At 64.7% G+C, this 225,302-nt stretch carries 214 protein-coding genes (2 of these 214 cut by a window edge); 75 read left to right on the top strand and 139 right to left on the bottom strand.

The genetic code is table 11. From position 1 onward, the window contains the following. The 9 genes from pqqB to BRAGE_RS0101615 all read left to right on the top strand — a co-directional run. On the top strand, window positions 1–889 hold the 3' portion of the coding sequence (gene pqqB, locus BRAGE_RS0101655) for a pyrroloquinoline quinone biosynthesis protein PqqB (RefSeq protein WP_027560771.1). The gene continues 41 nt to the left of window position 1, outside the view; 889 of the gene's 930 nt are visible here — the last part of the coding sequence; its start codon lies beyond the left edge, outside the window; it ends in the stop codon at window positions 887–889. Beyond that, on the top strand, window positions 886–1,665 hold the full coding sequence (pqqC, locus tag BRAGE_RS0101650; protein ID WP_027560772.1) for a pyrroloquinoline-quinone synthase PqqC: 780 nt from the start codon (window positions 886–888) through the stop codon (window positions 1,663–1,665). Before pqqB ends, pqqC begins: the two co-directional genes overlap by 4 nt. Window positions 1,666–1,677: 12 nt before the next feature. Further along, window positions 1,678–1,989 carry a pyrroloquinoline quinone biosynthesis peptide chaperone PqqD gene (gene pqqD, locus BRAGE_RS0101645; RefSeq protein ID WP_027560773.1) on the top strand — a complete coding sequence of 104 codons (312 nt, stop codon included), beginning with the start codon at window positions 1,678–1,680 and terminating at the stop codon, window positions 1,987–1,989. After that, the gene (pqqE, locus tag BRAGE_RS0101640; RefSeq protein WP_027560774.1) at window positions 1,986–3,179 is read left to right on the top strand and encodes a pyrroloquinoline quinone biosynthesis protein PqqE; all 1,194 of its coding nucleotides are present in this window, start codon (window positions 1,986–1,988) and stop codon (window positions 3,177–3,179) included. The genes pqqD and pqqE overlap by 4 nt, the downstream gene beginning before the upstream one ends. Beyond that, entirely contained in the window at window positions 3,169–4,155 is a 987-nt protein-coding gene (gene pip, locus BRAGE_RS0101635; protein ID WP_027560775.1) for a prolyl aminopeptidase, read from the top strand. The genes pqqE and pip overlap by 11 nt, the downstream gene beginning before the upstream one ends. A 156-nt stretch (window positions 4,156–4,311) precedes the next feature. Continuing rightward, on the top strand, window positions 4,312–4,989 hold the full coding sequence (locus tag BRAGE_RS0101630; RefSeq protein ID WP_027560776.1) for a DUF4286 family protein: 678 nt from the start codon (window positions 4,312–4,314) through the stop codon (window positions 4,987–4,989). Between the two features lie 239 nt (window positions 4,990–5,228). Beyond that, window positions 5,229–7,028 (top strand): FAD-dependent oxidoreductase, encoded by a 1,800-nt coding sequence (locus BRAGE_RS0101625; RefSeq protein WP_027560777.1) that lies wholly within the window; start codon window positions 5,229–5,231, stop codon window positions 7,026–7,028. Then, window positions 6,998–8,845, top strand: coding sequence for a 2-oxoacid:acceptor oxidoreductase subunit alpha (locus BRAGE_RS0101620; protein WP_027560778.1), 1,848 nt, complete (start codon window positions 6,998–7,000; stop codon window positions 8,843–8,845). The genes BRAGE_RS0101625 and BRAGE_RS0101620 overlap by 31 nt, the downstream gene beginning before the upstream one ends. A gap of 130 nt (window positions 8,846–8,975) precedes the next feature. Then, a complete protein-coding gene (locus tag BRAGE_RS0101615; RefSeq protein WP_027560779.1) occupies window positions 8,976–10,031 on the top strand; it encodes a 2-oxoacid:ferredoxin oxidoreductase subunit beta in 1,056 nt (351 codons plus the stop codon). On the opposite strand, the gene BRAGE_RS0101610 is transcribed toward BRAGE_RS0101615, so the two are convergent. The 3 genes from BRAGE_RS0101610 to BRAGE_RS0101600 form a co-directional block, all read right to left on the bottom strand. Next, entirely contained in the window at window positions 10,032–10,475 is a 444-nt protein-coding gene (locus BRAGE_RS0101610; RefSeq protein ID WP_027560780.1) for a DUF4399 domain-containing protein, read from the bottom strand. A gap of 17 nt (window positions 10,476–10,492) precedes the next feature. Next, window positions 10,493–12,034, bottom strand: coding sequence for an SUMF1/EgtB/PvdO family nonheme iron enzyme (locus tag BRAGE_RS0101605; RefSeq protein ID WP_027560781.1), 1,542 nt, complete (start codon window positions 12,032–12,034; stop codon window positions 10,493–10,495). Between the two features lie 308 nt (window positions 12,035–12,342). Further along, the gene (locus BRAGE_RS0101600; protein WP_027560782.1) at window positions 12,343–12,915 is read right to left on the bottom strand and encodes an STM3941 family protein; all 573 of its coding nucleotides are present in this window, start codon (window positions 12,913–12,915) and stop codon (window positions 12,343–12,345) included. Between the two features lie 200 nt (window positions 12,916–13,115). On the opposite strand from BRAGE_RS0101600, the gene BRAGE_RS0101595 reads away from it, so the two are divergent. The 6 genes from BRAGE_RS0101595 to BRAGE_RS0101570 all read left to right on the top strand — a co-directional run bounded on the left by BRAGE_RS0101595 (window position 13,116) and on the right by BRAGE_RS0101570 (window position 15,954). Then, window positions 13,116–13,736 (top strand): hypothetical protein, encoded by a 621-nt coding sequence (locus BRAGE_RS0101595; RefSeq protein ID WP_027560783.1) that lies wholly within the window; start codon window positions 13,116–13,118, stop codon window positions 13,734–13,736. Between the two features lie 41 nt (window positions 13,737–13,777). Beyond that, complete coding sequence (locus tag BRAGE_RS0101590) at window positions 13,778–14,227, top strand: DsrE family protein (protein ID WP_027560784.1); 450 nt, start codon at window positions 13,778–13,780, stop codon at window positions 14,225–14,227. 282 nt (window positions 14,228–14,509) lie between these two features. Next, the gene (locus BRAGE_RS0101585; RefSeq protein ID WP_027560785.1) at window positions 14,510–14,833 is read left to right on the top strand and encodes an ArsR/SmtB family transcription factor; all 324 of its coding nucleotides are present in this window, start codon (window positions 14,510–14,512) and stop codon (window positions 14,831–14,833) included. Then, window positions 14,830–15,261, top strand: coding sequence for an SRPBCC family protein (locus BRAGE_RS0101580; RefSeq protein ID WP_027560786.1), 432 nt, complete (start codon window positions 14,830–14,832; stop codon window positions 15,259–15,261). Before BRAGE_RS0101585 ends, BRAGE_RS0101580 begins: the two co-directional genes overlap by 4 nt. 43 nt (window positions 15,262–15,304) lie before the next feature. Then, complete coding sequence (locus BRAGE_RS55655) at window positions 15,305–15,520, top strand: hypothetical protein (protein WP_027560787.1); 216 nt, start codon at window positions 15,305–15,307, stop codon at window positions 15,518–15,520. Next, the gene (locus tag BRAGE_RS0101570) at window positions 15,520–15,954 is read left to right on the top strand and encodes a DUF1801 domain-containing protein (protein WP_027560788.1); all 435 of its coding nucleotides are present in this window, start codon (window positions 15,520–15,522) and stop codon (window positions 15,952–15,954) included. Before BRAGE_RS55655 ends, BRAGE_RS0101570 begins: the two co-directional genes overlap by 1 nt. Window positions 15,955–16,089: 135 nt before the next feature. On the opposite strand, the gene BRAGE_RS0101565 is transcribed toward BRAGE_RS0101570, so the two are convergent. The 4 genes from BRAGE_RS0101565 to BRAGE_RS47595 form a co-directional block, all read right to left on the bottom strand. After that, entirely contained in the window at window positions 16,090–17,628 is a 1,539-nt protein-coding gene (locus tag BRAGE_RS0101565) for a SpoVR family protein (protein WP_027560789.1), read from the bottom strand. Then, window positions 17,625–18,902, bottom strand: coding sequence for a YeaH/YhbH family protein (locus BRAGE_RS0101560; protein WP_027560790.1), 1,278 nt, complete (start codon window positions 18,900–18,902; stop codon window positions 17,625–17,627). The genes BRAGE_RS0101565 and BRAGE_RS0101560 overlap by 4 nt, the downstream gene beginning before the upstream one ends. Before the next feature lie 19 nt (window positions 18,903–18,921). Beyond that, complete coding sequence (locus BRAGE_RS0101555) at window positions 18,922–20,865, bottom strand: PrkA family serine protein kinase (RefSeq protein ID WP_027560791.1); 1,944 nt, start codon at window positions 20,863–20,865, stop codon at window positions 18,922–18,924. Window positions 20,866–21,173: 308 nt separating this feature from the next. Next, window positions 21,174–21,860 carry an STM3941 family protein gene (locus tag BRAGE_RS47595; protein WP_231164106.1) on the bottom strand — a complete coding sequence of 229 codons (687 nt, stop codon included), beginning with the start codon at window positions 21,858–21,860 and terminating at the stop codon, window positions 21,174–21,176. Window positions 21,861–22,070: 210 nt separating this feature from the next. On the opposite strand from BRAGE_RS47595, the gene BRAGE_RS0101545 reads away from it, so the two are divergent. From BRAGE_RS0101545 to BRAGE_RS0101520, 6 genes are read left to right on the top strand one after another with little or no spacing between them, the layout of a single operon-like run. Beyond that, a complete protein-coding gene (locus BRAGE_RS0101545; RefSeq protein ID WP_027560792.1) occupies window positions 22,071–24,920 on the top strand; it encodes a bifunctional transaldolase/phosoglucose isomerase in 2,850 nt (949 codons plus the stop codon). A 13-nt stretch (window positions 24,921–24,933) separates the two neighbouring features. Beyond that, window positions 24,934–25,932, top strand: a complete 999-nt coding sequence (gene gnd, locus BRAGE_RS0101540) for a phosphogluconate dehydrogenase (NAD(+)-dependent, decarboxylating) (RefSeq protein ID WP_027560793.1) — start codon at window positions 24,934–24,936, stop codon at window positions 25,930–25,932. A gap of 40 nt (window positions 25,933–25,972) precedes the next feature. Then, the gene (gene zwf / locus BRAGE_RS0101535) at window positions 25,973–27,484 is read left to right on the top strand and encodes a glucose-6-phosphate dehydrogenase (protein ID WP_027560794.1); all 1,512 of its coding nucleotides are present in this window, start codon (window positions 25,973–25,975) and stop codon (window positions 27,482–27,484) included. Then, entirely contained in the window at window positions 27,481–28,230 is a 750-nt protein-coding gene (gene pgl, locus BRAGE_RS0101530) for a 6-phosphogluconolactonase (protein WP_027560795.1), read from the top strand. The genes zwf and pgl overlap by 4 nt, the downstream gene beginning before the upstream one ends. A 22-nt stretch (window positions 28,231–28,252) precedes the next feature. Next, window positions 28,253–28,753, top strand: a complete 501-nt coding sequence (locus BRAGE_RS0101525; RefSeq protein WP_028146176.1) for a gluconokinase — start codon at window positions 28,253–28,255, stop codon at window positions 28,751–28,753. Window positions 28,754–28,767: 14 nt separating this feature from the next. Next, on the top strand, window positions 28,768–29,580 hold the full coding sequence (locus BRAGE_RS0101520; RefSeq protein WP_027560797.1) for a Cof-type HAD-IIB family hydrolase: 813 nt from the start codon (window positions 28,768–28,770) through the stop codon (window positions 29,578–29,580). A 233-nt stretch (window positions 29,581–29,813) separates the two neighbouring features. Here the strand turns inward: BRAGE_RS0101520 and BRAGE_RS0101515 are convergent, their stop codons facing one another. Together BRAGE_RS0101515 and malQ are read right to left on the bottom strand one after the other, a co-directional pair. Continuing rightward, window positions 29,814–31,613 (bottom strand): glycoside hydrolase family 15 protein, encoded by a 1,800-nt coding sequence (locus BRAGE_RS0101515; RefSeq protein WP_027560798.1) that lies wholly within the window; start codon window positions 31,611–31,613, stop codon window positions 29,814–29,816. Between the two features lie 29 nt (window positions 31,614–31,642). After that, a complete protein-coding gene (gene malQ / locus BRAGE_RS0101510; RefSeq protein WP_027560799.1) occupies window positions 31,643–33,604 on the bottom strand; it encodes a 4-alpha-glucanotransferase in 1,962 nt (653 codons plus the stop codon). A 204-nt stretch (window positions 33,605–33,808) separates the two neighbouring features. Here malQ and BRAGE_RS0101505 point away from each other — a divergent pair, with 204 nt between their 5' ends. The 6 genes from BRAGE_RS0101505 to treY are packed head-to-tail and all read left to right on the top strand — an operon-like array spanning window position 33,809 to window position 47,812. Beyond that, on the top strand, window positions 33,809–35,755 hold the full coding sequence (locus BRAGE_RS0101505; RefSeq protein WP_027560800.1) for a maltotransferase domain-containing protein: 1,947 nt from the start codon (window positions 33,809–33,811) through the stop codon (window positions 35,753–35,755). 11 nt (window positions 35,756–35,766) lie between these two features. Next, a complete protein-coding gene (gene treS / locus BRAGE_RS0101500; RefSeq protein ID WP_027560801.1) occupies window positions 35,767–39,060 on the top strand; it encodes a maltose alpha-D-glucosyltransferase in 3,294 nt (1,097 codons plus the stop codon). Further along, window positions 39,053–41,191 (top strand): 1,4-alpha-glucan branching protein GlgB, encoded by a 2,139-nt coding sequence (gene glgB, locus BRAGE_RS0101495; protein ID WP_027560802.1) that lies wholly within the window; start codon window positions 39,053–39,055, stop codon window positions 41,189–41,191. Before treS ends, glgB begins: the two co-directional genes overlap by 8 nt. A gap of 3 nt (window positions 41,192–41,194) precedes the next feature. Continuing rightward, entirely contained in the window at window positions 41,195–43,273 is a 2,079-nt protein-coding gene (glgX, locus tag BRAGE_RS0101490; protein ID WP_027560803.1) for a glycogen debranching protein GlgX, read from the top strand. Next, window positions 43,270–45,024 carry a malto-oligosyltrehalose trehalohydrolase gene (treZ, locus tag BRAGE_RS0101485; protein WP_027560804.1) on the top strand — a complete coding sequence of 585 codons (1,755 nt, stop codon included), beginning with the start codon at window positions 43,270–43,272 and terminating at the stop codon, window positions 45,022–45,024. The genes glgX and treZ overlap by 4 nt, the downstream gene beginning before the upstream one ends. A 1-nt stretch (window position 45,025) precedes the next feature. After that, window positions 45,026–47,812, top strand: a complete 2,787-nt coding sequence (gene treY, locus BRAGE_RS0101480; RefSeq protein WP_027560805.1) for a malto-oligosyltrehalose synthase — start codon at window positions 45,026–45,028, stop codon at window positions 47,810–47,812. 3 nt (window positions 47,813–47,815) lie between these two features. Here the strand turns inward: treY and BRAGE_RS0101475 are convergent, their stop codons facing one another. After that, window positions 47,816–48,133, bottom strand: a complete 318-nt coding sequence (locus tag BRAGE_RS0101475) for a polyhydroxyalkanoic acid system family protein (RefSeq protein WP_027560806.1) — start codon at window positions 48,131–48,133, stop codon at window positions 47,816–47,818. A 182-nt stretch (window positions 48,134–48,315) separates the two neighbouring features. Here BRAGE_RS0101475 and BRAGE_RS52345 point away from each other — a divergent pair, with 182 nt between their 5' ends. Then, window positions 48,316–48,480 carry a DUF3309 family protein gene (locus BRAGE_RS52345; protein ID WP_018318514.1) on the top strand — a complete coding sequence of 55 codons (165 nt, stop codon included), beginning with the start codon at window positions 48,316–48,318 and terminating at the stop codon, window positions 48,478–48,480. A 131-nt stretch (window positions 48,481–48,611) separates the two neighbouring features. Here BRAGE_RS52345 and ligD read toward each other — a convergent pair whose 3' ends face one another. Continuing rightward, window positions 48,612–51,281: a DNA ligase D gene (gene ligD / locus BRAGE_RS0101465; RefSeq protein WP_027560807.1), complete on the bottom strand. Its 2,670-nt coding sequence runs from the start codon at window positions 51,279–51,281 to the stop codon at window positions 48,612–48,614. Window positions 51,282–51,399: 118 nt separating this feature from the next. Here ligD and BRAGE_RS0101460 point away from each other — a divergent pair, with 118 nt between their 5' ends. Further along, window positions 51,400–52,284 (top strand): Ku protein, encoded by an 885-nt coding sequence (locus BRAGE_RS0101460; RefSeq protein ID WP_027560808.1) that lies wholly within the window; start codon window positions 51,400–51,402, stop codon window positions 52,282–52,284. A 117-nt stretch (window positions 52,285–52,401) separates the two neighbouring features. Here the strand turns inward: BRAGE_RS0101460 and BRAGE_RS0101455 are convergent, their stop codons facing one another. The 7 genes from BRAGE_RS0101455 to BRAGE_RS55650 form a co-directional block, all read right to left on the bottom strand. Beyond that, entirely contained in the window at window positions 52,402–53,091 is a 690-nt protein-coding gene (locus BRAGE_RS0101455) for a response regulator (protein WP_027560809.1), read from the bottom strand. Then, window positions 53,088–55,811 carry a sensor histidine kinase gene (locus tag BRAGE_RS0101450; RefSeq protein WP_027560810.1) on the bottom strand — a complete coding sequence of 908 codons (2,724 nt, stop codon included), beginning with the start codon at window positions 55,809–55,811 and terminating at the stop codon, window positions 53,088–53,090. The genes BRAGE_RS0101455 and BRAGE_RS0101450 overlap by 4 nt, the downstream gene beginning before the upstream one ends. Before the next feature lie 40 nt (window positions 55,812–55,851). Beyond that, the gene (locus tag BRAGE_RS0101445) at window positions 55,852–56,457 is read right to left on the bottom strand and encodes a K(+)-transporting ATPase subunit C (RefSeq protein ID WP_027560811.1); all 606 of its coding nucleotides are present in this window, start codon (window positions 56,455–56,457) and stop codon (window positions 55,852–55,854) included. A 154-nt stretch (window positions 56,458–56,611) separates the two neighbouring features. Then, a complete protein-coding gene (kdpB, locus tag BRAGE_RS0101440) occupies window positions 56,612–58,726 on the bottom strand; it encodes a potassium-transporting ATPase subunit KdpB (protein ID WP_027560812.1) in 2,115 nt (704 codons plus the stop codon). Window positions 58,727–58,782: 56 nt separating this feature from the next. After that, window positions 58,783–60,486 carry a potassium-transporting ATPase subunit KdpA gene (gene kdpA, locus BRAGE_RS0101435; RefSeq protein ID WP_027560813.1) on the bottom strand — a complete coding sequence of 568 codons (1,704 nt, stop codon included), beginning with the start codon at window positions 60,484–60,486 and terminating at the stop codon, window positions 58,783–58,785. A 112-nt stretch (window positions 60,487–60,598) separates the two neighbouring features. Continuing rightward, on the bottom strand, window positions 60,599–60,688 hold the full coding sequence (locus BRAGE_RS47590) for a K(+)-transporting ATPase subunit F (RefSeq protein ID WP_018641117.1): 90 nt from the start codon (window positions 60,686–60,688) through the stop codon (window positions 60,599–60,601). 11 nt (window positions 60,689–60,699) lie between these two features. Continuing rightward, window positions 60,700–60,855: a hypothetical protein gene (locus BRAGE_RS55650; RefSeq protein WP_167336462.1), complete on the bottom strand. Its 156-nt coding sequence runs from the start codon at window positions 60,853–60,855 to the stop codon at window positions 60,700–60,702. Window positions 60,856–61,293: 438 nt separating this feature from the next. On the opposite strand from BRAGE_RS55650, the gene BRAGE_RS0101415 reads away from it, so the two are divergent. From BRAGE_RS0101415 to BRAGE_RS57535, 8 genes are all read left to right on the top strand, one after another. Then, window positions 61,294–61,761 carry a hypothetical protein gene (locus BRAGE_RS0101415; RefSeq protein WP_027560814.1) on the top strand — a complete coding sequence of 156 codons (468 nt, stop codon included), beginning with the start codon at window positions 61,294–61,296 and terminating at the stop codon, window positions 61,759–61,761. A gap of 15 nt (window positions 61,762–61,776) precedes the next feature. After that, complete coding sequence (locus tag BRAGE_RS0101410) at window positions 61,777–62,055, top strand: hypothetical protein (protein WP_027560815.1); 279 nt, start codon at window positions 61,777–61,779, stop codon at window positions 62,053–62,055. A gap of 133 nt (window positions 62,056–62,188) precedes the next feature. Next, window positions 62,189–62,443, top strand: coding sequence for a hypothetical protein (locus BRAGE_RS0101405; RefSeq protein WP_027560816.1), 255 nt, complete (start codon window positions 62,189–62,191; stop codon window positions 62,441–62,443). Window positions 62,444–62,464: 21 nt separating this feature from the next. After that, on the top strand, window positions 62,465–63,382 hold the full coding sequence (gene dapA, locus BRAGE_RS0101400) for a 4-hydroxy-tetrahydrodipicolinate synthase (RefSeq protein WP_027560817.1): 918 nt from the start codon (window positions 62,465–62,467) through the stop codon (window positions 63,380–63,382). 69 nt (window positions 63,383–63,451) lie between these two features. Further along, on the top strand, window positions 63,452–63,799 hold the full coding sequence (locus tag BRAGE_RS0101395; protein ID WP_231164107.1) for a hypothetical protein: 348 nt from the start codon (window positions 63,452–63,454) through the stop codon (window positions 63,797–63,799). A gap of 113 nt (window positions 63,800–63,912) precedes the next feature. Next, window positions 63,913–64,101 carry a hypothetical protein gene (locus BRAGE_RS0101390; RefSeq protein WP_027560819.1) on the top strand — a complete coding sequence of 63 codons (189 nt, stop codon included), beginning with the start codon at window positions 63,913–63,915 and terminating at the stop codon, window positions 64,099–64,101. Between the two features lie 17 nt (window positions 64,102–64,118). Beyond that, on the top strand, window positions 64,119–64,508 hold the full coding sequence (locus BRAGE_RS0101385) for a hypothetical protein (protein WP_027560820.1): 390 nt from the start codon (window positions 64,119–64,121) through the stop codon (window positions 64,506–64,508). Window positions 64,509–64,592: 84 nt separating this feature from the next. After that, window positions 64,593–64,721 carry a hypothetical protein gene (locus tag BRAGE_RS57535; RefSeq protein ID WP_265441509.1) on the top strand — a complete coding sequence of 43 codons (129 nt, stop codon included), beginning with the start codon at window positions 64,593–64,595 and terminating at the stop codon, window positions 64,719–64,721. Here the strand turns inward: BRAGE_RS57535 and BRAGE_RS0101370 are convergent. Continuing rightward, a complete protein-coding gene (locus BRAGE_RS0101370; protein WP_027560821.1) occupies window positions 64,718–65,302 on the bottom strand; it encodes a TetR/AcrR family transcriptional regulator in 585 nt (194 codons plus the stop codon). The two genes, BRAGE_RS57535 and BRAGE_RS0101370, sit on opposite strands and share 4 nt — an antisense overlap. 86 nt (window positions 65,303–65,388) lie before the next feature. On the opposite strand from BRAGE_RS0101370, the gene BRAGE_RS0101365 reads away from it, so the two are divergent. The 3 genes from BRAGE_RS0101365 (at window position 65,389) to BRAGE_RS0101355 (ending at window position 68,439) form a co-directional block, all read left to right on the top strand. After that, window positions 65,389–66,129 (top strand): crotonase/enoyl-CoA hydratase family protein, encoded by a 741-nt coding sequence (locus BRAGE_RS0101365; RefSeq protein ID WP_027560822.1) that lies wholly within the window; start codon window positions 65,389–65,391, stop codon window positions 66,127–66,129. 69 nt (window positions 66,130–66,198) lie between these two features. Then, complete coding sequence (gene upp, locus BRAGE_RS0101360) at window positions 66,199–66,834, top strand: uracil phosphoribosyltransferase (RefSeq protein ID WP_027560823.1); 636 nt, start codon at window positions 66,199–66,201, stop codon at window positions 66,832–66,834. 33 nt (window positions 66,835–66,867) lie between these two features. After that, window positions 66,868–68,439, top strand: a complete 1,572-nt coding sequence (locus BRAGE_RS0101355) for an AMP-binding protein (protein WP_027560824.1) — start codon at window positions 66,868–66,870, stop codon at window positions 68,437–68,439. Window positions 68,440–68,584: 145 nt separating this feature from the next. Here the strand turns inward: BRAGE_RS0101355 and BRAGE_RS0101350 are convergent, their stop codons facing one another. From BRAGE_RS0101350 to fliD, 9 genes are all read right to left on the bottom strand, one after another. Then, complete coding sequence (locus BRAGE_RS0101350) at window positions 68,585–69,496, bottom strand: flagellin (protein WP_027560825.1); 912 nt, start codon at window positions 69,494–69,496, stop codon at window positions 68,585–68,587. Between the two features lie 12 nt (window positions 69,497–69,508). After that, window positions 69,509–71,284, bottom strand: a complete 1,776-nt coding sequence (gene flgK / locus BRAGE_RS0101345) for a flagellar hook-associated protein FlgK (RefSeq protein ID WP_027560826.1) — start codon at window positions 71,282–71,284, stop codon at window positions 69,509–69,511. Between the two features lie 18 nt (window positions 71,285–71,302). Beyond that, window positions 71,303–71,761 (bottom strand): hypothetical protein, encoded by a 459-nt coding sequence (locus tag BRAGE_RS0101340; RefSeq protein ID WP_035729275.1) that lies wholly within the window; start codon window positions 71,759–71,761, stop codon window positions 71,303–71,305. A gap of 15 nt (window positions 71,762–71,776) precedes the next feature. Continuing rightward, on the bottom strand, window positions 71,777–72,037 hold the full coding sequence (locus BRAGE_RS0101335) for a hypothetical protein (protein WP_027560828.1): 261 nt from the start codon (window positions 72,035–72,037) through the stop codon (window positions 71,777–71,779). A gap of 3 nt (window positions 72,038–72,040) precedes the next feature. Next, the gene (gene flgE / locus BRAGE_RS0101330) at window positions 72,041–73,306 is read right to left on the bottom strand and encodes a flagellar hook protein FlgE (protein ID WP_027560829.1); all 1,266 of its coding nucleotides are present in this window, start codon (window positions 73,304–73,306) and stop codon (window positions 72,041–72,043) included. 31 nt (window positions 73,307–73,337) lie between these two features. Next, window positions 73,338–74,003: a flagellar hook assembly protein FlgD gene (locus BRAGE_RS0101325; RefSeq protein WP_027560830.1), complete on the bottom strand. Its 666-nt coding sequence runs from the start codon at window positions 74,001–74,003 to the stop codon at window positions 73,338–73,340. A gap of 421 nt (window positions 74,004–74,424) precedes the next feature. After that, complete coding sequence (locus BRAGE_RS0101315; RefSeq protein WP_027560831.1) at window positions 74,425–74,697, bottom strand: hypothetical protein; 273 nt, start codon at window positions 74,695–74,697, stop codon at window positions 74,425–74,427. A gap of 170 nt (window positions 74,698–74,867) precedes the next feature. After that, the gene (fliS, locus tag BRAGE_RS0101310) at window positions 74,868–75,296 is read right to left on the bottom strand and encodes a flagellar export chaperone FliS (protein ID WP_027560832.1); all 429 of its coding nucleotides are present in this window, start codon (window positions 75,294–75,296) and stop codon (window positions 74,868–74,870) included. Next, the gene (fliD, locus tag BRAGE_RS0101305) at window positions 75,296–76,930 is read right to left on the bottom strand and encodes a flagellar filament capping protein FliD (protein ID WP_231164108.1); all 1,635 of its coding nucleotides are present in this window, start codon (window positions 76,928–76,930) and stop codon (window positions 75,296–75,298) included. The genes fliS and fliD overlap by 1 nt, the downstream gene beginning before the upstream one ends. Here fliD and BRAGE_RS56595 point away from each other — a divergent pair. Next, window positions 76,851–77,057, top strand: coding sequence for a hypothetical protein (locus BRAGE_RS56595; protein WP_231164439.1), 207 nt, complete (start codon window positions 76,851–76,853; stop codon window positions 77,055–77,057). The two genes, fliD and BRAGE_RS56595, sit on opposite strands and share 80 nt — an antisense overlap. Window positions 77,058–77,078: 21 nt before the next feature. On the opposite strand, the gene BRAGE_RS0101300 is transcribed toward BRAGE_RS56595, so the two are convergent. The 3 genes from BRAGE_RS0101300 to BRAGE_RS54165 form a co-directional block, all read right to left on the bottom strand. After that, on the bottom strand, window positions 77,079–77,903 hold the full coding sequence (locus BRAGE_RS0101300; RefSeq protein WP_027560834.1) for a flagellin: 825 nt from the start codon (window positions 77,901–77,903) through the stop codon (window positions 77,079–77,081). Window positions 77,904–78,044: 141 nt separating this feature from the next. Continuing rightward, window positions 78,045–78,743 carry an RNA polymerase sigma factor gene (locus BRAGE_RS0101295; RefSeq protein WP_027560835.1) on the bottom strand — a complete coding sequence of 233 codons (699 nt, stop codon included), beginning with the start codon at window positions 78,741–78,743 and terminating at the stop codon, window positions 78,045–78,047. Between the two features lie 188 nt (window positions 78,744–78,931). Beyond that, window positions 78,932–79,195, bottom strand: a complete 264-nt coding sequence (locus BRAGE_RS54165; protein ID WP_156950829.1) for a hypothetical protein — start codon at window positions 79,193–79,195, stop codon at window positions 78,932–78,934. Window positions 79,196–79,256: 61 nt separating this feature from the next. Here BRAGE_RS54165 and BRAGE_RS0101285 point away from each other — a divergent pair, with 61 nt between their 5' ends. The 3 genes from BRAGE_RS0101285 to BRAGE_RS0101275 are packed head-to-tail and all read left to right on the top strand — an operon-like array spanning window position 79,257 to window position 83,602. Beyond that, a complete protein-coding gene (locus BRAGE_RS0101285) occupies window positions 79,257–81,680 on the top strand; it encodes a hypothetical protein (RefSeq protein WP_027560836.1) in 2,424 nt (807 codons plus the stop codon). A gap of 52 nt (window positions 81,681–81,732) precedes the next feature. Beyond that, window positions 81,733–83,052, top strand: coding sequence for a hypothetical protein (locus tag BRAGE_RS0101280; protein WP_027560837.1), 1,320 nt, complete (start codon window positions 81,733–81,735; stop codon window positions 83,050–83,052). Between the two features lie 13 nt (window positions 83,053–83,065). Then, window positions 83,066–83,602: a hypothetical protein gene (locus tag BRAGE_RS0101275; RefSeq protein WP_027560838.1), complete on the top strand. Its 537-nt coding sequence runs from the start codon at window positions 83,066–83,068 to the stop codon at window positions 83,600–83,602. Between the two features lies 1 nt (window position 83,603). On the opposite strand, the gene BRAGE_RS0101270 is transcribed toward BRAGE_RS0101275, so the two are convergent. From BRAGE_RS0101270 to dctP, 6 genes are read right to left on the bottom strand one after another with little or no spacing between them, the layout of a single operon-like run. Then, window positions 83,604–84,848, bottom strand: coding sequence for an acetyl-CoA hydrolase/transferase family protein (locus BRAGE_RS0101270; protein ID WP_027560839.1), 1,245 nt, complete (start codon window positions 84,846–84,848; stop codon window positions 83,604–83,606). A gap of 7 nt (window positions 84,849–84,855) precedes the next feature. Beyond that, the gene (locus BRAGE_RS0101265; protein WP_027560840.1) at window positions 84,856–86,409 is read right to left on the bottom strand and encodes an AMP-binding protein; all 1,554 of its coding nucleotides are present in this window, start codon (window positions 86,407–86,409) and stop codon (window positions 84,856–84,858) included. 22 nt (window positions 86,410–86,431) lie between these two features. Continuing rightward, window positions 86,432–87,598: an acyl-CoA dehydrogenase family protein gene (locus tag BRAGE_RS0101260; protein WP_027560841.1), complete on the bottom strand. Its 1,167-nt coding sequence runs from the start codon at window positions 87,596–87,598 to the stop codon at window positions 86,432–86,434. A gap of 38 nt (window positions 87,599–87,636) precedes the next feature. Then, on the bottom strand, window positions 87,637–88,926 hold the full coding sequence (locus BRAGE_RS0101255) for a TRAP transporter large permease (protein WP_027560842.1): 1,290 nt from the start codon (window positions 88,924–88,926) through the stop codon (window positions 87,637–87,639). A gap of 12 nt (window positions 88,927–88,938) precedes the next feature. Then, entirely contained in the window at window positions 88,939–89,493 is a 555-nt protein-coding gene (locus BRAGE_RS0101250) for a TRAP transporter small permease (protein ID WP_027560843.1), read from the bottom strand. Window positions 89,494–89,519: 26 nt separating this feature from the next. Continuing rightward, window positions 89,520–90,545, bottom strand: coding sequence for a TRAP transporter substrate-binding protein DctP (gene dctP / locus BRAGE_RS0101245; RefSeq protein WP_027560844.1), 1,026 nt, complete (start codon window positions 90,543–90,545; stop codon window positions 89,520–89,522). A gap of 228 nt (window positions 90,546–90,773) precedes the next feature. On the opposite strand from dctP, the gene BRAGE_RS0101240 reads away from it, so the two are divergent. Genes BRAGE_RS0101240 through BRAGE_RS0101225 form a run of 4 tightly spaced genes read left to right on the top strand, consistent with a single transcriptional unit; the run spans window position 90,774 to window position 94,084 of the window. Beyond that, window positions 90,774–91,976 carry a CaiB/BaiF CoA transferase family protein gene (locus BRAGE_RS0101240; RefSeq protein WP_027560845.1) on the top strand — a complete coding sequence of 401 codons (1,203 nt, stop codon included), beginning with the start codon at window positions 90,774–90,776 and terminating at the stop codon, window positions 91,974–91,976. A 16-nt stretch (window positions 91,977–91,992) separates the two neighbouring features. Beyond that, the gene (locus BRAGE_RS0101235; protein WP_347336527.1) at window positions 91,993–92,472 is read left to right on the top strand and encodes a MaoC family dehydratase; all 480 of its coding nucleotides are present in this window, start codon (window positions 91,993–91,995) and stop codon (window positions 92,470–92,472) included. Beyond that, window positions 92,472–93,323, top strand: coding sequence for an HpcH/HpaI aldolase/citrate lyase family protein (locus tag BRAGE_RS0101230; protein WP_027560847.1), 852 nt, complete (start codon window positions 92,472–92,474; stop codon window positions 93,321–93,323). The genes BRAGE_RS0101235 and BRAGE_RS0101230 overlap by 1 nt, the downstream gene beginning before the upstream one ends. A 17-nt stretch (window positions 93,324–93,340) precedes the next feature. Then, the gene (locus tag BRAGE_RS0101225) at window positions 93,341–94,084 is read left to right on the top strand and encodes an IclR family transcriptional regulator (protein ID WP_027560848.1); all 744 of its coding nucleotides are present in this window, start codon (window positions 93,341–93,343) and stop codon (window positions 94,082–94,084) included. A 223-nt stretch (window positions 94,085–94,307) separates the two neighbouring features. Here the strand turns inward: BRAGE_RS0101225 and BRAGE_RS0101220 are convergent, their stop codons facing one another. From BRAGE_RS0101220 to BRAGE_RS0101170, 11 genes are all read right to left on the bottom strand, one after another. Further along, window positions 94,308–94,724 (bottom strand): hypothetical protein, encoded by a 417-nt coding sequence (locus tag BRAGE_RS0101220; RefSeq protein WP_035729270.1) that lies wholly within the window; start codon window positions 94,722–94,724, stop codon window positions 94,308–94,310. A gap of 117 nt (window positions 94,725–94,841) precedes the next feature. Beyond that, entirely contained in the window at window positions 94,842–95,624 is a 783-nt protein-coding gene (locus BRAGE_RS0101215) for a transporter substrate-binding domain-containing protein (protein WP_027560850.1), read from the bottom strand. Window positions 95,625–95,659: 35 nt separating this feature from the next. Further along, window positions 95,660–96,451 carry a fumarylacetoacetate hydrolase family protein gene (locus tag BRAGE_RS0101210; protein WP_027560851.1) on the bottom strand — a complete coding sequence of 264 codons (792 nt, stop codon included), beginning with the start codon at window positions 96,449–96,451 and terminating at the stop codon, window positions 95,660–95,662. A 59-nt stretch (window positions 96,452–96,510) separates the two neighbouring features. Further along, complete coding sequence (locus BRAGE_RS0101205; RefSeq protein ID WP_027560852.1) at window positions 96,511–98,670, bottom strand: carboxypeptidase-like regulatory domain-containing protein; 2,160 nt, start codon at window positions 98,668–98,670, stop codon at window positions 96,511–96,513. Window positions 98,671–98,733: 63 nt separating this feature from the next. Further along, entirely contained in the window at window positions 98,734–99,552 is an 819-nt protein-coding gene (locus tag BRAGE_RS0101200; RefSeq protein ID WP_027560853.1) for an alpha/beta fold hydrolase, read from the bottom strand. Continuing rightward, window positions 99,552–100,340 (bottom strand): SDR family NAD(P)-dependent oxidoreductase, encoded by a 789-nt coding sequence (locus BRAGE_RS0101195; RefSeq protein WP_027560854.1) that lies wholly within the window; start codon window positions 100,338–100,340, stop codon window positions 99,552–99,554. Before BRAGE_RS0101195 ends, BRAGE_RS0101200 begins: the two co-directional genes overlap by 1 nt. Window positions 100,341–100,349: 9 nt before the next feature. Then, window positions 100,350–101,321 carry a Bug family tripartite tricarboxylate transporter substrate binding protein gene (locus BRAGE_RS0101190; protein ID WP_027560855.1) on the bottom strand — a complete coding sequence of 324 codons (972 nt, stop codon included), beginning with the start codon at window positions 101,319–101,321 and terminating at the stop codon, window positions 100,350–100,352. A gap of 40 nt (window positions 101,322–101,361) precedes the next feature. After that, the gene (locus BRAGE_RS0101185) at window positions 101,362–102,798 is read right to left on the bottom strand and encodes an MmgE/PrpD family protein (protein ID WP_027560856.1); all 1,437 of its coding nucleotides are present in this window, start codon (window positions 102,796–102,798) and stop codon (window positions 101,362–101,364) included. Between the two features lie 14 nt (window positions 102,799–102,812). Then, window positions 102,813–104,267, bottom strand: coding sequence for an MmgE/PrpD family protein (locus BRAGE_RS0101180; protein ID WP_027560857.1), 1,455 nt, complete (start codon window positions 104,265–104,267; stop codon window positions 102,813–102,815). Then, window positions 104,257–105,291 (bottom strand): PdxA family dehydrogenase, encoded by a 1,035-nt coding sequence (locus BRAGE_RS0101175; RefSeq protein ID WP_027560858.1) that lies wholly within the window; start codon window positions 105,289–105,291, stop codon window positions 104,257–104,259. The genes BRAGE_RS0101180 and BRAGE_RS0101175 overlap by 11 nt, the downstream gene beginning before the upstream one ends. An 18-nt stretch (window positions 105,292–105,309) precedes the next feature. Then, window positions 105,310–106,623, bottom strand: a complete 1,314-nt coding sequence (locus BRAGE_RS0101170) for a cation:dicarboxylate symporter family transporter (RefSeq protein WP_027560859.1) — start codon at window positions 106,621–106,623, stop codon at window positions 105,310–105,312. Between the two features lie 137 nt (window positions 106,624–106,760). Here BRAGE_RS0101170 and BRAGE_RS0101165 point away from each other — a divergent pair, with 137 nt between their 5' ends. Continuing rightward, window positions 106,761–107,744 carry a LysR family transcriptional regulator gene (locus tag BRAGE_RS0101165; protein WP_027560860.1) on the top strand — a complete coding sequence of 328 codons (984 nt, stop codon included), beginning with the start codon at window positions 106,761–106,763 and terminating at the stop codon, window positions 107,742–107,744. Window positions 107,745–107,788: 44 nt separating this feature from the next. Then, window positions 107,789–109,258 (top strand): hypothetical protein, encoded by a 1,470-nt coding sequence (locus BRAGE_RS0101160; protein WP_035729267.1) that lies wholly within the window; start codon window positions 107,789–107,791, stop codon window positions 109,256–109,258. Between the two features lie 6 nt (window positions 109,259–109,264). Here BRAGE_RS0101160 and BRAGE_RS0101155 read toward each other — a convergent pair whose 3' ends face one another. Beyond that, window positions 109,265–110,566, bottom strand: a complete 1,302-nt coding sequence (locus BRAGE_RS0101155; protein WP_027560862.1) for an MFS transporter — start codon at window positions 110,564–110,566, stop codon at window positions 109,265–109,267. Between the two features lie 373 nt (window positions 110,567–110,939). On the opposite strand from BRAGE_RS0101155, the gene BRAGE_RS0101150 reads away from it, so the two are divergent. The 3 genes from BRAGE_RS0101150 to BRAGE_RS0101140 all read left to right on the top strand — a co-directional run bounded on the left by BRAGE_RS0101150 (window position 110,940) and on the right by BRAGE_RS0101140 (window position 114,768). Next, window positions 110,940–112,154 carry an ABC transporter substrate-binding protein gene (locus BRAGE_RS0101150; protein WP_027560863.1) on the top strand — a complete coding sequence of 405 codons (1,215 nt, stop codon included), beginning with the start codon at window positions 110,940–110,942 and terminating at the stop codon, window positions 112,152–112,154. An 8-nt stretch (window positions 112,155–112,162) separates the two neighbouring features. Further along, the gene (locus BRAGE_RS0101145; protein WP_027560864.1) at window positions 112,163–113,896 is read left to right on the top strand and encodes an FAD-dependent oxidoreductase; all 1,734 of its coding nucleotides are present in this window, start codon (window positions 112,163–112,165) and stop codon (window positions 113,894–113,896) included. A 77-nt stretch (window positions 113,897–113,973) separates the two neighbouring features. Next, window positions 113,974–114,768 carry an IclR family transcriptional regulator gene (locus BRAGE_RS0101140; protein ID WP_027560865.1) on the top strand — a complete coding sequence of 265 codons (795 nt, stop codon included), beginning with the start codon at window positions 113,974–113,976 and terminating at the stop codon, window positions 114,766–114,768. A gap of 157 nt (window positions 114,769–114,925) precedes the next feature. Here the strand turns inward: BRAGE_RS0101140 and BRAGE_RS0101135 are convergent, their stop codons facing one another. The 8 genes from BRAGE_RS0101135 to BRAGE_RS0101100 all read right to left on the bottom strand — a co-directional run bounded on the left by BRAGE_RS0101135 (window position 114,926) and on the right by BRAGE_RS0101100 (window position 122,727). After that, complete coding sequence (locus BRAGE_RS0101135) at window positions 114,926–115,705, bottom strand: SDR family NAD(P)-dependent oxidoreductase (RefSeq protein WP_027560866.1); 780 nt, start codon at window positions 115,703–115,705, stop codon at window positions 114,926–114,928. A 56-nt stretch (window positions 115,706–115,761) separates the two neighbouring features. Beyond that, window positions 115,762–116,352 (bottom strand): thiamine pyrophosphate-dependent enzyme, encoded by a 591-nt coding sequence (locus BRAGE_RS0101130; RefSeq protein ID WP_027560867.1) that lies wholly within the window; start codon window positions 116,350–116,352, stop codon window positions 115,762–115,764. 5 nt (window positions 116,353–116,357) lie between these two features. Next, complete coding sequence (locus tag BRAGE_RS0101125) at window positions 116,358–116,888, bottom strand: thiamine pyrophosphate-binding protein (RefSeq protein WP_027560868.1); 531 nt, start codon at window positions 116,886–116,888, stop codon at window positions 116,358–116,360. A gap of 278 nt (window positions 116,889–117,166) precedes the next feature. Beyond that, entirely contained in the window at window positions 117,167–117,868 is a 702-nt protein-coding gene (locus BRAGE_RS0101120) for a GntR family transcriptional regulator (protein ID WP_231164109.1), read from the bottom strand. Between the two features lie 112 nt (window positions 117,869–117,980). Beyond that, entirely contained in the window at window positions 117,981–118,724 is a 744-nt protein-coding gene (locus BRAGE_RS0101115) for an aspartate/glutamate racemase family protein (protein ID WP_027560870.1), read from the bottom strand. A gap of 9 nt (window positions 118,725–118,733) precedes the next feature. Continuing rightward, window positions 118,734–119,999, bottom strand: a complete 1,266-nt coding sequence (locus BRAGE_RS0101110; protein WP_027560871.1) for an NAD(P)/FAD-dependent oxidoreductase — start codon at window positions 119,997–119,999, stop codon at window positions 118,734–118,736. 3 nt (window positions 120,000–120,002) lie between these two features. After that, complete coding sequence (locus tag BRAGE_RS0101105) at window positions 120,003–121,664, bottom strand: thiamine pyrophosphate-binding protein (RefSeq protein ID WP_027560872.1); 1,662 nt, start codon at window positions 121,662–121,664, stop codon at window positions 120,003–120,005. 145 nt (window positions 121,665–121,809) lie between these two features. Continuing rightward, the gene (locus BRAGE_RS0101100) at window positions 121,810–122,727 is read right to left on the bottom strand and encodes an NAD(P)-dependent oxidoreductase (RefSeq protein ID WP_027560873.1); all 918 of its coding nucleotides are present in this window, start codon (window positions 122,725–122,727) and stop codon (window positions 121,810–121,812) included. A gap of 115 nt (window positions 122,728–122,842) precedes the next feature. On the opposite strand from BRAGE_RS0101100, the gene BRAGE_RS0101095 reads away from it, so the two are divergent. The 3 genes from BRAGE_RS0101095 (at window position 122,843) to BRAGE_RS0101085 (ending at window position 124,957) form a co-directional block, all read left to right on the top strand. Then, entirely contained in the window at window positions 122,843–123,679 is an 837-nt protein-coding gene (locus tag BRAGE_RS0101095; RefSeq protein WP_027560874.1) for a transporter substrate-binding domain-containing protein, read from the top strand. A 321-nt stretch (window positions 123,680–124,000) separates the two neighbouring features. Then, a complete protein-coding gene (locus BRAGE_RS0101090) occupies window positions 124,001–124,429 on the top strand; it encodes a universal stress protein (protein WP_027560875.1) in 429 nt (142 codons plus the stop codon). 75 nt (window positions 124,430–124,504) lie between these two features. After that, complete coding sequence (locus BRAGE_RS0101085; RefSeq protein ID WP_027560876.1) at window positions 124,505–124,957, top strand: universal stress protein; 453 nt, start codon at window positions 124,505–124,507, stop codon at window positions 124,955–124,957. 89 nt (window positions 124,958–125,046) lie between these two features. Here the strand turns inward: BRAGE_RS0101085 and BRAGE_RS0101080 are convergent, their stop codons facing one another. Both BRAGE_RS0101080 and BRAGE_RS0101075 read right to left on the bottom strand, forming a co-directional pair. Next, a complete protein-coding gene (locus BRAGE_RS0101080) occupies window positions 125,047–126,546 on the bottom strand; it encodes a carboxylesterase/lipase family protein (protein ID WP_027560877.1) in 1,500 nt (499 codons plus the stop codon). 21 nt (window positions 126,547–126,567) lie between these two features. Continuing rightward, window positions 126,568–127,908: an MFS transporter gene (locus BRAGE_RS0101075; RefSeq protein WP_027560878.1), complete on the bottom strand. Its 1,341-nt coding sequence runs from the start codon at window positions 127,906–127,908 to the stop codon at window positions 126,568–126,570. A 205-nt stretch (window positions 127,909–128,113) separates the two neighbouring features. On the opposite strand from BRAGE_RS0101075, the gene BRAGE_RS0101070 reads away from it, so the two are divergent. Further along, a complete protein-coding gene (locus BRAGE_RS0101070) occupies window positions 128,114–128,770 on the top strand; it encodes a TetR/AcrR family transcriptional regulator (protein ID WP_027560879.1) in 657 nt (218 codons plus the stop codon). A 221-nt stretch (window positions 128,771–128,991) separates the two neighbouring features. Here BRAGE_RS0101070 and BRAGE_RS0101065 read toward each other — a convergent pair whose 3' ends face one another. The 6 genes from BRAGE_RS0101065 to BRAGE_RS0101040 form a co-directional block, all read right to left on the bottom strand. Then, window positions 128,992–129,777, bottom strand: a complete 786-nt coding sequence (locus tag BRAGE_RS0101065) for an ABC transporter permease (protein WP_027560880.1) — start codon at window positions 129,775–129,777, stop codon at window positions 128,992–128,994. Next, window positions 129,774–130,586 (bottom strand): ABC transporter permease, encoded by an 813-nt coding sequence (locus BRAGE_RS0101060; RefSeq protein ID WP_035729261.1) that lies wholly within the window; start codon window positions 130,584–130,586, stop codon window positions 129,774–129,776. Before BRAGE_RS0101060 ends, BRAGE_RS0101065 begins: the two co-directional genes overlap by 4 nt. A 110-nt stretch (window positions 130,587–130,696) precedes the next feature. After that, on the bottom strand, window positions 130,697–131,743 hold the full coding sequence (locus tag BRAGE_RS0101055) for an ABC transporter substrate-binding protein (RefSeq protein ID WP_027560882.1): 1,047 nt from the start codon (window positions 131,741–131,743) through the stop codon (window positions 130,697–130,699). 27 nt (window positions 131,744–131,770) lie between these two features. Then, window positions 131,771–133,078, bottom strand: coding sequence for an NAD(P)/FAD-dependent oxidoreductase (locus tag BRAGE_RS0101050; protein ID WP_027560883.1), 1,308 nt, complete (start codon window positions 133,076–133,078; stop codon window positions 131,771–131,773). Between the two features lie 16 nt (window positions 133,079–133,094). Further along, window positions 133,095–133,811: an HAD family hydrolase gene (locus BRAGE_RS0101045; RefSeq protein ID WP_027560884.1), complete on the bottom strand. Its 717-nt coding sequence runs from the start codon at window positions 133,809–133,811 to the stop codon at window positions 133,095–133,097. A gap of 36 nt (window positions 133,812–133,847) precedes the next feature. Continuing rightward, window positions 133,848–134,930 (bottom strand): ABC transporter ATP-binding protein, encoded by a 1,083-nt coding sequence (locus tag BRAGE_RS0101040; protein WP_027560885.1) that lies wholly within the window; start codon window positions 134,928–134,930, stop codon window positions 133,848–133,850. A 209-nt stretch (window positions 134,931–135,139) separates the two neighbouring features. Here BRAGE_RS0101040 and BRAGE_RS0101035 point away from each other — a divergent pair, with 209 nt between their 5' ends. Continuing rightward, window positions 135,140–136,078: a LysR family transcriptional regulator gene (locus BRAGE_RS0101035; RefSeq protein WP_027560886.1), complete on the top strand. Its 939-nt coding sequence runs from the start codon at window positions 135,140–135,142 to the stop codon at window positions 136,076–136,078. Window positions 136,079–136,098: 20 nt separating this feature from the next. On the opposite strand, the gene BRAGE_RS0101030 is transcribed toward BRAGE_RS0101035, so the two are convergent. The 7 genes from BRAGE_RS0101030 to BRAGE_RS0101000 all read right to left on the bottom strand — a co-directional run bounded on the left by BRAGE_RS0101030 (window position 136,099) and on the right by BRAGE_RS0101000 (window position 143,482). Next, window positions 136,099–137,016: a lipase family protein gene (locus BRAGE_RS0101030; protein ID WP_027560887.1), complete on the bottom strand. Its 918-nt coding sequence runs from the start codon at window positions 137,014–137,016 to the stop codon at window positions 136,099–136,101. Between the two features lie 140 nt (window positions 137,017–137,156). Continuing rightward, window positions 137,157–138,344 carry a mannonate dehydratase gene (gene uxuA, locus BRAGE_RS0101025; protein ID WP_027560888.1) on the bottom strand — a complete coding sequence of 396 codons (1,188 nt, stop codon included), beginning with the start codon at window positions 138,342–138,344 and terminating at the stop codon, window positions 137,157–137,159. 116 nt (window positions 138,345–138,460) lie between these two features. After that, entirely contained in the window at window positions 138,461–139,510 is a 1,050-nt protein-coding gene (locus tag BRAGE_RS0101020; RefSeq protein WP_027560889.1) for an L-idonate 5-dehydrogenase, read from the bottom strand. Beyond that, on the bottom strand, window positions 139,507–140,913 hold the full coding sequence (locus tag BRAGE_RS0101015) for a TRAP transporter large permease (protein WP_027560890.1): 1,407 nt from the start codon (window positions 140,911–140,913) through the stop codon (window positions 139,507–139,509). The genes BRAGE_RS0101020 and BRAGE_RS0101015 overlap by 4 nt, the downstream gene beginning before the upstream one ends. 4 nt (window positions 140,914–140,917) lie before the next feature. Next, window positions 140,918–141,496, bottom strand: a complete 579-nt coding sequence (locus tag BRAGE_RS0101010) for a TRAP transporter small permease (RefSeq protein WP_027560891.1) — start codon at window positions 141,494–141,496, stop codon at window positions 140,918–140,920. Window positions 141,497–141,604: 108 nt separating this feature from the next. Next, window positions 141,605–142,564 (bottom strand): sialic acid TRAP transporter substrate-binding protein SiaP, encoded by a 960-nt coding sequence (locus BRAGE_RS0101005; protein WP_027560892.1) that lies wholly within the window; start codon window positions 142,562–142,564, stop codon window positions 141,605–141,607. 90 nt (window positions 142,565–142,654) lie between these two features. After that, the gene (locus BRAGE_RS0101000; RefSeq protein ID WP_027560893.1) at window positions 142,655–143,482 is read right to left on the bottom strand and encodes a FadR/GntR family transcriptional regulator; all 828 of its coding nucleotides are present in this window, start codon (window positions 143,480–143,482) and stop codon (window positions 142,655–142,657) included. A gap of 142 nt (window positions 143,483–143,624) precedes the next feature. Between BRAGE_RS0101000 and BRAGE_RS0100995 the strand changes: the two genes are divergently transcribed. Next, window positions 143,625–145,109 carry a mannitol dehydrogenase family protein gene (locus BRAGE_RS0100995; protein WP_027560894.1) on the top strand — a complete coding sequence of 495 codons (1,485 nt, stop codon included), beginning with the start codon at window positions 143,625–143,627 and terminating at the stop codon, window positions 145,107–145,109. A gap of 98 nt (window positions 145,110–145,207) precedes the next feature. Beyond that, on the top strand, window positions 145,208–145,615 hold the full coding sequence (locus BRAGE_RS0100990) for a nuclear transport factor 2 family protein (protein WP_027560895.1): 408 nt from the start codon (window positions 145,208–145,210) through the stop codon (window positions 145,613–145,615). A 52-nt stretch (window positions 145,616–145,667) separates the two neighbouring features. Here the strand turns inward: BRAGE_RS0100990 and BRAGE_RS0100985 are convergent, their stop codons facing one another. Then, a complete protein-coding gene (locus tag BRAGE_RS0100985; RefSeq protein ID WP_027560896.1) occupies window positions 145,668–146,393 on the bottom strand; it encodes an HAD family hydrolase in 726 nt (241 codons plus the stop codon). A 144-nt stretch (window positions 146,394–146,537) separates the two neighbouring features. Here BRAGE_RS0100985 and BRAGE_RS0100980 point away from each other — a divergent pair, with 144 nt between their 5' ends. Further along, entirely contained in the window at window positions 146,538–147,386 is an 849-nt protein-coding gene (locus tag BRAGE_RS0100980) for an SDR family oxidoreductase (RefSeq protein WP_027560897.1), read from the top strand. A 121-nt stretch (window positions 147,387–147,507) separates the two neighbouring features. After that, a complete protein-coding gene (locus tag BRAGE_RS0100975; protein WP_027560898.1) occupies window positions 147,508–148,776 on the top strand; it encodes a serine hydrolase domain-containing protein in 1,269 nt (422 codons plus the stop codon). Between the two features lie 54 nt (window positions 148,777–148,830). Here BRAGE_RS0100975 and BRAGE_RS0100970 read toward each other — a convergent pair whose 3' ends face one another. Beyond that, entirely contained in the window at window positions 148,831–149,718 is an 888-nt protein-coding gene (locus tag BRAGE_RS0100970) for a dienelactone hydrolase family protein (protein WP_027560899.1), read from the bottom strand. 655 nt (window positions 149,719–150,373) lie between these two features. On the opposite strand from BRAGE_RS0100970, the gene BRAGE_RS0100965 reads away from it, so the two are divergent. Then, window positions 150,374–150,949 carry a MarR family winged helix-turn-helix transcriptional regulator gene (locus BRAGE_RS0100965; RefSeq protein ID WP_027560900.1) on the top strand — a complete coding sequence of 192 codons (576 nt, stop codon included), beginning with the start codon at window positions 150,374–150,376 and terminating at the stop codon, window positions 150,947–150,949. A 14-nt stretch (window positions 150,950–150,963) separates the two neighbouring features. Here BRAGE_RS0100965 and BRAGE_RS0100960 read toward each other — a convergent pair whose 3' ends face one another. Beyond that, window positions 150,964–151,920, bottom strand: coding sequence for a hypothetical protein (locus tag BRAGE_RS0100960; RefSeq protein ID WP_027560901.1), 957 nt, complete (start codon window positions 151,918–151,920; stop codon window positions 150,964–150,966). An 823-nt stretch (window positions 151,921–152,743) separates the two neighbouring features. On the opposite strand from BRAGE_RS0100960, the gene BRAGE_RS0100955 reads away from it, so the two are divergent. After that, window positions 152,744–153,520, top strand: a complete 777-nt coding sequence (locus tag BRAGE_RS0100955) for a response regulator transcription factor (protein WP_027560902.1) — start codon at window positions 152,744–152,746, stop codon at window positions 153,518–153,520. A 148-nt stretch (window positions 153,521–153,668) separates the two neighbouring features. Here the strand turns inward: BRAGE_RS0100955 and BRAGE_RS0100950 are convergent, their stop codons facing one another. The 38 genes from BRAGE_RS0100950 to motA form a co-directional block, all read right to left on the bottom strand. Then, entirely contained in the window at window positions 153,669–154,124 is a 456-nt protein-coding gene (locus tag BRAGE_RS0100950) for a hypothetical protein (RefSeq protein WP_027560903.1), read from the bottom strand. Further along, complete coding sequence (locus tag BRAGE_RS0100945; protein WP_027560904.1) at window positions 154,121–154,633, bottom strand: hypothetical protein; 513 nt, start codon at window positions 154,631–154,633, stop codon at window positions 154,121–154,123. The genes BRAGE_RS0100950 and BRAGE_RS0100945 overlap by 4 nt, the downstream gene beginning before the upstream one ends. 39 nt (window positions 154,634–154,672) lie before the next feature. Further along, window positions 154,673–155,155: a rod-binding protein gene (locus BRAGE_RS0100940; RefSeq protein ID WP_027560905.1), complete on the bottom strand. Its 483-nt coding sequence runs from the start codon at window positions 155,153–155,155 to the stop codon at window positions 154,673–154,675. Then, window positions 155,152–155,571 carry a hypothetical protein gene (locus BRAGE_RS0100935; protein WP_027560906.1) on the bottom strand — a complete coding sequence of 140 codons (420 nt, stop codon included), beginning with the start codon at window positions 155,569–155,571 and terminating at the stop codon, window positions 155,152–155,154. The genes BRAGE_RS0100940 and BRAGE_RS0100935 overlap by 4 nt, the downstream gene beginning before the upstream one ends. Window positions 155,572–155,577: 6 nt before the next feature. Continuing rightward, complete coding sequence (fliR, locus tag BRAGE_RS0100930) at window positions 155,578–156,330, bottom strand: flagellar biosynthesis protein FliR (protein WP_027560907.1); 753 nt, start codon at window positions 156,328–156,330, stop codon at window positions 155,578–155,580. Further along, window positions 156,327–158,408: a flagellar biosynthesis protein FlhA gene (flhA, locus tag BRAGE_RS0100925; protein ID WP_027560908.1), complete on the bottom strand. Its 2,082-nt coding sequence runs from the start codon at window positions 158,406–158,408 to the stop codon at window positions 156,327–156,329. Before flhA ends, fliR begins: the two co-directional genes overlap by 4 nt. A 77-nt stretch (window positions 158,409–158,485) precedes the next feature. After that, window positions 158,486–158,752, bottom strand: a complete 267-nt coding sequence (gene fliQ, locus BRAGE_RS0100920; protein WP_027560909.1) for a flagellar biosynthesis protein FliQ — start codon at window positions 158,750–158,752, stop codon at window positions 158,486–158,488. Further along, window positions 158,749–159,168: a flagellar hook assembly protein FlgD gene (flgD, locus tag BRAGE_RS0100915; RefSeq protein ID WP_027560910.1), complete on the bottom strand. Its 420-nt coding sequence runs from the start codon at window positions 159,166–159,168 to the stop codon at window positions 158,749–158,751. The genes fliQ and flgD overlap by 4 nt, the downstream gene beginning before the upstream one ends. A 14-nt stretch (window positions 159,169–159,182) precedes the next feature. Continuing rightward, window positions 159,183–159,587, bottom strand: a complete 405-nt coding sequence (gene flbT, locus BRAGE_RS0100910) for a flagellar biosynthesis repressor FlbT (protein WP_027560911.1) — start codon at window positions 159,585–159,587, stop codon at window positions 159,183–159,185. Then, window positions 159,587–159,931 (bottom strand): flagellar biosynthesis regulator FlaF, encoded by a 345-nt coding sequence (flaF, locus tag BRAGE_RS0100905; protein WP_027560912.1) that lies wholly within the window; start codon window positions 159,929–159,931, stop codon window positions 159,587–159,589. The genes flbT and flaF overlap by 1 nt, the downstream gene beginning before the upstream one ends. A gap of 54 nt (window positions 159,932–159,985) precedes the next feature. Continuing rightward, window positions 159,986–161,032, bottom strand: coding sequence for a flagellar hook-associated family protein (locus BRAGE_RS0100900; protein WP_027560913.1), 1,047 nt, complete (start codon window positions 161,030–161,032; stop codon window positions 159,986–159,988). A 3-nt stretch (window positions 161,033–161,035) separates the two neighbouring features. After that, the gene (gene flgK, locus BRAGE_RS0100895) at window positions 161,036–162,511 is read right to left on the bottom strand and encodes a flagellar hook-associated protein FlgK (RefSeq protein WP_027560914.1); all 1,476 of its coding nucleotides are present in this window, start codon (window positions 162,509–162,511) and stop codon (window positions 161,036–161,038) included. A gap of 34 nt (window positions 162,512–162,545) precedes the next feature. Beyond that, window positions 162,546–163,778 (bottom strand): flagellar hook protein FlgE, encoded by a 1,233-nt coding sequence (locus tag BRAGE_RS0100890; protein WP_027560915.1) that lies wholly within the window; start codon window positions 163,776–163,778, stop codon window positions 162,546–162,548. Between the two features lie 97 nt (window positions 163,779–163,875). Continuing rightward, window positions 163,876–164,457, bottom strand: coding sequence for a transglycosylase SLT domain-containing protein (locus BRAGE_RS0100885; RefSeq protein WP_027560916.1), 582 nt, complete (start codon window positions 164,455–164,457; stop codon window positions 163,876–163,878). After that, window positions 164,408–165,739, bottom strand: a complete 1,332-nt coding sequence (locus tag BRAGE_RS0100880) for a flagellar hook-length control protein FliK (protein ID WP_027560917.1) — start codon at window positions 165,737–165,739, stop codon at window positions 164,408–164,410. Before BRAGE_RS0100880 ends, BRAGE_RS0100885 begins: the two co-directional genes overlap by 50 nt. After that, a complete protein-coding gene (locus BRAGE_RS0100875; RefSeq protein ID WP_027560918.1) occupies window positions 165,736–166,959 on the bottom strand; it encodes a chemotaxis protein in 1,224 nt (407 codons plus the stop codon). The genes BRAGE_RS0100880 and BRAGE_RS0100875 overlap by 4 nt, the downstream gene beginning before the upstream one ends. After that, window positions 166,956–168,293, bottom strand: coding sequence for a MotB family protein (locus BRAGE_RS0100870; RefSeq protein WP_027560919.1), 1,338 nt, complete (start codon window positions 168,291–168,293; stop codon window positions 166,956–166,958). The genes BRAGE_RS0100875 and BRAGE_RS0100870 overlap by 4 nt, the downstream gene beginning before the upstream one ends. Window positions 168,294–168,298: 5 nt before the next feature. After that, window positions 168,299–169,003: a hypothetical protein gene (locus tag BRAGE_RS0100865; protein WP_027560920.1), complete on the bottom strand. Its 705-nt coding sequence runs from the start codon at window positions 169,001–169,003 to the stop codon at window positions 168,299–168,301. Then, window positions 169,000–170,628 carry a flagellar basal-body MS-ring/collar protein FliF gene (gene fliF, locus BRAGE_RS0100860; RefSeq protein ID WP_027560921.1) on the bottom strand — a complete coding sequence of 543 codons (1,629 nt, stop codon included), beginning with the start codon at window positions 170,626–170,628 and terminating at the stop codon, window positions 169,000–169,002. The genes BRAGE_RS0100865 and fliF overlap by 4 nt, the downstream gene beginning before the upstream one ends. A 304-nt stretch (window positions 170,629–170,932) precedes the next feature. Continuing rightward, window positions 170,933–171,844 (bottom strand): flagellin, encoded by a 912-nt coding sequence (locus tag BRAGE_RS0100855; protein WP_028146174.1) that lies wholly within the window; start codon window positions 171,842–171,844, stop codon window positions 170,933–170,935. Window positions 171,845–172,113: 269 nt separating this feature from the next. Next, window positions 172,114–173,025 carry a flagellin gene (locus BRAGE_RS0100850; protein ID WP_028146173.1) on the bottom strand — a complete coding sequence of 304 codons (912 nt, stop codon included), beginning with the start codon at window positions 173,023–173,025 and terminating at the stop codon, window positions 172,114–172,116. A gap of 267 nt (window positions 173,026–173,292) precedes the next feature. Continuing rightward, entirely contained in the window at window positions 173,293–174,201 is a 909-nt protein-coding gene (locus BRAGE_RS0100845; protein ID WP_027565119.1) for a flagellin, read from the bottom strand. A gap of 264 nt (window positions 174,202–174,465) precedes the next feature. After that, window positions 174,466–175,206 (bottom strand): flagellar type III secretion system pore protein FliP, encoded by a 741-nt coding sequence (fliP, locus tag BRAGE_RS0100840; RefSeq protein ID WP_027565120.1) that lies wholly within the window; start codon window positions 175,204–175,206, stop codon window positions 174,466–174,468. Further along, window positions 175,203–175,646: a flagellar basal body-associated FliL family protein gene (locus tag BRAGE_RS0100835; protein ID WP_027565121.1), complete on the bottom strand. Its 444-nt coding sequence runs from the start codon at window positions 175,644–175,646 to the stop codon at window positions 175,203–175,205. The genes fliP and BRAGE_RS0100835 overlap by 4 nt, the downstream gene beginning before the upstream one ends. A gap of 42 nt (window positions 175,647–175,688) precedes the next feature. Continuing rightward, a complete protein-coding gene (gene flgH / locus BRAGE_RS0100830) occupies window positions 175,689–176,396 on the bottom strand; it encodes a flagellar basal body L-ring protein FlgH (RefSeq protein ID WP_027565122.1) in 708 nt (235 codons plus the stop codon). Then, window positions 176,397–177,182 (bottom strand): MotE family protein, encoded by a 786-nt coding sequence (locus BRAGE_RS0100825; RefSeq protein ID WP_027565123.1) that lies wholly within the window; start codon window positions 177,180–177,182, stop codon window positions 176,397–176,399. It abuts the gene before it with no gap. 67 nt (window positions 177,183–177,249) lie between these two features. Beyond that, window positions 177,250–178,380, bottom strand: coding sequence for a flagellar basal body P-ring protein FlgI (gene flgI / locus BRAGE_RS0100820; RefSeq protein ID WP_027565124.1), 1,131 nt, complete (start codon window positions 178,378–178,380; stop codon window positions 177,250–177,252). Continuing rightward, window positions 178,377–178,853 carry a flagellar basal body P-ring formation chaperone FlgA gene (gene flgA, locus BRAGE_RS0100815; protein WP_084335157.1) on the bottom strand — a complete coding sequence of 159 codons (477 nt, stop codon included), beginning with the start codon at window positions 178,851–178,853 and terminating at the stop codon, window positions 178,377–178,379. The genes flgI and flgA overlap by 4 nt, the downstream gene beginning before the upstream one ends. Before the next feature lie 13 nt (window positions 178,854–178,866). Then, entirely contained in the window at window positions 178,867–179,655 is a 789-nt protein-coding gene (gene flgG, locus BRAGE_RS0100810) for a flagellar basal-body rod protein FlgG (RefSeq protein WP_027565126.1), read from the bottom strand. 18 nt (window positions 179,656–179,673) lie between these two features. Continuing rightward, complete coding sequence (locus BRAGE_RS0100805; protein WP_027565127.1) at window positions 179,674–180,003, bottom strand: flagellar hook-basal body complex protein FliE; 330 nt, start codon at window positions 180,001–180,003, stop codon at window positions 179,674–179,676. A gap of 2 nt (window positions 180,004–180,005) precedes the next feature. After that, window positions 180,006–180,422: a flagellar basal body rod protein FlgC gene (flgC, locus tag BRAGE_RS0100800; protein WP_027565128.1), complete on the bottom strand. Its 417-nt coding sequence runs from the start codon at window positions 180,420–180,422 to the stop codon at window positions 180,006–180,008. 11 nt (window positions 180,423–180,433) lie between these two features. Continuing rightward, window positions 180,434–180,835: a flagellar basal body rod protein FlgB gene (gene flgB / locus BRAGE_RS0100795; RefSeq protein ID WP_035729250.1), complete on the bottom strand. Its 402-nt coding sequence runs from the start codon at window positions 180,833–180,835 to the stop codon at window positions 180,434–180,436. Between the two features lie 64 nt (window positions 180,836–180,899). Continuing rightward, entirely contained in the window at window positions 180,900–181,985 is a 1,086-nt protein-coding gene (gene flhB / locus BRAGE_RS0100790) for a flagellar biosynthesis protein FlhB (RefSeq protein ID WP_027565130.1), read from the bottom strand. A gap of 13 nt (window positions 181,986–181,998) precedes the next feature. Further along, window positions 181,999–183,033, bottom strand: a complete 1,035-nt coding sequence (locus BRAGE_RS0100785; protein ID WP_027565131.1) for a flagellar motor switch protein FliG — start codon at window positions 183,031–183,033, stop codon at window positions 181,999–182,001. A 2-nt stretch (window positions 183,034–183,035) separates the two neighbouring features. After that, a complete protein-coding gene (gene fliN, locus BRAGE_RS0100780; protein WP_027565132.1) occupies window positions 183,036–183,410 on the bottom strand; it encodes a flagellar motor switch protein FliN in 375 nt (124 codons plus the stop codon). 76 nt (window positions 183,411–183,486) lie between these two features. Next, entirely contained in the window at window positions 183,487–183,795 is a 309-nt protein-coding gene (locus tag BRAGE_RS0100775) for a hypothetical protein (RefSeq protein WP_027565133.1), read from the bottom strand. Next, on the bottom strand, window positions 183,776–184,717 hold the full coding sequence (locus BRAGE_RS0100770) for a flagellar motor switch protein FliM (protein WP_027565134.1): 942 nt from the start codon (window positions 184,715–184,717) through the stop codon (window positions 183,776–183,778). Before BRAGE_RS0100770 ends, BRAGE_RS0100775 begins: the two co-directional genes overlap by 20 nt. Then, window positions 184,714–185,610 carry a flagellar motor stator protein MotA gene (gene motA, locus BRAGE_RS0100765; RefSeq protein ID WP_027565135.1) on the bottom strand — a complete coding sequence of 299 codons (897 nt, stop codon included), beginning with the start codon at window positions 185,608–185,610 and terminating at the stop codon, window positions 184,714–184,716. The genes BRAGE_RS0100770 and motA overlap by 4 nt, the downstream gene beginning before the upstream one ends. Before the next feature lie 142 nt (window positions 185,611–185,752). Between motA and BRAGE_RS0100760 the strand changes: the two genes are divergently transcribed. The 4 genes from BRAGE_RS0100760 to BRAGE_RS0100745 all read left to right on the top strand — a co-directional run bounded on the left by BRAGE_RS0100760 (window position 185,753) and on the right by BRAGE_RS0100745 (window position 190,183). Continuing rightward, the gene (locus BRAGE_RS0100760) at window positions 185,753–186,541 is read left to right on the top strand and encodes a DUF1217 domain-containing protein (protein ID WP_027565136.1); all 789 of its coding nucleotides are present in this window, start codon (window positions 185,753–185,755) and stop codon (window positions 186,539–186,541) included. A gap of 3 nt (window positions 186,542–186,544) precedes the next feature. Beyond that, window positions 186,545–187,273 (top strand): flagellar basal-body rod protein FlgF, encoded by a 729-nt coding sequence (flgF, locus tag BRAGE_RS0100755; protein ID WP_027565137.1) that lies wholly within the window; start codon window positions 186,545–186,547, stop codon window positions 187,271–187,273. Window positions 187,274–187,321: 48 nt separating this feature from the next. Then, window positions 187,322–188,647, top strand: a complete 1,326-nt coding sequence (fliI, locus tag BRAGE_RS0100750; RefSeq protein ID WP_027565138.1) for a flagellar protein export ATPase FliI — start codon at window positions 187,322–187,324, stop codon at window positions 188,645–188,647. Window positions 188,648–189,538: 891 nt separating this feature from the next. Continuing rightward, complete coding sequence (locus BRAGE_RS0100745) at window positions 189,539–190,183, top strand: MarR family winged helix-turn-helix transcriptional regulator (RefSeq protein WP_027565139.1); 645 nt, start codon at window positions 189,539–189,541, stop codon at window positions 190,181–190,183. A gap of 1,271 nt (window positions 190,184–191,454) precedes the next feature. Here BRAGE_RS0100745 and BRAGE_RS0100740 read toward each other — a convergent pair. Then, window positions 191,455–193,029 (bottom strand): porin, encoded by a 1,575-nt coding sequence (locus BRAGE_RS0100740; protein WP_027564121.1) that lies wholly within the window; start codon window positions 193,027–193,029, stop codon window positions 191,455–191,457. Window positions 193,030–193,563: 534 nt separating this feature from the next. Here BRAGE_RS0100740 and BRAGE_RS0100735 point away from each other — a divergent pair. Beyond that, a complete protein-coding gene (locus BRAGE_RS0100735; protein ID WP_027564120.1) occupies window positions 193,564–194,043 on the top strand; it encodes a MarR family winged helix-turn-helix transcriptional regulator in 480 nt (159 codons plus the stop codon). Between the two features lie 91 nt (window positions 194,044–194,134). Here BRAGE_RS0100735 and BRAGE_RS0100730 read toward each other — a convergent pair whose 3' ends face one another. Further along, complete coding sequence (locus BRAGE_RS0100730) at window positions 194,135–195,220, bottom strand: alpha/beta hydrolase family protein (protein ID WP_322596929.1); 1,086 nt, start codon at window positions 195,218–195,220, stop codon at window positions 194,135–194,137. On the opposite strand from BRAGE_RS0100730, the gene BRAGE_RS0100725 reads away from it, so the two are divergent. The 4 genes from BRAGE_RS0100725 (at window position 195,219) to BRAGE_RS0100710 (ending at window position 199,994) form a co-directional block, all read left to right on the top strand. Further along, window positions 195,219–195,458, top strand: coding sequence for a hypothetical protein (locus tag BRAGE_RS0100725; RefSeq protein ID WP_027564118.1), 240 nt, complete (start codon window positions 195,219–195,221; stop codon window positions 195,456–195,458). The two genes, BRAGE_RS0100730 and BRAGE_RS0100725, sit on opposite strands and share 2 nt — an antisense overlap. 526 nt (window positions 195,459–195,984) lie before the next feature. Further along, window positions 195,985–197,049, top strand: coding sequence for a ketopantoate reductase family protein (locus BRAGE_RS0100720; protein WP_027564117.1), 1,065 nt, complete (start codon window positions 195,985–195,987; stop codon window positions 197,047–197,049). 508 nt (window positions 197,050–197,557) lie between these two features. After that, window positions 197,558–198,376: a YkgJ family cysteine cluster protein gene (locus BRAGE_RS0100715; protein ID WP_027564116.1), complete on the top strand. Its 819-nt coding sequence runs from the start codon at window positions 197,558–197,560 to the stop codon at window positions 198,374–198,376. A 103-nt stretch (window positions 198,377–198,479) separates the two neighbouring features. After that, window positions 198,480–199,994, top strand: a complete 1,515-nt coding sequence (locus BRAGE_RS0100710) for an ATP-binding protein (protein WP_027564115.1) — start codon at window positions 198,480–198,482, stop codon at window positions 199,992–199,994. Window positions 199,995–200,004: 10 nt separating this feature from the next. Here the strand turns inward: BRAGE_RS0100710 and BRAGE_RS0100705 are convergent, their stop codons facing one another. From BRAGE_RS0100705 to BRAGE_RS0100655, 11 genes are all read right to left on the bottom strand, one after another. Next, window positions 200,005–201,075 (bottom strand): HoxN/HupN/NixA family nickel/cobalt transporter, encoded by a 1,071-nt coding sequence (locus BRAGE_RS0100705; protein WP_084334947.1) that lies wholly within the window; start codon window positions 201,073–201,075, stop codon window positions 200,005–200,007. 214 nt (window positions 201,076–201,289) lie between these two features. Beyond that, window positions 201,290–202,030 carry an ABC transporter ATP-binding protein gene (locus BRAGE_RS0100700; protein WP_027564113.1) on the bottom strand — a complete coding sequence of 247 codons (741 nt, stop codon included), beginning with the start codon at window positions 202,028–202,030 and terminating at the stop codon, window positions 201,290–201,292. Then, window positions 202,027–202,860, bottom strand: a complete 834-nt coding sequence (locus BRAGE_RS0100695; RefSeq protein WP_027564112.1) for an ABC transporter ATP-binding protein — start codon at window positions 202,858–202,860, stop codon at window positions 202,027–202,029. Before BRAGE_RS0100695 ends, BRAGE_RS0100700 begins: the two co-directional genes overlap by 4 nt. Further along, entirely contained in the window at window positions 202,860–204,683 is a 1,824-nt protein-coding gene (locus BRAGE_RS0100690; RefSeq protein WP_027564111.1) for an ABC transporter permease, read from the bottom strand. The genes BRAGE_RS0100695 and BRAGE_RS0100690 overlap by 1 nt, the downstream gene beginning before the upstream one ends. Before the next feature lie 25 nt (window positions 204,684–204,708). Continuing rightward, window positions 204,709–205,866, bottom strand: coding sequence for an ABC transporter substrate-binding protein (locus BRAGE_RS0100685; RefSeq protein WP_027564110.1), 1,158 nt, complete (start codon window positions 205,864–205,866; stop codon window positions 204,709–204,711). A 59-nt stretch (window positions 205,867–205,925) separates the two neighbouring features. Then, window positions 205,926–206,504, bottom strand: a complete 579-nt coding sequence (locus BRAGE_RS0100680) for an alkylhydroperoxidase domain protein (protein ID WP_027564109.1) — start codon at window positions 206,502–206,504, stop codon at window positions 205,926–205,928. A gap of 15 nt (window positions 206,505–206,519) precedes the next feature. After that, complete coding sequence (locus tag BRAGE_RS0100675; RefSeq protein ID WP_027564108.1) at window positions 206,520–207,119, bottom strand: CMD domain protein; 600 nt, start codon at window positions 207,117–207,119, stop codon at window positions 206,520–206,522. Window positions 207,120–207,122: 3 nt separating this feature from the next. Further along, the gene (locus BRAGE_RS0100670; protein WP_027564107.1) at window positions 207,123–208,169 is read right to left on the bottom strand and encodes a putative FMN-dependent luciferase-like monooxygenase; all 1,047 of its coding nucleotides are present in this window, start codon (window positions 208,167–208,169) and stop codon (window positions 207,123–207,125) included. A gap of 119 nt (window positions 208,170–208,288) precedes the next feature. Beyond that, window positions 208,289–209,071 carry a MetQ/NlpA family ABC transporter substrate-binding protein gene (locus BRAGE_RS0100665; protein ID WP_027564106.1) on the bottom strand — a complete coding sequence of 261 codons (783 nt, stop codon included), beginning with the start codon at window positions 209,069–209,071 and terminating at the stop codon, window positions 208,289–208,291. Between the two features lie 203 nt (window positions 209,072–209,274). Further along, window positions 209,275–209,466, bottom strand: a complete 192-nt coding sequence (locus BRAGE_RS47585; RefSeq protein ID WP_141263153.1) for a hypothetical protein — start codon at window positions 209,464–209,466, stop codon at window positions 209,275–209,277. Between the two features lie 121 nt (window positions 209,467–209,587). Further along, window positions 209,588–209,782, bottom strand: coding sequence for a hypothetical protein (locus tag BRAGE_RS0100655; protein ID WP_027564105.1), 195 nt, complete (start codon window positions 209,780–209,782; stop codon window positions 209,588–209,590). 234 nt (window positions 209,783–210,016) lie between these two features. Here BRAGE_RS0100655 and BRAGE_RS0100650 point away from each other — a divergent pair, with 234 nt between their 5' ends. Further along, window positions 210,017–211,804, top strand: a complete 1,788-nt coding sequence (locus BRAGE_RS0100650) for a peptide ABC transporter substrate-binding protein (protein WP_027564104.1) — start codon at window positions 210,017–210,019, stop codon at window positions 211,802–211,804. A gap of 448 nt (window positions 211,805–212,252) precedes the next feature. Here BRAGE_RS0100650 and BRAGE_RS0100640 read toward each other — a convergent pair whose 3' ends face one another. The 8 genes from BRAGE_RS0100640 to BRAGE_RS0100605 are packed head-to-tail and all read right to left on the bottom strand — an operon-like array spanning window position 212,253 to window position 220,616. Beyond that, complete coding sequence (locus BRAGE_RS0100640; protein ID WP_035729239.1) at window positions 212,253–212,972, bottom strand: ABC transporter ATP-binding protein; 720 nt, start codon at window positions 212,970–212,972, stop codon at window positions 212,253–212,255. Then, window positions 212,965–213,720, bottom strand: a complete 756-nt coding sequence (locus tag BRAGE_RS0100635) for an ABC transporter ATP-binding protein (RefSeq protein WP_027564101.1) — start codon at window positions 213,718–213,720, stop codon at window positions 212,965–212,967. The genes BRAGE_RS0100640 and BRAGE_RS0100635 overlap by 8 nt, the downstream gene beginning before the upstream one ends. Then, complete coding sequence (locus BRAGE_RS0100630) at window positions 213,717–214,715, bottom strand: branched-chain amino acid ABC transporter permease (protein WP_027564100.1); 999 nt, start codon at window positions 214,713–214,715, stop codon at window positions 213,717–213,719. The genes BRAGE_RS0100635 and BRAGE_RS0100630 overlap by 4 nt, the downstream gene beginning before the upstream one ends. Further along, a complete protein-coding gene (locus BRAGE_RS0100625; RefSeq protein WP_027564099.1) occupies window positions 214,712–215,587 on the bottom strand; it encodes a branched-chain amino acid ABC transporter permease in 876 nt (291 codons plus the stop codon). The genes BRAGE_RS0100630 and BRAGE_RS0100625 overlap by 4 nt, the downstream gene beginning before the upstream one ends. A 10-nt stretch (window positions 215,588–215,597) precedes the next feature. Further along, window positions 215,598–216,839, bottom strand: coding sequence for an ABC transporter substrate-binding protein (locus BRAGE_RS0100620; protein ID WP_027564098.1), 1,242 nt, complete (start codon window positions 216,837–216,839; stop codon window positions 215,598–215,600). 23 nt (window positions 216,840–216,862) lie between these two features. Beyond that, the gene (locus BRAGE_RS0100615; protein WP_027564097.1) at window positions 216,863–219,238 is read right to left on the bottom strand and encodes a xanthine dehydrogenase family protein molybdopterin-binding subunit; all 2,376 of its coding nucleotides are present in this window, start codon (window positions 219,236–219,238) and stop codon (window positions 216,863–216,865) included. Then, window positions 219,235–219,759, bottom strand: a complete 525-nt coding sequence (locus tag BRAGE_RS0100610; RefSeq protein ID WP_027564096.1) for a (2Fe-2S)-binding protein — start codon at window positions 219,757–219,759, stop codon at window positions 219,235–219,237. Before BRAGE_RS0100610 ends, BRAGE_RS0100615 begins: the two co-directional genes overlap by 4 nt. Beyond that, on the bottom strand, window positions 219,756–220,616 hold the full coding sequence (locus BRAGE_RS0100605) for an FAD binding domain-containing protein (RefSeq protein WP_027564095.1): 861 nt from the start codon (window positions 220,614–220,616) through the stop codon (window positions 219,756–219,758). The genes BRAGE_RS0100610 and BRAGE_RS0100605 overlap by 4 nt, the downstream gene beginning before the upstream one ends. Before the next feature lie 255 nt (window positions 220,617–220,871). On the opposite strand from BRAGE_RS0100605, the gene BRAGE_RS0100600 reads away from it, so the two are divergent. Next, window positions 220,872–221,489, top strand: a complete 618-nt coding sequence (locus tag BRAGE_RS0100600; RefSeq protein WP_027564094.1) for a TetR/AcrR family transcriptional regulator — start codon at window positions 220,872–220,874, stop codon at window positions 221,487–221,489. A 125-nt stretch (window positions 221,490–221,614) separates the two neighbouring features. On the opposite strand, the gene BRAGE_RS0100595 is transcribed toward BRAGE_RS0100600, so the two are convergent. The 5 genes in view from BRAGE_RS0100595 to BRAGE_RS0100575 are tightly spaced (at most 35 nt apart) and all read right to left on the bottom strand, a layout consistent with a single transcriptional unit that may run on beyond the window. Continuing rightward, window positions 221,615–222,658, bottom strand: coding sequence for a cobalamin-independent methionine synthase II family protein (locus BRAGE_RS0100595; protein ID WP_199820262.1), 1,044 nt, complete (start codon window positions 222,656–222,658; stop codon window positions 221,615–221,617). A 35-nt stretch (window positions 222,659–222,693) separates the two neighbouring features. Then, window positions 222,694–223,548 (bottom strand): fumarylacetoacetate hydrolase family protein, encoded by an 855-nt coding sequence (locus BRAGE_RS0100590; protein WP_027564092.1) that lies wholly within the window; start codon window positions 223,546–223,548, stop codon window positions 222,694–222,696. A 3-nt stretch (window positions 223,549–223,551) separates the two neighbouring features. Next, entirely contained in the window at window positions 223,552–224,211 is a 660-nt protein-coding gene (locus BRAGE_RS0100585; RefSeq protein ID WP_027564091.1) for a polysaccharide deacetylase family protein, read from the bottom strand. A 9-nt stretch (window positions 224,212–224,220) separates the two neighbouring features. Then, window positions 224,221–225,018 (bottom strand): ABC transporter permease, encoded by a 798-nt coding sequence (locus BRAGE_RS0100580; protein WP_027564090.1) that lies wholly within the window; start codon window positions 225,016–225,018, stop codon window positions 224,221–224,223. 7 nt (window positions 225,019–225,025) lie between these two features. After that, window positions 225,026–225,302, bottom strand: partial view of an ABC transporter ATP-binding protein gene (locus BRAGE_RS0100575; protein ID WP_051378397.1) — the 3' end only. Its footprint extends 530 nt past the window's final position; only the last 277 of its 807 coding nucleotides appear in the window; its start codon lies off the right edge, out of view — the gene reads right to left on this strand; the stop codon is at window positions 225,026–225,028.

Below are 225,302 nucleotides of genomic sequence, written 5' to 3'. Positions count from 1 at the left end.
AGTCCCGCAATGGAATTGCGGCTGCGAGGGCTGCCGGGCCGCCCGCGCGCACGGGCATGACCTCCAGAGAACCCAAGCCTCGGTCGCCTTCAGCGGCGATGGCGAGCACTGGTTCCTGATCAACGCCTCGCCCGACCTTCGCCAGCAATTGAATGCCACGCCGCAGCTGCATCCCAAACCAGGCGCGCTGCGCCATACGCCTGTGGCAGGCGTGATCCTGACCAACGGCGAAGTAGACGCGGTGGCCGGCCTGCTGTCGATGCGCGAGGGCTCGCCCTTTACGATCTATGCGCACGAGAAGGTGCTGGCGATCCTTGCGAGCAACAGCATCTTCAACGTGCTGAACGAGAAGAACGTGAAGCGCCAGCCGATCGGAATCGGCGAGCCGTTCGAGCCGCGACTGACCGACGCCGCCCGCTCGGGCCTCGAGGTGCTGCCGTTCGCCGTGCCGGGCAAGTCGGCCTGGTATCTTGAAGGCAAGGCGCATCCCGGCGGCGAGACCGGCGACGGCGATACGCTCGGCCTGAAGATCACCGACAAGTCGACCGGCAAATGTTTCTACTTCATCGCCGCCTGCGCCGAGGTGACCGACGCGCTCAAGGCCGAGATCGACGGCGCTGCGCTGGTGTTCTTCGACGGAACGGTCTGGCAGGACGACGAGATGATCAGGGCCGGGCTCGGCCACAAGACCGGCAAGAGCATGGGCCATGTCGCGATGTCCGGTCACGATGGCGCGATCGCGCGGCTGGCCGATCTCACTATCGACAGGAAGATGTTTCTGCATATCAACAACTCGAATCCGGCGTTGCTGCCCGGCTCAAGCGAGCGCAAGACTGTCGAAGAGGCGGGCTGGCAGATACCCGCCGACGGAACGGAGATCGTGCTGTGAATGCCGTGTCCATGACTGGAATGACCGCGCTCTCGATCGGCAAGGACATCCGCCTCAACTCGGCCGAGGAACTGGAGGCGACGCTGCGCCACATCGGCGCGACGCGCTATCACAGCCTGCATCCGTTCCATAGGCTGCTGCACGGCGGCAAGCTGAACAAGGGCCAGGTGCAGGCCTGGGCGCTGAACCGCTACTATTACCAGAGCACGATCCCGATCAAGGACGCGGTGGTGATCTCGCGCTTCCGCGACCGCGCCACGCGGCTCGAATGGCGTCACCGCATCGAGGACCATGACGGCGATGTCGGCAGCGAGGGCGGCATCGAGCGCTGGCTGAAGCTGACCGAAGGCCTCGGCCTCGATACGGCCTATGTGGAATCCACCGAAGGCATCTTGCCGGCGACGCGCTTTGCGGTGGAGGCTTATGTCCACTACTGCCGCGAGAAGAGCCCGCTGGAGGCGATCGCCTCCTCCCTGACCGAGCTGTTCGCGCCGAACCTGCACGAGGAACGCATCTCCGGCATGCTGGAGCATTACGACTTCGTCAATCCAGATATCATGAGCTACTTCAAGCGCCGCCTGGCGCAGGCGCCGCGCGATGCCGGCTTTGCGCTCGACTATGTCAAGGCGCATGCCACGACGCCGGAGCAGCGCGCTCAGGTCTGCAATGCGCTAATCTTCAAGACCAACGTGCTGTGGGTGCAGCTCGATGCGCTCCAGCATGCCTATGTCGAGGGCCACATACCGCCGGGCGCGTTCGTGCCCAAGGCGAGCTGAGGGACTAGAGTTATGGCCGGGCCGCGAAACATCAGCGTCAGCGAGGCAAGCCGCCCCGTGCTGCCGCGGCATGCCAAGCTGAAATATGACGAGACGCGCAAGGTCTGGGTGATCCTGGCGCCGGAGCGCGTGCTGGCGCCTGACGAGATCGCGGTCGAGGTGCTGCAGCTCTGCAACGGCGAGCGCAATGTCGGCGACGTCGCCGATCAGTTAGCTGAGAAATACGCCGCGCCGCGCGAGGCGATCCTCACCGACGTCATCGCCATGCTCCAGGATCTCGCCGACAAGGGCTTTCTCACCGAAGCCCGGGAGAAGACGTCATGAGCGACGTGCTCGGCAACATCCCGCCCGAGACCAGCGACAGCCTCGCGGTGCTGGAGAAGCAGCGCTCGACGGCTGAGACCTTTGGCATCCCGCTCGCGGTGCTGCTCGAGATCACCCATCGCTGCCCGCTGCAATGCCCCTATTGCTCCAACCCGGTCGAGCTCGATCGCTCCGGCAAGGAGCTGACCACGGACGAGTGGAAGAAGGTGTTGACCGAGCTCGCCGAGATCGGCGTGCTGCAGGTGCATTTCTCCGGCGGAGAGCCGACGGCGCGAAAAGACCTCGTCGAGCTGGTCAAGCACGCCAGCGATGCCGGCCTCTACACCAATCTCATCACCTCGGCCGTGCTGCTGACGCGCGAGAAGCTGGGCGACCTCGCAGATGCCGGGCTCTGCCATGTGCAGATCTCTTTCCAGGGCATCGAGGAAGGCCTCGCCGATCGCGTCGCCGGCTACAAGGGTGGCCACCGCAAGAAGCTCGAGGTCGCGAAGTGGACGCGCGAGCTCGATCTGCCGCTCACCGTCAATGCGGTGATGCATCGCCAGAACCTGCACCAGCTCCCCAACATCATCCAGATGTCGCTCGATCTCGACGCCGACCGGCTCGAGGTCGCCAATGTGCAGTATTACGGCTGGGCGCTGAAGAACCGCGCCGCCTTGATGCCGACCGTCGCGCAGCTCGAGGAGTGCACCCGCCTCGTCGAGGAGGCGCGCGAGCAACACAAAGGCCGGCTGACCATCGACTACGTCGTGCCTGACTATTATGCGTTGCGACCGAAGAAGTGCATGGGCGGCTGGGGCCGGCAGTTCTTCAACATCTCGCCCGCCGGCAAGGTGCTGCCCTGCCATGCTGCCGAGAGCATCACCGGGCTCGACTTCGAATCCGTCCGCTCCAACCATTCGATCGCCTGGATCTGGCAGAACTCCGATGCCTTCAACCGCTATCGCGGCACCGGCTGGATGAAGGAGCCGTGCAAGTCTTGCGAATTCCGCGAGATCGATTTCGGCGGCTGCCGCTGCCAAGCCTTTGCGCTGACCGGCGATGCCGCCAACACCGATCCGGCCTGTGCGCTGTCGCCGCTGCACGAGACCATCTTCAAGCAGGCCGAGCGCGAGGCCGAGGGCGAGACCAACCGCTTCCTCTATCGCAATTTCGCCGGGGGCACTCTGGAATCCGAGAATGGTGCCTGACGCCGACGCGGCCGTATCCGCCAAACGCGCCGATCCCTTTGCCCCGCTGACCTCCGACATGCTCGACGTCGGCGACGGCCACGAGCTCTATGTCGAGAGCGTCGGCCGCCCCGACGGCATCCCCGCGATCTATCTGCATGGCGGCCCCGGCAGCGGCTGCCAGCCCGATCATCGCAAGCTGTTCGATCCCGAACGCTTCTGCGCCGTGCTGTTCGACCAGCGCGGCTGCGGCCGCAGCCGTCCCAAGGGATCGCGCGAGCACAACACCACGGCGCATCTCGTCGCGGATATGGAGAAGATCCGCGAGAAGTTCGGCTTCGAACGCTGGATGCTGGTCGGCGGCTCCTGGGGGGCGACGCTGGCGCTGGCCTATGCAGAGGCGCATCCCGAGCGCGTCTCTGGCATCGCGCTGCGCGCGACGTTCCTCGGCACGCGGGCCGAGGTCGAGACGGCCTTCACCTCGCGCCTGTCGCAATTCTATCCCGCGCTCTCCGAGGATTTTCTGAGCGTGCTGCCGCCCGAGGAGCGCAGCCGTCCGGTAGACGCCTATTGGCGCCGCATCCTCGATGCCGATCCGGCGGTGCATGGGCCGGCGGCGCGGGCCTGGCACGACGCCGAGCGCACACTATCCGAGCACAAGCCGGCCAAGACGCGGCTGGACCTCGCCTCGCTCAACGTCTGGCGCACGCTGCCGGCGACGCCGTTCATGGAAGCGCATTATTTCGTCAACAATTCCTTCATGAGCGAAGACCAGCTGTTGCGCAGCGCCGGAAAGCTCGAAGGCATTCCCGGCATCATCGTCCAGGGACGCTACGACCTGTTGTGCCCGCCCGAGACCTCTCATGCGCTCGCGAAAGTCTGGCCCGGTTCCGAGATTCGGATCGTGGAAGAAGCCGGCCATTCGCTCTATGATGCCGGCGTGAGGGACGCGGTCATGAGGGCGATCGCAGACGTCGCGTCCAAAATCTCGCGCTAGAGATCTAGACCCTCATCCTGAGGAGCGCTCGAAGAGCGCGTCTCGAAGGATGAAGGCCGAGATTAACAGCGGGGGGCCTTTCATGGTTCACCTGGCGATGCGCAGCATCGTCCGGACGCTCACCATGAGGGTCTGCATGGGAAGGACAACAAGAAAATGCCACTCGCCGGGACAGGGATGCTGCTGACGTCGATGAACATCGACGCCGCCGATGAGGCCGACTTCAACCGCTGGTACGATCGCGAGCATCTGGAAGAGCGCGTCGCGATCGAGGGTTTCCTGGAGGCGCGGCGCTATGTCGCGCATGCCGCCAATCCCAAATATCTCTGCCTGTACTCGACCGCGACGCTCGAAGTGCTCGACAGCCCCGCCTACAAGGCGCGGCTCGCAAGCCCGACCGACTGGTCGCGGCAGACCATGGCACGCTTCAAGGACATGCTGCGCGTGGTTGCGCGCATCACCATCAGCAACGGCACCGGACGCGGGGCTGCGCTCGGCGTGGTGCGGCTGCGGCCGAACACCGACAAAGCCGGTGCATGGCGTGATGCACTGCAAGAAAGGCTGGCGCCGGAAACGCGCGAGGGCATCATCTCGATGCATCTGCTCGAAAGCGAGCCGGAATTGTCGGGCGCGACGGCGGGAATTCCGGCGGCGCGCAACGACGGCGCGCGCGACTGGTTTGTGCTGATCGACGGCACGCATGTCGGCGCGGTCTCGGCCGTGATTGCCGAGCGCTTCACCGGTCCCGCCGCTTCGCCCTTCCCGCTTCCGGTCTCCGTCGGCACCTACTGCCTGATGTGGGACCTCGCGAACAGCGACATCGCGCGCGGCTGACGCGGCTTACATGCACCGCAACATATTGCACCGCCGCATGCCGGCGCGCGGCGTCAATGCTGTGCGCGCGCAGCTCCCATGAAAGCGGGGAAGCGCGGAAATTTGCCGTTGTACTTCGGAGTGGTTCTAATAAGCTAACCTAATGACGTCATTCAGAAACCAGATCGACGCCTGTTAAGCGTTCGCCAAGCTCAAGAAGAGGCCGCCGGGTCCTTTGAGCCTGCGCGGACAGGGTAGGAATGAAACCGACCGATATCGCGGCCCCCGACTACTTTCACAAAGTGGTCGATTGCCAGTGGGCCTGTCCTGCGCACACCCCGGTTCCCGAATACATCCGACTGATCGCGCAAGGCCGCTACAGCGACGCCTATATGATCAATTGGCAATCGAACGTGTTTCCCGGCATCCTGGGACGCACCTGCGATCGACCATGCGAGCCGGCGTGCCGGCGTGGACGCGTCGAGGAAAATCCCGTCGCGATCTGCCGCCTCAAGCGCGTTGCCGCCGACTTCAAGGACGACATCAGGCAGCGCCTGCCGAAACCCACGCCGAAGAACGGCAAGCGTGTTGCGCTGGTCGGCGGCGGCCCAGCTTCGCTGACCGTCGCGCGCGATCTCACGCCGCTCGGCTATCACTGCACGGTGTTCGATGCCGATCCGGAAGCCGGCGGCATGATGCGCACGCAGATCCCGAAATTCCGCCTGCCCAATTCCGTCATCGACGAGGAAACCGGCTACATCCTGGGTCTCGGCGTCGAGTTCAAGGGCGGTCACCGGATCGAGAGCATGAAGTCGCTGCTCGCCGAGAAGTACGACGCGATCTTCGTCGGCTCCGGCGCTCCGCGCGGCCGCGAGCTCGACATTCCCGGCCGGAAAGAGGCCGCCGCCAATATCCATATCGGCATCGAGTGGCTGGCCAATGTGTCGTTCGGCCATACCGACAAGATCGGCAAGCGCGTCATCGTGCTCGGCGGCGGCAACACCGCGATGGATTGCTGCCGCACCGCGCGCCGGCTCGGCGGCGAGAAAGTCACGGTGGTCGTGCGTTCCGGCTTCGAGGAGATGAAGGCCTCGCCCTGGGAGAAGGAAGACGCGATCCACGAGGATATCCCGATCCTCAACTACATGGTGCCGGTGGCATTCAAGCATGTCGCGGGCAAGCTCATCGGCGTCACCTTCCAGCACGTCAAAGCCGAATACGACGCAAAAGGCCGCCGCAATCTGGTGCCTTCGGGCGATCCCGATCAGACCATTCCCTGCGACGACGTGCTGGTCGCGGTCGGCCAGGAGAACGCCTTCCCCTGGATCGAGCAGGATTGCGGCATCGAGTTCGACAAATGGCACATGCCCAAGGTCGATCCGAACACCTTCGCCTCGACCAATCCGAAGGTCTTCTTCGGCGGCGACGCCGCGTTCGGGCCGAAGAACATCATCTGGGCAGTCGCGCACGGCCATGACGCCGCTTTGTCGATCCACAAGATGCTGTCGGGCGAGGATATCACCGAGCGGCCGCTGCCGGAGGTGCATGTCTCCTCGCAGAAGATGGGCATCCACGAATGGAGCTATGACAACGACATCTCCAACGACAAGCGCTTCAAGGTGCCGCATCGCGACAAGGTGATCGCGCTGAAGGACATCCGCGCCGAGGTCGAGCTTGGTTACGACGTCAAGCTGGCGCTGGGCGAAGCCGAGCGTTGCCTGAACTGCGACGTGCAGACCGTGTTCTCGACCTCGCTCTGCATCGAATGCGATGCCTGCGCTGATATCTGCCCGATGGATTGCATCACTTTCACCAACAACGGTGAGGAAGATGATTTGCGCCAGCGGCTGAAGGCGCCCTCGCCGCACCCGGACCAGGACCTCTACGTCTCCTCCGATCTCAAGACCGGGCGCGTGATGGTGAAGGACGAGGACGTCTGCCTGCATTGCGGGCTGTGCGCCGAGCGTTGCCCCACCGGCGCCTGGGACATGCAGAAATATTTCATCGAGATGACGCACGCAGGATCATCATGCCCGACAAAAAGCCGATCAGCAGCGTAAACGACTTCGTCGTCCGCTTCGCCAACGTCAACGGCTCGGGCTCGGCCAGCGCCAACGAGATGTTCGCCCGCGCGATCCTGCGCCATGGCGTGCCGGTGTCCCCGCGTAACATCTTCCCCTCCAACATCCAGGGCCTGCCGACCTGGTACGAGGTGCGGGTCACGGAAGACGGCCATCTCGGCGCCCGCGGCGGCGTCGACATGATGGTGGCGATGAACCCGCAGACCTGGGACAAGGACGTCGCCGGCATCGAGCCTGGCGGCTACCTGTTCTACGATTCCACCAAGCCGATGCCGTCGACCAAATTCCGCGACGACATCACCGTGATCGGCGTGCCGCTCACCGCCATCACCAACTCGACCTACACCGATCCGCGCCAGCGCCAGCTGTTCAAGAACATCATCTATCTCGGCAGCCTCTCGGCGCTGCTCGACATGGACCCGAAGCTGATCGAACAGCTGATCGGCGAGCAGTACAAGGGCAAGGAGAAGCTCTTGTCCTCCAACGTCCACGCGCTGCATCTCGGCCGCGACTGGGCGCTGCAGAATTTGAAATGCCCGATCGGGCTGCGCGTGAAGAAGTCCGACAAGGTCGGCGACCGCATCTTCATCGAGGGCAACAGCGCCGCCGCGCTCGGCGCCGTCTATGGCGGCGCCACGGTATGCGCCTGGTATCCGATCACGCCGTCCTCGTCGGTGGCGGAAGCCTTCACCGCCCACTGCAAGAAGTACCGGCACGATCCGGAAACCGGTAAGGCGAAATATGCCATCGTGCAGGGCGAGGACGAGCTGGCCTCGATCGGCATCGTGATCGGTGCGTCCTGGAACGGCGCCCGCGCCTTCACCGCGACCTCGGGCCCCGGCATCTCGCTGATGACCGAGTTCATCGGCCTCTCCTACTTCGCCGAGATCCCGGCCGTGATCATGAACATTCAGCGCGCCGGCCCCTCGACGGGCATGCCGACCCGCACCCAGCAATGCGACATCATCGCTTGCGCCTATGCCTCGCACGGCGACACCAAGCATGTGCTGCTGTTCCCTGAAGATCCCGCCGAGGCCTTCGAGTTCGCGGCGGCTGCCTTCGATCTCGCCGAGCGGCTTCAGACCACGATCTTCCTGATGCTCGACCTCGACATCGGCATGAACCACCGGCTCTGCCGTCCGCTGAAGTGGGACGACGCAAGGCAATACGACCGCGGCAAGGTGATGACCGAGGAGATGCTGGAAGAGGGGCGCGACTTCGGCCGCTATCTCGACGTCGACGGCGACGGCATTCCCTACCGCACCTATCCCGGCACGCATCCGACCAAGGGCTCCTATTTCACCCGCGGCACCTCGCGCGACCGCTATGCACGCTATTCCGAGGAAGGCCCTGTCTATGCCGACAACATGCAGCGTCTGGTGCGCAAGTTCGAGACCGCACAGGACCTCGTTCCGCGCCCGCTGCAGGCCAACGCGGAACGGCCGACCAAATATGGCGTGATCTATTTCGGCTCGACCTCGCCGGCGATGGACGAGGCGATCGGCCTCCTGGAGGCGCGCGGGCATCAGCTCGACCGCCTCCGCATCCGCGCCTTCCCGTTCCACTCGAGCGTGGCGAGCTTCCTCGCCGAGCACGATTTCGTCTATGTGGTCGAGCAGAACCGCGACAGCCAGCTGCGCCAGCTCATCGTCAACGAGAACGGCATCGATCCGGTGCGGCTCGTGCCGATCGTGCATTATGACGGCTCGCCGATCACCGCCCGTTTCATCGCAAAAGCCATTGGCGACCACCAGGATCACCTCAAGGTGACCCCGCTCCGCAAGGCCGTGTCATGATTTTCCCCTTGTTCTCTCCATCGTCATGCCCGGGCTTGACCCGGGCATCCACGCTTTCCTTTTCTCCGGCCAAGACGTGGATGGCCGGGTCAAGCCCGGCCATGACGAGGCTGGAATTGCAGAGGCTCGCATGACCTATATTGCCAAGCCAAAGTTTCATCATCCCGGGCTGAAGAAGAACGAGCTCGGCTACACGCATCGCGATTACGAAGGCAAGATCTCGACGCTGTGCGCCGGCTGCGGCCACGACTCGATCACGGCCTCGATCATCGAGGCCTGCTACGAGCTCTCGATCGAGCCGCACCGGGTGGCGAAGATTTCCGGCATCGGCTGCTCGTCGAAGACGCCGGACTATTTCCTCGGCAATTCGCACGGCTTCAACTCCGTGCACGGCCGCATGCCCAGCGTGCTGACAGGCGCCAACCTCGCCAACCGCGACCTGATCTATCTCGGCGTCTCCGGCGACGGCGATTCCGCTTCCATCGGCTTCGGCCAGTTCGCGCATTCGATCCGGCGCGGCGTCAACATGACCTATATCGTCGAGAACAACGGCGTCTACGGCCTGACCAAGGGCCAGTTCTCGGCCACGGCTGATCGCGGCTCGAAGAGCAAGAAGGGCGTCACCAACACCGACAACGCCATCGACCTCGTCGCGATCGCGCTGCAACTTGGCGCCACCTTCGTCGCGCGCTCGTTCTCCGGCGACAAGACCCAGCTGGTGCCGCTGATCGCGGCTGCGATCCGCCACAAGGGCGCGTCCTTCATCGACGTCATCAGCCCCTGCATCGCCTTCAACAACCATGCCGGCTCGACCAAGAGCTTCGACTATGTCCGCGAGCACAATGACGCGGTGAACCGGCTCGACGTGCTGGTCGGCCGCGATCCCATCGCGGTCGACTACGCGCCGGGCACGGTGCAGATGGTCGAGCAGCACGACGGCAGCAAGATCGCGCTGCGCAAGATCGATGCCGATTACGATCCGCACGACAGGCTCGGCGCGCAGACCTTCCTCGCGAAGCACGCCGCCAAGGGCCAGATCGTCACCGGCCTGCTCTATGTCGATCCCGACGCGGAAGATCTGCACGAGCATCTCAACACGGTCGAGACGCCGCTCAACACGCTGGAAGCGGACGCGCTGTGCCCGGGCTCGGCGGTGCTGGACAAGATCAACGCCAGCCTGCGGTGACTACTTGCCGGAAACGGGCTGCCGGACACGTATCGTGATCTTGTCGGATACGACCGGCGGCTCGAACGGATAGTGCTTCGCATCGCCCAGCACCAATTGCAGCGTGTGCGTGCCGGGCGGGAGTTCGAGCATGGTTTCGGTCTGCCCCGCGCCGAAATGCAGATGCGACTTGTCCTGCGGGATCGGCTCCTTGGGATCGATGGGGTCGTTGACATCGACCAGCAGATGGTGATGACCCGCGTTCTGGTAGTCGTCGCCGGCATGCGTCACGCCCATGTTGCGCAAGCCGAACCGGACCCAAAATGCACCGCGAACCTTCTGCCCGTCGCGCGGCGTGATGAAGTAGAGCTTGGCATCCTTAGGCGCGGTCTTGCCCTGCGCGTACGCCGCACCCGGGAGCAATGCGATCGCAGCCGCAAGTGCGACACAGGACATGATCTTCATCAAATCTACTCCGGAAATCACGGACTGAGCGCGACGCGGAATCCGTGCGTGGGGTAACGGACATTGGTGTCGTAACCATCGCGGTTTGACGGCCGCACATATCTTGAATCGTTCTTCCACGAGCCCGAGCGCAGGACATGCGAGGAGCAGTCGCCGCCGGTCCATGCTGAGCCGTCGGCCGGCGCGCCCTGATAGCTTCTGTGCCAGCAATCCTCGACCCACTGGTCGATGCCGCCGCCCATGTCGTACAGCCCGAACGGATTGGGCTTGAAGCCGCCGACCTTCGCCGGCTGCTCGGCTGCGAGATCACCGCAATCCTTGCACCCGGCCATGCCGGGCTGGAGCTTGTCGCCCCACCAATACTTGCTCGTTGTTCCGCCGCGCGCCGCATATTCCCATTCGGCTTCGCTCGGAAGCCGGTACGGCTTCTTCGCCGCCTGGGAGAGATAGGCTACATATTGCTGCGCATCGGTCCAGCTCACATTGCTCACCGGCGCATCGTCCTTGCCCACGGCCGTGAAGGCGCACCCCTTCGCAGCGGCGCATTCGTTCCATTGCTGCACGGTCACCGGATATTTGCCGATCGAGAACGGCTTGATCGTGACCTGATGAACCGGACGTTCGGTCGGATCATCATTGCTCCCCATGGCGAAGCTGCCGCCGCGAATGGCGATCATGTCGGGTTCGCGGACGGGTATCGGCGATGGGCTGGGTACCGGCGAGGGCGGCGGAGGTGCCGAAGCCACTGAGGGAGACGGCTCCGGCGTTTGCGTCGCCGCTTCGCGTGGAGCGGGCTGCGGGCTTGGAGATGCGGCCGGCGCGACGGTCGGCGCGGCGGTCGGTGCGGCGGCCTGCTCGTTCCGCCTGCCAGCCGGCTGTGCCAGCAGATACCAAAGTACGCCGGTGGCGATGATCAGCACGCTGATCCCGAGGAAAAAGATCAAGGCATTCTCGCGCCGGCTTCGCGTTCTGCCGAGCGCGTCTGCGTCCGGCAGCACGCGGTAGACTCGCACCGGATCGGTGATGTTCTTGACCTTGCGATCGCCGAGCGATTCATAGCCGCACACCACCTTGTGCTTGATCTGCTCGTAGATCGCGCCGGAGATGTAGACCTGGCCCGGCTCGGCAATGCCTTCGATGCGCGTGGCGATGTTGACGCCGTCGCCATAGATGTCGTCCGGCTCGACGATGACATCACCGAGATTGACGCCGATCCGGTATTCGATCCGCGAATGTTTCGGCTGCGAAGTGTTGCGGCCGACGAGATTTTGCTGGATGACGATGCTGCATCGAACAGCCTCGACGGGACTATCGAAAATCGCAATGAAGCCATCGCCGGTCGTCTTCACCAGGCTTCCATGGTGCTCGACGATGCTGGGCATGATGAGATCCCGCTCGATCCGCTTGACGCGGGCGTGCGTGCCCTCCTCGTCAGCCTGCATCAAGCGACTGTAGGACGCGATATCGCCGACAATGATCGCAGCGAGTCGCCGAGGCAGCGCCCCGCTCGGAGGCGGCTCCCCCCGATTGCCGGATCTGAAGTCGCGAATTTCTCCCATTGCGGGGACTCCACACACTACAAGAGGCGGCCCCACCTTAAGACTGCCGAAAGCAATCGTCTGTGAACGCTATCACATTGACGAATTTGGACAATATCGAAGGCCGCGCGGCATCGAGTTCCCCTCGGAGCGAAGGCCCGAGCTTGATTGAACCTTCCCGGTCTCAGGTTCGACTAAGGCCGTGCATGGAACCACGCGGCTTCGCTCCGCCCTGCGCGCGTATGCGCGTCGAACGCGTCACGCATGCCGCGACTGCCATCACGCCGTGTTCGTGAAAGAAGCGCGGTCCGCTTCGGCCGCGGTCCGGACTAGCTGACCGGCTCGGGCACGACAGCGGCGCGGCCCGAATAGGCCAGGCGGCCGGCCTTCCAGTATTGCTTGCAGGTCTCGAGCAGTGTTTCGCCGTCGATAGTCAGGCCGCTCGGATTGATCAGCACGCCCTCGGCGCCGACCGCCTTGTTCATCATCGAGACGATGCGCTTGAGAAAGCCGCCGTCGAAGCGGTCGGCGATGAGAGGATCAAGCTTGAGCACCACGATCTTCTGATTGCGAAATTGCCAGACCGATATCTCCCGCACCGATCTCCAGGCGATGGTGTCGTCGGCGATCCTGGTGTCGCGAATGCCGACACGGGTGATGAAGACGACCGGCGTCCTGGCGAAGAGCAGCGTCCAGAGCGTCCGCAGGGTGACAAGGCCGAACAACGCGAGACCGACATAGCAGACCGTGATCTGGAACGGCGTGAGGGTCTTGATCTGAAACCAGTTGAGAGCGATCGCGGCAGACACGAGCGTCATCAGCGCGCCGGCGGCCAATATCTTCAGCAGCCGCGCCAGGGAATAGCCGATCGCAAGATTGGGCAAGTTCTGACTTACGGACATTTTTGACCGCCACCAGCATTTGCTACAATCTGGGGTTTATCAGTTCCCCTCCTTCCAGATCGTTAAACCTGGAACCTTGCGCGAGGCTGCCCGCGGGAAAGGGGGCCGGTCGCCGCTTGAACGCGCTCCGCGCCGCCCGCGACTAACCGCCGATCGGCCCCCTCTCCAGGCGGGCCACGGCCCACGCGTCTGGTGCGATCATGAAGCTTGCCCTCGTCCTTCCGCTTGTCCTTGCCGCCTTGGTCGGCGCCGCCCGGGCCGAGGAGACCGACGACATCCGCGCGGCGAGCAAGGCCGAGGCCGAGAGCTTCAACGCGCGCATGTATGCGGGTAAACCTGGCAACAAGGCCTATGCCTGCTTCGTCCGCCGCTACGATGCCGAACATCTGGCGCAGCATCCGAAGCAGAAGGTCGCCGCGATGAAGCTGTTGGTTTCGGCCGAGTTGGACAAGGAGGACAAGGAGCTGCACAACTCCTTCCGCCTCGGCTTCCGATACCGCCATCGCAGCGGCGACTTCGACTCCCAGGGCGACTGCCACCATGTCGTGTTCGTGAAAGACGGCAACGAGATCCGCCTCGGCTGCGGCGTCGACTGCGAGGGCGGCAGCATCGGGGTCGCACTGTCGAAGGACGACAAATCGGCCATCGTACGGCTCGCGCGGGTCAGGATCTGGAAGCACAACAATCCGGATCCAGATGACGATCGATCGCTGGTCGCCGGCGCCGACGACGGAATGTTCCGCCTTGAGCGCACCGACACCAGCGAATGCGCCTCGCTGGTGACCGACCGCAAGGAACTCGCCGCGCTGCGCCACAAGTGACATTTGTCCGGCGAAATCAGGCCTAGTCGAAAGAAATCGTCATGAACCGCCGGAACATGTTGTGGAGCGCAGCCTCGGCTTTGGGCGCAGTGCTCGGCGTCTCGCGAGCACAGGCTGCGACCGCGGCTCCGTCGTCGAACAAGCTCAAGGTCGTCTATCACCTCAGCGATGCCGAGAAGGTCAATTTCGTGCTCGGCAACATCCAGAACCATATCGACGGCGTCGGCGGCCCCGCGCACGTCACGATCGCGCTGGTGATCCACGGTCCCGCGCTGAAACCGTTTCACGCCGCGCAGGCAAATCCCGACGTCCGCAGGCGCGTTGGTGAATTCTCCAAGGACGGCGTCGAGCTCGCCGCCTGCCCCAACACCATGAAAGCGCAGAACGTCACGCTGACGGACTTGCTGCCCGGCTTCGTCAGCGCGGAGAGGGGTGGCGTGGTTCGTTTGGCCGAGTTGCAATCGCAGGGGTATCTTTACTTGCGGCCTTGAGCACTTCGGCCGCCGCGAAATCGGTGCGCCCCCTCCCCCGCCTGCGGGGAAGGGTTGGGGAGAGGGTGTCTCCTCAGTCAAGAACCCCCAAGAGGAGAGAGCCCTCACCCCGGCGCGCGGGACGATGCTTCGCATCGCCCGGGACGCGCCGACCTTTCCCGCAAGCGGGAGAGGTAAGAGGGGCCTGCGGCGCCCTCTCCCAACTCATCCCTCAACGCGCTTGACTTACCCATAACCCTACGGTTATGAGTTAATCCATAACTTCCTGGTTATGGATTCCGCATGTCCGCCGCCCACGACCTTCTGTTCAGGACGCTCGCCGATCCGACCCGGCGGGCGATCTTCGAGCGGCTGTGCCGCGAGGGCGAGCAGACGGTCGGGGCACTCACGGCCCGATCCGGCGTTTCCCAGCCGGCGGTCTCGAAACATCTGGGCGCGCTGAAGCAGGCCGGCCTCGTGCGCGACCGTCATGAAGGACGCCAGACCCATTACAGCGCGCAGCCCGGCGCGCTCAATCCGCTGATCGACTGGACCAGCCAGATGGCTTCCTTCTGGCAGAACCGGCTCGATGCGCTGGATGATTTGCTGAAGAGGATGGACCAATGACCGAACAATTGACCGAGAAACGCTCAGTCGTCGTCGAACGCGAATTTGCCTTTCCGGCCGAGCGGCTCTGGCGCGCGCTGACGCAGCCGCATCTGATCGAGGAATGGCTGATGAAGAACGACTTCAAGCCGACGGTCGGTCACAGATTCAATCTGCGCGGCGAATGGGGCGGCGTGCTGGATTGCGAGGTGCTCACCATCGAGCCGGAGAAGACGCTCGCCTACACCTGGAATTTTTCGCACGAGGACGCGGCGTTCGATCTGAAGAGCATCGTCACCTTCACGCTGACACCGACAGGCGCCGGCACGCACTTACGCGTCGAGCAGGCGGGCTTCAGCCCGACGCAGAAGCAGGCGTTTGGCGGCGCGCATGCCGGCTGGAAGCAGTTTTTCGCCAAGCTCGACGAGGTGCTGGCGCGCGCTGGCTAGCTCCGTCGCAGGTCTTCATCCAATCAACTCAAGGGAGGTTTCATTGAACGGGAATAAGTGGATTCGGCAGATCCATCGGTGGCTATCGATGGCGTTCACGGTTGCGGTGATCGCGAACATTGTTGCGCTGACCATGCAGATTCAGGCGACGTGGATCGGGCTGGTGGCATTCGTCCCACTGATCCCCCTGCTCGCGACCGGGCTGTATCTGTTCGCGCTGCCCTATGTCAGCCGGCAACGCGTGAACGAGGCGAGATGATGAAGAAAGCCGTACCCGCAAAGAAGAGCAGCACAAAGGACGTGGAGGGAGCTTCGCCCTCCAAGCTGATCGACGGCAGGATCAAGGAGCTCGGCGACTGGCGCGGCGAGATGCTGGGGCGCATCCGCGGCCTGATCAAGGAGGCCGATCCTGAGGTCGTCGAGGAATGGAAATGGCGCGGCGTGCCGGTGTGGGAGCATGACGGCATCATCTGCACCGGCGAGACCTACAAGGAAGTGGTGAAGCTGACCTTTGCCAAGGGCGCGGCGCTGGATGACCCCGCCGGCCTGTTCAACTCCAGCCTCGATGGCAACGTGCGGCGCGCGATCGATATTCGCGAGGGTGAGAAGATCAACGAGAAAGCGCTCAAGGCGCTGATCCGCGAGGCGGTGGAGCTGAATGCGGTGAAGAAGGTGGCGAAGAAGAAAGCGTGATCAGCTGAAGATCGTGCTCGGCCAACGACGGCAGAACTTTCTCCGTTCCCTTCCCCACAAGGGGGGAGGGAACGCATCTCCGTCGGAGCGCCAGTTGAGGCTCACAACATCAGGCGCTCGGCCTAACTACCGGCCTCAAGCCACCGCTGCCGGAATCGGGCGTGGGCTGACGACGTATTCGCGCAAAACCTTGTCGTTGGCATCGACCTCGATCAGCGAGACGTCGTAGGTCCAGAGATCGGCGAGGTGCTGGAGCACGCGCTTGGCGTCGGTCTCGTTGAGCTGCGAGCCCTTGATGACGTGGTGATGCAGGATCAGCCGGCGGTCGCCGGAGAGATCGACGTCGACCACCTCGATATTGGCGTCGATGAAGCCGACGTCGTGCTGGCGCGCCAGCTCGCGGCGGACGCGGCGGAAGCCGCGCTCGTCGTGGATGGCGTCGACCCGGATGCCGGCGCGCTCCTCGGGATCGTCGTGCAGGTGGAACATGCGGAATTGCCGCATCAATTTGGGGCTTAAGAACTGGCCGATGAAGCTCTCGTCGCGGTAATTGGCCCAGACGTCGCGCAGCACGCCCATGACGTCGTTCTTGCCGGCGATGTCGGGGAACCATTCGCGGTCCTCGTCCTCGGGCCTGGTGACGATGCGCTCGATGTCCTGCATCACGGCAAAGCCGAGCGCGTAAGGGTTGAAGCCGGAGAAGCGCGGGTCGTCGAATTCGGGCTGGAACACCACGTTGGTGTGCGATCCCAGGAATTCGAGGAAGTTGCCGTCGGTGATGCGGCCCTGCTCGTGCAGCTTGGTCATGATGCGATAGTGGACGTAGGTCGCCGTCCCCTCGTTCATCACCTTGGTCTGGCTCTGCGGATAGAAATATTGCGCGATGTGGCGGACGATGCGCAGCAGCTCGCGCTGCCAGGGGGCGAGCCGCGGCGCGCTCTTCTCCAGGAAATAGAGCAGGTTCTCCTGCGGCAGGCCGAGCAGCTTGCGGCGGCGCTCGATGCTGAGCGCCGAGCGGCTCTTGGCGGCGCCCTTGGGCACGGTGCGCCAGAGATCGTTGAAGACCTCTTCCTCGTGCTGGCGGCGGCGCCCTGCCCGCTTCTCCTCGGCGCGCAGATCCAGCTTCTTCTTGCCGGGATAGCGGTCGATGCCGTGCGACATCAGCGCATGCGCTGCGTCCAGCGTGCGCTCGACCTCGATGCGGCCGTAGCGCTCCTCGCAGGTCGCGACATAGTTCTTGGCGAAGTCGAGATAGTCGAGGATGCCTTCCGCATCAGTCCACTGCTTGAACAGATAATTGTTCTTGAAGAAGTGGTTGTGGCCGAAGGCGGCGTGCGCGATCACCAGCGTCTGCATCGTCGCCGTGTTCTCCTCCATGAGGTAGGAGATGCAGGGCGAGGAGTTGATCACGATCTCATAGGCGAGCCCCATCAGGCCCTTGCGGTAGGACGCCTCGTGAAACGCGAAATGCTTGCCGAACGACCAGTGCTTGTAGAACAGCGGCATGCCGACCGACGAATAGGCATCCAGCATCTGCTCGGCGGTGATGACCTCGATCTGGTTCGGATAGACGTCGAGACCGAGATCCTTCAACGCCACCTCCTCACAAGCATCGGTGATGCGCTGCAAGGTGCGGAAGTCCCAATCCGCGCCTTCGAACAAGCGTTCCGTCATGGAGCGGCTTTCTCCTGTGCAGTATCGCGGCGCTGGAACAGATCGTGGAACACCGGGAAGATCTCGCTGCGCTCCGAGACCTTGCGCATCGAGAGCGGTGCACCGCTGTTGCGCAGGCGGTCATAGAGGGTCCAGAGCGAGGAGTCGGAGAGATCGAAGGCGCTGCCGCCGGATTCCCCGACCTCGAGATAGGCGAAGAACTGGCAGACCGGCAGAATCTTGTCGGTCAGCAGCATGCCGGTGAGCTCGCCGTCGGAATAGGAATTGTCGCCGTCGGAGGCCTGGGCTGCGTAGATGTTCCAGTCCGCCGGATTGAAACGCTCGCGCACGATCTCGTGCATCGCCTGCAGCGCGCTGGAGACCAGCGTGCCGCCGGAGGCCGGGCCGTAGAAGAAGGTCTGCTCGTCGACCTCCTCGGCGCGATCGGTGTGGCGGATGAAGACGATCTCGACATGCTTGTAGCGCCGCTTCAGGAACACGTAGAGCAGCATGTAGAAGCGCTTGGCCAGATCCTTCATGTGCTCGGACATCGAGCCCGACACGTCCATCAGGCAGAACATCACCGCCTGCGCGACCGGGCGCGGCACCTTCTCGTAGCGGCGGTAGCGGATGTCGAGCGGATCGATGAAGGGAATGCGCTTGGATTTCGCCTTCAGCTTTTCGAGCTTCTCGATCAGCTCGGCGCGCAGATCCTCGTCGGTGCAGGCGGCGATCTCGGCCTCCAGCTCCTCGATCTCGCCCTTGCGCGGACGGCGGAGCGCGATGCGGCGGGCGAGCGCGAGCTGCACGGTGCGGCTCACCGAGATGTTGGCGGGCGAGCCCGACGTGGTGTAGCCGGCGCGCTGGATGCCCTCGCTCTCGGTCTGCGCGATCTTGCGCTTGGCCAGATCCGGCAGCTCGAGATCGTCGAGGAAGAGATCGACGAACTCGTCGCGGGAGAGCACGAAGCGGAAAGCGTCCTCGCTGTCGCCCTCACCCGGACCCGAATCCTTGGCGCTGCCCTGGCCGGAGCGCTGGAGGTAGTCGCCCTCGATGAACTTCTTGTTGCCGGGCAGCACCATGTCGCGCGTTCCGCCTTCGCGGCGGAAACGCGGCTCGTGCATGCCGTCGAGCGGGATCGTGACCTCGCCACCCTCCAGGACGTCCTTGATGTCGCGTTCCTGCGAGGTCTTCTTGACGGCGCCCTGCACCAGGGATTTTGCCCGACGCAAGAACCGCTGCCGGTTCTCAAGGCTCTTGCCGCCTGGATTCAGGCGCCTGTCAATAATATGAATGGCCACTTTCCCATCCGCCTCAACCGGCCTGCTTCACGCGCATGTACCATTCGACGAGCCGGCGAACCTGACGCTCGGTGTAGCCGCGCTCCACCATGCGTGCGACGAACTCGCCGTGCTTCTTCTCCGTCTCGCCGTCCTTCTTCGACCCGAAGGAGATGACTGGAAGCAGATCCTCGACCTGGGAGAATATCCGCTTTTCGATCACGTCGCGAATCTTCTCGTAGGAGGTCCAGGTTGGATTCTTGCCGGCATTCTGTGCTCTGGCCCGTAACGAGAACTTGACCACCTCGTTGCGGAAATCCTTCGGATTGGCAATGCCGGCCGGCTTTTCGATCTTGGTCAACTCCTGGTTCAACAGTTCGCGATCGAGCAACTGGCCGGTGTCCGGATCCTTGAAATCCTGGTCCTCGATCCAGGCATCGGCGTAATCCACGTAGCGGTCGAACAGATTCTGGCCGTAATCCGAATAGGATTCGAGGTAAGCCTTCTGGATCTCGTTGCCGATGAACTCAGCATAGCGCGGTGCCAGCTCCGCCTTGATGAACTCCAAGTAACGTTTCTCGGTTTCCTCGGGCAGCTGCTCCCGGCGGATCGACTGCTCCAGCGCATACATCAAGTGCACGGCATCGGCGGCGACCTCCTGCGGGTCATGGTTGAAGGTCGCCGCCAGGATCTTGAAGGCAAAGCGCGTGGACACGCCGTCCATGCCTTCGTCGACACCGGCGGCATCCCGGTATTCCTGGACGCTTCGTGCCTTGGGATCGGATTCCTTCAGGCTTTCGCCATCATAGACCCGCATCTTGCCGAACAGCGTCGAATTCTCGTGCTTGCGCAGGCGCGACATGACCGAGAACCGAGCCATCGTTTCCAGTGTCGACGGCGCGCACGGCGCAGACGCCAGCTCCGAACCCTGGATCAGCTTCTCGTAGATCTTCTGCTCTTCGGTGACCCGCAGCACGTACGGCACCTTGATCACGCAGATGCGGTCGATGAAGGCCTCGTTGTTCTTGTTGGCCTTGAAGCTCGCCCACTCCGCTTCGTTCGAGTGCGCGAGAATGACGCCGGTGAACGGGATCGCGCCGATGTTCTCGGTGCCGATGTAGTTGCCCTCCTGCGTCGCGGTCAGCAGCGGGTGCAGCATCTTGATCGGCGCCTTGAACATCTCGACGAATTCAAGGATGCCCTGGTTGGCGCGGTTGAGGCCGCCGGAATAGCTGTACGCATCAGGATCGTTCTGCGCGAAGGTCTCGAGCTTGCGGATATCGACCTTGCCGACCAGCGAGGAGATGTCCTGGTTGTTCTCGTCACCAGGCTCGGTCTTGGAGACCGCGATCTGGCGCAGCCGCGACGGCTGGATTTTTGCGACTCTGAACTGAGAAATGTCGCCGCCGAAGGCTTCCAGCCGCTTGTAGCACCACGGGCTCATCAGACCGGTGAGACGCCGGCGCGGAATGCCGTATTTCTCCTCCAGCATCGGCCCGAGATGATCGGGATCGAAGAGGCTGAGCGGGCTTTCGAACACCGGCGAGAGCTCATCGCCGGCCTTGAGCACGTAGATCGGCTGCACTTCCATCAGCGACTTGAGCCGCTCGGCGAGCGAGGACTTGCCGCCACCGACCGGACCGAGCAGATAGAGGATCTGCTTGCGCTCTTCGAGGCCCTGCGCCGCGTGACGGAAGAAACCGACGATGCGCTCGATGGTTTCTTCCATACCGTAGAAGCCGGCGAAGGCCGGATAGGTGCGGATCGTGCGGTTCAAAAAAATACGGCCAAGGCGTGGGTCCTTGGCCGTGTCAATCGTCTGCGGATCGCCGATCGCTGCTAGCAGTCGCTCGGCCGCATTTGCGTATTTCATGGGATCGCTTCGACACGATTCCAGATATTCCGCCATCGACATGTCGTGCTGGCTTCTCGCCTCGAACGACCGAGCGAAAGCGTTGAATAGAGAATCGTTGTACATGATCCCTCTCCGCGTGAGTTCCGCTACAAGCTGAAACGAAAGCAGTTACCGGACCGTTCCTCAGGCCATTTCGAATCAGCGTGAGCACATGACGATCATTGGACACCCTGGGGCCAACTCGACGCAACGCACAACGTAGGCACTCCGTGAGTTACGAACAGGCACATGCCTGTAATTTGTGCGAATCTATGTCTATATTGGCTCATTTCCAGAAAATGTCACTTGGTCGCAACATCCGGGCATTACCGGGGATGAGTCCATCCGGCGCCGCAGCATAGCGAGCTGCGGGCGGCGATCTTATGACGCTTCTACGGCGAAGCCTTGAGCACCGCTTGCGTCGCTCGTTCATCTTCCTGCTGCAATGCAGTGCGCGGACCGGCGGCAGCATGATAGTCGCGACAAGCACGCAGCAGTGTATCAAAATCGGTCGCCAAACCGTCCGAATGGATGACAATCCGATCGCTCTGCGCCCGGCGGCCCGAGCCGCGGATGGTGCTGAGCTGCCGCCGCAAGGCCGGCGTCGGCGTCAGCACGATCATCTTGTGCCCGCGGCTTTCCTCAGCCGAAATCTCCGCAATGGAGTCCCAAAGCAGGAATTCACTACCGATGCGCAGATCGCGAATGCCGAAAGGAGTGGCGATCACCACCGGTCCACGCTCGGCGGGGAGCAGCCAGATCAGCCAGCTGGTCACCAGGCCAAACAAGGCGACGCCGGCATAGCCGACCGTCGTATCGTAGTCGCCGAGCCCGTCCCACATGTCGAAGGCGAGGCTTGCACTGAGCAGGGTCAGCGCAAAGCCCGCCGCGACCAGCAGTCGCAGGCGTGTCGCGCATTGACCGATTTCGAGATCGCACGCCTCGGCGCTTGCGGCCGGCGCGATCGATTGCGGGCTATTGGCAACGGCGAACGTAACACCGTCAGTATGTGCGTGCATGCAGTCCCCCAGCATGACCATTCGCGACGGGCCTACGGCGACGTGGCCGGCGTTACGCAACGAGATCTCGGCCGAACCTTTCGGCCAACGATTTTTTACGCAACACAGCCACTGCCGCCTGGATCGCCATGATCGCGACGGAGTTACACTGAGAGTATGACGCAAATACCCTTGATTGGTTCCCTCCCGGGAGCATGTAAGCTAGAGGATAGCGCGTCAGGATCGGCGCGGAAACCCCTCGCCCCCCAGGCTTGGAGATAAATAAGCACCATGAATCCCGTCAAAGAACTGGAAAAGCACGGACAAGCCGTCTGGCTGGACTTCCTCGCCCGTGGCTTCATCGCCAACGGCGACCTGAAGCGGCTGATCGACACCGACGGCGTCAAGGGCGTCACCTCCAATCCCTCCATCTTCGAGAAGGCGATCGGCAGCTCGGACGAGTATGACGCCCCGATCGGCAAGGCGCTGAAGCGCGGCGACCGCACCGTGGCCGACCTGTTCGAGGCAGTCGCCGTCGAGGACATCCAGAACGCCGCCGACGTGCTGCGCCCGGTCTATGACCGCCTCAAGGGCGGCGACGGCTATGTCAGCCTGGAGGTCTCGCCCTATCTGGCGATGGACACCGCCGGCACGGTCACTGAGGCGCGGCGGCTGTGGAAGGACGTCAGCCGCAAGAACCTGATGGTGAAGGTGCCGGCGACGCCGGAGGGCCTGCCGGCGATCGAGACGCTGATCGGCGAAGGCATCAGCATCAACATCACGCTGCTGTTCTCCAAGGCGGTCTATCTCGAGGTGGCCGAGGCCTATCTCGCGGGCCTGGAGAAATACGTCGCCGGCGGCGGCGACCCCTCGCATGTAGCGAGCGTTGCAAGCTTCTTCGTCAGCCGCATCGACACCATGGTCGACAAGCAGCTCGACGAGAAGATCGCCCGCGCCAACGACCCATCCGAGAAGGAGCGGCTCGCCGCGCTCAAGGGCAAGGTCGCGATCGCCAACGCCAAGATCGCCTATCAGGATTACAAGCGCCTGTTCTCCGGTCCGCGCTGGGAGAAGCTCGCGGCCAAGGGCGCCAAGCCGCAGCGCATGCTGTGGGCCTCCACCGGCACCAAGAACAAGGACTACAGCGACGTCCTCTACGTCGAGGAGCTGATCGGCCCCGACACCATCAACACCGTGCCGCCGGCGACGCTGGATGCGTTCCGCGATCACGGCAAGCCGCGCGACAGCCTGGAAGAAAACATCGACGACGCTAGGCGCGTGCTGGAGGAGCTGGAGCGCTCCGGCGTGTCGCTCGACGCCATCACCGAGGAGCTGGTCAAGGACGGCGTCAAGCAGTTTGCGGACGCCGCCGACAAGCTCTACGGCGCGGTCGCCCACAAGCGCGCCACCGTGCTCGGACCCGCGATCGACCGTCAGCAGCTTTCGCTCGGCGACGGGCTCGGCAAGGCAGTGGCCAAGAGCACCGAGGAATGGCGCGCAGCCGCCAAAATCCGCAGGCTGTGGCAGCGCGACAAGTCGGTCTGGACCGGCACGGACGAGAACAAATGGCTCGGCTGGCTCGACAGCGCGGCCAAGGCCAACGTCGCCGATTACGAGGATTACGCGGGCCGCGTGAAGGGCCAGAACTTCTCCGATGCCGTCGTCCTTGGCATGGGCGGATCGAGCCTCGGCCCCGAGGTGCTCGCCGAGACCTTTGGCAAGAAGCCCGGCTTCCCGAAGCTGCACGTGTTGGACTCCACCGATCCGGCGCAGGTGCGGGCGATGGAAGACAAGATCGACATCGCCAACACCGTGTTCATCGTGTCGAGCAAGTCCGGCGGCACCACCGAGCCGAACGCGATGAAGGATTACTTCCATGAGCGCGTCGCGCAAGCGGTCGGGCCGAAGGTGAAGACCGGCCACCGCTTCATCGCGGTGACCGATCCCGGCTCCTCGCTGGAGAAGGCGGCGAAGAAGCTGAACTACGCCCGCATCTTCCATGGCGAACCGTCGATCGGCGGACGCTATTCGGTGCTCTCGCCGTTCGGCCTGGTGCCGGCGGCGACCGCCGGCATCGACGTCAAGACCTTCATCAAGCATGCGCAGGCGATGGCCCGCTCCTGCGGGCCGGACGTGCCGCCGAGCGAGAATCCGGGCGTGCAGCTCGGCCTTGCCATGGGCCTCGCCGGCCTCGAGGGCCGCGACAAGGTGACGATCCTGGCGTCGAAGAAGATCGCCGATTTCGGCGCCTGGGCCGAGCAGCTGATCGCGGAATCGACCGGCAAGGAAGGCAAGGGCCTGATCCCGATCGAGGGCGAGCCGCTGGGCGAGTCCGCTTCTTACGGCAACGACCGCTTCTTCATCGACATCCGCACCGAGGGCGAGGCGGATGCCGCCCATGACTCCAAGCTTGCCGCGATCGAGGCGGCCGGCCATCCCGTGGTGCGCATCGTCATGAAGTCGATCGACCATCTCGGCCAGGAATTCTTCCGCTTCGAGATGGCGACCGCGGTCGCGGGCTCGATCCTCGGCATCAACCCGTTCGACCAGCCGGACGTGGAAGCGGCCAAGATCAAGACCCGCGAGCTCACCGCGTCGTTCGAGAAGACCGGGTCGCTGCCGGCCGAGGAGCCGGTGGTCAGCACGGATGAGGCCGATCTCTACACCGACGAGGCCAACGCCACGGCGCTGCGCGCAGCCGGTGCCAATGGCGACCTCACCTCATGGCTGAAGGCGCATCTGTCGCGCTCGGGCGACGGCGATTATGTCGCCCTGCTCGGCTACATCGCGCGCGACAAGGCGACGATCGACGCGCTCCAGGCCATGCGGCTCGAGGTGCGCGACAAGCGGCATGTCGCAACCTGCGCCGAATTCGGCCCGCGCTTCCTGCACTCGACCGGGCAGGCCTACAAGGGCGGCCCCGACAGCGGCGTGTTCCTCCAGATCACCGCCGACGACGCCAAGGACCTGGCGGTGCCAGGCCAGAAGGCGAGCTTCGGCGTGATCAAGGCGGCGCAGGCGCGCGGCGACTTCGACGTGCTCACCGAGCGCGGCCGGCGCGCGCTTCGGGTGCACCTGAAGGGCCCGCTCAAGAAAGGTCTCGCGACGCTCAATGCGGCGCTCAATGATGCGCTGAATTAAGGAGATCTCTCACATGCAACTCGGCATGATCGGCCTCGGCCGGATGGGCGGCAACATCGTTCGCCGCCTGATGCGCCACGGCCATACGACCGTGGTCTATGACAAGGACGCCAAGGCCGTCGCCGGCCTTGCCGCAGACGGCGCGGTCGGCTCGGCCACGCTCGAAGAGTTCATCTCGAAACTCGAGCGGCCGCGCACGGCCTGGGTGATGCTGCCGGCCGGCCACATCACCGAGACGACGATCGAGACGATCGCCGGCGTGATGCAGGACGGCGACGTCATCATCGACGGTGGCAACACCTTCTGGCAGGACGACGTCCGCCGCGGCAAGGCGCTGAAGGCGCGCGGCATCCATTATGTCGACGTCGGGACCTCCGGCGGAGTCTGGGGCCTCGACCGTGGCTATTGCATGATGATCGGCGGCGAGAAGGCCGTGGTGGACCGGCTCGATCCGATCTTCGCCGCGCTCGCGCCCGGCGCCGGCGACATTCCGCGCACCGAAGGACGCGAGGGTCGCGATCCCCGCATCGAGCAGGGCTACATCCATGCGGGTCCCGTCGGCGCGGGCCATTTCGTCAAGATGATCCACAACGGCATCGAATACGGCCTGATGCAGGCCTATGCCGAAGGGTTCGACATCCTCAAGAACGCCAACATCGACGCGCTGCCGGCGGATCATCGCTACGATTTCGATCTCGCCGACATCGCCGAGGTGTGGCGGCGCGGCAGCGTCATCCCGTCCTGGCTGCTCGACCTCACCTCCACCGCGCTCGCCGACAGCCCGCAGCTCTCGGAATATTCCGGCTTCGTGGAAGATTCCGGCGAAGGCCGCTGGACCGTGAATGCGGCGATCGACGAGGCCGTGCCGGCAGAGGTACTGACTGCGGCGCTCTACACACGTTTCCGTTCCCGCAAGGAACACACCTTCGCGGAGAAAATTCTCTCCGCGATGCGTGCCGGTTTCGGCGGCCACAAGGAGCCGAAGCCGCCGGGCGCCGTGAAGCCCAAATAAGAGCTCAGGTCAGAAGCAACAAAGCGAAGGCCAACAATTCGTGACAAAAGACCCGAAAGCCAAGCGCAAGCCGGAAAATTGCGCCTTCGTCATCTTCGGCGTCACCGGAGACCTCACCCATCGCCTGGTGATGCCGTCGCTCTACAATCTCGCCGCCGAGCACCTGCTGCCGGAAAAGTTCTGTGTCGTCGGCGTCGCCCGCAAGGGTCAGTCCGATGACGAGCTGCGCGACAGCCTGATGCAGGGCCTGCACAAGTTCGCGACGCGGCCCGTGGACGACGACATCGCCCGGAAGCTGCTGGAATGCGTGACCTTCGTCGAGGCCGACCCGAAGGACCCGCCCTCGTTCGACCGTTTGCGCGAGCATCTGGATTCGCTGGAATGCGCGCAGGACACCGGCGGCAACCGGCTGTTCTACCTCGCGACCCCGCCGGCCGCGTTCGCGCCGACCGCGCGCGAGCTTGGCCGCACCGGCATGATGAAAGAGAACGGCGCCTGGCGGCGGCTCGTCATCGAAAAGCCGTTCGGCACCGACCTCGCCTCGGCACGCGCGCTGAACGGCGAGCTGCTGAAGATCATGGACGAACACCAGATCTACCGGATCGATCATTATCTCGGCAAGGAGACGGTGCAGAACATCCTGGTGCTGCGCTTCGCCAACGGCATGTTCGAGCCGATCTGGAATCGCAATCATATCGACCACGTCCAGATCACGGTGGAGGAGAAGCTCGGCGTCGGCCATCGCGGCGGCTTCTACGACGCCACCGGCGCGCTGCGCGACATGGTGCCGAACCATCTGTTCCAGCTGATGTCGCTGGTCGCGATGGAGCCGCCGGCACGTTTCGACGCGCATTCCGTGCGCTCGGAGAAGGCCGATGTGCTCACCGCGATCCAACAGCCGGACGAGGAAGAGGCCCTGAGAAGCTCGGTGCGCGCGCAATATCTCGCGGGACGCATCGGCGAGGACGAGATTCCGGACTATCGCAAGACCGAGGACGTCAAGCCTGGCAGCACCACCGAGACCTTTGTCGCGCTGAAACTGATGATCGACAATTGGCGCTGGGCCGGCGTGCCGTTCTACTTACGCACCGGCAAGGCGCTGGGCCACAAGCGCACGGAAGTCGCGATCAAGTTCAAGCAGGCGCCGCTGTCGATGTTCTCAGGCACGGACGTCGACCGCCTGTCGCAGAACTTCCTCACCATCGGCATCGCGCCGACCGAAACCATCGAACTTCAGTTCAACGCCAAGATTCCGGGACCGAGCATCACCATCGACGGCGTCGAGATGAAGTTCAAGTACGGCGACTATTTCCGCGCCGATCCCTCGACCGGCTACGAGACGCTGATCTACGACTGCATGATCGGCGACAACATCCTGTTCCAGCGCGCCGACGGCGTCGAGGCCGGATGGCAGGCGGTGCAGCCGTTCCTGGATGCCTGGAAAAATGCCGGCACCAACGGCATCGAGACCTATCAGGCTGGCAGCGACGGCCCGAAATGCGCCGACGAGCTGCTTCGCCGCGACGGGCGCAGCTGGCGGAAATATTCGTGATGGCGGCCGGCCAGCCGGAGCTGATCGTCGCGCTAGACGCCGAGGCGCTGGCGCAAGCCGCAGCCGAGCGGGTGATGGCGCGGATATCAGCCAATCCCTCGCGCATCGCGATCTGCCTCACCGGCGGCTCCAGCCCGAAGAAGCTCTATCAACTGCTCGGCAGCGACGAATGGCGCGGCAGGATTCCGTGGGATCGCGTGCACTGGTTCATCGGCGACGAGCGTTTTGTCCCCGAGAGCGATCCGCTCAACAACATGGCGGTCGCGCGCGCCACCTTTCTCGATCGCAACGCGCCCGCTGGCCATGTTCATCCGATCCCGACCACCGCGGAAAATCCCGATGCGAGCGCCGCGGCCTATGCGCGCGAGCTGCAGGCCTTCTACGGCTCGGACCAGCTCGATCCGGCGCGGCCGCTGTTTGACATGGTCCTGATGGGCGCAGGGCCGGACGGCCACACCGCCTCGCTGTTTCCCGGTTATCCCGAGATCGAGGAGACCGCACGCTGGGTCGTCGGCGTGCCCAAGGCCAATGTCGCGCCGTTCGTGCCGCGGGTCTCGCTCACTCTCCCCGTGCTGGCATCCTGCCGCGAGATGCTGTTCGAGATTGCCGGGCACGACAAGCAGCCGATCTTGACGCGCCTCCTCAATGGCGAGAATTTGCCGGCTGTACGCGCGTGCTCGAATCGTGAGACCGTCTGGCTGGTCGACAGGGCCGCGCTTCCGGAGGGAATTCGTGGGCCGCGTTGAAGCACCTTGTGCGTTGATCGTGATGGGCGTGTCTGGTTCGGGCAAGAGCACGGTGGCGGAGGCGCTCGGCGAGCGGCTCGGCTGGCGCTTCGAGGACGGCGACAGCTTTCACCCCGCCCGCAATGTCGAGAAGATGCGGGCCGGCCATCCCCTCACCGACGAGGACCGCTGGCCCTGGCTCAACGCCATCGCCGACGAGATCGCGCGGGTGTGCGGCAAGGGCGGGCACGTCATCATCGCCTGCTCGGCGCTGAAGCACACTTACCGCGACGTGCTGCTGCGCGGTCGCGATGACGTCCGCTTCGTGTTCCTGAGGGGCACGAAAGAGCTGATCGCTGAGCGGCTCGCGCAGCGCAAGGGCCATTTCATGCCGCCTGGATTGCTGACCAGCCAGTTCGATACGCTGGAGCCTCCGGAGGCTGGCGAGCACGTCGTCACTGTCTCGATCGACGAGACCGTCGAGGCGATCGTGGACGGCATCGTGCGACAATTGAAACTGGGCGGCGCGACGCTGCGGCCATAACCCAAGGTCATGCCATGACGAAAATCTCACTCGTGGTCTCCGACGTCGACGGCACGCTGCTGACCAAGGACAAGACGCTGACCGAGCGCGCAAAGAGCGCGGTGCAGCGGCTGCACCGGGCCGGCATCGGCTTCACCATCACCTCCAGCCGTCCCGCGATCGGCATGCGCTTCCTGATCGAGCCGCTGGCGCTGTGGCTGCCGGTCGGCCCGTTCAACGGCTCCTCGATCATCGATCCCGAGATGAGGCCGGTCGAGCAGCACCTGATTCCCGCAAGCGCGGCCGAGCGGGCCTTGCAGATTCTCCGGGAGTTCGGCGCCGACATCTGGCTGTTCACCTACGACAAATGGCTGATCGACAACCCCGGCGGCAAATACGTCGCGCATGAGCAGCACACGATCCGCTCCGATCCCACTATTGTGACGGAATTCTCGCCGTACCTCGCCAGCGCCTGCAAGATCGTCGGCGCCAGCACCGATGCCGCCGGCCTCGAGCGGTGCGAGAAGGCGATGCAGGAGGCGCTCGGAGCCGAGGCGACCGCGGTGCGCTCGCAGACCTACTATCTCGACATCACCCCGCCCGGCTTCAACAAGGGCACGTTCGTGCAGGCCATGGCCAAGCGCCTCGGCATCTCGACCGAAGCGGTCGCCACAATCGGCGACATGCAGAACGACCTCGCGATGTTCCGCGTCAGCGGCACCTCGATCGCCATGGGCAACGCCACCGACAACGTCAAGGACCAGGCTACCCACGTCACAGCGACCAATGAGCAGGATGGTTTTGCCGAGGCGATGGAGATGGTCTTGAAGTGGAACGGGGTGGGGTGAGGCGGGCTGCCGGCTTGTTCACCTCTCCCGCTTGCGGGAGAGGCATAGGCCGCCTTCGGCGGCCGTCCACTTAACGCCGAGGCGCAGCCTCGGCTATGGCGTAGCGGCGGGTGAGGGTTCTCTCCTCTTGGGGGTTCTCGCCCAGCGGAAACCCCCTCTCCCCAACCCTCCCCCGCGAGCGGGGGAGGGAGCGCACCTCCGCTCTGGTACCAATCAAGACTAAAGCACGGTCACTACTTCGACCGCTGCATCGCCGGCTTCTCGCTCTTTTGCCTTGCCGCCGACAGATTGTGCGCGGTGTTGATCAGCGCGATGTGGGTCAGGGCCTGCGGGAAATTTCCGGTCTGGCGGCGCGCGACGGAATCGTATTCCTCGGCCAATAGCCCGACGTCGTTCGCGAGCCCGGCGACGCGATCGAACAAGACCTGCGCCTTGTCGAGATCGCCCGACAGCACATAGGCGTCGGCGAGCCACAGGCTGCAGGCCAGGAACGCGCCCTCGATCGGCTGATGCTCGTCGGAGACTTCGCGCGGATCGTGGCGCAGCACGAAGCCGTCGTGCATCAGGTGCTGTTCGACCGCGGCGATGGTGCCGCGGATGCGCGGGTCGTCGGCCGGCAGGAAGCCGACGCCGGGCAGCAGCAGCACGCTGGCATCGAGCAGCTTCGAGCCATAGGACTCGACAAAGGCATTCTCCCCCGCGTCGAAACCCCTGTTGCAGACGTCGCGATGAATGGCCTCGCGCAAGGCGCGCCAATGCAGCAGCGGCGCCTTGAAGCCAAAAGTCTCGGCGCTCTTAATGCCGCGGTCGAACGCGACCCAGGTCATCACCTTGGAGAAGACGTAATGCCTCGGCTGGCCGCGCCGCTCCCAGATGCCGTGATCGGGCTTGTCCCAGACCTCGGCGAGGTGATTGAGCACGTTGCATTCCAATGCCCAGCTCTCGTCGTCGAGCTTCAGCTTGGCCATGCGCGACTGGTGGAAGGCGTCGATCAGCTCGCCATAGACGTCGAGCTGCAGCTGTGCATGCGCGGCATTGCCGACGCGCACCGGCTGCGCGCCCTCGTAGCCGGCGAGCCAGCCCGCCTCCCATTCCAAGAGGCGCCGCTGACCCCAGATGCCGTACATGATCTGCATGTTCGCCGGCGCGCCGGCGGCGGCGCGCAGCAGCCAGTTGTGCCAGGCCGAGGCTTCCTCGGTGTAGCCCGAGTTCATCAACGCCAGCAGCGTGAAGGTGGCATCGCGCAGCCAGCAGAAGCGGTAATCCCAGTTCCTACTGCCGCCGAGCTTCTCTGGCAGCGACGTCGTCGGCGCGGCGACGATGCCTCCGGTGGGAGCGAAGGTCAGCGCCTTCAGCGTGATCAGCGAGCGCAAGATGAGGTCGTGATAGGGCCCGTCGCGGGTGCAATGGCTGCACCAGTCCTTCCAGAACGCTTCGGTCTCTTCGAGCGCTTGCTCAGGGTCGATCGGCCCGGGCGGCTCGAGATGCGAGGGACCGTAGGTCAGCACAAAAGGTACGGTCTCGCCTTCCCTCACCTCGAAATCGGAGACCGTGGTGAGATCCTCGCCGCGGGTCTCGACTGGGGTGCGCAGCACCGTCATGTCCTGGCCGCAGATCGCGAGCAGCGAGTGGTCGATCCGCCGCACCCAGGGAATGTCGACACCGAAGCCGAAGCGGATCACGAGCTCCATCCGCATCTTCACCGTGCCGCTGATGCCACGCACCAGCCGGACGATGTCGGAGGCCTTGCCGCGCGGCGGCATGAAGTCGACCAGCGCGACGGTGCCAGACTTGGTCTCAAAGCGCGTCTCGAGGATGAGGGTGTCGCCGAGATAGCGGCGCGAGGTCTTGACGACGTCATCGGCTGGCGTGATCAGCCAGCGGCCGTTCTTGTTTGTCCCGAGGATCGCGGCGAAGCAGGCGTCGGAATCGAAGGCCGGCCAGCACAGCCAGTCGATCGAGCCGTTGCGCCCAACCAGCGCAGCGGTCTCGCAATCGCCGATCAGCGCATAGTCCTCGATCCTCTGAGACAATGTCGTTCGAGCCTGGAAATCCCGGCGGGTTAACGCCCGCCGGCCAATGAACGTTCCCGCGTTGCGGCCTTCAAAGCCGCGAGATCAACCTTAGCGGCGATCTCGTCGAGCGCAACGGGTAAGCGCTGGCGCCAGTTCGGATGCTCGTCGATCGTGCCCGGAATGTTGGGCTGGTCGATCACGCCGAGCAGATCCTCCATGGACACCGCGAGCAGCCGCGACGGCGTGCGCGACAGGAAGGCGAGCACCGAATAGAGGTCGTTGGCGTTGATGCCGTTCTGCCGCAAGATCTCGTCGAGCGCGCCGAGCGCGTCCCAGCGCGCCTGGTCGTCCTCGCCGGGATCGAGCCCGAGCGAGCGCTTCATCTTGAGGTCGCTGAACGAGCGCCAGCCCGCATAGGTGCAGAGGTCATGCGTGTTCAGCGTCACCAGGGCGTTCGGCCGGTAGTGGTCGATGTTGCGGAAATGGCCCGAATCGTCGCGCTCGAACATCATGACGAGGTAGGACCAGATGCCGAAATCCTGCATGGTCTCGCGGAAACCTTCCGGCACCGTGCCGAGATCCTCGCCGATCACGATGCATTTGTGGGCTGCGCTCTCGCGCACCACCGCGCCGAGCAGCGCCTCGAACGGCATCTGCACATAGGCGCCGTTGTCGGGCTTGAAGCCGCGCGGCACGAGATACAGCCGCTTCAAACCGAGCACGTGATCGAGCCTGATAGCACCGGCATGGCGCATCGACGCCGCCAGCATGTCGGCAAACGGCACAAAGGATTGGGCCTCCAGGCCGCCGGCGTTGAAGCCGGCAAGGCCCCAGTCCTGGCCGACGGTGTTGAGCACGTCGGGCGGCGCGCCGACGGCCAGATGGCGCGAGATCGCCATCTGCTCGTTCCAGGCATCGAAGCCGTTGGACTGCACGCCGACGGCGACGTCGAGATAGAGCCCGACGCGCATGCCAAGCTGGTTCGCCAGCTCCCTTGCGGCACGCAATTGGCTATCGGCGGTCCATTGCACGAATTCGACGAACTCGACCTCGCGTTTGTCGGGTCCTGTGCGCAAGCCCGCGCACTTCGTCTCATCCGGCTGCTGCCATTCCACCGGCCATTCCCACCACGGCCCCGTGAAGCGATGGCGCAGCACCTCGAAACAGGCAAAGCGCGACAATAGCGGCGCGCGTTCGGCGCGGAAGGTGTCGAACGCCTTCCGGCGCGGCTCGCTCGCGCTGGTCACGAAGCTGTTGAACGCGGCGCGCAAGGCCAGCCATTTCAATGCCGCCATATCGGCGTAGGGCACGCGATCGCCCTGGCGGAGCCGCGCAGCGGTCGCAGCCGCATCTGGCACGAGATCGGCGGAAAATTCCGGGATCGCCTCGACGTCGATATAGAGCGGATTGAGGAACAGCCGGCTGTTCGGCGAATAGGGGCTGCAATCTGAGGGATGATCGTCAAACAGCACGTGCAGCGGATTGAGCCCGACGCCGTCGGCTCCGAGCTGCTTTGCCAGCCGGAGGAGCCCGGCCAGATCGGTGAAGTCGCCGATGCCCCAATTGCGGTCCGAGCGGACACTGTAGAGCTGCACGGCCAGCAGCCAGCCGCGGTCGAAATCGCCGCCGAAGGCGCGCTCGGGCGCCACGATCATCGGCACGTCTTCGCTCACGCCTTCGGCATCGGTGAGCGTCAGCCGGTGATAGCCGAGCGGCAGGCCCGCGGGCCAGGCGATCACGGGCTCGCGCGTCTCGCCTTGCGCGATGATTTTGTCCTTGCCGGTGATTTTCCATCTGAGCGGCGCCGCGCCTGATGTCGCCAATTCGGTGCGGGGATTGCCCAGGGCACGGACCACGACCGGCCCGGCGACGAAGCGGTAGACCCGCTTCTCCGGCAAGGCGTCGAGGATGGATTTGAGGGCCACGGGATCTGTGACCCGCAGCTTGCCGAGGGCATCGATAAATTCAGATTGAACGCCCTTGATCCGGGCTTGAGCTAAAAGATCCATTCGGCACGCAGCTTGCAGGCCATCGTCTGGCCGGTGGCATCGATTTTAACGAGGTCGCGGAAGAGGTTAGTCACGGGTAACTCGCAAACTGCGCTTGCCGTTCCCGAGGGAACCAATGACACACAAGCGGCTTTCTATAGTGGTACCAAGCGTAGGTTCCCGACAAGGGAAACGGGCTCCTGCTTTCTTGTCAATGGCATCACCGTGAACAAGACAATTCAAACTGTCGAGAGTGCCGCTGCCGGCAGCGCTTTCCTCATCGAAAACGTCTACCCCTTGATCGACGGCGGCCGCTCCGCCGTGAAGCGGATTGCGCGCGAGCGCGTCGAGGTCTGGGCCGACATCTATCGCGGTGGCGATGCCGTGATATCAGCCGCGCTGATCTGGCGAGGAGAGCAGGACCGCGAATGGCGGAGCGAGCCGATGATCCATCACGGCAATGACCGCTGGTCCGGCGCGTTCACGCCCCTGGAGCCCGGTCAATATGCCTATGCGATCGAAACCTGGACCGACGAGTTCGCGACCTGGTCAAACGGTGTCACACGAAAACAGCGCACCGGCGCCGATGTCAGCCTCGATGCGGTCGAGGGCGCTGGCCTGCTGACCAAGGCGCATGGCGCAGGGCAGGACGCCGCAGCGGTCATCATCAGGCAGTGCGAGGACTATCTTGAGACCGGCAACGTCGCCCCGCTGCTTGCGGCCGAGCTCGGCAAGGCCATGGCCGAAAGCCAGTCGCGACCCGACCTGACCCGCTCGCCGCCCTTCCCGCTTGTCATCGACCGCGACAGAGCGCGCTTTGGCGCCTGGTACCAGATGATGCCGCGCAGCCAGAGCCAGATCCCCGGCCGGCACGGCACGCTGCGCGACTGCATCTCGCGCGTACCCGATATCGCCGCGATGGGCTTCGACGTGCTCTATCTCACGCCGATCCACCCGATCGGGCGCACAAGCCGCAAGGGCCGCAACAATTCGCCGGTGGCGACCGAAGGCGAGCCGGGCTCGCCCTATGCGATCGGCTCAGCCGAAGGCGGGCACGATGCGCTGCATCCCGAGCTCGGCACCATCGAGGATTTCCGCGCGCTGGTCGCCACTTGCCTCGAATACGGCCTCGAGCTCGCGCTCGACTTCGCCGTGCAATGCTCGCCGGACCATCCCTGGCTGACGCGGCATCCGGAATGGTTCAAATGGCGGCCGGACCGCTCGGTGCGGACGGCCGATGGTCCCTATTCGGACATCGTCATCCCCGATTTCGCCTCGGTCGATCGGGTCGGGCTGTGGAACGCGTTCCGCGACGCCATGCTGTTCTGGATCGACCATGGCGTCACCATCTTCGCCATCGACAACCACGACACCGCGCCGCTGCCATTCTGGGACTGGCTGATCGGCGACATCCGCCGCCGGCACCCCGAGGTGATCCTGTTCTCCAAGACGTATACGAAGCCGAAGCTGATGAAGGGCCTTGCCAAGCTCGGCTTCGCGCAGTCCTTCACCTATTTCCCGTGGCGCACTTTGAGGTGGGAGCTGGAGCAATATCTTGGCGAGCTGACGCGCTATCCCGAGCGAGACTTCTATCGCCCGAACCTGTTCGTGAACACGCCTGACCTCTTGCCCTATCATCTGCAGAGCGGCGAGACCTGGGCCTTCAAATCGCGCGTCGCGCTGGCAGCGACGCTGTCGGGCAGCTTCGGCATCTACAGCGGTTTCGAGCTGCTCGAGCACGAGGCCGTGCCCGGCCGCGAAGAGTATCAGGATTCCGAGAAATACCAGATCAGGCAGCGCGACTGGGACAAGCCGGGCAACATCAAGCCGTACATCACCGCGCTCAACCGCATCCGCAACGAGAACGCGGCGCTTCAGCAGACAGCAAGCCTGCGCTTCCTCGGCGCCGAGGACGGCGAGACCATCGCCTTCGCCAAGGAGGCGACTAACCCGGCCAACACGGTGATCGCGGTCATCGCTCTCTCGCGCCATGCGCGCGAATTCTGGTTGCCGCTCGGCGACCTCACCATCGATGTCGGCGGCGAACGCCGCCACGTCACCGCACTCGAAAATCTCCTCACCGGCGAACAATGCCGCATCGAATGGGGTGGGCTCAAATTGCGTATCGATCCCGACCGCGATCCGGCACTCTTGTTCCGCTGCCTGGCGTAAGGGGTCACGCCATGAACGTATTGTCTTCCGTCGACACCAAGAAGGCCGAGTCTGCCGAGATCGTGGACGAGCTCTGGTACAAGGACGCCATCATCTACCAGCTCCACGTCAAGGCCTTTGCCGACAGCAACAATGACGGCATCGGCGACTTCGCCGGGCTGACCGAGAAGCTGCCTTATCTGCAGGACCTCGGCGTCACCGCGCTGTGGCTGCTGCCGTTCTACCCCTCGCCCGGCCGCGACGACGGCTACGACATCGGCGACTACGGCTCGGTCAATCCCGATTTCGGGACGATGAAGGATTTCAAGCGCTTCATCCAGGAGGCGCAGAAGCGCGGCCTACGCGTCATCACCGAGCTCGTCGTCAACCACACCTCCGACCAGCACAAATGGTTCAAGCGCGCGCGCCGCAGCCATCCGGGCTCCAGCGCCCGCAACTGGTATGTCTGGAGCGATACCGACCAGAAATACCAGGGCACGCGCATCATCTTCACCGACACCGAGAAGTCGAACTGGACCTGGGATCCGGAGGCCGGCGCGTTCTATTGGCACCGCTTCTTCTCGCACCAGCCCGACCTCAATTTCGACAATCCGCGCGTCGTCAGCGCCATCATCCAGGTGATGAAGCGCTGGCTGGACGCCGGTGTCGACGGCTTCCGGCTCGACGCCATTCCCTATCTCTGCGAGCGCGAGGGCACCTCGAACGAGAACCTCCCGGAGACGCATGAGATCATCAAGCGCCTGCGCCAGGAGCTCGACGCGTACTCCAAGGGCAAGCTGCTGCTGGCCGAGGCCAATCAATGGCCGGAGGACGTGCAGGAATATTTCGGCCGTGGCGACGAGTGCCACATGGCCTATCACTTCCCGCTGATGCCGCGCATCTACATGGCCATCGCGCAGGAGGACCGCTTCCCGATCACCGACATCCTGCGCCAGACGCCTGATATCCCGGCGAGCTGCCAATGGGCGCTGTTCCTGCGCAATCATGACGAGCTGACGCTGGAGATGGTCACCGACGTCGAGCGCGACTATCTCTGGACCACCTATGCCAACGATCCCCGCGCGCGCATCAATGTCGGCATCCGCCGCCGCCTTGCGCCGCTGATGGACAACGACCGCCGCAAGATCGAGCTGATGAACTCACTGCTGCTGTCCTTCCCGGGCACGCCGATCATCTATTACGGCGACGAGATCGGGATGGGCGACAACATCTATCTCGGCGACCGCAACGGCGTGCGTACGCCGATGCAATGGAGCCCGGATCGAAATGGCGGCTTCTCGCGCTGCGATCCCGCCCGGCTCTACGCCCCGCTGATCATGGACCCCGTATACGGCTATGAATCGGTGAACGTGGAGGCGCAGTCGCGCAGCCTGTCCTCGCTGCTCAGCGCCACCAAGCGCCTGATCTCCGTGCGCAAGTCGACGCTTGCCTTCGGCCGCGGCACCATGACCTTCATCCGCCCGGCCAACCGCGCGGTGCTGGCCTATGTCCGGCAATATCGCGACGAGGTGATCCTCTGCGTCGCCAATCTGTCGCGCGCAGCGCAGGCGACCGAGCTCGACCTGTCGCCGTGGAAGGACCGCATCCCGCAGGAGATGCTGGGACGCACGCGCTTCCCCCCGATCGGCGAATTACCCTACATGATCACGCTGGGGCCGTACGGCTTCTACTGGTTCCAGCTTCAGGAGCGTGACAAGTCCGAGCCGGTGACGCCGCGCGCGGTGCCGGAGTTCGAGACGCTGGTGGTGCCGGTCAATTCGAACTGGGTGTCGCTGGCGCGCGAGCGCGGCGTGTTCGAGCGCGACGTGCTGCCGGGCTTCCTGTCGCGGACACGCTGGTATCCCGATCACAATCCCAAGCAGATCAAGGCCACGCTCACCTCGGCGGTGCCGTTCAGCGACATCGGCGACAACAGACCCTGGATCGCGTTCTTCGAGACGACGCGGGACGACGTCACCACGCGCTACGTGATGCCGATGCAGATCGAGTGGGTGCGCTTCGACCGCGAACGCTTCAACCCGAAGGCGCTCGCCGCCGTGCGCCAGGGCGCGCGCGAAGGCACGCTGCTTGACGTTGCGACTGAGCAGATCTTCATCGGGCTTTTCCTGCGCGGTCTGTCGCAAAACCTGGTGGTGGATGAGAACAATCTGCGGCTGGAGTTCAAGGCCACCAGCCGGTTCGCCGATTACACCATCAAGGAACCCCAGCGCATCCGCACGATCGAGCAGTCGAACAGCACTGCGCTGGTCGACAACCAATATGTCGCCAAGATCTACCGCCGGCTCCAAAGCGGGACCAGTCCCGAGATCGAGATCGGCCACTACCTCACGGAAGTGGCTCGCTTCGCCAATGCGCCGGCACTGCTCGGCAGCGTCGAGCTGATCGAGGGCGATCACCGCAGCGCGCTCGGGGTGCTGCATGCTTATGTCGAGAACCAGGGCGACGGCTGGACGGTGACCACGGGCTATCTCGACCGCTATATCGACGAGCAGCGCGTGCTGCCGCCAGGGGAAACGCAGCGTGAGACCCAGGAGCAGGCGCCCTATCTGCACTTCATGGCCCAGATCGGCCGGCGGCTCGGCGAGCTGCATGTCGCGCTGGCCGCGGCTACCCCGCCCGATCTCGCCCCGGAGCCGATCGGCTCCGCACAGATCAAGCGCTGGGTCTCCGATCTCAAGGCGCGTGCCGAGCAGGTGTTCGAGCGCCTCACTGAGAGCCGTGACGGCCTGCGGGAGGCGGACCGGCCGCTGATCGACCGGATCATCGCGGCACGCAACACCCTGCCCGACCGGCTCAATGCGCTATTGCGTTCCGGGATCGGCGGGTTGAACATCCGTCATCATGGCGACTTCCGCCTCGGGCAAATTCTGATCGTGAAGGATGACATCTTCATCATCGATTTCGACGGCGATCCGCGTCTGCCGCTGGCCGACAAGTGGCGCAAGCTGCCTGCCGCGCGCGACGTCGCCGGCCTGATCCGCTCGATCGATCTTTCGGTTAACGCAGCCCTTGGCCGCGCGCGCACGGGCCCGTCCGACGAGCAGGACCGGCTCGCCGCTGCGCTCGACGAATGGCGCGAGCGTGCGACCGCGACGTTCCTCACTGCCTATGACGAAGCCATGACGGATCGCCGGCTCTGGCCAGACGATGCGCAAGCCTCGGAAGGCCTGTTAAGGTTTTTCCTGCTTGATGAAGCGTTCGACGAAGTAGAGTACGAGCTGTCCCACCGGCCCGAGGGGCTCCATGCGCCGCTGACCGGACTGCTTCGCATTCTGTCCAGTACCGAGAGCGAAGCCCATGCCTAAGCTGCCTGCCGAAGCCTACGCCATCATCGAGGGCCGTCACTCCGATCCCTTCCACTATCTCGGGCTGCATCCCGAGGGTGGCAAAAGCGTGGTGCGCGCGTTCCTGCCCGAAGCCTCCAATGTCGAGGCGGTCGGCGAGCATGGCGAGATCGCAGCCCTCGATCGTGTCCACGATGCCGGCCTGTTCATCGGCGCGCTGCCCAATGGCTCGAAGCGCTATCAGCTGCGCGCAAAATTCGGCGACAGCGTCGTCGAGTTCGAGGACGCTTACCGCTTTCCGCCGATCCTGACCGACTTCGATCTCTATTTGCTCGGCGAAGGCACCCATCAGCGCCTCTACGACAAGCTCGGCGCACATCCGATGCGGCTCGAAGGCATCGACGGCATCGGCTTCGTCGTGCTGGCGCCGAATGCGCGGCGCGTGTCCGTGGTCGGCGATTTCAATTTCTGGGACGGGCGTCGCCATCCGATGCGGGTGCGCGGCGCCGGCTATTGGGAATTGTTCATTCCGCACGCCAAGAGTGGCGATCACTACAAGTTCGAGATCATCGGCCCCCACGGCCATCTGCTGCCGCTGAAATCCGATCCGATGGCGTTTGCGAGCGAGGTGCGGCCAAAGACGGCCTCGATCGTGTTCGACGAGGCGCATCTGCCTCGGCCGCGCCCGGCACCCGACGGCATCAACGCGCTGTCGGCGCCGATGTCGATCTACGAGGTCCATCTCGGCTCGTGGCGGCGCAAGAACGGCAATGAATGGCTGACCTATCGCGAGCTCGCCGAGCAGCTGCCGGCCTATGCCCGCGACATGGGCTTCACCCATCTCGAATTCCTTCCCGTGAGCGAGCACCCGTTCGACGGCTCGTGGGGCTATCAGCCGACCGGACTTTATGCGCCGACCAGCCGCTTCGGCTCGCCGGACGATTTCGCCGCTCTCGTCGATGCCTGCCACCGTGAAGGCATCGGCGTGCTGCTCGACTGGGTGCCCGGGCATTTCCCCGATGATCCTCACGGTCTCGGCAGCTTCGACGGCACCGCACTCTACGAGCACGCCAATCCGCTCCAGGGCCGCCATTTGGACTGGGGCACGCTGATCTACAATTACGGCCGCACCGAAGTGACGAACTTCCTGGTGTCGAACGCGCTGTTCTGGCTGGAACGCTACGCGATCGACGGCCTGCGCGTCGACGCCGTCGCCTCCATGCTCTATCTCGACTATAGCCGCCCGCCCGGCGCCTGGATTCCCAACCAGTATGGCGGCCGGGAGAACATCGAGGCGATCAACTTCCTGCGCCGCTTCAACACCGAGCTGTTCGCACGCTTCCCGCAGGCCACCACCGCGGCCGAAGAGTCGACCGCATGGCCGCAGGTCTCGCGCCCGGTCGAATTCGGCGGGCTCGGCTTCGGCTACAAGTGGAACATGGGCTGGATGCACGACACGCTGAACTACATCAGCAAGGATCCGATCCATCGCAAGCATCATCACGGCGAGATCCTGTTCGGCCTGCACTACGCCTTCTCGGAGAACTTCATCCTGCCGCTGTCGCATGACGAGGTCGTGCACGGCAAGCGCTCGATCCTCGGCCGCATGCCCGGCGACGAATGGCAGCGCTTTGCAAATTTGCGCGCCTATTACAGCTTCATGTTCGGCCATCCCGGCAAGAAGCTGCTGTTCATGGGCGCCGAGATCGCGCAGAGCCGCGAATGGAATCACGACCAGTCGCTCGACTGGCACCTGCTCGAATACAAATACCATTCCGGCATCCAGGCCCTGATCCGCGACCTCAACCGGCTCTATCGCGCCGTGCCGGCGCTGCACCAGATGGATTGCGACCAGGCCGGCTTCGAATGGCTGATCACCGACGACGCCAACCGCAACGTGTTCGCCTGGCTGCGCAAGGGCTTTGACGAGCAGGCGCGCTGTCTCGTCATCGTCAACTTCTCCCCCAACGTCTATCGCAACTATCGCGTGCGCGTGCCCTTTGCCGGCAGGTGGAAGGAAGTGTTCAATTCGGACTCCGCCCATTATGGCGGCGGCGACGTTGGGAACATCGGCGAGGTCCAGGCCGTTGACGGCGAGCTTCGCCTCACCGTTCCGCCATTGGGCGCGATCTTCCTCGTTCCGGAAAGCTGACCCATGCGCCTCACCGCCGGATCGCCCGCACGCCTCGGCGCAAGCTGGGACGGGCGTGGCACCAATTTCGCGCTGTTCTCCGCCAACGCACAGAAGGTCGAGCTCTGCCTGTTCGACACGCAAGGACGGCGTGAGCTCGAGCGCATCGAATTGCCTGAACGCACCGAGGACGTCTGGCACGCCTATCTCAACGACGTCTCGCCGGGGCAGCTCTACGGCTACCGCGTGCACGGACCCTATGAGCCCGAGCACGGCCACAGATTCAACGCCAACAAGCTGCTGCTCGATCCCTATGCCAAGCGGCTCTCGGGGCGGCTGGTCTGGAGCGATGCGCATTTCGCCTATCGCACCGGCTCGCCGCGCGAGGACCTTTCGTTCGACCGGCGCGACAATGCGCGCGGCATGCCCAAGGCGGTCGTGGTCGACGAGACCTTCAACTGGGGCCGCCGCGAGATCCGGCCCCACATCCCCTGGGAAGACACCATCATCTACGAGGCCCACGTCAAGGGCCTGACGCAGAAGCGCGACGACGTCCCGCCAAATCTGCGCGGCACCTATGGCGGGCTGTCGTCGCCCGCCATGATCGAGCATCTGAAGAAGCTCGGCGTCACCACGATCGAGCTTTTGCCGATCCACAGCTTCGTCGACGACCGCATTTTGGTGGAGAAGAAGCTCGCCAATTACTGGGGTTACAACACGCTGTCGTTCTTCGCGCCGGAACCGCGCTACGCTCAGGACAACGCGCTCGATTCCTTCCGCACCACGGTGGCGCGGCTGCACGATGCCGGCATCGAGGTGATGCTCGACGTCGTCTACAACCACACCGCCGAAGGCAATCATCTCGGCCCGACGCTGTGCTATCGCGGCATCGACAACGCCTCCTATTACTGGCTGAACCGCGAGAACCCGCGCTATTACGACGACTTCACCGGCTGCGGCTCGTCGGTGAACCTCACCCATCCGCGCGTGCTGCAGATGGTGATGGATTCGCTGCGCTACTGGGTCGAGGTCTGCCATGTCGACGGCTTCCGCTTCGACCTCGCCACCACGCTCGCGCGCGGGCCGAACGGTTATGACCGCGGCAGCTCGTTCCTGACCGCGATCCGGCAGGATCCGGTGCTGGCGAACGTGAAGCTGGTCGCCGAGCCCTGGGACCTCGGCCTCGGCGGCTATCAGGTCGGCGCGTTCCCGTCGCAATGGTCGGAGTGGAATGATCGCTACCGCAGCGCCATGCGCCGCTACTGGAGCGGCGAAGGCAGCCTGATCGGCGATATCTCCAGCCGCATGACAGCATCATCCGACCTGTTCAACCATGACGGACGGCGGCCGCGCGCCAGCATCAATCACATCACCGTGCATGACGGTTTCACGCTCGCCGACCTCTTCAGCTACAACGAGAAGCACAACGAGGCCAATGGCGAGGACAATCGCGACGGCTCCAACGACAACCACAGCAACAATTGCGGTGTCGAGGGCCCGACCGACGATCCGCAAATCCTCGGCCTGCGGCGGCAGCTGCGCAAGAACGTGCTGGCCTGCCTGATGCTGGCGCAGGGCATTCCGCTGCTGCTGGCCGGCGACGAGGTCGGTAATTCGCAATCTGGCAACAACAACGCCTATTGCCAGGACAATGAGGTCGGCTGGGTCGGCTGGGACAATCTCGGCAAGGACGGCGAGGACATGGTCGATTTCGTCGGCCACCTCGCCGGCATTCGCCAGAGGTTCTCGCAGCTTCGCAGCCATCGCTGGCTCGACGGCCGCCTCGCCGACGGCGCCTCCTATGGCGCGCTGTGGCTGACGCCCGCCGGCGACGAGATGACGGAAAGCGACTGGAAATTCCCGGAAGGGCGGTTCCTCTCTTATGTGATGGGCCCCGTGGAACCGGGCGCGGCCGCGATCTTTATCGTTCTGAACGCCGCCCCCGAAGAGATCGTATTCAAATTGCCCGAGATCGACGAATACAAGAGCTGGCAGCAGATCCTGAACACGACGGATGCCAAGCTGAACAGCATTGATTTCCTACCCGGTAGCGACAGCAAGGCGCCGCCGCGCTCCGTGCTCGCCTTCGCGGGGGCGCCATGAGGCCATCTTTCGGGGCGAGGCCGACGAAAGACGGCGTGTCGTTCCGCCTGTGGGCGCCCGGTGCGCGCCGGGTCGATCTGCTGCTCGAGCGACGGCACGCGATGCAGCGACGGCAGGACGGCTGGTATGTCGCGGACATTGACGGTCTTGCCGTCGGCACTCCCTACAAGTTCAGGATCGACGACGAGATCGACGTGCCCGATCCGGCCTCGGCCTTCCAGCCCGAGGATGTGTTCGGCCCGAGCGAGGTGATCGACCACGACGCCTTCACATGGCGCGCGCGCGACTGGCGCGGCCGTCCCTGGGAAGAGACGGTGCTGATCGAGACCCATGTCGGCACCTTCACCGCGGAAGGCACCTACCGCGCCATGATCGACAAGCTCGATCATCTCGTCGCCACCGGCATCACCGCGCTGGAGCTGATGCCGCTCGCCGATTTCGCCGGCCGCCGCGGCTGGGGCTATGACGGCGTGCTCTGGTATGCGCCCGACAGCGCCTATGGCCGGCCCGAGGATCTGAAGGCGCTGATCGACGAGGCGCATCTGCGCGGGCTGATGGTGTTCCTCGACGTCGTCTACAATCATTTCGGTCCCGAGGGGAATTACCTCGGCCGCTATGCACCTAGCTTCTTCACCGACGCGCATACGCCCTGGGGCAGCGCGATCGACTATCGCGTGCCGCAGGTGCGCGCATTCGCGGTCGAGAACGCGCTGTCCTGGCTCAGCGACTACCGTTTTGACGGCTTGCGGCTGGATGCCGCCAATCACATCATGGCGGTGCCCGGCGAACAGTCGATGCTGCAAGACCTCAGCGCCGCCGCCGGCGAGCTCGCCAAGGCGACGGGGCGGCACATCCACCTCGTGCTGGAGAACGGCGACAATCGCGCCAGCCTGCTCGACGCCGCGCAGGAGCCGCCGAACGGCAAATATCGCGGGCAGTGGAACGACGATTATCACCACGTCTGGCACGTGATGCTGACCGGTGAGCTCAACGGCTATTATGGCGACTACCAGACCCCGCGCATGGACCTTGCGCGCGCGCTGGCGTCGGGCTTCGTCTATCAGGGCGAGATCTCGGAATTCTGGGGCAAGAAGCCGCGCGGCGAGCCGAGCGGCGAACTGCCGCCCGCAACCTTCGTCAACTTCCTTCAAAACCACGACCAGATTGGCAACCGTCCGTTCGGCGACCGGCTTGAGAGTCTGGCCTCGCCGCAGCAGATCGAAGCCGCGCTCGCGGTGACCTTGCTGGCGCCGATGGTGCCGATGCTGTTTCAGGGCGAGGAATGGGGCTCGACCGTGCCGTTCCCATTCTTCTGCGAATTCAAGGGCGGCCTTGCCGACGCCGTGCGCAAGGGGCGCAGGCAGGAATATGCCTGGGCCTACGAGAAATACGGCGACGAGGTGCCGGACCCGCTCGATCCGGCCACGCTGCAATCGGCGGTGCTTGACTGGACCGGCCGCACCCCGGAGCAGGACAAGCGGCTCGTGCTGGTCAGGGAGCTGCTCATCCTACGCCGCAAGGAGATCGCGCCGCGGCTGAAGGGTGCCGCGTTTGGCGACGCCGAAGCGACCGACAACGGCCTGCTCACCGCGCATTGGCGCATGGGCGACGGCACCACGTTGCGTCTCGTCGCCAATCTGTCGGACCGGGACATCACGCACTCGGATAGCAATGCTGGCACGCCGATCTGGGGCAATGCTGCCGGCGACCGGCTCCCGCCCTGGTCGGTGGTCTGGCGCCTCGGAGGTTGACATGCCTCCCGCCATTCCGCTTGCGACCTACCGGCTTCAGCTCACCGCGGATTTCGACTTCGACAAGGCCGCCGCTGTCGTGCCTTACCTGAAAGCGCTGGGGATCACGCATCTCTACGCTTCGCCGGTGATGAAGGCACGCAAGGGCTCCACCCATGGCTACGACACCGTCGACCACAGCCAGTTCAATCCCGAGCTTGGCGGCGAAGCCGGTTTTGCGCGGCTGAGCGAGGCGCTGAAGCAGCACGACCTCGGCCTCATCATCGATTTCGTGCCCAACCATGTCGGCGTGCATTTTGCCGACAATCCCTGGTGGCTGGACGTGCTGGAATGGGGCCAGGCCTCGCCGCACGCGGTGTCCTTCGACATCGACTGGGATCAATTGGCCTACCGCGCCCGCGGCGGCGTGCTGCTGCCAATCCTCGGCGCGTCCTATGGCGAGGCGCTGGAGCGCGGCGAGATCGAGCTGCGCTACGATCCCGACGAGGGCAGCTTTTCCGCCTGGTATTTCGAGCATCGTCTGCCGATCGCGCCGGAGCGCTATGGCGAGATGCTGCGCGTCATCGTGAAGGAGGCGGACGCCGCCGAGACGGAGGCCGGCACGCGCCTGCTGTCGCTCGCCGCGCGCTACACCGGGCTGCGCCGGCCGAGCCGCAAGGAAGCGCCGGCCTTCAAGGCGGAGCTGAAGGAGATCGATGGCGCGGGCGACATCATCCATCGCGGGCTTGCCGCCTATCGTGCCGCCAAGGATCGTCCTGCGCAGACGCTGGCGCTGCACCACCTTTTGGAGCGCCAGCATTACAAGCTCGGGCACTGGCGGCTCGCCTCCAGCGACATCAACTATCGCCGCTTCTTCGACGTCAACGGGCTCGCGGGCCTGCGCGTCGAGGATCCCGGCACCTTCGCCGCCACGCACCGGCTGGTGAAGCAGCTCGTTGCCGAGGGCAAGCTGCAAGGCATCCGCCTCGATCACATCGACGGCCTGCGCGATCCCGCGCAATATTGCCAGCGGCTGCGCCGGCTGGTGCGCGATGCGCAAGGCAACACCAAGCCGTTCTACACCGTGATCGAGAAGATCCTGTGCGAGCACGAGAAGCTGCCGCACTTCGCCGGCGTGCAGGGCACGACCGGCTATGAGTGGATGAACGCGATCACTCATGTCCTGGTCGATGCCAAGGGGCTGGAGGCGCTGGACGAGACCTGGCGGCAGATCAGCAACCGGCCGCCGCGGCTTGCACCTTACGTCAAGGACGCCAAGCGGCGCGTGCTGGAGACGTTGCTCACCTCCGAATTCACGGTGCTGACGCGCCTGCTCGCGCGCATCGCCAACGGCCACTACTCGACTCGCGATTTCTCCGCCGACAGCCTGCGGCAGGCGCTCGAGCTCTATGTGCTGCACTTCCCGGTGTACCGCACCTATCTCACCCATAGCGGCCCGACCGCGCTCGACCGCAAACTGATCGACGACACCATCGAGCGCGCGCGCGCCGAATGGTTCGCCGCCGACGAGGGCATCTTCGACTTCCTGCGCGACGCGCTGACCATGGACCTGCTCAAGCCCGGCCGGCCGCCGCACAGCGCCCCGCGCGTGCGCCGCTTCGCGCTGAAGGTGCAGCAGTTCACCGGGCCGATGATGGCAAAATCCCTGGAGGACACCGCGTTCTACCAGTTCCACCGTCTGCTCGCGCTGAACGAGGTTGGCGGCGATCCCGCCAGCCACGGCCTTACCATTGCCACCTTCCACGAGGCCATGCGGGCCCGAGCCAAGGAGTGGCCGCAGGGGATGACGGCGACGGCGACCCACGATACCAAGCGCGGCGAGGATGCCCGCGCGCGAATCGCGGCGCTCAGCGAGATCCCGGGCGAATGGACCAGCGCGGTGTCGCGCTGGAAGGTGCTCAACGCGGCGCACCTTGCACTCCACGGCAATCTGCGCGCGCCGTCGGCGACGTTCGAATACATGCTCTACCAGACCCTGCTCGGCGCCTGGCCGCTCGAAGGACCGGCCGATGCCGGCTTGATCGAGCGCATCCAGGCCTACGCGCTGAAGGCCGCGCGCGAGGGCAAGGAGGAGACCAGCTGGCTCAATCCGCATGAGGCCTATGAGAACGGCATTCAAAGCTTCATCGCAAAAATCCTCGATCCCGAGCTGTCAGGCGAATTTTTGGAGGCGCTGCAAACCCTCGCCCGCCGCGTCGCGCTGCTTGGCGCGCTCAACGGGCTGAGCCAGCTCACGCTCAAGGCGACGTTGCCGGGCGTGCCCGACTTCTATCAGGGCACCGAATTCTGGGACCTCTCGCTGGTCGATCCCGACAACCGCCGTCCCGTGGATTTTTCCGCGCGGCACGCCGCGCTGGGCGGGCTCGACACTCCGGACTGGCGCGGCCTGATCAAGAGCTGGCCGGACGGTCGGCTCAAGCTGGCCTGGACGCGGCACCTGCTCAAGCTGCGCAGCGAGTTCGGCGAGGTCTTCGCGCAGGGCGACTATCAGCCGCTGGAGGTGCGCGGTACGCACGCAGATCATGTCATCGCGTTTGCCCGGCGATACGGCCGCGCCGCGGTGATCGTCGTGGTCGGCCGTCAGTTCGCTGCCTTCACGCGGGTCGGCCGGGAGTGGCCCGCATTCGAAACGCTTGACGCAATCGTGGACATTGACAGCTACACAGTGCCCGGCCTTGCCGGCAATGAATTGCCACTCGCGCAGGCTTTCCGCGATTTTCCCGCATCTGTCATCGTGGCCAGCGCAGCGAGCGCCATCAGGCCGGCGCGGCAGCGCATGCGCGCCTGAAGCTCAGTTCCCGCCGTCCTTGGTCAGCAGCAGCTGCCCGCGCTTCTTGATCGCCGTCTGCGCCATCTCGGCGAAGCGCTGCAGCAGCCACGGCAACACCACCTCGACCTTCACATGATCGTCGGCGACGTCGACCTGCCCGCTCGCGATCTGCCCGAGCGCGCGGATGCGGAAATTCATAGTGTCGCCGCTCCAGCGCTCCTCCTCGACCTGCATCACGGGAATGCTCGCGGCCGCACGTCCAAGGCCGCTCTTGAGCCGGCGCACCGCCTCCTCGCGGCCGAGACGATGCGGAATGGAAACGACAAGCGGTGCTGACATGGCCCTGCCCTGTGCTGACTGATCTCACTTAGTCATGCCGGCCGAACCACCAAAGGTTCCATGCAAGATGATGGTCCGGCCGTGTTTCAATGTGGGAACTATAAAACCTGCGGCAAGTTGCCATTCGCACAACGGGACAGGTTGCAAACGACCCTTTCAATAAAGGGCTGGAGGAGACTCGCATGTCTATCGGTACGATCATTCTGATCATTCTTGTCATCGCCCTGCTCGGCGGCTTCAGCGGCATCGGCGGCGGGCCGTTCTACGGCACCGGCTATTACGGCGGCGGCGGCCTCGGGCTCGTCATCGTCATCCTGCTGATCCTGCTCCTGATGGGGCGGATCTAGCCGCACGTACGATCTCGTAGGGTGGGCAGAGGCGCTCTTGCGCCGTGCCCACCTTCTTTATCTTAACGAGAGAAATCGTGGGCACGCTTACGCTTTGCCCACCCTACGGGAATTGCGCCCCTAGCGCCGACTTACTTCACCTTCCCCGCGAGCTTCTTCATCGCCGCCTTGATCGAGGCGGCCGCATCATCATAGCCATCCCAGGCCTTCGAGCGTGCCAGCAGGCCCGGCACGGTCCGCACCGTATACCGCTTCGGATCGAGATCACCCTTCACCTGCGCCCAGGTCACCGGCATCGACACCGTCGCCCCATCTCGCGCGCGCGGCGACAGCGGCGCCACCGCCGTGGACAGCCGATCGTTGCGCAGATAATCGAGGAAGATCTTTCCATTGCGCAGCTTCTTGGACATGTTGAGCAGATAGCGCTCGGGATCATCATCGGCCATCCATTGGCAAACGCCTTGCGCGAACGCCTTGGCTTCTTTCCAGCTCACCTTGTCGCGCGCACCGTGGAGCAGCGGCACCACGACATGCAGGCCCTTGCCACCGGTGGTCTTGCAGAAGCTTTCCATGCCGACGTCAGTGAGGCGCTGCCGCATCTCCTTCGCGGCGTCCACGACATCGGCGAACTCGACGTCCGGCGCGGGATCGAGATCGAACACCAGCCGGCCGGGCGTATCATAGGCATCCGGCGCGCAATTCCAGGGATGCAGCTCGACGCCGCCGATCTGCGCGACGGCGGCAAGCCCTTCGACGCGGTCGATCTGCAAATACGGCTTGCGATCACCGGAGACCTTTGCGAGCTCGAGCAGGTTCGACGTCCCCTGCATGGCATGACGCTGGAAGAATTTTTCGCCGCCGATGCCGTCAGGCGCACGCAGGATCGAGCAGGGGCGGCCCTTGATATGCTCGATCATCCAGCTGCCGACCGCCTCGAAATAGCGCGCGAGATCGAGCTTTGTGACACCCTCGCCGTCGCCGACATCCGGCCACAGCTCCTTGTCCGGCTTTGAGATGACGACGCCCATCACCTCGGCCGCGCTGGCGTCCTTCTTGCCTGTCTTCGGCACGGCGCGCTTTCTCGTCGAAGGCTTTGCGAGCTCGGTATCGACGGGCGTTTCCGCCTCGACCTCCTCGGCCGGTTTGTCCTGGCGCAGGCCCTTGAACGCAGCCTGACGGATGTTGCCGTCGGCGGTGAAGCCGGCGAACTCGATCTCGGCGACGAGCTCGGGTTTCAGCCAGTGCACATCCCGCGTCTTCTTCGGCGCGTTCTTGCCGCCGAACGGACTCTCCTTGGCCTCCATCGCCTTCAGCGATGGCATGATGCGCTTGACCTTGTCGGCACCGAACCCGGTGCCGACCATGCCGACGAAGACGAGATGATCGCCACGATGCACGCCCGCCATCAGCGAGCGGAATTTGCCATTAGTTGTCTTGTAGCCGCCGATCACGACCTCATGGCCGGCGCGGCATTTGGCCTTGGTCCAGCTCTCGGTGCGGCCGGAGCGATAGGGCGCGTCAAGCTTCTTCGACACCACCCCCTCCAGCTCAAGCTTGCAGGCCGATTGCAGCACGGCGTCGCCGCCGCTCTCGAAATGCTCGACATAGCGGATCTGCGTCGACTTTCGCTCGCGCGCTTCCAGCAGCTCCTTCAGCCGCGCCTTGCGCTCGCCGAGCGGCAGGCGGCGATAGTCGAGGCCTTCGGCGAACAAGAGGTCGAAGGCAAAGAAGATCAGGTCTTCGGTCTTGCCGTCCGACAACGCGGCCTGGAGCGACGAGAAATTCGGTGCGCCGTTGTGATCGAGGGCGACGATTTCGCCGTCGATCATCACGTCCGGCAGCGCGCCTGCCTCCTTCGCGATCGAAGCGAACTTGTCGGTCCAGTCGAGGCCCTTGCGCGTCTTCAGCGTCGCCGTGCCGTCCTCGACCCGGAGCTGGACGCGATAGCCGTCGAACTTGATCTCATGGCACCAGCCATCGCCGGCCGGCGGACGCTCGACCGAGGTGCAGAGCTGCGGCGCCACGAAATCCGGCATCTCCGCGACCTCCTTGGCGTTCGTCGCGGTCGTGGCTTTTTTTTTCGCGGTCTTTGCAGTCTTGCCCGCCTTCAACGCGGTGCGCGGCGCCGGCTTGACCGTCTTCCCCTTCGCCTCCTCGGCACGGTTGGATTGCCAGACCGCATCCGCTTTGGCCTTGGCGCCCTTCGCCAGCATGAACGGTTTTGGCGCGCGGCCCTTGCCCTCGGCAATCTGGTCCATCGCACGACCAGAGGCGACCGACTTGTCCTCGCTGAGGATATCCTCGCTCTCGCTGGCGTAGTCGTCGCGGTGTTTGATCAGGAGCCAGTTGGTGCGCTTTTCGCCGCCGCGGTTACGCATGCGCACCAGCACCCAGCTGCCGTGCAGCTTGTCGCCATGCAGGGTGAACTTGAGGTCGCCCTTTTTGAAGCCGGCGTCCGGATCGTCCGATTCCCAGGTGCCGCGGTCCCATAGCATCACCGTGCCGCCGCCATACTGGCCTTCCGGAATCGTGCCTTCGAAATCGCCATAGTCGAGCGGATGGTCCTCGACCTCGACCGCCAGCCGCTTGTCGTGGGGATCGAGCGAGGGTCCCTTGGTCACCGCCCAAGACTTGAAGATGCCGTCGAATTCGAGCCTGAGGTCGTAGTGCAGCCGCGTCGCGTCATGTTTCTGGATCACGAAACGTCGCTGTTCCGACGGCGTCACCGCCGTCTTGCCCGACGGCTCCGGCGTCTTTCCGAAATCACGCTTTTTTCGGTAAGTGGAGAGTTTTTGCAGCACGACCGGTCCCGCTTATCTTGTCAGAGTCAAAGCCTATCACGGCAAAAGTCCCGCCCGGAACCAAAACCCGATGGCGTGGTTGGGGTTCCAAAACGCCTTGAAATCACTGGAGAATGGAATGGCTCCGCGCGCCTATTGGAAGGGAACGTTGAAGCTGTCGCTGGTCAGTTGCCCGGTCGTGCTCTACCCGGCGACGACGGCAGCCGAGAAGACGCGGTTTCACCTGATCAACCGCGAGACCGGGAACCGGCTCAAGCAGCAGATGATCGACGCCGAGACCGGCGACGTCGTCGAGAGCGACCAGAAGGGCCGCGGCTACGAGCTGCGCAAGGGCAAATATGTCGAGATCGAACCGGAGGAGCTCGAAGCCGTCCAGATCGAGAGCAACCACACCATCGATATCGAGAGTTTCGTGCCGAGCGAGGAAATCGACCAGCGATATCTCAACCACCCCTATTACATCGCGCCCGACGGCAAGGCGGCGGTCGACGCCTTTGCCGTGATCCGCGACGCCATGAAGGACCAGGATCGCGTCGCGCTCGCCAAGATCGTGCTGACGAACCGCGAGCACATCATCGCCATCGAGCCGCTCGGCAAGGGCCTGCTCGGCACCACGCTGCGCTTTCCCTACGAGCTGCGCGACGAGGGCGAGTATTTCGCTGACATCAAGAGCCCGAAGATCACCAAGGACATGGTCGAGCTCGCAGGTCACATCCTCCACACCAAGGCAGCGCATTTCGATCCCAGCAAGTTCAAGGACGAGTACGAGAACGCGCTCAAGGCGCTGGTGAAGCGCAAGGCCAGCGGCAAGAAGATCGAGCTGCCGGAGCCCGAAGAGCGCCCGAGCAACGTCGTCAGCCTGATGGATGCGCTGAAGCAGAGCCTGAAAGGACGCGGCGGCAAGAAGACGGCGGCGAAGTCGCACGCCCGGCGGGCGACGGGGCGGCAGCGCAGCGCGCGGAAGACGCATCGGACGACCGCACGGCATCGGAAGGCTGGGTAGCAACCCCACCGTCATTCCGGGGCGCCTCGAAGAGGCGAACCCGGAATCTCGAGGTTCTCAGGTGCGCAAGTGCGCACCATAGTTCGATGCTTCGCATCGCCCCGGAACGACCGCCAATCAATCCCCCGCCTTCAGCCGGTACCCGATCCCGGTCTCGGTCAGCACATATTGCGGGCGCTCCGGATCGGCTTCGATCTTCTGGCGGAGCTGGCGGACATAGACGCGTAAGTATTGCGCATCGGTGAGCTCGTCCCAGAGCTCCTTGAGCAGGAAACGATGGGTCAGCACCTTGCCGGCGTGCTGCACCAGCACGCGCAGGAGATCATATTCCTTCGGCGACAGCTTCACGTCGCGCTCGCCGACCTTGACGATGCGGCGGACGAGATCGACCGAGAGATCGCCGGTGCGGAAGATCGGGCGCTCGCCCTGCACCTGAAGCTGGTGCCGCAGCGCGGCGCGCAGGCGCGCCAGCAGCTCGTCCATGCCAAAGGGTTTTGTCAGATAGTCGTCGGCACCGAGATCGAGCGCCTGCACCTTGCCGGCCTCGTCGCCGCGGCTCGACAGCACCACGATCGGCACGGCCTCGTTGCGGGCGCGGATGGTGCGCAAGAGCTCATGGCCCTGGATGTCGGGCAGGCCGAGATCGAGAATGATCAGCGCAGGCTCCTCAGTGAGCTTCTCCAGCGCGATCTTGCCGTTCGACGCCTCCAGGATCTCGTAGCCCTGCGTCGAGAGCCCCATCCGCAGCAATTTGCGGATCGGCGGCTCGTCGTCGATGACAAGGACCTTGATCGGGGCGGCACTCATGCGGCGGTATCCAATGCTGGGGTCTGTGCCGGGACGGGCAGACGGATGGTGAGCACAGCGCCGCTGCGATCGCTGCGATTGGCGGCCGAGATCGTGCCGCGCATCGCCTCGACGAAGCCGCGCGAGATGGCGAGACCGAGCCCGGTGCCGGGCCGGACATGGTCGCCCTTCTGCACGCGATAGAACTTGTCGAACACGCTCTCGAGCTCGCCGGGCGGAATGCCGCCGCCCTCGTCGGCGATAGCAAGCACCACTTGATCACGCTCGCGGCGGCTCTTGATCGAGATTGTGGTCTCCGGCGGGGAATATTTGGCGGCATTGTCGAGCAAATTGAACAGCACCTGCTCGAACAGCACGGCATCGAGCTGGAGCATCGGGAGATCGGCGGCCAGCACCAGCTCCACCTTGTGCGCCGTGAGGATCTTGCTCGCGCGCCTGAGCGCGCTGCCGACGATCTCGCCGAGATCGTGCAGCGCCGTGTTCGGCACGATGGCGCCGGACTCCAATTTGGTCATGTCGAGCAGGTTGGCGATGAAGCGGTTGAGCCGCTCGGATTCGTCGATCACGGTGGCGAGCAGGTCGCGCTTCTCGGTGTCCGACAGCGCGCCGGCGAGATCGCGCATGGTCGAGGCCGCGCCCAGCACGGAGGCGAGCGGCGTCTTGAGGTCGTGCGAGATCGAGGTCAGCAGCGCGGAGCGTAAGCGCTCGGATTCCACGGTGCGCCGGACGCGGTCCATGTCCTCGACCAGCAGCACGCGCTCGATCGCGAGCGCGCCCTGGTCGACCAGCGCATCGAGCAGCCGGCGCTGGTCCGGCGTCAACAGCGGCCCGGTGCGGTCGTTGTCGATGCCGATGACGCCGATCGGCCCGCGTCCGGTGCGCATCGGCAGGAACAGCCGCTTGGCGCCCGGCAGCGTATCCGAACCGCGGCCTGCGGGACGGTCATTGCTCCAGGCCCAGTTGGCGGCGGCGAGATCGGCCTGGTCGAGCTGGTCCTCGGGCGGATAGCCTGATTTCACCGTGAGCAGGCCGTCCTCCGGCAGCAACAGCACGACGCGCACCTTCAGCATCAGCGCGATCTGGTAGGCCGTCGCCCACAGCACGTCGTCGAGCGTGCCTGTGCCGGCGAGCTTGCGGCTGAACGCATAGAGCTGCTCGGTGGTCCTGATGCGGCCGATCGCGGTGTCGGCCTGCGTACGCACGCGTCCCGCGACGTTCGAGACCACGAACGCAATCAGCATGAAGAAGAAGAACGCCGCGACATTGGTCGGATCGGTGATAGTGAACGTGTAGACCGGCGGCAGGAAAAAGAAATTGTAGGCCAGCGACGCCGCGATGCTCGCAAGCAGCGACGGCCACAGCCCGTAGCGCACGGCAACAGCCACCACCGCGGTGAGGAACATCAGGTCGACGTTCTCGACACCGAAATACGGCTTGATGAGCACCGCTGCCGCAAGGCCAAGCGCGGTAATCCCGAGCGCCTTCAGATAGGGACGTGCGTCGAACGGCTCCGACCGCGCAGCGGTCTGCACCGCGGTCTTCGGCGGCGGCTCGCTCGCGAGCTCATCGCCGGGAATGACGTGAACGCTGATGTTGCCGGCCCGGCGCACCAGGTCATGCACGACGGAGCCGCGCGTGATCTCGAACCAGCGCGAGCGCGTGGATTTGCCGATCACAATCTGGGTGACGTTGTTGGCTTGCGCGAAATTGACGACGTCGTCGGCGATGCGGCGGCCGACGGCGGGAATGGTCAGCGCCTCGCCGCCGAGCGATTCCGCCAGCCTCAGCGTATCGGCGAGCCGATCGCGCTCCTCGTCGGACAATTGCAGGGATCGCCGCGTCTCGATGGAGACCGCGGTGAACGGCGCGTGCAGCCGGTCGGCCAGCCGCTTGGTGTAGCGGACGAGGCCGGCCGCGCGCGGATCCTCGCTGACGCAGACGAGGATGCGCTCGCCCGCGGCCCAGGGGCCGGCGATGGCATTGGCCTGCATGTGGGTGAGCAGCTGCTCGTCGACCCGCTCGGCCGTGCGCCGCAACGCGAGCTCGCGGAGCGCGGTCAGGTTGCCCGGCGAGAAATAATGCTCCAGCGCCCGCTCGGCCTGCTTGGGGACGTAGACCTTGCCCTCCTTCAGCCGCTGGATCAGGTCGTCCGGCGTGAGGTCGATCAGCTCGATCGCATCGGCGCGGTCGAAGATCGAATCCGGCACGGTCTCGCGCACCCGCACATGGGTGATCTGGGCGACGACGTCGTTCAGGCTCTCGATGTGCTGGATGTTGACGGCGGTGTAGACGTCGATGCCGCGGGAGAGCAGCTCCTCGACGTCGAGATAGCGCTTGGGATGGCGGCTGCCTGCAGCGTTGGTGTGGGCGAGCTCGTCGACCAGCGCGATTTGCGGCCGGCGCGCGATCACGGCGTCGAGGTCCATCTCCTCGACCATCTGGCCGCGATAGTCGAGCCGCTTGCGCGGGACCACTTCGAGCCCGCGGACCAGCGCCTCGGTCTCGGCGCGGCCATGGGTCTCGACGAAGCCGACCACGACGTCGATGCCGGCCTTGCGCCGGGCATGGGCGCTTTGCAGCATCTCATAGGTCTTGCCAACGCCGGGAGCGGCGCCGACGAAGATCTTCAGCTTGCCGCTCGCGCTCTCCTCCCGCCGCGCTGCTTCCAGCAGCGCCTCGGGCGACGGACGTTGTTCGGGATCGCGGCGCTCTCGGACCATCAGGGCAATATAATCATCCTGATGCCACGGGCATAGACTGCTACTTTGCCGACGCGCGATCGAGCGCAAGGTTCAGCGCGAGAACGTTAACCCGGGGTTCGCCGAGCAGGCCGAGCAGACGGCCCTGGGTGTTGGCGACCACGAGCTGCTTGAGCTGGTCTTCCGCCATATTCCGCGCCTTGGCCACGCGCGGCACCTGGAATTGCGCGGCTTCCGGCGAGATGTCGGGATCGAGGCCGCTGGCCGAGGCGGTGACCAGATCGACCGGCACGGCGGCGTTCGGATTCTCAGCCTTGAGCTTGTCGACATCCTCCTTCATCCGGTCGGCCAGCGCCTTGCTGGTCGGGCCGAGATTGGAGCCGCCGGAGTTGGCGGCGTTGTAGGGCGCCGAAACCGTCTTGGTCGAATCATTGGGGTCCGGCGCCAGCGTCGCCGAGGGGCGGCCGTGGAAATATTTGTCGTCCTTGAACTCCTGCCCGATCAGGGCGGAGCCGATCACCTTGCCGTCCTTCTCGATCAGGCTGCCCTGCGCCTGCGTCGGGAAAAGCGTGCCGGCGATGGCCGTCATCGCTAGCGGATAGGCGAGGCCGGTGATGGCGGTGAGCACCAGCAACAGGACGATGGCGGGGCGTATTTCTCTGAGCATGTGGTTTCTCCAGTTCTCCCGTCATTGCGAGCGAAGCATCCCTGCCGTCGTTCCGGGGCGATGCGAAGCATCGAACCCGGAACCTCGAGATTCCGGGTTCGCCTCTTCGAGGCGCCCCGGAATGACGGGGAGATTTGCTGTTCGCATGACGGCGTTATGCCAGGTGCAAGGCGACCACGACGAGATCGATCGCCTTGATGCCGATGAAGGGAATGACGATGCCGCCGAGGCCGTAGATCAGGAGATTGCGGCGGAGCAGCGCGCCGGCACCGACGGCGCGATAGGCGACGCCCTTCAGCGCCAGCGGGATCAGCGCGATGATGATCAGCGCGTTGAAGATGATCGCCGACAGGATGGCGCTCTGCGGGCTCGACAGGTTCATGATGTTGAGCACGTTGAGCTGCGGGTAGAACGCCAGGAACATCGCCGGGATGATCGCAAAGTATTTTGCGACGTCGTTGGCGATCGAGAAGGTCGTCAGCGCACCGCGCGTCATCAAGAGCTGCTTGCCGATCTCGACCACCTCGATCAGCTTGGTCGGGTTGGAGTCGAGGTCGACCATGTTGCCGGCCTCGCGGGCCGCTTGCGTGCCGGTGTTCATGGCGACCCCGACGTCGGCCTGCGCCAGCGCCGGTGCGTCGTTGGTGCCGTCGCCGCACATGGCGACCAGCTTGCCCTTGGCCTGCTCGTCGCGGATCAGCTTGAGCTTGTCCTCGGGCGTTGCCTGCGCGAGGAAATCGTCGACACCCGCCTCCGCCGCGATCGCAGCCGCCGTCATCGGGTTGTCGCCGGTGATCATGATGGTGCGGATGCCCATGCGGCGCAGCTCGGCAAAGCGTTCGCGGATGCCGCCCTTGACGATGTCCTTGAGCTGGATGACGCCGAGCAGCTTGCCGTCCTTGGCGACCGCCAGCGGCGTGCCGCCGGCTTTCGATATCTCGTCGGCAATGGCCTGGATCTCGCGGCCGACGTCCGACAGCGGCGCGGGCTGAATGACCCGCGCGGCATTGCCCGACGCGACGGCCAGCGGCGTGCCGCCACCGACATAATTCAGCATGGCCTCGACCGCGCCCTTGCGCACCGACGAGCCGCCGGCATCGACGCCGCTCATGCGGGTCTGTGCCGTGAACGGGATGAAGGTGGCCCCTAACTCGGCCATGTCGCGGCCGCGGATGCCGTATTTCTCCTTGGCGAGCACGACGATTGAACGGCCTTCCGGCGTCTCGTCGGCAAGCGAGGCGAGCTGGGCTGCGTCGGCGAGTTCCTGCTCGGTGACGCCGCGCACGGGACGGAACGCAGTGGCCTGGCGGTTGCCGAGGGTGATGGTGCCGGTCTTGTCGAGCAGCAGCGTGTCGACGTCACCGGCGGCCTCGACCGCACGGCCCGACATCGCCAGCACATTGAAGCGCACCAGACGATCCATGCCGGCGATGCCGATCGCCGAGAGCAGCGCGCCGATCGTGGTCGGGATCAGCGTCACGAACAATGCGACCAGCACGATCACCGAGATCGAGCCGCCGGCATAGGCGGCATAGCTCGGAATGGTGACGGTGGCGAACACGAAGATGATGGTGAGGCCCGCGAGCAAGATATTGAGCGCGATCTCGTTCGGCGTCTTCGCCCTCTCGGCGCCTTCGACCAGCTTGATCATGCGATCGATGAAGGTCGAGCCTTGCGCCGCGGTGATGCGCACGCGGATCCAGTCGGACAGCACCTGAGTGCCGCCGGTGACCGCCGAGCGGTCGCCACCGGATTCGCGGATGACGGGTGCGGATTCGCCGGTGATGGCGGCCTCGTTGACGGAGGCGACGCCCTCGATCACCTCGCCGTCCGAGGGGATGGTATCGCCGGCTTCGACCAGCACGATGTCGCCGACCTTCAGGCTGGTGCCCGGCACCAGCTTGAAGGCCTGGCCTGCACCGGTCAGCAGCTTGGCCTGGCTCTCGGTGCGGGTCTTGCGCAAGGAGTCGGCCTGCGCCTTGCCGCGGCCTTCGGCGACCGCTTCGGCGAAGTTGGCGAACAGCACCGTGAACCAGAGCCAGAGGATGATCTGGAAGGTGAAGCCGAGGCCGGCGCCGCCCGTGACGAGGTCGCGCAGGAAGATCACGGTGGTGAGCGCGGCGACGATCTCGACCACGAACATCACGGGGTTCTTCACCATCAGCCGCGGGTTCAGCTTGGTGAAGGACGCGCTGATCGCGGGCAGCACGATCTTGGGATCGAGCATGGCCGACATCGGAGCGCGCTTTTGCAGTTTCATCGTTTCCATGGAGGTCACTCCAACAATCAGAAGTCTGTCAGAACACTTGGTTCAGAACATTTGGCTCAGAACACTTGGCCGGCGTTCATCGCGAGATGCTCGACGATCGGACCGAGCGCGAGCGCCGGGAAGAAGGTCAGGCCGCCGATGATCAGGATCACGCCGACGACGAGGCCGACGAACAGTCCGCCGGTGGTCGGGAACGTGCCTGCCGAGGGCGGGATCGATTTCTTGGCCGCGAGCGAACCTGCGATCGCCATCGCCGGCACGATCATGAAGAAGCGGCCGACGAACATCGCGGATGCGAGCGTGAGGTTGTAGAAGAGGGTGTTGCCGGTGAGGCCCGCGAAGGCCGAGCCGTTGTTGCCGGTCGCCGAGGTGAAGGCGTAGAGCACCTCGGTGAAGCCGTGCGGGCCGGCATTGGCCATCGAGGCCACCGCCGCCGGATAGACCACGCCGACCGCGGTCCAGCCGAGATACATCAGCGGCAGCACCAGGATCGCGAGCATCGCCATCTTGACCTCGCGCGCCTCGATCTTCTTGCCGACATATTCCGGCGTGCGGCCGACCATCAGGCCGGCGACGAAGATTGCGAGCACGACGAACAGCAGCATGCCGTAGAGGCCGGCGCCGACGCCGCCGATGATGATCTCACCGAGCTGCATGTTGATCAGCGGGATCATGCCGCCGAGCGCGGTGAAGCTGTCATGCATGGCGTTGACTGCGCCACAGGAGGCGGCTGTGGTGACCACGGCAAACAGCGAGGACGCGACGATGCCGAAGCGGACCTCCTTGCCCTCCATGTTGCCGCCGGTCAGACCCAGCGCCTGCATGGTCTCGGTGCCGTGCGCTTCCGCCCAATAGGTGACGGTGACGCCGGCGATGAACAGCACGCCCATCACGGCCAAAATCGCCCAGCCCTGGCGCTGGTTGCCGACCATGCGGCCGAACACGTTGGTCATGGCGGCGCCGATCAGGAAGATCGACAGCATCTGCACCAAGTTCGACAGCGCGGTCGGGTTCTCGAAAGGATGCGCCGCGTTGGCGTTGAAGAAGCCGCCGCCATTGGTGCCGAGCATCTTGATCGCGACCTGCGAGGCGACCGGGCCGACCGCGATGGTCTGCTTGGCGCCTTCGAGCGTCGTCGCCTCGACATACGGTCCGAGCGTCTGCGGCATGCCCTGCCAGACCAGGAACAGGCAGTAAACCACGCAGATCGGCAGCAGCACGTAGAGCGTGGTGCGGGTGACGTCGACCCAGAAATTGCCGACCGTGCGCATCGAGGCGCGCGAGAAGCCGCGGATCAGGGCGACAGCGAGCGCGATGCCGGTTGCGGCGGACAGGAAGTTCTGGTGCGTCAGGCCGAGCATCTGCACGAGATAGGACACCGTGCTCTCGCCGCCGTAGTTCTGCCAGTTGGTGTTGGTGATGAAGGAGATCGCGGTGTTGAAGGAGAGATCCTCCGCGACCGCGCCCTGCCCTGCCGGATTGAACGGGAGCATGGCCTGAAGCCGCATCACGCCGTAGATGATGAGGAAGCCGCCGACATGGAACAGCAGCATGGCGACCGTGTAGGTCAGCCAATGCTGCTCGCGCCTCTCGTCGACGCCGGAGATCCAGTAGATGCCGGCCTCGATCGGGCGCAGCACCGGCGACAGGAAGGTCCGCTCGCCGTTGAAAACGCGCGTCATGTACCCGCCCAGCGGTTTCGTAAGCGCGACGATGATAAGGCAGAAGAGTATGATCTGGAGCCAACCGATCATGGTCATGGAATCAACCTTTCAGGCTTTCCGTCCTGCGCAGCAGCGGCAGGAGCAGCACAAGCAGGCCGGCGACGAGCAGGACGTCCGCCAGCAGCAATTCGACAAGCAGCAACACGGCTCAGAACCGTTCCGGCCGCAGCAGCGCATAGGTGAGATAGACCAGGAGGCCGAACGAGACGGCGCCGGCGAGGGCATAGTCGAAGATCATGGCCCGCTCCCTCACAGCCGTTCGCAGGCATAGGTGTAGCCGATCGCAAGGGCGAAGAAGACGAAGCCCAGCGCCAGCATCAGAATGTCCATCATCGGATTGCTCCTCGTTGCGCGACGAATATCCGGCCTGTCTCCGGATCCCGGCTCCGCGCCAATGCAATGCATGTCTCCGGCGAACGGCCGGAGCTTTCACCGCACCGAGATGCCATCACGCGCATAGGTTTTCGAGATGAGCCCTATGGCGACCTTATAGGAATCCCATAAAGACCGACCGTCGTTGAGGGCGGCCGAAATGACACCGGCAAGGCACTCCCGATATTGGCCCGAGACGGCAGGGATGCCGATCAGGCATCACCTTCACTGCCGATAATTATAGCGGACCCTCGCCCTGGTCTTCCATAAACGCCTGCCACAAATTGCTGCGGGCGTTTCGCAAAAACGACGGTCGGACATGGGCGCTAGCCGCGCGCCCTGCCCGGCGGCGCCCGTGCCTTTATGAAATCCCTATTTCTCTCGCCTCCTCCTCATCTCGTTTTCAAATGCCGTTCCCGCCATCTTGGAGAGGCCGGCCGACTGACCGACGCCCATTCCAGGAGGCCTGATATGACCGCCGCTCTCCGCCACTACGACCCGCCGTCGCTCGGCAAGCGTTTGGCCAATGCGCATGCACTGACGCAACCGTTGATGCTCGACATCATCGATCACGCCTGCCGGCGATTTCCCTCGCTCGGCCAGAGCGCGCGCACGGCCCGCCTCATGCGCCTGATCGACGCGGAGGCCTGGACCGATGCCGCGCTGGCGCTGATAGAGATCGAGCTGCCGCTTTGGCAGGTCCGCCGCATCGCCTATGACGAAGGCGAATGGCATTGCGCTCTCTCCCGCGAACGTGAATTGCCTGACTGGCTGGACGCGGCAGTCGAGGCACATCACGCCGATCTTGCGATCGCACTCTTGTCTGCGTTCATCGAGGTGCAGGCGCTCGCCGTGGAGGCGTCGCGGCCAAGCGTTCCCACGGTGAGGCTCGCCATGGATTCGCTCTACGAGCCGGTTGCCTGCGAGAACTTCAGCTAAGCCAGCGTTCGTGCCTTGCCGCAATCCTCAGACATATCGCGGGCCCTGAGCCCGGCGCGGGTGACCGCGCGCTTTGCCGTGCGCGTCGTTCTCCTCGCCGGCGTTGCCGCATTCGGCAGCATCGGCTTCGGACGCAGCCTGGCCGCCCTGCTCTGGATGTCGATCATCCTGTGTGCGGCCGTCGGCCTTCTCAGGCGTGAGCCGCTGTTCGGTGCCGTCCTCAATCACTGGGACGAATGCGCCGCGTTCGGCGCGCTGTTCGCGCTGGTTCATCTCGCCAGCGAGCTGGGCTGATCACGCGGCTTTATGCGCTTCCTATGAGATCGCCGCACCGCCTCACTCGAAATCATATTCGCTTGAAAAGATATTGATCGGACGGTTGCGGGCTTGCGTCCGCCGCCTCTGTCAATCGGAAAGGACTACGTCCATGAAGCTCGTCGAACCGCCCTCGTGCAGCTCCCCCTCGACTATCGTCTTCGTCGGCCGCAACCACAGGGGACAATGGGTCGCGCAGGAGCAGAGCGGCCTCTATGGCGGCCTGTTCGTCAGCCGCGCCCAGGCCATCAAATATGCGCTGTTCGAGAACGGGCAGCACCCTGAAACCATCGTCGAGCTGCCACGCGAGCTCGAGCTCGACATGGGCAAGAATCCCAACAGCATCCTCTCACAGCGCGCCGCCTGAGCGCGTTTGCCGCGAGGCACCATGTTCATCCCTCCCTCAGCCTGGTTCACCGGCTTCATTCCGGACCTGCCGACACCGTTCGACACGGCGGACGCGGTTGACATCAACGCGTTCGCCGCGCTCTGCGAGCGCCAGATCGCCGCGAGTGCTCCCGCGATCGTGGTCTGCGAGACGGCCGGCGAGGCATCGACACTCTCGCCGGCCGAGCAGGAGCTGGTCATCCGCACTGCGGTCGATGTCGCCCGCGGCCGCGTCCGGGTCATTGCCGGCGCCGTCTCGAATTCAACGAGCCATGCCATCGAGCTCGCGCGGCGCGCGGAGGCGGCCGGCGCCGACGCCATCATGTCGGTCGTTCCGGCCTACAACAAACCGATGCAGGAGGGCATGCTCGCGCACTTCCGCAGCCTTGCAGGTTCGATCGGCCTGCCGGTGATCCTGCACGACATTCCCTCCCGCACGCTGCGCCCACTGGCCGACGAGACGCTGCTGCGTCTCGTCGAATCCCGGCGATTTGTGGGCCTGCGCGATGGAAGCGGTGACATCACCCGCCCCATGCGCCTGTCGCGGCATCTGCCGGCGGGGTTTCGCTTCCTGTCCGGCGACGACGCCACCGCGTTCGGCTTCATCACGGACGGCGGCGATGGCGCGATCTCGGAGGTCGCCAATATCGCGCCGGATCTCTGCCGCACGATCTTCTCGCATGTCAGGCAGGGGCGCCTGCAATCGGCGCGCTACCTGCACAAGCGCCTCATTCCCCTGATCGCCTGCCTGTCGAAGGAGAGCCCGGCGGCACTCAAATATGCGCTCAGCGTGCTCGGCCTGATGTCGGAAGCCACACGGCTGCCGATCGTGCCGCTGGAGGCGACCAGGCAGCGGGAGGTGATCCGCGCCTTCGCCGCGATCGCCGACGAGGAACTGATCGACGGCGTCGGGGCCTGAGGCGTCGCGGGCGGGCATCGCATGCCGACATTGGTCGAAGGAACTCAGAGGCTGCTCCACGCCTGGCAATTGGCGCTGCTGCGCTTTGCCGTGACACGTGATGAGCCCGACAGGCTCAACGTCGCGGCGCTCGCGGCCGAGCTCGATCACCTCGGCGGGCGGCGTCACGCCGACGACTCGCTACACTTCTTCCGGCGCACCAGCTCGCAGCTCTGCGCGGCCATCGGCGGGCAGCACCAGAATGCCGATGCGATCCTGGACGGCTTCTGCAAGCAGATCGAGGAGCCGCGGCTGCGGCTTGCCTTTGCGGCGGCGATCGGGATGACGCATTCGGATCCTGCGCCGTCGCAGCTGCGGCCGAAGCGGAACCCCGATCTCTTCAGAGGGCTGCCGGCGCGACGGTCGGCGTCTTTATGAGATTCCTATGCCGGCAGCCCGGCGGTCATCTCGCAATCCTACGCAGCGATGGACATCATTACCAAGCAGATTGGAGCGGCCGTCTCGCCGCACCAAGGACAAGGACTTCCAACATGTCGATCCTGACGCATGGCCTTGACCGGCCCTTCCCCGTCGAACGCCCGGTGCGGCTGTCAACGGCACGCAAGGCCCGGCTCAAGCGCCTCGCACTCGGCGCGCTGACCCTGCTCTCGATGGGCAGCGTGCTCACCGCGCTGATCGCGCTAAAGACCGCAATCTATGTCTGGCACCTGCACGCCTGAGCCGCAAGGAGGTCCCCATGACCTTGCAAATGTGTGAAGAGGCCGCGATGGCCGCAATCGCTCTTCAAACCGCCCATCACCGGCCGGAGCCCCGGCAGGTGCAGGCGATGCTTGGACCGATCGACCCGGATGTCGTCAGCGCCGCCATTCCGGCCTTCTTCATCGGGCGCAACAGCGCCGGCCTCTGGGTCGCGCGCGAGGCGAACGGCCGCATCGGCGGTCTGTTCCTGTTCAAGAGCTCGGCGATGGACTTCGCCAACCGTCAGAGCGCGCCGGCGCGCTGCGCGCTGGTGTTTCCCACCGAGACGATCGAGCTCGACGTCGAGAACCGCGGCAATCCGCTGATCGTGCTGGCGCAGGGCGCCATGCGGCTCCTGGCGCGCATGACCACGAGGCGGCCGACATGATCGAGCTCAAGATCGCCATCCTGGTTGCGCTGATGGGTGCGTTGCTGCTCGGCCTGCGCCTCACCGCGGCGCCGGACCGCTAGCATGCAGCTCCTCAAGGGAAATCTCGAGCACGCGGTCACGACGACGATCCTGACCATGACGCTGAGCCTGATCTGGGGCGCGGTCCTGACGCTCGTGATCACGCTTCTGGCCCGCGGGCTCGGGGTCTAGCCCCTCTCCGCCTCCGCCTCGATCAGCCGCGCCAGCTCTGCCGCCGTGGTCTCGATCGGCCGGCCGCTGCGCTCGACGCGTGCCTGGATCAGTGCGCCCTGGAGCGCCGAGGTGCAGAGCACGGCGAGCGCCTCCGCGCGCGGCCGGGCAAATCCATCGGCGCTCAGCTTCTCGCGCAGGATCGATAGCCGCGCTGCATAGGCCTTGCGGCCGGCCTCCGATACAGCACGCTCGCGCGGCGCCAGCTCCAGCAGCACGGTCGTGATCGGGCAGCCGTTACGAAAGCCAGAGCTTTGCATCCAGCCCGCCAGCAATCTCGCATGCGCCCGCAAGAGTTCGCCGGTCGAGCCACACTCGGCCGCGAGCTTGGCCACGGTGTCCGCGACCCGGCGGCCCGCCTCCTCGACTGCGGCCACCGCGATCGAGGATTTTCCGTCCGGAAAGTAATGATAGAGCGAGCCCTTCGGCGCGCCGCTGACATCGACGATGTCGTTAAGGCCGGTGCGGGCAAATCCCTGGCGACGGAATAACGTCACGGCGGCATTGATGATGGGCTGGCGGTGTTTCGGCACGGCCGGCATGGCGCGCTCCTCCGGTCGGAAATTATATTGATTGGTCTACATCAGCTTCCGACAGTCAAGGCACGACCAACGACAAGGAGAGGCAGATGCCCAAGGCAGTGAGCTACGAGCTGAACGACGGCGTGGCCCGGATCGGGCTCGACGACGGCAAGGTCAACGTGATGTCGACTGCGATGCTGGCGGAGATCGGCGCCGCCTTCGACCGGGCCGAGACAGAGGCGGAGATGGTGGTGTTGCGCTCGGCGCGGCCCGGCATCTTCTCCGCCGGCTTCGATCTGAAGGTGTTCGCCTCGGGCGATGCCGCCAAAAGCCTCGAGATGGTCCGGGCCGGCGCGGAGCTTGCGCTGCGGCTGATGTCGTTTCCGCATCCGATCATCGGCTTGATGGAGGGCCATGCCTATCCAATGGGAACGTTCCTGCTGCTCGCCTGCGACGTCAGGCTCGGCGCGCACGGGCCGCACCGCATGGGGCTCAACGAGGTCGCGATCGGCATTGCGCCGCCCAGCTTTGCGATCGAGCTGGCGCGCAGCCGCGTGCACCCGGCCTGGCTCAGCCGCACGGCGACGCTGGGCGAAATGTACGAGCCCGAGGACGCGCTCGCGGCAGGTTTCCTCGACCGCGTGGTTGCGCCCGAGGCCATCGAGGGCACCCTCGAGCAGATCATCGCGGCCCTGCGCGCGATCCACAAGCCGTCGCATGCGATCGCGAAGAAGCGGCTGCGCCAGGCCGCCATGGACGCCATGCGCGCGGCGATCGACCGTGAATTGACCATGGCTGCCTACGAGGCAAGCAGCCGGGCCCGCACGGCGGTTGCGATGCCCGCCTGAGGCCGCGTATCCCGCGGAAAAAACCCGGCCGATCTGGCGCAATTTCACGGAACCGTGTAGAGCGGTTTCATGAGCAGCACCAACGTCCACGTCGTCGCCCACCCCCTGGTCCAGCACAAGCTCTCCCTGATGCGGGAGAAGGACCGCTCGACCAAGAGCTTTCGCGAGATCCTGAACGAGATCGGGATGCTGCTCTGCTACGAGGTGACGCGGGATCTGCCGCTGGAGCTGGTCGAGATCGAGACGCCGATCGCGCCGATGCAGGCGCCGAAGATCGCCGGCAAGAAGCTCACGCTGGCGCCGATCCTGCGCGCCGGCGTCGGCTTCCTCGACGGCATGCTGGCGCTGATGCCCTCGGCGCGCATCGCCCATATCGGACTCTATCGCGACCCCGAGACATTGCAGGCCGTGGAATATTACTTCAAGGCGCCGCAGGACCTGTCCGACCGTACCGTGATCCTGATGGACCCGATGCTGGCGACAGGCAACTCGGCCTGCGCCGGCGCCTCCCTGCTCAAGGCGCGCGGCGCCCGCGACATCCGCTTCGTCTGCCTTCTGGCCGCGCCCGAGGGCGTCGCGCAATTCCAGAGCGAGCATCCCGACGTGCCGGTCTGGACCGCCGCGATCGACGAGCGGCTCAACGACCACGGCTACATCGTGCCGGGCCTGGGCGACGCCGGCGACCGGATGTTCGGCACCAAGTAGACAGCCGCGCGCTGCCGGGTTACTCCGGTTGCCATGAGCGCCAACGATTTTTCGCTGCGATCGCTGATCCGCCCTGAGGCTGCCGAGCCCGCCTTCGTGTTCGACGGCACACCGGTCTCGCACGCGGAATTCTCTGCGAGGGTGGAGCAGGCCGCCGCCTGGCTTGCCGCGCAAGGCATCGGCAAAGGCGATGTCGTTGCGGTCTGGCTGGTCAACCGGGTCGAATGGATCGCGCTGCTGTTCGCGGCCGCCCGCCTCGGCGCAATCGTCGCCGCCGTCAATACGCGCTACCGCAGCGCGGAGGTCGCGCATCTGCTCAAGGTCTCCGGCGCGAAGCTGATGGTGGTCGAGGCCGCGTTCCGCTCGATCGATTTCGCCGCCATCCTTGCCGACATTGCCAAGGACGATGTCCCCGCGCTGCAACAGCTTGCCGTGGTCGGCGCAGACAGGATTCCCGCGCAGTGGCCGTGCGTGCCCTTCGATGCCTTCGACACCGTCCATCCGCCCACCCCGCCGGCTCAAGACGACGTCGATCTGCCGGTCCTGCTCTACACCACATCGGGCACGACCAAGGGACCAAAGCTCGTTGCGCATTCGCAGCGGACACTAACGAGCCACGCCGTCTCCGTTGCCAATGCGCTCCAGCTTTCGCCGCAGCGTCATTCGCTGCTGGCCATGCTGCCGTTCTGCGGCACGTTTGGCATGACGAGCCTGCTCGGCTTCATCGCCGCGGGCGCGACCATCCATGTGCTCGATGCCTTCGAAGCGGCACCGGCGCTGAAGATTCTCAGCGAGCACCGGATCACGCACTCGTTCGGGTCCGACGAAATGTTCCGCCGCATCCTCGCGCTGACCGATGCGCCGCAGCCGTTCCCGCATCTCGAAATCTGCGGCTTCGCCGCGTTCCAGCCCGGCTGGCGCGAGCTGGCCGCGGAGGCCGAGGCGCGCGGCATGAAGCTGTTCGGCCTCTACGGCTCGAGCGAGGTGCAGGCGCTGTTCTCGATCGCCCGCGTCAGCGACGCCTTCGCCGACCGCATCGAAGGCGGCGGCTGGCCGATGTCGCCTGCCGCAAAAGTGCGCGTCCGCGACACCGAGACCGGCGAGCTTGCCGCCCACGGCGTCTCCGGCGAGATCGAGATCAGCGCGCCCTCGCGCTTCCTCGGCTATTTCAACAATCCCGAGGCTACGGGCGATGCGATCACCACCGACGGCTTCTTCCGCACCGGCGATATCGGCCGGCTGCGCGGCGATGGCGCCTTCGTCTACGAGACCCGCGCGGGCGACGCGATGCGGCTCGGCGGCTTTCTCGTTGCCCCCGGCGAGATCGAGGACGAGCTCAAATCCTGTCCAGGCGTGGCGGATGCCCAGGTGGTCGCGGTCGACCTGAAGGGCCAGGCGCGCTGCGTCGCCTTCGTGATTGCGGCTGCGGAGCCGCCGCAGCAGGAGGCGTTGACGGCGCGCCTGCGCGAGCGGCTCGCCGGCTACAAGGTGCCGGCGCGGATCTATCTTGTCGACGCCTTCCCGGTCACCGACAGCGCCAATGGCGTGAAGATCCAGCGTGCGCGGCTTCGTGCCATGGCGATGGAGCGGATCGCGGCCGAATAGGCCGGCGAGAAGCCTCCACACAACGCGCTGTCATGCCCCGCGTAAGCGGGGCATCCAGTATTCCAGAGACAGTGTTGATAGGACCAGGAGGCCGCGGCGTACTGGATTCCCCGCCTTCGCGGGGAATGACACTGAGTGTATTGGCCTACTTCAGATAGTTCGCAAGATTGATGCTCAGGATCTTGCCGAGTGCGGAATAGGAAGCCGTGAGCTGGGTCTGGTAAGTCGACAGTTGCGCCGTGAGTGCGGCGACGTCGACGCCGGTGAGGTCGTTCGACAGCGTCTCGGCATAGCTCTTGTAGTCGGCCTGGCGCGAGCTCGCGGTCTCGATCGAGGACGCCGAGCTCGACAGCTTGGCCTGCACAGCAGCGGTGTCGTCGAGCGCCGTGCTGGCGAGATCCAGCGCGCTGGTGATATCCGAGGACGACAGCGTGGTGCTGTTCGCCACGAATTTCAGCACGCGCATCACCTCCTCGAACGCCGAATTATCGGCCGTGACGCCGTATGACACGGTTTCGTCGGAGCCGACCCGCACCGAGGCGATCTCGTCGTCGCCATCGTAGTAGCTGGTATCGGTCGTGGTTAGCGAGCCGCTGCCGGACGAAAAGCTTGTGAGATCGACCGGCGCCGTCTCCGTCTTGCCGCCGGCAAAGACGTACTGGCCGTCATATTGCGTGTTCATCAGCGAGCCCATCTGCTCCAGCATCTGCTGGGCCGAGCTAATCACCGAATTCACCTCGGTCGAGCTTCCCGTCGATGCGGCGCTGAGCTGAGAACGCAGCTGGGTGAGGATGTCGGTCACCGAGCCGACGGCCGAATACATCACCTGCACCTTGCTGTCGGCGAGCGTCGCGGCATCGATATAGGACTGCGCGCGCGTCACCGAGACCTGGAGGTTGACGACATGCTGCGAATCCGAGCCATAGCCGCCGAAATCGGTCGAGACGACGCCCGAGGATTCCTGTATCTGCTTGCTCGCCATGACCGACTCGACGCGCATCGCGTCGGCGATCATCCTGTTCGACTGCGCGAAGGTAGCCACCCGCATCGCGACCATAGGCGTGCCCTCTTAGGTCGATTGCACGGCGGTGAGCAGCGCCGAGTACATGGAGTTGATGGCCTGGATCAGCGCCGAGGCCGCCGAATATTTGTTCTGAAGCGTGCTCAGATTGGCCGATTCCTCGTCGAGGTTGACGCCGGACTGCGACGACAGCGAGTTCGCATAGGTCGACTGCGCGGTCTCCTTGGCGGTGTAGTCGGTGGATGCCTGCGAGGCCTTGCTCGAGACGTCGGCGACGACTGCCGAGGCGTAATCGGCAAGAGAGCCAGTGCTGGCAGCAAGACCGCCGGTGGCGGAAAACGTCCGGGACGCCGTCAACGCGTCATAGAAAGCGTTGACCACCGTCGCCGAGCCCGACGACAGCACCGAGCTGCCGACCGTGAGGCTCGACGAGGAGTCCAGCGTCGCAAGCTGGAGCTCGTTGATGCCGGACAGGATCTTGCTGTTGACCGCGATATCGGACGCGCTGGTTCCGGTGACGAGGTCGTTGAGGCCGAAATACTCGGAAAATCCTTCGCTCGCACTTCCCACCGAGCTCGTCATCTCGTTGATGGCGACGCCATTGCCCGAGCCGGTTGCCGTGATCGCGAGATGGCCGTCGGCGTCGACCGATGCGGATAGGCCGGAGATGCCGTTGATGGCGCTGACGAGATCGCCGACCGTGGAATAGGACGACAGGTCGAGATCACCATAGGAGACCAGATTGCCGCTCTGGTCGGTGACGGCGATGCGTACCGTTCCGGTGGCGGAGAGCGCGGTGCTGCTGGTGACGCTGGTGGTTCCGGTCAGGCTGGTCGGCGCCGGCACGGAGGACGCGCCGTTCGAGACGCTATTCACCGCGGAGGACAGTTGCTGCGCGAGCTGATCCAGCTGCGACTGCGCGTCCGGCAGCGTGTCGTCGCGGAGCGTGATGAGCGCGCCGATGTCGCCGCCTGATATCTGCGACGTGATATCGACCCCGTTCACCGTGATCGCGCTGAAACCGCTCGATGACGAACCGGCGGTGTAGGTCGTCGACGCGGTCACGTTCGACGCCGCAGTATAGCTGATGGTGTGCGCGGACGAGTCGACCAGGGCTTGGCCGGACGTGGTGTAGATCTGGAGATCGCCGTTGGACGCCGTGAAATAGTTGATGTTCATCTTGGAGGCGAGGTCCTGCAGCGCCGTGTTGCGCTGGTCCTCCAGGTCCGCGGTCGACTGGCCGGTCGCCGCGGTCTGCTTGATCTGGGCGTTGAGGTCCGCGATCTGCTGCAGATCCGTGTTGACGTCGTCGATCGAGGAAGCGATGTCCTGGTCGGCGTCGGAACGGAGCTTCTGGATCCCGCTCGAGGTCTCCCGCAGCTGGCTTGCGACGTCGTCGAGCGCGCTGATGACGTTGGATTGCAGCGAGGCACTGCTCGGCGTGCTCGCCAGCGAGGACAGCGCCGATTCCAGCGAGGCGATGCTGTTGGCCAGCGACGTTCCGGACGACGAATCGTCGCTGCTGCTGACCGAGCCATAGAGCTTCTCGAGCGAGGTCAGATAGGTGTTGGTGGTGTCAGCCGAGCCGAGAGCGGAATCGGCGGAGACCAGCGACTTGAGCAGCAGCTTGTCGACCGTCGAGGTGATGCCCGTCACCGTGACGCCGGTGCCGACACCGTTGGTGACGCTGCTCGACTGGCTCGCGGTCTTCTTGGTGTAACCCGTCGTGTCGGCGTTCGAGATGTTCGACGACGTCACGCTGATCTGCACGGACGCTGCCGACAGCCCGCTGAAGGCGATCGATCGTGCGATATCGAGCGACATGGCGGGCCCCTCGAACCGTCAGGCGCTGCGGCTGGTGCCGCTGGAGACGGCGCGGGCGGCGGCAACGCGACCGGACGCACCATAGGGCGACACCGCCGCGATCTGCTCGCGGATCGCCTGCATGACGGCCTCGATCCGGCGGTTGCTGGCCTCGATCGCCGCGCGCAGCCGCACCAGATTCTCGTCCATTGCCATGCGCAGCTTCAGGATCCGCTCCATCAGTTGCTCGCGCAAGACACGATCCCTGACGGTCAGGCTGGTCGTCCCCGCCGCACACTCGGCAACGGTCCGCTCAAAGATCTCCGCCAGCCGGTTCTTCTCGTCGACCTGTTTCAGGCGCGAGGCCGGCAGGCCCTTGGCGAGCTCGGCGTTCTCCTCCGCGACCAGCGCGGTGAGCGTCTCGATCAGCGTGATCAGCGACTTGATCCTGATATCGCCATTCGCGGCGTTCGTCATCTTGGCTTGAGCTGCACTCATGGTCGTCGCCTTCTTCTAGTTGTGCCGTTTGCCGCGCTGGACTTGCGAGTTGCGCAGATAAGCGCCGATCGCGGTGGTCCTGACGGTCGCCTGCCGCATCTCGCCTTCGACTTCGGCGCGCCTTTCCAACAGGCCGCGACGGGTCGTCTCGATGTCGTCGATCAGCGCGAGCAATTGCTTGCGGTCGCTGCCCTTGGCGCTGGCTGCTCGAACCAACAGCCGCCGCAGTCGGCGCAACAGCGCCTCTCCCGCAGCCTTGGCTTCTTCGCCGCGCATCGCTCACCTCATCGCCGAGATCAGGGTGTCGTACATCTTGTTGACGGTGGAGATGACCTGGGACGCGGCGGAATAGGCCTGCTGCGCCGAGATCATGCTCGAGAACTGGCTCGAGGTGTCGGTGGTCGAGGATTCCAGCTCGCTGCCGTAGATGGTGCCCGCACCGTTCTCGCCGGAGGCCTGCAATGCGGCGTTGCCCGATGCCACGGTCGCCGAGTAAAGACCGTCGCTCGCGGCCGCAAGTCCGTTGGGATCGGCAAATGTCGCTACGGCGATCTTGTAGATCGCGATCGTTTCGCCGTTGGAATAGGTGGCGTCGACCACGCCGTTCTTGCCGATCGAGATACTGGACAACTTGCCGTAGGACAGGCCGTCGGAGTCGATGCTGGTGACGTTGACGGAGGGCGTGGTCTCGCCCGAGGCATATTGCGTCAGGCCGTCGGTGCCTCCGGCGGTGCCGAGGTCCATGGTGACGGTGCTGTCGGCAGCACCATCGGTCCAGCCCGTGATCGAGACCGTCGCCGGATCGGGACTGGTGCTCGCAAGCGAGCCGTCGCTGTTGAAGGTGATGTCGATCGTGCCCGAGGCCGTGCCGGTCGCGGTCGTGGTGTCCGAGGTCGAGGTCGGATTGGCGAAGCTCGCGCTCCAGGCGTTGGTGCCGGTCTTGGTCCAGGTGATCTGCATCGTATTCGCGGCGCCCAGCGAATCGTAGACCGTCATCGAGCTGGTATAGGTGTCGCCGGTGGCGGCATCGGACGGCAGATTGGCCGCGATCGTGGTCTTGGTCGTGGCGCTGCCGCTGGTCGAGGCGACCTGGGTGTTGATGGCCTCCAGGTTGCTGGCGGACTCGCTGCCGACGACATTGCCGTCCGCATCGGTGCGCCAACCCTCGAGGTAACTGCCGTTGTTCTCGAGATAACCGGCATTGTTGATCGTGAAGGCGCCGTTGCGGGTGTAGGACGTGATGCCGCCGGTCGTGGCGCTGGTCACCACGAAGAAGCCCGAGCCCTGGATCGCGACGTCGGTGGCATTGGAGGTCGCGGCGAGCAGGCCCTGCTGGGTGATGTTGGAGCGGCCCGAGACGGTGACGCCGCCCGATGCGTAGGAGGTGGTGTTGCTCGAAGCCGTCACGAGTGCGTCGAACATCGCCGACGTCGTCTTGTAGCCGGTCGTATCGGAGTTGGCGATGTTGTCGCTGATCATCGACAGGGACTGGCTCTGGGCGCTGAGCGCCGAGATCGCCGAGGACAATGCACCGGTGAGACTCATGGTGAAACTCCGAGAAAATCAGAACGTGAGATCAGGACGTGACGCCGAGGATGTTGGCGGCGCTGATCGCGACACCGCTCACCGTGAGCGAGGGCGTGGAAGTCGAGGTGTCGATGCCGGTCACCGTTCCGCTGACGGTCGTGTAGTTGAGGACCGAGGTGCCAGCGGAGTTCGTCGCGGTCACCGAGATGGTGTACTGGCCGCCGTCCGCGAGCTGATTGCCGCTGGAGTCCTTGCCGTCCCAGGTGAAGCTGTTGGAGCCGGAATTGCCCGTGCCGGTGCCGGTGTAGACGACATTGCCGGAGGAGTCCGAGATGCTGATCGAGACGTTGGAGGCGGCCGAGGACAGCGAGTAGCCGTAGGTCGCCGAGCCGTTGCTCAAGGTCGACGTGTCGCCCTTCGCCTCGACGGTGTGGCCGATATAGTTCACCGAGTTGAGCGTCACGAGGCTCGAGAACGAGCTCGCCAGCGACGACATGTTGGAGTTGATCGACTGCTGCTGGGTGAAATTCGCATAGGAGGTGAGCTGATTGATGAAGTCCGTGGTCGACGTCGCGTTCAACGGATCCTGGTTCTGAAGCTCGCTGACGAGCAGGCTGAGGAAATCGCTCGAGGTGAGTGACGAACTCGACGACGTGCTCGATGACGACGACGTCGTGGTCGCGGTCGTTGCTGAACTCGTGGCGGAAACGGTCATCAGAAAACTCCACTTTCTCGCGCCGCCGGCGATCAGGTGTCGCTTGGCTGCGCTTGAAATCTGTGTGCTGATGAAACGCGTGGGCGCGCGGTTTCAGGCGAGGATTCGCGCGCGCGAAAAGCCGCTTTCGACACGGCAAAATCTGCCGCGTGCGAGGGAAGTCAGTTTGATGTGTTGTAGCGATCGAGCCGCACGTTCTCGCCTCGGTCAGAGCAAAGCAACCGGATCTGAGCTGCGTGTTGGAGACGTTGACCTTCCACAAGCGTCATGGCCGGGCTTGACCCGGCCATCCACGACTTGCCGCACGGCACGAAGAACGTGGATGCCCGGGACAAGCCCGGGCATGACGACCTCTCGTGATCAGTAAGCTATTTGCTGCCGCAACCGCGAAGTTGTCAAAAGAGAATTCAGCGGAAGCCGTTCAGCTCTCCGCCGTCTCGCCTTCCTTGCGCGGCTCGGCGGGGTCGCTCTTCATTTTTGCAGCAGCGGCGACGATGCGGTCGGCGAGGCCCTTGGGCGCGCGGACCGGGGGCGCAGCGAGCGCCTGGCGCAAGGTGCGCGCCTCTTCGAGCAGGGCTTGCGCGGCGGACGATCGCGCCAGCAGCTCCTGGGCGGGCAGGCGTCGATCATCCGGCCAGAGCGCGAGATCCTCGCCCAGCCGATCGATCAGTTCCTCAAACTCGGTGACGTCCATCGCCCGCCGATCCCGCCTCGGTCAGGCCCGTCATAAAGCATTGTAGGCGCGGCGGAAACCGGATTTCAGCGGTCTTCCGCGCCAAAACGCCCGCGGCGCTACGGAAAGCGGCCAAAACGGCGGTCGTGTCGATCGCGGGGACGCATGCGGGATCGGCGAGCCGGGCCTCGTCAGCCCTTGTGGGCCGAATCGGCCGGCGCGGCCTTGCCGCCCCGCACCGTCGCGTCGACGTGCTCCCAGGCCTCCTTCAGCTCGGTCAGCCCAGCGATGATGCGCCGAAAGCTCTCGCGCGCATGCGGCCGGCCGAACGCCTTGAGGCTCGCCAGGATCATTGCATTGTAGGTCTGGAACAGCCGTTCCGCCACGGCGCCGCCCCTGGTGAAATCCAGATTGTGGCTGAGCCCGCGCAAAATCGCGGTCGCCTTCATCAGATACTCATGCCCCTCCTCGAAGCGACGCGCTTCCTGCGCGGCCAGCGACTTCTGGAGGAAGGTAACGGCGCCACCGAGCAGCATCGAGATCGCCTTGAGCGGCGGCACGCTGGTCGCGGCTCCCCGATAGGCCTGGTTGGCCATGTACGCCATCGGATTATGCATCATCAATCACTCGAGCTGGAGTTGAGCAGGGCCTTGAGATAGTTGAGCGTGTTGTTCGCGCTCTCGATCGCGGCCTGATAGCTTGCATATTGGGTCTGGAGCTGCGTCTGGTAGGCGGACGCCGCGCTCTCGATGTCGTCCACCTTCTGCTGGAGCTCGTTGTCGCGATCCGTCAGGTTGGTGATCATTGTCTGCAATGCGCCCGAGCTCGACGAGTAGTTCTTGGAGATCTGATAGAGCTGGGTGGCGATGCCCGAGGTCGAGGTTACCGTGATCGACTGCGAGGTCGATCCCGAATAGGTGAAGGCCATGCCGGCATAAGCCGTTCCGGCCGCGCCGATGATCGTCGTGCCGCTGACCGTGAACAGCGAGGAATCGCCGCCGACCGATGCCGAGGACAGATTGCCGTCGGCATCAACCGTGACGTCGAGCGTGAAGGATTGCGGCGAGGTTCCGGTGTTGACGACGGTGAGCTGGCTCGACGACGTCTTGGTCTGCGCCGACAATAGCGTCGTGACGCCGCTCAAGTTCGTGCTGAGGATCTCCGACAGCGTCGAGGTGTCGAGCTCGAGCTCGTTCTTCTCGTTGAAGGACAGGCCGACATCGGCCATGGTGAGGCCGCCCACCGTGCTGTTGAGGGCGTTCTGGAGCGCATCCATGATGTCGCGCATGGTGCCGTCGCCGAACAGCACCGCGCTCGAATCCGCAGTGCCGTCCGAGCTGGTCGCCTGTTGCGCGATCACCGCATCGCGAAAGGTGTTGTAATTGGTGACGAAGGTCTCGACCGCGGACTCGATCTGGCTGGTGTCAGGCTCGATGCTGATGTTCACCGTGGCACCATCAGGCGTAGCCTGGAGCAGGTTGAACGTCACGCCGGTGAGCACGTCGGTGATGTCGTTGGTGTCGCGGGTCATCGAGATCCCGTCGAGCGTGAATTCGGCCGCCTGCGAGGTCTGGAGCACGTCGGCGAAGGCGCCCGTGCTGTCGGTGACACCCAGTTTGTTCAGAATGTCGTCGCCCGACGTGCTGGAATAGGTGATGTCGGCGGCATCCTCGGTGCCCGTCAGCACCATCTCATACGACCCGCTCGAGACCTGGACGATCGACGCCTGGACGTTGGTGGTGGAGGTCTGCGCGTTGATGCTGTCGACGATGTCCTGAAGCGACATCGTGCTGTCGACGGTGATGTCGGCTGTCGTCCCGCCCTCGAGCCCGATCGAGAACGTGCCGGAATAGCCGAGCTCGTCCGTCTGGCTCGACTGCGAGGTGCCGACCACCTTCTGCGCAGTCGCGACCTGGCTGATCGTCAATGTATGGTCGCCGGTTGCCGCGCCATTGCTGACCGACATGGACAGCGCGGATGACGCGCTCACGTCGCCGGTGGAGCTCAGCGTGGCCGCGCGGGTGGCGAAGACGTTGGTGGCCAGTGAGTTGACGACGGCGGTCGCGAGCGAGGACAGTCCGCTCGACAGCGTCGAGAGATCGGTCTGAAGCGTCTGATAGGCCGAGATCTTGGCTTCGTTGTTGGTGATCGTCGTCGAGATCGTGGTCGCCTGGGTGAGCTTGGCATTCACCGCCGCGGTGATCAGCGCGCTCCAGTCGATGCTGGTCGATGTGCTGGTGCCGGTCGTGGTCACCGAGGACGCGCTCGACGTGCTCGAGCTCGTGGTCGACGTGCTGCTGGTGCTCGAACTGACGCTGGTCACTTTGCTGGCCGCTCCATCCCAGGGAGAACCGGGCCGGCATCAAGCCGGCCCGGCATGACGGTCGTTTGCGCCTCACGCCTCAGCCGAGGAGCTTGAGCAGGTACTGCGGCATCTGGTTCGCCGCGGATTCGGCCGACACCGCAGCCTGGGTCTTCACCTCGGCGGACGACAGCTTGGCCTGCTCGGCCGCGATGTCGACGTCCTTGATGGCCGAATTGGCGGCCTGCAGGTTCTGGGTCTGGGTCGAGATCGAGTCGGACGAGAAGTTGAAGCGCGATTCCTGCGCACCGATGCTGGCGCGGGCGGCGGAGACCGTGTCGATCGCAGTATCGAGCGCGGTCAGCGCCGAGGTCGCGTCCGACAGCGAGCTGACGTCGAGCGAGGAGACGCCGAGCGAGGACGCGGTCAGGCTCGTCAGGGTGATGGTGATGGTGTCGGAGCCGGACGAGCCGACCAGCACGGAGACGCCCGAGGAGAACACGCTCGTGCCATCCAGGAGACTCTGGCTGGAATAACGCGTGCCGCTCGCGATCGAATCGATTTCGCTGGTGAGCTGCGTGAATTCCGAGTTGATGTAGGCGCGGCTCGAATCGGTCGTGGTGCCCGACGCGGACTCCGAGGCCAGCGACTTCATGCGCGCCAGGATGTCGGAGATGTTGGAGGCGCCGCCGTCGGCGGTCTGGAGGATCGCGGTCGCCTGCGAGGCGTTGGTCGCAGCCTGCTGCAGCGTGGTGACGTCCGAAGAGATGCGGGTGGAAATCGCAAGGCCGGCGGCGTCGTCGGAGGCCGACGTGATACGCGAACCGCTCGACAGCTTCGAGAGCGAGCTGCTCTCCTGTGCGGAGTTGATGTTGAGGTAGCGGACCGCGGAGTTCGCGGCGGTGTTGGTGTTGATTGCAGGCATTGCAAGCTCCTGTGCTGATGGGCATGGCGTGCCGCATCGTTGAAGACGATTGACGACGCAGACCGCAGCCCCGTCCGTTCGCTCAAACGGCGGAGCGCAAAGAGATCAGGCGCGAAAATTTTCGCGGGGCCAATTTTATGGTTAGCAGTCGGTAAACGCGGTGCGGATGTCGCGCTCGTGCTTGCGCAGCAATTGGCGCAGCTGCTGGCGGCCGCGCTTGAGCAGCGACTCGACTGCGGCCACCGTGGTGTCCATCACCTGCGCGATCTCGCCGTTGCTCATGTTCTCGTGGTACGAGAAGATGACGGCGAGGCGCTGCTGCTCGGGCAGGCGCTGCATCGCGACTTCCAGCATGTCGTTCAGCTCGTTGCGCTCGATGATCTCGACGGCGCCCGGCTGGCCGTCGGCGACTTCGGGCACGGTCTCGACATTCTCGTTGCGCGGCTTGCGGCGCAGGTCGATGCAGCGATTGGAGATGACGCGGTAGAGCCAGGTCGAGAATTTGGCGCGGCCGTGCTGCCAGCGGCCGCGATGGCTCCAGATCTTGAGCATGGTGTCCTGCACCACGTCTTCGGCATCGGCCGCATTGCCGACGATGCGCAGCGCGATCGCATAGGCACGGTCGATGTGACGCTCGACCAGCATGCGAAACGCCGCTTCGTCGTCGGCAGCGAGCCTGTCGAGGAGTTCGCTGTCTTCATCGAAGACGATCTCGGCGGTCACGGGCGCGCTGTCGGGTGCGAGCGGCACCGACGGCATCACCGGCACGATCGCATCGGCCGGCACCGTCGCCGTGATCTCGGCCTCGGCGGGAGCCCAGACATCAGCAGCGTAACTCATCCCGCAACCTCCAACCCGCAATGCCGGCGGCGCACATGCCACACGGCTTCCAGGCGTTGAACGCGGCGACAAAACAATCCAGGCGGAGAATTTTTGTTATTTTTCAAGATGTTAGTCGGTCGTTTTTGCCGAGTATCGGGCAATAATTGCCGAGCGCGCGATCACCTCGCGCGTCACACCTGCAATCATCACATCGTCTCGCGCCATGGCGGATCATCCATCCTGAACAGATGCAGTGGAGAGAAAACGCTGACATTACGCGGCACTAGGTGATCGAACGCGGCATGCGCGAAGCGCGTGAAGCAGCGATTGTTTCCGAGTGTGAATGAACGCGAGACGACTTCCGCACCCGGCAATTTTTTCCGAATCACCTTTTTCGAACCTAGCGATTTTTTTGAATCTGTCAGTTGCGACGAGCGCGATTTTGAATCGCGCGTGAACTTTTTTCGCATCGAGAGCGCCTGAATCCCCACATGCGCGCGTTAATCGTCCTGGTGGACGGGGATTTTCGGCATGACGATCGCAACGGCCGGTGCGGAGCGCCGCGCGAAAATTGTTTCTGCTTGGTCGTTCGATGTTTTCGATACATTTCTATTGCGCGCCTGCGCGACGCCGGATGGCGTATTTGAAAGGACTTACGAGCTATCCGGCATTTCAAGAATTTGTCCGAATGTTTCCGCGAGTTTCGTTCAGCACCGAATCCAGGCCGAATCGCGCGCACGCAGAACTGCGAGGGAGAAGCGCGGCAGCGGCGAAGTCCATATCGGCGAGATCTATTCCTTCTTTCCGTTCAGGCTGTTCGGTCTCGCGCGCAGCGATCTGAACGACCTCGTCGAATCGGAGTTCGCCGCCGAGCTCGAGCTCTGCCGCGCCAATCCGGACATGCTTCGGCAATATCTGGACATGAAGCGCGCCGGACACTGCGTCGGATTCATCTCCGACACCTATTGGGATTCCGGTCGGCTGGCGCGCTTGCTGCGGGCCTGCCATCCCGGATTGACATGGGACTTCCTCTACGCGTCCTGCGATCATGGCAGCAGCAAGAGCGAGACGCTGTTCGCGACATATCTGTCGGAGCAAGGTGTCGACGCTGGCTCCTCCTTTCACGTCGGCGACAACGAGAAGGCCGACATCAGGGGCGCGAAGCGCCACGGCATCCGCCCCCGCTACTATCCGCAAGCGACCGCGCAACTGGCTTCCAGGTTTCAGCGCGAGGGCGCGCTGTTCGAGCTGTTATGCGCTAGCGCACCGTCGCGGCTCGATCACGGCGCGCGAACGCTGCGCCGCATGGTCGCGGCCCGCAGCGCCGAGAAATCCCCCGCTTTCCGCCTCGGATTGACCGTGCTCGGCCCGGTCATGGCGGCCTTCGACGCCTTCATCGCGAGGCGCTGCGAAGAGGTCTCCGGTCCGGGCCGCAAGGTCGCGCTCGGCTTCCTCGGCCGCGACGGCTTTCTGCCGCACCGGATCTGGCAGGAGCTGCACGACACGCGTTCGGCCTATCTCGAGATCAACCGCCGCGTCAGCCTGATCGCCTCCGCCGACACGATCCAGCCGCTGGTCAATCTCCTTAGCAAAGTCCTCAAGATCGACGCACCGACCTTCCAGGACATGATGAAGATGATGCCGCCGAAGGTCGCCCTCTTCTTCGCCGGCTTCCCCGATGGAATTGCCACAGGCGAAGCGCTGGCCGAGGCGCTGCCGGAGCTGATCGATCCGGCGGAGATCGTCGAACTCGCCGCTGGCTTGCGCGCCCGGCTGCTCGCCTATCTCCGCCATGCCATTCCCGGCTTCGACGACTGTACCGATCTCGTGCTCGCCGATCTCGGCTATTCCGGCAGCGTGCAGAAGGCGCTGCGCCGTATCTTCGACATCGAAGGCCTCGGCATCCGCGTTCACGGCGCCTATCTGATGTCGCTCGACGACGCCTTCGACGACATCGCCGAGGACGACAGCGCGGCAGGATTCATCTCCGACCTCGTGGTCACCCCTCACGTCAAGCGCATGCTGATCCGCAATGTCGCGCTGCTGGAGCAGATCTGCTGCTCGGCCGACGGTTCGGTGCGCGACTATGACGGCGACCGGGTGCTGCGCGAGATCAATCCGCGGCCCGCGAGCCAGATCGCACTGGCCGGCGAGATCCAGTCCGGCGCCCTCGCCTTCGCCGGCAGCGCCAGAAAGGTGGCGCGCGAGTTTCGTCTCAGCCCCTATGCCACGCCCGACATCGCCGCGCGCTGGTGCGCGGCGACGCTGGCGCGCCTGTTGCTGTTACCCGACGAGGACGAGCTGGCGCTGCTCGGCGGATTGAAGCACGACGTCAATCTCGGCACGCATGCGCTGGCGCCGATGCTGGACGGCGATTTCATTCGCCGGCAGATCACCGCGCGCGGCCTCTCTGCCGCCTGCACGTCGGCCGCGCCGCCGATGTGGCTGGCCGGCAGCTTTGCATTGATGTCGCCGTCTCACGCCTATCTCTATACGCTGTTTGGCGCCAACCGCCTGCCGGCCGACGTCTTTGAAGAGAGCCCCGGCGGCTCGGTTCAGGTCGGATTGTTCCGCGGCGGCGGCGAGGCGTCGCTGGAGACGGTGACCGTCCATCGCACCGGGCTCGGCGAATTGCGCATACGTATTCCGGTCTCGCGCGCGATGGGCATTGCCATGATCGCGCTGCCGCTGCCGAAATTCGCCGCCGAAGGCCTGCTGCACGGCGTGACCATCCAGACCGCCGACGACATCCGCGACGCCGCCAAGAGCCAGGACGTGATCGGCGTCGCGGCCGACAGCCTAGTCTATGCCGGGATCGAGCGGCGCGGCGATCATTATCGCGCCGAAAGCGAAGACGGCTGCCTGCTGATCCCCGTCGCCCCGATGGCCGAGGATGTCGCGATCTATTCCGTGGCGATCACTCCGCTCGGCGCCAGCCTCAAAAAGCGCGCCTGATCACACCGTCCCGACCGTTGAAGTCCAAGGGCTGGCACCAGGGGGCTTGGACTTGACGGACGGGACGCACGAAAACCTTGATCGGCTGCTGCAATCGGGCGGCATCAAGCTCGGCCGGGCCCAGCGCGATCGCCTCGACTGGCTGGTCGACCAGTACGGCGCCCCGACGCTCGACGGCGCCGGCGAGGCCAGGCGCAGCGGCGTCATCATCCTGAAGGAACCGCCGAGCGGCGCCGCGGCCGAGTTGTTCTACCGCTCGCTGACGCCCGGCTGCGCCGTCGTCATTCCCACCAGCGAAAACCCGGGTTTCGATTTCCTCAAGTCCAAGCTGACCGAGTTCGGCACCGTCGGCCCCTGCGGCGCCGAAGGCCCGCACGAGCTGTGGTGGGGCGGTATCGGCTGGTCGAAATTTCTCACCGCTGCGGATGCGTCCACGGTCCGTCCGCGGATCGTCTCCTGCTATCCACGCGGCGGCGACGCGACCGCGGCCTTCGCCTTGCGGCACTCGCTCGAGCGCTTCGACCTCGCCTGCCATATCGAGCCGATCGAGACCGAGTTCGGCGACCGGGTGCTCTGCTTCGAGAAGGCCGAGTTCATGGTGCGGATGTGGAACAAGTACCGCGAGCCGCTGCTGTTCGTCGAAGCCGGCGCCGTGCTGCGCGAGGCGCCCCTGCTGCCGTCCTTCCTCGGCTGCGACGTCGCGCTCCATAAATGGAATCGCTGGGAGATGTCGGCGCGCACGCTCTATCTCGGCCGTACCGACCGTGCCGATACGCTGCTGCGCAGCTGGCAGCAGCTCGCCGCGTCGTACCCTGCGATCTGGGAAGGCTATCTGCTCGATCAGGCCTGGAGCCTGACCTCCTCGCAGGTTCCGCTCGACACCGTATGGCTGCCGCGATCCTATCACGCGCTGAAGGGCGACCTCGGCGCGACGCGCGCCACGATCCTGCACGGCGAGCAGACCACGACGCTGGACCTCGGCCCCGATCCCGGCTTCGCCGGCATCGCCCGCGCGGCCCGCCGCGCCGGACGCACCGGTCCCCGCGACGCCTTCATGGTGATGACCTCGAAGGCCGAGACCGGCACCGGTATCGCCGTGATCCTGCGCGATGTCGCCGCCAGCGACGCCGGCGCGGTCGCCGCAACGGTGGAGGCCGTGACCTGTGCCTATGCCGCCGATTGCGGCGGCTATGGCCGCCTGGAGCTGTCGCTCTGCGCCTGGCAGGACGACGTCGGCGCCGCGCGCGAAGCCGCTGCCCTTGCGCGCTACCGCATCCTGGAGATCGCGCCGGGACAGCGCATCGCCAACGACTTCTTCGCATCCCATGCCGCCAATGAGGCGGTCATGACCGCACGCCATCTCTTTCCCTGACGGACATCACACGATGCTCAAGACCATCATCCTGCTCACCGATACCGTGCAACAGCAGCAGCCTCTCGCCAATCTGCTCCGCGAGCACAATCGCGACCTCGCCTTCTGCTCGGCGCTGCGCGCATCGGACCTCAGCGCGATCGATCCGGACGTGCTGAGCGAGGCGCGCCTGGTCTCCTTCGCCGCGGACGTCGCGGTGTCCGAAAAATTCCTGCTCCAGCTCGGCTATGGCGCCTACAAGTTCTACGCCGCGCCGACGCAATATCCGGGCCTGCCGACCGCGCACGACGAGAGCGAGGACGATCCGCGCTGCTACTCGGTGATCGCGCAGTCGATGACGATCTGGCCGGATTTCAAGAAGGTGGTTGGCCTGGAGACCGTGACGATTCCTGATGGCACCGTTCCAGCCGAGCGCGAGCGGCTGGTGTTCTCCCGCCTTGCGCATCTGTTCTGGCAAATGTCGCACATGATCGCCGGCGAAGCGACGGATCTCCCTGCCATCATCGGGTCCGGCGAGAGCGCGCGTCCGACGCTCGCGATGATGAACTGAGCTAGCGCGCAGACTTACGGAGCTGCGCCGACAGCGCATCGCGGTGCTCTGGCGCCGCGATCGCAATCATGCGGCGCGTGCGCTCGGCAAGCCCGCAGCCGCGCAGCTCCGCGATGCCCCATTCGGTGACGATGGCGTCGACATCGGCGCGCGGCGTCGTCACCGTCTCGACATTGGCGACGATGCGGCTGCTTCCGTCCGAGGCCGTCGCCGGCAGCGCGATGATCGCCCTGCCTCCGGGCGACGCATTGGCGCCGCGCACGAAATCGAGCTGCCCGCCGATTGCGCCGACCGCAACGCGGTTCAGCGTCTCGGAATTGACGCTGCCATCCAACCCGACTTGCAGCGCCGAGTTGATCGCGACCAGCCGGTTGATCCGCGCCAGCACATTCTGGCCGTGCGTATAGGATGTCGGCCGCACCGAAACCGCCTTGTTCTCGTGCACGAAGCCGTAGAGGCGCTTTGTACCAATCACCTGATTGGTGACCGTGATCCCGAGATCGATCCCCTTCTCCGCATTCGTCACCGCGCCGCGCTCGATCAGGTCGACGACCGCGTCGTTGATCAGGCCGGAATGGATGCCGATGTTGCGCGCATGCGACAGCGAGGAGAGGATCGCGTCCGGGATGCGTCCAACGCCGAACTGGAGCGTGCTGCCGTCGGCGATCAGGCTCGCGGCATGGGCGGCGATGCGCCGCGAGACATCATCCAGAGGCGGTGAAGCCAACTCAACCGGCGGGCGGCGCGCCGCTACGCGCACATGGATCGGCACGTCGGCCGGCCATTCCGCGCCAAGCGTGAAGGGCGCATCCGGATTGATCTCGGCGATGACGAGGCGCGCGCCGCGCGCGGCATCAATGACATAGTCGTTGGAGAGGCTGGCACTGAGCCGTCCCACGGACTCCGCAAGCTGCACCAGCACGACATCGGCCTTGTGGCGGCGCGCGGCGAAGTCGGCACAGAAGGCGCTGTAATTGCTCGGGATCACGTCGAGCCGCCCAGCCTTGGCAAGCCGCCGCGCATTGCCTATCACGCCATAGCTCTGGAACGACACATTCGCGCTTGCCGCGAAAAACGTTTCCGAGAATACCGGCCCGACCATCATCCGAAAGGGCGGCAGATCCGCCGCCTGCGCCATCAGCGCTTCGGTGAGGGTAGTGGGCTCGGCCGTCGCCTGCCCGCACGCGACGAGATCGTCCTCACGGATCAGGCCGGAGAAGTCGATCGGCGCGGAGAGCTCAGGCATTCCCTGCTCAGTCCATCGGGGTGAGGCGCGCGGAGGACTGGGCCAGCAGCGTGCGCAGCTCCGTCTTCACGATCTTGCCGTAGCTGTTCTTCGGTAGCTCACCGGCGAGGTAATAATGCTTCGGCCGCTTGAAGCGCGCGATCCAGGCGTTGCACATCTGATCGAGTTCGTCCCGTGTCACTGCGCTGCCTTCGGCCGGAACTACAATGGCCACGACCTCCTCGCCCCATTCCGGATGCGGTCGGCCGATCACGGAGACTTCGGCAACCGCCTCGTGCCGCAACAGCACCTCCTCGACCTCGCGCGGATAGATGTTGGTGCCGCCGGAAATGATGACGTCCTTGGAGCGGTCCTTCAGCGTGAGAAAGCCGTCGGCGTCGAAGGCGCCCATGTCGCCGGTATAGAGCCAGCCGTCGCGCAGCGTGTTCGCGGTCGCATCCGGGTTCTGCCAGTAGCCAGACATCACGGTATCGCCGCGCACGATGATCTCGCCGATCTCGTCAGGCGCGACGTCGCGCCCGGCTTCGTCCACGGTGCGAACCTGCACGACGCCTTGCGCGATGCCGACCGAAGCGAGGCGCTCCTCATGGCGCGGATGCCCGGCACCAACATGCATGGACTTCGGCAAATAGGTGATGGTCATCGGCGTCTCGCCCTGACCGTAGATCTGCGCCAGCTTCGGCCCGAACACCGCGAGTGCCGCCTTGCAATCGGCGACATACATGGGGCCACCGCCGTAGATGATGGTCTTCAGCCCTGGCGCGGTCGCACCTGCAGCTTCCGCTGCGACCGTCAGGCGCCGCACCATGGTCGGCGCGGCGAAGAAGGAGATGTTCTCGCGCTTCGCCGTCAGCCCCAGGATCTCGTCGGGCTCGAAGCGGCCGCTCTCCGGAATGATCTGCGCGCCCATGCCGAACACGTGCGGCACCATGTAGAGGCCCGAGCCGTGCGACATCGGCGCGGCATGCAGCAGCGCCTCGCCCGGGACCACCGGATTGATCTCGGCGAGATAGTTCAGCGACATCGCCAGCAGATTGCGATGGCTCAGCACCGCGCCCTTGGGCCGGCCGGTAGTTCCGCTCGTGTAGAAGATCCAGGCGGGATCGGTGATCGCAACGTCAGCAATGGCAATGCCGTCGGCCTTCTCCAGCGCGCGATGCTCCGCCGAGCCGATCTCGACGATGCGCGGCTTGGCCGCGCCGAGCGCCAGGGCTTCCGACGCGACACTCGCCATGTCCTCGGTGACGAAGACGACGGCAGCGCCCGAATTGTCGAGAATGAACGCGACCTCGCGCGGATGCAGCTTTGCGTTGATGGGAACGGCGACCAGCCCAGCGTGCCAGCAGGCATAGAGACAGGCGACATAGTCAGGCACGTTCTTCATCAAGAGCGCGACGCGATCGCCTCTGGCGAGGCTAAAGCGTTGCTGCAGCGATGCAGCCAGCGAGGCCACCGTCGTCGCGAGCCGGCCGTAGTCGGCGACCGGCGTCAGCCCTTTGAGCAACGCCGGTGCGGATGCGTCGGCCCTGGCGGCGCGCAGGAGATGGTGAGCGAGGTTCATGGCGATCCTCCAGCCCCTCAGCCTAGTACGACTTCGCCAACCCCAGCACCTTTTCCGCGATGAAGCTGAGCGCGAGCTGCGGGCTGACCGGCGCGATGCGCGGGATCAGCACCTCGCGCAAATAGCGTTCGACGTGGAATTCCTTGGCGTAACCAAAACCGCCATGAGTCATCACCGCCTGCTCGCAGGCATGATACCCGGCTTCGCCTGCGAAATATTTCGCGGCGTTCGCGCCGGCGCCGCAAGGCAAGCCCTTGTCGTATTGCCAGGCCGCCTGCATCACCATCAGCCAGGCTGCCTCCAGCTCGACCCAGTTCACCGCGAGCGGATGCTGGATGCCCTGGTTCTTGCCGATCGGACGATTGAACACCGTGCGCGTCTTGGCGTATTCGGTCGCGCGCGACAGCGCCAGCTTGCCGAGGCCGACGGCTTCCGCGGCGATCAGGATGCGCTCGGGGTTCATGCCTTCGAGGATGTACTGGAAACCCTTGCCCTCCTCGCCGATGCGGTCCTCCATCGGAATTTCAAAGTCCTCGAAGAAGAGCTCGTTGGAATCGACGATCTTGCGGCCCATCTTCTCGATCTCATGGACCTTGATCCTGCTGCGGTCGAAATCGGTATAGAACAGGCTGAGCCCGTGAGTCGGCGAACGCACATCCTCCAGCGGCGTGGTGCGTGCCAGCAGCAGGATCTTGTGCGCAACCTGCGCGGTCGAGATCCACACCTTCTGGCCGTTGACGATGTAGCGGTCGTTCTTGGCGACGGCACGCGTCTTGAGCTGGGTGGTGTTGAGGCCGGTGTTGGGCTCGGTGACGGCGAAACACGCCTTCTCGCGGCCCTCGACCATCGGCGGCAGCATGCGCTTGCGCTGCTCCTCGGTGCCGAACACGACGACGGGGTTGAGACCGAACACGTTGATATGCACCGCGGAGGCGCCGGACATGCCGGCGCCTGACTCCGCGATGGTGCGCATCATGATCGCTGCTTCGGTGATGCCGAGCCCGGAGCCGCCATATTCCTCCGGCACGCAGATGCCGAGCCAGCCGGCGTCCGCCAGCGCCTTGTGAAAATCGTGCGGGAAGCCGCCGTCGTGGTCCTTCTTCAGCCAGTAGGCATCGGGAAAGCCTTCGCAGATCTTTGCGATGGCATCGCGAATGGCTTCCTGCTGATCGGTGAGCGCGAAATCCATGTTCTTGATCTCCTTCTTGGGAGCCGCGAGCTCCGATCCTAGCGCCCCATCTGCGAGGGCAGCCAGAGGATGATGGACGGGAACGCCACCAGGATCGCGATTGCAATCAGGTGCGCGATGAAATGCGGGAAGGTGCCGTGGAACACCTCGGCCACCGGCCGCTTGGCGTAGCGGGCGACGATGAAGCAGTTCAGCCCGACCGGCGGCGTGATCATGCCGACCTCGGCGGTGACGATCTTGATGACGCCGAACCAGATCGGATCGAAGCCGAGCGTCTTGATCAGCGGCAGCACGATCGGCACGGTCAGCACCAGGATCGCGATCTGATCCATGAAGGAGCCGAGCACGATATAGCCGCACAGGATCAGCGTGATGATCACCCAGCGCGAGGTCGGCAAGCTGCCGATCCAGGCGACGAGATCCTGCGTTACATGGGTGAGCGTGAAGAAGTAGCCGAAGATCGAGGCACCGACGAGGATCATGATGATCATGCAGGTGCCGTGGCAGGCGCGCAGCAGCGTCTTGTAGAGCGAGGTCGGCGTGATCTTGCCCTTGACGATCGCGAGCAGGAAGGCGCCGAACGCACCGAAGGCCGAGGCCTCGGTCGGCGTCGCGACGCCGAGATAGATCGTGCCTGTGACGATCGAGAACAACACCACCATCGGCGAGACTTGCCACAGCAGCGCGAACTTTTCGCGCCACGGCACCGACTTCGCGGCGGGTGCGCGCGAAGGATCCTGCCAGACCAGGAAATAGATCGTGGCCATGATGGTGATGGTGACGAGGATCGCCGGGATGATGCCGCTGATCAGCAGCTTGCCGATGTTGACCTCGGCGAGCAGGCCGAAGATGACGAGCGCGACGCTGGTCGGCAGCAGCATCGACAGCGTGCCCGAGATCGCGACTACGCCGGCGGCCATCTTGGGCTCATAGCCCTGGCGGATCATTGCGGGCAGGCTGGTCGAGGACAGCGTCGCCGCCGAAGCCGTCGAGGTGCCGCAGATCGCGCCGAAACCGGCGCCGGCGAGCGCGGTCGCCATGCCGAGGCCGCCGGGGATGCGGCCGACCCAGGCTGATGCGGTCTTGAACAGATCATCCGCGACGCCCGACAGCAGCACGAGGTCCGCCATCAGGAGGAACATCGGGATGGTGATCAGCTCATAGGACGAGACGGTCGAGAGCGGTGCGGTCTGCAAGATGCCGAACAGCGTGGACCAGCCGCCGACCATGACGAGGCCGACCGAGCCGGAAAAGGCCATGGCGAAGCCGACGGGGGTGCCGAGCGCGAGCAGGCCGAACAGCAGGGCGAGAACGATGAAAGGTGTCATGGAGGCCTGCCGTTACTCGAAGCTGCGTGCTTCGCCGACGCCGGTCACCGGCGGCAGCGGATAGAGATCGCGGCCGCTGACGAGGCTCAGCACATTGCCGACGAGCTGAAGCACCAGCCGCAGCACCAGCACGCCGCAGCCGAACGGCACCAGCGCCGCCGAGATCCAGGTCGGCCAGGGGATCGCACCCGAGAGCACGTCGTGCTGCTCGTAATTCTCCAGAGCACGCTCGAAGCCGACCTTGCAGATCAGGATGAACACGAACAGGCCGGCGAGCGCCGTGACGATCTCGGACAGCCGCCGCCCCGTCGGCGAGAACCTCGACAGCAGGATGTCGACGCCGACATGGGCATGCTCGCGCAGGCCGTCAGAGAGCGTGAAGAAGAACACGCCGGCGAGCAGATAGAGCCCGATCAGGTCGTAGGTGAAGGCAAACGGGCTGTTCAGCGCATAGCGCATGAACACGTCGGTCACCACCAGCAGCATGATCACGAACAGGAACACCACCGCGATCACCGTCAGCGCGCGCTCCAGCGCGCCGAGCACTTGCCCCGCCCGTTCGATCACTTCGCGCCTCCCTCTTCGTTTTGGGATTACTTGCTGCCCGCGGCGAGCAAGTCGTCGAACTCCTTCAACGCGGCAGAAGCCTGCTTGCCGCGGCTGTCGAGCCCGCTCGCCCACTCCTTGCCGACACCCTTGAGCTTGTCCTTGATCTCGGCGCGCGTCGCCTCCGGCAGCGGATCGAAGCTGACACCTTCGTCCTGCATGTGCTTCTTGGTGACTTCGCCTTCCTTGTCGACGTCGGCACAGGCTTTTGGCGTGATCGCCTCCGAGGCCTCGTTCATCGCCTTCTTCACGTCGTCGGGCAGCTTGTCCCAGACCGACTGGTTGATCGAGTAAGCGACGATGAAGCTGCCGAAGCTGACGCCTTCGGTGGCGTGCTTGACCAGCTTGTCGAGGCCGTAGGACACGACGCTGTCGAGCGGGAACAAGAGACCATCCATGGTGCCGCGCGACAGCGACTCATAGGCATCGGGCGCGGCCATGCGCACCGGCACGGCATTGAGTGCACGCAGCGTCAGATCCTGCGCGCCGCCCGTGGTGCGCAGCTTCAGGCCCTGCATATCCTTGGTGGTATCCACCTTCGACTTGACGGTCCACACCTGATAGGGCGGCAGCACCACGGCCATCAGCAGCTTGATCTTGTTCGGCGCGTATTCCTGTTTGGCCAAGATGCCTTCGCGCGCGGTCTTCCAGTAAGCGAGCGTGCCCTGGCAGCTGGTCGCGAACGCGCCTGGCAATTGCGCGACTTCCGACAGCGGCATCTTGTCGGAAACATAGGACGGCCCGATGTAGCCGATGTCGACCACGCCGGACTGTGTCAGGCGCAGCATGTCGGCGGCCTTGCCGATCTGCTGGTTCGGATAATAGGTGAAGGTCACCGCGCCATTGGTGCGCTTGGTGACGTCGTCCATCCAGGGCTTGAGCAGCAGGCGAACGAGGTAATGACCGGCGGGGAAAGAGTCGGCGACCTTCAGCTCGATCGCCTGCGCCGACATCGTCGAGACCGGCAGCGAAAGCGCGAGCGCGGCTGCAGCCCAGACCAGGTTCTTCTTCATTTGGTTCTCCTTGACGCGTCCCCACGCCGAAGGCGGCAGCGGTCTGCTGCGGCACCGTCCGGCCCTCACTCCATTTCTTGCTTGGGGAAAATGTACATATACGTGAATTTATCTGTCAAGTATATGAACTACGCATAGAGCTATGCGCCGCACGGGGACGGCGGCGAATTGACACCGACGATTTATGAATTCTAACTCCACATATGTGAATTCATTCAACGGGGACCTATGGGACCGCTCGCCGGCTTCACCATTCTCGACCTGACCTCGGTGCTGATGGGCCCCTACGGCACCCAGGTGCTGGCGGACATGGGCGCTGATGTCATCAAGGTCGAAAGCCCCGAGGGCGACATCGTTCGCCAGATCGGGCCGGGCCGCACGCCCGGCATGGGCGGGATGTTCCACAACGCCAATCGCGGCAAGCGCAGCATCGTGCTCGACCTCAAGAAGGCGAAAGGCCGCGACACGCTGCTGCGGCTGGCGAGGAGCGCCAACGCGCTCGTCTACAATGTACGTCCGCAGGCGATGGCGCGGCTCGGTCTCGACTATGAGACGCTGGCCGCGATCAATCCCGCCCTCGTCTATGTCGGCGCATTCGGCTACGGCCAGTCCGGCCCCTATGCGGCCAAGCCTGCCTATGACGATCTGATCCAGGGCGCCGCCACCATTCCGACGCTGTTAGCTGCCGCCGGCGACGGCACGCCGCGCTATGTCCCGGTCACCATCGCCGACCGCATCGTCGGGCTGATGATGGTCAATGCGATCATGGGCGGGCTGATGCACCAGCAGCGCACCGGCCAGGGCCAGCGCATCGACGTGCCGATGTTCGAATCCATGGCGGAATTCGTGCTGGTCGATCACCTCGGCGGTCTCACCTACAATCCGCCACTCGACCATGGCGGCTACGCCCGCCTGCTCTCGCGCTATCGCCGCCCCTACAAGACCAGCGACGGCTATCTCTGCGTGCTGATCTACAACGACAAGCACTGGCGCAGCTTCTTCGAGGCGATCGGGCAGCCGCATTTCCTGGAGCAGCCGCGCTTCGCCAACCACGCGGCGCGCACCAAGCATATCGACGAGATCTACGAGGAGATCGGCCAGATCTTCTTGACGCGCACGACGGCGGAATGGCGCGAGCTGCTCGAGCGCGCCGATATCCCGGTGATGCCGATGCATACGCTGGAAACCATCCTGGACGATCCGCACCTCAAGGCGACCGGCTTCTTCAGGACCGTCGATCACCCCGTTGAGGGGCGCATCCGCCAGATGCGGGTGCCCTCGACCTGGAGCGTGACCCAGCCGGAAGCCGCCGGTCCCGCGCCGACGCTCGGCCAGCACGGCCGCGACATTTTGCGCGAGGCCGGCTTCTCGACTGAGGAGATCGAGCAGCTCGCAGAGCAAAAAGCAGTTCACCTGGCCGCGCCGCCCTAAAGGCAGCGCGGGCCAAATCGCAAGACGCAGGGAGGAAACCGCGATGGCCGGACTTTATTTCGAAGACTTTTCGGTGGGCCAGGAGTTCAGGCATCCGCTGACCCGGACCGTCACGGAGATGGACAACACCATGTTCAGCCTGCTGACGCTCAACCCGCAGCCGCTGCATATCGACGCGCATTTCTCCGAAAAGACCGAATTCGGCCAGCGCATTTTCAACAGCCTTTACACCCTCGGCATCATGATCGGCATGACGGTCTATGATACGACCTTGGGTACCACCGTCGCCAATCTCGGCATGACCGACGTCACCTTTCCGAAACCGGTCTTCCATGGCGACACGTTGCGGGCGACGACAAAGGTGCTCTCGGTGCGGGAATCCAAATCGCGGCCCAAGGCCGGCATCGTCGAGTTCGAGCACCATGCTCTGAACCAGAACGATGACATCGTTGGCAGATGCCGCCGCATGGCGCTGATGCACAAGAGGCCGGTCTGATGCGTTCGATGCTGTTCGTGCCGGGCGATTCCCCGCGCAAATTCGAGAAGGCGAGCGAAGGCAAGGCCGACGCGCTGATCATCGATCTCGAGGATTCCGTCGTCACCGAGAAGAAGCCGGAGGCGCGCGGGCTCACGCTGGCGATGCTGAAGAGCCGTCCCGGCCCGCATCAGCTCTATGTCCGTGTCAACGCGCTCGACACCGGCATGACGCTTGCCGATCTCGCCGCGGTGATGCCGGGCAGACCCGACGGCATCGTGCTGCCGAAATCGCAAGGCGGCGACGACGTGCGGCAGATCGCGACCTGGCTCGAAGCTTTGGAAGCGGCATCCGGCATCACGGTCGGCGCGACGCGCATCGTCTGCGTTGCGACCGAGACCGCGAGTTCGATCTTCGGGCTCGGCAGCTACAAGGGCTGCTCCTCTCGCCTCGCCGGCTTGATGTGGGGCGCGGAAGATCTCTCCGCTTCGCTCGGTGCGACCGAAAAGGCCTCGGGCGGCGTGTTCCATAGCCCCTATCGCCTCGCGCGCGATCTTTGCCTGATGGCGGCCGCCGCGGCCGAGGTCGCACCGATCGACACCGTCTACACCGACATCGACAACCTCGCGGGCCTCGAGCAGGAAACGCGCGCGGCGCGGCGCGACGGGTTTTCGGCGAAGGCGCTGATCCATCCCAAGCATGTCGACGTCGTCAACGCGGCGTTCGAACCAACCGAGGCCGAGCGCAGCTGGGCGGAGAAGGTGATCGCGGCATTCGCCAGCAATCCCAACTCCGGCACGCTGCGGCTCGACGGCCAGATGATCGACAAGCCGCATCTTCGCGCCGCGAAGAAGATCCTCGGCCAGCCCTAGCAGGACGCAGCGCCACCATGATCGTTCGCCAAGCCGCAAACGTCCTGGAGATCATGGAATTCTTCGCGCAAACGAGGAAGCCGGCGACGCTTGCCGAGATCGCCGATCATTTCGGCTGGCCGCGCTCGTCGACCTTCAACCTGCTCGCGACGCTGTCGGAGAAAGGCTATCTCTACGAGCCGCGGCCGCGCGCCGGCTTCTATCCGACGCCGCGGTGGCTGGCGATGGCGCGGATGATCTCGGAGGTCGAGCCGCTGCCGCCGTGGACGCATCAGCTGATTGCCGATCTCTCTGCCGAGACCGGCGAGACCGCCTCGATCGTGGCGCCGGCTGGCGTGATGGCGGTGTTCATCGACGTCGTCGAGTCCAAGGCCGCGATCCGCTATTTCGCGACCATCGGCCACCGCGTGCCGATCCACGCCACCGCGAGCGGCCGCGCGCTGCTGCTGCAATATTCGCAGGAAGAGCGCGACTCCGTCTATCGCAAGATCGAGTTCAAGCAGTACGGCCCCTCGACGCCGATCAGCATCGAGGCCGTCGAGACCGAGCTGCGCAACTCGATCTCGCGCGGTTACTGCCAGAGTTTTGCGGACTACAGCCGCGACCTCGCCGGCGCGGCGATCCCGCTGCCGATCGGCGATCGCAGGCTTTCGGTCGTCGTTGCGGGACCGGAGTTTCGGATTGGGCCGAAGGTGCCGGAGGTTGCCGCGCTGATCGCGCGGACGGTCGACCGGCTGCGGCCGAAGACCACCGCGGCTTAGATTTTTTTTGAATTGAATCAAACTGCGACCGCATCGGCAGTGCGCCCCCTCGCCCCGTTCTTACGGGGGCGCGACGAGCTTCGCTCGCGCTGAGAGGTTTGGGGTCAGGGGCCTCTCTCCACACGAGAAATCGTCGAAAGACCTGTACCCCCTCACCCGAATTCGATCTGCGATCGAATTCGACCTCTCCCCGCAGGCGGGGAGAGGTGAAGCCGCGCCAGCCTTAATCGAAGCCCTGAACGGGCGGCGTCGTGGTCTCTGCCGGCGCCGCAGGCGCAGCTTGAGCCGGCTGCACCGCCGGAGCGGCTTGCACCGGCGGATTGCTTGCAGCTCTCATCTGACCGCTGGCTTCCATCGCCTGGCGCGTGCGCGGCGGAGCGGTGGTCGCAGCCACCGGGGTCGCCTCGCGTCGTGACGGCGGCCGATGTCTTGCTGACCGCGAACCTTTCACGCCCCATGACCGCGCGATCGAAGGTCCTGCGGTATAGCCGATCACCGCGCCCGCGACGGCACCGACCGGGCCGAGCACGACGGCGCCGGACACGGCGCCTATCGCCGCAGACCCCGCGCGCTCCTGCGCAACGGCGCTTGCCGGCACGCCGGCCAGCAGCACGATGGCAGTGATCAAAGCTTTGTTCATCGGAGCGCCTCCCTCACGGGAGATCACTCTTATGCAAATATGGCCTCAGCAGGTTTGTCCGTGGCCCAATACGGGGCAATCGCGGATGGAACTCCGGCAATTCAGAGGCTGCACACGCTAGGGCGCTACCTTGTCGCCAGTAAATCCGTTGCCGTCGAGCGCGCGACGGACCGTGCCATCCGCCTTGGCCTCATCCAGGAAATGCGCGGCCCAGACTTTTGCTGCGGCCTTGCCCTTGGGAACAACGACGACAACACCGGTCGACTGAATCACCTCGTCCAGTACTTTGGTACCGGGCAGCTTTCGCGACAGATCCTCCAACGCGCCCATACCCATCGCCAGCGCATCGAGCTCGCCCTTGCCGATCAGCTCAGCCGCCTCTTCCGGCTTCACGAACTTGGTCAGCTTGGCCTGCTTGAGCGACTTCTCGACCGTGCGTGACGTCGAGGTCCCCTCGACGCAGCCGACCCGCATGCCGGCGCGATCGACATCCGCGACGGAGCGGATGTCCGATCCGGCGCGAATGAGATAGCCGCTCATATAGGCGACGTAGGCAGGGCCCTGATCCACGAACTGCTCGCGCTTGACGTCCGCGGGCATGAAGGAGAGATCCCAGACGTCCTTGCTGCTCGCGGCGGCAATCTCGTCGGAGCTTTGGTATTCGACGAGCTGCAGCGGAACGTGCAGCTTGTCGGCGGCGGCCTTGGCGAGCTCGACGGTGACGCCGCGCGGCTTGCCCGTCGAAGGATCGCGCGTCGTCCAGAACGCAGAGGCGGCGGGACCGACGGCCACCGCCACGCGCAGCATTCCTGTGGGTGCGACGTCGCTGGGACCTTCGGCCTTTGCAATCGCGACAGCAAAGGCGAGGCTCAACGTGGCGATCACGGCATGTCGCAACATGTGCACCTCCGGGCGCAAAAGATCGACTAAATCGATTAGACGATCTTGATCGACATATCAGGCAAGCCCTCGAGCTTGCACAGCAGCACGTCGCCCTTCACCACCGGGCCGACATTCTCCGGCGTGCCGGAATAGATGATGTCGCCGGCCTTGAGCTCGAACGCTTCCGACAGCTTCGCGATCTGCTCGGCGACGCTCCAGATCATCTTGCTGAGATCCGAGCTCTGTTTCACCGTGCCGTTGATCGCGAGCGAGATCGCGCCCTTCTCGAAATGGCCGGTCTTGCTGGCGGGATGGATCGGGCCGATCACCGCGGCGTGGTCGAAGCTCTTGCCGATCTCCCAGGGCTTCTTCTCGGCGGCCATGCCGTTCTGGAGATCGCGCCGGGTCATGTCGAGGCCGAGCGCGTAGCCGTAGACATGCTCGAGCGCCTTGTCGGCCGGGATGTTGGTGCCGCCGGATTTCAGCGCGGCGACCAGCTCGACCTCGTGATGATAGTTCTTGGTCAGCGAGGGATAGGGGTGGTCGGCGACCTCGCCGATCGCGACGTTCTGGATCGCATCGGTCGGCTTCTGGAAGAAGAACGGCGGCTCGCGGTTCGGATCGGAGCCGCGCTCGATCGCGTGCGCGGCATAGTTGCGGCCGATGCAATAGATGCGGCGGACCTGGAACACCTGGGTTTCGCCGACGATCGGGATCGTCACCATCGGCACCGCGAACATCGGCTTCGGTCCGGCCTGCGCCGCGGCAGGCGCGGTCTCAGCGAGGCCCGCCGCGGTCATCGCGGCTGCGGCCGTGAGCACGTTACGTCGTGAGGTCTTGGTCATCGTCATATTTCCTGGCTTGGGCATTCGTTTCCTGCGTGGCTATTCATAGGGCGAAACACTCAATGGGCCAATGGATCGGGCCGCATCTGCACCTTGTAGACTTTTGGCGAGGACTCCTTGCCGCCCTCCCCGTGGAAGCTCGCGCGCGTTCCGGTCGTGCTCCAGAGGCCGCGGCCCTTCCAGCCGGTATTGGGGTCATCGATCCGGCCGTCGACGTTCTTGGTGAAGAAGCCGAGCGGATAGGGATTGCGCAGGTTCACCAGCTCGCCGTTGACCAGTGCCAGCAGCGACTCGCTGCCGTTGGCGCTTGCGATCGGCACGTTGGCGCCGAGGCCGAACGTGTTGTAGCGATCCACCCAGACGTAATAGGCATGATTGGCGCTGCCGCTGCTATCGAGACCCTTGAACTGCGGCCCGGGCATGCGCCACGTCTTCCAACCTTCCGGACATTGCTTGCCGTCCGCGGTCGTCGGTCCGTTCAACGGACCCTTGCAGAGCTTGCGATCAAAGCTCGCGAGATGTCCGCTGGACAATACTGTCCAAACCACACCGTCGATGCCGATGTCGAGACCGCGCGGACCGAACGTGCCCTCCGGCGGCTGGTACACTTCGGACAATGCGGTGTTAGCGGGATCCGGCCCGGGCGTGACGCGCACGATGTAGCCGGGCTGGTCGATGCGGGAGAAGCCGCGATCCATCGCCTGGCCCCAGATCGCGTCGTCGACCGGGCTCGGCATGATGCCGTAGAAGGAAGCCGCGATGCGCTTGTCCTTGGCCGGATCGACCGGGTCCTTGTGCTCGACATAGGCATCGCGCTTGCCATTGCCGTTGGTGTCGATGATCAGCGGCGTCCAGCCCTGCGATTTTACGTCATCGAGAGTCTCGCGGTACAGCCTGGTGTTGAGCCACCCGACGAGTCCCCCTCCGAGGCCGGGGCCGCCGGAGCTGGTCCACAGCGTTTGGTTGGCATCATCGTCGAAATAAAGATGATGGGTGGTGAAGCAGGTGTTGATCAGGTCCCATTTGCCAGTCGCTGGATCGAACCGTGACAACTGGCGCAACGAGGTTGTCTGCGGCGCGACTTTCGCCGACGGCAAATCCGAGCCCTGTTTGCAGTAATCGGGATTGGCGGGCGGGCGCAGGCGCGCCGTAAACCAGACCTTACCCTGCTCGTCCATCATCACATTATGGATGCTGGTGTGCCCGTCCCAGATCGGTTCGTCGCCCCAATAGGCGGACGGTCCGCGCGGCGCGTCAGTCGAGGACGGCGTGTTCGGATCGAGATAGGGATGCTTGATGGTGCCCGCGACGTTCTTCACCGGATCTAGCGTCGGCACGAGATCGGAGCTCTCCTCCGACGATCCGTAGATCAGGCCATTTGCGTTCACGCGCGGGTCGCGCTTGTCGGTCGAGATCGCATCGTGCTGATAGCGCGTCGGCGCGGCCCAGTCCCACATCGTGAACACGACGTTGCGCTCGATGCCCTTGGGTCGCTCGGGCTTGGCGAACGGCAATTCGCCGGCCGCGATGCGGTCGGTCCATTTCGAGAAGAGATCATAGACCTTTTCCGGACCCATGCTGGCGAGCACCGTCGCCATGTATTCCTGGGCCTGGCCGGCCTGGGTGCGGACCGCCCACGCAGTATGGGAATCGTAGCCATCGGTGAACATTTTCGGGATTTCGCGGATGCCGCGCGTGCCGAGCGCGTGGCAGGACTGACACATGTTCTTGACCGTATCGACCCACTGGGCCTGCGACTTCATGGTCTCCGGCATCTTGTTGCCCTTGTCGCCGGTGCCGGGAAATTCCTCCGGCTTGGGGATGTCCAGCATCGAATACCAATACATGCCCGGATAGTTCTGCGCGTCCTGCTTCGGCGAAGCCGCAGCGGCCTTGAAGTCCAGCACCTTGCCCGGCCGGGTCTCCTGCTGGGCCGTGTCCTGCAAGCCGTAGCCGCGGACCCAGACCTTGTAGTTGGCGGCGGGAAGATCGGGAATGACGAACCGGCCCTGATCGTCGGTGACCACCACCTTGGCGTATTTGGTCGGCAGGTCTCTTGTCTCGGCAATCACCCAGACGCCGGCCTCGGCGCCTTTGTCGCCCATCACCTGGCCGCCGATGTCATTTGCGGAGATCTCGACATTTGCCGCCATGGCGGCGCCAGCGTGCAGCAGCGCGATCGCACTGACGCAGCCGGCAAGTGTTCGCCTCAAGCTCATCGTTCCTCCCTTTCGTTCTCATTCTCGTCCGGGCCTCTTGGCGGGCCTGTTCGGACCAGTTTCTCACGTCTTAAGTCGATCGAAGAACTCCCGAACTTTTCGCGCGCAGACGTCCGGATCGGTGGCCGCGACGTGATAGGAATCGCCGGGCAGCACTTCCAGCTTCGAGCCCGGAATCGTCTCCTGCCACGCCTTCACCGAGGCAACGTCGCCCAGACCCGAGCCGGTGGTGGTGATCACCAGCGCCGGACGCGTGATCGACGGAAGCTCGCCGGTGACGTCGACCGTCGGCACCATCTGGAGGAACGCCTCTAGCGTCGAGGCCTTGGTCTTCGACATCAGATTGATCCACCAGTCGAGCGCTGCGGGCGGCAGCGACGAGCCGAGCCGGCCGGCCGTCGTCTCGCGCACCCAGGCCTCCACGCCCTGCTCGCGGATCTGCTTGCGCCAGGTCGGCGCGCGCTCGTTGAACGAAGTCAGCGAGGCCGGCGCACCGACCGCGGCAACCGCAATCACGCGATCCGGGTGCTTTGCGGTGAGATGCATCGCCAGCGTGCCGCCGATCTTGCCCCCCACCAGGAAGACGCGATCGAGCTTCAGCGCGTCCAGCATCCGGATGATGTCGTCGCCGAGGCCTGCGAAGCGATAGACGTAATCGCCCTGCATCGGCGTCGAATCGCCATAGCCGCGCAGATCAGGCCGCACCACCAGATGATGCGTCGCGAAGTACGGTACCCAGCGGCGGAACGCCTCGCCGCTTTCGGCGAGCCCGTGCAGCATCACGACCGGCGGCTTGGTGTCCCAGGGCAGCAGATAATCGTCGATGCGAACTGCAAGCTCGCAATCCTCGCCGACACCGATCTTCCTGAGTTCGCTAGCCATCAGATACACCTCGTTCCACCGCCATCGACATTGATGCAGGTACCAGTAATGAAGGACGCGCGGTCTGAACAGAGGAACGCGACGATGCCGGATACTTCATGCGGCTGCCCGACTCGGCCGAGCGGCACCGAGGCGATCGCAGCGGCATTGGTCGCGCCCTGATCCTGCCCCGAGATCGCGGCTCCCTGCGAGATCAGGCTGTCCCAGCGATCGGTCTGCACCGGTCCGGGATTGACGCCGGTGACCAGCACATTGTCGGGCGCGCATTCCTCGGCGAGCGCCAGTGTGAAGTTGAGCAGCGCCGCGTTGACCGCGCCGCCCGCCATATAGGCCGCGCGGGGTTGATGCCCGCTGCGGCCGATGATGTTGATCACCCGGCCCCAGCGCCGGTCCCGCATTTCCGGCAGGACGTTACGCGCGCAACGCATATAACCGAGCAGTTTCAGCTCGATCGACTTGGCCCAGGTCGCATCCGGCGTCTCCGCGATCCGGCCCATCGGAGAGGCGCCGGCATTGTTGACGAGGATGTCGATACGGCCGAAGGCCTCGCGCGCGATGTCCATCGCGCGGGCGATATCGTCGGGCTTGGTCATGTCGCCGGCGCAGGCGATGACACGCTTGCCGGTGTCGCGCGATATCCCCTGCGCCGATGCGGCAAGCCGCTCCGCATCGCGCGCGACGATCACGACGTGCGCCTGCTCGCGCGAAAGCTCGGCGGCAATGGCACGGCCGATGCCGATGCTGCCGCCGGTCACGACGGCAACCTTGCCGCCCAGATTGAGATCCATGACGCTACCCTAATCCACCGTGGCGCCGGAGGCCTTGACGAGCTTGCCCCATTTCGCGGTTTCGTCCGTCATGAACTGCCCGAAGGCGGGACCGAAGACGGTGCCGGGCTCGGCCCCGAGCTCGGCCAGGCGCTTCTTGACGTCAGGCATCTTCAGAATCATCTCGAGCTCGCCGCTCAGCTTGGCGAGCGCAGGCTCAGGCGTCTTCGCCGGCGCCACCAATCCGAACCAGGACGAAGCCTCGAAGCCCGGAACGGTATCGGCGACCGTGGGCACGTCGGGCAACGCTTCCGCCCGCTTGGCACCTGCGACCGCGATCGCGTTGATGGCCTTGCCCTGAACCTGTGGCAGCACGGCCGGCATGTTGTCGAACATGAACGGGATCTGCCCTGCGAGCAGATCGTTCATCGCCGGCGCCGCGCCACGATAGGGCACGTGGACGATGTCGATGCCGGCCATGCTCTTGAGCAGCTCGCCGGCGAGATGGTTGGTCGAGCCGATGCCCGACGAGCCGAAATTCAGCGCGCCGGGCTTGGCCTTGGCCAATGCGATCAGCTCGCCGACATTCTTGGCGGGCACCGAGGGATTGACCACCAGCACGATCGGCACGGAGGCGATCAGCGCCACCGGCGCAAAGGCTCTGGCGGGATCGAACGGCAGCTTCTTGTAGAGCGAGCCGTTGATCGTCAGCGGCGGCGGCGCGGTCAGCAGCAGGGTGTAGCCGTCGGGCTCGGCGCTCGCGACCGCCTCGGCACCGATATTGCCGCCGGCGCCGCCGCGATTCTCCACTAGGAAAGTCTGGCCGTTCCGCTCGGTCAGCTTCTGCGCGACGATGCGGGCGATGATGTCGTTGGAGCCGCCGGCCGGGAACGGCACGATGATCTTGACGGGGCGGGAGGGATAATCCTGCGCAGCCGCAAGGCCGGAGACTAGGACGGCCGCGCAGGCGGCCAGAAAGGTGCGTCGCATGACCCCGCGCATGGGCATTTCCTCGATTGTTGTCTTGTTGTTGATTGTCTCGTCACGCCGTCAGCAATGGCCTCAACTTTGCGACGTCGTCAAGCCGTTCGAGACTGCCGATCTGCTCGATCAGCTTCTCGGACTTCTCGGCGCCCAGCACCGGCGTCATCAGGTCCCGCGTCTTCACCGCGACGGCTTCGGTGCTCAGCGGATTCTCCTTGGTGCCGGGCGGATATTTCGTGAAGTGCTCCACCTTCCTGCCATCGGTCAATGTCACCTCGACGACAGCGCCGCGCGGGGCGGCAGGATCCATCAGCGCCTTGTCGCCGGCCAGCGTCACCTTGGCGCGCTGCTCCAGGATTTTTGCATCACGCATCAGCGCGACGTCATGGCTGTCGTTGAACGACACCGCGCCCTTGACCAGCGCGACCGCGACGAGGTGCTGGCAATTGACGTCAGGCATCGCGCTGTCGCCCACGATCCCCATCGCATCGGTCGGCAGCTTGACCAGGATGCTACGGACGTTGTCTGGCGTGAGGCTGTGCTGCTTGCGCAAGGTCAGCGTCGCATCCAGCGGCGACTGGATGGGATAGCCGACCGAGAAGGTCTTGATCGCGGTCTCCGTGACATAGAAGCGCTTGCCGAGATCCTTCACCATCTCCTCCGGCTTCGGATCGGTCGAGAGCGCGATGAAGAGATTGTGGGTGCCGTCGAGGACGTCGTCGACCCCGGTCAGGCCATTCTTGACCATGTCGACGGCCATCACACCGTTGCGGGCGCCCATGCCGGCGAAGTCGAACGCCTTCTCGATGTGGTCGTGATCCTTCACCCAGCTCCACAGGCCGGAGACCTGCTGCGACGAATAGGAGATCGCATAGCGCATTCCCTTCTCGTCGAGCTGCGCCAGCGCCGCCGCCGCACCGAGTGCGCCGAAGGTCGAGGATGTCCCTTCCGCGCTCCGGTGCGAGCCGCGCACGAGATCGGGCCCCAGCGCCATCAGCAGGCGGCATGTCAGGTCGTAGCCGAGCGCGACCGCACGAATGACGTCCTGCCCGCTGCGATGCTCCCGCTCGCCGAATGCGAGCGCGGCGGGCACCACCGAGCATCCCGGATGCGCCTTGGTCACCGGCTCGAAATCGTCGGTCTCGTCGGCATGGGCGCACATCGCGTTCGCCAGCGCCGCGTTGACCGCCGTGGTGCGGAAATCCGAGCCGACCACGGAAGCCTGCGCGTCGCCGCCGAGCGTGCGGACATATTTCAGCGCCATCTCGCCCGGCTTCATCCGCGAGCCCGACACCATCGCGCCGAGCGTATCGAGAATGCGGTGCTTGCATTCGCGCAGCACCTGTTCGGGCAGCTCCTGGTCACGCGCGGCGACCATGTAGCGGGCGAGCTGCTCCGTCACGCCGGGACCGGCCGCGAAGGCCGCACGGCCGCCGGCGGCGGCCAGAGCGGCGACCGAGCCGGCGGATTGCAGGAAACGACGGCGTGACGGCATTGGCTTCTCCTCGATCAGACCGCGACCGACATCTTGGCGATCTCCGCCGCGCTCGGCAGGTTCTCGACATTCCAGCATGCGTCCATCACGCGCCGGATCGCGGCAGCGGGAATGACGCCGTCGGCGAGGTCGGAGAACTTGGTCTCGAGCTGCTTGTCGGTCATCGGCACCTCGACGCTGCCGATCGCGTGCTCAATGTAGCGGTTCAGCTTGCGGCCGTCCTTGAGCACGATGGTGAGATCGACCTGCTCCGGCTTGATGCCCGGTGTGATGACCGGATTGACCTTAGCCCGCAGCGCGACGACGGTCGGATCGGTCACCGCACGGTCGCTGAACTGCTTCTCGCCGCCGGCGCCCTCGACGATCGCCACCGCGACCGCGTGATAGATGCTGAACTTGCCTTCGAGACCCTGCTTCGGCGTCTTCTTGCCGGTGAGCTCCAGCACCAGCGGATGGACCTTGAGGTCGACGCGCTCGATCTGGTCCGCGGTCAGCTTGCTCTCGTTGCGGAGCTGGATCGCCGCATCGATCGCCGGATGCATGACGATGCCGCAGGCGAACGGCTTATAGGTGTTGAGCGCGGCCTCGTAGCGCTTGCCGAGGTCGCCCAAACTCTCGTTGTAGTCCTGCTTGGTGCTGATGGTGTTGGCCCAGCCGCGCTTGGCCTCGATCATGGCGTCGGAGGAGGTAAAGTTCTTCGAGGCCAGGATGGCCGCAAAGATGCCGCTGGAGGCGGCGCGGCCCGGATTGAAGCTCTTGTTCATCGAGCCGAAGGATTCGCGCAGGCCCACCGGCTGGGATGCGGCAAGACCGAGCGCCCAGGTCATTTGCTGCTCGTTCAGCTTGAGCAGCTTGCCGACGGCCGCGGCCGAGCCGAACACGCCGGCCGTGCCGGTGATGTGCCAGCCGACGTCATAATGGTTCGGGTAGACCGAGTTGCCGATCCGGCATTCGGTCTCGACGCCGAGCACCAGCGCGTTCAAAAACTCCCTGCCGGAGACCGGCTGCAGTTCCGACAGCGCGAGGATGGCCGACGCCACGGGGCCTGCGGGATGGATGATCGTCTTCAGATGGGTGTCGTCATAGTCGAAGATGTGGCTCGACACGCCGTTGATGAAAGCCGCGTTCATGATGTCGAACCGCTCCCGCCGGCCGAACAGTGAGGCCTGCTGCGGCCCCGAGAACGGGCCGAGCGCGGACACCGCGATATCGACCGTCTCATGGTGCGAGCCGCCGATGGCGACGCCGACCCAGTTGAGCAGCGTGCGCACGCCTTCTTTTCGAACATTGGCCGGCAGGTCGTCATAGCTTGCGGTAACGAGATAATGCGCCAATGCGCGCGTCACCTCCTTGGGCGGGGAGGCCGCGGGCGCAGCGGCCGGAGCCTGAGCGAAAGCGACATTGGTGCCGGCGGCGGCGAGCGGCAGCGCGGCTGCCGCCTGGAGCAGCGTCCTGCGATCAGTGTGCATAGGCAGCCTCCTTGACCTTGATCGAGACCAGCTGCGCCGCGAGGCGAACAGCGCTTTCGAGCGCGCCGGTCTTGGCGATACCCGTGCCGACGATGTCGAACGCGGTGCCGTGCGACGGGGTGGTGAACACGGTCTCCAGCCCCGCGGTGACGGTGACGCCGCGGTTGAAGCCGCGCAGCTTGGTCGCGATCTGGCCCTGGTCGTGATACATCGCGACCACGCTGTCGAACTCACCGGCGAAGGCGCGGATATAGACGGTGTCGGCGGGATAAGGCCCGGTGCAGGCGATGCCGGTCTTGGCGGCGGCCTCGACCGTGGGACGGATCATCTCGATCTCGTCGCGGCCGAACAGGCCGTTCTCGCCGGCATGCGGATTGAGCGCCGCGACCGCGATGCGCGGCTTGGCGACGCCAGCCCTCTTCATCATGCGATCGACCAGCTCGATCGCATCTGTGATGCTGGCCGGGTTGATGCCGTCGAGCGCCTCGCGCAAGGACTGATGCCCGGTGACGCGCGACATCCACTGGCCGTCCAGCACGTTCATCTCGGAGAAGTAACTGGTGTGACCGAGCAGGCTCGCGAACATCTTGTGCTCGTCGGGGAACTTCCAGCCGCCGTCGAACATCGCGCGCTTGTTGAGCGGCGCAAAGGTGATGGCATCGACCTCGCCGTCCTTGGAGAAATCGATCGCGCGCGACAGCGTCTCGCCCGTCAGCCGGCCGGATTCGGCGCTGGCCTTGCCGATCAGGAACTTTGCGGGATCGGTATTGCCCAAGTCGACGAGCTGCACCGTGCCGCGGCCCCAATTGGCGGCTTTGGGCGATGAGATCCGCTCGATCTTCAGCTTCACGCCGGCATGCTCCATGCCCATCTCGAGCACGCGGGCATCGCCGACTACGACGAGGCGCGCGGCGTCCGCAAGCCTGTCATCGGAGAGGATGCGCGCGACCTGTTCGGGGCCAATGCCGGTGCAGTCGCCCGGCGTCAGCGCGATGACGGGCAGTTGATTGGTGTTGGTAGCCATACTGAAGACCTTGGATCCTTACTTCACTGTTTGGATTTGAGCGGCGGACTGAGCCCAGTCGTCGCGGTTGAATTCGCCATCCCATTTCGCGACCACGATGGCGGCGACGGCATTGCCGATCGTGTTGGTGATGGCGCGGGCCAGCGACATGAAACGGTCGATGCCGAGCAGCAGCGCCAGCCCTTCCGCCGGCAGCCCGGCCGCGACCACGGTCGCCGCGAGCGCTGCGAACGCACCGCCGGTGACGCCGGCCGCGCCCTTGCTGGTGAACAGCATCACAACGAACAGGCTGAGCTGCTGCGCGGCCGTCAGCTCGATGCCGTAGACCTGGGCGACGAAGATGGTCGAGAGCGGCAGCGTCAGCGCGACGCCGTCGAGATTGAAGGAATAGCCGGAGGGAATGACGAGGCCCGCCACAGCGCGCCCGACGCCGGCCTTCGGCAGCTTCTCCATCATGCCGGGGATGGCGGTTTCTGACGACGAGGTGCCCAGCACGACCAGCAGCTCGGTGCGGAGCAGGCGCAGCAGGTCCATCAGGCGAATGCCGGCGAGGCGGCAGATGGTGCCGAGGATGACGAAGATGAAGAACGCCATCATCGCCCAGGCGGTGCCGACCAGCAGTGCGAGCGCATAGAGGGTGGCGGCGCCGAATTTTGCGACCGTGAACGCCATGGCGCCGAACGCGCCGATCGGGGCCAGCGCCACCACGACATGAACGACGCTGAAGACCAGCTCGGTCACGCGTTCCAGGCCGGTGCGCAGCGGCGCGGCCTTGTCGCCGAGCAGCAGGAGGCCGATGCCGCACAGAAGCGCGAGCACGAGAACCTGGAGCACATCGCCGGCCGCGAACGCGCCGACGAAGCTTTCCGGGATCATGTGCTGGATGTAGGCGGACAGCGATCCAACATGGGCCTGCTGATAGCGCGCAACGGTCTCGGCCTGCTGCGCGGTGGCGTGCGCGACGCCCGCGCCGGGCTGCACCCAGCGCACCACGACGAAGCTGATCAGCAGGCACAGGGTCGTCACGGCTTCGAAATAGACGAAGGCCTTGAGCCCGATGCGGCCCACCGCCTTCATGTCGCCGACCTGCGCGATGCCGGTGACCACGACCAGGAAGATCAACGGCGCGATCGTCATCTTGATCAGCGAGATGAAGGCATCGCCGAGCGGCTTGAAGTCGACGGCAACGCTCGGAGCCAGGAAGCCGAACAGCGCGCCGAGCGCGGCGCCGGCGACCACCAGGACATATGGCTCGCGCCAGAGCGGCTTGCGGCGGCGTTCGGAAACCGGGGTCGACAGCGGCTCAGACAGCGGCGTTGCGGCAATCTGCAATTTCGTTTCCTCCAACGGCATCTTCGCGCCATGCAGGGATGGCGCTTTGTTCTTGTCTTGCTATGCCGTTTACATTGGACCAGCGGCGTGGCAGGCGCTAATGCCGTATCGGTATGATTTGAGGACAAAACGTTATTATGGACCTGATCTGGCTGGAGGACTTCCTTGCCATCGCCGAGGAGGGCGGGTTCTCCCGCGCCGCCGAGCGACGGCATGTGACCCAGCCGGCGCTGAGCCGCCGCATCAGGTCGCTCGAGGAGTGGCTGGGCACGCCGCTGTTCGAGCGCTCGACCCACACGATCACGCTCACCGCCGCCGGCGAGAGTTTTCGTCCCGTCGCGGAGGATGTGCTGCGCCGGATTCTGGTCGGACGCGAGGAGGCGCTCGAGGTGGCGCGGCTGAAAGCCGAGACCATCACCTTCGCGGCCACGCATTCGCTGTCGCAGGCCTTCTTTCCGGAATGGATCCGCAACTCCGACGGCGCTCGGGCCGGCTCGGCCGTGCAGCTCGTCGCTTCCAATTTTGCCGGCTGCGAAAAACTGCTGCTGGATGCGCAGGCGCATTTCATGCTGGCGCACTACCATCCCTCGTTGGTGAGCCGGCTCGACATGGACCGCTTCCAGCGCATCGATCTCACCACCGACATTCTGATCCCGATCAGCGCGCCGGCCGCCAAATCTGGAACCACCAAGTCTGGCCGTAACGGACGCAGCGGCAAGAAGGCCCAAGCCCGCTACGCCCTGCCCGGCGCATCCGGCGCGCCGCTGCCCTATCTCGCCTACCACCCCGGCTCGGGCGTGGGCCGGCTCGTCACCTCGTTCCTGGCGACGAAGGATCCGGCGGCCTGGCTCGTCCCGGGCTTCGCCGCGCCGGTGATGCTGCTGGTCGACATGGCACGCGAAGGACGCGGCGTGACGTGGGCGCCGATGAGCCTCGTCCGCGCCGATCTCGACAGCGGCCGCCTATTGCGCGCCGGCGGCGCTGAATGGGACATTCCGATCAGCGTCTCGCTGTTCCGCACGCGGGCCCGCATGACCCGGGCGGCCGAGAACTTCTGGAGCGCGGTGCGCAAGGGCCGGCCCGGCGGGAAATCCATCTCGGCCGCGCCGCGGACAAGGTGACGGCGCCTCTAATCAAGTCGACTGTTAAGCTGTTTCGGCAGCGAATGCTGCAGGTCGGCTTCCTCGCCGCAATGACGGGCACGGTCCACGCCGAGATATCGATCGCGCCCGCAGAGCTAAAAGCGATCAGCAAGATCGACGTACGCTTCCAGTCCTACAACATCGAGATGGTGGAGGTGACCGGCGGACGGTTCTGGAAGCCCTATGCGCAAGGAGGCGGTCGCAGCGATCGCTACGCTTATCGACCGCCGATCGATCTCGCCAATACGCGATTGCGCAAGCTCGCCGCAGCACTCGGGCCGGCCTATTTGCGCGTGAGCGGCACCTGGGCGAATGCGACCTTTTTCGCCGACACCGACGATCCTCCGGTCGCACCGCCCGCCGGCTTCGACACCGTGCTCAGCCGCACGCAATGGCGCGGCGTCGTCGACTTCGCGCGCGTCGCCGATGCGGAGATCGTGACGTCTTTCGGCGTCAGTCCCGGCAGCCGCGACACTGACGGCGCCTGGACGCCGGATCAGGCACAGCGCCTCGTCGATTTCACGCGGTCGCTGGGCAGCCGCATTGCTGCCGCCGAGTTCATGAACGAGCCGACGCTCGCGGCGAACAATGGCCCGCCGGCGGGATATGACGCCAATGCCTATGGCCGCGACTTCAAGATCTTTCACACATGGATGAAGCGCGCATCGCCCGAGACGTTGATCGCTGGGCCTGGCTCCGTCGGCGACTCCGCCTCCTCTTCCGCCACCGGCATCAACACGCGCGATCTGCTCGCCGCATCGGGCCCGGGGCTCGATCGCGTCTCCTATCACCATTACAACACGCTCTCGCCCCGCTGCGGCGTGTACGACGATCCGGCCCAGACGCTATCCGAGGACTGGTTGTCGCGAACCGACGTCGCGCTCGCCGTCTACCGCGGCCTGCGCGACCAGTTCGAGCCGGGCAAACCGATCTGGCTGACGGAGACCGCGGATGCCGCCTGCGGCGGCAATCTGTGGGACGCGACCTTTCTCGACGGCTTTCGCTATCTCGACCAGCTCGGTCGCCTGGCCAGAGCCGGCGTGCAGGTGGTGATGCACAACACGCTTGCGGCGAGCGACTACGGCTTGCTCGACGAAAAGACGTTTCGGCCACGGCCGAACTACTGGGCCGCACTGCTATGGCATCGCCTGATGGGCACAACCGTACTCGACGCAGGCATGACCTCGACGCGCACCGTTCACGCCTATGCGCATTGTCATCCCACGGTGAAAGGTGCGGCGTCCGTCCTCCTCATCAACACGTCGCAACATGAACCGCACGCCGCAACGCTGGCCGCGCAGGCCGAGCGCTATATGCTTCGGGCGCGCCGCCTCCAGAGCGCGAGCGTGCAGTTGAACGGCACGACGCTCGCCTTGACCGACGGCGACGATCTGCCCCGCCTTACGCCGCGAGCTGTACCCGCGGGCCGGATCCGCCTGCCGCCCGCCAGCATCACCTTTCTGGTGATGCGGGACGCCGCCGCCTGCCGCTGAGTGATTTCAGGATTTCAGCGCATCGCGCGCCGTCTCCGGCGCCATCAAGGTCGCGATGATCGTGATGATCGACAGCGCGATGATGTAGACAGACACGGCCCAGTACGAGCCGGCCCATGCCAGCAGCGCCGTTGCGATCAGCGGCGAGAAGCCGCCGCTGATGGCGGCTGCCACATTGGCTCCGAGCGATGCGCCGCTGTAGCGAACCTGGGTGCGGAACAATTCCGGCATGAAGGCGGCCTTCGGCCCGAAAAGCAGCGCATGCGTCAGCGTCATCGTGACCACGAGTGCGAGCGTGATCAGCGCCGGCTCCTTGGTGTCGAGGAACCAGAACAGCGGAAACGCCAGCGCCACCGAGAACACGCCGCCGGCGAGATAGAGCGCCTTGCGGCCAAAAATGTCGGAGAGCCAGCCGGCCAGCGGCAGCGTCGCAAACTCGACGATCGCGGCATAGACCACCGCGTTCAGGATCACCTGCCGCGGCAGGCCGAGCTTCGTGGTGGCATAAACGACTGTGAAGACGGTGAGGAGATAGGCAAGGCCCACCTCCGACACCGTGATGCCGATCGCGAGCAGAAAGCTGCGCCAGTCGCGGCGGAGCACTTCCCACACCGGCTGCGCCAGCACTTCCTTGCGCTCCACGACCTCCTTGAAGTGCGGCGTCTCCGCGAGCTTGAGCCGCACGATGAAGCCGACGCCGACCAGCAAGATGCTGATCCAGAACGGCACGCGCCAGCCCCAGCTCAAAAAGTCCGCCTCGGGCAGCTGCGTCATCAGGCCGAAGATGCCGGTGGAGGCGGCGACACCGACGGGAAAGCCGATCTGGACCAGGCTGCCATAGAAGCCGCGGCGATTGCCGGCATGCTCGATCACCATCACCACCGCGCCGCTCCATTCACCCCCGAGCCCGATGCCCTGGATGAAGCGCAGGATGATGAGCAGGATCGGCGCCCACACACCAATCTGGCTATAGGTCGGCAGGCAGCCGATCAGGAAGGTGCCGAGCCCCATCGCGATCATGGTCGCGACCAGCATCTTCTTGCGCCCGAGCCGGTCGCCGTAATGCCCGATGATCGCGCCGCCGATCGGCCGCGCCACGAAACCGACCGCGTAGGTCGAGAATGCCGCGAGCGTGCCGACAAAGGGATCGAAGCTCGGGAAGAACAGCTTGTTGAGCACCAACGCGGCCGCCGTGCCGTAGATCAGGAAGTCGTACCACTCGATCGCGGTGCCGAGCGCGCTCGCCCATACCACATGCGCCGTCGTCGATTTCTCCGCCGAAGCAGAGACCCCCGCTGCTGCCGTCATTGCCACGCCCCACAGATTCCGGGGAGCATCATGGCCAATCGCGATGATGGTTGCAACCTGCGGGAGCAATTGTTCGCTCTCGTGCCGCCGACGCTGCGCAGCGTCATTGCGAGGACGAAGCAATCCAGACTGCCGCCGCGGAGAAAGTCTGGATTGCTTCGCGGAGCCTGTCATCGGGCCGCGCTTCGCGCGGACCCGGTGGCTCGCAATGACGGGCGTGGCGACATTTGTACGCATCTCCGCACCATCGTCCCGGTGGCCATGGAACCCAGTCCAGCCGTTATTCGCCATTGACAAACTCGTTCGCCAATATCTAACTTATCTCCAGAACAACTGGTCGCGCCAGGCGGCCGATAAAAGAGAGGGAACGACGATGAGAGGGCTTTTGGCCTGCGCCATGCTCGCAGCCATGACTTCTTCTGCCATGATCACAGCTGCAACCGCGCAAGTCTCCGACGACGCCGTGCGCATCGGCGTACTGACGGATCTGTCGAGCTGGGGCCGCGACAACTCTGGGCCGGGCTCGGTCGAGGCCGCAAAAATGGCGGTGGAGGAGTTCGGTCCGACCGTGCTCGGCAAGCCGATCGAGATCATCAGCGCCGACCACCAGATGAAGACCGACGTCGGCGTGCAGATCGTGCGCGGCTGGTTCGACAACGGCAAGGTCGATGCCGTTGTCGACATCCCCAATTCCGGCATCGCCATCGCCGTGCACAATATGGTGCGCGAGCGCAACAAGATCGCCCTGCTTTCCGGCCCCGGCGCGAGCTCGCTGACCGACGAGCTGTGCAGCCCGAACACGGTGCACTTTACCTACGACACCTACGCGCTGTCGAAGGTGACGGCGTCCGCCGTGATCAAGGAAGGCGGAAAGTCCTGGTACTTCATCACCGCCGACTACGCCTTCGGCCAGCAGCTCGAGAAGGACGCGACGCGCTTCATCAACGAGATGGGCGGCAAGGTGCTCGGCGGCGTCAAGCATCCGACCAACACCGCGGATTTTTCGTCCTTCGCGTTGCAGGCGCAGAGCTCGAAATCCGATGTCGTCGCCTTCGCCAATGCCGGCCAGGATACCGACAACGCGATCAAGCAGTCCGGCGAGTTCGGCCTCGTCCAGGGCGGTCAGAAGCTCGTGGGCTTGCTCATGTTCGACACCGACGTGCATGCGATCGGGTTGAAGGCCGCACAGGGCACCTACATGACCACGGCCTCCTACTGGAACATGGACGAGGCGACCCGTGCCTGGTCCAAGAAGTTCTACGAGCGCACCAATGTCATGCCGACCATGATCCAGACCGGCGTCTATGGCTCGGTGCTACATTATCTCAAGGCCATCAAGGCGGCCGGCACCGACGATCCGGCCAAGGTCATGGCCAAGATGCGCGAGCTGCCGATCGAGGATACTTTCGTGCATGGCGGCAAGTTGCGCGAGGACGGCCGCGTCATCCGCGATATGTATCTCGCCAAGGTGAAAACGCCCGAGCAGTCCAAGGAGCCCTGGGACTATCTGGAGATCGTCAAGACCGTGAAGGGCGAGGACGCCTTCCGCCCGGTCTCCGAATCCAAATGCCCGCTGCTGAAGAAGTGAGGTGAGACATGGCCGGCAACGAGCGCAACGCAAGCGAAACATACGAGTGCGATGTGCTCGTGGCCGGATCGGGCTGCTCCGGCATGTCGGCCGCGATAACCGCGCGCTACCGTGGCCTCGACGTGCTGATCGTCGAGAAAGAGCCGCGCTTCGGCGGCACCACCGCCCGCTCCGGCGGCTGGCTGTGGATCCCCGGCACATCGCTGGCAAAGGCTTATGGCATCACGGAGACGCCGGACCAGGCGCGCACCTACTTGCGCCACGAGGCCGGCAACAATTACGACGCGGCGCGTGTCGATGCGTTCCTGAGCGCCGGCCCCGAGGCAGTCGACTTCTTCACGAGCAAGACGGCGCTCCGTTTCGACATGCCGCTGGTCTTCCCCGACTATCACGCCGAAGCGCCCGGCGGCGCGCAGGGCGGCCGCTCCATGGTGGCGCGACCGTTCGACGGCCGCGAGCTCGGCGACCAGATCAAGTCGCTCGGCATGCCCCTACCCGAGCTCACCGTGTTCGGCATGATGCTGGGAAGCGGCAAGGAGATCATCCACTTCATGCGCGTGACGAAGTCGCTGACGTCGGCGGTCTATGTCGCCAAGCGGCTTTCGCGGCATCTCATGGACGTGATGCGCTACGGCCGCGGCATGACGCTGACCAACGGCAATGCGCTCGCCGGGCGTCTCGCGAAGTCGGCGCAGGATTTGAAGATTCCGATGTGGCTGTCCTCGCCGGTGCGCGAGCTGACGGTCGAGAACGGCGCTGTCACAGGCGCGATCGTGTCGCGTGAGGGCCGCAACGTGCGCGTCCGCGCGCGGCAGGGCGTCGTGCTCGCCTGCGGCGGTTTTCCGCATGACGTCGAACGTCGCAAAAAGATGTTTCCGCATGCGCCGACCGGCGTTGAGCATTTTTCGCCGGGACCGACCGGAAATACCGGCGACGGCCTCCGCCTTGCTGAAAGCGCTGGCGGACATGTCGAGGATCGCCTGCCGAACGCGGCGGCGTGGGTGCCGGTGTCGCTGACCACGCGCAAGGACGGATCCAAGGGCGTGATGCCGCATTTCATCGACCGCGCCAAACCCGGCGTGATCGCGGTGATGCGCGACGGCAAGCGCTTCGCCAACGAAGGCAATTCCTATCACGACTTCGTCCAAGCCATGATCAAGGCTGCCAAGCCCGGCGAGGAGATCGCAGCCTATCTCGTGTGCGATCACCAGACGCTGCGCAAATACGGCCTCGGCTGCGTGCCGCCGTTCCCGATGCCGCTGGGTCATCACCTCGATACCGGTTATCTCATGCGCGGCGACACGCTCGAAGCGCTGGCCGCAAAGGCCGGCATCGATGCCGAGGCGTTCGCCGAGACCGTCAGGCAGTTCAATGCGACCGCGCCGCTGGGCCACGACGCCGCCTTCGGCAAGGGCTCAAAAGCCTATAACCGCTACCAGGGCGACGCCATGCATGGTCCCAATCCCTGCATCGCGCCGATCGAGAACGGCCCGTTCTATGCCATCAAGATGGTGATCGGCGATCTCGGCACCTATGCCGGCATCGTCACCGACGAGAACGCGCAGGCGCTCGACGCCGAGGGCCGGGTGATTCCCGGCCTCTATGCCGCCGGCAACGATATGGCGAGCATCATGGGCGGCAATTATCCCGGCGCCGGCATCACGCTTGGGCCGGCGCTGACCTTCGGCTACATTGCCGGCCGTCATCTCGCCGACAGCGCCGCCAAGCGCGACGCGGCGTAGAGCATGATCCGGAAAAGTGTGCAGCGGTTTTCCGAAGAGATCATGCTCAAACAAGAACTCAAGCGCATCGGAGGCGCATGAAGAGAGAAAGCCGCGGCATCCAGTCGATCGAGGTCGGCGGAGAATTGCTCCGCGCGCTCGCCAGGAGCGGCGAGCCGATGATGCTGCGCGATCTCGCCCGCGAAGCCGGCATGACGCCGGCCAAGGCGCATCCCTACCTCGCCAGCTTCTCCCGCATCGGCCTGATCGAGCAGGACGAGACCACCGGCCGCTACGAGATCGGCGCGCTGGCGCTGGAGCTTGGCCTGATCAGCCTGCGTCGTCTCTCCGGCGTGCGCATCGCGCGGCCGAAGATTGCAGCACTCGCGAGCCAGATCGGCCACGCGGTGTCGCTGGCAGTCTGGGGCACGCACGGCCCGACGGTGGTGCAGCTGGAAGAGCCCGGCCAACCCGTGCACATCGTGATGCGCGCGGGCTCGGTGATGGCGCTGCTGGAGACCGCGACTGGGCGCGCCTTTGCGGCGTTCCTGCCGGAGAAGACCATCAATGCCGCACTCGAAAGCGGGCTCGATCGCCACGGTGTCGGCTACAATCCGAAGCGCGCCGTGAAAGGCGCCAAGGTCACGGAGATGCTGGCCGAGGTCCGCAAGCACGGCCTCGCCCGCGCGCTGGGCGATCCGCTGCCCGGCGTCAATGCGTTCTCCGCACCCGTGTTCGATCATTCCGGCCATGTCGCATTGGTCATCACCGCGATGGGCCCGGAAGGCACGTTTGACGCGCTCTGGGACAGCCCGATCGCGCACGCGCTGCGAGATTGCGCTGGCGGGATCTCGAAGCGGCTGGGCTATGGGATGACGGTTGCGGCGGAGTGAGGCTTCGCAGCCCAGCACAAACACGGCTGTCATGCCCCGCGAAGGCGGGACATCCAGTACGCCGCGGCGGATGTGGCGAGAGCGAGCTCTTACGCCCGCCTCTGGAATACTGGATCGCCCGGTCAAGCCGGGCGATGACACCGAGAATGGAGCCGTCCTACTTCTCCTTCACCGGTACCGTGTAGTTCAGGATCAGCCGCCCGCCGTCGGGATAGATGGTCTGCCCGGTGATATACGACGCATCATCGCTTGCGAGAAACGCGACCACCGATGCCACCTCGCTCGGCTCGCCGCCGCGTCCCGCAGGCGTACGCGACATCACGGTCTTCCGCGCATCCTCGGACGTGTAGATCGATGACGCCACCATGTCGGTCAAAATCGTGCCCGGCCCCACCGCGACGACGCGGATGTTGTGCGGGGCGAGCGCAACGGCAGCGACTGACGTCAGCTGCTTCATGCCGCCCTTGGACATCGCGTAGGTCGCAAGCGCCGGGATCGCGAGCAGCGCGTTCACCGAGGACATGTTGATGATGACGCCACCGCCGCCTTGCGCGATCATCTGTCTTGCTGCTGCCTGCACGCCGAAGAATGCGCCCTTCAGGTTGATGCCGATGATCTCGTCGAATTCCACTTCGGAGATCTCAAGGAGGTCCCGGTTGCGGGCGACGCCGGCATTGTTGACCATGATGTCGAGCCGGCCGAATTCTTTCACGGCGGTTGCGACGAGCTGATCCACGTCGGTGCGCTTGGCGACATTGCCGACGACAGTGCGCAATGCGTCCGGCCGCCCGAGCTCGGCGGCCGTTGCAGCCAGACCCTCGGCATCGACGTCGGAGATGACGACCTTGACGCCGTCGTCGAGGAATCTCTTTGCGCAGGCCTTGCCGATGCCGCGCGCCGCACCGGTGATGGCGGCGACCTTGCCGGATAGTTTCATGGTCTCACTCCAGAATAGCTGCTTGCGGCAGGCCTAAGCCGGATGAGGACCGAGGGCTAGGCCGCCGCAAACCCGAGATGAGCACGGAACCGGTTCTTGATAAAGACGGCATCGCGCGAGGGCAGCGAGCGCGGCGGATTTTCGGCCAGAACCTTGATGACAAAAAGCCGCGGGCCACCGACCGGTTCGGCCATTTGCGCGGCGAGGCGTTGCACTTCCTCAAGCGTCCGCACGGTTCCGGTCGCGGCAAAGCCGCAGGCCGTGGCGATGGCGGTGAGATCGACACCGCGGCCGGTGTGGCTCGCCTGCATCCCGGTCTCGCCAAAATGCTGGTTGTCGATCACGACGATGTCGAGATTGCGCGGGCGCGCGACGCCGATGGTGGCGATGCCGCCGAGGCCCATCAACTGCTCGCCGTCACCGGTCAAGGCGAGAACGCGCTTTCCCGGCTGCGCCTGCGCGAGCCCAAGCCCGATCAGCGCGGCGCCGCCCATGGCGCCCCAGAGATAAAAATTGTCGTCACGGTCGCCGGTCGCATGCAGATCGTAGGTCGGCGAGCCCAGGCCAGAGACAACCAGCATGTCCTTGCGGTTCCTCAGGAGTGCCGCGACGGCAACGCGGCGATCGAGTTGGGAAGGATTGGACATCGACATCACCACTTCTTCTTGCCGATCAAGCGCTGCCCGATCAGGACCGCGATCTGCTGGTCGGATTCATAGGCGAGCGCGGCCGCGGATTCGACAGTCTCGACCAGGTCTTCCGCCGTCTCCGCGCGCATCACCTTCAGGCCGATGGCTTCGAGCGAGGGCTGCGTCGCCCGGCTCATCGGCACTTGCCAGGGATTGAACTCGGCCCATTCGCCGCGCATCGTCACCAGCATCAGAAGCGGAAAGCGGCCGATCGCCGACAGCGACAGCATGTTGATGCAATTGCCGACGCCGCTCGACTGCATCAGCAGCACGCTGCGCTGGCCGCCAAGCCAGGCGCCCGCGGCAATGGCGATGCCCTCCTCCTCCGTCGTCAGCACATTGGTGGTGACGTCGTGGTCGGCCGAGAACATGCGGATGAGCTGGCTGTGGCCGGCGTCGGGGACGTAGGACATCTGCCTGACGTCGGCGGCCTTCAGGATGCGATAGAGCTCGGACGGCCAGTCGGTTTCGGGATTGGGCTTGGGGCTGTGCACCGCGTGTCTCCGTGACTTTCGAGCGGCACGCTAGCGATGTTCGCGCGCGACGGCTCTGACCGTCTGGCACGATCAGGTATTGAAAGATTGTATAGCTGGCGTTGGCCGCGGCATCCGCGCCTCTCCTCCCTCGCCCCGTTCTTACGGGGAGAGGGTTGGGGTGAGGGGCTCCCTCCATACGAAGAGTCCACCGATAGACCTGTACCCCCTCACCCGGATTGCATCTTCGATGCAATCCGACCTCTCCCCGCAAGCGGGGCGAGGTGAAAAGAAGAGCCTCAATTCGTCGCAGCTCTTGCCGTGGTCGGCATATAGATCTGCGCGTAGCCTTCCTTGATCGCGGCCGTGATGCGGTCGAGGCGGCGATCGATGTGCTTCTCCAGCACTGACACGCAAGCCTCCTCATTTCGCGCCTTCAAACCTTCGACCACCGCGCGGTGCTCGGCCTGGGTGTTCGAGCGGTTGACGCGGTCCATGTCGATCCAGCGCACGAAGCGGATGCGGGCGTTGACGTTGCGCAGGACGCGCAGCATCTCGGCATTGTTCGACATCGCCATCAGCCGTTCGTGGAAGGTCTCGTCCAGCTCGACCAGCTCCACCGATGTGCGCTCGCCGGGATCGGGACCGGTGGCTTCGAGGAATTTCAACAGCGCGTCGATGTCCTCGTCCTTGGCGCGCTTGACGGCGAGGCGGACCGCAGCGACCTCGATCGACTTGCGCAGCTCGTAGAGATCGAAGATCTCGTGCGCATCGAGCTCGCGGCAGAAAAACCCCTTGCCCGGCGTGAAGCGCAGGAAGCCTTCGGTGTTGAGACGGTTGAGCGCTTCGCGCAGTGGCGTGCGGCTGACACCAAGCCGCTTGGCCAGCTCGCCCTCGTTGAGCCGCTCGCCCGGCTTGAACTCATAGCTCACGGCCATCGCCTTGAGCTGCTCATAGACGCGATCGACGATACTATCGGAAGCCAGTTCCACGTTGCTCATCATCAACTGCATTCATGACCGAACACAACACAATATACCGGGGCCTTGTGGACAATGGCAATGCACACGGCAGAGCTGGCAGAGACTGTTCAAGGCTTTGCGACGGATGGAATCAGGCAAAGGCGCGCGGGCGCAGTCCAGCATGAAACCAGGTGATCATGGAATAGATGTCGTAGACCGGCAGCCCGACCTCGGCCTGCAACGCGGCCGCATAGGGCGGCATGTTGGTGCATTCGAGCACGATCGCGCCGACATCGGGGTTTTTGGCGACGAGCTCCTTGCCCGCCTCGACCACGTCGCGCTCGGCTTGCGCGACGTCCATGTCGTCCTTCTCGGCCTTGATCAGGACGCGGAAGAATTCCTTGCCGTGCTCGGTGCCGACCAGCGGCGTGTCGAGCGGCACGCCGGCGCCTTCGAGATGGGCCGGCGTCAGGGTCGAGCCCGACACAGTGACGAGGCCGACGCGCTTGCCCGGCGGCAAGGTCGCCTGCACCCAGGGCACCTGCATCAGCGACGAGGTCGCGACCGGCACGCCGACGGCCGCCGCGATCTCCTTCTGGAACAGCGAGAGGAAGCCGCAATTGGTGGTGATGGCCTCGGCCCCGAGCCGCACCAGGTCCTTCGCAGCATCGATGAAGTCAGGCAACAGGCCCGCAGCGCCCTTCAGCACCACCTTCTCAGGCGACGCCCCGCTCACCACGCGATAGAGCACCGGGAATGGCCAGGTCGTGCCATTGCCCATGTCGCCGGGAATGCGGGGAAAGCGCGCCTCCAGCATCAAAATGCCGAGCGGCGCGCCGTAGATCGCCTTGCCGCCACGGGCGATGCTGGAGGATGCGTTGGCTGGACTGGTCATGATGCGACCTCAGAGGAAGCGAGTGGGCGCGAACGGCGCCAGCGGAATCTCAGGCGTCTTGCCGCTCAGGAGCTGGGCGACGAGACGCCCCGTACGGGCCGAGCCGACCAGGCCGACATGGCCGTGGCCGAAAGCGTAGACGATGTCGCGTGAGGCGCGCGCGTGGCCGATGCACGGCAGTCCATCTGGCATGCTCGGGCGATGGCCGAACCAGGTCTTGATGCGCGAGGGCGGAATATCCTTCGGCAGCTTTGGGAACATGCTGAAGAGGTTGTCGCGCAAGATCTCGGCACGCTTCCAGTTCGGCGCGGCCTCAAGACCTGCGATCTCGACCGTACCGGCGGCGCGCAGGCCCTTGTTGGTCCAGTTCACGACCATCTTGGCGTCGGACGCCATCATCGAGCTGCGCGGGCCGGATTCCGGATTCTCGATCATGACGTGATAGCCGCGCTCGGTCTCGAGCGGCAAGGGATCGCCGACCGATGCGGTGAGCTGTTTTGACCGCGCACCGGCGGCGACGACGACAGCGTCACAAGCTATCTCGCCGGTCCCGGTGAGCACGGCAACGAGCTTGTTGCCGGAGAGCTTCAGACCGGTCGCCTTGGCCCGCACGTGCTTCGCGCCGCTGGCGATCGCATGATTGGCAAGAGCCGCAACATAAGCGCCGGGATCGCGACAGCGGCCGGCTTCCTCCACCACCACGCCAAAGGTGTATCGCGGATGCAGGTCCGGCTCGCGCTGACGCATCTCGTCGGCATTGAGCTCCAGCCATTCGACGCCGACCTTCTTGCGCAGGCGCCAGCCGAGGTCGTTGTCGAAATTACCGCGCGAGGGGAAGACGTGCATCACGCCGTTGCGCTCGACCAGTTCCGGCACGCCCGCTTCTTCCGCAAGCTTCCGGTGCAGCAGCGGCGCGTCCTTGAGGAGATCGCGCAGCGCGAACGCCGTCTTCTCGACCCGCGCCTCGGTCCAGCCCGAGAGAAGATATTTGATCAGCCAGGGTAGCGCCTTCGGCAAGTACGACCAGCGGATCGCGAGCGGGCCGAGCGGATCCATCAGATAGCCCGGCACCTTCTTCCAGACGCCCGGCTCGGCCGGCGGGATCACCGAATGCGAGGACAGCCAGCCGGCATTGCCGTAGCTCGCCGCCTGCTCTCCGCCCGGCTCTCCCGGATCGATCAGCGTGACGCGATGGCCCTCGCGCAGCGCCTCGATCGCACTGATCACGCCGACTGCGCCGGCGCCGATAATCGCGACGTGGCGGCCCTCCGGCATCGCCTACGCCTTCACCTGCGGCACAAAATCCTTGCCGACTGAAATCGCGCGCGGATCGATAATGCAGTGAAGGATCGACGGCTTGCCCGAGGCCAGCGCACGCTCGAACGCAGGCGCGAATTCTTCGGTGCGCTCGACGCGCTCGCCATGGCCGCCGAACGCCTTTGCATACATCGCAAAATCAGGGTTCTTCAACTGCGTGCCGACGACGCGGCCGGGATAGTCGCGCTCCTGGTGCATGCGGATGGTGCCGTATTGCGAGTTGTCGACGACGATCACGATCAGCGGCGCGTCGTACTGCACGGCGGTCGCGAATTCCTGGCCGTTCATCAGGAAGCAGCCGTCGCCGGCGAATGCGACGACGACACGGTCAGGATATTGCCGCTTGGCGAGCACGCCCGCCGGCACACCATAGCCCATCGAGCCCGAGGTCGGCGCGAGCTGCGCCGCGAAGCTGTGGAAGCGGTGGTGGCGATGGATCCAGCCGGCATAATTGCCGGCGCCGTTGCAGACGATCGTGTCCTTCGGCAGCCGGTCGCGCAGCCAGGTCATGACCTGACCATACTGGAACGTGCCCGGCAGCTCGCGCGCCTTGTCGGTCCAGGCGAGATAATCGGCATGCGCCTTGGCGGCTTCGCCCTTCCAGGCAACCGTCCCAGTGGGCTTCAGCGTCTCGACGGCGGCGGCGAATGCGGCCGGTGACGCCTGAATCGCCAGCGCCGGCTGATAGACGCGGCCGAGCTCTTCCGAGCCCGGATGCACGTGGATCAGCTTTTGCTTCGGCGAGGGAATGTCGAGCAGCGTGTAGGATGAGGACGGCATCTCCGACATGCGGCCGCCGATCAGCAGGATGACGTCGGCGTTGTCGATGCGCGCCTTCAGCCCCGGGCTCGGCCCGATGCCGAGATCGCCGGCATAGTGCGAATGATCGGCGTCGATCAGCGATGCGCGGCGGAACGAGGTCGCGACCGGCAGGTCGAACCGCTCGGCAAAGCGCGCGATGCTCTTGGTGGCGTCATCGGTCCAGCGCGAGCCGCCGAGGATGACGAGCGGCGCCTTGGCGCTGGCGAGCATCGCGCCGACGCGCTCGATATCATCCGGCGCCGGCCAGCTCACCGCCGGCTCGATCCGCATGGCGTCGGCAACGGCGGCGGTCTCGGTCAGCATGTTCTCCGGCAGCGCGATCACGACGGGACCGGGACGGCCCTGCATGGCGACGCGGAAGGCGCGCGCGACCAGCTCGGGAATGCGATCGGGCCGATCGATCTCGACCGCCCATTTCGCCATGGGGCCGAACACCGCCTTGTAATCGAGCTCCTGGAACGCCTCGCGCTCGCGCATGCCGGTATCGACCTGGCCGACGAACAGGATCATCGGCGTCGAATCCTGCATCGCGATGTGGACGCCATGGCTGGCGTTGGTCGCGCCGGGGCCGCGGGTGACGAAGCAGATGCCGGGCCGTCCCGTGAGCTTGCCATAGGCCTCCGCCATCATCGCCGCGCCGCCTTCGGCGCGGCAGATCACGACGTCGATCGGGCTGTCATGCAGCGCGTCCAGCGCCGCCAGATAGCTCTCGCCCGGCACGCAGGTGACGCGCCCGACGCCCTGCGCGACCAGCTGATCGATCAGGATCTGGCCCCCGGTGCGGGTGTTGCGAATGGTCATAACGGCTCCCTGCTGGCTCTGGCGGTGCGCTCGACGCCGCGCGCAAATCTCGTTCGGAGGTGGGTAGGACAGGCGGGCAGAGCGCGCAAGATCGAAAGGTCTCTCCTCTCCTGCGCAGGCATCATGCCCGGCTTCGATGGTTGCACTACCGGCCGCCTGCAATGATGCGGCGGCAGTGATCGAGCGCCGCGCCGATCAGATTGTCGCTCGCCTCGGGGGTGCGGAACGCCGAATGCGCCGACAGCGTCACGTTCGGCAGCTTCGTCAGCGGATGGCCCGGCGGCAGCGGCTCGACGGTGAAGACGTCGAGGCCGGCATGGGCGATGTGGCCGGAGCGCAAGCCATCCAGCATCGCGTCCTCGTCGACCACGGCGCCGCGTGCGGTGTTGATCAGGATGCTCCCCTGGCGCATCATCGCGATGCGCTCGCGCGACAGGAACCCCTTGGTCTCGTCGTTGAGCAGCAGATGCAGCGAGACGACATGGCTTTCGGCGAGCAGCTTCTCCAGCGCAACGAATTCGACGCCCGGATGGGTCTTCGGCGACCTGTTCCAGGCGATCACCTTCATGCCGCAGCCCGCCGCCATCCGCGCGGCTTCCGCGGCGATGCCGCCAAAGCCGATCAGGCCGAGCGTCTTGCCGGTGAGCTGGACCGCATCGCGGCGCAGCCAGTTACCCTCGCGCATGCCGCGATCCATCTCGCCAAAGCTCTTCGCCGAGGCCCACATCAGCGCGATCGCGCATTCGGCGACCGCGGTATCGCCATAGCCTTTGATGGTGTGAACCGAGATGCCGCGTCCGGCCAGCTCTTCCGGATTCATGTAGCTGCGCGCGCCGGTGCCGAGAAAGACGACGTGCTTCAGCCCGGCACATTTCGCGGCAACCGCCGTCGGCACCGCGGTATGATCGACGATCATGATCTCGGCGCCATCGAGCAGGCGCGGCAGGTCGTCGGGCGAGATCGCGGGATTGCGGTTGATGGCGACCGGAAGATTGTCTGCGCGCAGCAGCTTTTCGGTCACCGCGGCAAGGGTGTCGTTGGCGTCGACGAAGAGGGCACGCACGTGCTTGGCTATCCCATTCAATTCAAAATACCGACTTGCATTTTAAACTGAATACAGAAATAGTCCAGACGCCGGGTTTGAACGTTCAGCAGAAGCGATTGCCCAGGAGACTGCCATGAATCGCAGGGACGCACTCACCACCGTTGCCCTCGCCGGCGCCGCGATCGCCGCAACCGGTTCGGCCAGGGCCGACACCGCGCCCGGCTCGACGCTCGAACGGATCAAGAAGAGCGGCGTGCTGCGTATCGCCGTCATCGCCGGCCAGGACCCCTACTTCCACAAGGACCTCACCACCAATCAATGGTCGGGCGCCTGCATCGACATGGCGAACGACATCGCCGGCAAGTTAGGGGCCAAGGTCGAGACGCTGGAATCGACCTGGGGCAACCAGATCCTGGATCTGCAGGCCGACAAGATCGACCTCGCCTTCGCCGTGAATCCGACGCCGGAGCGCTCGCTGGTGATCGACTTCTCCACGCCGATCCTGGTGCACTCCTTCACCGTCATCACCAAGAAGGGTTTTGCCAAGCCGCAGACCTGGGCCGAACTCAACAAGCCCGAGGTCAAGATCGCCATCGACATCGGCTCAACGCACGAGACGATCGCGCGTCGCTACTGCCCGAAGGCGAACATCCTCGGCTTCAAGACGCGCGACGAGGCAATCCTCGCGGTGTCGACGGGCCGCGCCGACTGCAACGTCTCGCTGGCCGTGCTGTCCATCTTCACGCTGAAGAAAAATCCGACGCTTGGCGACCTCGCCATCCCGCGTCCGCTCCTGACGCTGCCGACCAATCTCGGCATCCGCGCCGAATCCGATCGTCGCTACAAGGATTTCCTCAGCGCCTGGGCCGACTACAACCGTTCGCTGGGCCAGACCCGCGAATGGCTCTTGAAGGCCTATGAAACCGTCGGCCTCGGCGCCGAGGACATCCCGAGCGAAGTGCAGTTCTAGAACGGCCGGCAAGGGCGGATTTGGCTTTAAGCTGAATCGACCAGCCGCGGGCTCCCTACCCTCTCCCGCAAGCAGGAGAGGGAGCGCACCTCCTTCGTTTGCAGCATCAAAACCAATCTCATTGCGCACTAATCCCCTGACACCCGCGCGGCGTCGGGGCGTGACGTCCGCCCCGACAGACGTCGAGGTTGTGCCAATTGCGGACATCCGGATCGCGGTACGATGAGCCGATAGGTTGATTTATCTCAAGACTGCATTCGGAACGCGAGCTAGCTTATCTTCGCAAGGCAGCGATACGTCCGGACAATCGGGAGGTAGAGCATGTACCGGCACATTCTCATTCCGACAGATGGGTCTGAGCTAGCGGAGCGTGGGGTCGCGCACGGATTGGCGCTGGCGAAATCCCTTGGGGCCACCGTATCCTTCATCTTCGTTGTGGAACCATTTTCCGAAGTGTCAGGCCGGTTCCTCGAAGCAATCGCAACATATGCCGAGTTGCGCAAGGAACAGGCCGCGAGCGTATTGGACGGCGCGGCAAATGCGGCCAGGACGGCCGGCATTTCCTGCGAGACGATTCAAGCGGAGAGCGGGCAACCCCATCAGGCCATCATCGCAGCCGCCACGGACAAAGACTGCGATCTCATCGTCATGTCGTCGCATGGGCGCAGCGGACTTGCCGCGCTTGTCATCGGGAGCGTGACAAACAAGGTGCTGACGCACGCACGGACCCCTGTCCTGGTCTGTCCATGAATGTGAGCCCCCTGTTGAAGTCAAACCACCGCACCGGAAGATGGCGACAGGGTCGTCCAGAAAAGGAGCCTCCAGATGTACACCCGGATCCTCTTAAGCACGGACGGATCGGACGTCGCGAGAAACGGCATTAAGCATGGGATTGCTTTGGCAAAGGCCCTGAAGGCCAAGGTGACAGTCATCGCCGTGACGGAATCATTGCCAATCGACTACGGGAGCGGACACGCCTCGGGATGGATACCCTCGCAGCAGGAATTTGATAGCTTCGACGCGGCCTGCAAGGAACGTGCGGGCAAAGTCCTCGACGACGCGCGAGCTTTGGCAGAGCAAGCCGGGATATCCGCAGAACTCTTGCACGTTCCGAATGCGCACCCGGCCACCGCGATTATCGAAACAGCAAAGTCAGGAGGCTGCGACCTGATCGTCATGGGCTCTCATGGGCGCCGCGGTCTCAAGAAGCTATTCCTGGGGAGTCAAACATCGGAGGTCTTGGCCGACGGAAGCGTGCCGGTGTTGGTCGTGCACTAACGAACGGAAATAACGGCGCGGGCTTGGTGAAAGCCGGCTCCCAGCCGGCGGAGCTAAGTCACGCCGCCCGGCATTCTTGTTCGAGAGGCTCATCCTGCCTCCCTGATTTTCCTCTTGTCGTTGTCGCTCGCGCTCAGCTCCGCCCACAGGCGGGAGCGCACACCTTCGTTGAGCGGCGCAATATGGAACGGCTGGCCGAAGATGGCGAGCGGCTCCTGGGGCAACTCGAACCGCGGCCAGGCTTCCGCAACATCGGGTACACCTGATGTGACGAAGCGCAGCAAGCTTGTCTGAAACCGCGCGGCGACATCGATATCGGCGGGCGTCATCGGTCCACCCTTCCGCTTCAGGATGGGACGGTCGATGAAATTGGGCAGATGCGCCCAGAGGCAGGCATTATCGGCACCGTGGGTCGGCCCCTGCGACAGGAACGGTTCCAGCGCCGGACGATGGTCGAACCGGCTCAACCACACCGCACCGCCTGCCGCGGCATGCAGTCGCGCGAGATCGGCCATCGGACGATGCCAGAACGCATCCGACAGCAGCGCCTCGTACGGATCCTCGTCGGCGCACGCGGTGGCGCGATAGTAGGACAGCAGTCGCCCCCAGCCGGCATCGCCAAAGGCGGCACGCACCTGACGCTCGGTGGTGCGGATCATCGCGGCCGGCGGGGTGCTCTTCAGGAACATCACCATCTCGTCGCGGCAGGAGCCGAGCCAGAGCGGGATGTCGCGCAAGCTGCCGCCCGCCAAGACGTCGCGCGGCTCGCGCGGGATCACGGTGCCGTCGAGCACCGGGCCAAACACGGTGCCTGATGCGGTCTCATCCGCGATCATGCGGCCGACACGCTCCACGGCCGCGAACAGTTTTGGCAGTGGCGCGGAAGCGATCGCGCCGGGATCGCGCGCCGGCTCGAGCTCGTCGAGCACACGCTGCGCGACCTCGTCGGCATGATCCGAGGTCATGATGGTCCGTCCGGGAGCGCTCAGTGCGAGCGCCCGAATGAACTTGCCTCTGGCTTCCGGCAGGGTCGCGAGCGCGATCACCATGGAGGCGCCGGCGGACTGACCGGACAGCGTGATGACGTCGGGATCGCCGCCGAAATTTGCGATGTTGGCATGCACCCAGTCGAGCGCGGCGAGCGCATCCGTGATGGCGAGGTTGTTGGCTGCATCGAGGCCGTGGCGATGCAGTTGCAGGAAGCCGAGCGGGCCGAGCCGATAGTTGATGGTCACGACCACCGCAGGACCGCGCGCGGCGAGGAAGCTGCCGTCATAATCGGCGCCGCCGCCGGTGACAAAGGCACCACCATGGATGAAGAACATCACCGGCAGCGGCCGATCCACCCCTGCCGGCGTCCAGATGTTCAGGCTGAGACAGGACGCCTCATCGGCCTGCTCGAGATGGCCGGGCTGCGGCGCATAGGCGCCATAGTCCATGCAATGGCGCGGCTCCGTCCAGGCGCGCGGTGCTATCGCCTTGGCAAAACGCCGCGCGGTCGCGAACGGCACGCCCTTGAAAGCGCGCATGCCGTTCCGCTCGGCGCCGACGATCGGCCCGCTCGTGGTCGAGACTGCGTTGGTCAGCATGCGATCCCTATCCCCTCTCACTCAACTGCGCCGCTTGCCGAGATCGGCGATGTCGACCGTGTGGGTTTCGCGCGCGGTCGCCGCCGCGGCGGCCGAGATCACGCAGCAGCAGGCTACGAAGATCGCGACGGGAATCCAGCCGTTCGGCCCCTCACCCACCAGGCTCGCGCTCACAAGCGGCGTGAAGCCGGCGGCGAGGAAGCCGAGCTGGGTGCCGATCGCCGTGCCGGAATAGCGCACGCGCGCCTCGAACATCTCGGCATAGAACGACGGCCAGATCGCGTTCGGCGCGGCGTAGACGATCCCGGAGAGGATCATCGCGGCGGCGAAGATCCCGATCGTGTTGCCTGATGTCACCAGCATGAAGTACGGGAACAGCAGCACCGCGCAGCCGAGCACGCCGCCGATGAACACCGGCTTGCGGCCGATCTTGTCGGCGAGCAGCGCCCACAGCGGCTGGGTGATCAGCGCGGTGACGTTGCCGAGCACGCCGGCCCAGAGCATGGTCGGACGCGCGACACCGAACTTGGACGTCGCATAGCCGAGCGCGAACACGGCGGTCATGGTGCTGACGGTGGCGATCAGCGCGCAGACGATGACGCGCAGCACGTCGGGCCAGTAGTCGCGCAGCAGCGCGATCAGCGGGAAGCGCGCGACTTGCGCCTTGTCCTTGATGTCCTCGAACACGGGCGTTTCCGGCATGGTCCGCCGCACCAGATAGGCGACGACCAGCACGAAGAACGAGAGCAGGAACGGAATCCGCCAACCCCAGCTCAGCAGCTGATCTTCCGGCAGGCTCGAGACCGGAATGAACACCAGCGTCGCCAGGATCGCGCCGGCCTGCGTGCCGCTCAACGTCCAGCTGGTGAAGAAGGCACGGTTGGAATTGGCGGAATGTTCCAGCGTCAGCGAGTTCGCCCCGCTCTGTTCGCCGGCGGCCGAGAGGCCCTGCAACAAGCGCAGCAACGTCAGGATAACAGGCGCGGCATTGCCGATCGATTTGGCATCCGGCAACAGGCCGATCGCCAGCGTCGAGCCACCCATCAAAACCAGCGTGAACAGCAGCACCGTCTTGCGGCCGATGCGGTCGCCGAAATGACCGAGGATGACCGCGCCGACGGGACGGGCGATATAGCCGATGCCGAACGACAGCAGCGCAAGCAGCGTCGCGGTCGAGGGATCGACATTGGCAAAAAACACTTTTGGAAAGATCAGCGCTGCCGCGGTGCCGTAGATGAAGAAGTCGTAGTATTCGAGCATGCTACCGACGAAGCTGACGAGCGCGGCGCGCTTGGGCAGCTTGTTTTGCGTGGCTTCCGCTGCTGATGGCGCGTGCAGTGGTGCGGTTGACGTCAAGGTCATGAAATTCCTCCCCGTATGTCCGGTGCGGTGCGCGTCAGGCCGTCCGCCTCGCGCGCTTTTCTCGTTGTTGTTGCCGCAGCTTTGGTTTCGACGCATAATGTACGAACTAGTACGTTTATGCAATATGCGTTGGACCAGTGCCCCGGCAGGTGAAATTTGCCTTCACCTTCAAGGTGATCCGTGGAAACTGGCGGGAGAAACAGCAATGCTCGAGCGCATGCCGCCCCCATCGAAGCGCACCAACGACCCCGAACGCACCAAGCGCGATATCCTCGAAGTGGCGATGGCCGAATTCGCCTCGGAGGGCTATTCAGGCGCCCGCGTCGACGCCATCGCGGCGCGCACGCGCACGTCGAAGCGGATGATCTATTACTATTTCGGCGGCAAGGAGCAGCTCTATCTCGCGGTGCTGGAAGAGGCCTATCGCAGCATCCGCGCGCTGGAGGATCAGCTCGACATCGAGAGCTGCGACGCGCGCGAGGGATTGCGCCGGCTGATCGAGGCGACCTTCGACCATGACGAGCGCAACCCGAACTTCATCCGCCTCGTCTCAATCGAGAACATCCATCACGGCAAGCACCTGAAGCAGAATCTGCAATTGCGCCAGCTCAATGCCAGCGTGATCGCGACCCTCGACGGCATTCTCGCACGCGGCCACGCCGAAGGCGTCTTCCGCAACGACGTCGACGCCATCGACCTGCACCTCGCCATCTCTTCCTACTGCTTCTTCCGCGTCGCCAACCGCCACACCTTCGGCGCCCTGTTCGACCGCGACCTCAGCGAGCCCAAAGTGCTGGTGAAGAGTCGGACGCAGATCGTTGAGATGATCCTGGCGTGGCTGGGAGCCAGCCAGGCGCAATGACACAATCAGCAGCTCCGTGATCCCAGCGCAGCGGCGGAGCCGCTGTCGCTGGAGGTGCGAGTGGCGCGATGCGCACAGCATCGCGCCGCGAGCGTCAAAGGATGCGCGGCCGAGCTGACGCAGCGGGGCCCCCGCCCTTCGAGGCTTCCCCTGCGGCGCGTTGCGCCCCAGGGCGCGCACCCCAGGCTGACGGGGACGGACTAGCGCTAGCGCCAGCCCCCTCACCCGCTCCTCTTCTGCCGCGTGCTCGCCAGCAGCACCAGCATGAAGGACGCCGCCGTCATCAGCGTCGAGATCGCGGCGATCGTGGGATCGATCTCGTCGCGGAGTGCGGTGAACATGCGCTTGGTCAGCGGCTGGTATTGGCCGCCGGAGATGAACAGCGCGACGATGGTCTCGTCCATCGCCGAGATGAAGGCGAAGATGCCGCCCGCGATCACGCTGGACTTGATCTGCGGCAACGTCACCGCGAAGAAGCTGCGCAGGCGGTTCATGCCGAGGCTGCGCGCCACCATCTCCTGAGCGGGGTCGAAGCTCTGCAGGCCCGCGAGCACGGAGATGATGACATAGGGCAGGCCCAGCATCACATTCGCCAGCACGAGGCCGGGCATGGTCGCGACCAGCCCGACCTTGGCATAGACGAAGAAGATACCGACAGCGGTGATGATGATCGGCACCACCAGCGGCAGCAGCAGCGCCATGTGGATGAGGCGCATGATCCGCAGCTTCGACTGGCTGATGGCGTAGGCGGCAGCAACGCCGAGCGGCGTCGCGATCACCACGGTGAGAAGCGCGACCGTCAGCGTCACCCGCGTCGCCTGCATCCAGGCGGGATTTGAGAAATATTGCTGGTACCAGCGCAGCGAGAAGGATGGCGGCGGGAAGGTCAGGAAGCGTGCGCTGGAGAACGAGATCGGCGCAATGATCAGGACCGGCAGGATCAGGTAGACGAGTACCAGCGCGCAGATCACATACAAGACAATCCGTGCGGGCGAGGCGCGCATCATTTTTGCCCCAACACGCGATCGAGAGAGATGAAGCGGCTGACGACGAAGAAGATCGCAAGCACGCTCAGGAGCAGCACGACGGCGACCGCGCTTGCCGCGCCGAACTGGTTGTAGAGCTCCACATTGCGGCTCACCAGCATCGACACCATCACGGTGCGGCCGCCGCCGAGCAGCTCGGGCGTGATGTAGAAGCCGAGGCAGAGCACGAACACCATGGTGCAGCCGGCGAGCACACCCGGCAGCGACAACGGCAGGAACACGCGCATGAAGGTGAGCGACGGGCTCGCACCAAGGCTGGCGCCGGCCTGCATCAGATCGTTTGGGATCTTCTGCATGGTAGCATAGAGCGGCAGCACCATGAAGGGCAGCAGGATGTGCACGGTCGCAACCACCGTGCCGAAGGTGTTGTGGACCAGCGCGAGCGGTTCGGCGATGACATCGAGATAGCGCAAAAACTGGTTGATCACGCCGGTGCGCTGGAGCAGCGCCAGCCAGGCATAGGCGCGGACCAGAACGCTGGTCCAAAACGGCAACACGACCAGCGACAGGATGAGGATGCTCCACCCTTTCGGCACGGAATTGGCAAGATACGCGACGGGATAGCCGAGCAGCAGCGCGATCAAGGTGACCGCGAGACTGATCTCGAAAGTCAGCGCAAAGCTGCGCCAGTAGACGTCCTCGGTGAAGACCCGGCGATAATTCTCCAGCGTGAAGCCGTCATGATAGATCGACTGCCATGCGAGCCAGCCGACGGGCAGCACGATCAGGGCCAAGATCACTAGCAGCGCCGGCGACACCAATGCCAGCATCAGGCCGTGCTCACGGCGCTGATGCTTTTGCGATGGATCTGGCACTGATGTCGTCAACGCTGCCTCGGCTGGTTGAGGGGTCCGGTTCGGCGGCCGCCGAACCGGCTGGCTTACTTCTGCATGAACGACGCCCAGCGCTTCTCGGCGGCCTCGCCGGCCGGCGAGGACCACCAGGCGTAGGACATCAGCGCTTGCTTCGCCGCATTGGCCGGCTCGCTCGGCAGTTGCGCGGCGCGCTCGGGCTTGATCACGCTGGTCTCGAACGCCTTGGGATTGCCCGGACCATAGTCGATGTGCAGCGGCAGATTGGCCTGGTGCACGGGATCGACCGCCTCGTTGATGAACTTGATCGCCGTGTCGAGATTCGGCGCACCCTTGAGGATGCAGAGCGAGGTGCTCTGCAGGATGCCCTGGTTGTAGGTGAAAGCAACTTTCGCGCCTTCCTTGGCGACGGCGCTGACGCGGCCGTTCCAGGCCATCTCCATGTCGACCTCGCCGTCATTGAGCAGCTGCGCCGACTGCGCGCCAGAGGTCCACCACACCGTGATGTGCGGCTTGATCTCCTCCAGCTTCTTGAAGGCGCGATCGACGTCGAGCGGATAGAGCTTGTCCGGCGCGACGCCGTCGGCCATCAGCGCCGCCTCCAACGTTGCAAACGGATGGTTGCGCAGCGCGCGGCGGCCAGGGAATTTCTTGACGTCCCAGAAATCGGCCCAGCTGTTCGGCGCATCCTTCGGGAAGGTCTTCTGGCTGTAGGACAGTACGCTGGAATAGAACTCGTAAGAGACCGAATAAGGACTGCGATAGGACTCCGGCATCGCCGCGCCGTTTGGAATCTTCGAGAAGTCGAGCTTCTCGATCAGCCCCTGCTCCCCGCCACGCAGACAATTGCCGGTCGGGGTGTCCACGACGTCCCAGATCGGCTTGCCGCTACCGACCTGCGTCTTGATCGCCGGCCAGGCGTCGGGAATGGAGTCCTGGTTGATGGTGATGCCGAGCTTCTTGGCGGAGGGATCGAGGATCGCCACCGTCTGTGCCTGCTGGTAGGCGCCGCCCTGCGAGACGAAGGTGATCTGCTCGGCGGCATCAGCCGCGCTGGTCAGTCCGATTGCGCCCAAGAGCGCGCAGCCCAATCCAAAATTCCGCTTCATCGTCATCCTCGCCTCCTCCATCGCCAAATGATCTCACCGACCGATCGCATCGAGAAACTGGTACCAGCCGGCGACCATGCGCACGGCGGGCTCGCGCAGCGGGTAGAACGGGATAGCCTTCATGCGCCTGATATCGAGCAGTCCGACGTCGGGCGACTCGCCGCGCACGAAGGCGGCGAGATAGCGGCCCATCAGGCTCGACATCGCAACGCCGGCGCCGTTGTAGCCCAGCGCGACCAGCGTGCGGTCGTCGAGCCGGCCGATATGCGGCACGGAGTCCAGCGTCATCGCGACGAGGCCCGACCATTTGTATTCGAGCGGGATATCGGCGAGATCGGGGAAGATGCCGACCATCGCCTTGCGCAAGGCACCGAACGCGGATTGGGTGTCCTGCTTGCCGAAAGCGCCGCGGCCGCCAAAGATCACGCGGTTGTCGACCATGCGGAACCAGCGCATCATGCGCTTGGTCTCGGTGTAGCTGCGTCCGGTCGGCATCAGCTTTCCCGCGAGATTGCGCGGCAGCCGCTCGGTTGCGACGATGGCGCTGCGGAACGGGATCAGCGCGCGCTGCAGATGCGCGGTGGCGCCGGTCAGATCGGAATAGCTGTTGGTGGCGATGATCGCCTGTTTTGCACGTACTGCCCCTCGCGGTGTTTCGGCAACGATGCGGTCCTTGTCGCGCCGAAGCTTGACGACCGGCGTCTCCTGGAAGATGGGCACGCCGCGGCGCGCCACGCCATCGGCGAGGCCGCGCAGATAGTTCAGCGGATGGATGCCGCCCGAGCCGGGATTGAGCACGCCGCCGACGAAGATGTCGGAGCCGGTTTCGTCACGCACGCCTTTCTTGTCGAGGATCCGGACCTCGGCCGAGCCCATTTCGCGCGTCATCCAGTTGGCCTCGTCGATCGCGGCCTTCAGCGTCGTCTCGTTGTGAGCAGCCTTGACCTGGCCGGTGCGCACAAGGTTCGCGCTGGTGATGCCGAATTCGGAGACGAGCTCCTCGACGATGTCGGTCGACTCATGCGCGATCTCGTACATGCGCCTCGCCATGGCGCGGCCATGCACGGCGTCGACCTCGCGGAACGAGAGGCGAAACTTCGCGGTGATCACGCCGCCATTGCGCCCGCTCGCGCCCCAGCCGGGGCGGTTGGCCTCGATCACGATTGGCGACGAGCCGTCTGTGGCGATGTGATGTGCGGCGGAGAGGCCCGTATAGCCCGCCCCGATGATCACCACATCGGCTTGGTGCTCGCCGGACAGCACGGGAAACGCGCGCGCCGGCTCCGCCGTGGCTTCCCACAGCGAGTTGACCGATGGTTGCGCGCTCCAGTCCCGTGTCATCTCGGCGCTCACGGATTTATGCCACCGGCCCGATCGCCGCGTCGGCGAGCGCCTTGAGCGTCGGGAAATGGAAATCCGGCTTGGTCAGCGTCTCCACGGCCGGAGTGCCGCCGAAACCGGCGATACCCTGGCGGCGCTCGATCCAGCACACCTTGTAGCCGAGTTTCCGCGCGATCCCGATGTCGTGGTACTGGCTCTGCGCGACGTGCAGGATATCTGACTGCTTGTAGCCGAACGCGGACTGCCGGCCCTTGTTGTAGGCGAAGAATTCCGGGTTCGGTTTTGCCACCCCGGTGTCGTCGGCACAGACGGTGTCGTCGAAGGGATTGCCGAGCGCGTGCGCGTAGCAGGACAGCGCGACGCGGTCCGCATTGGTCATGGCAACCAGGCGGAATTTCGTGCGCAGGCGCTTCAAGGCCTCGACCGAATCCGGGAACGGGCCCCAGCGCAGCACCGCGAGCTGGAACACGTCGCAGCATGCATCGTCGGCCGGCAGCCCGAGCTCCTTGGCGAGATAGCGGTAGACGTGGAACATCACCTCGCTCGAGCGCTCGTAGTGCTTGTCGCGGCCACGCTTGTAGGATTCGAAGATCTGGTCGTCGCTGAGCTCGGCCGGCGTCTTGCCGGAGATCTTCCGCACCGCGGAGAGCACGCCGGTCTCGAAGTCGATCAAGGTGCCGACGACGTCGAAGGTGAGAACCTTGAAGTTGCTGAACGCGGCTTGGGTCGACATGTGGTTTGTTCTCTCCGGTTGGACGCGGCTTAAAGTTCAGTTCCCCACCCGGGGGACCACGATGGTGTCCTCGGGGTGGAGCGTGACGGTGAGGCTGCCGCCGAGCGGCGGGATGCGGCTATAGGCCTGGTGATAGGCCGGCTGGCGCAGGCTGAGCGCGACGCCGTCGGCAAGCACCAGGAAGATGCGCAGGCTCTCGCCCTGGTAGACGATGTCGGTGACCGTCCCGGTCAGCCGGTTGCAGGCGCCATCCTGGGCGCCGTCGTCGATCAGCAGCTTCTCGCTGTGCACGGCGAGCATCAGCGCGTCGCCATCAGGAATGGCGCGGGCGCTGCGCAGCAGGGCGTTGCCCAGCGACACGCTGGAGGTATCGACACGGCGGACCGGCAGAAGTGTCGCCTCGCCAATGAAGCTGGCGACGAAGGAGTCGGCGGGATGATCGTGCAGCCGCGCCGGCTCGTCGATCTGGACCAGACGGCCGTCCTTCATGACGGCGACGCGGTCGCTCATGGTCAGCGCCTCGCGCTGGTCATGGGTGACGTAGATGATGGTGGCCTGGATGCGCTTGTGCAGCGTCCGCAGCTCGATCTGCATGGATTCGCGGAGCTGCTTGTCGAGCGCGGAGAGCGGCTCGTCCATCAGGATCAGGCGCGGCTCGAAGATCATCGCGCGCGCGAGCGCGACGCGCTGGCGCTGGCCGCCGGAGAGCTGCGCGATGCCGCGCTCCTCATAGCCGGCAAGGCCGACCATGCTGAGCGCCGCGCGCACCTTGTCTGGCCAGGACGATTTCGGCAGGCGGCGCGCGCGCAGGGGAAAGGCGACGTTCTCACCGACGCTCATATGCGGGAACAGCGCGTAGTTCTGGAACACGACGCCGATGTCGCGCTTGTGCGGCGGCATAAAGGTGACGTTGCGGCCGCCGAAGAGAATTGTGCCTGACGTCGGCAGGATGAAGCCGCCCAAGATGCCGAGCAGCGTGGTCTTGCCCGAGCCGGAGGGGCCGAGCAGCGAGACGAATTCGCCGGCGCCGACATTGAGCGAAACGTCGTCGAGGGCGCGAACGGCGCCATAGGCCTTGCTGGCGGACTTGATCTCGACGCTTTCCGCTCGCTTGTCCAACGATCGACCTCGCCATGTCCTGCAATGGCGTGCCTCACTGCGCGCCATAAGCCTGCTTTATAGACACGGATTTGGGGCACTCACGGCAAAGCGTGCGCTGCACCAAATCTTCTCCCGAAGGCCCTGTGTTTAGGCTGTCATGCCAATGACACCAGACTTGGCAAAATCCGGCAATTGCCAAATTCTCACCGCGCCCATAACATGACGTTATGCCCGAGCTGCGCCGCATGCTGCCGTCGAGTAACGCCCTGTTCGTCTTCGACGCGGCGGCGCGCAACGGCAGCTTCACCGCGGCGGCGGCCGAATTGAACGTCACGCAGCCCGCGGTGAGCCGCATGCTCGGCCAGCTCGAGGAGCATCTTGGCGTCCGCCTGTTCGATCGCAAGGCGGGCCGCGCGGTGCTCACCGAGGAGGGCGAGCTCCTGTATCGCCGCGTGCTCGACGGCTTTCGTAGCATCGAGAGCGGGCTCGTGGAGATCGAGCGGCGGCGCAAGGGCACCGAGACGGTGACGTTGTCGGTCTCCTCCGCCTTCACCACGCACTGGCTGATGCCGCGCATCGACAAGCTGCAGAAGCAGTTTCCGCAAGTGGATCTGCGCTTCCAGCTGATCTCCGGCGCGCTGCGCGGGCCGGTGGAGAATGTCGACCTCGGCATGCGCTTCCGCGATCGCGACGAGCCGTCGTCCGGCGGCACGCTGGTCATGAAGGAAGTAATGCTGCCGATGTGCAGCCCCGGCTATCTCGGCGAGACCGACCCCGCCGAGGGCAATACCATCATCCGCCTCGCCGAGACGCCGGGCGACTGGGCCGCGGACTACGCATCGCTGCTCACCGGGCGCCGCGGCGCGGCCAAGGGGCTCAGCTTCACCGATTATGCCGTCGTGGTGCAGGCGGCCCTGCTCGGCCAGGGCATCGCCCTCGGCTGGCTGACGGTGGCCTCGCACTGGTTATTGACCGGCGCACTGGTCCCGGCGTCCGACCGGCTCACCACCACGCGCCGCATCTGCGAATTCCTGCCGCCGCGCAACCGGCCGATGCGCCCCATCGCTGCCGAGATCCGCGACTGGATCACCGCGCAGATGCGAAGCGAGATTGCCGCAATCGACCGGCTCTATCCCAAGCTCCGCGCCATGGCCGCCTGTTATTGATCCGACGAGATTGCGATGCGTTAGGGCAACACGTCGTAATATCGATCCGGCAGATGATCACCGATGCCGGGCAGCAGTAACTGGGAGAGCCGACCGATCAGATCCATACGCCTGCTCGGGGAAAACCCGACGACGAGATTTTCAAGCTGCTGGGTTAGGCCAGCGAAGCCCCCGGTCGTCGGCAACGGCTCGTCGGAATTGCTGTTCGGCGCAAGTTGACTGACGACGAATTTCGTACGCGGGCCGCATGCCAAATAGCGCCCGACATGCTGGAAACCGAGCTGTGGTGGCGGGACGGTCGGGACGATATCGTTGCCGTGGACCAGGCGATAGGTCGTAGGCCCGAGCGTCGCGTTGTAGGCGGCCGCGGCATCGACGCGACAGACGCGCGGGCAGCCGTAAAGATAGACTTGCGGACGCGCAATCGCAGGCTCGCTACGCGCGCGATCGGCCGTGACGACGGCAAGTGCCGCTCCCAGGCTGTGTCCGGTGATGAATATGGGCGAGCCCGCGCCAGACGCCGCAATCAGCGCCGTTCGCACATCGTCCCAAACGGCCGCGGCGGCATCTTTGAAGCCTTGGTGGACATCGCCCTTCGGACGACCGAGATAGAAGTCACTGACCCAATTCTTGAGAATGAGCGGATCGGTGCCGGCGAACGCGACGATGGTCGCGCCGTCCCGCTGGGCGATAACGCCGCGGGTGTCCGAGACGGGGAGCGTCGATTTCGCGGGCTGCATCAACAGCTTGACGTTTGACAGCGTCCAGAAGCCGGACACCGCGGTAATCGTTTGCGGGACGTGGGTCTCGTAGGCGAGCTGCGACATCCACATCATCGCGCGCGCGACGTCAGGATCAAAATTGCCGGACGCCTTGTTGAAGTCCGCGAACGCGTTCCGATTGTATTCACTGAGAGGAAGTTCGACCAGGAAGCTCATGCGCAGCTCCTATAAATGGCCTGTGGCTGCAATGCGTCAGTCAAAATGCAATGCAGCCACTGTGGCACACACAGGAGCCGAAGACAATCTCCGCGAGCAAAGAGCCGAACTAACGCGGCCTTTAGGGAGACCCTGCCGTCCTATCGATGCTCGATCGCCCTGATTGCACCGCGCAGCTCAGCGAGGCCGCGCAGGCGGCCGATCGCGGTGTAGCCGGGATTGGTGCGCTTGGTGGCGGCGAGATCGTCGAGCATGCGGTGGCCGTGATCGGGCCGGAACACGATCCGCTTGTCGGGGGCGCGCCGCGCGTTCTCCTTCAAAAGCGCCTTGAGCACGGCGACCATGTCGACGTCGCCGTCGAGATGATCGGACTCGTAGAACGACAGGCCGTCTGCCTCGCGCTTGGTCGCACGCAGATGCGCAAAGGCAATGCGCGGGCCGAAGCGCTCGGCCATCTCAGGCAGGTTGTTCTCGGCGCGCACGCCGAGCGAGCCCGTGCACAGGCAGATGCCGTTCGCCTTCGATGGCACGGCGTCGAACAGCGCCTGGTAATCGTCGGCAGACGAAGCAATGCGCGGCAGACCGAACAGCGGCCGCGGCGGATCATCCGGATGCAGCGTCAGCGAGACGCCGAGTTGCTCGGCGACCGGCGCCACGCGCGCAAGGAATTCGGCGAGATGCTGCCGCAGGATTTTTGGCGTGATGTCGCGATAGGTCTCCAGCCGGTCGCGGAACTGCGGGATGGTCATCGGCTCGGTCGTCGAGCCGGGCAGCGCACTGGCGATGACCATGACGAGATAGTCGATGTCGGCCTGGCTCATCTTCTCGAATAGCGCTTTCGCGCGCGCCTGCTGCTCTGGCGAGTATTCCTGCGCGGCCGCAGGCCGCTCCAGGATATGCAGCTCGAACGCCGCAAAGCGGTCCTGGTCGAAGCGCATGGCGCGGGCGCCGTTCGGCAGCTCCCATTCGAGATCGGTACGGCACCAATCGACCACAGGCATGAAATTGTAGCAGATGATCTTGATGCCGCTGGCGGCCACCGCCTCCAGGCTAGCGATCCACGCTTCGATGGATTTGGTCGCCTTAGCCCCGAGCCGCTTGACGTCGTCAGGGATCGGAATCGATTCCACCACCGACCAGGTCAATTGCGAGCGGCCGGGCTGGCCGTTCTCGATGAAATTCTTGCGCTCCTCGACCGCCTTGCGCGTCCAGGCCTCCCCGATCGGCACCTGATGCAGCGCCGAGACGATGTCGCTCGCCCCGGCCTGCCTGACGTCATCCAAGGACACCGGATCATCCGGACCGTACCAGCGCCATCCTTCGAGCATCATCGAAATTCTCCCAAAGCGTTTTCGAGCGAAGTGGGTACCGGTTCGCGTGAAGAAAACGCGTCAAACAAGAATCTAGAGTCCCGTTCCGATTCCATCGGAACGGGGCTCTAGGATCAGTTCGCGGTCAGCACGACCTTGACACTCTGCGAGCGGTCGAGCGCCAGCCGCAGCGCATCCGGCGCGGTCGACAGCGGCCGCTCGGCGGTGACCAGCGACAGCACATCGACGCTGCCTGCGCCGATCAGTTCCACCGCGGTCATGAACTCGAATCCGAAGCGGAACGAGCCGCGCAGGTCGATCTCCTTGGCCATCACCGCGTTCGACGGCGTCGGGATCTGGCCGCCCGGCAGATTGCCGATCTGCACCACGACGCCGCCACGCCTGACGATGCCAATGGCGCTCGCAAGGCCGGCGGCCGTACCCGAGACTTCGAAGGCGACGTCATAGGGACGCGTCGCGGCCTGCGCCTTCAGGCCCTCTTCCCCACCCGACACGTTCTCGACGTGGGACGCACCAAGCTTGGTCGCGAAAGCGAGCGGCGCCGGCGCGATGTCGGCGACCGTAATGTCGGCCATGCCGGCGCGGTGCGCGGCGAGCATGGTCAGAAGCCCGATCGGGCCGGCGCCGAAGATGATGCCGCGCTTGCCTTCGATGTTGCCGGCGCGTGCCACCGCGTGCAGGCAGACCGCGAGCGGCTCGGCGAGCGCCGCGGCCTGATAGGAGACGTGATCCGGAATCTTCACGCACTGCGCCGGGATCGCATCGAAATAATTGGCAAAGCCGCCCTGCATGTGCGGCGTCTTCGAGGCCGAGCCCATGAAGTAGATGTTCTCGCAAAGATTGGGCCGGCCTTCGCGGCAGGCGACGCAATGGCCGCACCAGCGCGACGGATTGACGGCGACGCGGTCGCCGACCTTCAAATTGGCGGCGGAGCCTGCGATCTCCACGACCTCGCCCGAGATCTCGTGGCCCAGCACCAACGGCGACTTCACCACGAAGTCGCCGGTGCGGGCATGCCGGAAGTAGTGCATGTCGGAGCCGCAGATGCCGCCGGCGCCGAAGCGGATGCGCACCATCCCGTCCGCGAGCTTGTCGAGCGGATGCTCGATCATGCGCAAATCTTCGGGGCCGAACAGGGTTGCGGCGAGAGCTACGGAGGTCATTTGGAGAGTCCCATATATTTAGGCAGCCAGAGGGTCAGTTCGGGAATGTAGGTGATTGCGATCAGCGCGAGCAGCAGCGGCACCAGCCAGGGCAGGATCGCGACCGTCGTGCGCTCGACCGAGAGCTTGGCGACGCGAGCGAGCACGAACAGCACCATGCCGAGCGGCGGATGCAACAGGCCGATCATCAGGTTCAGCGTCATGATCAAGCCGAAGTGGATCGGATCGATGCCGAGCTTGAGCACGATCGGCAGCAGGATCGGCACGAGGATGGTGATCGCCGCCGTGGTGTCGATGAAGCAGCCGACGAACAGAATCAGGATGTTGGCGAGCGCCAGGAATACCCATTTGTTGTGGGTGATGCTGAGCATCCAGTCCGACAGCATCTGCGCCGCCTGCGACACCGTCAACAGCCAGGCGAAGATCGACGCCGCCGTGACGATGAAGAGCACCGAGGCCGTGGTCTCGATGGTGTCGAAGGTCGCCTTCGCCACCGTCTTCAGGGTCATGGTGCGGTAGCGGACGAGGCCGAGGAACAGCGACCAGATCACGGCGGCGACCGCGGCTTCCGTCGGCGTGAACCAGCCGAGCGTCATGCCGCCGATCAGGATCACCGGCGCCATCAGCGCCATCACGGCCGAGAAGTCGAAATACCAGTCGATGATGAGCAGCGTGCCGAGGCCGATGACGACCGCCATGTTGGTCGACATGCCGGCCATCACCATCAGCCAGATCGCGAGCGGGAACGTCAGCACGATCGCGATCTCGAGGCCGGCCGAGCCGAGCTGCGGCCAGGAGAACGGCGTGTCGCTGCCCCATTTGTTCTTGTGCGCGAAATAGGTGACCGTCGCCATCATCAGCAGCGTCATGACGATGCCGGGAATGACGCCGCCGAGGAACAGCGCGCCAATCGAGACGTTGGCCATCATGCCGTAGATCACGAAGGGCAGCGACGGCGGGATGATGGGCCCGAGCGTTGCGGACGCCGCAGTGACGCCGACCGAGAATTCGGTGGAGTAGCCGTGGTCCTTCATCGCCTTGATCTCGATGGTGCCGAGGCCGGCAGCATCCGCGATCGCGGTGCCGGACATGCCGGAGAAGATCACCGAGCCGATGATGTTGACGTGACCGAGGCCGCCGCGCATCCAGCCGACGAGCGCGACTGCGAACTTGTAGATGCGGCCGGTGACGCCGGCGATGTTCATGAGATTGCCGGCGAGGATGAAGAACGGCACGGCGAGCAGCGGAAAGCTCTCGACGCCGGCGATCATGCGCTGCGCCAGCGTGACGTCAGGCGTCACGCCGCTGACCAGGATGTAGAGCAGCGACGACGCGGCCATGGCGATCGCCACGGGAACGCCGATCAGCATCAGGATGAGGAAGCCCCCAAGCAGCAACAGCATGATACTATCCTTCAAAACCGTCGTAGGCGCCGGGGCGTTCGAGGATCGAATAGCCCTGCCGCAGATGCTGCAGCGCCACCTGCAGCGAGCGCACGAACATCAGCACGAAGCCGGCGAGCACGGCGTAATAGACGTAGTCCTTGGGAAGATTGATCGTGGTCATGGACTCATCGCCGATGATCTGGATGTAGACCCAGACCAGCTTGATGGCGTAACCGAAGAAGGCGATCCGGATCAGGTCGATCAGTGTGGACATCGTGCGCGCCACCATGTGCGGCAGGTAGCGGTAGATCAGGTCGACCTGGATATGCCGCGACAGCCGCACACACATCGAGGCGCCGATGAAGACCACGCCGATCAGGCAATAGGTCGCGATCTCCTCGGTCCAGGCATAGCTGTCGTTGAGGACGTAGCGGGTGAAGAACTGGAGGAAGACGGCAAGCGCCATCACCCAGAAGATCACCAGCGCCACCCAGTCCTCGAAGGCGTAGATGCCGAGATCGACCTTCGGCGTCGCCTCCTCCTCGAAGGTGTGGGCGATCTCGTCCGCGGTGATCTGCCGGTGTATTTCGGCGGTGGACATGGGTGTGCTCCTCCTCAAATCGTCGTTCCGGGGCGACGCGTCAGCGTCGAACCCGGAACCTCGAGATTCCGGGTTCTCGCTTCGCGAGCCCCGGAATGACGGTCGTTGCTATTTGACTTCCTGAATCCGTTCCCAGTCGGCCTTGCGATAACCAAAGGTCTCGAACGGGACGTTCTTCAGCACGATGTCGCGGAATTCGTTCTTGTCGACCTCGGTCACGGTCAGGCCCTTCTCCTTGAAGAAGGCGACCAGCTTGGCCTCGTTCTGCTTGATCTCGGCGGTCGCTTTCGCGGCGGCCTCCTGCGCGACGTCGGTGAAGATCTTCTTGTCTTCGTCGGAGAGCTTCTTCCAGAGCGCGCCCGCCACCACCGTGTTGAGGTGGTCGACGATGTGGCCGGTGAGCACGATGTGCTTCTGCACCTCGTAGAACTTCTTGGCCTCGATCGTGGTCAGCGGGTTCTCCTGCGCCTCCACGGTGCCGTTCTGGAGCGCGAGATAGACTTCGGCGAAGGCGATCGGCGCGGTGTTGGCGCCGCAGGCGCGCGGCATGGCCAGATAAGCCGGCACGTCAGGCACGCGCATCTTCAGGCCCTTGAGGTCGGCGCAGCTCTTGATCGGCTTGTTCGACGAGGTCTGGCGCACGCCATAATAGGTCACCGCGATGATGTGGTGGCCGCTCTTGTCCTCATAGCCCTTGGCGAGCTCCTTGAAGATGTCGCTCTTGGTGTAGGCAAGCAGATGATCGGCATCGCGGAAAGTGTAGGGATAGTAGGTCACGCCGATCGGCGGAAAGCTTTTCGCCGCGAAGCTCGAGCCGGAGATGATGATATCGACCGAGCCAAGCGAGAGGCCCTGGTTGATGTCGGCCTCCTTGCCGAGCTGCGACGCCGGATAGACGTCGATCTGGTAGCGCCCATTGGTGCGCTTGCCGATCTCCTGCGCGGCCCACACTGACGCGCTATGGAACGGCTCCGAGGTCTCGTAGACATGGGCCCATTTGAGCTTGGTCTGCGCCATGCCGGAACTGGTCGCCGCGACCATCGCCGCGACCGAAGCCGCCAGCACCATCGTCATCTTCTTCAACATCGACTTATCCTCCACTGACTAAAGTCTGCTTCTTGTTCGCCCACACCTGAAACGGATGAGGGCCGCCCAATCTCATCGCCGCCGCGCGCTGCTGCCCTTGACCTGCTTTTTGGCCTGCTTCTTCGCCGCTCGCTTTGGTATTGCCGGCTTGGCCTGATGTCGCTCCGCCCGGCTCCGCCCGGCAGACGAGGCCGCTGCGGCGGTCTCGGCGCCAAAATTCTGAGCAAAGCGCTCCTGCGAGCGCGCCAGATGCTTTCGCATCGCCTCGCGCGCGCTGTCCGGATCGTGCGCCGCGATCGCATCGCGCACGGCGCGGTGCTCGTCGAGCGCGGTACGCCACGTGCCGGGGCTTTCGAAATAATGCGCAAGCTGCGCGAAATAGGGATTGAGGCGCTGGTCGAACAGCTCGCCGACCACGCGGACCAGAACGGCGTTGCCGAGGCTTCCGGCGATCGCGACGTGGAACGCGCGGTCGTGCACCATCGAGGCTTCGCCGGGATGCTCGACGTTCTCCATCGCGACCAGGGACGCATCGATGCGGGCGACATCATCCTTCGTCGCCACGCGCGCAGCCTGTTCGGCGATGGCACTTTCCAGGAATTCGCGGGCGCGCAGCAGCTCGAACGGGCCTTCGATGACGGCGGCCGCCGGCGCCGGCGCGGCATCGGCCGGCTCGATCACATAGATGCCTGAGCCGACACGGATGCGGACGCGGCCTTCGACCTCGAGCGCGATCAGGGCCTCGCGCACCGTGGGCCGCGAGATCTTGAGCTGCTCGGCGAGCTCGCGCTCGGTCGGCAAGCGGCTGCCGACCGCGTACTCGCCGCTGTCGATCAGGCTTCGCAATTGATCGGCGACCTGGCGGTAAAGCCGTCTCGCCTCCACAGCTTCCAGCGGCACGCTGGCCTCCCCGAAAGGGTCTCGCGGAATCGTCCCGACCCGCGGCCCGCCAATTTTGGAAAATTGGTCTTACCAATTGACCAGAGCATTGACCGAGGTCGGGCGCCATGTCAAGCAGCGGCAAAGCAAAGGGGAGACGTCCATGCGCCCAAGTTCGATGCGTCTTGGCGGCGCCAATCTCGATCGGTTGCCGTCCGGCATCCGCCGCCCGGCCTATGACCGCTCGCGCGCCACGCCCGGCATCGTGCATCTTGGCCTCGGGGCTTTTCATCGCGCGCATCAGGCCGTCGTCATCGACGATTGCCTTGCCAGCGGCAGCTCGTCCTGGGGCATTGTCGGCGCCAGCCTGCGCAGCCCGGATACGCGCGACGCCCTCGCCCCGCAGGATCATCTCTATACCGTTGCCGTACGTGCGGCCGAAGGCACCGAGCACCGCGTCATCGGCGCGCTGCTCGACAGCGTGGTCGCGCGCGAGAAGCCGGCGGCGCTGGTCGAGCGGATGACCGATCCCGCCATCCGCATCGTCTCGCTCACGGTTACCGAGAAGGGCTATTGCCACACGCCGCAGACCGGCGACCTCGACGAGCGGCATCCCGATGTCGTGCACGACCTCAACAATCCCGACGCACCACGCTCGGCGCCCGGCGTCATCGTGGCTGCGCTGGCGCGCCGGCGTGCGCAGGGGCTGATCCCCTTCACCGTGCTGTGCTGCGACAATCTCGCCGCCAACGGTCACACCGTGCAGCGGATCGTGACGCAGTTCGCCGCACTGCGCTCGAAGGAGTTCGGCAAGTGGATCGCAGATAATGCCGCCTTCCCCTCGACCATGGTCGACCGCATCGTGCCGGAGACGACGGACGCCGACCGCGATGCGGTGTCATCCGCGCTCGGCCTACGCGACGCCTGGCCGGTCATGACTGAACCCTTCACGCAATGGGTAGTCGAGGACCGTTTTACGGCGGGCCGGCCTGATCTTGCCGCCGCGGGGGTCGAGCTCGTCACCGACGTGAAGCCGTTCGAGCTGATGAAGCTGCGGCTGCTCAACGCCAGCCATTCCGCGCTCGCCTATCTCGGCTATCTCGCCGGTTACGAGACCATCGCCGACACCATGACCGATGCGAGTTTCGCGCGTCTCGCCGCGCGGGTGATGGAAGAGGCCGCGGTGACGCTGACAATGCCGCCTGGCACTGACCTTGCCGCCTATCGCGCCTCGCTGCTCAAGCGTTTTTCCAATACGGCGCTGCATCACCGCACCTGGCAGATCGCGATGGACGGCTCGCAAAAGCTGCCGCAGCGCCTGCTCGGCGCGATGCAGGATCGCCTTGCGAGGAGCCTGCCGATCGCGACCCACGCGCTCGCGGTCGCCGGCTGGATGCGCTACGTCGCCGCCACCGACGAGCAGGGCCGCGCCATCGACGTGCGCGATCCGCTCGCCGCCGAGTTCGCCGCGCTGGCGCGTGAGACAGGCCCGGTCGCCGAGCGGCTCGCACCCGCATTGCTCGGCGTGGAAAAAGTGTTCGGGCCGCTGGGCACCGATCCGCGCTTGCGCGAGGCCGTGACCTCGGCGCTCGCCCATCTTTACAAGGATGGCGCGCGGCGGGCGGTGGAGACGCACGTTTCGGCGTGACTACAAAAGGAGCAGCCGCGCCTTGAATGCTGCAGTGCGGTCAAAATCAAACGCAAGTCGCGCTTGATTTTTTTCTGTCATTGGCCCACCCGAGAGGCATGGCAAAGGACAGCAAGGTCATCGCCGCCAACGCGGCTTTCTACGCCGCTTTTTCGACTGGCGACTTCGCCGGCATGGAACGGATGTGGGCGGATGACGACGCCATCTCCTGCATCCATCCAGGCTGGCCGGCCATCGTCGGCCGCGCCACCGTGATCGGAAGCTGGCGCGATATTCTGCAAAATCCGGAGCGGCCGCAGATCGTCTGCGCCGAACCGCAGGCGATCGTCGACGGCGACAGCGCCCGCGTGCTCTGCATCGAGATCGTCGACGGCACCGCTCTGGCCGCCGCCAACCATTTTCGCCGCGTCGGCGACGGCTGGCGCCTGGTGCATCACCAGTCGAGCCCGATTGCGCAGATTGTCGAGCAGGCCGAAGACGATAGGGCGAGTCACCGCGTCCACTGACCGCAGCCCTCACGCCGGCGTGAGCTACTGTGCATGGGGTTGTTTTCCGGTTTTATTTTTGAGCCCCGAGTTCCGACAGGTCATCCAGCACAAACCGCGCCGCGCTGAAGTCGTCATCACGGAAGAACATGCTGCGCGTGATGAGAACCGGAATGTCCGCCCGCGACGCCGCGATCAGCCCGTTGCCAGAATCCTCGATCGCGACACAGTCGGAGGCATGGAGCCTCAGCCGCGCCAGGATCTCGAGATAGACATCCGGCGCCGGCTTCTTGTGCCTGACATCATCACCAGCAACGATGGCATCGAAATCCGCAGCCCAGCGGGTCCCCAGCGCTCGAGACAGCAGCGCATCGATGTTGCCGTGCGACGTCGTGGTCGCGATCGCGAGCCGCTGGCCACGCGCCTTAGCCTTGGCCAACAGCTCCGCCACGCCGGGCCTTAAGGGACAGCAGCCGGTTTCGACCAGCTCCGCATAATGCGCGGTCTTGATGCGGTGAAGCGCCGCGATGTCCACATCGGATAATGGCGGGGCGGCTGCCAGCCTCGCGTGGTAGGCACGCATGCGCTCCTTGCCGCCGGTCACTCGCAGCAGGTCCTTGTAGACGGCACGGTCCCATTGCCAGTCGAGACCATGGCGGACGAAGGCGTGGTTGAAGGCCTGCCGATGCAGCTCCTCGGTCTCGGCGAGGGTGCCGTCGACATCGAAGATCAGCGCGGCCGCGCCGCGGATCAGCTCTGCCGCGCCGGAGGGCGTCATGGTGGCCGCTTCCGCCTGCATGGTCGATGCCTCCCGGTGTCGAGCGAGCATTGCCTGCACCGGCCGGCGAGACAAATCGGAATATCTTTTGCCGGACCCAAAAATCTCTTATGAGCGAGACGCGCGGCGAGCGCGAACGGGAACCTTGACCTGCACGGGAGACGCATGCGGCTCTTCATCCTCGGCCTCGGCTACAGCGTCCGGCACTTCGTCCGCAAATTCGGCGACAGCTTCTCCCATGTCGCCGGCACCGTGCGCGATCCCGCGCAGCGGAACGATCTCGCTGGCATCGAGGTCCACGAATTTTCCGGCGGCAGTCCGGCGCGCGAGACGGTCGAACGCATCAGCGAGGCCGATGTCCTTCTCATCTCGATCCCGCCCGGCAGCACCGGTGATCCTGCCATCGCCGCATTCGGCGACGTGCTGGCGGCGGGCCGCCGCAAGGTCGTCTATCTCTCCACCATCGGCGTCTATGGCGATCACAGCGGCGGATGGGTCGATGAGAGCACGCCGCCGCAGGCGACGCTCGAGCGCACGCGCATGCGCATTGCGGCCGAGCAGGCCTGGGCCGACGCAACCGGCGGCGAAGCCGCCATCCTGCGGCTTGCCGGCATCTACGGCCCAGGCCGCAATGCGCTGGTGACGCTGCGCGCGGGCACGGCAAGGCGCATCATCAAGCCCGGACAGGTGTTCAATCGCATCCATGTCGACGACATCGCGGGCGCGATCATGGCGGCGATCCAGCGCGAGGGCGGGGGTACCTGGAACGTCTGCGACGACGAGCCGGCGCCCCCGCAGGACGTCATCACCTATGCCGCGAAGCTGATGAACGTTGCGCCGCCGCCGGAAGAAGCCTTCAAGACCGCCGAGATGTCGGCGATGGCGCGCAGCTTCTATGCCAGCAGCGCCCGCGTCTCCAACGCAAGACTGAAGCGAGAGCTCGGCGTCACGCTCGCCTATCCGACCTACCGCCATGGCCTCGATGCGCTCTGGCGCGCCGGCGAAGGACGCTAGGGTTCGGGCATCACCGGTGCGTCCCAGACATGCTGGGTGCGCGCTTGACTTCGCGCCAGCGCGGTCGTGATCTAGGCGTCGAGCGAGCCATTCGCATAACGCGCTCGCCTGGGAGGATGCAATGAAGAAGACGATCGCCATGATCGCGGCGGCGGCTGCCGTCATCACGTTCGGTGCAGCGCGCGCCGCACCGCTGCCCGAAACAAATCCCGATGACGCTGGCTTCTCCAAGCAGGGCCTGGCGCGGCTCGACAGCTTCTTCGCGCGCGAGATCGCCGCCAAGCGCGTGCCCGGCGCGGTCGTCGCCATCGCGCGCGACGGCAAGCTCGTGCACTACAAGGCCTATGGCATGCTCGATCCGGACAAGGGCACGCCGATGCCGGTCGATGCGATCTTCGCGCTCGCTTCGATGACCAAGCCGATGGCCGCGGTCGCAGGTCTGACCCTGATGGAAAAGGGTCAGCTCCCGCTCCAGGCAAAATTGTCGGACTACTATCCCGGCTTTGCCGACATGAAGGTCGGCGTTCAGCAGGCCGACGGCTCGCTGAAATTCGAGCCGCAGGCCTCGCCGATCTTCATTCACGACCTCTACCGGCACACGTCCGGCCTGATGTATGGCGGCCGCCCGGACTCCTCCAGCGCGCTTGCGCGGCAATACCCCGATGGCGTCGCGCCCGCGATCGAAGGCGACACCCCGGCTTTCATCGAGCGCATCACCAAACTGCCGCTGGCGCATCAACCCTCGACCGAGTTCGAATACGGCTTTTCGATCGACGTGCTCGGCGCCGTCGTCGAGAAAGTCAGCGAGCAGAAGCTCGGCGACTATCTCGCTGCCAATGTCTGGCAACCGCTCGGCATGAAGGACGCGACCTTCCACCCCACCGACGCGCAGCGCCCCCGCCTCGCCCGCCCGTTCGCCAACGATCCGCTGACCGGCAAGCCGCAGGCCATCAAGCTGCTCGACACGCCAACCAAGTTCGATTGCGGCGGTGCCTGCTCGTTCGCCACGATCGGCGATTACATCCGTTTCGGACAGATGCTGCTCAATGGCGGCGAGCTCGACGGCCAGCGTATCCTCTCGCCCAAGACCGTGCACCACATGACGACCAACCATCTCGGCCCCGAGATCAAGAACAACGTGGCCAACATCGAGCCGCACCGCGCCGGCTTCGGCTTTGGCCTCGCGGTCGCGGTGCGCACCGGCGAGGGGCTGTCGTCGGTGCCCGGCAATCCCGGCGAGTTCACCTGGAACGGCGCTTACGGGACGCAGTTCTTCTGCGATCCGAAGGAACGTCTCGTCGTCGTTGTCGGAACGGCGGCGCCGGGTGAGCTGCGCAAATACTACCGCGAGCAGGTCCAGGACATCGTCTATGGCGCAATGACGAAGTGAGCCTCGAATAGAGAAAGGGCGGCCACTCCGGCCGCCCTTTCGAAAACGCTGCCCTCAGCTCAATACGCCGTATTTCTTGAACCAGGCCTGCGCCTGCTTCCAGGCATCCTCCGCGGCGTCCCTGCGGTAGCTGCCGCGATAGTCGGCATGGAAGCCGTGCGGCGCCTCGGGATAGATCTTGAATTCGGCCGTCTTCTTGTTCTGCTCCAGCGCCGCCTTGAGCTGCTCGACCTGGGCGACCGGAATGCCGGTATCGGCCCCGCCATACAGGCCGAGCACCGGCGCCTTCATCTCGGGGGCAAGCTGCATCGGGCTCTTCGGCCAGAGCGGATTGGCCGGATCGACCGGCGGACCGTAGAAGGCGACGCCGGCCTTGAGCGCGCCGCTATGGGCGGCATATTCCCAGACCGTGCGTCCGCCGCGGCAGAAGCCGATGATGCCCAGCTTCGTGCTGTCGCCGCCCTGCGATCCCGCCCAGGCCACCGTCGCGTCGAGATCGGTCAATAGCTCGGCGTCCGGCTTGGCATTGACGATCGGCAGCAGGTCCTTGACGTCGGTGATCCTGGTGAGATCGGTGCCCTTGCGGAAGTAATAGTCAGGCGCGACCGCGAACGCGCCGAGCTTGGCCAGGCGCCGCGTCACGTCCTTGATGTATTCGTGCAGGCCAAAAATCTCCATCGCGACGATGATCACCGGCGCCTTGGTGTTGCCGGCAGGGCGAGCAAAATAGGCCGGCATCTCTTCCGAGCCGACCTTGATCTTGGCGTCGCCGGTCTGGAGGCCGTTGGTGTCGGTCGTGATGATGTCGGCGCGAACCGGACCGGCCGCGAGCGTGTAGCCAGCGGCGACGGCCGCCGTGGCGCTCATGAATCCGCGGCGCGAGACCGGGGCGACTTTCGTCAGGCCGACGACGTCGGATGTCATGGTGGTTTCGAAGCTCATCGGTATCCCTTCCTGCTTATGGTGGTGCCCCGGGGGCGACGCATTCGCCGATAGTTAACGGGCAAAGGCAAGTCACCAGCCTGCGAGCACGCGGTTCTCGGTATCATCCCTTCGTTGGCGCGGACCATCGGCCGCGCGCCGGACTCTGAACAAGAGACCGGCGGCCGATCGGATCGGCCATACGCCAGCCGTCGGATTTGATCGTGTGCGGGCTTTAACCGCGTGGCTGCGCTGCGACGCAACATCCATTAACCCAACATTACAGTTCTGCTGCCGCAACCCACGCGGTCAGAAGCTGCAGACTGCGGCCACTTCGCACAATTCGAAAAGGCTCCGCCGCAACAAATAGGCTGTGCGGTGGCGGCAACGACACATCATGTTGCCCAGACGCAGCGCGCCGCCGGAATCCGGCCGGTGAAGCGCAGTCATTTGACTGAAATTTTCCGAAGAGTTGAGCCGTACGATTCACTCGAACTTTCTTTGTGACGCCCTAGTTCCACGTCCGGAGGTTCCCTCTTGGAAACCGAAGGGCGACTTCCAAGAGCGCTCCGCCGTCCATTCGGACGAAGGATCGCCCGAGAGCTTCATTGTCGTCCACCCAGATTGCGCTACCCAAGGCTCAATTGAATAAAGCTTTATCCGACCTGGAATTGAAATGAACTTGGCTCGTGAATCGATTGAACTGTTGGAGCAGGTCGCGCGAATCCTCTGGTTCGAAGGCACCAAGCACGGCTTGCGCGACCGCGAGTGGATGGCGCTGCGATTCCTTTCCCGCGCCAACCGGTTTTCCCGGACGCCTTCGGCGCTCGCAAGCTACGTCGGCACCACGCGCGGCACCGCCTCGTTCATCATCGGCGAGCTCGAGCGGCTCGGCTATCTGGAGCGAAAGCGCTCGGCCACTGACAAGCGATCGGTGATGCTGAGCGTGACGCAGCAGGGCAAGAAGTTCCTGGTGCGCGATCCCGTCAGCGTTCTCGTCGAGGCAATTGCCGTCCTCGACGACGACGCCAAGGTCCGCTTCCGCGACGCACTCCGTCACGTACTGGATCAGTCCGACGCTGCCGAGCAGCGGCACCACACCGATGTCTGCAAGCGATGCATCTTCCTTCGCGAGGATCGCACTTCCCCCGATAGCAAGACAGCCGAGTTCAGCTGCCGTCTGTTCCGCGCGCCGATCGCGGAAGCGGAGGTGGATCTGCTATGCACCAGCTTCGAGCATCACCGCCAATAGAGGGCGGCCTTTGCTCAGGGCGTCGCCTTGCGTGACGAATAGATGACGCCGCTGCTGGACTCCACCACCAGGCGACCGTTCTCGTTCTTGATGTCCTCGATGCGGCCAAGGCCGGGCACCTGCTGTCCCAGCACGACCTCGATGACGCCGTTCGGACTTTGCAGGATCGCGATCCCCTCATAGGCCTGGCGAACCGACCAGCCCTTGACGACCTTCCGCGGCGCGGACGGAGGTACCGAGCCGGTGACCTCGGGCGCTGCGAGCGAAGCCATCATCGGTGCAGCCTGTGACGGCGGCTGCGAAGCAACGGCCGCGGGCGCCGGCGCCTGAGCCTGCACCTGGGCGAGCCTGTCGAGCTTCGCCGTCGAGGACGAGCTCACCCGCTCGATCCGGTCGAGATTCTCGGCGAACCTACCGAAGCGATCGTTGGTCGCCTTGCTCGATTGATCGACCGCGGTGCGCAGACCGTCGAGATTTTCGGACACGCCCGACACCTGCTTGCGCAGTTGCGCGACCGTCTCGCGCAGAATCCTGATCTCGGTGTTGGCCGCGACGTTGTTCTGCGCAGGCTGCGTGGTGAGATAGGCGATCACGCCGGTGCAGGCGCAGACCACCAGGATCGCGGCGACCGCCAATGTTGCGAGCGGCACGACCCAGGTCGGACGCGGCGGCGGCGGCTTGGCCACGATCACGGCCGGCTTGATCACGGCCGGGGCAGGCTTGGGTATCGCCATCTTGTCGAGGCGCGCCTTGGCGCGAATGCGCTTCAGCCCTTCGAGCGCCTCTTTCGCCAGCACTTCATCGTTCACCGCGGCCGACACGCGCTTCGCGTTCGCTGCGGGTTTGGTGCTTGCTGCGGGCCTGGAATTTTGCGTCGCGCTGTCCTTCATATTGCTTGCCGCCGGAGCCGGCTTCGCCGCCGCGGAAACATCAGCGGTTTCGCTGGGACGAGCTTGTCCATCGGACGACATGTGAAAATGCTCCGTTCAGTTCGATCTGTTGATCGACGAGATTATTTGCCGAAGCTTGCCTGAAACGTGCGCATCGAAAAGCTTTCAACGCGCGCGATGCGACCTCAATGAGTCGAACGCGACACGCACGCGGCGAGAGTGCGACTCGAAAGACACACACTCGCCAAGATTTCGCCAAGCTGGAGTCCAGCCGCCACACATGAGTCGAATTGTCGCATGTGGAAAAATGGGAGCACGAGTCAATCCGGGGTTGAAAACCCCTCGCTACGCGTCACCGGTAGCACCACTCAAAATTGCTGTGATTATACGGACATGCGGAACTTTAGAACCGCCAAGGTGCAAAACTAGTTCGAAATTCAAATCAACTGATGCGGTTGAAAATATCAAGAAACAACTCGAAACAAATCAACAGCATCAAACATGCATAGCAATCGCTTTGCGGCGCGCGCTTGATCGGAATTAGGCAATTGTTACGGTCCTACTCAAGTGATTCTCTCGCCAGTTGGCGAGGAGATCGACAAAGTTCAGTAGCGTTTCGGACACGATGAGCAACTTGGCGCAACTGTACTAGGTCGTATTCTCAATCCGCTCCGCGGGGTGATCCGTAAGACACCCGCCGGGCCTCACACAGTAAGCGTTCAGTATCGAGTCGAAGTAGCAGGCCTGCTCACGCAGGCACTGAATGCGTAGGGCTGCCCGCGAATATCGAAACCATAACAACGGTTCGCGGGAGGGAAATATCGTCAAACAGCATGGCTGCCGAGCCGGGGCATCACAAACAACCACCCGGCCGCTGCAAGTGCGAAACAGGGGCGAAAGACTGATGTATATTATCGTTGATGATCGCGAGAGCGTCACGAACAGCTACGTTGTAGGGCTCGTTCGCGAAGGTGTATCGTCGATCGGATTCTCCTCCGGAGAATTCTGGGACTGGCTGCAATCTGCGAGTGAATCGGATCTGGCAGCGGTCGATGCCTTCCTGCTCGGGGATTGCGATGCCCGCGGAAGCCTGCCGCGGGCGATGCGCAAGCGCTCCTCGGCTCCCATCATCGCCATGAGCGGCCAGAAGATGCTCAAGAACACGCTCGAGCTGTTCGAGTCGGGCGTCGACGACGTCGTGCACGTGCCCATACACCTGCGCGAGATCCTCGCCCGAACGGCCGCGATCGCGCGCCGCCGGGTTGGCGATCTGCCGAGGCCCTGCGAGAGCCGGATCCAGGTCTTCTTCAACGGACGTGACCCCGAGATCGCGGGCCACGCCCTCACCCTGCCCCGCCGCGAACTGCGCATCCTCGAATATATGGTCGCCAACCACGGCAAGTGGATCACCAAGACGCAGATCTTCAACGCGGTCTACGGCATCTTCGAGTCGACCTTCGACGAGAGCGTGATCGAGAGCCACGTCAGCAAGCTGCGCAAGAAGCTTCGCGACCGCCTCGGTTTCGATGCGATCGTGGCCCGGCGCTACGTCGGATACCGCCTCAACATCCCCGCGGGCGAGACCATCGACGTGCCGATGCAGGAGCTCGACGAGGTCGGCATCCTCCTGAACACGGCGCGCGCCGCCCCGGCCCCTGCGGCGTATCCCGCCGGAAACTGACGCGGCAGCGCACCGCCACAACAACGACAACGGCCTCTGCGGAGCATCCTTCGCAGAGGCCGTTGCACTGTTGGGGACCGAGGCCGGCTGAAATCAGGCCACGCAGCGCGGCGCAGCCGGAGGGCCGCCCACGCTTGTTCCGCGACGCCTACTGCTTCTGGAATTCTTCCTTTGATACGTAGTTGAAGTCCTCGACCAGGACGTCCTGGACGACGTCGGCCTGCATCCGCTCGTTGACGCGCTGCTTGATCGCCGTCGTGAGGATCGAGAGATCGTAACGGGCGAGCTTCCTGAAATCGAGACGGTCGTCGGCGTAGATCCTGCGGAAGGCCTCGTCGACGACGAACGGCTCCGGCGGAACGTTGAGCTGGTGCATGGTCCGCGCCTCGATGGTGTAGACGAAGCGCGCCACGATGTAGCCCTGCACGCTGCCACCCTCGATCATCGGCACGCTCAGCGCCCGCGTCTTCTGGTATTGCAGCCCGTCGAGATACTCGTCCTTCGCCGGCAGCAGGCTACCGTTTTCCTTCCAATAGGCCACGCCATAGCTCGTGCCCGCGGTGAGGATGCAAACCCAGAGGCCGGCCAGAACGAGTCTGATCATCTTCCGTCCTGCGCCGTACGACCGGTATAGGTGCCGTCCGAGTCGGCGTCCTTGATCGCCTTGACGATGATGGAGGCGACCTCGCGCACCGCTTCGTAATGCATTTCGAGGACCGAGCGATTCCGCTCGAGCTTCTCGCGCAAGCGCTGGATCTCCTCGGTGATCACGGTCTCGTTGCCGAGATGCATCCGTGCCCGCATCAGGCGGACGAATTCGAGCATGCTCCGGCTCTTGCGGGCGCTGAAGTCGTCGAAATCGATCTTCTTGCGCGTCGTGAGCGCAATCGTCTCCTCCTCGACGATGCTCTCGAGCCGGCGGATCGCCGCCAGCAGGCCGCGCACCTCGTCCGATCTCGCCGCGTCAATGCCGTCGACCGCCGCTTCGCCGCCGGCATTCGGCAACAGCGCCGGCAGCTGCGCACCGCCTGTCGCCGCTTCCATCGTTATCGCCTCGGTGTCCGCGACCGGCTGCTCCATCACCAGGACCGCCGCGCTTTCTTGTGCCTGCATAGGAAATTCACCCCTCAACGTCTGTCACCCATTCCCGGATCATGATCCGGCTTTCCCCGTAATGTCCGTTCCCGCCGGATGCGCTGAGGCGAGCTGCTTGGCAATGCCAATCCCCTTGCCCTTGGCCAGCTGGTTGCCCAGCTGCTCCGCCAGCATCGATTTCCAGACGCCACCGGCCGTGCCCTTGCCGAAGACCTGCTCCGACTCCTTCGGCAACATCGTCTCGACAAAGGTCTGGAGGATGAAAGCCTCGAACTTCCGGTAGACCTCGCCGGAGGCAGGCGCCTTGATCACCTGCACCGGCGCCCCGTTCACGGCGGTCGACTGCGCATCGACAACCTTCGACGCGGCCTGATCGGCCGTCGCCGCCTTGGCCTTGCCGACCTCCGCGTCCATCGTGGCGGCGAAATCGGCGTCGGATGATTTGAGCGCGTCGAGCTTCGCGGCCGCTGCGCGCTGCGTCACGGGATCGGCGGCATCGAGGACGTCGAGAACGAGGTCGGGCGTCGCTGTCACGATCATGTCTTGTTCCGGCTGGCTGGTCGTGGCGTCCACTCGCGCACGGTGAGGCTTGTTCCCGCGATCTCCTCGAGCGAACGCTTTTCGGCATCGCGAAGCTTGTCCGCGAGCGCCGCCTTGGCGACTTCCTCGAGCTGTTTCACGCGGCGGCTCTCCGCGCGGACCTGGTTGAACTGCTGCAATGCCTGCGCCTGAACCGCGCGCGCGCCGACGCTGGTCCTGTTGAGGCGCCGCGCGATCGATTCGCTCGACGAACCTGCCGGCGGCTTGCCCTCGTTCAAAGCTCCGACCAGCCATTCCTGTTCGTCCTGCAGGCTTTTCTCCTGCTGCCGCAGCTGCGCGAGCTGCCATTCGGACAGCCGGAGCTGGAGCTTCACGAGGGAGACCATCCGGGCGAGCTTGTCCGCACGCGACCTCATGACCGATCACTCTGCGAGCCACGACGAGACGCCGAGCATGAATTGCGTCAGCAGCTCGTCACTGGTGAGGTAGAGCAGCAGGAAGCCGCCGAACAGCACGAAGGGCACCGAGATGAAATAGACTGGAATTGCCGGCGTCAGCTTGTTGATGAAGCCAACAGCGAGGTTGACGATGACCGAATAGACGATGAAGGGGCTCGTGATCCGCAGCGTCAGCACGAACGCCTCCGACAGACGAGCGAGCAGCTGGTCCAGCGCCATGCTGCCCTCGATCCTGCTGCCGGGATGCCAGACATCGTAGGAGTTCATCAGCCCGCGCAGGACCTGCCAGTGCTGGTCGGTCATGAAGAAGAGCGTGGTGACGGACGCCATGATCAGCGGCACCAAAGCGGGCGCCGGATCGGTATCGCCGATCGGCGTGCCCGGAATGTTGCTGAGCCCGATCGCACTCGCCATCACGGTGGCCATGGTCTGGAGCGCTAGGAAGAACACGCGCCCGCCGAGGCCGATGACACTGCCGACCAGGATCTCGGAGCCGATCAGAAGTGCCAGCGCTAGCGGCGCCGCATTCTCCGTGAGAGGTTTCAGGACCGCGATCAGGATCGGCGTCAGCGCAAACGTCGTGACGAGCGCGATGAACAGGCGCACCTGGGCCGGGACGTTGACGCTAGAGTAGCCGGGCACGAACATCAGGCAGGCGCCGATGCGGCAGAACACGATGAACGTGACCAGCACGCTGTCGGCAAGGCTGCTGATCACGATATGGCTCCGAGCGCCCGGATCTCGGCGCAGCGCGCGACCTCGACATGCGACAGGATCGGCAGTGTCGGGAACACCCGCTCCAGGATCATGCGGACATAGGGACGGGCTTCGGGGGTCACCGCCAGCACCACGCTAGTGCCGCTCTCGGTGAACTTGCGGATCGCGGCGCTGGCTTCCGTCGCGAACTGCTCGATCTGGCGGGGATCGGCGTCGAACTCGACCACGTCGCCCTTGCCGTCGCGTTTCAGGCTCTGGTGGAACGCAAGGTCCCACCGATTGCCGAGCCGGACGACGTTGAGCACGCCGTTGTCAGAGAGGTCGCCGCAGATCTGCTGGGCAAGGCGCGTGCGCACATGCTCTGCGACCTGCTCGGACCGCCGCACATGGGGCGCGATCTCGGCGATGGCTTCGAGGATCAGATGCAGGTTTCGGATCGACACGCGCTCGGCCAGCAGGATCTTCAGGATCGCCAGCAGGCCCGAATAGGAGATCTGCGACGGACAGAGATCCTCGACCAGGCGCTTGTATTCGGGATCGAGCCGGTCGAGCAGCGCGCGCATGTCCTTGTAGGACAGGAGCTGGGCGAGGTTCGCCCGGATCACTTCGCTCAAATGCGTGAGCAGCACCGAGAGATTGTCGACCGGCTTGCAGCCCTGGCGCTTGACCTCGTCGGTGAAAGCCTCTGTCACCCACAGCGCCTTCATGCCGAAGGCGGGCTCGATCACCTCTTCGCCGGGCACGTCGGGCTTGCCGTCCTTGTCGACCAGCACCAGCACCTCGCCGAGCCTGAGCTCGCCATGCGCAACGCGCGTGTCGTGAATCCGGATCTGGTATCCCTTGGGATCGATCGACAGATTGTCGGTGAGCTTGATCTCGGGAATGACGAAGCCGTACTGCTTGGCGAACTTCTTGCGGATCTTGGCCACGCGGTGAGCAAGCTCGGTGCGCGCGCCCAGCAGATGGACCGAAAGGTGGCCGCCGAGCGCCAGCTCGATCTCGGCGGTCTTTAGCGATTCCTTGACCGAATCCTTGGCCTCGGCCTGGGCGCGTTCTTCGGCCTTGCGCGCGTCTTCCTTCTGCTTGAGGGCCGCCTGGCGCTTCGGCAGCGAGTAGCCGACGAAGGCCATGACGCCGCCGAGCAGCATGAAGGGCGCCATGGGCAGGCCCGGCATCAGGGCCAGCACGAACATCATCAGCGCGGCGGCCGACACCGCGCGGGGATAGCCGCCGAGCTGCCGCAGCACGGCCTGCTCCGCCGAGCCCCTGGTGCCGCCCTTGGAGACGAGAAGGCCGGCCGACAGCGACACGATCAGCGCCGGCATCTGCGACACCAGGCCGTCGCCGACGGACAGCTTGGTGTAGACGTCGGCGGCACGCGACAGGGTCAGACCGTGATGGGTGACGCCGATGATGATGCCGCCAAAAATGTTGATCGCAGTGATGATCAGGCCGGCGATGGCATCACCGCGGACGAACTTCGAGGCACCGTCCATGGCACCGAAGAAGGCGCTTTCCTCCTCGAGCTCGCGACGCCGGCGCTGGGCTTCCTTGTCGTCGATCAGGCCCGCGGACAAATCGGCGTCGATCGCCATCTGCTTGCCGGGGATGGCGTCCAGGGTGAAACGGGCGCCGACTTCGGCGATACGCGTCGCACCCTTGGTGATCACGACGAAGTTCACCGTGACCAGGATCGCGAAGATGATCAGACCGATAACGAAGTCGCCGCCCATGACGAATTTGGAGAAGCCGGCGACGACATAGCCTGCGGCCTGCTCACCCTCCCCGCCCCGCGACAGGATCAGGCGCGTGGTCGCAACGTTCAGCGCCAGGCGCAGGATCGTCGCGATCAGCAGCACGGTCGGGAAGGCAGAGAAGTCGAGCGGGCGCTGGATCCACAGCGCCACCATCAGGATCAGCGCCGAGAGCGCGATCGAGAACGCGAGCCCGAGATCGATCAGGATCGGCGGTATCGGCAGGAACAGGATCGTGAGCATGGTCACGATGCCGCCCGCGAAGAAGGCGTCCGCCCCGAGTCGGCGCGGGCTGGGCAGGCTAGCAGCTAACGTATCGGCCATGGGTCACCGGCAGAGGGTCCGCCCGGTAATTTGCCGCGCAAAGCTTACGCGAGGGTGGTGGCCGCCGGCCGCGCGGCTCAGAAGCCGCGTTCGATATGCGAATAGACCATCTCGGTGAAGGTGGAGAGATGGGCGCCGATGAAGGAACCGGAGACGGCGACGACCACGAGAAGGACGATGATCTTCGGAACGAAGGTCAGCGTTGCCTCCTGGATCTGGGTCAGGGCCTGCAGCAACCCGATGACGGTGCCGACCAGCATAGCGGCCCCGACTGCGGGGCCGGAGGCGACGATGATGGTCCAGATCGCCGCCTGGACGATGTCGAGGGCGTCGCGCTCGTTCATGACTGGCTGATCGTGAGCCCGGGCCCGACGGCGACTTTGGTGCCGTCCTCGAGGGTCGCGATGGAACCGTCGGTGTTGATGGAGATCGATGCGACCTTGCCGCTGAAGGTCGCACCGGTCGAGTCGGTGAAGCTGACCTTCTTTCCGATCAACGCGTCCGCCTGCGACAGCGACTGCGAAGACAACAGCGAGTCCAGCTTGTTATTGGTCTGCATGGCCTGCTCGACCGTCGAGAGCTGGGCGAACTGGCTCATATATTGCGACGTGTCCATCGGATTGGTCGGGTCCTGGTTCTTCATCTCGGCGACGAGAAGCTGAAGAAACGTGTTGTAGTCGACGCCGGTGCTCGACGTGTTCGAGGTCGAGCTGGTCGAATTGGACTTGCTGGTGCTGTCGGTCGCGCTGGTGACGTTCATTTGCCTCTCCGCTGTCAGGCAGCCTCGAATGGGGCGGCGGCGCCGGCCAGGATGGCTTGCTCCACCGGGAACAGCGCCCGAATTCGCTTGAGCGCCTCGAAATAACGGGTCGTCTCGACCAGCTCGTCGACCGCGGCAAGCCCCTCCAGCATCTCGCGGCTTTCGCACACCGCGACCAGGGCCGCGTGGTGTTGCACATAGAGCGCCGAAGCGTCCCGGACGTCGGTCGGGTTCATCAGCATGAGCTGAACGATGAAATAGAGCTGCCGCATCGCTGTGGTGGCGTCGGAGGCCTGCATGACCTGCCCTTCGAGCAGGAACATCACGTCGTTGACGAGCTCGACCGAGACCTTGCGGTCCACACGCAGAACCGCGCCGTTGATGTAGATCCGTTCGCCCGCCCGCAAGGAGATCTTCATTAAAGTGCGTCTCGGATCATGCGGTTGATTTCGATGAGCTGCATCACGTCGTTCGACTTTTCTTCGCGAAGGCGGTCGGCCTCCTTGACGACCCACAGGCCGATCGAGATGATGTCGGCCCGCAGCTTCTCGGGAAGCCCGTTTTCCGGATGCGCGAGATCCTCGATGAAGATCGTCCACAGCCGCCGCACGTAAAGCAGGCTCTGGACCTGATCCTCGAAACTGGCGCGTCCCTTCTGGAGGCGCTCGAGTCGGTCGATGCCGAGACTGAGCGCCTGGCGCTCGCGGCCCCTCGCCTCATAGCCGCTATCATCGACGACCGCTTCATAGGCTTCAAACGTCATCAGGACCACACTGCGCAGGAAACGAAGAACAAGACAAAGGTGACGAGCCTAGGCTCAGAGATAGTTGATGAGGCTGATCTTCTGGAGCTGCGACGTCAGTGCAAGCGCCGTCTGGATCTGGGTCTGCAAGGTGTTGACGCGCACCGAGGCTTCGGCCGGATCGACCTTCTCCATACCGACGATCTGATTGTTCAGAATGTCCTGCTGCGTCTTGAGCTTGTCGGTTGCGGAGGTGAGCCGCTGCTGGACCGTGCCGACATCGCCGCCGAGCGTAGCGAGGCCGGTGATGGCGTTCCCGACGAGGCCGATCGCCTTGTCCACGACGACCTGGAACGTCGACTGGTCCAGGTTCGCGTTCCCGAGATCGGCCATCATGGTGTAGGCCTCGGCGAGCATGCGGAAGGAGGGTTGATTGGCGCTGACGGACGTATCGGCGATCTCGGTCGTGGAGATACGGCTTTGCATGACCTGGTCGGTGGCCGACGACCAGTTGGTGTTCCAGGCCGGGCTCGCGAATTCGGCGTCGAAGGTGGTGTTGAGGAAGGTCTGCATCTGGGCCGGCGTGATGTTCTTCACGTTGGGCGAGGATTGCGAGAAGCCGAAGAACGTAGCGAAATCGGTGTCGACCTGGTTCTTGCTGGCCGAGCCGGCGGCGTAAGCCGTGATCGGTTGGTTCTGCGTGTTGATGCCCGAGAACAGGTACGAGCCGTTATAAGAGACGTTCAGCGCGCCGATCAGATCCTGGAGGTTGGAGGACGCAGGCGGCAGGATGATCCGTCCGCCGCCGTCGGTGCTGCGGGCCGCGATCAGATCCTTGAGGAAGGACGTTGCGGTCGTGTTGAGCTGGGTGATCCGGTTCTGCGTCACGTCGAGGCGTCCGGCGACGAGCCCGTTGGTGTCGACGAGCTGATCGGCGAAGCTGAGGTCGGCCCGCAGGGTGAGGTCGCCTCCCGTGGTGGCCCCGAGCTCGAGGCCGACATCGTAAAAGCGGCCGGTGGTCGCCTCGGTCGACGCCTTGCTCAGCAAGGACTGGTTGTTCGTGATCGACGACCTCAACGACGAAGACAGCATCAAGGTCGAGATGTAGTTCGCGCTCATCATGGCTTAATTCCCCACGGCAGCCAGCAGGCTCTGCAGCATTTCGTCGACGGTCGAGATGATCTTCGACGAGGCCGAATAGGTGCGCTCGACCTGGAGCATCAAGGACATCTCGTCGTCCATGTTGACGCCGCTGACGTTCGACAGCGCCGCGGTGCTGCGGTCTAGCAGCGTCTTCTGGTAGCTGACGTTGGAGTCCGCGGTCTTGCGCTGGTTTTCGATCCAGCTGGTCGACGACGACGCGAAGTCGATCAGGCTGCCGCTCGGCTTGCCCTGCGTGGTTGCATCGAACGGCTGCGAAGCATCCATGCCGGCGATGAGCTGCTGCAGCCGGACCGAGTAGCCGCCATTGCCGGCGGTGTTGTATTGGTATGCGACGTTGCCGCTGATCGCGCCGTCGCGCAGCAGATTTGGGTTGCCGCCCTGGGCCGGGTCGACTGACGCCGCGACGCTGATCAGGCCGGCAAGGCCGACCGAGACGGTGGCGCTCGCGGGCATCGCCGGCGCGCCGGGATAGGTGAAGAGACCGGGGACGTCGGGCAGCGCCGCGGCGGTCTGATCGCTCTCCCTGAAGGTATTGATCAGGCCGCGCGCGATTTCGTCGAGCTGGCTCTGATAGGTGACGGTGTCCTGGTCACGCAGCTGAGCGAGGCCCGCGAGCTTGCCCGACTTCAGCGGCATCACCGAATTGGCACCGGTTACCGGCACGCCGTCGATGACCACCGCGTTGCCCATGGTGCCAGGCGTATAGATGTTGGTCGCCGTGAAGCTGACCGTTCGGGCCGTCTTGTCGAACAGCACGACACCGCTGTCGGTGTAGAGCGCCGCGTCGCCGTTGGGTCGGAGCGACATCGTGACTCCGAGCTCCTGCGACAGCTGCGAGACGATGCTGTCGCGCTGGTCGAGATAGTCGGTAATGTCGTCGCCGGAGATCGTGCCCTTCACGATCGCGGTATTCACGGTCCCGAACTGGGAGAGCAGCTGATTGATGTTCTGGACCGACGTATTCATGTCGGCATCCGCGCCCGCACGGACCGACTGCACGGTCTGCGTCGCCTGGTTGAGCGCGGTCGCCATGTCCTTGGCGGATGTCACCGCCGCCTGCGCCAGCGTGGTGTTATCCGGAGCGTTGGCATATTGCTGAAGCGCCTTCTTCAGCGCATTGAGCTGCGCCGTCGGCGACTGGTCGAGCTCCGGATCGTCCACAGTGGCAGATGCGATCTTCTGCAGACCGTCATAGATCGCGGTCTGCTTGGCCGACGACGAAGTCGCGACCAAGACGTTGTCGTAGAGACCCGAGCTCGCGGCGCGCTGGATCGCCGCAACATAGACGCCAGCCCCGGGCAGATTGTCCAGCACGGCGATCTTGCGCGAATAGCCGGCGGCGCTGGCACCAGCGATGTTGCGCGAGATCGTCGAGGACTGGATGCCCGACGCCATGAGCGAAGCGCGGGCGGAGTCGAGAGCGGCGGTAAGGGACATGATTTGCTCTTGCCTGGAATGCGCGCTGAAGAATTCAGCGCTTCAGGTTGACGACGACGTCGAGCAGGTCAGCGCCGGTCTGGAACGATTTCGAGTTCGCGGTGAAGCCGCGCTGCGCCTCGATCATCCCGGTCAGCTCGTCCGCAAGGTCGACGTTCGAGTCTTCCAGGGCGCCGGACTGGATCGTGCCGAGGCCGCCGGTGCCGGCATTCCCGGCCTGCGCGTTGCCGGAGTTCATGTTGGTCGAATAGACGTTGCCCGGCTCCGGTGTCAGATTGTCGGGGCTCGCGACGTCGGCAAGCATGATGGTGAAGAGCGTCAGCGTCTGTCCGTTCTTGAGGACCGCCGTCACGTGGCCTGTATCGTCGACATCGACCTTGTCGATGGCCGAGGGAACGCTGCCATTGACGGTCGCCTTGAAGCTGAAGTCGGTTCCGACCTGCGTCATGTTCGACAGGTCCATGGTCATCGCCGCACCGCCGGGGACGGTGAAGGCGAGGGTCGTCGGGCTCGCCGCGGCCAGCGTGCCTTTGCCGGTTGCGGTCGTATCGAAGGTGAAAGTGGTGGCGGCGCCGACCGACGCACCCGTCGCGGAGTCGTAAGCCTGAATCTGCCAGGTGTCCGAACCGGCGGCCGTTGCGGTGTGGGACATGTAGACGTCAAGCGTAACGGCCTGGCCGATATTGTTGTAGGCCACGATCGAGCTCTTCGACGAGTATGAGGCCGGGCCGGGCGGGCCAGCGATCACGGCCGCTTTCGGATCCAGATTGCCAGTCGTGAGCGTCCCCGCCGTCGACGGCACGGGCACCTGCGAAACCTGGGCGATGTTGACGATCTGCATGCCTGACAGGCTGTTCTGTGAGAAATTGGTCACGTTACCGGGCTGGCCCAGAAGGTAGTAGCCAGCCGCATTGACCAGATTGCCCTGGCTGTCCGGCACGAACGAGCCGGCGCGCGTCAGATATTGTTGCGTGTTGTTGGCATTCGACACCACGAAGAAGCCGTTGCCCTGGACGGCGAGGTCCGTGGTCGACGTGGTGAACTGCGTATGTCCGGCATCGCTGATCGCGTAGCGCACCGTGGTCTCGACGGCGCCGGAGTCGTAGTTGCCGGAGCCGCTCTTCAGGATCAGCGAGGAGAACTCGGTCGAGGCCCGCTTGTAGCCGGTCGTGTTGACGTTCGCGATGTTGTCCGAGACCGTCGACAGCTTGTTGGACTGCGCGCCCATTCCGGAAACGCCGGTGCGCATAACACCATACAGGCTCATGGATTTGGCTCCTTCGGTAGGTTGCCGCTACAATGCGGGTTCTTGCTTGCGCGGGGCTGATGATTGGGAACCATGCACAACTTTAGGGTTGTCCTGGTCATGTCGTCTTGGGTTGACAGAACGAGCGCGCCTTGTCGGTCCACGCGCCGAAGCCGCTCGAGACGAGATGCGCGACGATGTGGCAGACATAGCGCTTCTGCGCCGGCTGATTGTTGGGGCCGGCGTTGTAGCGGGCGACCGCCATGGTCCAGCTGCCCTCGCGCTGCTTCAGCTCCTTCAGGAAGCGCGCCGCATATTCCACGTTCCTGGCGGGATCGAACATCGCGCGCACGGACGTGAACTTGTCGCCGTGATAGTAGTGGTTGATCTGCATGCAGCCGAGATCGATCAGCTTGATGCCCTTGGCGCGCATCGCTTCGAAATTCGCGATCGCATCGTCCATGTCCTTGGCGAACACGGTCTGCCCTTCCGCTCCGAGCGCGTAAGGATAGAGCGCACCGCGCCGCCCGGTTTCGGTCAGGCCGACCGCATAGAGAATGCCGAGCGGAATGCCGTGCTGCTGGGACGCGCGCGCCATCTCGCGCTCGCAGGGGCGCGCATTGTCGGTCGCCGCTGCCGCGGTGCCGGCGCTACAGATAAACAGGGCCGCGACGAGTCTGCTGGCCCACGTCCTGATCATGACGCGTCTCCTGGTTGGACTGGCGCTCCTGGCGGGCCTGCCTCGCATCGCCATCGGATTGCCCCGACGACGTGCCGGTGCCGTCGAACGTGCCCTGCGACTGGGGCGACGGCTGTTGCTGGCCGGGCAGTTGCGGTTGCGACTGGCCGGAGCCGCTCTGGAATCCGTCTAGCGAGCCATGCTGCACCGGCGCCACGTCGGCAACGTAACCTGCCGACTGCATCAGATCGCGGATCTGGTCGCGCTGCTGGTCCAGCATCTGGCTGGTGTCCTTGCGTTCGGCCGCGAGGTGGACGGACACCTCGGTGCCGACGAGACGAAGGCGCACGGTGACGTTGCCGAGCTGCGGCGGCTCGAGATTGATGGTCAAAATCTTGAGCGGCTCTGGCGCGTTGGCCTGCGACGTTGCGAGATCGGGAGCCGCGGACGCCGCCGGCGCTGCGGTCTCCTTCAACTCCGTGACGACCGCGTTGGCGACCTGTTGCGGCGCGTTGAATTGCGCCGGCGGCAGATGGGTCTCCTGCTGGACCACGGTGACCTTGGTCGTTTCGGGCAAGGTGTCCCGCGCCGAGGCCTTGACTGCGCGTTCGACATTGGCCGTGACGGCTTCGAAGCCTGACGTCGCAGGCATTGCCTTCGCGGCGTCGCCGCCTTGCTGCGGCGTGGCCTGCTGAGCTGCCACTGCTTGCGAACCCGGACCTTGCGCGCGCGGACTGGCTGGACCTGCAGCGGTCGCCGCGGAATCGAGCGCAGCCGCCTTGGAAGCTGCCGGAACCTCACGCTTCGTCGAGGAGGATCGCTCATCTCGCGCGGGCGCGTCCTTCCTGTCGCCCGCCGGCAATTGCATCTGCGGATTCGCGGCGGCGAGCTCCTGGCCAACGATCACCGGAGTGATCGATCGGCTCTGGGCATCCGCTTTCGAGGCAAGATCAACCGGATTTTGCTTCTCCGATGATATGCCGGTCTTCTCGTCGGAAGACTTCCCCGCTGACTTGGACTCGTCGGCCGCCTCGGTGCGTTCGTGCCCGTCCTTGGTCTCGTCCTTCCCGGCCGAGTGCGCCAGGCGCGTGCGCAGCGTGGCGGTCTTCACGCCGGTGTCGCTGCCCTCGTCGTTCAGCGCCCGCTTGGCGAGGTTCGAGACGGTGTGGAGCAGATCGTTGAATGACGAATCCGCCTGCGATTTCGTACCAGTGCCCTTCGCCGAGCGCGACGTCCCACGCATGTTGAGGCTCTCGGCGAGGCCGGAGAAGACCTGTCCTGATGTTCCGCTGAGCTTCGTCATGGACGACGATCCCTGGTGAGAAGTTCGAGTTCGCTGAGTTGCTTCTGCGCGCGTGCGAGGGCCGCGGTCGACGACGCGAGATCGAGACGCGCCGGCGTTACCGGCGGCTTGTCGGCGGCAGCAGAGGGCCCGCCCGCGAACGGCTTGCGGACGTCGAGCGCGAGCTGCATCGTCGCATTCAGAAGCGGAACGTCGCGCTCGGGCAGCTTCGAGCGGTCAAGCGCCTTCAGCTCGGCAAGACCGCCGTCATATTCGTCGGTGAGCGCACGCGAGGCGCCGCGGAATAGATGCGCTCGCTCGCGCTCCGCCGAAGCATCGGCGCTAAGCGTCAGCGCGCGCTCGCCGGCAAGCCGGGTCACTTCCATCCGCCCGCGCACCATCGCGGCGCGTGCGATCATGAGATAGAGCTTGAGGCGGCTCGCGCGGTCGATCTGCTCCAGCAGGCTGCCGATCCGCGAGAAGCGGCGCTCGTCGAGCGCGAGGCTCGATTGCGTCAGACCCGAGGAGAAGCGCTGCCAGAAGTCGCCGGCATAGATCGAGTTGCGATAATGGCGGATATAGGCCAGCGTCAGGAACTCGAACTTGTCGAAATCCTCGGCCTGTCCGACCAGCAGGATCTCGCGGCGCAGTGCGGCTTCCTCCACCAGCGTGCCGGGCAGAAGCAGCCGCGCGTCATCCAGGCGCTCGATCGCGAGCGATGCTTCAGAGCGCGCGAACAGCGCACCCTGAACCAGCGCGACCTGTCCGCCCAGGCCCGACGGAAGCGTCCGCGGCTTGACCTCTTTGAGCAGCTCGCGCGCTTCGTCCTGGCGGCCCTCGACATAGGCGAGCGCGCCGTCGAACAGCCGCCCCTCGACATTGATCTTGTCGCGCGGCAGCTTGCGGACCAGTTGAGGCGCGCCGCCGCTGAGCATGTAGATAACAACGGCCTGGCCGTTCTGCGGATTGCTCCACACGTTCGGATCGGCGGCGAGAAACTTCTCGCCGATCTGCCGGATCAGCGCGATGTGGCTGCCATGCGCCGCGGTGTCGCCATTGGCGATGCCGTCCTGCACCGCCTGCAATCCGCGCACCAGCTCATAAGGTTCGCTCGACGTCGATGCCGGCGCAGGAGCCGGCGCCGGCGCCGGTGTTGGCGCCGGTGCGGTCTCGGCCAAGACGCGTGAAGCCGTCAGCGGCACCACCATCAGCAGCACAGCGCAGAGGAGCTGCCTGATCAAGGGCGCTTCTCCCGGATCAGGATCTCAATCCGGCGGTTCTGCGCGGCGGCCGGGTCGTTCGGAAGCTTCGGCCGCCGATCGGCATAGCCTTCGACGTGCTCGATCCGCTGCGCATCGACGCCGGAGCGAACCAGCATGTAATAGGCCATCTGCGCCCGCGCCGTCGACAGCCGCCAGTTGTCGTAGTTCTCCGACTTGTACGGCCGATTATCGGTGTGGCCGCGCACGATGATCACGCCCTGGCGTTTCGTCAGCAGCGGTCCGATCTTGTCGATCACGCGGATCAGCTCGGGCCGCGGCTCGGCCGAGCCGACCGCGAACATGCCGAAGCTGGCATCGTCGGTCAGGCTGATCAGCAGGCCTTCCTCGACCTGACGCACCTCGGCGACCGGTCCGGCGCCGGCCTTGATATCCGACAGCGCATCCGCGATCGCGGATTGAAGCTGCTTGACGGTCGGCTGCTGGGTCTGCGCTGCATCGCGCGGTTCGGAAGTCTTCGCTTGATCGTTGGGGCGCGGCTGCGCGGCGGCATTGGCTTGAGCGCCAGCCTGCGCACTTGGCTGCGCATTCGCCTGGGCACCGCCGTCGCGCTGAGCCTGCGACGGCGCGGGCCCTGGCGGCAGCAGCGGCGACAGGCTTGCCGACGAAGCATCAGCATTGGGAGCGATGCTTCCGCCAGCATCGTCCGTCTTGGCACGACGCGCCTGCGGCTCTCCCTGGCTCGTTCCGGACGCGATGTCGCGCGCGGACGCATTCGGCTTTGGCTCGCTGTCGACGAAGCGATCCGCATCCTTCGACATTTGCGGCGCCATCTTCCAATAGCCGGGATCGAACGGATCGCGATAGGCGTCGCCGCCCTTGAGGCCTTCCTCTTCGGCCGAGGTCAGCGCACCTGCACGTCGCTGGCCCGAAGCCTGGTTCGAGCTGTTCGCGATCTCGGCAAGCGTCGCATAGGGATCGCGGAACAGGACCTTCTCTTCGAAGGAAGCCGGCTTCTCGGCCGTCGGCGAGTCGCCGCGGCGCTCTTCGTTCGGTCCGGCTGGCTGACGCTTGCCATCCTGGCCCTCGAACTGCGTCGGCTCCTTCTTGGTGAGATCCTTGAGACCCTTTGGGGCAGGCGCGTTCTCCGCGAGCTTAATCGGATTGAAATAGCTCGCGACCACCTGCTTCTGGTCCTGGTTGAGGGCGTTGAGCAGCCACATGACCAGAAAGAACGCCATCATCGCGGTCATGAAATCCGCATAGGCGATCTTCCACACGCCACCGTGATGCGCCTCCTCTGCGAAGGCGCTGCGCCGGCGGACGATCACGATCTCATGCTTGACCTCTTCCATGGCGACTACCGGCGTGCGTCTTTCAGGCGCTCGCTCCACGCCGAGATCTGCGTCTCGATCACGGTCTGGTCGGCGACGACGCGGACCTCCAGGGTCTCGGCGGCCTCATACTCGATGCTTGCTCGCCTGGAGGCGTCGAGCTGCGTCCTCACGAGGTCAAGCAGCTCGCTCGGACCCGTCACCTTGAACACCGGCACCGGCGAGTTGCCGGTCAGGGCCGCGACCTGCTCGACCAGCGACCCGATCGCCTTGTCGCGGACCGCATCGGCGAGGAACGGCAGCAATATGCGCGCGACGGAGCTCGCAATGTTGGTCTCGATCTCGCGGCATGCCGCCTCGAAACCGCCGACGATCGCGGCCGCCTGTTGGTCGGACCATTTGGCGCGCTCTTCGCCGAGCCGGATCGCGCTGCGCACCCGCTCCTCGGCGACCTTGGCATCGCCTTCCGCAACGCCGGCGGCATGGCCGCGACGATAGGCATCTTCGAGAAGATTGACCGGCGGAGCTTCCGGCTCGGGCGCCGGAGGCGGCGACTGAAGCTGCGGCTGCGATTGAGGTTGGCGCTGCGGCTGGGCCTGCGGCTGCGGCTCGCGCCGCGCCTCCTTCTGCCTCGTCAGCACGTCCTGGATCTTGGGCGGCGGAGGCGGCGGCGACTTGGCCCGGCCGTTCGCGTCGAACTGCGTCAGGAGTTTTCCGATTGCCGCGTTCATGCCGCCTCCTCGCGTCGCATCCAGTCTTTAAGGATTGCTGCCGCCTGCATCTGATCGAGCCGGACGATCTGCTCCAGCCGCTTCTGCGGCGTCCGCTGCATCTTGCCTTCGAGGTCCTCGACGAGGTTGAGCTCGGGGTCCTGGCTCTCGGCCAAGGCGAGGGCCGCGGCGGTTTCGAGCTCAGCGGCCTCGGCGGCCTCGGTCTGCTCCTGCTGCGCGCGGTGAGTCAGGATGCCGTTGACCGCGGGACGAAGCCCGAACCAGACCAGCATCGAGGCGACAGCCAGGATCGTCACCGCATTGATGACGCTGCCGAGCTGCTTGTTGATCATCTCGACGAAGCTGATCGGCGGCACAGGTGCCAGCTCGCGCGAGCCTTCGATGAAGTCGACGGCCGTCACCTGGATCTGGTCACCGCGCGTCTTGTCCAGTCCGCCGGCGGTCGCCGCGAGCTGGCTGATCTCGGCGAGCTTGCTGTCGATGATGGCCTGGTTGCTCTTGTCGCCGAGATCGGCGACGAGCCGCGCGCGGTTGACCAGCACGGCGATGAAGAGCTTCTTGACCGAATAGCCGTCGCTTACCGTCGTCGTGGTCTTCGACGACACCTCGAAATTGGTGACGTCCTCGCGGCGGGACTTGTCTTCGCTGGAATTCTTGGTGCCGCCGGAATTGACCTGCTGGTCGGGAAGATTCTGCTGCACCGTGGTCGGCTGCGAACGGTCCGCGTTCTGCGACGATTCCTTCTCGCGGACGTTCCGCACCGAACGCTCGGCGCGGCTCTCCGGATCGTAGACCGTCTCGTTGATCTGCCGCTTGTCGGTGGAGAGCTGCGGGGCGACGCTCACCTCGAAATTGTCGAGGCCCAGATACGGCGTCAGCGCCTTGCGGATGTTCTCCTGCACCATGCCGCCGACCGTCTTCTGGAGGCTCGCCATCTTGGTCGGCGCAGCGCTCGCCTCGTCCTCCTCGGCGAGGAGCATCGAGCCGTCGGCGTCGAGCACGGTCACCTTGTCGCGGCTCATGCCGGGAATGGCGGCCGCGACGAGATGGCGGATCGACTGCGCGGTGCGCGCCTCGATTGCACCGTCGGTGCGCAGCACCACGGAGGCCGAAGGCGGCTGCTGCGTCGCGCGGAACGAGCCGCGCACCGGCAGCACGATATGCACCCGCGCCGCCTTGACGCCCTTCATCAACTGGACGGTGCGCGCGATCTCGCCCTCGAGGGCGCGGAGCTTCGTCACTTCCTGCATGAACGAGGTCAGGCCGAGCGAGCCGATCTTGTCGAACAGCTCATAGCCGGAATTGGCGCTGGTCGGCAGGCCCTTTTCGGCGAGCAGCATCCGCGCCTGCATGGTCTGGCTCGGGCGCACCGAGACGGCGTCACCGGCCGTATTGACGTCGAAGGCGATGTTCTGCTCGCGCAGCGCCGCGCCCATGCGCGTCACGTCCTCGCGGGTGAGGCCGGTATAGAGGGTCTCGAATTCCGGCCGGCTCAGATAATACGCGCCGCCGACGACGGTGACGAGAACGGCAAAGCCGATCAGTCCCAAGGCCATCAGGCGTCGCGGCCCAAGCTCCAGCAGATTGTTGAGCAGTTGCTGTATCTGCGCACGACTGAACAGCATATGACCTCGTACCAATGCGAACGTAGAGGACACTCCGCTGCCAACCTTGTCTGAAGGTTGCGCAAGGACACGAATGTGTCAGTTCGCTGGCGAGGCGTTGTAAATTTGCAAGAATTTTCTCCGATACAGACGGTCCAGCAGCAGCCATCGGGCGCGCGAACGCACGCCAGCGCAGTCGGCTGCGGGTGCTGCATGAAGTCTGGTGTCAGGAGGTCATTGCGGGCACATCATGTGCCGCCAAATCCGCCGTTCATGGCGGTGACCGTGCTCCCATGGGGAGCACGGTCGTCTTGAAAGCCGAAGCTTACTTGAACAGCGACAGGATGCTCTGGCTGTTCTGGTTGGCGATCGAGAGCGCCTGAACACCGAGCTGCTGCTGGGTCTGCAGCGCCTGGAGGCGNGTCGATTCCGCGTTCATGTCGGCGTCGACGAGCTGGCCGATACCGCGATCAACCGAGTCCATCAGGGTCTTGACGAATTCCGTGTTGGTCGCGATGCGGTTCTTGACGGCGCCGAGGTCGGCGGCGGCCGAAGCCACCGAGTTGATCGCAGCGGTGACCTGCGCGATGTAGCCGTCGAGCGTGGCCTGGTCGGTGGTCGCGTCGGTCAGCGAGGTGATGGTGATGTTGGCGATCGACACACCGGCGGTCGTCTGCGTGTCCAAAATGCCGCTCGTGGTCGACGTGTAGAGCGAGTAGTTCGAGATCGTCAGGGTGATGGAGCCGATCGTGGGCGTGCTCTGGACGCGGGAGAACGACGACACCAGGTCGAAGGTCGCCGGCGTCGAGGCGGTCGCGCTCAGCCAGTTCACGCCGTTGAAGGTCGCCGCATCGGCGGTGTTCTTCATCTGCTGCTGGATCTGGGTGATGTCGGCCTGGATCTTGGAGCGGTCGATACCGGCGGTCTTGGCTTCGACCAGCAGCGACTGCAGCTTGGTCAAGCCACCGGTCTTGTCGCCGACGACGGCGGTCAGAGCGGTATATTCGGTGTCGACGGTCGCGGCCGACAGACCGAGCGAGTCGGAGACCGCGGAGAGCGCGGCGTTGTCGGCGCGCATCGAGGTTGCGATCGACCAGTAGGCGGCGTTGTCCGAAGCGGTCGAGACGCGCTGGCCGGTCGAGATCCGGTTTTCGGTGGTCTGCAGGTTGGAGCTGACGTTGCGGAGGGTCTGCAGCGCCGTCATTGCTGCGGAGTTAGTGAGGAGGCTAGAACTCATTTTGACGTCCCCTTGAAACAGATTGAAATTTGTTGGGACATACCGGACTTGCACCGGTACGACAGGGCGGCATCATGCCTTTGGGCTGCGAAAAGCGCGCTCAACCGGTCGTAACGGCGGCGATAGCACGCGAAGTTTGCGCGAGGCTTGTGGCTCCGTAACCGGACCACAATAATGCAAGCGGAATTACGGCCGGCGCGGGACGTCACGCCAAAACGAAAAGAGCCGCGCTTCGCGAGAAGCGCGGCTCCCTTAGATAGCTTTCAGGCTTAGCGGAACAGCGAGAGGATGCTCTGGCTGTTCTGGTTGGCGATCGAGAGCGCCTGAACGCCGAGCTGCTGCTGGGTCTGCAGCGCCTGGAGGCGAGTCGATTCCGCGTTCATGTCGGCGTCGACGAGCTGGCCGATACCGCGATCAACCGAGTCCATCAGGGTCTTGACGAATTCCGTGTTGGTCGAGATGCGGTTCTTGACGGCGCCGAGGTCGGCGGCGGCCGAAGCCACCGAGTTGATCGCAGCGGTGACCTGCGCGATGTAGCCGTCGAGCGTGGCCTGGTCGGTGGCCGCGTCGGTCAGCGAGGTGATGGTCAGGTTGGCGACCGACACACCGGCGGTCGTCTGCGTGTCCAGAATGCCGCTCGTGCCCGACGTGTAGAGCGAGTAGCTGGAGATCGTCAGGGTGATGGAGCCGATCGTGGGCGTGCTCTGGACGCGGGAGAACGACGACACCAGGTCGAAGGTCGCCGGCGTCGAGGCGGTCGCGCTCAGCCAGTTCACGCCGTTGAAGGTCGCCGCATCGGCGGTGTTCTTCATCTGCTGCTGGATCTGGGTGATGTCGGCCTGGATCTTGGAGCGGTCGATACCGGCGGTCTTGGCTTCGACCAGCAGCGACTGCAGCTTGGTCAAGCCACCGGTCTTGTCGCCGACGACGGCGGTCAGAGCGGTATATTCGGTGTCGACGGTCGCGGCCGACAGACCGAGCGAGTCGGAGACCGCGGAGAGCGCGGCGTTGTCGGCGCGCATCGAGGTTGCGATCGACCAGTAGGCGGCGTTGTCCGAAGCGGTCGAGACGCGCTGGCCGGTCGAGATCCGGTTTTCGGTGGTCTGCAGGTTGGAGCTGACGTTGCGGAGGGTCTGCAGCGCCGTCATTGCTGCGGAGTTAGTGAGGAGGCTAGAACCCATTTTGATGTCCCTTTGAGATTGATTGAGTGGGGACATACCGGACTTGCACCGGTACGACAGGGCGGCGTCATGCCTTTGGGCTGCTGAAAGCGGTTAGGCCCAACCTGTCGTACGGCGACCGTAACGTGCGAAGCTTGTGCGAGGCTTGTGGCTCTGTGTCCCGGTTGCAACAGAGCAGCCGAATTGAAGGCATGCGCGTAGCGTCACGCCAAAACGAAAGGGCCGCGCTTTGCGAGAAGCGCGGCCCTCCCCGGATTGTCTTTCGACTTAGCGGAACAGCGACAGGATGCTCTGGCTGCTGTTGTTGGCGATCGAGAGCGCCTGCACGCCGAGCTGCTGCTGGACCTGGAGGGCCGCCAGGCGGGTGGACTCCTGGTTCATGTCGGCGTCGACAAGCTGGCCGATACCGCGATCAACCGAGTCCATCAGGGTCTTGACGAACTCCGTGTTGGTCGAGATACGGTTCTTGACGGCGCCGAGATCGGCGGCGGCCGAAGCTGCCGAGTTGATCGCAGCGGTGACCTGCGCGATGTAGCCGTCGAGCGTGGTCTGGTCGGAGGCCGCGTCGGTCAGCGAGGTGATGGTCATGTTGGCGACCGACACACCGCTGGTCGTCTGCGTGTCCAGAATACCGCTCGTGCTCGCCGTGAAGAGCGAGTAGCTGGAGACCGTCAGGGTAATCGCGCCCGTGGTCGGCGTGCTCTGGACGCGGGAGTAGGACGACACGAGGTCGACCGTCGCCGGCGTCGAGGCAGTCGTGCTCAGCCAGTTCACGCCGTTGAAGGTCGCCGCATCCGCGGTGCTCTTCATCTGCTGCTGGATCTGGGTGATGTCAGCCTGGATCTTGGAGCGGTCGATACCGGCGGTCTTGGCTTCGACCAGCAGCGACTGGAGCTTGACCAAGCCGGAGTCCTTGTCGCCGATAACCGTGTTCAGGGCGGTGTATTCGGTGTCGACGGTCGCGGCCGACAGACCGAGCGAGTCGGAGACCGCGGAGAGCGCGGCGTTGTCGGCGCGCATCGAGGTCGCGATCGACCAGTAGGCGGCGTTGTCCGAAGCAGTCGAGACGCGCTGGCCGGTGGAGATGCGGGTTTGCGTGGAGGAGAGCTGCGAACTCACAGACCGCAGGGTCTGGAGTGCGGTCATGGCGGTCGAGTTCGTAAGCAGGCTTGACATTGCGAATGTCCCTTTTATGTACGCGTTACATTTTCACGAGGGGACATACCGGGCTTTCACCGGTACGGAGGGGCGGCATCATGCCTTTGGACTGATGTGGGTGGGGTCCAACCCGCCGTGCCGCATTGCTAGCACGCCGAATCTTGCGCGCGCCTTAAGATCGGCTTGAATTTCTAAGCAAAATCATATGGTTAACATTACCCACCGCTAACCATGATGCGGTACTTCTCGCTAACCATAACCGGCCGGCCGGAGGTCGCCGCCTTACGAGAACGACCGCACGAGGCCTGAGGCGAGCAGGTTCCAGCCGTCGATCAGCACGAAGAACAGCATCTTGAACGGCAGCGCGAGGATCGTCGGCGGCATCATCATCATGCCCATCGACATCGTCAGCGTCGCCACGATCATGTCGATGACCAGGAACGGCAGCATGATCAGGAATCCGATCTCGAACGAGCGCCTGAGCTCGGAGATCATGAAGGCCGGGATGATGACGCGCAGATCGATGCGCTTGTCGTCGAACTTCTTGCGAAAACTCTCGGCGGCGAGCGCCTCGAAGGTCTGGAGATCCTTGTCGCGGACATGCGCCAGCATGAACTCGCGGAACGGGTCGGTGATCTTCAGATAGGCCTCTTCCTCCGAGATCTCGTTCTTCATGAGCGGCTGGACGCCGGTTTCCCAGGCGCGGTCGAATGTCGGCGCCATCACGTAGAACGTCATGAACAGCGCGAGGCTGATCAGCACCAGATTGGCCGGCGTGGTCTGGAGGCCGAGACCGGAGCGCAGGAACGACAGCGCCACCGCAAACCGCGTGAAGCTCGTCACCATGATCAGCAGTCCCGGCGCCACCGACAGCACCGTGATCAGCGCCATCAGCTGGATGATCCGGCCGCTGGTCGAGCCGTTGCCGGGCGGCAGCAGCGAGTTGAGGTCCGGAATCTGGGCGAACGCCACCTCGGGCAGGACGACCAGAATCAGCGCGAGCAGCAGGACTCTCAATTTCACTGAATCACCAACGTCTCAATGATCAATTCGCGAACCTTGCCCGACGAGCGGATGTTGGCGCGCTCGGTCAGGTCGTCGCGCAAATGCTGGAGCCCGCGAGATCCCTCGAACTGGCCGACCGACGCCGACCGCAGATAGGTCACGATGTCCTCGCTGATATGGGCTGCCAGGATGCCGGCATCCTCGTCGTTCATGCTATCGGTCACCATCGAGGCTTCGATACGCGCCCAGTTGTTGGATGGCGCGCCGAGATTGGTCACGATCGGCGACAGCTTCCTGAGCCGCGCGCTTCCGGCGTAGCTCGTGGCAAGAGGCGGCGGCGCGGCGGCCTTCTTCGCGTCGGCGACGCGTTCCGCGGCCGCAAACAGATGCAGGCCGGCGAGCGCGCCCGCGCCGATCGCGATCAGGGTCAGCACCACAATGGCCGCGATCAGGCGCATCACGTCCCCTGCCCTCGCGATGCGGCCCGGCCGGCGCTATTCTCAGAACGGTGCCACGGCGTCATAGATCCGATGTCCCCATCCGGGTTGCTGCACGTCAGACAGATTTCCGCGGCCGCCGTAGGACACGCGCGCCTCTGCGATCTTCTCGTAGGAGATCGTGTTGGTGCGCGATATGTCGCGCGGACGCACGATACCGCCGACGTTGAGCACGCGCATCTCGGTGTTGACGCGGAATTCCTGCGAGCCGCTGATCATCATATTGCCGTTCGGCAACACGTCGGTGACGACGGCGGCGATCGACAGCTTGATGTCCTCGGTGCGATCGATCTGGCCGTTGCCCTTGATCTGGGTGTTGGTCGAGAGGTTGGCGTTGGCCGTGCCCTTGTCGTTCCACCCGGCGACGTCCATCAGCCAGTCCAGCCCGAACTTGATCTGCGAATCGCGCGAGCGGTCGGTCTTGTTGTCGAGCTTGGCCTTGTCCTGCATCGAGATGATCACCGTCACGACGTCGCCGGTGCGGCGGGCACGGGGATCGCGGTAGAGATCGGTGCCGTCGTCCCAGGTCGAGCGATAGCTGACGGGCGTACGAACGCGGGGCGTCACCGGGATCGGTTCGGCCTGCGTCCTGAGGCCGCTTCCGACTGGCGACAATCGCGGACCGGTCAGGACTTCCGCCGGATCATTGAAGCACCCGGCGAGGAGCACCGACGACAGCAGGAGCGACAGGATGAGGATCGGCTTCTTCATCTATTTGGTCTTTCCGTCATCCACGCGGCGCATTCCACCGAGCACGTCGGCAAGGTGCGCCGCGCGCGCCGTATCCATCTCGTTGAAGATTGCGCTCGAGGTCCTCGGGTTGAGCTTGGCGAGCACGGCGGCGGCGGTCTCGTCCGCCATGCCGGCGATCTGGGTGGCGGCCGCGTCCGGCTTCATGCGCGAGTAGATCTCGACGACCTGCGCTTCGGCCTTTTTCAGGAAGTCGTCGCGCAGCGCCATCCACTTCTCGTATTCGGCGCGCTTGGCCTCGACCTCGGCGATCCGCTCGCGGAGCTGGGCCTCGGCCTTCTCCAGCTCCTTGAGCTGCCAGGCCAGCCGCGCATCGACGGCGGGATCGGCAACGTTGCTACAGAACAGGGCGACCTCGTTATCCGCGGGCACAGCGGCCTGGGCCGGCGCAGGCTTCGGCGGGGCCGTGACGCTGCCGGGCTTGACCGTGCGCACGGGCGCAGATGCAGGTGCGGCTGCGGGCGCCCGGGCCGGCGCAGGCGTCTCGGGCGCGGGCACCGCGCCGGTGGTCGCGGGTCCTTGATCTTCGGCCGCCCACGCCGTCGCGCGGATCGACGCATTGTCGGCCGGTATCGGTGCCGATGCAGACGGCTTCTGCGCTCCCGGCGCCCGGCCGCGCGCGAACGAGAGCAGGTTGAGCGGCTTCGACGGCTTGGCCTCGTCCAGCGCCAGCACAGGCGAGCCGCCCGCAAGCGCGGACGCCGCGACCAGGACGAGGAGTTTGGCTTTGTGATCCAGCTTCAGCATCGGGCCGCGTGCGATTCTCGGTCGAGACCTGAGCATTGAGCGACCAAGCTTGCACGACGCTTGTGCATCATTGCACGATGACGTCAGCCTGGAGCGCACCGGCGGTCTTGATGGCCTGGAGGATCGCGATGATGCCGGACGGCTTCAGGCCGATCTGGTTCAGGCCGCGCACCAGACGTTGGAGATCGACGCCACTGAGGATCGCCACCTGCGATCCGGCTTCATTGGCCTCGACGATGGTCTGGGGCACGACGACGGTCTGCCCTTGCGAGAACGGCGCCGGCTGCGACACCACCGGAAGCTCGGTGACACGAACCGTCAGATTGCCGTGCGTCACGGCGACGGTCGAAATGCGCACGTCACGTCCGATCACCACCGTGCCGGTACGCTCGTTGATCACCACCCGCGCCGGGGTATCAGGCTCGACCGTCAGCTCACCGACTTCCGCGAGAAAGCGGACCGGCCCGACATAGCGAGGCTTCGACAGCACGATCGTGCGATAATCGCGCTCGAAGGCGATCTGCGCCCGATAGCGGCCGCCGGCGTAGCGGTTGATGGCGTCGAGGATGCGCGTCGCGGTGACGAAATCGGGGTTCTTGAGCTCCAGCACCAGGAATTCCATCTCGTGGAGACTTCCCTGCACCTCGCGCTCGACCAGCGCGCCGTTCGGAATGCGTCCCGCGGTCGGCGTGCCCTGGCTGACGTTCTGCGCCTGGCCTCCGACACTGTAGCCGGCGACCGTGACCGCGCCTTGCGCCACCGCATAGACCGCGCCGTCGGCCGCACGCAGCGACGTCATCACCAGCGTGCCGCCGAGCAGCGAGGTCGCATCGCCGAGCGACGACACCGTCACATCCATGCGCTCGCCGGGCCCGATCGAGGGCTGCAGATCCGCGGTCACCATCACGGCGGCGACGTTACGCGTGCGCAGCGTGGTCGGACGCGGCGGATTGTTGGTGCTGGTGGTCTCGTTCCTGACGTTGATGCCCATGTTCTCGAGCATCGATTGCAGGGACTGCTCCGTGAACGGCGCGTTGCGGAGCGTGTCGCCGGTGCCGTTCAGGCCGATAACGAGGCCGTAGCCGACGATCTGATTTTCGCGCAGTCCCTTGATGTCCGCGATGTCCTTGATGCGGACGGCGGCCTGGGCGCTGGCGGTGGAGAGGAGCAGGACGAGCGTAAGCAGGAACCTGGTCATGACCCGTCCATGACCTTGACGGTGCCGTCCGGCTGGACGATGCCCCTGATGATCACGCCGGTATCGGTGTTGCGCACCGGGATGAGCGCGCCGGGCGCGCCCTGCTGCATCGCCGAGCCGTAAGTGACGATCGACAGGCCGCTGTCCTCGACCACGACCTTGACCATGGCGCCGCGTGCGACGGTCCAGGGCTCTTCGACCGAGTTGGTCGGGATCGGCTGGCCCGGCAGCAAGTTGCGCCGCGCCATCCGGCCGACCAGGACCTGGCGTCCTTCGATGAACATGGCAACGCCAAGCACGTTCGGCGCGAAGACGCGCTCCGTGATCATGTCGTCCCGGATCAGCTCGCCGGCGCGGATCGACACGGCCGGCACGGGAAGCCGCTTCTCCTCGGCCACGGCGACGCGCGCCGAAACCAGAACCAGCAGCACGGCGGCCAACCCGCGCACGATCAGGCCCACCCAGTTCAACATGGAGACACCGGAACTAGCGAAGGCCCTTCGATACCGTCGAGGCCATTTCATCCGAGGCCTGGATGACCTTGGCATTCATCTCGTAGGCGCGCTGCGCCGAGATCAACTCGGTGATCTCCTTGACCGGATCGACGTTCGAGGCTTCGAGATATTGCTGGTTGATCTTGCCGTAGCCGGAATCGCCCGGCAGGCCGACGACGGGCGTACCTGACGCCGTCGTCTCACGATAGAGATTGCTGCCGAGCGGCTCGAGGCCGGCTTCGTTGGCGAAATTGGCGAGGTTGAGCTGGCCGATCTGCCGCGGGTTGATTTCGGTGTCGAGCTTGGCAAACACCTGTCCGGTCTGGTTGACCGTGACCTGGACCGTTCCCTGCGGCACCGTGATCGCGGGGTCCAGCAGGTAGCCGTCGATGGTGACGAGCTGGCCGTTGGCATTGGTGTTGAACGAGCCCGCACGGGTGTATTGCACCTCGTTGTTTGGACCCAGCACCTGAAACCAGCCGCGGCCGTTGATGGCGAGATCGTAGGGGTTGCCCGTCTGCGTCAACGCGCCCTGGATGTGCAGCTTCCGGATCGCCGCCGACTTGACGCCGAGGCCGAGATTGGCGCCTTCCGGGATCGGCGAGGAGCCGTTGACGTTCGCGACGCCCTGCATGCGGTCCATCTGGTAGAACAGATCGGTGAATTCCGCGCGCGCCCGCTTGTACGAGGTCGAGTTGATGTTGGCGATGTTGTTCGCGATGACTTCGATGTTGGTCTGCTGGGCGTTCATGCCCGTGGCCGCAATGGCGAGCGATTTCACGATCGTCACTCCCTCAGATCAAATCGACATCCGAACGACTTCTTGGTAGGCCTGCACGACCTTGTCGCGGACCGCGACCGCCGTCTGCATGGCCTGCTCGGCCGACATCAGCGCCTCGACGACCTTCCGCGTCGACTCCTTGCCCTGCATCGCCGAGATCGACGCCGCCTCGCCCGCCTTCAGCGTGCCGATCGCGTCCGTCGTCACCTGCTTCATCACCGACTCGAAGCCGAGATCGTCGGTGGACTGGATCGCGCTCGGCGCCGACGGCGCGACGGCCTGTGTCTCCGTCGCGCGGGACGCGGCCTGCCCAGCGGAGATCGCGGTGGATGAAATCGCCTCAAGCATTGTCAGCTCCTCAGAAGGTCGATGGTCATGCCGAGCATCGAGCGCACCTGCTTCACGACCTGGAGATTGGCTTCATACGACCGGTTGACTTCCCGCATGTCGGCCATCTCGATCATCATGTTGACGTTCGGCAGCTTGACGTAGCCGGCCTTGTCGGCGGCGGGATGGCCCGGATCGTACTCGACGCGATAAGGCGTGGTGTCGACCCCGATCTCCTTGATCTTCGCAAGCTGGGCACCGGAGGCGCGGTCCATCGCGGCATCGAAGGTGATGGTCTTGCGCTGATACGGATCGGCGCCGGCGGTGCGGCCGGTAGCCGTGGCGTTGGCGAGGTTTTCAGAGACGATGCGCATGCGCGTCGACTGCGCTTCGAGCCCGGAGCTCGCGACCGTCAGAGAGGCACTCAGTGCGTCCAGCATATCAATTCACCTCAGGTCTTCGCGCTCGACAGCAGCATGCGGTGGAACGAGCGCACGACGGCCGCGTTCATCGAGTAGTCGCGATTGACGTCGTTGCCCTTGATCATTTCCTGCTCGAGGCTGACCGAGTTGCCGGAGTGGACCACTTCCCAGCTATCCTTCTTGGCGGTCGCGCGCGTGTCGGTCTCGGCCGCAGACAGCTGCATGTGCGACGGCGATGTCGTCGCAAGCCTGACCGGCATCGTGTCGAGCACCTTGTTGAAGGGCTCGACGTCGCGCGCCTTGAAGCCCGGCGTGTTGGCATTGGCGACGTTGGTCGCGATGGTCTGCTGGCGGAGCTCAAGGTAACGCGCCTGCGACGATGCGAGTTCGAAGAGATAAAGCGGTCCCACGACAGCCCCATTCTGGTCCATTCGGGAGAACCCTAGGGCGTTAAGCTTTCGTCAAGCTGTTGCGCGAAGCGCCATCCTCGGAAATCTACTGGACCTTCTCGGGCCGCGGCGCCTGCTTCGACTGCAGGAAGTAGATGATCTCGGCGACGGGCCGGAAGAACTCCGCCGGGATCACCTGATCGACCTGCACCGCCTCGTAGAGCGCGCGCGCCAGCGCCTTGTTCTCGATCACCGGAATCCGGTTCTGCTCGGCGACTTCGCGGATCTTCAGCGCGATCACGTCCATGCCCTTGGCCACGACCAGGGGCGCCGCGTTCTCCTCGCGCTTGTAGCGCAGCGCGATCGCAAAATGCGTCGGGTTCGCGATCACGAGCGTCGCGCGCGCCGCCGAAGCGATCATGCGCTGCCGCGAGCGATCACGCGCCAGCGAGCGCAGGCGGGCCTTGATCAGCGGATCGCCCTCCGCCTGCTTGTGCTCGTCCTTGATCTCCTGCTTGGTCATGCGCAGCTCGCGCCGCCAATGGAAGCGCGCCCAGGCGAGATCGATCGCGACCAGGACGATGGTGGCGATGCAGATCGCCGAGACGATCCGCATCGCGATGCTGAGGATCATCTCCGGCAGTGCGACCGGATCGGTGTACATCGCCTCGAAGGCTTTCGCTTCGGACGAGCGCAGCACGAAGGCGACGACGGCGCTCACCGAGGCGAGCTTGAACATCGACTTGGCGAACTCGACGAGGCCCTGCGTTCCGAACAGCCGCTTCCAGCCGTTCAGCGGAGAAATCCTCGAAAGGTCCGGCATGATGCGCTGGAGCACCAGGTTGGGCGCATTCTGCAGCAGCTGCGCCGCCAGCCCGAACACGGCGAAGATGACGAGCAACGGCGTCAGGAAGCGCAGCGCCTCGAGCCCCACGACGGTAAGCAGGTTCAGCGCATCAGCCGGCGCACCGAGCGGGAATCCGTCGGGGTCGTCGAGAAGACCCTTCAAGGTCAGCGTTATTTGCTGCACGCCCCGGCCGATCAGGAACGTGAGGATCACCATCAACGCGGCCATCGAGGCGAAGATGGGCGCCTCCCGAGAGACCGGAATGTTGCCCTGCTCGAGCGCATCGCGGACTTTCTTCTCGGTCGGCTCTTCTGTCTTGCTGTCCTGATCGGATGTTTCTGCCATGCCCGTTCAGCGGTCAGCGGAAGACCAGCTCATCCTCCTGGTCGGGGTTGAGCTCGATTTCGCCCTTCTCCGCGAGGTCGAGTGCGAGATCGGTGATGACGCGGCGCGCCTCCAGCACGTCGCGCTGGTTCGACGGCTCGCCGATGGCAAGTTCGCTCTCGACGACACGGCGAACGCGCGAGGCAACCGCGGACAGGATGGTTTCGCGGAAATGCTTGTCGGTGCCCTTCAGTGCGACGACGATGCGATCGGTCGGCACCTGATCGAAGATCATGGTGCGCGCCTTCGGGGCCAGATTGATGACGTCGTCGAAGGTGAACAGCAGCTCCTTCAGCACTTCGGCCGACTTCGGCCGCTTCTCCGACAGGCTCTTCAGCATGTCCTCGATGTGGCCGCGCTCCATCTTGTTGATGATGTCGGCGACGCGGGCATAGGTATCCGCGCCGAGGTTGCGGGCGAAATTCAGCGTCAGATCCTCGTGCAGCGTCTTCTCGAGAACCTTCATCGCGTCGTCGACGATCGGCTTGAGACTGAGCACGCGCCGCATCAGCTCGTTGCGCAGGCTCGACGGCAGCTGGCTCATCACCTTGGCAGCGCAGGACGGCTTGACCTTGGACAGGATCAGCGCCGCGGTCTGCGGATGCTCCTTGGAGAGGTAGGTTGCCAGCGAATTTTCCGACACCGACGAGACCCGGTCCCACACCGAGCGGCTCGAATTGCCGAGCAGGTCCGACATGATCGCCGTGACCTGGTCGGCCGGAAGCACGTCGCCGAGCACGGCCTCGAGCCCGCCGAGCGTGCCGAGGATGTTGGCGCCCATCGAGAACTGCTGGGCGAACTCCTCGACGATCCCCTCGAGCTCCTGCGCGGTGATCGGCCGCAACTCCGCCGCGGCCTTGGTGACGATGCGGATATCCTGCGGCTCGAACTGCGCGAGCACGCTCGCGGCCGCCTGCCGCCCCATGGCCAGCAGCAGCGCTGCGACCTTTTCCGTTCCACCCAGCGTGGCAACGCCTCGCTGCTTGATGGGAGCGACCTGTGCCGCCATGGTCAGGTATCACCCTGCCCCAGCGGTCCGACGATCTCCGTGAGCGAGACGCCGAAGCGAGAGTTATCCTCTTCGACGACGACCACCTCGCCGCGGGCGACGATGCGGCCGTTGACGACGACATCGACGGGCTCGCCGACCCGGTGGTCGAGCGGGACCACCGCGCCGCGGCCGAGCTTCATCAGGTTCGCGACCGGAATGGTCGCCGAGCCGAGCACCACCTGCATGGTGACGGGAATCCGCATGATGGCATCGACGTTGGCGAACTTGCCGGTCTCCTCCGCCGTGCGCGCGGCAATCTCGGCCAGCCGCTCCAGCGGAGACGCCTCGGTCTCGTCAGATGCAGATGCAGACTCATAGTCGAAGGATTGCGCCATGTGGTATCGCCTCTTGGTAGTTCCGCCCCCGGAGCGCCGCGACGTTCCGGTCGTATGTGTTCAGCCTGCTCCGGCTTCAATGTTTGTTCACGTCGGCGCCGCCTGTGGCGGACGCGAGCCCGCTCCTCGCATCGAGTGCCGCAATCGCCTCGTGAGCCTGATCGATCTTCGTGCTCAGCACGTTGGCGAGCCGTCCGAGATTCGCCGTGGAATCGTGCGCAGCGGTGATGACGGTGTCGAAGGCGCCCGCCGTCTCGTGGACGATGGTCGAGAACTCGCCCTGGTAGCTGCGCAAGCGCGCCAGCTCGCGGTGCATCCGGGTCACCCGCATGCTGGTGAAGGCGAGCGCAATCAAGAGCACGGCATCAACGAGATAGGATATCATCGACGAACTCCCGTTTCTGATCGACGGGATCGGACACCTGCATGGCATAATAGCCATCGAGCTGGCCGATCTGACACCAGAACAGCACCTGGTTGTTGCTTTCGAGACGGGCCAGCGTGCGCGGCGTGGCTTCGAGCTCGAGCACCTGGCCGACGTGGAACTTCACGACATCGTCGAGGGTTATCATCTTCTCGTCGAGCACGGCGGTCAACGTCACTTCGGTCTTGTTGACCTCGCTCTCCATCTGCTCGCGCCAACGCGGATCCGACGCACGGCCGTCGCTGACGACGACATGGGCGAGCTTCTGGCGCAGCGGGTTGAGCGCAGAGTGCGGAATGATCAGGAACATCTGGCCGCCGCGATAGAGCGCCTGCACCATCATGTTCGCGCAGATCGACATGTTGCTGCTGCGGCCGATCGCCAGCGACGCCATCGCCGTCTCGACCCGCTCGACACGGAAGGTGACGTTGGACGTGCCGGCAAAGGCGCCCTGCAGCGCCTTGGCGAACCGCTCGAACAGCGCCTGGACCAGGCGGATCTCGATGTTCGAGAAGGTGCGCTCGACATCGAGCGGCGGCTCGGCCCCGTCGGAGCCGAACATCGCCTCGACCATCGTGAACACGAAGTCGCGGTCCAGCATGATGATGACGCGCGAATCCCACTGCTCGGCATAGAGCACGGCGGCGACCGCGTTGCCCTCGTAGTCCTTGATGATGTCGCCGAGGGGGTCGTTGGTGATGCCATTGACCGAGAAATAGCACGGCGTGCCGGCCATCGGCTGCAGGCTGTCGGTGCACGATGCCGCCATGCGATCGAAGATCACATTGAGCATCGGCATGCGTTCGATCGAGATACCCGCCGCATCGAGCAGGTAGTTCGGCAGCTGCTTCCGCTGATCGACCTCGACGTCTTCCATCGTCATGCGCGGGCCGCCTTCGGTTCAGCCTCGGTCGGGACCGCCTTGGGGCCGGCGATCGTCTCGTTCTCGACGACGTCGATCGACGGACGCTCGTTGCTCGAGATCATCTTGCGGCCGTGCTCGACGGCGATCTGCGGCATGGCGCCGTTCATGAAGGCCAGCAGCGTCTGCTTGACGATGATGTAGGGCCGGCACTTCTTCTCGCGCGTCATCTTGATCTTGATCGCGAAGGGCGAAAGCACACCGTAGGAAATGAAGATGCCTGCGAAGGTACCGACCAGGGCCGCGCCGATGAAGCCGCCGAGCAGCTTCGGCGACTGGTCGAGCGCGCCCATCGCCTTGATGACGCCGAGCACCGCGGCGACGATGCCGAGCGCCGGCATCGCCTCGGAAACCGTCACCAGCGCATGGTAGGGTGCCAGCTTGCTCTTCACGATGGTGTGGATCTCCTCGTCCATCAGCGCTTCGATCTCGTGGGTGCGCGCGTTGCCCATGATGATGAGACGGACATAGTCGCAGATGAACTGGAGCAGCGAGGGGTCGCCGAGCACGCTCGGGAACGCCTTGAAGATCTCGGAAGACGAGGGGTCGTCGATATGGGCTTCCACCTCGTTGCGGCCCTTGCCCCGCAGCTCGCGCATCAGGGCGTGCAGCGCCCCGAGCAGGTCGAGGTAATAGCGCTGTCCCGGCACGGCGTTGGTGACGGCCTGCATGCAGGCGACCCCAGTGTCGATGACCGTCTTCCACGGATTGGCCAGGATGAAGGTGCCGACCGCGGTGCCTATGATGATCACGAATTCCCACGGCTGCATGAGCACGGCCAGATGCCCGCCCATGGCGGCAAAGCCGCCGAGCAGCGCCGCTACCGTGATGAAAATCCCCACGAAACTGCCCAACACGCCGCTCCATCGCCGATCCCACTGGGAATATCTAGTCGGCGACGCTTGCGCGAAGCTGGCTTGCCGCATCGCCAGCCCCGCGCAAGCAATTGACGGCAGCTTGGGACACGCCGCAACAGCGGCCAGAGGGGCGCGGGCCATGCTATCCACCATCGCGGACTACACCAGACTGACCACGGACATGAGCAAGTCGATGACGCAGGTCGCGACGCAGCCCGATGTCAGCCGCGATACCGATTACTTCCTCAGCCATATCGGCAACGTGAAGACGATCGACGACTTCCTGAACGACTACCGCCTCTATTCCTACGCGATGAAGGCCTATGGCCTCAGCGACATGACCTACGCCAAGGCGTTCATGCGCAAGGTGCTGACTGAGGGTGTCTCGGACCAGGACGCTTTCGCCAACAAGCTCTCCGACACCCGCTACCGGCAGTTCGCCACCGCCTTCAATTTCGCCGCCCTCGGTGATCAGGCGACCTCGACCACCGCGGCGACGACCGGCACGGCGACCCAATACGTCACGCAGACGCTGGAGGAGAACGCCGGCAACCAGAACGAGGGCCTGCGGCTCGCACTCTATTTCACCCGTAAAGCCTCCACGATCACGAACGCCTATCAGATCCTCGCCGACAAGGCGCTGACCCAGGTGGTCCAGACCGCCATGGGCTGGTCGTCGACAATCAGCTCGTCCGACATCGACGCCCAGGCCAAGATGATCACGGACAAGATCGATCTCACCGATTTCCAGGACCCGACCAAGGTCACAAAATTCGTGCAGCGCTTTGCCGCGATGTGGGATGCGACCCAGGCCCAGAGCGACAATTCGACCAATCCCGCGCTGGTGCTGATCGCCGGCGCCTCGACATCGGTGAGCCTGGATACCGACATGCTCACGACGCTTCAGAACATTCGCTTCAACAGGTAAGTCATGCAATCGGCTCTCTATGTGGGATTGTCGGCGCAGGTCGCGCTCGAAAAGCGCCTCCAGACCATCGCCAACAACGTCGCCAACGTGAACACGGCGGCGTTCCGCACCGACGTGGTGAAGTTCGAGACGGTGCTGTCCAAGGCCGGCGCGAACCCGGTGGCCTTCTCCTCGCCCGGCGACAACATCATCTCGCGCGAGCAAGGCAGCATCACCGAAAGCGGCAACCCGCTCGACGTCGCCGTGGTCGGCCAGGGCTGGATCGCCTTCGCCGGCCCGAACGGCACGGTCTATACCCGCGACGGCCGCCTCCAGATCGCTCCCAACGGCGATCTTCAGACGGTGGCCGGCTTCCCGGTGATCGATGCCGGCGGCGCGCAGATCACGCTCGACCCGAACGGCGGACCGATCTCGATCGCGCGCAGCGGCGCGATCACCCAGGACAACAACGAGATCGGCACCATCGGCCTGTTCAACATCCCCGCCGATGCCAACCTCGAGCGCTACGGCAATTCCGGCGTCACGCCCGACCGGCCCGCGACCGCCATCGCCGATTTCTCCCGCGACGGCTTCAAGCAGGGCTATGTCGAAGGCTCCGGCGCCAATCCGATGATGGAATTGACGAAGCTGATCGCGGCTTCGCGCGCCTTCGACGGCACCAATTCGATGATCGAGGGCACCGAGAGCTCGCTCCAGAATGCAATCCGGACGCTGGGCGAGCCGGGCAAATAGACCTGCAAGTAGTTTGCGCCGCGTGCGCATTGATGGTGGACGATTTCCTTGAACGCTCTTCGGCAACTCGAGTGGGCGCTGCTGGAGCTTCAGCAGAGCACTCCCCTGGCCAGCGTCAGCGGCGCGATCTCCGAGATCGCGCCGACGCATTTCCGTGTCTCCGGCCTGTCGCGCTTCGTCAGGCTCGGTGAACTCATCGGCGTCAATTCCGGCGGCAAGCCGCAGATCGGCGAGGTGGTGCGGATCGACAGCGATGGCATCATCGCCAAGCCGTTCGACCGGCAATTTGCCGGCGGCCTCGGCTCCGTCGCCTATCGGATGCCGCCCTTGTCCTTCGCGCCCGATCCGAGCTGGAAGGGCCGCGTCATCAACGCGCTTGGCGCCCCGCTGGATGGGCAGGGCCCGCTCACGCCGGGGTCGCGGGCCGTCTCGGCCGAGGCCGAGGCGCCATCGGCCATGAAGCGCGCGCGCGTGCACAAGCCGCTGCGCACCGGCGTGCGCGTCATCGACCTGTTCGCCCCGATCTGCGCCGGCCAGCGCGTCGGCATCTTCGCCGGCTCCGGCGTCGGCAAGTCGACGCTGCTTGCGATGCTCGCCCGCAGCCAGGGCTTCGACACCGTTGTGCTGGCGCTCGTCGGCGAGCGCGGCCGTGAGGTGCGCGAATTCATCGAGGACGTGCTCGGCACCAACCGCAACCGCGCCGTCACCATCGTATCGACGGGAGATGAAAGCCCGATGATGCGGCGGCTGGCGCCGAAGACGGCCATGGCGGTCGCCGAATATTTCCGCGACCGGGGCGAATCGGTGCTGCTCGTGGTCGATTCGATCACCCGTTTCGCCCACGCCGCCCGCGAGGTCGCGCTGGCCGCCGGCGAGCCCGCGGTCGCGCGCGGCTATGCACCGACTGTTTTCACCGACCTGCCGCGCCTGCTGGAGCGCGCCGGGCCCGGCGAGGAGGGATCCGGTTCGATCACCGGCATTTTCTCCGTGCTGGTCGACGGCGACGATCACAACGAGCCGATCGCCGACACCATCCGCGGCACGCTCGACGGCCACATCGTGCTCTCCAGGCACATCGCCGACCAGGCGCGCTATCCGGCCGTGGACGTGCTAGCCTCGGTCTCGCGCCTCGCCCACAACGTCTGGGACCCCGAAGAGCGCGAATTGGTGAGCAAGCTGCGCACCATGATCGCCAAATACGAGGACACGCGCGACCTCCGCCTGATGGGCGGCTATCAGTCGGGACGTGATTCGGGCCTTGACCAGGCCATCGACATGGTACCGAGGATCTACAGCGCCATGCGGCAAGACGCCTCGGCTCCGCCGAGCGCCGACCCGTTCCGCGAGCTCCGGGACATGCTCCGGGGCGACTGAAGCATTTTCGGTTCTGATTGAGTCAGAACCGAAGCTCTAGTTTCTTGTTTTTGACGCGCTTTCTCGACGCGCTGCTCGTCACACCGGCCCTGCTCATTATCGCGACAGTCGATCATGTACGCTGCCGACGCATATGCATGCGCATCGCCAACATTCCCGCCACAAGCATGTCATCCGTTCGGTCGAGATTCGCGCGACCGGGATGAAAGGGATCCAACCGGTCCATTTTGCGGGCATTACGGTAACAACCGCTGCGTGCAATCCCTGCGAGTTCCATTGGCGATTCCCTGACGGATCGCACAAGTTGTGGACGGCGCGCCGATGCGCATCGTCGCCATGCACAAGCTTCGACCACGCTGCATCGACGACAGACAGCAATATGCGTGCAATCAAACCATCGTATATTTGCTCGAAAGGCACTTGTTATGCTGCATATTACGATCACCATCATGTGTCCCGAAGAACAAGATTGTCTTGAACGTGACAATTGCTTCGAGCGACATCCAGTCTCCTAGAGTGACTTGACTTGATTTTGTTGAGAAGCTCATTCATCGTTTCGGTGAACATAAAGAAACGTCTGCGTGTGACTTGAACTTCAGGGGCTTCGGTTGAACAACTCCGATCCATCGTCCGCCAGTGACGGCAACTCGGGCTTTCGTTCGACGACGCCACGATTGGCATACCATCGGCGACGCCGCGTCTCGCGTCGCGGCTTGCAGTGCCCGTCAGTCCAAGTCGGGTACCGAGCAGTCCGTGCTTTCGTGCGGACATCGGGCAAGGCGTGCGAGTCGGACATTGCGGGTCATACGGCCTCCCGCAAACGATTCGCGTGCTACGGCGGAATGCGGCTCCGGGGCGCCGCAAAAGAGATTCCCGGGGCGAGGTAAATCCATGCCGTTGGCACGTGAGGCTGTCGAGCTGCTGGTCCAGGCGGCGAGAGCTTGGTATTTCGAGGGCAATCAGCACGGGTTGCGCGATCGGGAATGGATGGCGCTGCGCTTTCTCGGCCGTGCCAACAGGTTTTCGCGCACCCCCTCCGCGCTCGCCGGCTTCATCGGCGCCACCAGGGCGACTGCATCGCAGATCGTGAAGACGCTGGAGGGCAGGTCCTTCCTGGTGCGAAAGCCCTCGCACGAGGACAAACGCTCCGTCGTGCTCCACGTCACTGCGCAAGGCGAGAAAGTCCTGAACCAGCATGACCCGATCAATCATGTGGTGAATGCGGTCACTGCACTCGGCACCGAGGAGTGCCTCCGCTTGCGCGACTCGCTCCGCGAGATCCTCAATCATCTCGACGCGGCCCATCAGCGGCTCGACGCCAGCATCTGCCGCGACTGCATGTTCCTCGCCGAACGCAGCCCCGGCCACGCCGGCACCGGCAAGGGACGCGCAACGGCCGAGTTCATGTGCCGGTTGTATCGGGCCCCGATCTCGCTCGAGGAGACAGAGCTGCTCTGCACCAGTTTCGAGCGCACCCGCGATCGTCCGAAGATCGAGGAACATCTCGACCGCGCGCGCGTGGCGAGCCAGGGATGAGACGCGCATCGTCTTCCGGACAACAGAGCGTGCAGTCGGGCTGTCGCCCTCCGCGGCGCGATGCGCCGCAGAGCGTGCACCTCAGGGTGACGGGGATAGATTGGCGCTGGTTGCAGCGGTGCCGTAGGTTGGGCAAAGGCGCAAAGCGCCGTGCCACCATCTCTCCATGATGACAGAAGTCGTGGGCACATTTCGCTTTGCCCACCCTACGATGCCTGAATGTCTGGCACGCTCTCTGCCTATCACTGCAACTTTCGTGAGGGCGCGGCTTCGCTCTTCCAACTGTCATTCCCCGCGAAGGCGGGGAATCCAGTACGCCGCGGCCCATCGATTCAATCACGAGCCCTCGGAGTACTGGATCGCCCGGTCAAGCCAGGCGATGACAGCGAGTGTGTGGTTGCAGACATGCGTATTCGCCCTCGCGGCGTCATTCACCCGAGCTTTGCTTGATCTCTCCACCCTCAAGGCCAAGAGGGCGCAGGGAAGGCCGGGTGCCGGCTAGCACCCACGGTCCGCTGCGCGAATAGGTAGCGCAAGGAGACCGCACAGCAGCATACAGGTGAAGCCCAACACACGGCCTTCCCTGCGCGATGGTTGGACGGCTTATGCCGTGCTCTCCCGGGAGCCGAGTTCGTTCTGGCCTCCCTCACTCTCACGAAAGTCGCCGGCACCGCGCCGGTTGACGCGACTGCCGCATCCGCAAGAGCTTGACCGTAGCAACGACGGCCAGGACCACACGGTTTTGCCGTACGCACGGCCCGCTATTCGCCGCAGTTTTCCCAGCCCTGTCGACAGAGCCGGAAACTTACAGGCGAGACGAACCTGACAGCGCCGTTCGTCCACGCGCGGTTTCGGGCTCACGGAGAGCAATCCGCCCCGCCCTAACCTCTCGCGTCCGACGCTGCCGCGTCCACCGCACCCCCTGCTCGCGAACCGTGACGACCTCACGATCGCCCCTCAAGGATGAGCCAGGATGGGCGACACATACGCTATTTCCGAATTTCGGTAAAGCGGAATATTTTTGGGAGGAGGGGTTGACGGGCGGCGACACAGGCCGCGCTACGCAGGCCCGGACGGAGCGGAGCGCAATCCGGGGCGGCTGTCGCTCGTGGCAAGAACCCGGATTACGCTGAGCCTGTCATCGGGCGGCGCTCCGCGCCGACCCGTTGGCTTCCTCCGGGCTACAAATCTCCGTCGGGGCTACGAATCGCCACAAAAAAACACCCGGCGGTTGCCCGCCGGGTGCTTCGTCGAATTGCTTTCGACTAATCTTACCAGTTGCGCTGAGCGCGGAGCAGCAGGGTGAACGAGTCCTGATCCTTCAGCTCGGTTGTCGCGGCCGGCTTGGCGACCGGGAAGTTGGCGCCGGCAGCAACCACGCCAGCATACTTCTGGTCGACATGGGTCCAGGTGAAGTCGCCCGAGAACGTGAGGTTCTTGACCGGGGTCCAGCGGGTGATCAGGCCAATCTGACCGATGTTGAAGTCAGGATTGCACGAGGTCACGCCCGCAACCGACGAGAACACGCCACCAGCTCCGCAGAGGAAGGTCTTGGTCCCACCACCGAACTGGGCCTGAGCGTAGGCACCGTAGATCGCGGTGTTCCAGTACGGGTCCCAGTTGTGGGTGTAAGCGCCACGGAAGCCCCAGGTCTTGACGCTTTCCTGCGAACCGCCCGTGACGTACGTGGTGTCCGGAGCGGTAACCGCGGCGACGCTCTGGTAGGCAAGGCTCGAGCCGCCGTACATGATGTACGAGCCGCCCGCCAGGTTCTGGAAGTTGTAGCGGGTCGCGCCGTCGGTGTAGACGCCCGAGATGTTGATCACGTCACCCGCACCGGTCGGGATGTTCTTGATCGACAGAGCGAGCTGAACCGCCCAACCCCACTTGTCGTCGGGGTGACCAGTCGTCTCGGTCGCGCCGTAGTAGGCAACGTGGTTGTCATGCGCAGCCACCGACGCCTGGAAGAGGCCCCAAGCCTGATCGACACGCACCATACCGACGAGGTTCGGCGAACGCGAGCCGCCGATGGCGTTGGCACCCAGCGCACCAGTGGTCAAACCGGCGATAGCAGCAGCACCAGCAGCGCTGCTGACGTTGAGGTTGCCGGCCTGGTAGTACGCAGTTGCGTCTTCAGCCGAGAACGCCGCCGTCACGCCCTGACCGAAGTCAGCGGTGTAGGTGAACTGGTTGACACCAGTGACCGTGCCCGAGCCGCCGACGAGACCGTCGAAGTTGTTGCCGGGATAGTTGGTCCAGGGCGCGTCGAACTGCGACACGGCCTTACCCATGGTGAAGCCGGCGAACTGGATGAAGGCATAGTACACGCCGAGCGCACCGCCCGAGGTGCCGCCGTCAGTCGGGTTGATCGACGAACCGACCAGCGCCGGGGACGCACCAGCGTTGTTGAGGGCCAGCGTGCTGCTATAGGCAGTGCCGCCGAACCCAGAACCCGTGCCTTGATAGCTACCCGTGGTCCAGGAGAACGTCGCATCGAAGAACGTGCGGACGACGCCGTATTCGGTTGCGGTGCGCGTGTCGATGTTGAGATCTTCACGAGCGCGCATGGTGTAGTAGTTGCTCAGGCGATTGCGCCCCGCGGCAGGCGCGGTACGCTGCGAGTCATAGATGCTGTTGGTGTTCAGACCAACTTCAGCGCGCAGATAGCCACCCAGCTTGATGCAGGTGTCAGTGCCCGGGATGTAGTAGAAGCCGGCGCCGTACAGCGAGCAGATCTTCACGTATTCGACCGCCTTGGCCTTCACGGGAAGATCGGCTGCGAACGCGCCGGAGACGGCCATCAGGCCGGCTGCCGAGCCGAGAAAGAGCGTCTTCGTCAACTTCATTAGTAAACCTCCAGGTGTCGGTTCAGGGGGCCGGGTCCTCGCTGGAGGCCGCGTTACCCACATCAATTTCCGTTCAATTCAGGTCCGCACTGAAGGTCCGGACTGAAACGACAGTGAGGTGCCCCCCCTCCGTCGTGCTTCACGTATAGTTTATAAAAACAATCGCCTCAATTCATTGATTTGATGAAGCGCAAGTTCTGAAGAGGATGTTGCCGCCAAGCAACAGGGCGGTTTACTGGCCATCTAGATGCTGAAAACAAAAGAAAAAGCCCTCAGGGGGCATCCCGAGGGCTTTCTTGGAGGTCTCACATTGCTAGCTGTCGACGTTGGTCAAGAGCAGCAAACTTGAGTGGGATTACATGTAACCCAATTAATTGTTTTATGCAAGCGTTGAATGGCCAAATGGTTTTCGCGGCACGATAGGCATCGACGCCTCCCGCACGCTATGCACGGGACACGTGCCCAATATCCCGGTACAAGATCTACTTTGCTGACCTGTCTGATTTCCTTCTGCCTGAGCGATCCCGGGACCACATGATTGAGAAGAGGCTCGACAGAGCGATTACGGACTTCATTTGGAATGTGGTCGAAATCCACTCTCAGCTCGAGGACATCCACACCAGCTGGGCCACCCTGCTAGGCATTACCGAGCCGCAGTGGCTCATCTTGATGGCCATCACCGAACTCGATGAGGGGCGCGGCGTCGCCGGTATCGACATCGCGAACAAGCTGCGGATCCATCCGGCCTTCGTGACCAACCAGACCAAGAGCCTCGAGAAGGGCGGATTCCTGTCGCGGCGACCGGCAGCCGACGATGCCCGCTTCGTCCTGATGTCGCTGACAGAGAAGGCGACGACGGAAATCGGCAAGCTCTCCAAGAGAAGGCTCGCCTTGAATTCGACCATGTTCAATGAGCTCGATGAGGAGACCTTGGCCGATCTGAATGCTGCGCTGGCCAAGCTCGCCAAGAACGCGCGGCTTGCTGCACGATTGCTGGCCATCGACGCTTCGTGATCCGCCGACGTCGGGCGCAGCACCGCCTGGCCATCCCTGATCGACGTCACGCCGCACCGGAGCGACCTGCACGCGATGCTCCTTGATCCGGCTAGAGATAGGTGAGGGAATCCGGCTGACGACCAACTCCAAGCTTGCCGTCGAGCCATTCGAAAATGAAGTCGTCCACGGCGATGAAATTCTCGACCTCGCCCAGCGGGTGAGGGATGCAATTCGGCACCACGATCGAGCAATCGGCTCCGGCCTGCCGATAGAACGTTCGAAGTTCGAGAGCCTCGTGCTCGCGCACCATCGAGCGACTGCCGACGACCACCAGAAGCGGACAAGATAGTCGACGCGACGGCAGCATCGAGCCTGTCGAGCTCCCGTCCTGGTCGCTCTGCTCCAGTCCGGTCATCCAGCGAAACGGCGCCCGGCGCATGAACTGCGTCAGAAGGCCACCGTCGCAAACGGCGGCAGCGATCCTGCCATCCGTGAGTGCAAGACGGGATGCATGCGGGGCGGCGGCGCCTTCGCCATAGATCGCGATCCGCTGCTGGTCGATATCCGGACGAGCCTCCAGATAGTCCAGGCAGCATTGCAGCACATGCTCCGGCTTGAAAGAACGACGATGGGACGAATTGCAGGGGTCGATCAGCAGCAGCGACATGTTGCGGCGAAGCAAGGCTGGCGGCAGCCGACCCATCATCGAGCTGCCGGTGATGTGCTCGTCACTGATGCAGATGACCACGGGTGCGCGAGGCCCCCGACGCCCGCCCTGGACAAAGAAGCCGGCAAGCACCTCCTGACCAAAGCAATCGATCTCGACGCGATCGATCGCAAGGCCAGCGTCATCCTCGAAGCTTTTCAGGCCGGTCGCGAGCTTGTCTGCGAGGTCGGCGTCCGCGATGTCTTCCTGACAAGACAGGCTTCGCGCGACTTGGATCGCCGTCTGCGCGCACATCCACGCTTCATGCGCGATCCGGCCAGAACGGTCCGCGCGCGCGAATTCGGCCAAGGTCCGATAGTCTTCTGCGACCCGCAACCAGTCCGAAATCCATAGCCGCCTGTGTGCCTCGCTCGCCAGTTCTGCAACGGGCAAGCTATCGAAGAATTCGGACGCGCGTCTACGCAAGCGTACCAGGCTTCCACCGGCGCCGTCACAAGAACCATGAGGCCAATGACCACCGTCCATCATGATCTCCGAACAGCAGCGTCAGCGGTTGCTAGACTTGCCGGCTTCGCTTCCAGCATGGCGCGCCGCGCGCCTGCTCGATTCCGTCGCAACGCGCCTGATCGTGTCCGTCGATCTGGCTGCCGATCGCAACGAGCCGGCCTCGCTCAAAGATTCAGGCTGGCTCAACCCAGTGGTCAGTTCCCCGCTCCGTGCGATCGAGGTTCTCCACTCTGCCATGTTCGCGATCCCCGCGTTTTAACATTTGTTGTCATCAATGATCAAAACAGACCCGCGATGACGATGCGGCATGTCGTATCAGCCCTGATCGCGTAATTTTTACGGCGCGAATCTAGCGCACCGCCAATCACGATAATGGCGAAAGATGCGGCTGATTGCCGCTTCGTCAACGCGACTATCGACGGAGAGCGACCGGAACCGTTGACGGCCCATTCAAATATATCGTGAGACGATATGTATCCTTGTGTGCCGATATGCATCCTTGCGTGCATAGCCCACCCGAAACGCGCAAAACATTCGTTAAACAGAATTTCGGTATGACAGAATGTAATGGCGACAACTGGGCGGGAATTGCCCCGCCGCGCGACCGGCGAGCCCCCGGCAACCTGGACGGGGTCGCACGCCATCCGGCCGACGGAATATAGCCCAAGGCCTTGTATGCATTATCCCAGTTGCCATCCTCACGCACTTCGCCTTACATGCCGGCAACTCGCCCGCGGATGACGGCCGGGGCTCAAAAATCACGCACATTGTCGAGGGGACGGAATATGGCGCGTAACATATTGATTCTCGGAGCTTCCTACGGCTCGCTGCTGGGCACGAAGCTGCTGATGGCCGGGCACAATGTGACCCTGGTCTGCCGCGCCAAGACCGCTGAGCTGATCAACCGCGAAGGTACCGAAGTACGCATCAAGCTGCGCGACGAAGCCGCGCACCGGGCTATCTTCTCGCGCGACCTGCCCGGCAAGCTCGACGCGGTGACGCCGGCCAATGTCGACCTCTCGCGCTACGACATGGTCGGCCTCGCGATGCAGGAGCCGCAATACACCAACCACACGGTGCGCGTTCTCATGGTCAAGATCGCCGCCGCGAAGCTGCCGTGCCTGTCGATCATGAACATGCCGCCGTTGCCTTATCTCAAGCGCATTCCGGCGCTCGCGGACATGGATCTCGAGGAGGCCTACACCAACGCGCAGGTGTGGGAGCGCTTCGAGCCGGGCCTGGTGACACTGTGCTCGCCCGATCCGCAGGCGTTCCGCCCGCCGGAGGACGCGGCGAACGTTCTCCATGTCGGCCTGCCCACGAATTTCAAGGCATCGGCCTTCGCCGACGAGAAGCACAACAAGGTGCTGCGCGAGCTAGAGGCCGACATCGACGCGGTGACGCTCGACGGCCACGACGTGCCGGTGAAGCTGAAAGTGTTCGACTCCCTGTTCGTGCCGCTGGCGAAATGGTCGATGCTGCTGACCGGCAACTACCGCTGCATCACGCCGCACGAGCCGCAATCGATCCGCGACGCCGTTCACGGCGACCTCCAGCGCTCGCAGACGATCTACGACCATGTCGATGCGATCGCCCGCAAGCTCGGCGCCGATCCGCAGGACCAGGTGCCGTTCGCGAAATACGCCAAGGCCGCCGAGAGCCTGCTCAAGCCCTCGTCGGCTGCGCGCGCGATCGCGAGCGGCGCACCCTTCATCGAGCGCGTCGACCTCCTGGTGAAGCTGATCTCGCATCAGCTCGGCGTGCCCAATGCTGAGATCGATCGCACGGTCGACACCGTGGACCAGAAGCTGAACGAGAAGATCGTGCAGGGCGGGTCCGGCGCGCAGTAGCGGGCCGCTTCCGTTCCTGTCGGATCGCGTCGACCTTGACGCGGCGTGCTCCGTAGCCCGGATCACGCTGCGCTCCCTCCGGGGCTGCATTCATTCGCCGAGCACCCGGCCAGTTCCCGGTGTGATGCATGAGCAACGCGCCGCGCGATGCTTCATCATCAGCGCGCAATCACGCAAACGTGTCGTCTTTCCGCGCGCGAGCGCATGCCTCGCGCATATCACAGCCGCGTGAGAACACGCCGGCTGCTCATCGTCTGTTTGGCTGGACGGCGGTGAAATGACGCCGTTTTGCCCGCGGATCCGTCAAGCGCGATCGAAATTCCCTGTCGCCAAGGCTTGAAGCGATCGGCGCGCGGCGCGCGCGATCCTGCATTTGCGCAGGCGCCGCATGCGCGCAGATCAGTCTCCGCTTGTTGTCCCGCAAAACGGAGGACGATAGCTTTTCGCCTCAGCCATTATGCAATGCCGGCGTCCAGGAGCGGACGCAAACCAACAAGATAAATAAAAAATGGATCAGGCAATGCTGAGCGTCGTTCGCGCGGTCGAGGCGGGCGCGACGACGATGAAGGGCGTGATCGACGCCACCGGACTATCCCGTCTCAAGATCGAACGTGCATTGACCGCGCTGGAGAAGCAGAAGCTGTTGGTCCGCGACGGCCAGGGTTTTCGCGCGACCGGCCTGCCGAAGACGGCGCGTCCCGCCCGGCAATGCGGTTCCTGCAACGCCTGCTGCGACATCCTCGAGGTGGCCGCCGTCGACAAGCCGGTGAACCAGCTCTGCAAGCATTGGCAGACCGGCACGGGATGCACCATCTACGACCGCCGTCCGCAGATGTGCCGCTCGTTCGTCTGTGCTTGGCTGCAGGGCCATCTCGACGACGAGTGGTTCCCCGCGAAGGCCGGGCTCATCGTCCATTTCAGCCAGGACGCGGTCAACGTCACCGCAGACGACCATTGTCCCGATCGCTGGCGGGAAGAGCCTTACTTCAGCAAGCTCGCCGAATGGTCGCTGAACGGCATCAGGCGGATAGGCAACCGCGGCTATGCGACCCTCATCGTGTCCGGCCCCGACCGGTTCATGCTGCTCGGACGCACCATCGTTTCGGAACCGACGCTGTTCGGCACCGCGTTCCTGCCGCTGACGCAGGACACGTTCCGTTATTGGAGGGCAAGATCGCCCGAACATCTGCAGCGGCTGCACGAGCGCATCGCCGAGGTCGAGCGGATCAGGCAGGAATTCGGCTCCTGCGCGATTCCCGACAACGAGGACGACGATCCGCAGGCGCCCTATCGGCCCGCACTTCTGCGGCTCTCGAATCACGCCTAACTCCGCCGTGGGCAACACGGCATGATTCGCCCTGTTCCGCTCGACGCGCCCCGGCCGGATTGATAAGCCCCTGTCCGCGAATGACGGGACTTGAGTCGGGGACATGACGGTTGCGATCGAGATGGGGCAGACCACGGCAGGCGCCGCGGCCGCCATGGACCTCGAAGAACTCTTGGCGACCCGCCTCCTGGTGCAGGGCAATTCCGGCTCCGGCAAATCGCATCTGCTGCGGCGCCTACTGGAGCAGAGCGCGCCCTGGGTGCAGCAGGCCATCATCGATCCCGAGGGCGATTTCGTCACGCTGGCCGAGCGATTCGGCCATCTGGTGATCGACGCCGAGGATCACACCGAGCGCGGCTTGCAGGTTGCCGGCGAACGCGCGCGATTGCATCGCGTCTCGACCGTGCTCAATCTCGAAGGCCTCGATGCCGAGAATCAGATGCGGCGCGCCGCGGCATTCCTTGGCGGGATGTTCGACGTCGACCGCGACCATTGGTACCCGATGCTCGTCGTCGTGGACGAGGCGCAGCTGTTCGCGCCTGCCGTCGCCGGCGAAGTGTCGGACGAGGCGCGAAAGCTGTCGCTCGGCGCCATGACCAATCTGATGTGCCGCGGCCGCAAGCGCGGGCTTGCCGGCATCATCGCGACCCAGCGCCTCGCCAAGCTCGCCAAGAACGTCGCGGCGGAAGCCTCGAACTTCCTGATGGGCCGCACCTTCCTCGACATCGACATGGCGCGGGCCGCCGATCTGCTCGGCATGGAGCGGCGGCAGGCAGAATCCTTTCGCGATCTCGAGCGCGGACAGTTCATGGCGCTGGGACCTGCGCTGTCGCGCCGTCCCCTGCGCCTGAACATCGGCGCGACCGATACCAGCCCGCGCAATTCCACGCCGCGGCTGATGCCGCTGCCCGAAGCGACGCTGGAGGATGCGCGCGCCGTGATCCTGGCGGCACCGCCACCCGATGCCAGCCGGCCGCAGCGCCGGCCCGCGCCGGATTTGCTCGAGCAGCTCCGCGCGGCGAAAGCAGCCGCGACGCCGGAGATCCGCACCGAAGTGGTCGAGGTGCCCGTCAGCGCCGAGGAGCTTGCGGAGCGGCGCGAGCGCGTCGATCGTACGCTTCGCGCCGTGCTGGCCGAGCCAGATGCCGGCTTCCGCGCCATCGGCGTGCTCTATCAGGAATTCGTGGTCCGCTGCCGCATCGAGGGCCTTGGCTCGGCGGTGCCCGACCTCAACGAATTCCGCCGCATGCTGACGCATGCACGCGCCGGGCTCGGCACCGACCTCGCCGAGGACGATGCCTGGCAAGAGGTGTCGCTGCGCGCCTCGATCCTGCCCGACGACATGCAGGGCGTGTTCATGATGATCGCGCGCGCCGCGAAGGAGGGCTGGCCCTGCCCCGGCGATGCCGCGATCGCCCGCGCCTACGGCTCGCATTCGCTGCGCCGGGCGCAGCGCCTCCTCGGCTATATGGAGGAGCAGGGCCTGATCGTCGTCCAGCTCGACGGCGGTGGCCGCAGGTTCGTGACGCTAGTGGAGCTGGCCTGGGCGACCGCGCCGGGCGATCCCAATGCGGACGAGCTGCCGGCGGAGCGAGTGCAAAGCGCGGCTTCGCTCTGATCCCGGGGACTCAGGCCCGTCGCGCTACCTCGGTCGCATCGATCAGCATGTCAGGCGCGGCACCGCGATCGTCAGCAAAGATACGGCGGTGGAGCGCGACCGAGACGAGCCAGGCGATCGCAAACAACGCGATCACGGCAAAACCGAGATTGGCGAGCGATCCGTTGAGACCGTCGACCAGCACCCACACGCCGCCGGACAGGCCGAGCCGATCGGCGATCAGCCCGAGCGCCTCGATGCCGCCGATCAGCAGCGCCACCGCGACGGAAGCGCCGGTGATGGTGAGGTTGTACCAGAGTTTTCGCAAGGGATCGACGAAGGCCCAGCGATAGGCACTCACCATCAGCGTGGAATCGGCGGTGTCGACCAATGCCATGCCTGCTGCGAACAACGCGGGGAAGACCAGGATATCGGCGAGCGAGGCGCCGTGCGCGGTCTCCGTGGCGGAGATGCCGAGCAGGCCGATCTCGGTCGCGGTGTCAAAGCCCAGGCCGAACAGGACGCCGAGCGGATACATGTGCCACGGCCGCGTCACCAGGCGGAACATCGGGCCGAGCAGACGTGCCAGCATTCCGCGATTGGCGAGCAGCGCATCAAGCCCTTCGGCGTCGTGAACGCCCTGCTCGCGCGCGATGCGGATCGCCCGCCACAGGCTGACGAAGATGGCGAGGTTGATGGCCGCGATCACGAGCAGGAACAGCGCCGATACCGATGTGCCGATGAAGCTGCCGATCTGCTTGAGCAGGCTGTCGGCGCCAAGGCCGACGACGCCGAGCGCGAGCAGCATGGCCGCGACCACGACGATGGTGGAATGACCGAGCGCGAAATAGAGGCCGGCGCTGCGCGGCGTATCGCCCGCCTGCATCAGCTTGCGCACGACGTTGTCGATCGCGGCGATGTGGTCGGCATCGACGGCGTGGCGCAGCCCGAACACCCAGGCCAGCAGCGCTGTCGCCATCACCGTCGGACGGTCGCCGAACGCCGCGAAGGCCCAGGCCCATGCGGCGATGTTGGCGGCAATCAGCCCGCCGAACAGCAACGCTACGCCGGGCTCGATTGCCCGCAAGGACCATCTCGTCACGAATTCAATCCGTCCGTACGCTCCATCGCACGGTATGATATTTTCATAGAATAGTCACACTGACCAGCCCCGGCTGTGGCCTGATGATCGCATATGCGAATTTGCAGGGAGGTCGTCATGCCCGGGCTCGTCCCGGGCATCCACGTTCTTCGCGCTGCAGCCTAAGACGTGGATGGCCGGGTCAAGCCCGGCCATGACGAGTGGATAGATCGCACTACGCCGCCTCGGAGCCGCCGAGATAGGCATCCCGCACGCGGGGGTCGTCCGCCAGCGCCCGCGCCGGGCCTGACAGCACGATCCTGCCGGTCTGGAGCACATAGGCCTCGTGTGCGATCTCGAGCGCGAGGCTGGCATTCTGCTCGACCATGAAGACGGACACGCCTTCTTGGTTGATGGTGCGGATCAGCTCCAGCACGCGATCGACATAGAGCGGCGACAGGCCCATGGTCGGCTCGTCCATCACGATCATCCTGGGACGGCTCATCAGCGCGCGCGCCATCGCGACCATCTGCTGCTCGCCGCCGGAGAGCGAGCCGGCACGCTGCGACAGCCGCTGACCGAGCTTTGGGAAGAGTGTCAGCATCCTGTCGAGATCCTGCGCCACCGCATCGCGATCGTTGCGCACGAAGGCGCCCATCAGGATATTTTCGCGGACGCTCATGTCGGCGAACAGGCGCCGCGCCTCCGGCACCGAGGCGATGCCGCGGCGGACGATCTGCGGCGTGGACAGGCCAAGCAGCGAGGCGCCGTCGAAAGTCACATCACCCGAACGCGGCTTCACGAGTCCCAAGATGATCTTCATCGTCGTCGACTTGCCGCTGGCATTGCCGCCGAGCAGGCAGACGATGTGGCCGCGCGCGACCGTGATCGAGAGGTCGAAATGCACCTGGGCCTGGCCATAGAACGTGTTGACGTTCGACAGCACCAGCAGCGGTTCGGGTGTGCTCGCCGTCATGCCGCGCTCTCCTGCTCTGGCGTCAGGCCGTGACCAAGATAGGCCTCGATCACCTTGGGATCGTTGCGGACCTCCTCGCCCGGCCCTTCCGCGATCTTCTTGCCCTCGTCCATGACGATGACGCGGTCGGAGAGCCGCATCACCATCTCAAGCTTGTGCTCGATCAGGAGGATGGTCAGCCCTTCCGCCTTCAGCTCGGCCACGAGCGCCTGCATCTCCGCCGTCTCGGTCGGGTTCATGCCGGCGGTTGGTTCGTCCAGCAGCAAGAGGCGCGGCTTCAGCGCGAGCGCGCGCGCGATCTCGACACGGCGGCGGTTGGCGTAGGACAGGCTGTAGGCCGGCTGGTCGATCCGCGGCAGCAGCCGCTCGCCGAAGCGCGCGAGAATGGCCCTCACCTCCTCCCGCAGCCGCTCTTCCTCGGCCTTGACGCTGGCCGGGCGCAACAGAGCCAAGCCCAATTCCAGCAGCGGGCCGATCACCGGCACCGCCGGTTTCACGGCGCGCAGCCGCGTGTGCGCGCCGATCAGGACATTGTCCATGACGCTGAGATTGCCGAAGACGCGGCCGAGCTGGAACGTGCGCGCGATGCCTTCGGCCGCAAGCCGTTCCGGCGACAAGCCCGTGATGTCCTGGCCTTCGAAATGGACCGTGCCGGCATCAGGCCGGTCGAGCCCGGTCACGAGATTGAACAGCGTCGTCTTGCCGGCGCCATTCGGGCCGATGATGCTGATGAGCTCGCCCCTGGCGAGATCGAGATCGATGGCATCGACGGCGGTGAGGCCGCCGAAACGGCGCGTCAGTCCGCGCAGGGACAGCATAGGCTCCGCCATCACATCGTCCCCAGCAGGCCCTGCGGCCTGAACCGCACGAGCAAGAGCAGCACGATGCCGTAGATCAGGATGCGGTACTCCGCCGCGATCCGGAACACTTCGGGCAGGCCGACCAGCGCCACCGCCCCGACGATGGCGCCGACGACATTGCCGAGGCCGCCAAGGATAACGACGGTCAGCGCCAGAATCGATTGCTGCGTGTTGAAGGTTTCGTGGTTGATGTAGGAATAGAGATGCGCGGCGATGGCGCCGCTGACGCCGGCAGCAAAACCGCCGAAGATGAAGGCCAGCGATTTGTAGCGGTTGAGGCTGAGGCCATAGGCGCGCGCGGCGATGTCGTCGTCTCGGATGGCGCGAAAGCTGCGGCCAAGGTGCGAACCGAGCAAGCGGCCCTGCAGCAAAGCGAGTGCGACCATCACGACAAAGCTGAACCAGTAGATCGAAGTCGGGCTGACCAGATCGTAGCCGAACAGCGACAGCGGCGGGATGCCGGAGATGCCGATCGGTCCGCGAGTCACGCTTTCCCAGTTCAGGATCACCAGCGACACGATCTCGCCGATCGCGAGCGTCGCGATCGACACATAATGCCCGCGCAGCCGGAACGACGGGGAGATCAGCGTCGTGCCGAGCGCGGCACTCATCAGCCCGCCGGCGATGATGGCGAGACCGACCGGAACGTTGAGGGTCAGCGACAGCAGCGCCGAGGTATAGGCGCCGATCGCGAGCAGCGCCGCGTGCCCGAGCGAGACCTGCCCCATCGTGCCCGCCACCAGGGTCAGGCTGAGCGCGAGCATGCCGAGCAGCCAAGCGTTGATCAGGGTCTGGAGCACGTAGAAGGACACCGGGAAGAACGGCAGGACCGCGAAGATCGCGACCGCGACCAGCAACGCCCAGCGCGGAATGCGCACCGGGCGGCTCGGCGCGATGAAGGTGCCGGTGAGCGGCTCGGGCGGTGCCTGCCGCGCGCTGGCGAATAATCCGTTCGGCCGCAACACGAGCACGACCACCAGCAGCAGGAACGCGAACAGATTACGGTAGCTGGTGCCGAACACGGCAACGCCGTAGCTCTCGACGAGGCCCAGCAGCAGGCTGCCGATGACAGCACCGGGTACGTTGCCGGCGCCGCCGACCACTTCGGCGACGACGCCCTTGAGCGTCGCCTGCAGGCTCATCGCGGTGTCGATCTGGTTGTAGTACATGCCGACCAGCATGCCGGAGACGCCGCCGAGCGCTGCGGCAATGCCGAACACCGCCTGATTGACGCGGTTGACGTCGACGCCCATCTGCATCGCGGCGTCGCGGTCCTGCGAGGCCGCGCGCACCGCCCAGCCGAGCTTAGAGTAGCGCAGGAACACGAACAGCAAGAGCGCGCTGGTGATGCCGACGCCGGCGATCAGCAGGTCGAGCGGCCCGATGGTGCCGCCGCCGACCTGGAAGCGGACATCAGGCAACTGGCTCGGCAGCGCGCGCGGGTTGGGCGAGAAGGTCAGCATCACCAGCTGATCGAGCACGAAGCTGATGCCGATGGTCGCCAGCAGCGGCGCGATGCGCACCGAGTTCTGGAGCGGCCGCAGGCCGAAACGTTCGATGACCAAGCCGACGATCGCAGCTGCCGCCGCGACCACGATGATGGTGAGCGGCAGCGGCGTATGCAGCTGCACCACCGCGACCCAGCCGATATAGGCCCCGACCAGATAGATCGAGCCTTGCGCGAAGTTGATCAGCCGGCTGACGCCGAAGATCAGCGCGAGCCCGACCGCAACGAGGGCGTAGACATTGCCGACGATCAGCCCGTTGATCGTGTAGTCGAACCAGGAAGACACGCTGGGTTCCTACTGAGGAGGGAGATCAGGTCGGCTTGCCGTCCCAGAGCGCGAACTGACCCTTGCGCACGACCAGCTCGGCATTCATGGCGCCCTTGACGCGGCGGGTCGCGACGTCGAACGTCGCGGTGCCGAAGATGACGCTGGGAACGTCCTTGACCTTGGTGAAGGCGTCACGGATCGCCTTGCGGTCGGCGCCACCGATCCTCACCACCGCGGCCGCCATGTTCATCGCATCATAGGAGTAGGCGTTGAAGGCGTCGGGCTCCAGCCCGTTGTATTTCTTCTTGAAGCCGGCAATGAACTTCTGCACCTCGGGCCGCGGGTCTTCTGGGAAGTAACGCGTGCCGACATGGACGTCCTCGACCGCCTCGCCGCCGAGCTCCAAAAATTTCGGCGAGTAGACCGAGCTTGCGGCGCAGATCACCTGCTTCAATCCGACCTGGCGCGCCTGGCGCGCGATCAACGCGCCGTCGGAGTAATAGGAGATCAGGATCAGTCCGTCCGGATTGGCATCGCGCACGCGCACCAGGGTGGAGCGGAAGTCGCGTTCCTCCGCGATGTAGCCTTCGGTGACCGCGATCTCCGCGCCATATTCCTTCGCGGCGTTGACGAAATAGTCGCGGCTGGTGCGGCCCCAATCGGTGTTGAGGTGCAGCACCGCAAGCTTCTTCAGGCCGAGGCGCTTCACCGCATAGCGCGCCAACAGCGGCTGCTCGTCGGCCTGGCTGACCGATGTGCTCCACATGAAGTCGCCGCCCTTGGTGAAGTCAGGATGCGAATTGGTGAAGCCGAACTGCACGAGGCCGCCGCGCTGATAGATCGGCGATGCCGCCATCGAGGCGGGACTGGAGAAGTCGCCGAGCTCCATGACGATGCGGGGATCGGAGACGAATTTTTGCGCGATTGCGACCGACTGGCGGGGATCGCTCTGGCTGTCCTCGAATTGATAAGCGAGCTTGCGGCCGTTGATGCCGCCGGCCGCCTGGATCTCGTCGAGTGCGAGATCAAATCCCTGCTTCCACTGCGTGCCATATTGCGCATTCGGCCCGGTCAGAGGACCGCTGACGCCGAGCAGGATCGGCTCGGAGGCTTGCGCAAACGCGCTGCGCGAGAAGGCGGCTCCCGCCATCATGGCAGCGAGCGAGCCTTTGACCAGGGTACGGCGATCGATGTTGCTCATCTACGGCTCCATCCACTCAATGTTGAAACAAGCAGCAATTCTTGTGCCGGCGAGACTGCCTATTTCGAGGGCTCGCCGAGCGACAGCATCAGCCGGTTCGCCCAATTGAAGAACGAGGCGCCGTTGATGACGTCGACGATCTCGGCATCGTCGAGCCCGGCCCGGCGCAGCTCCTCGATATTTTCAGGACCGAACGCGATCGGCGTCGCCGCCAGCGCCACCGAGGCCTTGACCACGGCGTTCCAGCGCTCGCCGAGATCGGCCTTGACGCCCTCGTCGAGCAGGCGCTGCACGTCGTCGCGGCGCTTGGAATAGGTGCTGGCGAAGCGCGCATGCACGGACGCGCAATAGATGCAGCCGTTGTAGCGCGAGGTCGCGGTAGCCGCGAGCTCACGCTCGGCGCGCGGCAGGCCGTCGGCCACGTTGTAGAAGACGTCCTTGTCGGTCTTGGTCCGGGCTTCAAGGACTTCAGGGTCGCGTACCAGCAGCCGGAAATATTCCGACTTGGCGCGGGCGCGATCGACGAGACCGTTGAAATGCCGTTCGGTCAACTCGGCCTCGGGCAGCGGATCGATCCAGGAGACCCAGCCGAGCTCATCCTGGGTGAAGACGACGGGCGGATTGACGGTGGCGCTCATGATTGCTGCCTCCTCTTATGCATTCACGGCAGCGAGCGTGCGCAAGCCGGTGACGACGCGCACCTGGAACGACAGGAATGCGACGAGCTGGGAGAACGTGACGATGCCGCTGGTCGACCAGCCGGCGGCGAGCAGTGCCTTCATGTCGGCGGACGCGGCATCGCGCGGACGGAACACCAGCAGATGCGCGTGCTCGAACGCCGCGGCTAGTCTGCCGCCAAGGGCGGACTTGCCCTCTGCACTCACGCGGTAGATCAAGCCGGCCGTGTTCTCGGCTGACAACGGCCCGGCCGGATACGCGCCGTACGGCCCTGAGGTTTCGCCGCGCCCGATTTCGGCTTCGACAACCTCCACCAGGCGCGCGCCATCGGCGGTCGCAGCCAGCTTCGCGCGGTAGAAGGCGGTGAAATTGGGCTCGCGGTGCAGCCCGATGACGAAGAGCGCGATTGCCGCGCGTTCCACAAGCGAGAACTCGCCGGCGTCGATCGGCTCGAACAGAGAGAGATAGCTCTTCTGCGCGTTCTCGCGCGCCTGAAGACGGCGGGCACGGATGGCGTCCAGAGCCGAGCCCGGCTCGATCCCGGCGAGCGTGTCGATGATATCTTCTGTTGCCATCATTCAGCCTCGTGCAACACGTTGATGCGCATCAGTCGCCGCCGTCCGGACCCAGCCCAGCGCCGGCGCGACCTTCTCCGCGACCAGCTCGATCGAGCGCAGGATATAGGGATGCGGCGCATCGACCGAGTGGGCCTGGAAGACCAGATCGGTCACCCGCTCCAGCGTAGCATCCGTGCGGAGCGAGGCGATGACGTCGTCGGCCGCGCCAACATGGGTGTCGAACGCCGTGATCATCTCCTCCAGCGTCTCGCCCGGGGGCAGGTGCCCGCCCTTCATGAATTGCGGCAGCGCGCGCCGCAGTCCGAGGTCTGCGAGGCGCATCGCCTCGGCGTGGTCGTCGGCGACGAAGACGCTGCGTGAGGCCATGATGCGGGGCTCGCAGCCCGGCGGCAGTGCTTCGAGATAGGCATCGATGATCGGGTTCTGGATCTCGGCAAGCGTCGCCTTCGGCGCGTCCTTGGTCCGCGGCTGGGTGCGCGACAGCAACAGGCCATCGCCCGCCTTGCCGGCGCGGGCGCCACCGGCGACCGAGAACGTCGCCTGCCAGATCCGACCGTCCAGTTGCGGCCGCTGCGGATAGAGCGTGTCGCCGCCTTCGAGCACCTTGCCGGTCAGCGCGGCGCGGACGACCGCCAGATTGCGCGCAAAGATCTCGTTGCGCTGGGTGCTGTCGAGGCCGAAGGCGGCAAAGGCCGACGGGTTACCGCCGGTGCCGACGCCGAGCTCGAAGCGGCCGTTGCAGATGAGGTCGAGGACGGCAGCGTCCTCGGCCACCCGCACCGCGTTCTCAAGCGGCAGGGTGACGATGCCAGTGCCGAGGCGGATGCGCGAGGTTTGGGCGGCGACATAGCCCAGGAAGGTGAAGGGCGACGGCAGGCCGCCTTCGCGTTCGTGGAAATGATGCTGCGCGATCCACGCGGAATCGAGGCCCGCCTTTTCGGCGCGCACGATCTGCTCGGCTGCAAAGCGGTAGCGCTCGGCGGGCGGCGCCTCGTCGAGGAGGCGCGTGAAGAATCCCAGTCGTTTCAGGTTTGCGAAGCGTTTCATTACGACCCCTGCCGGGCGAGAATGGGCCCCGATGATGTCGGTTGCCGCAGCTCCAGACAAGCGGGCATTGCGCAAGGCTGCCCGCCGGGACGGCCCTGCGCTGGAGCCAGGCAGTCTGCCTACCAGCTCGGCAGCACCGCGCCCTTGAACTTGGTCAGGACGAACTCCTTGACCTCCGGCGTGTGGTAGCTGTCCACGAGGGTCTTGACCCAGGGCTTGTCCTTGTCGGCGGTGCGGACCGCGATCAGGTTGACATAGGGCCCCTTCGGATCCTCGCGCAGGATCGGATCCTTGACCGGATCGAGCCCAGCCTGGGTTGCATAATTGGTGTTGATCGCGGCGGCGTCGACGTCGTCGAGCGCGCGTGGCGCCTGCGCCGCATCCACCTCGATGAACTTCAGCTTCTTCGGATTCTCGGTGATGTCGAGCACCGTCGGCTTGAAGCCGGTGCCCTCCTTCAGCTTGATCACGCCCTTGTCGCGCAGCAGCAGCAGCACGCGGCCGCCATTGGTCGGATCGTTCGGGATCGAGACCTTGCCGCCCTCGGGGATATCGGCAAAGGCCTTGTGCTTCTTCGAATAGACGCCGATCGGGAAGTTCACGGTCAGCGCGACGGACTCGATCTTGTAGCCGCGATCGGCTTTCTGGTTGTCGAGATAAGGCTGGTTCTGGAACGAATTGGCCTGGATCTCGCCGGCATCCAGCGCGGCGTTCGGCACGACGTAGTCGGAGAACTCGATCAGCTGGATGTCGAGGCCCTGCTTGGCGGCGACCGGCTTCACCGCTTCGAGGATCTGCGCATGCGGTCCCGGCGTCACGCCGATCTTGATGGTCTCGGCGCTCGCAGCAGCGGACCAGGCGGCGAGCACGGTTGCAAGGATCAGGGGAAGGCGAAACGACATCTTGGTCTCCGGCAGTCTGCGGCAATGATGGGAACCGTATTCGCTTCTCCGCCGGGCGAAATCAATGAAATGAATATCCATATTGGCGGCAAGTCGTGGGCTGCGCCTTCTCGATTCGCCACCGGACGTGAAACGAATTGGCGGCAGCGATTGCGCCCGCGACAAACGGCCGGCACATCATGGCCGGCCGCGCTCTCTCGACGTCATCCTCGCGCGCTGTCGACCAGCAGATTCCAGATTCGCTGGGTTTCGCACCTTTTGCGGACATCGGGGCTTGCCTCCGGCTCCGAGCGCGAGCGGCTATCGGCCGGCTTGGCCTCAGGCGGCGTGATCCATCGCTCCGAGATCGGATCGTACCATTTTCCGATCGACATTCCGATAAACAGGTCGCTCACGAAGATCACCTCGCCGAACAAATTCGCGTGCCGCTCTCGCCCGCTGCATCTGACGCAACGCCCGTCTGGAAAACGAGGTTCGCTTGCGAACGTTCCTCCTGGGGACGAACGGCCCGGCGCTTCAAGCCGGCTTTGACGGATGCTGCGTGCGCGGGTGGCGCGCGTGCAGCAGCCGTGCGAGGTCTTCGCGCTCGCCGTCGCGCTGCTTCATCGCGGTCTCGAACAGCGCCTCCTGGATGTCGCGGGGCATATCTCCCCACACGTCCATCGCCGCCCGCCCGAGCAGACGCGCAAAATGGTCTTCTCCCTCGCCCATCGGAGCCTCCTGATCCCGCCTAAAAAGATGGAACGGCCGTCGCGCTGCGGCGTTCCACAACCATCCCCGTGAAAGCAGGCGTGGCCGGCGATCGACCATGCTTATCCGCCGCGCGCCTCCGCCATTTCGCCGCAGGGTTTTCCGCTCTTGCCGCCCCTTGCCGGCATTGCCGCCTCGTCCGTGATGAAACATGATGGGACGCTGGCGACGAATGTTCCAAGTGGAGGCCATCTGATGGACGAGAACGACATCCGCAAGGCAATCGCGGAGGTGAAGCAAGGCACGTTGTCGCGGCGCGGGTTCATCCAGACCATGGCCGCGGTCGGGATCGCGGCGCCGATCGCAAGCCAGATCCTGCTCTGGAATGACGTGGCGATGGCGGACGCCACGCTGCCCTACAAGCCGACCAAGGCCGGCGGCGGCGGCCCGCTGAAGCTCCTGCTCTGGCAGGCTCCCACTCTGCTCAATCCGCATTTCGCGCTCGGCACCAAGGACCAGATCGCCTCGCGCATCTTCTTCGAGCCGCTCGCGGGCTGGGACAAGGAGGGCAACCTCATCCCCTGCCTTGCCGCCGAGGCGCCGACCAAGGCCAATGGCGGCCTTGCGGCGGACGGCATGAGCGTGATCTGGAAGCTGAAGCAGGGCGTGCGGTGGCATGACGGCAAGCCCTTCACCGCCGACGACGTCGTCTTCACGTGGGCCTATGCCGCCGATCTTGCGACCGCGGCCTACACCACGGGATCCTACAAAGACATCAAGGTCGAGAAAATCGATGACCATACCGTCAAGGTGAACTTCAGGGCCCCGACGCCGTTCTGGGCCGATCCCTTCGTCGGCTCGGTCGGCCAGATCCTGCCAAAACATCATTTCGCCGACTATGTCGGCGCGAAGTCGCGCGAGGCGCCCGGCAATCTGAAGCCGGTCGGCACCGGGCCGTACAAGTTCGTCGAGTTCAAGCCGGGCGACCTGATCCGCGCCGAACGCAATCCCGACTATCACATCAAGAATCAGCCGCATTTCGACACGATCGAGATCAAGGGCGGCGGCGATGCGGTCTCCGCGGCGCGCGCCGTCCTGCAGACCGGCGAATACGATTTTGCCTGGAACATGCAGGTGGAGGAGGAGGTCCTCAAGCGCATGGAGGCGGGCGGCAAAGGCAAGCTCGACATCACGCCTTCCGGCAATGTCGAGTTCATCATCCTCAACACGACGGATCCCTGGACCGAGGTCGACGGCGAGCGGTCGAGCGTCAAGACCAAGCACCCGACGCTGTCCGATCCCGCCGTTCGCCGCGCGATCAATCTCTTGATCGACCGCGATTCGATCCAGAAGTTCATCTACGGACGCGGCGCCGTCGCAACTGCGAGCTTCGTCAACGCGCCCAAGCAGTTCAAGTCCCCCAAGCTGAACTACGAGTTCGACATCGACAAGGCGAGCAAGATCCTCGACGAGGCCGGCTGGGCCAAGGGTGCAGACGGCATCCGCGAGAAGGACGGCAAGAAGCTCAAATACGTGTTCCAGACCTCGACCAACGCGCCGCGCCAGAAGACGCAGGCTATCATCAAGCAGGCCTGCCTGAAGGCCGGCATCGAGATCGAGATCAAGGCGGTCACCGCATCGGTGTTCTTCTCCTCGGATGTCGGCAATCCCGACACCTACTCGAAATTCTACGCCGACATCGAGATGTACAACACGACGCAGCCGCAGCCCGATCCGGAGCGCTTGCTGAACCAATGCGTGTCCTGGGAGATCGCGACCAAGGACAACAAATGGCTCGGCCGCAACAATTCGCGCTATTCCGATCCCGAAGTCGACAAGGCCTACAAGGCCGCCCAGAACGAGCTCGACCCGGTCAAACGCGCCGCGCTGCTGATCAAGGTCGACGAGACCTTCTGCGAGGCCCACGTCTTCCTGCCGCTGCTCTCGCGCCACATCGTCAATTCCAGCGTCAACAGCCTGATGGCCGACATCTCGGGCTGGGACACCATCACGTGGAATCTGGCGGGCTGGTATCGGGTCTGAGGACGCACGCGAAGGAGCGGCGAACGCAAGGCCCGCGGGCTTTGCGACATTCCGCGTGTTGTGTGCTTCAGGTCACAGCAGAATCAGGCGCCCTCGCCTAGACTCCCCGGGCATGGCCGCAAACAAGGTAACGGCGGTACGCATGAGGCTGGGGAGGCGATCAACAGCTTGGGACTTCTCGAAGCCGCCAGGGTGCAGAACCCGGCGGCTTTTTCTTCACGCGAGGCCTAATGCCGGATCGTGTCTGCCTCGACGATCACGACCCGTATCTCGGGATGAAGCGCAGCCCCGCCCTCGGGGGGTATGGGGGGCTGGGAGGCGGGGCCGCGCAGGCCAGCCATCGGCGGCGATGCCGGCCCGCCGATTCAAGCTTCGATCACGTTGAAGAGTTCCTTTGCGTCTGGCGCCGCCAGACTGATTCCATTTCGACCGGCAAGTCTGAGGTCGGTCACACCGCGCAGTAACGCTCCTGGATGTCCTTGTCCGCCAGCAGCGCCGCGGCGCTGCTTTGATGCACCACCTCGCCCTGGTCGATGATGACGGCGCGGTCGGCGAGGCGCAGGGCCCATTCGACGTTCTGCTCGACCAGCAGCAGCGTCTTGCCCTCGTCGCGCAGGCGGCGGAACAGCACGCCCATCTCCTCGACCAGGACAGGCATGATGCCCTCCGAGGGCTCGTCGAGCAGGATCATCTTGGGCTCACCGATCAAGGCGCGGGCAATGGCGAGCATCTGCTGCTCGCCGCCGGAGAGCGTCACACCCTCCTGATCGAGGCGCTCCTTGAGGCGAGGGAAGGTTTCGGCGATCTCGTCGATCGCGGTACCTTCATCGATGTCGCCGCCCGCCGCGACCAGACCGAGCCGCAGGTTCTCGCGCACGGACAGGCCCGGGACGATGCGGCGCTCCTCCGGCACGTAAGCCAGGCCGAGATGGAAGCGCTGATGGGCGCGCAGAGGCAGCAGCTCCCGGCCCGCAAAGCGCACACTGCCCGTCGCCTTCGGCATCAGGCCCATCATCGCCCGCAAGGTCGTGGTCTTGCCGGCACCGTTGCGGCCGACGAGAGCAACGACCTCGCCCGGGGCCACATGCAGCGAGATGCCGTGCAGGATATGGCTCGCGCCATACCAGGCGTGGAGGTCGTTGATTTCGAGCAGCGCTGTCTCAGCCATAGCCTTCACTCTGTCCGAGATAGACCCGGCGGACTTCCGGATTCCTCCTGATCTCGTCAGGCGCACCGTCCGCCAGCAGGCGGCCGTGATGCAGCACCACGACGCGCTTGGACAGGCCCAGCACCATCTTCATCTTGTGCTCGACCAGCAGCACGGTGCGCTTCTCGGCGAGCCGTTCGAGCAACGCCACCATGTCCTTGGTCTCCTCCGGCCCCATGCCGGCGGTCGGCTCGTCCAGCAGAAGCAACTCCGGCTCGGAGACCAGTGCGATCGCGATCTCCAGCGCGCGCTGCTGTCCGTGCGACAGGAATTTTGCCATTTCGTTGCGCTGACCAAGCAGTCCCACCGCTTCCAGCGCCGTATCGGCGCGCGCGTTCAGCTCGGTCAGCCGGGCCCGATTGCGCCAGATGTCATAGCTCACGGTCAGTGCCTGTGCCGCCACGCGCACATTCTCGTGCACGGACAGATCGGGAAAAATGTTGGTGATCTGGTAGGAGCGCGAGATGCCCCGATGCACGAAGCGGTGTTGCGATAGGCCGTTGAGCTCGCGGTCCCTGAAGTGCAGCTTGCCCGAGGTCGGCGTCAACGCGCCCGAGAGAATGTTGAAGAACGTGCTCTTGCCGGCGCCGTTCGGCCCGATGATCGAGGTGAGCTGTCCGGCTGCAAAGGACACGGTGATGCCTTCGAGCGCGACGAAGCCGCCAAAGCGCTTGCCGATCCCGTCGGCGCGAAGCAGTTCCCCGCTCATGGCCGCGCCTTTCCGATACGAAGCGTATCGAGCAGCGTGCCCCAGATGCCCTTCGGCAGGAACAACACGAACAGCACGAAGATCGCGCCGACAAAGATCTGCCAATGCGGCGTCCAGAGCGAGATGACGTCCTCCAGGATCAGGAAGCTCGCGGCGCCGACGAAGGGCCCGAAGAAGCTGCGGGCGCCGCCGAGCAGCACCATCATCACGATCATACCGGAGGTCTGGTAGTGCAGGATGTCCAGCGGCACGATCGACAGATGCAGCGCCAGCATGCAGCCGCCGAGCGAGGAGATCGCGCCCGACAGCATGAACACGATCAGCTTGCTGCGCTCGACGTCATAGCCGCAAGCCCGAGCACGCTGCTCGTTCTCGCGGATGGCCTCGATCACGGCCCCGAACGGCGAGTTGAGAATGCGCGACTGGAACCACATCGCCAGCGCCGCGAAGGCCATCAGCACGTAATATTTGTTGACGGGGTCGAGGAAGTTGACCTGAAAGCCGAACAGGCTGATGCGGTCGACCGTGAAGCCGCGCAGGCCATTTTCGCCGCCGGTGAAGGACGAAGCCTGCAGCGCGACGTAATAGACCAGCTGGGCCAGCGCCAGCGTCACCATGGAGAAGTAAATGCCGCGCGTGCGCGTCGAGACGATACCGATCGCGGCCGCAAGACAGGTGCTCAGCAAGACCGCGATCGGCACGGCCGCAAACCACGGCACGCCATAGCGGCCGATCGCGATGCCGGTGAAATAGGCGCCGGCACCAAAGAACGCGGCCTGGCCGAACGACAGCAGCCCGGTGTAGCCGAACAAGAGATTATAGCCCATCACCACGACGCCGTAGATCAGGACGTTGACGGCCAGCGCTTGCGACGGCAGCAGCCAGGGCAGCACGGCCAGCACTGCGATCGAGAGCAGCACACGCTGCTCAAGCAGCCAGCCGAGGCCGCTGGACGAGGGTTTGGCGACCGCTTCGCCGCTCGAAGGGTGCGTCACGCGGTCCTCCCTCTCACGCCGAACAGGCCTTGCGGGCGGATCAGCAGCACCACCGCCATCAGCGCGAACATGACGATGGTCGCCATCTCGGGCGCGAACAGCGCCACCATGCTGATGGAGATGCCGACCATGAGGCCGGCAACGACGGCGCCGACGATCGAGCCGAGCCCGCCGATCACGGTGACCACGAACGCCTCCGCCAGCACCAGCGAACCCATCTCCGGATTGACGCTGCGCATGGGCCCGGCGAGCACGCCGCCGAGCGCAGCGAGGCCGACGCCGAGGCCGAAGATCGCAAGCCACACCCGGCCGATATCGACGCCGAGCACCTGCATGATGGTGGGATCGCGGGCGCCGGCGCGCACGATCAGGCCGACGCGTGTCTTCTCCAGCGTCAGCCAGAGCACCAGCAAAACGACCGCCACCAGCGCGATGACGAACAGGCGGTAACGCGGGAAGAAGCCGATGCCGAGATCGACCACGCCGATCAGCTGCGGCGGAGTCGGGAACGGAATGCCGTCGCTGCCGAACACGATGCGCACGCCTTCGACCAGGATGTAGCTGAGGCCGAAGGTCAGCAGCAGCGGATCGTCGATCGAGCGTCCATAGAGCCTGCGGATCAGGACGAACTCGATCAGCATGCCGAAGGCGCCGATCAGGATGGGCGCAAGCAGCAACCCCCACCAGAAGCTCCCGGTCAGCGACGCCAGATACAGCCCCGCATAGGCCCCGATCATGAACAGCGCGCCGTGGGCGAAGTTCACCACCCCGAGCATGCCGAACACGATCGTCAGTCCAAGCGCAGTGATCACCAGGACCGCCCCAAGGGCGATCCCGGAGAGAAGCTGCATGATGATCAGCGACAGGTCCATCGTCTATGTCTTAGGTGGCATGGCCGAGCTCGCTGCAGGTCCGCAGCATGTCGTCGGAACCCGCGTCATTGGCGAGAATGGCAAACAGATCGTTGTCGCCCGCCATGGCCGATTTCTTCTTGGACTCCAGCACCAGCACCGACTGCACCGACTGATGGTCGCATTTGCGATAGTGCTGCGGGCCCTTGGTCAGATCGTATTGCAGTTTCTCAAGGGCATCGACCACCTTGTCGGTGTCGGTGCCGCCGGCGGCCTGCATGGCAGCCAGCAGCGATCCGACGCCGGAATAGCCATAGGCGCCGTAATCGGTCGGAATCGCACCGCCATTGGCGGCCTTGAATGCCGCATTGAAGGCAGCAGCCGTCTTGCTTTGCGTCTCCAGGCCCCAATAGTAGTTGGCGCCGCCGACCACGCCCTCGAACACGTCGGGGCCAACGGCGAGCCGCTGATTGTGCAGGATCACGGGGACGACGATCTTCATCTGCTGCTTCACGCCGAAATCCACCGCCTGCTTGATCGCATTGGCCTGGTCGCGGCCAAAATTTGAGATGCAGAGCACGTCCGGCCGCATCGACATCAGGCGCGGCATGAAGGTGGAGTAGTCGGCAGCACCGAACGGATGCAGGATCTCGCCGACATTGTCGGCCCCGATCGCGGCCTGCGCGCGCTTGAAGCCGCGCAGCATCTCGTGGCCATAGGCGTAATCCGCCACAAGGTGCGCGACCTTCATGCCCTTCTTCAGCGTCTGCCGAGCCACGGCCGCTGTCGTCATGTGCGGGTTCAGCGCCTCGTGGAAGGTGTATTTGCTGAAGTCCTTGGCTTCGTTGATGGTGTCGGACTGGCTGATCGACACGTAGATCACGCCGCGGGCGCGCGTGACCTCGTTGACTGCAAGCTGCACGGCGCTGGAGAGCGCGCCGACCACGGCATGCACCTTGTCCTTCTCGATCAGCTCCAGCGTGCGGGTTGCGGCTTCGCCGGCGTTGAGCTTGTCGTCACGGACCAGCAGCTCGACCTTGCGGCCGCCGATGCCGCCCTTGTCGTTGACGAGCTTGACGGCGAGCTCGGCGCATTTGACCTGGTCGCGCGCTTCGGCGGCGAACGGCCCCGTGAGCGGCGTCGGAAAACCGATGCGGATCGTCTCGTCCGCAGCGCGGCCGAGCCGGGGCATGGCGAGCAGTGCCGCGCCGGCCGAGAGGCCAACGAGCGCGGTGCGGCGGGTTATCTTTGGGGTCGGACCGGATTTGGGCATGATTTCCTCCAACTGTCTTTTTTCTAGAATCGCTTCAGGGCTTTCAGGACCTTGGTGGGCGTGATCGGAATCGAATTGATGGTGGCATCGAATGGCGCGAGCGCATCGTTGACGGCGTTGAGCACGCAGGCGGACGCCGCCGCCGTGCCGGCCTCGCCGACCCCCTTGGCGCCGAGCACCGTGTCGGCGGTCGGCGTCTCGACATGGGCGATGACGATGTCGGGCATCTCCATCGGCATCGGAACGAGGTAATCGGCGAGCGAGCCGTTCATCAGCTGGCCGGTCTCGCTGTAGCGGCATTCCTCGAACAGCGCGGCGCCCAGTCCCTGCACGATGCCGCCGCGGAGCTGCTCGTCCACCAGCATCGGATTGATGACGCGGCCGCAATCCTCGACGATGAAATGCTTCAGCACCTTGATGAAGCCGGTCTCGACATCGACCTCCAGAGAGCAGCCCTGGATGCCGTTGGTGAAGGCGAAAGGATAACCTTGCGGCGCGAAGTGATGGCTCACGGTGAGCTGCGCCTGGGTACCCGGCGGCAGCGTGTCGGAGCGGAAATAGGCGATGCGTGCGATCTCGGCGATCGGCATCCGCTGGTTCCGGGTCGCCGCGTCAATCACCTGCCCATCGATGATGTCGAGCGCTGAGGGCTGCTCCTGGAGAATGAGTGCGGCGATCTCCAGGATGTTGCGCTTGAGCGCCCGCGTCGCCTGGAGCGCGGTCTCTCCGCCAATGCCGGCACCGCGGCAGGCCCAGGTGGCGCCGCCATGCGGTGTCACCTCGGTATCGCCGGTGATCACCTTGACGTGCTCCTGCGCGAGGCCGAGCTGATCGGCCACGATCTGGCTGATGATCGCCTCGGTGCCCTGCCCCTGCTCGGTGACGGAGATCAGGCAGCGCACCTCGCCCGAGGGCGTCAGGCTGAGAATGGCGCCGTCTTGCGAGGAGATGCGCGCGCCACCAACGCCATAGAAGGCGGGACTCGGATTGGTGATCTCGACGAAGGTCGCAATCCCGATGCCGCGATAGACGCCGCGCTTGCGCAAGTCGGCCTGCTCGGCCCGCAATGCATCATAGCCCATGATCTCGCGCAGGCGCTTCAAGCAGGCCTGGTGCGAAAGCGCCTCGAAGCGGTAGCCGGTCGGTGAGGTCTGCGGATAGGCATCGTCCGCGATGACGTTCTGCGCGCGGATGGCGAAGGGGTCGAGGCCGAGCTTGGTTGCTGCCATATCGACCAGCCGCTCGGTCACGGCGCAGGCGATAGGATGGCCGACGGCGCGATACTGGCTGGTCTGCACCTTGTTCTGGAAGATCACCTCCAGCGTGGCGCGGTAATTCTTGAACCGATAAGGCGCGCCGATCAGGCGGATCACCTGATTGCCCTCGACCACGCTGGTGCGCGGATAGGTCGAGAAGGCCCCGATTGCCGTCAGGTCCAGCACGTCCATCGCCAGGATCTCGCCTTTGGCATCGAGCGCCATGCGGGCGCGAACGCGGTGATCGCGCGCATGGATATCGGAGACAAAGGACTCGATGCGGTCCGCAACATATTTGACCGGACGGCCGAGCAGGATCGACAGGCCGACCACTGCCATGTCCTCGTGATAGACATGCAGCTTCATCCCGAAGGAGCCGCCGATGTCGGTCGCGATCACGCGGACACGTGCCTCGGGGATGCCGTAATGCCGCGAATAGAGGTCCTGAAACTGATACGGCGTCTGCGTCGCGTGATGCACAGTGAGCATGCCAGCGGACGGATCGTAGTCCGCGACGATGGCGCGCGGCTCCAGCGTCACCGCAGTGTGGCGGCCGAATGTGATTTCCTCTTCCACGACGTGCGCCGCATGCGCAAAGGCGTCATCGACTGTGCCGCTGTCGAGGTGGGCACGGAAGCAGGTATTGGTGGCACTGCCGGGATTGATCACCGGGCCGCTGGCTTCGCGCGCGCCGTCGATGTCGACGACGAGCGGAAGGTCCTCGTAGTCGACCTCGATCAGTTCCAGCGCGTCTTCCGCGATCGCCCGGCTCTCGGCAACGACGGCCACCACCGCCTGCCCGGCCCAGACCACGCGGTCCAGCGGCAGCGGCAATTGCGGTGCCGAAATCATGCCCTTGAAATGGTCGAGCGTGCCGGTCCAGGGCGTGCAAATCTTTGCGAGATCGACGCCGGTCGCGATGAGATGCACGCCTTCGAGCGCGAGGGCCTGCTCGGCATTGATCGCGACGATCTTCGCGTGCGCATGCGGGCTGCGCAGGAACGCGACATGGAGCATGCGCGGCAGCTTGAGGTCGCTGACATAGCGGCCACGTCCGGCCAGCAGCCTCTTGGCGTTCGGGCGCGGTACCGACCGGCCGATATAGGAGTTCGGACGATCGAGCGAGGTCAGCGGCGCGCTCATTTCGTGCCTCCACCTTGGTCACGCGCTTGCGCAACGGCCTCGATGGCGTCGACGATCGCTTCATAGCCGGTGCAGCGGCAGTAGTTGCCTGACAGCGCGTCGCGAATCTCCTCGCGGCTCGGCTGCGCTACCTGCGACAACAGCTCATGGGCATTGACCAGCATGCCCGGTGTGCAGAAGCCGCATTGCAGTGCGTTGCGACGATGGAATTCGGCCTGGAGGTCGGCGATCACGCCGGTCTCGGAAAGGCCCTCGATGGTGTTGATTGTCGCGCCATCGGCTTGCACGGCGAACATCAGGCAGGAATGCACTGCGCGGCCGTCGAGCTGCACCAGACAGGCTCCGCAGGCGCCCATCTCGCAGCCGGCATGCGTGCCCGTCAATTCCAGTTCGTTGCGCAGGCAGTCAACCAGCGTCTCACGCGGCGCGACCTCACAGGCGACCCTACGGCCGTTGACGGTCAATTGAACCCGCACGGTCTCGTCCGCATCATCCAGCAAGGTTTGGTCGAAGCCGCTCATGCGCCCTCACCGAGACGTCCGAGCATGCGGCCGAGCAGCACGCGGGCGAGATGCAGCCGCATCGCCGGCGGCACCTCGTCGCTGTCAGGCGGCGCGAGATCGCCTTCGAGCGCGGCTTGGGCTGCGGCGATACGCTCCGCCTCCAGGCTCGATCCGATCAAGGTCGCCTCGGCGCCCTTCACCCGCGTTGGTGTATTGCCGACCGAGAAGAAGGAGATACGGATGTCGTCAACGCGTTCGCCGGTGAAAGTCGCAAGCATGCCGCAGCCGACCAGCGCATAGTCGCCGCGCCGTCGCGCCAGCTCGTCGAACGCAAAGCGCTGATCGGCCTTGAACAGCGGGACGTAGACCGCAGTGATCAGCTCGCCGGGCTGCAAGGCGGTCTCGAACAGATCGAGGAAGAAGTCGTCGGCCTTGACGCGGCGGCTGCCGGACGGGCCTGCGATCTCGATCTCGGCATCGAGTGCCAAGGTCATGGCCGGAAATTCCGACGCTGGGTCGGCCAGCGCGACGCTGCCGCCAAAAGTGCCGCGGTTGCGGATCGCGGGATGGGCCACGAACGGTGCCGCGGCATGCAAGAGTGGCGCGAACTCGGCAATCAACGGTTCGCTCAGCATCTCGCAATGGCATGTCAGCGCGCCGATGCGCAAGTAACCGCCGTCGCGCCTGACGCCGCGCAGCTCGTCGATGTGGGTGATGTCGATCAGCAGCCGCGGCGCCTGCAGCCGCAGTGACAGCGCCGGTACGAGGCTCTGCCCCCCGGCGATGAAGCGCGCGTCATCGCCGGCGCGCGCATGAGCATCCAGCGCCTGGTCGATCGTCGCAGCACGAAAATAGCTGAAAGCCCTCGCCTTCACCGCCGTTTCCTCGATATCCATCGGCTCATCAGCCGGGATGCCAGATTTGTAACCATCTGGTCTCAAAATCCTGACACGCCGCCGAAGGCCGGTCAACAGGAAATGACCATTTGGTCACAAATGCACCTTGGGCTATGAAGGCTTTGAGACGTGCGATTCAGCGACGAAATGGCCCGAAAAGCGCAGAAAACGGCAAAGCGAACGGTCCGGAAGCGGACCGACACCGGCAGCAAGTCCGCGCCAAAGCGCCGCAACATGCGCGCGGCCGACCGCGAGCGCGCGATCGTAGACGAGGCGATCCGCTTCTTCGCCGAGCATGGCTTCGAGGGCCAGACCCGCGAACTGGCAAAACGCATGGGCATCACGCATTCGGCGATCTATCGCCACTTCCCGAGCAAGGAGGCGCTGATCGAGCGCGTGTACCAGGACGTCTATCTCAGCCGCTGGTCGCCCGATTGGGGCCCGATGATCCGGGATCGCTCGCTCTCGCTGGAGGCGCGGTTGACGCGCTTCTATCTCGACTATGTCGAACGTGTGTTCGAATACAATTGGGTTCGGATCTTCGTCTCATCGGGCATGAAGTCGTTCGGCATCACCGGCCGCTATCTCGACATCGTGCGCCGCGAGATCATCGAGCCCGCTGCAGCGGAGCTGCGCCACGATCTGAACCTGCCGGATGCAAAGGCCCATCCGCTGAGCGAGCGCGAGACCGAGCTGTTCTGGGGCCTGCACGGCCGCATCTTCTATCTCGCCATCCGCAAGTTCGTCTACGAGACGCCGATCCCGTCCGATCTCGACGCCATCGTCCGCGACGCCGTCCAGACCTTCATGGACGGCGCGAAGTCGGCGATGCCGAAGCTTTTTGGTCAGTAATTGAGACGCGCACATGCGGCGATCGATGCGCAAGCAACGAGCGCTCGAAAATCTTGGTCGCTCGATCGCGGCAAGAATTCCCGTTCCGTCAAACCCGCCTCCGGCTCAAGTGCCTGGATATCCTGTCAGCTGATCTCCTGCCGTACCCTGGCCGCGGCGTCGCACATCGCCTTCAGCTTCCCGAACGCAATTGCGCGCGGCATATACTTCATGCCGCAATCGGGCGCGGGAACCAGGCGGTCCGGCGACACATATTTGAGGCCGTTGCGGATGCGGTCCGCGACGGTATCGACGCTCTCGATCGCGGGGTCCGCGAGGTCGAGCACGCCGAGCATGATCTTCTTCGACGAGAGATCCCTGAGCACGCCGAGATCGAGCTTCGGCTGCGCCGCCTCGATCGATATCTGGTCGGCAATGGTGTCGTCGAGCTCGGCAAGGAAGGAATAGCCGGCCGGCTTGTTCGAGCCCGGCACGACCGCGGCATAGCCGAAGCAGAGATGCACGACGGTCGGCACGGTGATGCCGTGCAAGGCGCGGTTGATCGCCTTGACGGCGTAGCGTTTGGCGAGCTCGGGATTGTTGCGCACCCAGGGCTCGTCGAGCTGGATCACGTCGGCGCCGGCCTTTTGCAGATCGAGCGCCTCGGCATTGACGGCCTCGGCGAGCGCCATCGCCAGCTCTTCCTCGTCCTTGTAGAACTCGTTCTTGGCCTGCTGGCTCATGGTGAACGGACCGGGAAGCGTGATCTTGGCGGCGTGCTCCGTGTTCTTGCGCAGGAACTGCATGTCGTGCAGCTCGACCGGTCCCTTACGCTTCACCGGACCGACGACGCGCGGCACCGGGGTCTGGGTGTTGCCGGTGCGCGCCACGATCATCGCGGGATTATCGCCATCAATCCCATCGAGCGCGGTAGCGAAGCGATTGGAGTAGCTCTCGCGACGGATCTCGCCATCGGTCACGATGTCGATGCCGGCGCGCTCCATGTCGCGGATCGCGACGATGGTGGCATCGTCCTGCGCCTCCTGCAGGTGCTCCGCCGGCAGCCGCCACATGTCGTGCAGGCGGGTGCGCGGCACCACCTTCGACAGCATCGCGCGATTCACCAGCCATTCCGGCTGCGGATAGCTGCCGACCACGGTGGTCGGCAGGATATGCGTTGGCATGGGCATGGAGGTCTCCTTCTTATTGTTGTCGAAAGCGTTGTTCAGGCCGCGCGCCCCTCGTCCTTGACGGGATTGCGTAGGATGCCGATGCCGGAGATCTCGATCTCGACGGTGTCGCCACCCTTCATCCACAGCGGCGGTGTGCGATAGGCGCCGACGCCGCCGGTCGTGCCAGTGACGATGACGTCGCCGGGCGCGAGCTCGGTGAAGGTCGAGCAATAGGCGATCAGGGCCTGGACGTCGAAGACGAGGTCGGAGATCGGCGCCTTCTGCACCTCGACGCCATTGAGGCGCGTGATGAGCGTCTGCTTGGTGACATCGGTCAATTCGTCGGTCGTGACCATCCAGGGGCCGAAGCCGCCGGTGCCGGCAAAGTTCTTGCCCGGCGCAAATTGCGAGGTGTGGCGCTGCCAGTCGCGGATGCTGCCGTCATTGTAGCAGGCATAGCCGGCGACATGGCTCAGCGCGGCCTCGCGCGAGATGCGACGGCCGGCCTTGCCAATGATGACGGCCATCTCGCCTTCGTAATCGAAGCGCTCGGATTCCAGCGGCCGGATCATCGGCTGGCCGTGGCCGACCTGGCTGTTGGCAAAGCGGGTGAAGATCATCGGATGCGCCGGCGTCGGGTGACCGCTTTCGGCCAGATGCGTAGCGTAGTTGACGCCGATGCAGAAGATCTTGTCGGGATCGGGAATGGTCGGCAGCAGCGCAACATCCTGCAGCGCGTAGTCGGGCTTCTCGCCGGCGAGTTTCTTCAGCTCGTCGAGCGAACCTTTCGCAAGCAATGCCTTCAGCGTCGGATAGGCCTTCAGGCGCTTGCCGGCGTCGATGACGCCGTTGTCGGTGACGATGCCATAGCTCGGGCTGCCGGCGATCGTGAAGCTTGCAACTTTCATCAGTCAAACACTCTCTTCGATGGAGGATACATAGTCGTCGATCGGAAGTGCGATCTCGCCGCTGCGGATGGGAACGCATTGGGGCGGGAAATCATGGCGGAAGCGGGCGCCGGCCGCCTCAGCGCGATCGAGGAACCGCTCGAGATGCTCCATCGCGCCGGTCGGCAGATCGTGCAGCACCATCAGCGTCCAGGGCTGCCGGCCGCACTGGTCGAGCGCGCGCTCGGTCCAGCCGTCGGGATCATCCCAGTCGCGCGGAATGGAGTTCCAGAGCACGCAGCTGTGCTTGTTGCGGATGAGATGGTCGACGACGGACGGCTTCAGCAGTCGCGTATCGAGATTGCCGCCGCCACCGAATGGCCGGAACCAGCGCTGCGGATGCGCGAGATCGCCGATCGCAACTTGCGTCCGGCCGATCTCGTTCTCTGCCGTGTTGCTGTCCTTCTGCTCACCGAGCGGAATGCTGTGCGTAAACGTGTGATTGCCGATCCAATGCCCCTCCCCGTGCGCACGGCTCGCGAGCGCACTCCGTGTGGGATCGGCGAGCTTCTCACCGATGACGAAGAAGGTGGCCTTGATCCCGCGCTCGGCGAGGATGTCGAGCACGCGCGGCGTCACCTCGGGATCGGGGCCGTTGTCGAATGTCAGGGTCAAATCGTACACGCGGATACCTCAGGTCGCCGGCTGCATCGCGCCCGACGCGATCTCGTCATTGGCCTGACCGGCGCGGGTGCCGGTCTGCCAGATCGCCGCCTTGCGCTCGATCCAGCGGATCGCAGCGTTGAAGGCGATGGCGAGGAACAACACCAGCAACACGCCCGCGAACACGTGCGGGCTATCGAGGATGGTGCGGTAGCGCGAGATCAGATAGCCGATGCCGGCCGAGGAGATCAGCATCTCCGAGACGACGACGCCGACGATGACGAGCGCACCGCCGACGCGCAGGCCGGATAGCACGGTCGGGATCGCCGCGGGAATGATGACGCGGACCAGCCGCTGGCTCAGCGTTGCGCCCATGCTGCGCGCGGCAAGCAGCAGTTGCGGATCGATGGTCTGGATGCCGGCGGCAGTCGCGAGCATCGTCGGCAGAAAACCGTAGATCGAGGCGAACGCGATCTTGGATTCCGAGCCGATGCCAAGCCAGACCGTGAAGACGGGGTAGAGGATCACGAGCGGCACCGCATAGAGGCTCGACACCATCGGCATGATCAGCACGCGCGGGCGCGGCAGGCTGCCGACGATGGCGCCGAGCAGGATGCCGCCGCCGCAGGCGAACGCCATCGAAACGACGACCTCGTAGAGCGTCACTGCGAGCGCGTGACCATATTCGGCTGCGTCCATCCATCCCGCCATCAGCGTGGACGACAGCGACGGCAGAAACAGCTCGGGAATGAGAGCGGTGCGCGGCAACAGCTCCCACAGAGCAATCAGGCCGATCACGATCAGATATCGCAGCGTTTTGGCGCTCATCTCCGCCTCACGCCGATTTGCGGATGTGCCGCCAGATGCGATCACGCAACGCACCGAAAGCATCGCCACTCAGCATCTCGTAGGTGCGGGGCCGCGGGAGCTGGACCTGGAGATGGTCGACGATGCGGCCGGGCCGCGCCGACATCACGATCACCTCGTCGGCGAGATAGACGGCTTCGGTGAGGCTGTGCGTGACGAACACGACGGTCTTGCCGGTCGCCGCCCAGATGCGCAGCAACTCGTCGCCCATGGTCATGCGGGTCTGCTCGTCGAGGGCGGCGAAG

The sequence above is a fragment of the Bradyrhizobium genosp. SA-4 str. CB756 genome (genome assembly GCF_000473125.1).
GTDB lineage: Bacteria > Pseudomonadota > Alphaproteobacteria > Rhizobiales > Xanthobacteraceae > Bradyrhizobium > Bradyrhizobium arachidis.
This window is presented reverse-complemented; position numbering and strand designations above follow the sequence as displayed.

What these genes read in the sequence shown, in the direction of transcription:
- pqqD (WP_027560773.1), top strand. Translation starts at nt 1,678, where the DNA reads ATGGCCGGGCCGCGAAACATCAGCGTCAGCGAGGCAAGCCGCCCCGTG.
- pqqE (WP_027560774.1), top strand. Translation starts at nt 1,986, where the DNA reads ATGAGCGACGTGCTCGGCAACATCCCGCCCGAGACCAGCGACAGCCTC.
- pip (WP_027560775.1), top strand. Translation starts at nt 3,169, where the DNA reads ATGGTGCCTGACGCCGACGCGGCCGTATCCGCCAAACGCGCCGATCCC.
- BRAGE_RS0101630 (WP_027560776.1), top strand. Translation starts at nt 4,312, where the DNA reads ATGCCACTCGCCGGGACAGGGATGCTGCTGACGTCGATGAACATCGAC.
- BRAGE_RS0101625 (WP_027560777.1), top strand. Translation starts at nt 5,229, where the DNA reads ATGAAACCGACCGATATCGCGGCCCCCGACTACTTTCACAAAGTGGTC.
- BRAGE_RS0101620 (WP_027560778.1), top strand. Translation starts at nt 6,998, where the DNA reads ATGCCCGACAAAAAGCCGATCAGCAGCGTAAACGACTTCGTCGTCCGC.
- BRAGE_RS0101615 (WP_027560779.1), top strand. Translation starts at nt 8,976, where the DNA reads ATGACCTATATTGCCAAGCCAAAGTTTCATCATCCCGGGCTGAAGAAG.
- BRAGE_RS0101610 (WP_027560780.1), bottom strand. Translation starts at nt 10,475, where the DNA reads ATGAAGATCATGTCCTGTGTCGCACTTGCGGCTGCGATCGCATTGCTC.
- BRAGE_RS0101605 (WP_027560781.1), bottom strand. Translation starts at nt 12,034, where the DNA reads ATGGGAGAAATTCGCGACTTCAGATCCGGCAATCGGGGGGAGCCGCCT.
- BRAGE_RS0101600 (WP_027560782.1), bottom strand. Translation starts at nt 12,915, where the DNA reads ATGTCCGTAAGTCAGAACTTGCCCAATCTTGCGATCGGCTATTCCCTG.
- BRAGE_RS0101595 (WP_027560783.1), top strand. Translation starts at nt 13,116, where the DNA reads ATGAAGCTTGCCCTCGTCCTTCCGCTTGTCCTTGCCGCCTTGGTCGGC.
- BRAGE_RS0101590 (WP_027560784.1), top strand. Translation starts at nt 13,778, where the DNA reads ATGAACCGCCGGAACATGTTGTGGAGCGCAGCCTCGGCTTTGGGCGCA.
- BRAGE_RS0101585 (WP_027560785.1), top strand. Translation starts at nt 14,510, where the DNA reads ATGTCCGCCGCCCACGACCTTCTGTTCAGGACGCTCGCCGATCCGACC.
- BRAGE_RS0101580 (WP_027560786.1), top strand. Translation starts at nt 14,830, where the DNA reads ATGACCGAACAATTGACCGAGAAACGCTCAGTCGTCGTCGAACGCGAA.
- BRAGE_RS0101570 (WP_027560788.1), top strand. Translation starts at nt 15,520, where the DNA reads ATGAAGAAAGCCGTACCCGCAAAGAAGAGCAGCACAAAGGACGTGGAG.
- BRAGE_RS0101565 (WP_027560789.1), bottom strand. Translation starts at nt 17,628, where the DNA reads ATGACGGAACGCTTGTTCGAAGGCGCGGATTGGGACTTCCGCACCTTG.
- BRAGE_RS0101555 (WP_027560791.1), bottom strand. Translation starts at nt 20,865, where the DNA reads ATGTACAACGATTCTCTATTCAACGCTTTCGCTCGGTCGTTCGAGGCG.
- BRAGE_RS0101545 (WP_027560792.1), top strand. Translation starts at nt 22,071, where the DNA reads ATGAATCCCGTCAAAGAACTGGAAAAGCACGGACAAGCCGTCTGGCTG.
- gnd (WP_027560793.1), top strand. Translation starts at nt 24,934, where the DNA reads ATGCAACTCGGCATGATCGGCCTCGGCCGGATGGGCGGCAACATCGTT.
- BRAGE_RS0101525 (WP_028146176.1), top strand. Translation starts at nt 28,253, where the DNA reads ATGGGCGTGTCTGGTTCGGGCAAGAGCACGGTGGCGGAGGCGCTCGGC.
- BRAGE_RS0101520 (WP_027560797.1), top strand. Translation starts at nt 28,768, where the DNA reads ATGACGAAAATCTCACTCGTGGTCTCCGACGTCGACGGCACGCTGCTG.
- malQ (WP_027560799.1), bottom strand. Translation starts at nt 33,604, where the DNA reads ATGGATCTTTTAGCTCAAGCCCGGATCAAGGGCGTTCAATCTGAATTT.
- treS (WP_027560801.1), top strand. Translation starts at nt 35,767, where the DNA reads ATGAACGTATTGTCTTCCGTCGACACCAAGAAGGCCGAGTCTGCCGAG.
- glgB (WP_027560802.1), top strand. Translation starts at nt 39,053, where the DNA reads ATGCCTAAGCTGCCTGCCGAAGCCTACGCCATCATCGAGGGCCGTCAC.
- glgX (WP_027560803.1), top strand. Translation starts at nt 41,195, where the DNA reads ATGCGCCTCACCGCCGGATCGCCCGCACGCCTCGGCGCAAGCTGGGAC.
- treZ (WP_027560804.1), top strand. Translation starts at nt 43,270, where the DNA reads ATGAGGCCATCTTTCGGGGCGAGGCCGACGAAAGACGGCGTGTCGTTC.
- treY (WP_027560805.1), top strand. Translation starts at nt 45,026, where the DNA reads ATGCCTCCCGCCATTCCGCTTGCGACCTACCGGCTTCAGCTCACCGCG.
- BRAGE_RS0101475 (WP_027560806.1), bottom strand. Translation starts at nt 48,133, where the DNA reads ATGTCAGCACCGCTTGTCGTTTCCATTCCGCATCGTCTCGGCCGCGAG.
- BRAGE_RS52345 (WP_018318514.1), top strand. Translation starts at nt 48,316, where the DNA reads ATGTCTATCGGTACGATCATTCTGATCATTCTTGTCATCGCCCTGCTC.
- BRAGE_RS0101460 (WP_027560808.1), top strand. Translation starts at nt 51,400, where the DNA reads ATGGCTCCGCGCGCCTATTGGAAGGGAACGTTGAAGCTGTCGCTGGTC.
- BRAGE_RS0101455 (WP_027560809.1), bottom strand. Translation starts at nt 53,091, where the DNA reads ATGAGTGCCGCCCCGATCAAGGTCCTTGTCATCGACGACGAGCCGCCG.
- BRAGE_RS0101450 (WP_027560810.1), bottom strand. Translation starts at nt 55,811, where the DNA reads ATGGTCCGAGAGCGCCGCGATCCCGAACAACGTCCGTCGCCCGAGGCG.
- BRAGE_RS0101445 (WP_027560811.1), bottom strand. Translation starts at nt 56,457, where the DNA reads ATGCTCAGAGAAATACGCCCCGCCATCGTCCTGTTGCTGGTGCTCACC.
- kdpB (WP_027560812.1), bottom strand. Translation starts at nt 58,726, where the DNA reads ATGGAAACGATGAAACTGCAAAAGCGCGCTCCGATGTCGGCCATGCTC.
- kdpA (WP_027560813.1), bottom strand. Translation starts at nt 60,486, where the DNA reads ATGACCATGATCGGTTGGCTCCAGATCATACTCTTCTGCCTTATCATC.
- BRAGE_RS47590 (WP_018641117.1), bottom strand. Translation starts at nt 60,688, where the DNA reads ATGATCTTCGACTATGCCCTCGCCGGCGCCGTCTCGTTCGGCCTCCTG.
- BRAGE_RS55650 (WP_167336462.1), bottom strand. Translation starts at nt 60,855, where the DNA reads ATGCATTGCATTGGCGCGGAGCCGGGATCCGGAGACAGGCCGGATATT.
- BRAGE_RS0101415 (WP_027560814.1), top strand. Translation starts at nt 61,294, where the DNA reads ATGACCGCCGCTCTCCGCCACTACGACCCGCCGTCGCTCGGCAAGCGT.
- BRAGE_RS0101405 (WP_027560816.1), top strand. Translation starts at nt 62,189, where the DNA reads ATGAAGCTCGTCGAACCGCCCTCGTGCAGCTCCCCCTCGACTATCGTC.
- dapA (WP_027560817.1), top strand. Translation starts at nt 62,465, where the DNA reads ATGTTCATCCCTCCCTCAGCCTGGTTCACCGGCTTCATTCCGGACCTG.
- BRAGE_RS0101390 (WP_027560819.1), top strand. Translation starts at nt 63,913, where the DNA reads ATGTCGATCCTGACGCATGGCCTTGACCGGCCCTTCCCCGTCGAACGC.
- BRAGE_RS0101385 (WP_027560820.1), top strand. Translation starts at nt 64,119, where the DNA reads ATGACCTTGCAAATGTGTGAAGAGGCCGCGATGGCCGCAATCGCTCTT.
- BRAGE_RS57535 (WP_265441509.1), top strand. Translation starts at nt 64,593, where the DNA reads ATGCAGCTCCTCAAGGGAAATCTCGAGCACGCGGTCACGACGACGATC.
- BRAGE_RS0101370 (WP_027560821.1), bottom strand. Translation starts at nt 65,302, where the DNA reads ATGCCGGCCGTGCCGAAACACCGCCAGCCCATCATCAATGCCGCCGTG.
- BRAGE_RS0101365 (WP_027560822.1), top strand. Translation starts at nt 65,389, where the DNA reads ATGCCCAAGGCAGTGAGCTACGAGCTGAACGACGGCGTGGCCCGGATC.
- upp (WP_027560823.1), top strand. Translation starts at nt 66,199, where the DNA reads ATGAGCAGCACCAACGTCCACGTCGTCGCCCACCCCCTGGTCCAGCAC.
- BRAGE_RS0101355 (WP_027560824.1), top strand. Translation starts at nt 66,868, where the DNA reads ATGAGCGCCAACGATTTTTCGCTGCGATCGCTGATCCGCCCTGAGGCT.
- BRAGE_RS0101350 (WP_027560825.1), bottom strand. Translation starts at nt 69,496, where the DNA reads ATGGTCGCGATGCGGGTGGCTACCTTCGCGCAGTCGAACAGGATGATC.
- flgK (WP_027560826.1), bottom strand. Translation starts at nt 71,284, where the DNA reads ATGTCGCTCGATATCGCACGATCGATCGCCTTCAGCGGGCTGTCGGCA.
- BRAGE_RS0101340 (WP_035729275.1), bottom strand. Translation starts at nt 71,761, where the DNA reads ATGAGTGCAGCTCAAGCCAAGATGACGAACGCCGCGAATGGCGATATC.
- BRAGE_RS0101335 (WP_027560828.1), bottom strand. Translation starts at nt 72,037, where the DNA reads ATGCGCGGCGAAGAAGCCAAGGCTGCGGGAGAGGCGCTGTTGCGCCGA.
- flgE (WP_027560829.1), bottom strand. Translation starts at nt 73,306, where the DNA reads ATGAGTCTCACCGGTGCATTGTCCTCGGCGATCTCGGCGCTCAGCGCC.
- BRAGE_RS0101325 (WP_027560830.1), bottom strand. Translation starts at nt 74,003, where the DNA reads ATGACCGTTTCCGCCACGAGTTCAGCAACGACCGCGACCACGACGTCG.
- BRAGE_RS0101315 (WP_027560831.1), bottom strand. Translation starts at nt 74,697, where the DNA reads ATGGACGTCACCGAGTTTGAGGAACTGATCGATCGGCTGGGCGAGGAT.
- fliS (WP_027560832.1), bottom strand. Translation starts at nt 75,296, where the DNA reads ATGATGCATAATCCGATGGCGTACATGGCCAACCAGGCCTATCGGGGA.
- BRAGE_RS0101300 (WP_027560834.1), bottom strand. Translation starts at nt 77,903, where the DNA reads ATGCCTGCAATCAACACCAACACCGCCGCGAACTCCGCGGTCCGCTAC.
- BRAGE_RS0101295 (WP_027560835.1), bottom strand. Translation starts at nt 78,743, where the DNA reads ATGAGTTACGCTGCTGATGTCTGGGCTCCCGCCGAGGCCGAGATCACG.
- BRAGE_RS54165 (WP_156950829.1), bottom strand. Translation starts at nt 79,195, where the DNA reads ATGCGAAAAAAGTTCACGCGCGATTCAAAATCGCGCTCGTCGCAACTG.
- BRAGE_RS0101285 (WP_027560836.1), top strand. Translation starts at nt 79,257, where the DNA reads ATGACGATCGCAACGGCCGGTGCGGAGCGCCGCGCGAAAATTGTTTCT.
- BRAGE_RS0101275 (WP_027560838.1), top strand. Translation starts at nt 83,066, where the DNA reads ATGCTCAAGACCATCATCCTGCTCACCGATACCGTGCAACAGCAGCAG.
- BRAGE_RS0101270 (WP_027560839.1), bottom strand. Translation starts at nt 84,848, where the DNA reads ATGCCTGAGCTCTCCGCGCCGATCGACTTCTCCGGCCTGATCCGTGAG.
- BRAGE_RS0101265 (WP_027560840.1), bottom strand. Translation starts at nt 86,409, where the DNA reads ATGAACCTCGCTCACCATCTCCTGCGCGCCGCCAGGGCCGACGCATCC.
- BRAGE_RS0101260 (WP_027560841.1), bottom strand. Translation starts at nt 87,598, where the DNA reads ATGGATTTCGCGCTCACCGATCAGCAGGAAGCCATTCGCGATGCCATC.
- BRAGE_RS0101255 (WP_027560842.1), bottom strand. Translation starts at nt 88,926, where the DNA reads ATGACACCTTTCATCGTTCTCGCCCTGCTGTTCGGCCTGCTCGCGCTC.
- dctP (WP_027560844.1), bottom strand. Translation starts at nt 90,545, where the DNA reads ATGAAGAAGAACCTGGTCTGGGCTGCAGCCGCGCTCGCGCTTTCGCTG.
- BRAGE_RS0101240 (WP_027560845.1), top strand. Translation starts at nt 90,774, where the DNA reads ATGGGACCGCTCGCCGGCTTCACCATTCTCGACCTGACCTCGGTGCTG.
- BRAGE_RS0101230 (WP_027560847.1), top strand. Translation starts at nt 92,472, where the DNA reads ATGCGTTCGATGCTGTTCGTGCCGGGCGATTCCCCGCGCAAATTCGAG.
- BRAGE_RS0101225 (WP_027560848.1), top strand. Translation starts at nt 93,341, where the DNA reads ATGATCGTTCGCCAAGCCGCAAACGTCCTGGAGATCATGGAATTCTTC.
- BRAGE_RS0101220 (WP_035729270.1), bottom strand. Translation starts at nt 94,724, where the DNA reads ATGAACAAAGCTTTGATCACTGCCATCGTGCTGCTGGCCGGCGTGCCG.
- BRAGE_RS0101215 (WP_027560850.1), bottom strand. Translation starts at nt 95,624, where the DNA reads ATGTTGCGACATGCCGTGATCGCCACGTTGAGCCTCGCCTTTGCTGTC.
- BRAGE_RS0101210 (WP_027560851.1), bottom strand. Translation starts at nt 96,451, where the DNA reads ATGACCAAGACCTCACGACGTAACGTGCTCACGGCCGCAGCCGCGATG.
- BRAGE_RS0101205 (WP_027560852.1), bottom strand. Translation starts at nt 98,670, where the DNA reads ATGAGCTTGAGGCGAACACTTGCCGGCTGCGTCAGTGCGATCGCGCTG.
- BRAGE_RS0101200 (WP_027560853.1), bottom strand. Translation starts at nt 99,552, where the DNA reads ATGGCTAGCGAACTCAGGAAGATCGGTGTCGGCGAGGATTGCGAGCTT.
- BRAGE_RS0101195 (WP_027560854.1), bottom strand. Translation starts at nt 100,340, where the DNA reads ATGGATCTCAATCTGGGCGGCAAGGTTGCCGTCGTGACCGGCGGCAGC.
- BRAGE_RS0101190 (WP_027560855.1), bottom strand. Translation starts at nt 101,321, where the DNA reads ATGCGCGGGGTCATGCGACGCACCTTTCTGGCCGCCTGCGCGGCCGTC.
- BRAGE_RS0101185 (WP_027560856.1), bottom strand. Translation starts at nt 102,798, where the DNA reads ATGCCGTCACGCCGTCGTTTCCTGCAATCCGCCGGCTCGGTCGCCGCT.
- BRAGE_RS0101180 (WP_027560857.1), bottom strand. Translation starts at nt 104,267, where the DNA reads ATGCACACTGATCGCAGGACGCTGCTCCAGGCGGCAGCCGCGCTGCCG.
- BRAGE_RS0101175 (WP_027560858.1), bottom strand. Translation starts at nt 105,291, where the DNA reads ATGGCTACCAACACCAATCAACTGCCCGTCATCGCGCTGACGCCGGGC.
- BRAGE_RS0101165 (WP_027560860.1), top strand. Translation starts at nt 106,761, where the DNA reads ATGGACCTGATCTGGCTGGAGGACTTCCTTGCCATCGCCGAGGAGGGC.
- BRAGE_RS0101160 (WP_035729267.1), top strand. Translation starts at nt 107,789, where the DNA reads ATGCTGCAGGTCGGCTTCCTCGCCGCAATGACGGGCACGGTCCACGCC.
- BRAGE_RS0101155 (WP_027560862.1), bottom strand. Translation starts at nt 110,566, where the DNA reads ATGACGGCAGCAGCGGGGGTCTCTGCTTCGGCGGAGAAATCGACGACG.
- BRAGE_RS0101150 (WP_027560863.1), top strand. Translation starts at nt 110,940, where the DNA reads ATGAGAGGGCTTTTGGCCTGCGCCATGCTCGCAGCCATGACTTCTTCT.
- BRAGE_RS0101145 (WP_027560864.1), top strand. Translation starts at nt 112,163, where the DNA reads ATGGCCGGCAACGAGCGCAACGCAAGCGAAACATACGAGTGCGATGTG.
- BRAGE_RS0101140 (WP_027560865.1), top strand. Translation starts at nt 113,974, where the DNA reads ATGAAGAGAGAAAGCCGCGGCATCCAGTCGATCGAGGTCGGCGGAGAA.
- BRAGE_RS0101135 (WP_027560866.1), bottom strand. Translation starts at nt 115,705, where the DNA reads ATGAAACTATCCGGCAAGGTCGCCGCCATCACCGGTGCGGCGCGCGGC.
- BRAGE_RS0101130 (WP_027560867.1), bottom strand. Translation starts at nt 116,352, where the DNA reads ATGTCCAATCCTTCCCAACTCGATCGCCGCGTTGCCGTCGCGGCACTC.
- BRAGE_RS0101120 (WP_231164109.1), bottom strand. Translation starts at nt 117,868, where the DNA reads ATGAGCAACGTGGAACTGGCTTCCGATAGTATCGTCGATCGCGTCTAT.
- BRAGE_RS0101115 (WP_027560870.1), bottom strand. Translation starts at nt 118,724, where the DNA reads ATGACCAGTCCAGCCAACGCATCCTCCAGCATCGCCCGTGGCGGCAAG.
- BRAGE_RS0101110 (WP_027560871.1), bottom strand. Translation starts at nt 119,999, where the DNA reads ATGCCGGAGGGCCGCCACGTCGCGATTATCGGCGCCGGCGCAGTCGGC.
- BRAGE_RS0101105 (WP_027560872.1), bottom strand. Translation starts at nt 121,664, where the DNA reads ATGACCATTCGCAACACCCGCACCGGGGGCCAGATCCTGATCGATCAG.
- BRAGE_RS0101095 (WP_027560874.1), top strand. Translation starts at nt 122,843, where the DNA reads ATGAATCGCAGGGACGCACTCACCACCGTTGCCCTCGCCGGCGCCGCG.
- BRAGE_RS0101090 (WP_027560875.1), top strand. Translation starts at nt 124,001, where the DNA reads ATGTACCGGCACATTCTCATTCCGACAGATGGGTCTGAGCTAGCGGAG.
- BRAGE_RS0101085 (WP_027560876.1), top strand. Translation starts at nt 124,505, where the DNA reads ATGTACACCCGGATCCTCTTAAGCACGGACGGATCGGACGTCGCGAGA.
- BRAGE_RS0101080 (WP_027560877.1), bottom strand. Translation starts at nt 126,546, where the DNA reads ATGCTGACCAACGCAGTCTCGACCACGAGCGGGCCGATCGTCGGCGCC.
- BRAGE_RS0101075 (WP_027560878.1), bottom strand. Translation starts at nt 127,908, where the DNA reads ATGACCTTGACGTCAACCGCACCACTGCACGCGCCATCAGCAGCGGAA.
- BRAGE_RS0101070 (WP_027560879.1), top strand. Translation starts at nt 128,114, where the DNA reads ATGCTCGAGCGCATGCCGCCCCCATCGAAGCGCACCAACGACCCCGAA.
- BRAGE_RS0101065 (WP_027560880.1), bottom strand. Translation starts at nt 129,777, where the DNA reads ATGATGCGCGCCTCGCCCGCACGGATTGTCTTGTATGTGATCTGCGCG.
- BRAGE_RS0101060 (WP_035729261.1), bottom strand. Translation starts at nt 130,586, where the DNA reads ATGCTGGCATTGGTGTCGCCGGCGCTGCTAGTGATCTTGGCCCTGATC.
- BRAGE_RS0101055 (WP_027560882.1), bottom strand. Translation starts at nt 131,743, where the DNA reads ATGACGATGAAGCGGAATTTTGGATTGGGCTGCGCGCTCTTGGGCGCA.
- BRAGE_RS0101050 (WP_027560883.1), bottom strand. Translation starts at nt 133,078, where the DNA reads ATGACACGGGACTGGAGCGCGCAACCATCGGTCAACTCGCTGTGGGAA.
- BRAGE_RS0101045 (WP_027560884.1), bottom strand. Translation starts at nt 133,811, where the DNA reads ATGTCGACCCAAGCCGCGTTCAGCAACTTCAAGGTTCTCACCTTCGAC.
- BRAGE_RS0101035 (WP_027560886.1), top strand. Translation starts at nt 135,140, where the DNA reads ATGCCCGAGCTGCGCCGCATGCTGCCGTCGAGTAACGCCCTGTTCGTC.
- BRAGE_RS0101030 (WP_027560887.1), bottom strand. Translation starts at nt 137,016, where the DNA reads ATGAGCTTCCTGGTCGAACTTCCTCTCAGTGAATACAATCGGAACGCG.
- uxuA (WP_027560888.1), bottom strand. Translation starts at nt 138,344, where the DNA reads ATGCTCGAAGGATGGCGCTGGTACGGTCCGGATGATCCGGTGTCCTTG.
- BRAGE_RS0101020 (WP_027560889.1), bottom strand. Translation starts at nt 139,510, where the DNA reads ATGACCTCCGTAGCTCTCGCCGCAACCCTGTTCGGCCCCGAAGATTTG.
- BRAGE_RS0101015 (WP_027560890.1), bottom strand. Translation starts at nt 140,913, where the DNA reads ATGCTGTTGCTGCTTGGGGGCTTCCTCATCCTGATGCTGATCGGCGTT.
- BRAGE_RS0101010 (WP_027560891.1), bottom strand. Translation starts at nt 141,496, where the DNA reads ATGTCCACCGCCGAAATACACCGGCAGATCACCGCGGACGAGATCGCC.
- BRAGE_RS0101005 (WP_027560892.1), bottom strand. Translation starts at nt 142,564, where the DNA reads ATGGTGCTGGCGGCTTCGGTCGCGGCGATGGTCGCGGCGACCAGTTCC.
- BRAGE_RS0100995 (WP_027560894.1), top strand. Translation starts at nt 143,625, where the DNA reads ATGCGCCCAAGTTCGATGCGTCTTGGCGGCGCCAATCTCGATCGGTTG.
- BRAGE_RS0100990 (WP_027560895.1), top strand. Translation starts at nt 145,208, where the DNA reads ATGGCAAAGGACAGCAAGGTCATCGCCGCCAACGCGGCTTTCTACGCC.
- BRAGE_RS0100985 (WP_027560896.1), bottom strand. Translation starts at nt 146,393, where the DNA reads ATGCAGGCGGAAGCGGCCACCATGACGCCCTCCGGCGCGGCAGAGCTG.
- BRAGE_RS0100980 (WP_027560897.1), top strand. Translation starts at nt 146,538, where the DNA reads ATGCGGCTCTTCATCCTCGGCCTCGGCTACAGCGTCCGGCACTTCGTC.
- BRAGE_RS0100975 (WP_027560898.1), top strand. Translation starts at nt 147,508, where the DNA reads ATGAAGAAGACGATCGCCATGATCGCGGCGGCGGCTGCCGTCATCACG.
- BRAGE_RS0100970 (WP_027560899.1), bottom strand. Translation starts at nt 149,718, where the DNA reads ATGAGCTTCGAAACCACCATGACATCCGACGTCGTCGGCCTGACGAAA.
- BRAGE_RS0100965 (WP_027560900.1), top strand. Translation starts at nt 150,374, where the DNA reads ATGAACTTGGCTCGTGAATCGATTGAACTGTTGGAGCAGGTCGCGCGA.
- BRAGE_RS0100960 (WP_027560901.1), bottom strand. Translation starts at nt 151,920, where the DNA reads ATGTCGTCCGATGGACAAGCTCGTCCCAGCGAAACCGCTGATGTTTCC.
- BRAGE_RS0100955 (WP_027560902.1), top strand. Translation starts at nt 152,744, where the DNA reads ATGTATATTATCGTTGATGATCGCGAGAGCGTCACGAACAGCTACGTT.
- BRAGE_RS0100950 (WP_027560903.1), bottom strand. Translation starts at nt 154,124, where the DNA reads ATGATCAGACTCGTTCTGGCCGGCCTCTGGGTTTGCATCCTCACCGCG.
- BRAGE_RS0100945 (WP_027560904.1), bottom strand. Translation starts at nt 154,633, where the DNA reads ATGCAGGCACAAGAAAGCGCGGCGGTCCTGGTGATGGAGCAGCCGGTC.
- BRAGE_RS0100940 (WP_027560905.1), bottom strand. Translation starts at nt 155,155, where the DNA reads ATGATCGTGACAGCGACGCCCGACCTCGTTCTCGACGTCCTCGATGCC.
- BRAGE_RS0100935 (WP_027560906.1), bottom strand. Translation starts at nt 155,571, where the DNA reads ATGAGGTCGCGTGCGGACAAGCTCGCCCGGATGGTCTCCCTCGTGAAG.
- flhA (WP_027560908.1), bottom strand. Translation starts at nt 158,408, where the DNA reads ATGGCCGATACGTTAGCTGCTAGCCTGCCCAGCCCGCGCCGACTCGGG.
- fliQ (WP_027560909.1), bottom strand. Translation starts at nt 158,752, where the DNA reads ATGAACGAGCGCGACGCCCTCGACATCGTCCAGGCGGCGATCTGGACC.
- flgD (WP_027560910.1), bottom strand. Translation starts at nt 159,168, where the DNA reads ATGAACGTCACCAGCGCGACCGACAGCACCAGCAAGTCCAATTCGACC.
- flbT (WP_027560911.1), bottom strand. Translation starts at nt 159,587, where the DNA reads ATGAAGATCTCCTTGCGGGCGGGCGAACGGATCTACATCAACGGCGCG.
- flaF (WP_027560912.1), bottom strand. Translation starts at nt 159,931, where the DNA reads ATGACGTTTGAAGCCTATGAAGCGGTCGTCGATGATAGCGGCTATGAG.
- BRAGE_RS0100900 (WP_027560913.1), bottom strand. Translation starts at nt 161,032, where the DNA reads ATGATGAGCGCGAACTACATCTCGACCTTGATGCTGTCTTCGTCGTTG.
- flgK (WP_027560914.1), bottom strand. Translation starts at nt 162,511, where the DNA reads ATGTCCCTTACCGCCGCTCTCGACTCCGCCCGCGCTTCGCTCATGGCG.
- BRAGE_RS0100890 (WP_027560915.1), bottom strand. Translation starts at nt 163,778, where the DNA reads ATGAGCCTGTATGGTGTTATGCGCACCGGCGTTTCCGGAATGGGCGCG.
- BRAGE_RS0100885 (WP_027560916.1), bottom strand. Translation starts at nt 164,457, where the DNA reads ATGATCAGGACGTGGGCCAGCAGACTCGTCGCGGCCCTGTTTATCTGT.
- BRAGE_RS0100880 (WP_027560917.1), bottom strand. Translation starts at nt 165,739, where the DNA reads ATGACGAAGCTCAGCGGAACATCAGGACAGGTCTTCTCCGGCCTCGCC.
- BRAGE_RS0100870 (WP_027560919.1), bottom strand. Translation starts at nt 168,293, where the DNA reads ATGGAAGAGGTCAAGCATGAGATCGTGATCGTCCGCCGGCGCAGCGCC.
- BRAGE_RS0100865 (WP_027560920.1), bottom strand. Translation starts at nt 169,003, where the DNA reads ATGAACGCGGCAATCGGAAAACTCCTGACGCAGTTCGACGCGAACGGC.
- fliF (WP_027560921.1), bottom strand. Translation starts at nt 170,628, where the DNA reads ATGCTGTTCAGTCGTGCGCAGATACAGCAACTGCTCAACAATCTGCTG.
- BRAGE_RS0100850 (WP_028146173.1), bottom strand. Translation starts at nt 173,025, where the DNA reads ATGGGTTCTAGCCTCCTCACTAACTCCGCAGCAATGACGGCGCTGCAG.
- BRAGE_RS0100845 (WP_027565119.1), bottom strand. Translation starts at nt 174,201, where the DNA reads ATGTCAAGCCTGCTTACGAACTCGACCGCCATGACCGCACTCCAGACC.
- BRAGE_RS0100835 (WP_027565121.1), bottom strand. Translation starts at nt 175,646, where the DNA reads ATGCGCCTGATCGCGGCCATTGTGGTGCTGACCCTGATCGCGATCGGC.
- flgH (WP_027565122.1), bottom strand. Translation starts at nt 176,396, where the DNA reads ATGAAGAAGCCGATCCTCATCCTGTCGCTCCTGCTGTCGTCGGTGCTC.
- BRAGE_RS0100825 (WP_027565123.1), bottom strand. Translation starts at nt 177,182, where the DNA reads ATGCTGAAGCTGGATCACAAAGCCAAACTCCTCGTCCTGGTCGCGGCG.
- flgI (WP_027565124.1), bottom strand. Translation starts at nt 178,380, where the DNA reads ATGACCAGGTTCCTGCTTACGCTCGTCCTGCTCCTCTCCACCGCCAGC.
- flgA (WP_084335157.1), bottom strand. Translation starts at nt 178,853, where the DNA reads ATGTTGAACTGGGTGGGCCTGATCGTGCGCGGGTTGGCCGCCGTGCTG.
- BRAGE_RS0100805 (WP_027565127.1), bottom strand. Translation starts at nt 180,003, where the DNA reads ATGCTTGAGGCGATTTCATCCACCGCGATCTCCGCTGGGCAGGCCGCG.
- flgC (WP_027565128.1), bottom strand. Translation starts at nt 180,422, where the DNA reads ATGCTGGACGCACTGAGTGCCTCTCTGACGGTCGCGAGCTCCGGGCTC.
- flgB (WP_035729250.1), bottom strand. Translation starts at nt 180,835, where the DNA reads ATGGACCAGAATGGGGCTGTCGTGGGACCGCTTTATCTCTTCGAACTC.
- flhB (WP_027565130.1), bottom strand. Translation starts at nt 181,985, where the DNA reads ATGGCAGAAACATCCGATCAGGACAGCAAGACAGAAGAGCCGACCGAG.
- BRAGE_RS0100785 (WP_027565131.1), bottom strand. Translation starts at nt 183,033, where the DNA reads ATGGCGGCACAGGTCGCTCCCATCAAGCAGCGAGGCGTTGCCACGCTG.
- fliN (WP_027565132.1), bottom strand. Translation starts at nt 183,410, where the DNA reads ATGGCGCAATCCTTCGACTATGAGTCTGCATCTGCATCTGACGAGACC.
- BRAGE_RS0100775 (WP_027565133.1), bottom strand. Translation starts at nt 183,795, where the DNA reads ATGATATCCTATCTCGTTGATGCCGTGCTCTTGATTGCGCTCGCCTTC.
- BRAGE_RS0100770 (WP_027565134.1), bottom strand. Translation starts at nt 184,717, where the DNA reads ATGACGATGGAAGACGTCGAGGTCGATCAGCGGAAGCAGCTGCCGAAC.
- BRAGE_RS0100760 (WP_027565136.1), top strand. Translation starts at nt 185,753, where the DNA reads ATGCTATCCACCATCGCGGACTACACCAGACTGACCACGGACATGAGC.
- flgF (WP_027565137.1), top strand. Translation starts at nt 186,545, where the DNA reads ATGCAATCGGCTCTCTATGTGGGATTGTCGGCGCAGGTCGCGCTCGAA.
- BRAGE_RS0100745 (WP_027565139.1), top strand. Translation starts at nt 189,539, where the DNA reads ATGCCGTTGGCACGTGAGGCTGTCGAGCTGCTGGTCCAGGCGGCGAGA.
- BRAGE_RS0100740 (WP_027564121.1), bottom strand. Translation starts at nt 193,029, where the DNA reads ATGAAGTTGACGAAGACGCTCTTTCTCGGCTCGGCAGCCGGCCTGATG.
- BRAGE_RS0100735 (WP_027564120.1), top strand. Translation starts at nt 193,564, where the DNA reads ATGATTGAGAAGAGGCTCGACAGAGCGATTACGGACTTCATTTGGAAT.
- BRAGE_RS0100725 (WP_027564118.1), top strand. Translation starts at nt 195,219, where the DNA reads ATGATCTCCGAACAGCAGCGTCAGCGGTTGCTAGACTTGCCGGCTTCG.
- BRAGE_RS0100730 (WP_322596929.1), bottom strand. Translation starts at nt 195,220, where the DNA reads ATGATGGACGGTGGTCATTGGCCTCATGGTTCTTGTGACGGCGCCGGT.
- BRAGE_RS0100720 (WP_027564117.1), top strand. Translation starts at nt 195,985, where the DNA reads ATGGCGCGTAACATATTGATTCTCGGAGCTTCCTACGGCTCGCTGCTG.
- BRAGE_RS0100715 (WP_027564116.1), top strand. Translation starts at nt 197,558, where the DNA reads ATGGATCAGGCAATGCTGAGCGTCGTTCGCGCGGTCGAGGCGGGCGCG.
- BRAGE_RS0100710 (WP_027564115.1), top strand. Translation starts at nt 198,480, where the DNA reads ATGACGGTTGCGATCGAGATGGGGCAGACCACGGCAGGCGCCGCGGCC.
- BRAGE_RS0100700 (WP_027564113.1), bottom strand. Translation starts at nt 202,030, where the DNA reads ATGACGGCGAGCACACCCGAACCGCTGCTGGTGCTGTCGAACGTCAAC.
- BRAGE_RS0100695 (WP_027564112.1), bottom strand. Translation starts at nt 202,860, where the DNA reads ATGGCGGAGCCTATGCTGTCCCTGCGCGGACTGACGCGCCGTTTCGGC.
- BRAGE_RS0100685 (WP_027564110.1), bottom strand. Translation starts at nt 205,866, where the DNA reads ATGAGCAACATCGATCGCCGTACCCTGGTCAAAGGCTCGCTCGCTGCC.
- BRAGE_RS0100680 (WP_027564109.1), bottom strand. Translation starts at nt 206,504, where the DNA reads ATGAGCGCCACCGTCAATCCGCCCGTCGTCTTCACCCAGGATGAGCTC.
- BRAGE_RS0100675 (WP_027564108.1), bottom strand. Translation starts at nt 207,119, where the DNA reads ATGGCAACAGAAGATATCATCGACACGCTCGCCGGGATCGAGCCGGGC.
- BRAGE_RS0100670 (WP_027564107.1), bottom strand. Translation starts at nt 208,169, where the DNA reads ATGAAACGCTTCGCAAACCTGAAACGACTGGGATTCTTCACGCGCCTC.
- BRAGE_RS0100665 (WP_027564106.1), bottom strand. Translation starts at nt 209,071, where the DNA reads ATGTCGTTTCGCCTTCCCCTGATCCTTGCAACCGTGCTCGCCGCCTGG.
- BRAGE_RS0100655 (WP_027564105.1), bottom strand. Translation starts at nt 209,782, where the DNA reads ATGGGCGAGGGAGAAGACCATTTTGCGCGTCTGCTCGGGCGGGCGGCG.
- BRAGE_RS0100650 (WP_027564104.1), top strand. Translation starts at nt 210,017, where the DNA reads ATGGACGAGAACGACATCCGCAAGGCAATCGCGGAGGTGAAGCAAGGC.
- BRAGE_RS0100640 (WP_035729239.1), bottom strand. Translation starts at nt 212,972, where the DNA reads ATGGCTGAGACAGCGCTGCTCGAAATCAACGACCTCCACGCCTGGTAT.
- BRAGE_RS0100635 (WP_027564101.1), bottom strand. Translation starts at nt 213,720, where the DNA reads ATGAGCGGGGAACTGCTTCGCGCCGACGGGATCGGCAAGCGCTTTGGC.
- BRAGE_RS0100625 (WP_027564099.1), bottom strand. Translation starts at nt 215,587, where the DNA reads ATGGACCTGTCGCTGATCATCATGCAGCTTCTCTCCGGGATCGCCCTT.
- BRAGE_RS0100620 (WP_027564098.1), bottom strand. Translation starts at nt 216,839, where the DNA reads ATGCCCAAATCCGGTCCGACCCCAAAGATAACCCGCCGCACCGCGCTC.
- BRAGE_RS0100615 (WP_027564097.1), bottom strand. Translation starts at nt 219,238, where the DNA reads ATGAGCGCGCCGCTGACCTCGCTCGATCGTCCGAACTCCTATATCGGC.
- BRAGE_RS0100610 (WP_027564096.1), bottom strand. Translation starts at nt 219,759, where the DNA reads ATGAGCGGCTTCGACCAAACCTTGCTGGATGATGCGGACGAGACCGTG.
- BRAGE_RS0100600 (WP_027564094.1), top strand. Translation starts at nt 220,872, where the DNA reads ATGCGCGCGGCCGACCGCGAGCGCGCGATCGTAGACGAGGCGATCCGC.
- BRAGE_RS0100595 (WP_199820262.1), bottom strand. Translation starts at nt 222,658, where the DNA reads ATGCCCATGCCAACGCATATCCTGCCGACCACCGTGGTCGGCAGCTAT.
- BRAGE_RS0100590 (WP_027564092.1), bottom strand. Translation starts at nt 223,548, where the DNA reads ATGAAAGTTGCAAGCTTCACGATCGCCGGCAGCCCGAGCTATGGCATC.
- BRAGE_RS0100580 (WP_027564090.1), bottom strand. Translation starts at nt 225,018, where the DNA reads ATGAGCGCCAAAACGCTGCGATATCTGATCGTGATCGGCCTGATTGCT.